The organism is Arthrobacter rhizosphaerae, assembly GCF_023062595.1.
Classification (GTDB): Bacteria; Actinomycetota; Actinomycetes; order Actinomycetales; family Micrococcaceae; genus Arthrobacter; species Arthrobacter rhizosphaerae.
This window is the reverse complement of record NZ_JALLAN010000001.1, coordinates 113,193-340,153: the sequence shown is the minus strand read 5'-3', so window position 1 is coordinate 340,153 and position 226,961 is coordinate 113,193. Positions and strand designations below refer to the sequence as shown.

At 61.5% G+C, this 226,961-nt stretch carries 230 protein-coding genes, 1 tRNA gene and 2 pseudogenes (2 of these 233 cut by a window edge); 75 read left to right on the top strand and 158 right to left on the bottom strand.

Annotated features, from left to right (window positions below; translation table 11 throughout):
* On the bottom strand, positions 1-46 hold the beginning of the coding sequence (locus MU551_RS01695; RefSeq protein WP_247040400.1) for an EAL domain-containing protein. The gene continues 941 nt to the left of window position 1, outside the view; the window shows 46 of its 987 coding nt (coding positions 1-46); the start codon lies at positions 44-46; its stop codon lies beyond the left edge, outside the window.
* A 440-nt stretch (positions 47-486) separates the two neighbouring features.
* Between MU551_RS01695 and MU551_RS01690 the strand changes: the two genes are divergently transcribed.
* Complete coding sequence (locus MU551_RS01690) at positions 487-903, top strand: response regulator transcription factor (RefSeq protein WP_247040399.1); 417 nt, start codon at positions 487-489, stop codon at positions 901-903.
* 302 nt (positions 904-1,205) lie between these two features.
* On the opposite strand, the gene MU551_RS01685 is transcribed toward MU551_RS01690, so the two are convergent.
* Both MU551_RS01685 and MU551_RS01680 read right to left on the bottom strand, forming a co-directional pair.
* Positions 1,206-1,682, bottom strand: a complete 477-nt coding sequence (locus MU551_RS01685; RefSeq protein ID WP_247040398.1) for a hypothetical protein — start codon at positions 1,680-1,682, stop codon at positions 1,206-1,208.
* A 26-nt stretch (positions 1,683-1,708) separates the two neighbouring features.
* Positions 1,709-1,975: a hypothetical protein gene (locus MU551_RS01680; RefSeq protein WP_247040397.1), complete on the bottom strand. Its 267-nt coding sequence runs from the start codon at positions 1,973-1,975 to the stop codon at positions 1,709-1,711.
* A gap of 443 nt (positions 1,976-2,418) precedes the next feature.
* Between MU551_RS01680 and MU551_RS01675 the strand changes: the two genes are divergently transcribed.
* From MU551_RS01675 to MU551_RS01665, 3 genes are all read left to right on the top strand, one after another.
* Positions 2,419-2,823, top strand: a complete 405-nt coding sequence (locus MU551_RS01675; RefSeq protein ID WP_247040396.1) for a DUF7793 family protein — start codon at positions 2,419-2,421, stop codon at positions 2,821-2,823.
* 266 nt (positions 2,824-3,089) lie between these two features.
* A complete protein-coding gene (locus MU551_RS01670; RefSeq protein ID WP_247040395.1) occupies positions 3,090-4,004 on the top strand; it encodes an NYN domain-containing protein in 915 nt (304 codons plus the stop codon).
* A gap of 189 nt (positions 4,005-4,193) precedes the next feature.
* On the top strand, positions 4,194-4,757 hold the full coding sequence (locus MU551_RS01665) for a sensor histidine kinase (RefSeq protein WP_247040394.1): 564 nt from the start codon (positions 4,194-4,196) through the stop codon (positions 4,755-4,757).
* 21 nt (positions 4,758-4,778) lie between these two features.
* On the opposite strand, the gene MU551_RS01660 is transcribed toward MU551_RS01665, so the two are convergent.
* The 4 genes from MU551_RS01660 to MU551_RS01645 all read right to left on the bottom strand — a co-directional run bounded on the left by MU551_RS01660 (position 4,779) and on the right by MU551_RS01645 (position 6,508).
* The gene (locus MU551_RS01660; protein WP_247040393.1) at positions 4,779-4,961 is read right to left on the bottom strand and encodes a hypothetical protein; all 183 of its coding nucleotides are present in this window, start codon (positions 4,959-4,961) and stop codon (positions 4,779-4,781) included.
* A 730-nt stretch (positions 4,962-5,691) separates the two neighbouring features.
* Positions 5,692-5,967 carry a tetratricopeptide repeat protein gene (locus tag MU551_RS01655; protein WP_247040580.1) on the bottom strand — a complete coding sequence of 92 codons (276 nt, stop codon included), beginning with the start codon at positions 5,965-5,967 and terminating at the stop codon, positions 5,692-5,694.
* Positions 5,955-6,167, bottom strand: coding sequence for a hypothetical protein (locus MU551_RS01650; RefSeq protein WP_247040392.1), 213 nt, complete (start codon positions 6,165-6,167; stop codon positions 5,955-5,957). Before MU551_RS01650 ends, MU551_RS01655 begins: the two co-directional genes overlap by 13 nt.
* 194 nt (positions 6,168-6,361) lie before the next feature.
* Positions 6,362-6,508 (bottom strand): hypothetical protein, encoded by a 147-nt coding sequence (locus MU551_RS01645; RefSeq protein ID WP_247040391.1) that lies wholly within the window; start codon positions 6,506-6,508, stop codon positions 6,362-6,364.
* Between the two features lie 1,070 nt (positions 6,509-7,578).
* Between MU551_RS01645 and MU551_RS01640 the strand changes: the two genes are divergently transcribed.
* Entirely contained in the window at positions 7,579-11,295 is a 3,717-nt protein-coding gene (locus MU551_RS01640) for a YobI family P-loop NTPase (RefSeq protein ID WP_247040390.1), read from the top strand.
* 97 nt (positions 11,296-11,392) lie between these two features.
* On the opposite strand, the gene MU551_RS01635 is transcribed toward MU551_RS01640, so the two are convergent.
* A complete protein-coding gene (locus MU551_RS01635) occupies positions 11,393-12,304 on the bottom strand; it encodes a hypothetical protein (protein ID WP_247040389.1) in 912 nt (303 codons plus the stop codon).
* Positions 12,305-12,487: 183 nt separating this feature from the next.
* Between MU551_RS01635 and MU551_RS01630 the strand changes: the two genes are divergently transcribed.
* Both MU551_RS01630 and MU551_RS01625 read left to right on the top strand, forming a co-directional pair.
* A complete protein-coding gene (locus tag MU551_RS01630; protein ID WP_247040388.1) occupies positions 12,488-13,435 on the top strand; it encodes a hypothetical protein in 948 nt (315 codons plus the stop codon).
* A gap of 180 nt (positions 13,436-13,615) precedes the next feature.
* Positions 13,616-14,617 (top strand): hypothetical protein, encoded by a 1,002-nt coding sequence (locus MU551_RS01625; protein WP_247040387.1) that lies wholly within the window; start codon positions 13,616-13,618, stop codon positions 14,615-14,617.
* 198 nt (positions 14,618-14,815) lie between these two features.
* Here the strand turns inward: MU551_RS01625 and MU551_RS01620 are convergent, their stop codons facing one another.
* Positions 14,816-16,552, bottom strand: a complete 1,737-nt coding sequence (locus tag MU551_RS01620; RefSeq protein ID WP_247040386.1) for a hypothetical protein — start codon at positions 16,550-16,552, stop codon at positions 14,816-14,818.
* Positions 16,553-16,938: 386 nt separating this feature from the next.
* Here MU551_RS01620 and MU551_RS01615 point away from each other — a divergent pair, with 386 nt between their 5' ends.
* The 4 genes from MU551_RS01615 (at position 16,939) to MU551_RS23575 (ending at position 23,559) form a co-directional block, all read left to right on the top strand.
* Positions 16,939-17,997 carry a hypothetical protein gene (locus MU551_RS01615; protein WP_247040385.1) on the top strand — a complete coding sequence of 353 codons (1,059 nt, stop codon included), beginning with the start codon at positions 16,939-16,941 and terminating at the stop codon, positions 17,995-17,997.
* Positions 17,998-18,118: 121 nt separating this feature from the next.
* Positions 18,119-22,111 (top strand): hypothetical protein, encoded by a 3,993-nt coding sequence (locus MU551_RS01610; protein ID WP_247040384.1) that lies wholly within the window; start codon positions 18,119-18,121, stop codon positions 22,109-22,111.
* Between the two features lie 237 nt (positions 22,112-22,348).
* Positions 22,349-22,573, top strand: a complete 225-nt coding sequence (locus tag MU551_RS01605; protein WP_247040383.1) for a hypothetical protein — start codon at positions 22,349-22,351, stop codon at positions 22,571-22,573.
* A gap of 575 nt (positions 22,574-23,148) precedes the next feature.
* Positions 23,149-23,559: a uracil-DNA glycosylase family protein gene (locus tag MU551_RS23575; RefSeq protein ID WP_372489766.1), complete on the top strand. Its 411-nt coding sequence runs from the start codon at positions 23,149-23,151 to the stop codon at positions 23,557-23,559.
* 27 nt (positions 23,560-23,586) lie between these two features.
* On the opposite strand, the gene MU551_RS01595 is transcribed toward MU551_RS23575, so the two are convergent.
* Positions 23,587-24,264 (bottom strand): 8-oxoguanine DNA glycosylase OGG fold protein, encoded by a 678-nt coding sequence (locus MU551_RS01595; RefSeq protein WP_247040381.1) that lies wholly within the window; start codon positions 24,262-24,264, stop codon positions 23,587-23,589.
* A gap of 273 nt (positions 24,265-24,537) precedes the next feature.
* On the opposite strand from MU551_RS01595, the gene MU551_RS01590 reads away from it, so the two are divergent.
* Positions 24,538-25,581 (top strand): DUF3800 domain-containing protein, encoded by a 1,044-nt coding sequence (locus MU551_RS01590; protein ID WP_247040380.1) that lies wholly within the window; start codon positions 24,538-24,540, stop codon positions 25,579-25,581.
* Positions 25,582-25,730: 149 nt separating this feature from the next.
* Here the strand turns inward: MU551_RS01590 and MU551_RS23740 are convergent, their stop codons facing one another.
* The 4 genes from MU551_RS23740 to MU551_RS01575 all read right to left on the bottom strand — a co-directional run bounded on the left by MU551_RS23740 (position 25,731) and on the right by MU551_RS01575 (position 27,157).
* Complete coding sequence (locus tag MU551_RS23740) at positions 25,731-25,889, bottom strand: DUF8548 family protein (protein ID WP_504871019.1); 159 nt, start codon at positions 25,887-25,889, stop codon at positions 25,731-25,733.
* Positions 25,890-26,053: 164 nt separating this feature from the next.
* Entirely contained in the window at positions 26,054-26,566 is a 513-nt protein-coding gene (locus MU551_RS01585) for a hypothetical protein (RefSeq protein WP_247040379.1), read from the bottom strand.
* A 32-nt stretch (positions 26,567-26,598) separates the two neighbouring features.
* Positions 26,599-26,958 carry a PadR family transcriptional regulator gene (locus MU551_RS01580; protein ID WP_247040378.1) on the bottom strand — a complete coding sequence of 120 codons (360 nt, stop codon included), beginning with the start codon at positions 26,956-26,958 and terminating at the stop codon, positions 26,599-26,601.
* A 43-nt stretch (positions 26,959-27,001) separates the two neighbouring features.
* The gene (locus MU551_RS01575) at positions 27,002-27,157 is read right to left on the bottom strand and encodes a hypothetical protein (RefSeq protein WP_247040377.1); all 156 of its coding nucleotides are present in this window, start codon (positions 27,155-27,157) and stop codon (positions 27,002-27,004) included.
* Positions 27,158-27,327: 170 nt separating this feature from the next.
* Here MU551_RS01575 and MU551_RS01570 point away from each other — a divergent pair, with 170 nt between their 5' ends.
* Complete coding sequence (locus tag MU551_RS01570; RefSeq protein WP_247040376.1) at positions 27,328-28,530, top strand: tyrosine-type recombinase/integrase; 1,203 nt, start codon at positions 27,328-27,330, stop codon at positions 28,528-28,530.
* Positions 28,527-30,929 carry a tyrosine-type recombinase/integrase gene (locus MU551_RS23455; protein ID WP_247040375.1) on the top strand — a complete coding sequence of 801 codons (2,403 nt, stop codon included), beginning with the start codon at positions 28,527-28,529 and terminating at the stop codon, positions 30,927-30,929. The genes MU551_RS01570 and MU551_RS23455 overlap by 4 nt, the downstream gene beginning before the upstream one ends.
* A 602-nt stretch (positions 30,930-31,531) precedes the next feature.
* On the opposite strand, the gene MU551_RS01560 is transcribed toward MU551_RS23455, so the two are convergent.
* On the bottom strand, positions 31,532-31,831 hold the full coding sequence (locus tag MU551_RS01560; protein WP_247040374.1) for a DUF4193 domain-containing protein: 300 nt from the start codon (positions 31,829-31,831) through the stop codon (positions 31,532-31,534).
* A gap of 250 nt (positions 31,832-32,081) precedes the next feature.
* Here MU551_RS01560 and MU551_RS01555 point away from each other — a divergent pair, with 250 nt between their 5' ends.
* The gene (locus tag MU551_RS01555) at positions 32,082-33,608 is read left to right on the top strand and encodes a recombinase family protein (protein WP_247040373.1); all 1,527 of its coding nucleotides are present in this window, start codon (positions 32,082-32,084) and stop codon (positions 33,606-33,608) included.
* A 63-nt stretch (positions 33,609-33,671) separates the two neighbouring features.
* Entirely contained in the window at positions 33,672-33,902 is a 231-nt protein-coding gene (locus MU551_RS01550) for a hypothetical protein (RefSeq protein ID WP_247040372.1), read from the top strand.
* A gap of 34 nt (positions 33,903-33,936) precedes the next feature.
* Here the strand turns inward: MU551_RS01550 and MU551_RS01545 are convergent, their stop codons facing one another.
* The 7 genes from MU551_RS01545 to MU551_RS01520 all read right to left on the bottom strand — a co-directional run bounded on the left by MU551_RS01545 (position 33,937) and on the right by MU551_RS01520 (position 39,559).
* Positions 33,937-34,107: a hypothetical protein gene (locus MU551_RS01545; RefSeq protein ID WP_247040371.1), complete on the bottom strand. Its 171-nt coding sequence runs from the start codon at positions 34,105-34,107 to the stop codon at positions 33,937-33,939.
* 17 nt (positions 34,108-34,124) lie between these two features.
* Positions 34,125-34,427 (bottom strand): hypothetical protein, encoded by a 303-nt coding sequence (locus MU551_RS01540; protein ID WP_247040370.1) that lies wholly within the window; start codon positions 34,425-34,427, stop codon positions 34,125-34,127.
* Positions 34,420-37,083, bottom strand: coding sequence for a UvrD-helicase domain-containing protein (locus tag MU551_RS01535; RefSeq protein ID WP_247040369.1), 2,664 nt, complete (start codon positions 37,081-37,083; stop codon positions 34,420-34,422). Before MU551_RS01535 ends, MU551_RS01540 begins: the two co-directional genes overlap by 8 nt.
* 118 nt (positions 37,084-37,201) lie before the next feature.
* Complete coding sequence (locus tag MU551_RS23570) at positions 37,202-37,423, bottom strand: LuxR C-terminal-related transcriptional regulator (protein ID WP_372489765.1); 222 nt, start codon at positions 37,421-37,423, stop codon at positions 37,202-37,204.
* A 37-nt stretch (positions 37,424-37,460) separates the two neighbouring features.
* Positions 37,461-37,718: a helix-turn-helix domain-containing protein gene (locus MU551_RS01530; RefSeq protein ID WP_247040368.1), complete on the bottom strand. Its 258-nt coding sequence runs from the start codon at positions 37,716-37,718 to the stop codon at positions 37,461-37,463.
* Positions 37,719-37,792: 74 nt separating this feature from the next.
* The gene (locus MU551_RS01525; RefSeq protein WP_157242243.1) at positions 37,793-38,077 is read right to left on the bottom strand and encodes a hypothetical protein; all 285 of its coding nucleotides are present in this window, start codon (positions 38,075-38,077) and stop codon (positions 37,793-37,795) included.
* Positions 38,078-38,131: 54 nt separating this feature from the next.
* Positions 38,132-39,559 carry a hypothetical protein gene (locus MU551_RS01520; protein WP_247040367.1) on the bottom strand — a complete coding sequence of 476 codons (1,428 nt, stop codon included), beginning with the start codon at positions 39,557-39,559 and terminating at the stop codon, positions 38,132-38,134.
* 314 nt (positions 39,560-39,873) lie between these two features.
* Here MU551_RS01520 and MU551_RS23450 point away from each other — a divergent pair, with 314 nt between their 5' ends.
* Positions 39,874-41,766: a DUF262 domain-containing protein gene (locus tag MU551_RS23450; RefSeq protein WP_247040366.1), complete on the top strand. Its 1,893-nt coding sequence runs from the start codon at positions 39,874-39,876 to the stop codon at positions 41,764-41,766.
* A 125-nt stretch (positions 41,767-41,891) separates the two neighbouring features.
* Here MU551_RS23450 and MU551_RS01510 read toward each other — a convergent pair whose 3' ends face one another.
* The 3 genes from MU551_RS01510 to MU551_RS01500 all read right to left on the bottom strand — a co-directional run bounded on the left by MU551_RS01510 (position 41,892) and on the right by MU551_RS01500 (position 43,401).
* Positions 41,892-42,092, bottom strand: a complete 201-nt coding sequence (locus MU551_RS01510) for a hypothetical protein (RefSeq protein WP_247040365.1) — start codon at positions 42,090-42,092, stop codon at positions 41,892-41,894.
* An 84-nt stretch (positions 42,093-42,176) separates the two neighbouring features.
* Positions 42,177-42,470 (bottom strand): hypothetical protein, encoded by a 294-nt coding sequence (locus MU551_RS01505; protein ID WP_247040364.1) that lies wholly within the window; start codon positions 42,468-42,470, stop codon positions 42,177-42,179.
* Positions 42,471-42,477: 7 nt separating this feature from the next.
* On the bottom strand, positions 42,478-43,401 hold the full coding sequence (locus tag MU551_RS01500) for a GIY-YIG nuclease family protein (protein ID WP_247040363.1): 924 nt from the start codon (positions 43,399-43,401) through the stop codon (positions 42,478-42,480).
* Positions 43,402-43,550: 149 nt separating this feature from the next.
* On the opposite strand from MU551_RS01500, the gene MU551_RS01495 reads away from it, so the two are divergent.
* Complete coding sequence (locus MU551_RS01495) at positions 43,551-44,330, top strand: DUF5677 domain-containing protein (protein ID WP_247040362.1); 780 nt, start codon at positions 43,551-43,553, stop codon at positions 44,328-44,330.
* 31 nt (positions 44,331-44,361) lie between these two features.
* On the opposite strand, the gene brxL is transcribed toward MU551_RS01495, so the two are convergent.
* The 7 genes from brxL to MU551_RS01460 are packed head-to-tail and all read right to left on the bottom strand — an operon-like array spanning position 44,362 to position 57,483.
* Positions 44,362-46,500, bottom strand: a complete 2,139-nt coding sequence (gene brxL / locus MU551_RS01490; RefSeq protein WP_372489764.1) for a BREX system Lon protease-like protein BrxL — start codon at positions 46,498-46,500, stop codon at positions 44,362-44,364.
* 13 nt (positions 46,501-46,513) lie between these two features.
* The gene (pglZ, locus tag MU551_RS01485) at positions 46,514-49,009 is read right to left on the bottom strand and encodes a BREX-1 system phosphatase PglZ type A (protein ID WP_247040361.1); all 2,496 of its coding nucleotides are present in this window, start codon (positions 49,007-49,009) and stop codon (positions 46,514-46,516) included.
* Entirely contained in the window at positions 49,002-52,490 is a 3,489-nt protein-coding gene (pglX, locus tag MU551_RS01480) for a BREX-1 system adenine-specific DNA-methyltransferase PglX (protein ID WP_247040360.1), read from the bottom strand. Before pglX ends, pglZ begins: the two co-directional genes overlap by 8 nt.
* Positions 52,490-55,996 (bottom strand): BREX system P-loop protein BrxC, encoded by a 3,507-nt coding sequence (gene brxC / locus MU551_RS01475; protein WP_247040359.1) that lies wholly within the window; start codon positions 55,994-55,996, stop codon positions 52,490-52,492. The genes pglX and brxC overlap by 1 nt, the downstream gene beginning before the upstream one ends.
* Positions 55,997-56,000: 4 nt before the next feature.
* Complete coding sequence (locus MU551_RS01470) at positions 56,001-56,600, bottom strand: DUF1788 domain-containing protein (RefSeq protein ID WP_247040358.1); 600 nt, start codon at positions 56,598-56,600, stop codon at positions 56,001-56,003.
* Positions 56,597-57,226, bottom strand: coding sequence for a DUF1819 family protein (locus MU551_RS01465; RefSeq protein ID WP_247040357.1), 630 nt, complete (start codon positions 57,224-57,226; stop codon positions 56,597-56,599). The genes MU551_RS01470 and MU551_RS01465 overlap by 4 nt, the downstream gene beginning before the upstream one ends.
* Positions 57,227-57,279: 53 nt before the next feature.
* Positions 57,280-57,483 (bottom strand): helix-turn-helix domain-containing protein, encoded by a 204-nt coding sequence (locus MU551_RS01460; RefSeq protein ID WP_247040356.1) that lies wholly within the window; start codon positions 57,481-57,483, stop codon positions 57,280-57,282.
* A gap of 159 nt (positions 57,484-57,642) precedes the next feature.
* Here MU551_RS01460 and MU551_RS01455 point away from each other — a divergent pair, with 159 nt between their 5' ends.
* Together MU551_RS01455 and MU551_RS01450 are read left to right on the top strand one after the other, a co-directional pair.
* Positions 57,643-58,959 carry a hypothetical protein gene (locus tag MU551_RS01455; protein WP_247040355.1) on the top strand — a complete coding sequence of 439 codons (1,317 nt, stop codon included), beginning with the start codon at positions 57,643-57,645 and terminating at the stop codon, positions 58,957-58,959.
* Between the two features lie 278 nt (positions 58,960-59,237).
* Entirely contained in the window at positions 59,238-59,990 is a 753-nt protein-coding gene (locus tag MU551_RS01450; RefSeq protein ID WP_247040354.1) for a DUF5131 family protein, read from the top strand.
* Here the strand turns inward: MU551_RS01450 and tcmP are convergent.
* The gene (gene tcmP, locus MU551_RS01445) at positions 59,987-61,138 is read right to left on the bottom strand and encodes a three-Cys-motif partner protein TcmP (RefSeq protein ID WP_247040353.1); all 1,152 of its coding nucleotides are present in this window, start codon (positions 61,136-61,138) and stop codon (positions 59,987-59,989) included. The two genes, MU551_RS01450 and tcmP, sit on opposite strands and share 4 nt — an antisense overlap.
* A 228-nt stretch (positions 61,139-61,366) precedes the next feature.
* Positions 61,367-62,203, bottom strand: coding sequence for a hypothetical protein (locus MU551_RS01440; protein ID WP_247040352.1), 837 nt, complete (start codon positions 62,201-62,203; stop codon positions 61,367-61,369).
* A 217-nt stretch (positions 62,204-62,420) separates the two neighbouring features.
* Here MU551_RS01440 and MU551_RS01435 point away from each other — a divergent pair, with 217 nt between their 5' ends.
* On the top strand, positions 62,421-63,611 hold the full coding sequence (locus MU551_RS01435) for a site-specific integrase (protein ID WP_247040351.1): 1,191 nt from the start codon (positions 62,421-62,423) through the stop codon (positions 63,609-63,611).
* Here MU551_RS01435 and MU551_RS01430 read toward each other — a convergent pair.
* Positions 63,592-64,059 (bottom strand): helix-turn-helix domain-containing protein, encoded by a 468-nt coding sequence (locus MU551_RS01430; RefSeq protein ID WP_247040350.1) that lies wholly within the window; start codon positions 64,057-64,059, stop codon positions 63,592-63,594. The genes MU551_RS01435 and MU551_RS01430 overlap by 20 nt on opposite strands.
* A gap of 457 nt (positions 64,060-64,516) precedes the next feature.
* Here MU551_RS01430 and MU551_RS01425 point away from each other — a divergent pair, with 457 nt between their 5' ends.
* The 20 genes from MU551_RS01425 (at position 64,517) to MU551_RS01330 (ending at position 94,847) form a co-directional block, all read left to right on the top strand.
* Positions 64,517-64,903 (top strand): hypothetical protein, encoded by a 387-nt coding sequence (locus MU551_RS01425; RefSeq protein ID WP_247040349.1) that lies wholly within the window; start codon positions 64,517-64,519, stop codon positions 64,901-64,903.
* A 157-nt stretch (positions 64,904-65,060) separates the two neighbouring features.
* The gene (locus MU551_RS01420; protein ID WP_247040348.1) at positions 65,061-66,368 is read left to right on the top strand and encodes a hypothetical protein; all 1,308 of its coding nucleotides are present in this window, start codon (positions 65,061-65,063) and stop codon (positions 66,366-66,368) included.
* Positions 66,369-66,426: 58 nt separating this feature from the next.
* A complete protein-coding gene (locus MU551_RS01415) occupies positions 66,427-68,943 on the top strand; it encodes a phage tail tip lysozyme (protein WP_247040347.1) in 2,517 nt (838 codons plus the stop codon).
* Between the two features lie 180 nt (positions 68,944-69,123).
* On the top strand, positions 69,124-70,107 hold the full coding sequence (locus MU551_RS01410; protein ID WP_247040346.1) for a hypothetical protein: 984 nt from the start codon (positions 69,124-69,126) through the stop codon (positions 70,105-70,107).
* A gap of 17 nt (positions 70,108-70,124) precedes the next feature.
* Entirely contained in the window at positions 70,125-70,832 is a 708-nt protein-coding gene (locus MU551_RS01405; protein WP_247040345.1) for a hypothetical protein, read from the top strand.
* 75 nt (positions 70,833-70,907) lie between these two features.
* Positions 70,908-71,714 carry a hypothetical protein gene (locus MU551_RS01400; protein WP_247040344.1) on the top strand — a complete coding sequence of 269 codons (807 nt, stop codon included), beginning with the start codon at positions 70,908-70,910 and terminating at the stop codon, positions 71,712-71,714.
* Entirely contained in the window at positions 71,711-72,448 is a 738-nt protein-coding gene (locus tag MU551_RS01395; RefSeq protein WP_247040343.1) for a hypothetical protein, read from the top strand. Before MU551_RS01400 ends, MU551_RS01395 begins: the two co-directional genes overlap by 4 nt.
* A 54-nt stretch (positions 72,449-72,502) precedes the next feature.
* Positions 72,503-73,018 carry a hypothetical protein gene (locus MU551_RS01390; protein WP_247040342.1) on the top strand — a complete coding sequence of 172 codons (516 nt, stop codon included), beginning with the start codon at positions 72,503-72,505 and terminating at the stop codon, positions 73,016-73,018.
* Positions 73,018-74,043 (top strand): hypothetical protein, encoded by a 1,026-nt coding sequence (locus MU551_RS01385; protein WP_247040341.1) that lies wholly within the window; start codon positions 73,018-73,020, stop codon positions 74,041-74,043. The genes MU551_RS01390 and MU551_RS01385 overlap by 1 nt, the downstream gene beginning before the upstream one ends.
* Before the next feature lie 96 nt (positions 74,044-74,139).
* Positions 74,140-76,413, top strand: a complete 2,274-nt coding sequence (mobL, locus tag MU551_RS01380) for a relaxase MobL (protein WP_247040340.1) — start codon at positions 74,140-74,142, stop codon at positions 76,411-76,413.
* Between the two features lie 145 nt (positions 76,414-76,558).
* The gene (locus MU551_RS01375; RefSeq protein WP_157242214.1) at positions 76,559-77,095 is read left to right on the top strand and encodes a hypothetical protein; all 537 of its coding nucleotides are present in this window, start codon (positions 76,559-76,561) and stop codon (positions 77,093-77,095) included.
* A gap of 102 nt (positions 77,096-77,197) precedes the next feature.
* A complete protein-coding gene (locus MU551_RS01370) occupies positions 77,198-77,887 on the top strand; it encodes a hypothetical protein (RefSeq protein ID WP_247040339.1) in 690 nt (229 codons plus the stop codon).
* Positions 77,888-77,904: 17 nt separating this feature from the next.
* Positions 77,905-78,171: a hypothetical protein gene (locus tag MU551_RS01365; RefSeq protein ID WP_247040338.1), complete on the top strand. Its 267-nt coding sequence runs from the start codon at positions 77,905-77,907 to the stop codon at positions 78,169-78,171.
* A 156-nt stretch (positions 78,172-78,327) separates the two neighbouring features.
* A complete protein-coding gene (locus MU551_RS01360; RefSeq protein WP_247040337.1) occupies positions 78,328-80,094 on the top strand; it encodes an AAA family ATPase in 1,767 nt (588 codons plus the stop codon).
* A 126-nt stretch (positions 80,095-80,220) separates the two neighbouring features.
* Positions 80,221-82,269, top strand: coding sequence for a hypothetical protein (locus MU551_RS01355; protein ID WP_247040336.1), 2,049 nt, complete (start codon positions 80,221-80,223; stop codon positions 82,267-82,269).
* Between the two features lie 133 nt (positions 82,270-82,402).
* Complete coding sequence (locus MU551_RS01350) at positions 82,403-86,437, top strand: type IV secretory system conjugative DNA transfer family protein (protein WP_247040335.1); 4,035 nt, start codon at positions 82,403-82,405, stop codon at positions 86,435-86,437.
* A gap of 150 nt (positions 86,438-86,587) precedes the next feature.
* On the top strand, positions 86,588-92,140 hold the full coding sequence (locus MU551_RS01345) for a hypothetical protein (RefSeq protein ID WP_247040334.1): 5,553 nt from the start codon (positions 86,588-86,590) through the stop codon (positions 92,138-92,140).
* Position 92,141: 1 nt separating this feature from the next.
* A complete protein-coding gene (locus tag MU551_RS01340) occupies positions 92,142-93,962 on the top strand; it encodes a hypothetical protein (protein ID WP_247040333.1) in 1,821 nt (606 codons plus the stop codon).
* Positions 93,963-93,992: 30 nt separating this feature from the next.
* The gene (locus MU551_RS01335) at positions 93,993-94,358 is read left to right on the top strand and encodes a hypothetical protein (RefSeq protein WP_157242206.1); all 366 of its coding nucleotides are present in this window, start codon (positions 93,993-93,995) and stop codon (positions 94,356-94,358) included.
* 111 nt (positions 94,359-94,469) lie between these two features.
* On the top strand, positions 94,470-94,847 hold the full coding sequence (locus MU551_RS01330) for an HU family DNA-binding protein (RefSeq protein ID WP_247040578.1): 378 nt from the start codon (positions 94,470-94,472) through the stop codon (positions 94,845-94,847).
* Between the two features lie 111 nt (positions 94,848-94,958).
* Here MU551_RS01330 and MU551_RS01325 read toward each other — a convergent pair whose 3' ends face one another.
* On the bottom strand, positions 94,959-95,333 hold the full coding sequence (locus tag MU551_RS01325; protein ID WP_247040332.1) for a hypothetical protein: 375 nt from the start codon (positions 95,331-95,333) through the stop codon (positions 94,959-94,961).
* A 169-nt stretch (positions 95,334-95,502) separates the two neighbouring features.
* On the opposite strand from MU551_RS01325, the gene MU551_RS01320 reads away from it, so the two are divergent.
* Both MU551_RS01320 and MU551_RS01315 read left to right on the top strand, forming a co-directional pair.
* On the top strand, positions 95,503-96,516 hold the full coding sequence (locus MU551_RS01320) for an ATP-dependent DNA ligase (RefSeq protein ID WP_247040577.1): 1,014 nt from the start codon (positions 95,503-95,505) through the stop codon (positions 96,514-96,516).
* A gap of 113 nt (positions 96,517-96,629) precedes the next feature.
* Positions 96,630-97,274 carry a hypothetical protein gene (locus MU551_RS01315; RefSeq protein WP_247040331.1) on the top strand — a complete coding sequence of 215 codons (645 nt, stop codon included), beginning with the start codon at positions 96,630-96,632 and terminating at the stop codon, positions 97,272-97,274.
* 25 nt (positions 97,275-97,299) lie between these two features.
* Here MU551_RS01315 and MU551_RS01310 read toward each other — a convergent pair whose 3' ends face one another.
* From MU551_RS01310 to MU551_RS01230, 17 genes are all read right to left on the bottom strand, one after another.
* Positions 97,300-97,542: a hypothetical protein gene (locus MU551_RS01310; RefSeq protein ID WP_247040330.1), complete on the bottom strand. Its 243-nt coding sequence runs from the start codon at positions 97,540-97,542 to the stop codon at positions 97,300-97,302.
* Between the two features lie 140 nt (positions 97,543-97,682).
* The gene (locus tag MU551_RS01305; RefSeq protein ID WP_247040329.1) at positions 97,683-98,189 is read right to left on the bottom strand and encodes a hypothetical protein; all 507 of its coding nucleotides are present in this window, start codon (positions 98,187-98,189) and stop codon (positions 97,683-97,685) included.
* Complete coding sequence (locus MU551_RS01300) at positions 98,182-98,565, bottom strand: hypothetical protein (RefSeq protein WP_247040328.1); 384 nt, start codon at positions 98,563-98,565, stop codon at positions 98,182-98,184. The genes MU551_RS01305 and MU551_RS01300 overlap by 8 nt, the downstream gene beginning before the upstream one ends.
* A 166-nt stretch (positions 98,566-98,731) precedes the next feature.
* A complete protein-coding gene (locus tag MU551_RS01295) occupies positions 98,732-99,205 on the bottom strand; it encodes a phosphatase domain-containing protein (RefSeq protein WP_247040327.1) in 474 nt (157 codons plus the stop codon).
* 35 nt (positions 99,206-99,240) lie between these two features.
* Positions 99,241-99,567, bottom strand: a complete 327-nt coding sequence (locus MU551_RS01290) for a DUF4031 domain-containing protein (RefSeq protein ID WP_247040326.1) — start codon at positions 99,565-99,567, stop codon at positions 99,241-99,243.
* Positions 99,568-99,645: 78 nt separating this feature from the next.
* Positions 99,646-99,930, bottom strand: a complete 285-nt coding sequence (locus tag MU551_RS01285) for a hypothetical protein (RefSeq protein ID WP_247040325.1) — start codon at positions 99,928-99,930, stop codon at positions 99,646-99,648.
* A gap of 2 nt (positions 99,931-99,932) precedes the next feature.
* The gene (locus MU551_RS01280) at positions 99,933-100,634 is read right to left on the bottom strand and encodes a hypothetical protein (protein ID WP_247040324.1); all 702 of its coding nucleotides are present in this window, start codon (positions 100,632-100,634) and stop codon (positions 99,933-99,935) included.
* Positions 100,635-100,744: 110 nt separating this feature from the next.
* Positions 100,745-101,335, bottom strand: coding sequence for a hypothetical protein (locus MU551_RS01275; protein ID WP_247040323.1), 591 nt, complete (start codon positions 101,333-101,335; stop codon positions 100,745-100,747).
* 56 nt (positions 101,336-101,391) lie between these two features.
* Positions 101,392-102,003: a hypothetical protein gene (locus tag MU551_RS01270; protein ID WP_247040322.1), complete on the bottom strand. Its 612-nt coding sequence runs from the start codon at positions 102,001-102,003 to the stop codon at positions 101,392-101,394.
* Positions 102,000-102,812: a hypothetical protein gene (locus MU551_RS01265; RefSeq protein WP_247040321.1), complete on the bottom strand. Its 813-nt coding sequence runs from the start codon at positions 102,810-102,812 to the stop codon at positions 102,000-102,002. Before MU551_RS01265 ends, MU551_RS01270 begins: the two co-directional genes overlap by 4 nt.
* Positions 102,813-102,930: 118 nt before the next feature.
* Positions 102,931-105,723 carry a UvrD-helicase domain-containing protein gene (locus tag MU551_RS01260; RefSeq protein WP_247040320.1) on the bottom strand — a complete coding sequence of 931 codons (2,793 nt, stop codon included), beginning with the start codon at positions 105,721-105,723 and terminating at the stop codon, positions 102,931-102,933.
* Positions 105,724-106,017: 294 nt separating this feature from the next.
* Positions 106,018-106,254, bottom strand: a complete 237-nt coding sequence (locus MU551_RS01255; protein ID WP_247040319.1) for a hypothetical protein — start codon at positions 106,252-106,254, stop codon at positions 106,018-106,020.
* 96 nt (positions 106,255-106,350) lie between these two features.
* On the bottom strand, positions 106,351-108,303 hold the full coding sequence (locus MU551_RS01250; protein WP_247040318.1) for an AAA family ATPase: 1,953 nt from the start codon (positions 108,301-108,303) through the stop codon (positions 106,351-106,353).
* Positions 108,304-108,479: 176 nt separating this feature from the next.
* Positions 108,480-110,177 carry a vWA domain-containing protein gene (locus MU551_RS01245; RefSeq protein WP_247040317.1) on the bottom strand — a complete coding sequence of 566 codons (1,698 nt, stop codon included), beginning with the start codon at positions 110,175-110,177 and terminating at the stop codon, positions 108,480-108,482.
* Between the two features lie 113 nt (positions 110,178-110,290).
* Positions 110,291-111,532: an AAA family ATPase gene (locus MU551_RS01240; protein ID WP_247040316.1), complete on the bottom strand. Its 1,242-nt coding sequence runs from the start codon at positions 111,530-111,532 to the stop codon at positions 110,291-110,293.
* Positions 111,533-111,749: 217 nt separating this feature from the next.
* On the bottom strand, positions 111,750-112,781 hold the full coding sequence (locus tag MU551_RS01235) for a hypothetical protein (protein ID WP_247040315.1): 1,032 nt from the start codon (positions 112,779-112,781) through the stop codon (positions 111,750-111,752).
* 115 nt (positions 112,782-112,896) lie between these two features.
* Positions 112,897-113,862, bottom strand: a complete 966-nt coding sequence (locus MU551_RS01230; RefSeq protein ID WP_247040314.1) for a hypothetical protein — start codon at positions 113,860-113,862, stop codon at positions 112,897-112,899.
* 142 nt (positions 113,863-114,004) lie between these two features.
* Here MU551_RS01230 and MU551_RS01225 point away from each other — a divergent pair, with 142 nt between their 5' ends.
* The gene (locus MU551_RS01225) at positions 114,005-114,535 is read left to right on the top strand and encodes a LysM peptidoglycan-binding domain-containing protein (protein WP_247040313.1); all 531 of its coding nucleotides are present in this window, start codon (positions 114,005-114,007) and stop codon (positions 114,533-114,535) included.
* 98 nt (positions 114,536-114,633) lie between these two features.
* On the opposite strand, the gene MU551_RS01220 is transcribed toward MU551_RS01225, so the two are convergent.
* The 7 genes from MU551_RS01220 to MU551_RS01190 all read right to left on the bottom strand — a co-directional run bounded on the left by MU551_RS01220 (position 114,634) and on the right by MU551_RS01190 (position 119,097).
* Positions 114,634-114,969 (bottom strand): hypothetical protein, encoded by a 336-nt coding sequence (locus MU551_RS01220; RefSeq protein ID WP_247040312.1) that lies wholly within the window; start codon positions 114,967-114,969, stop codon positions 114,634-114,636.
* Positions 114,962-115,255 carry a hypothetical protein gene (locus MU551_RS01215; protein WP_247040311.1) on the bottom strand — a complete coding sequence of 98 codons (294 nt, stop codon included), beginning with the start codon at positions 115,253-115,255 and terminating at the stop codon, positions 114,962-114,964. Before MU551_RS01215 ends, MU551_RS01220 begins: the two co-directional genes overlap by 8 nt.
* A gap of 265 nt (positions 115,256-115,520) precedes the next feature.
* Positions 115,521-116,060 (bottom strand): hypothetical protein, encoded by a 540-nt coding sequence (locus MU551_RS01210; protein WP_247040310.1) that lies wholly within the window; start codon positions 116,058-116,060, stop codon positions 115,521-115,523.
* Positions 116,061-116,248: 188 nt separating this feature from the next.
* Positions 116,249-116,656: a helix-turn-helix domain-containing protein gene (locus MU551_RS01205; protein ID WP_157242179.1), complete on the bottom strand. Its 408-nt coding sequence runs from the start codon at positions 116,654-116,656 to the stop codon at positions 116,249-116,251.
* Between the two features lie 127 nt (positions 116,657-116,783).
* Positions 116,784-117,422 carry a hypothetical protein gene (locus MU551_RS01200; RefSeq protein ID WP_247040309.1) on the bottom strand — a complete coding sequence of 213 codons (639 nt, stop codon included), beginning with the start codon at positions 117,420-117,422 and terminating at the stop codon, positions 116,784-116,786.
* A complete protein-coding gene (locus MU551_RS01195; protein ID WP_247040308.1) occupies positions 117,419-118,540 on the bottom strand; it encodes a hypothetical protein in 1,122 nt (373 codons plus the stop codon). The genes MU551_RS01200 and MU551_RS01195 overlap by 4 nt, the downstream gene beginning before the upstream one ends.
* The gene (locus MU551_RS01190; protein WP_157242176.1) at positions 118,540-119,097 is read right to left on the bottom strand and encodes a hypothetical protein; all 558 of its coding nucleotides are present in this window, start codon (positions 119,095-119,097) and stop codon (positions 118,540-118,542) included. The genes MU551_RS01195 and MU551_RS01190 overlap by 1 nt, the downstream gene beginning before the upstream one ends.
* A 14-nt stretch (positions 119,098-119,111) precedes the next feature.
* On the opposite strand from MU551_RS01190, the pseudogene MU551_RS23565 reads away from it, so the two are divergent.
* The 3 genes and pseudogenes from MU551_RS23565 to MU551_RS01185 all read left to right on the top strand — a co-directional run.
* A pseudogene (locus MU551_RS23565) lies at positions 119,112-119,573 on the top strand (SDR family NAD(P)-dependent oxidoreductase); the annotation flags it as partial.
* Between the two features lie 20 nt (positions 119,574-119,593).
* Positions 119,594-119,722 carry a hypothetical protein gene (locus MU551_RS23230; protein ID WP_281506799.1) on the top strand — a complete coding sequence of 43 codons (129 nt, stop codon included), beginning with the start codon at positions 119,594-119,596 and terminating at the stop codon, positions 119,720-119,722.
* Positions 119,723-119,724: 2 nt separating this feature from the next.
* A complete protein-coding gene (locus MU551_RS01185; RefSeq protein ID WP_247040307.1) occupies positions 119,725-120,810 on the top strand; it encodes a hypothetical protein in 1,086 nt (361 codons plus the stop codon).
* A gap of 81 nt (positions 120,811-120,891) precedes the next feature.
* Here the strand turns inward: MU551_RS01185 and MU551_RS01180 are convergent, their stop codons facing one another.
* The 38 genes from MU551_RS01180 to MU551_RS00995 form a co-directional block, all read right to left on the bottom strand.
* Positions 120,892-121,452, bottom strand: a complete 561-nt coding sequence (locus MU551_RS01180) for a class I SAM-dependent methyltransferase (protein WP_247040306.1) — start codon at positions 121,450-121,452, stop codon at positions 120,892-120,894.
* 55 nt (positions 121,453-121,507) lie between these two features.
* Positions 121,508-122,083 (bottom strand): hypothetical protein, encoded by a 576-nt coding sequence (locus tag MU551_RS01175; protein ID WP_247040305.1) that lies wholly within the window; start codon positions 122,081-122,083, stop codon positions 121,508-121,510.
* 28 nt (positions 122,084-122,111) lie between these two features.
* Positions 122,112-122,444, bottom strand: coding sequence for a hypothetical protein (locus tag MU551_RS01170; protein WP_247040304.1), 333 nt, complete (start codon positions 122,442-122,444; stop codon positions 122,112-122,114).
* 3 nt (positions 122,445-122,447) lie between these two features.
* Positions 122,448-123,734: a replication-associated recombination protein A gene (locus tag MU551_RS01165; protein WP_247040303.1), complete on the bottom strand. Its 1,287-nt coding sequence runs from the start codon at positions 123,732-123,734 to the stop codon at positions 122,448-122,450.
* 3 nt (positions 123,735-123,737) lie between these two features.
* Entirely contained in the window at positions 123,738-124,190 is a 453-nt protein-coding gene (locus MU551_RS01160) for a hypothetical protein (RefSeq protein ID WP_247040302.1), read from the bottom strand.
* An 11-nt stretch (positions 124,191-124,201) separates the two neighbouring features.
* On the bottom strand, positions 124,202-124,555 hold the full coding sequence (locus tag MU551_RS01155; protein ID WP_247040301.1) for a hypothetical protein: 354 nt from the start codon (positions 124,553-124,555) through the stop codon (positions 124,202-124,204).
* Positions 124,556-124,692: 137 nt separating this feature from the next.
* The gene (locus MU551_RS01150; protein ID WP_247040300.1) at positions 124,693-124,995 is read right to left on the bottom strand and encodes a hypothetical protein; all 303 of its coding nucleotides are present in this window, start codon (positions 124,993-124,995) and stop codon (positions 124,693-124,695) included.
* Positions 124,996-125,015: 20 nt separating this feature from the next.
* Positions 125,016-125,360 (bottom strand): glutaredoxin family protein, encoded by a 345-nt coding sequence (locus tag MU551_RS01145; RefSeq protein ID WP_247040299.1) that lies wholly within the window; start codon positions 125,358-125,360, stop codon positions 125,016-125,018.
* 106 nt (positions 125,361-125,466) lie between these two features.
* Entirely contained in the window at positions 125,467-125,907 is a 441-nt protein-coding gene (locus MU551_RS23700) for a WhiB family transcriptional regulator (protein ID WP_281506798.1), read from the bottom strand.
* A gap of 242 nt (positions 125,908-126,149) precedes the next feature.
* Positions 126,150-126,941, bottom strand: coding sequence for a hypothetical protein (locus MU551_RS01135; protein WP_247040298.1), 792 nt, complete (start codon positions 126,939-126,941; stop codon positions 126,150-126,152).
* Between the two features lie 75 nt (positions 126,942-127,016).
* A complete protein-coding gene (locus MU551_RS01130; RefSeq protein WP_247040297.1) occupies positions 127,017-127,586 on the bottom strand; it encodes a hypothetical protein in 570 nt (189 codons plus the stop codon).
* A gap of 2 nt (positions 127,587-127,588) precedes the next feature.
* Positions 127,589-127,990: a hypothetical protein gene (locus tag MU551_RS01125; protein ID WP_247040296.1), complete on the bottom strand. Its 402-nt coding sequence runs from the start codon at positions 127,988-127,990 to the stop codon at positions 127,589-127,591.
* Positions 127,987-128,268 (bottom strand): hypothetical protein, encoded by a 282-nt coding sequence (locus MU551_RS01120; RefSeq protein WP_247040295.1) that lies wholly within the window; start codon positions 128,266-128,268, stop codon positions 127,987-127,989. Before MU551_RS01120 ends, MU551_RS01125 begins: the two co-directional genes overlap by 4 nt.
* Positions 128,265-128,855, bottom strand: coding sequence for a hypothetical protein (locus MU551_RS01115; RefSeq protein WP_247040294.1), 591 nt, complete (start codon positions 128,853-128,855; stop codon positions 128,265-128,267). Before MU551_RS01115 ends, MU551_RS01120 begins: the two co-directional genes overlap by 4 nt.
* A gap of 248 nt (positions 128,856-129,103) precedes the next feature.
* On the bottom strand, positions 129,104-129,379 hold the full coding sequence (locus tag MU551_RS01110; RefSeq protein WP_247040293.1) for a hypothetical protein: 276 nt from the start codon (positions 129,377-129,379) through the stop codon (positions 129,104-129,106).
* Between the two features lie 60 nt (positions 129,380-129,439).
* Complete coding sequence (locus tag MU551_RS01105) at positions 129,440-130,237, bottom strand: hypothetical protein (protein WP_247040292.1); 798 nt, start codon at positions 130,235-130,237, stop codon at positions 129,440-129,442.
* Between the two features lie 2 nt (positions 130,238-130,239).
* Positions 130,240-130,443: a hypothetical protein gene (locus MU551_RS01100; RefSeq protein ID WP_247040291.1), complete on the bottom strand. Its 204-nt coding sequence runs from the start codon at positions 130,441-130,443 to the stop codon at positions 130,240-130,242.
* Positions 130,409-130,846 (bottom strand): hypothetical protein, encoded by a 438-nt coding sequence (locus MU551_RS01095; RefSeq protein ID WP_247040290.1) that lies wholly within the window; start codon positions 130,844-130,846, stop codon positions 130,409-130,411. The genes MU551_RS01100 and MU551_RS01095 overlap by 35 nt, the downstream gene beginning before the upstream one ends.
* Positions 130,847-130,941: 95 nt before the next feature.
* Positions 130,942-131,457: a hypothetical protein gene (locus MU551_RS01090; protein ID WP_247040289.1), complete on the bottom strand. Its 516-nt coding sequence runs from the start codon at positions 131,455-131,457 to the stop codon at positions 130,942-130,944.
* Positions 131,458-131,584: 127 nt separating this feature from the next.
* Positions 131,585-131,977, bottom strand: a complete 393-nt coding sequence (locus MU551_RS01085) for a hypothetical protein (protein WP_247040288.1) — start codon at positions 131,975-131,977, stop codon at positions 131,585-131,587.
* A gap of 179 nt (positions 131,978-132,156) precedes the next feature.
* On the bottom strand, positions 132,157-132,699 hold the full coding sequence (locus tag MU551_RS01080) for a hypothetical protein (RefSeq protein WP_247040287.1): 543 nt from the start codon (positions 132,697-132,699) through the stop codon (positions 132,157-132,159).
* Positions 132,692-133,108 carry a hypothetical protein gene (locus MU551_RS01075; protein ID WP_247040286.1) on the bottom strand — a complete coding sequence of 139 codons (417 nt, stop codon included), beginning with the start codon at positions 133,106-133,108 and terminating at the stop codon, positions 132,692-132,694. The genes MU551_RS01080 and MU551_RS01075 overlap by 8 nt, the downstream gene beginning before the upstream one ends.
* A gap of 289 nt (positions 133,109-133,397) precedes the next feature.
* Entirely contained in the window at positions 133,398-133,577 is a 180-nt protein-coding gene (locus MU551_RS01070) for a hypothetical protein (protein ID WP_247040285.1), read from the bottom strand.
* A complete protein-coding gene (locus MU551_RS01065; RefSeq protein WP_247040284.1) occupies positions 133,574-133,900 on the bottom strand; it encodes a hypothetical protein in 327 nt (108 codons plus the stop codon). The genes MU551_RS01070 and MU551_RS01065 overlap by 4 nt, the downstream gene beginning before the upstream one ends.
* 4 nt (positions 133,901-133,904) lie before the next feature.
* Complete coding sequence (locus MU551_RS01060) at positions 133,905-134,588, bottom strand: pyrophosphohydrolase domain-containing protein (protein WP_247040283.1); 684 nt, start codon at positions 134,586-134,588, stop codon at positions 133,905-133,907.
* A 1-nt stretch (position 134,589) separates the two neighbouring features.
* Positions 134,590-135,273 carry an N-6 DNA methylase gene (locus MU551_RS01055; protein ID WP_247040282.1) on the bottom strand — a complete coding sequence of 228 codons (684 nt, stop codon included), beginning with the start codon at positions 135,271-135,273 and terminating at the stop codon, positions 134,590-134,592.
* A gap of 110 nt (positions 135,274-135,383) precedes the next feature.
* A complete protein-coding gene (locus MU551_RS01050; RefSeq protein ID WP_247040281.1) occupies positions 135,384-137,249 on the bottom strand; it encodes an SNF2-related protein in 1,866 nt (621 codons plus the stop codon).
* Positions 137,250-137,447: 198 nt separating this feature from the next.
* Positions 137,448-137,849, bottom strand: a complete 402-nt coding sequence (locus MU551_RS01045) for a dATP/dGTP diphosphohydrolase domain-containing protein (protein WP_247040280.1) — start codon at positions 137,847-137,849, stop codon at positions 137,448-137,450.
* Between the two features lie 2 nt (positions 137,850-137,851).
* Positions 137,852-138,187, bottom strand: coding sequence for a PDDEXK family nuclease (locus MU551_RS01040; protein ID WP_247040279.1), 336 nt, complete (start codon positions 138,185-138,187; stop codon positions 137,852-137,854).
* A complete protein-coding gene (locus tag MU551_RS01035; protein WP_197432513.1) occupies positions 138,184-138,327 on the bottom strand; it encodes a hypothetical protein in 144 nt (47 codons plus the stop codon). The genes MU551_RS01040 and MU551_RS01035 overlap by 4 nt, the downstream gene beginning before the upstream one ends.
* 4 nt (positions 138,328-138,331) lie before the next feature.
* Complete coding sequence (locus MU551_RS01030) at positions 138,332-138,763, bottom strand: hypothetical protein (protein ID WP_247040278.1); 432 nt, start codon at positions 138,761-138,763, stop codon at positions 138,332-138,334.
* A gap of 175 nt (positions 138,764-138,938) precedes the next feature.
* The gene (locus MU551_RS01025) at positions 138,939-142,265 is read right to left on the bottom strand and encodes a hypothetical protein (protein WP_247040277.1); all 3,327 of its coding nucleotides are present in this window, start codon (positions 142,263-142,265) and stop codon (positions 138,939-138,941) included.
* Between the two features lie 94 nt (positions 142,266-142,359).
* Positions 142,360-142,509 (bottom strand): hypothetical protein, encoded by a 150-nt coding sequence (locus MU551_RS01020; protein ID WP_157242150.1) that lies wholly within the window; start codon positions 142,507-142,509, stop codon positions 142,360-142,362.
* A 60-nt stretch (positions 142,510-142,569) separates the two neighbouring features.
* Positions 142,570-142,803: a hypothetical protein gene (locus MU551_RS01015; protein ID WP_157242149.1), complete on the bottom strand. Its 234-nt coding sequence runs from the start codon at positions 142,801-142,803 to the stop codon at positions 142,570-142,572.
* A gap of 6 nt (positions 142,804-142,809) precedes the next feature.
* Positions 142,810-144,654 carry a DNA primase family protein gene (locus MU551_RS01010; protein ID WP_247040276.1) on the bottom strand — a complete coding sequence of 615 codons (1,845 nt, stop codon included), beginning with the start codon at positions 144,652-144,654 and terminating at the stop codon, positions 142,810-142,812.
* A 1,261-nt stretch (positions 144,655-145,915) separates the two neighbouring features.
* Positions 145,916-146,326, bottom strand: a complete 411-nt coding sequence (locus tag MU551_RS01005; RefSeq protein ID WP_247040275.1) for a hypothetical protein — start codon at positions 146,324-146,326, stop codon at positions 145,916-145,918.
* 176 nt (positions 146,327-146,502) lie between these two features.
* Positions 146,503-147,327, bottom strand: a complete 825-nt coding sequence (locus MU551_RS01000; protein ID WP_247040274.1) for a CPBP family intramembrane glutamic endopeptidase — start codon at positions 147,325-147,327, stop codon at positions 146,503-146,505.
* 19 nt (positions 147,328-147,346) lie between these two features.
* Positions 147,347-149,272 carry a DHH family phosphoesterase gene (locus MU551_RS00995; protein ID WP_247040273.1) on the bottom strand — a complete coding sequence of 642 codons (1,926 nt, stop codon included), beginning with the start codon at positions 149,270-149,272 and terminating at the stop codon, positions 147,347-147,349.
* 206 nt (positions 149,273-149,478) lie between these two features.
* Here MU551_RS00995 and MU551_RS00990 point away from each other — a divergent pair, with 206 nt between their 5' ends.
* Positions 149,479-149,814 (top strand): histone-like nucleoid-structuring protein Lsr2, encoded by a 336-nt coding sequence (locus MU551_RS00990; protein ID WP_247040272.1) that lies wholly within the window; start codon positions 149,479-149,481, stop codon positions 149,812-149,814.
* A gap of 114 nt (positions 149,815-149,928) precedes the next feature.
* Here MU551_RS00990 and MU551_RS00985 read toward each other — a convergent pair whose 3' ends face one another.
* Complete coding sequence (locus MU551_RS00985; RefSeq protein WP_247040271.1) at positions 149,929-150,423, bottom strand: SLOG family protein; 495 nt, start codon at positions 150,421-150,423, stop codon at positions 149,929-149,931.
* Here MU551_RS00985 and MU551_RS00980 point away from each other — a divergent pair.
* Positions 150,414-150,710 carry a hypothetical protein gene (locus MU551_RS00980; protein WP_247040270.1) on the top strand — a complete coding sequence of 99 codons (297 nt, stop codon included), beginning with the start codon at positions 150,414-150,416 and terminating at the stop codon, positions 150,708-150,710. The genes MU551_RS00985 and MU551_RS00980 overlap by 10 nt on opposite strands.
* Before the next feature lie 238 nt (positions 150,711-150,948).
* Entirely contained in the window at positions 150,949-151,140 is a 192-nt protein-coding gene (locus MU551_RS00975; RefSeq protein ID WP_247040269.1) for a hypothetical protein, read from the top strand.
* A gap of 552 nt (positions 151,141-151,692) precedes the next feature.
* Here MU551_RS00975 and MU551_RS00970 read toward each other — a convergent pair.
* Both MU551_RS00970 and MU551_RS00965 read right to left on the bottom strand, forming a co-directional pair.
* Complete coding sequence (locus MU551_RS00970) at positions 151,693-151,980, bottom strand: hypothetical protein (RefSeq protein WP_247040268.1); 288 nt, start codon at positions 151,978-151,980, stop codon at positions 151,693-151,695.
* 224 nt (positions 151,981-152,204) lie between these two features.
* The gene (locus MU551_RS00965) at positions 152,205-152,384 is read right to left on the bottom strand and encodes a hypothetical protein (protein ID WP_247040267.1); all 180 of its coding nucleotides are present in this window, start codon (positions 152,382-152,384) and stop codon (positions 152,205-152,207) included.
* 949 nt (positions 152,385-153,333) lie between these two features.
* Between MU551_RS00965 and MU551_RS00960 the strand changes: the two genes are divergently transcribed.
* From MU551_RS00960 to MU551_RS00940, 5 genes are all read left to right on the top strand, one after another.
* A complete protein-coding gene (locus MU551_RS00960; protein ID WP_247040266.1) occupies positions 153,334-153,768 on the top strand; it encodes a hypothetical protein in 435 nt (144 codons plus the stop codon).
* 48 nt (positions 153,769-153,816) lie between these two features.
* The gene (locus MU551_RS00955) at positions 153,817-155,133 is read left to right on the top strand and encodes an acetate and sugar kinases/Hsc70/actin family protein (protein ID WP_247040265.1); all 1,317 of its coding nucleotides are present in this window, start codon (positions 153,817-153,819) and stop codon (positions 155,131-155,133) included.
* A 32-nt stretch (positions 155,134-155,165) separates the two neighbouring features.
* A complete protein-coding gene (locus MU551_RS00950; RefSeq protein ID WP_247040264.1) occupies positions 155,166-155,642 on the top strand; it encodes a hypothetical protein in 477 nt (158 codons plus the stop codon).
* Between the two features lie 69 nt (positions 155,643-155,711).
* Entirely contained in the window at positions 155,712-155,903 is a 192-nt protein-coding gene (locus MU551_RS00945; RefSeq protein WP_247040263.1) for a hypothetical protein, read from the top strand.
* 70 nt (positions 155,904-155,973) lie between these two features.
* Positions 155,974-156,195, top strand: a complete 222-nt coding sequence (locus MU551_RS00940) for a hypothetical protein (protein WP_157242137.1) — start codon at positions 155,974-155,976, stop codon at positions 156,193-156,195.
* A gap of 73 nt (positions 156,196-156,268) precedes the next feature.
* Here MU551_RS00940 and MU551_RS00935 read toward each other — a convergent pair whose 3' ends face one another.
* From MU551_RS00935 to MU551_RS00910, 6 genes are all read right to left on the bottom strand, one after another.
* The gene (locus MU551_RS00935; RefSeq protein ID WP_157242136.1) at positions 156,269-156,520 is read right to left on the bottom strand and encodes a hypothetical protein; all 252 of its coding nucleotides are present in this window, start codon (positions 156,518-156,520) and stop codon (positions 156,269-156,271) included.
* 41 nt (positions 156,521-156,561) lie between these two features.
* Positions 156,562-157,284, bottom strand: coding sequence for an HD domain-containing protein (locus tag MU551_RS00930; protein WP_247040262.1), 723 nt, complete (start codon positions 157,282-157,284; stop codon positions 156,562-156,564).
* Positions 157,285-157,433: 149 nt separating this feature from the next.
* Complete coding sequence (locus MU551_RS00925) at positions 157,434-157,808, bottom strand: hypothetical protein (RefSeq protein WP_247040261.1); 375 nt, start codon at positions 157,806-157,808, stop codon at positions 157,434-157,436.
* 363 nt (positions 157,809-158,171) lie between these two features.
* Positions 158,172-161,084, bottom strand: coding sequence for an NACHT domain-containing protein (locus tag MU551_RS00920; protein WP_247040260.1), 2,913 nt, complete (start codon positions 161,082-161,084; stop codon positions 158,172-158,174).
* Positions 161,085-161,321: 237 nt separating this feature from the next.
* Entirely contained in the window at positions 161,322-161,576 is a 255-nt protein-coding gene (locus tag MU551_RS00915) for a hypothetical protein (RefSeq protein ID WP_247040259.1), read from the bottom strand.
* 222 nt (positions 161,577-161,798) lie between these two features.
* Complete coding sequence (locus MU551_RS00910; RefSeq protein WP_247040258.1) at positions 161,799-162,011, bottom strand: hypothetical protein; 213 nt, start codon at positions 162,009-162,011, stop codon at positions 161,799-161,801.
* Positions 162,012-162,168: 157 nt separating this feature from the next.
* Here MU551_RS00910 and MU551_RS00905 point away from each other — a divergent pair, with 157 nt between their 5' ends.
* The gene (locus MU551_RS00905) at positions 162,169-162,411 is read left to right on the top strand and encodes a hypothetical protein (RefSeq protein WP_247040257.1); all 243 of its coding nucleotides are present in this window, start codon (positions 162,169-162,171) and stop codon (positions 162,409-162,411) included.
* A gap of 139 nt (positions 162,412-162,550) precedes the next feature.
* Here MU551_RS00905 and MU551_RS00900 read toward each other — a convergent pair whose 3' ends face one another.
* The 17 genes from MU551_RS00900 to MU551_RS00820 form a co-directional block, all read right to left on the bottom strand.
* On the bottom strand, positions 162,551-162,895 hold the full coding sequence (locus tag MU551_RS00900; RefSeq protein ID WP_247040256.1) for a hypothetical protein: 345 nt from the start codon (positions 162,893-162,895) through the stop codon (positions 162,551-162,553).
* A 36-nt stretch (positions 162,896-162,931) separates the two neighbouring features.
* On the bottom strand, positions 162,932-163,198 hold the full coding sequence (locus tag MU551_RS00895) for a hypothetical protein (protein WP_247040255.1): 267 nt from the start codon (positions 163,196-163,198) through the stop codon (positions 162,932-162,934).
* A 5-nt stretch (positions 163,199-163,203) separates the two neighbouring features.
* Positions 163,204-163,347: a hypothetical protein gene (locus MU551_RS00890; RefSeq protein WP_247040254.1), complete on the bottom strand. Its 144-nt coding sequence runs from the start codon at positions 163,345-163,347 to the stop codon at positions 163,204-163,206.
* Positions 163,348-163,393: 46 nt separating this feature from the next.
* A complete protein-coding gene (locus MU551_RS00885) occupies positions 163,394-164,062 on the bottom strand; it encodes a thermonuclease family protein (protein WP_247040253.1) in 669 nt (222 codons plus the stop codon).
* 45 nt (positions 164,063-164,107) lie between these two features.
* Positions 164,108-164,416, bottom strand: coding sequence for a hypothetical protein (locus tag MU551_RS00880; protein WP_247040252.1), 309 nt, complete (start codon positions 164,414-164,416; stop codon positions 164,108-164,110).
* Between the two features lie 41 nt (positions 164,417-164,457).
* A tRNA-OTHER gene (locus MU551_RS00875) sits at positions 164,458-164,606 on the bottom strand.
* Between the two features lie 78 nt (positions 164,607-164,684).
* Positions 164,685-164,921: a hypothetical protein gene (locus MU551_RS00870; RefSeq protein WP_247040251.1), complete on the bottom strand. Its 237-nt coding sequence runs from the start codon at positions 164,919-164,921 to the stop codon at positions 164,685-164,687.
* Between the two features lie 32 nt (positions 164,922-164,953).
* Complete coding sequence (locus MU551_RS00865; RefSeq protein WP_247040250.1) at positions 164,954-165,220, bottom strand: hypothetical protein; 267 nt, start codon at positions 165,218-165,220, stop codon at positions 164,954-164,956.
* Positions 165,221-165,422: 202 nt separating this feature from the next.
* The gene (locus MU551_RS00860) at positions 165,423-165,923 is read right to left on the bottom strand and encodes a single-stranded DNA-binding protein (protein ID WP_247040249.1); all 501 of its coding nucleotides are present in this window, start codon (positions 165,921-165,923) and stop codon (positions 165,423-165,425) included.
* 272 nt (positions 165,924-166,195) lie between these two features.
* Positions 166,196-166,429 carry a hypothetical protein gene (locus MU551_RS00855; RefSeq protein ID WP_247040248.1) on the bottom strand — a complete coding sequence of 78 codons (234 nt, stop codon included), beginning with the start codon at positions 166,427-166,429 and terminating at the stop codon, positions 166,196-166,198.
* 32 nt (positions 166,430-166,461) lie between these two features.
* Positions 166,462-166,701 carry a hypothetical protein gene (locus MU551_RS00850; protein ID WP_247040247.1) on the bottom strand — a complete coding sequence of 80 codons (240 nt, stop codon included), beginning with the start codon at positions 166,699-166,701 and terminating at the stop codon, positions 166,462-166,464.
* Positions 166,701-167,024 carry a hypothetical protein gene (locus MU551_RS00845; protein ID WP_247040246.1) on the bottom strand — a complete coding sequence of 108 codons (324 nt, stop codon included), beginning with the start codon at positions 167,022-167,024 and terminating at the stop codon, positions 166,701-166,703. The genes MU551_RS00850 and MU551_RS00845 overlap by 1 nt, the downstream gene beginning before the upstream one ends.
* Before the next feature lie 216 nt (positions 167,025-167,240).
* Entirely contained in the window at positions 167,241-167,498 is a 258-nt protein-coding gene (locus MU551_RS00840) for a hypothetical protein (protein WP_247040245.1), read from the bottom strand.
* A gap of 159 nt (positions 167,499-167,657) precedes the next feature.
* On the bottom strand, positions 167,658-167,993 hold the full coding sequence (locus MU551_RS00835; protein ID WP_247040244.1) for a hypothetical protein: 336 nt from the start codon (positions 167,991-167,993) through the stop codon (positions 167,658-167,660).
* Positions 167,990-168,181 carry a hypothetical protein gene (locus MU551_RS00830; RefSeq protein WP_247040243.1) on the bottom strand — a complete coding sequence of 64 codons (192 nt, stop codon included), beginning with the start codon at positions 168,179-168,181 and terminating at the stop codon, positions 167,990-167,992. Before MU551_RS00830 ends, MU551_RS00835 begins: the two co-directional genes overlap by 4 nt.
* A gap of 57 nt (positions 168,182-168,238) precedes the next feature.
* Positions 168,239-168,688, bottom strand: a complete 450-nt coding sequence (locus tag MU551_RS00825; RefSeq protein WP_247040242.1) for a homing endonuclease associated repeat-containing protein — start codon at positions 168,686-168,688, stop codon at positions 168,239-168,241.
* Complete coding sequence (locus tag MU551_RS00820; protein ID WP_247040241.1) at positions 168,685-169,044, bottom strand: hypothetical protein; 360 nt, start codon at positions 169,042-169,044, stop codon at positions 168,685-168,687. Before MU551_RS00820 ends, MU551_RS00825 begins: the two co-directional genes overlap by 4 nt.
* Positions 169,045-169,411: 367 nt before the next feature.
* Between MU551_RS00820 and MU551_RS00815 the strand changes: the two genes are divergently transcribed.
* Positions 169,412-170,215, top strand: a complete 804-nt coding sequence (locus MU551_RS00815) for a hypothetical protein (RefSeq protein ID WP_247040240.1) — start codon at positions 169,412-169,414, stop codon at positions 170,213-170,215.
* 113 nt (positions 170,216-170,328) lie between these two features.
* Here the strand turns inward: MU551_RS00815 and MU551_RS00810 are convergent, their stop codons facing one another.
* The 4 genes from MU551_RS00810 to MU551_RS00795 all read right to left on the bottom strand — a co-directional run bounded on the left by MU551_RS00810 (position 170,329) and on the right by MU551_RS00795 (position 173,017).
* Positions 170,329-170,919, bottom strand: a complete 591-nt coding sequence (locus tag MU551_RS00810) for a hypothetical protein (protein WP_247040239.1) — start codon at positions 170,917-170,919, stop codon at positions 170,329-170,331.
* A 132-nt stretch (positions 170,920-171,051) separates the two neighbouring features.
* On the bottom strand, positions 171,052-171,207 hold the full coding sequence (locus MU551_RS00805; RefSeq protein WP_247040238.1) for a hypothetical protein: 156 nt from the start codon (positions 171,205-171,207) through the stop codon (positions 171,052-171,054).
* 31 nt (positions 171,208-171,238) lie between these two features.
* Positions 171,239-172,546 (bottom strand): Y-family DNA polymerase, encoded by a 1,308-nt coding sequence (locus MU551_RS00800; RefSeq protein WP_247040576.1) that lies wholly within the window; start codon positions 172,544-172,546, stop codon positions 171,239-171,241.
* Positions 172,547-172,561: 15 nt separating this feature from the next.
* Positions 172,562-173,017, bottom strand: a complete 456-nt coding sequence (locus tag MU551_RS00795; RefSeq protein WP_247040237.1) for a LexA family protein — start codon at positions 173,015-173,017, stop codon at positions 172,562-172,564.
* A 443-nt stretch (positions 173,018-173,460) separates the two neighbouring features.
* Here MU551_RS00795 and MU551_RS00790 point away from each other — a divergent pair, with 443 nt between their 5' ends.
* The 4 genes from MU551_RS00790 (at position 173,461) to MU551_RS00775 (ending at position 176,092) form a co-directional block, all read left to right on the top strand.
* Positions 173,461-173,847, top strand: a complete 387-nt coding sequence (locus MU551_RS00790; protein ID WP_247040236.1) for a hypothetical protein — start codon at positions 173,461-173,463, stop codon at positions 173,845-173,847.
* Entirely contained in the window at positions 173,844-174,929 is a 1,086-nt protein-coding gene (locus tag MU551_RS00785) for a hypothetical protein (RefSeq protein WP_247040235.1), read from the top strand. Before MU551_RS00790 ends, MU551_RS00785 begins: the two co-directional genes overlap by 4 nt.
* 20 nt (positions 174,930-174,949) lie before the next feature.
* Complete coding sequence (locus tag MU551_RS00780; protein WP_247040234.1) at positions 174,950-175,558, top strand: hypothetical protein; 609 nt, start codon at positions 174,950-174,952, stop codon at positions 175,556-175,558.
* Positions 175,559-175,666: 108 nt separating this feature from the next.
* The gene (locus MU551_RS00775; protein WP_247040233.1) at positions 175,667-176,092 is read left to right on the top strand and encodes a hypothetical protein; all 426 of its coding nucleotides are present in this window, start codon (positions 175,667-175,669) and stop codon (positions 176,090-176,092) included.
* A gap of 82 nt (positions 176,093-176,174) precedes the next feature.
* On the opposite strand, the gene MU551_RS00770 is transcribed toward MU551_RS00775, so the two are convergent.
* A complete protein-coding gene (locus tag MU551_RS00770) occupies positions 176,175-176,666 on the bottom strand; it encodes a hypothetical protein (RefSeq protein ID WP_247040232.1) in 492 nt (163 codons plus the stop codon).
* Positions 176,667-176,882: 216 nt separating this feature from the next.
* Between MU551_RS00770 and MU551_RS00765 the strand changes: the two genes are divergently transcribed.
* From MU551_RS00765 to MU551_RS00745, 5 genes are all read left to right on the top strand, one after another.
* Positions 176,883-179,300, top strand: a complete 2,418-nt coding sequence (locus tag MU551_RS00765; RefSeq protein WP_247040231.1) for a DNA topoisomerase — start codon at positions 176,883-176,885, stop codon at positions 179,298-179,300.
* Positions 179,301-179,562: 262 nt separating this feature from the next.
* Positions 179,563-180,462, top strand: coding sequence for a hypothetical protein (locus MU551_RS00760; protein ID WP_247040230.1), 900 nt, complete (start codon positions 179,563-179,565; stop codon positions 180,460-180,462).
* Positions 180,463-180,505: 43 nt separating this feature from the next.
* The gene (locus MU551_RS00755) at positions 180,506-182,740 is read left to right on the top strand and encodes a hypothetical protein (protein WP_247040229.1); all 2,235 of its coding nucleotides are present in this window, start codon (positions 180,506-180,508) and stop codon (positions 182,738-182,740) included.
* Positions 182,737-186,570 (top strand): hypothetical protein, encoded by a 3,834-nt coding sequence (locus MU551_RS00750; protein WP_247040228.1) that lies wholly within the window; start codon positions 182,737-182,739, stop codon positions 186,568-186,570. Before MU551_RS00755 ends, MU551_RS00750 begins: the two co-directional genes overlap by 4 nt.
* 89 nt (positions 186,571-186,659) lie before the next feature.
* Positions 186,660-187,163, top strand: coding sequence for a hypothetical protein (locus MU551_RS00745; protein ID WP_247040227.1), 504 nt, complete (start codon positions 186,660-186,662; stop codon positions 187,161-187,163).
* Positions 187,164-187,232: 69 nt separating this feature from the next.
* Here MU551_RS00745 and MU551_RS00740 read toward each other — a convergent pair whose 3' ends face one another.
* The 6 genes from MU551_RS00740 to MU551_RS00715 all read right to left on the bottom strand — a co-directional run bounded on the left by MU551_RS00740 (position 187,233) and on the right by MU551_RS00715 (position 191,750).
* A complete protein-coding gene (locus MU551_RS00740; protein WP_247040226.1) occupies positions 187,233-187,697 on the bottom strand; it encodes a hypothetical protein in 465 nt (154 codons plus the stop codon).
* Between the two features lie 118 nt (positions 187,698-187,815).
* Positions 187,816-188,361: a hypothetical protein gene (locus tag MU551_RS00735; protein ID WP_247040225.1), complete on the bottom strand. Its 546-nt coding sequence runs from the start codon at positions 188,359-188,361 to the stop codon at positions 187,816-187,818.
* A gap of 63 nt (positions 188,362-188,424) precedes the next feature.
* On the bottom strand, positions 188,425-189,183 hold the full coding sequence (locus MU551_RS00730; RefSeq protein WP_247040224.1) for a hypothetical protein: 759 nt from the start codon (positions 189,181-189,183) through the stop codon (positions 188,425-188,427).
* A gap of 264 nt (positions 189,184-189,447) precedes the next feature.
* On the bottom strand, positions 189,448-189,645 hold the full coding sequence (locus MU551_RS00725) for a hypothetical protein (protein ID WP_247040223.1): 198 nt from the start codon (positions 189,643-189,645) through the stop codon (positions 189,448-189,450).
* Positions 189,646-189,827: 182 nt separating this feature from the next.
* Positions 189,828-190,898, bottom strand: coding sequence for a hypothetical protein (locus MU551_RS00720; protein WP_247040222.1), 1,071 nt, complete (start codon positions 190,896-190,898; stop codon positions 189,828-189,830).
* 12 nt (positions 190,899-190,910) lie between these two features.
* Complete coding sequence (locus MU551_RS00715; RefSeq protein ID WP_247040221.1) at positions 190,911-191,750, bottom strand: helix-hairpin-helix domain-containing protein; 840 nt, start codon at positions 191,748-191,750, stop codon at positions 190,911-190,913.
* Positions 191,751-191,990: 240 nt separating this feature from the next.
* Between MU551_RS00715 and MU551_RS00710 the strand changes: the two genes are divergently transcribed.
* The 3 genes from MU551_RS00710 to MU551_RS00700 are packed head-to-tail and all read left to right on the top strand — an operon-like array spanning position 191,991 to position 193,562.
* Positions 191,991-192,905, top strand: coding sequence for a DUF6994 family protein (locus tag MU551_RS00710; protein WP_247040220.1), 915 nt, complete (start codon positions 191,991-191,993; stop codon positions 192,903-192,905).
* Entirely contained in the window at positions 192,902-193,219 is a 318-nt protein-coding gene (locus tag MU551_RS00705) for a hypothetical protein (protein ID WP_247040219.1), read from the top strand. Before MU551_RS00710 ends, MU551_RS00705 begins: the two co-directional genes overlap by 4 nt.
* Before the next feature lie 46 nt (positions 193,220-193,265).
* Positions 193,266-193,562: a hypothetical protein gene (locus MU551_RS00700; RefSeq protein WP_247040218.1), complete on the top strand. Its 297-nt coding sequence runs from the start codon at positions 193,266-193,268 to the stop codon at positions 193,560-193,562.
* 88 nt (positions 193,563-193,650) lie between these two features.
* On the opposite strand, the gene MU551_RS00695 is transcribed toward MU551_RS00700, so the two are convergent.
* The 3 genes from MU551_RS00695 to pip form a co-directional block, all read right to left on the bottom strand.
* Positions 193,651-194,406, bottom strand: a complete 756-nt coding sequence (locus tag MU551_RS00695; protein ID WP_247040217.1) for a hypothetical protein — start codon at positions 194,404-194,406, stop codon at positions 193,651-193,653.
* 191 nt (positions 194,407-194,597) lie between these two features.
* Complete coding sequence (locus tag MU551_RS00690) at positions 194,598-195,245, bottom strand: class I SAM-dependent methyltransferase (RefSeq protein ID WP_247040216.1); 648 nt, start codon at positions 195,243-195,245, stop codon at positions 194,598-194,600.
* A 55-nt stretch (positions 195,246-195,300) separates the two neighbouring features.
* Positions 195,301-196,257 (bottom strand): prolyl aminopeptidase, encoded by a 957-nt coding sequence (gene pip, locus MU551_RS00685; protein WP_247040215.1) that lies wholly within the window; start codon positions 196,255-196,257, stop codon positions 195,301-195,303.
* Between the two features lie 252 nt (positions 196,258-196,509).
* On the opposite strand from pip, the gene MU551_RS00680 reads away from it, so the two are divergent.
* Complete coding sequence (locus tag MU551_RS00680) at positions 196,510-197,082, top strand: ATP-binding protein (RefSeq protein WP_247040214.1); 573 nt, start codon at positions 196,510-196,512, stop codon at positions 197,080-197,082.
* A gap of 149 nt (positions 197,083-197,231) precedes the next feature.
* On the opposite strand, the gene MU551_RS00675 is transcribed toward MU551_RS00680, so the two are convergent.
* The 4 genes from MU551_RS00675 to MU551_RS00660 form a co-directional block, all read right to left on the bottom strand.
* Positions 197,232-197,612 (bottom strand): DUF7793 family protein, encoded by a 381-nt coding sequence (locus MU551_RS00675; RefSeq protein WP_247040213.1) that lies wholly within the window; start codon positions 197,610-197,612, stop codon positions 197,232-197,234.
* Positions 197,613-197,696: 84 nt separating this feature from the next.
* The gene (locus MU551_RS00670; protein WP_247040212.1) at positions 197,697-198,488 is read right to left on the bottom strand and encodes a hypothetical protein; all 792 of its coding nucleotides are present in this window, start codon (positions 198,486-198,488) and stop codon (positions 197,697-197,699) included.
* A gap of 628 nt (positions 198,489-199,116) precedes the next feature.
* Positions 199,117-199,596 (bottom strand): GNAT family N-acetyltransferase, encoded by a 480-nt coding sequence (locus MU551_RS00665; RefSeq protein WP_247040211.1) that lies wholly within the window; start codon positions 199,594-199,596, stop codon positions 199,117-199,119.
* A 45-nt stretch (positions 199,597-199,641) separates the two neighbouring features.
* Positions 199,642-200,334, bottom strand: a complete 693-nt coding sequence (locus MU551_RS00660; protein WP_247040210.1) for an alpha/beta hydrolase — start codon at positions 200,332-200,334, stop codon at positions 199,642-199,644.
* A 121-nt stretch (positions 200,335-200,455) separates the two neighbouring features.
* On the opposite strand from MU551_RS00660, the gene MU551_RS00655 reads away from it, so the two are divergent.
* Positions 200,456-201,241 (top strand): alpha/beta fold hydrolase, encoded by a 786-nt coding sequence (locus tag MU551_RS00655; RefSeq protein ID WP_247040209.1) that lies wholly within the window; start codon positions 200,456-200,458, stop codon positions 201,239-201,241.
* Between the two features lie 52 nt (positions 201,242-201,293).
* Here the strand turns inward: MU551_RS00655 and MU551_RS00650 are convergent, their stop codons facing one another.
* The 5 genes from MU551_RS00650 to MU551_RS00630 all read right to left on the bottom strand — a co-directional run bounded on the left by MU551_RS00650 (position 201,294) and on the right by MU551_RS00630 (position 209,558).
* Positions 201,294-202,274 carry a DegV family protein gene (locus tag MU551_RS00650; protein ID WP_247040208.1) on the bottom strand — a complete coding sequence of 327 codons (981 nt, stop codon included), beginning with the start codon at positions 202,272-202,274 and terminating at the stop codon, positions 201,294-201,296.
* Between the two features lie 56 nt (positions 202,275-202,330).
* Entirely contained in the window at positions 202,331-204,856 is a 2,526-nt protein-coding gene (gene leuS, locus MU551_RS00645) for a leucine--tRNA ligase (RefSeq protein WP_247040207.1), read from the bottom strand.
* Positions 204,857-205,279: 423 nt separating this feature from the next.
* Complete coding sequence (gene glpK / locus MU551_RS00640) at positions 205,280-206,794, bottom strand: glycerol kinase GlpK (protein WP_247040206.1); 1,515 nt, start codon at positions 206,792-206,794, stop codon at positions 205,280-205,282.
* A 93-nt stretch (positions 206,795-206,887) separates the two neighbouring features.
* A complete protein-coding gene (locus MU551_RS00635; protein ID WP_247040205.1) occupies positions 206,888-207,640 on the bottom strand; it encodes an MIP/aquaporin family protein in 753 nt (250 codons plus the stop codon).
* Positions 207,641-207,797: 157 nt separating this feature from the next.
* On the bottom strand, positions 207,798-209,558 hold the full coding sequence (locus MU551_RS00630; RefSeq protein WP_372489775.1) for a glycerol-3-phosphate dehydrogenase/oxidase: 1,761 nt from the start codon (positions 209,556-209,558) through the stop codon (positions 207,798-207,800).
* Positions 209,559-209,736: 178 nt separating this feature from the next.
* Between MU551_RS00630 and MU551_RS00625 the strand changes: the two genes are divergently transcribed.
* From MU551_RS00625 to MU551_RS00610, 4 genes are read left to right on the top strand one after another with little or no spacing between them, the layout of a single operon-like run.
* The gene (locus MU551_RS00625) at positions 209,737-210,699 is read left to right on the top strand and encodes a sugar-binding transcriptional regulator (protein ID WP_247040203.1); all 963 of its coding nucleotides are present in this window, start codon (positions 209,737-209,739) and stop codon (positions 210,697-210,699) included.
* Positions 210,700-210,749: 50 nt separating this feature from the next.
* Positions 210,750-211,619, top strand: coding sequence for an aldo/keto reductase (locus MU551_RS00620; protein ID WP_247040202.1), 870 nt, complete (start codon positions 210,750-210,752; stop codon positions 211,617-211,619).
* 11 nt (positions 211,620-211,630) lie between these two features.
* Positions 211,631-212,560 carry an alpha/beta fold hydrolase gene (locus MU551_RS00615; protein ID WP_247040201.1) on the top strand — a complete coding sequence of 310 codons (930 nt, stop codon included), beginning with the start codon at positions 211,631-211,633 and terminating at the stop codon, positions 212,558-212,560.
* Entirely contained in the window at positions 212,557-213,651 is a 1,095-nt protein-coding gene (locus MU551_RS00610; RefSeq protein WP_247040200.1) for a glycosyltransferase family 4 protein, read from the top strand. The genes MU551_RS00615 and MU551_RS00610 overlap by 4 nt, the downstream gene beginning before the upstream one ends.
* A 37-nt stretch (positions 213,652-213,688) precedes the next feature.
* Here MU551_RS00610 and MU551_RS00605 read toward each other — a convergent pair whose 3' ends face one another.
* From MU551_RS00605 to MU551_RS00560, 11 genes and pseudogenes are all read right to left on the bottom strand, one after another.
* Positions 213,689-215,836 (bottom strand): primosomal protein N', encoded by a 2,148-nt coding sequence (locus MU551_RS00605; protein WP_247040575.1) that lies wholly within the window; start codon positions 215,834-215,836, stop codon positions 213,689-213,691.
* 88 nt (positions 215,837-215,924) lie between these two features.
* Entirely contained in the window at positions 215,925-217,157 is a 1,233-nt protein-coding gene (gene metK / locus MU551_RS00600) for a methionine adenosyltransferase (RefSeq protein ID WP_247040199.1), read from the bottom strand.
* 121 nt (positions 217,158-217,278) lie between these two features.
* Positions 217,279-218,556, bottom strand: a complete 1,278-nt coding sequence (gene coaBC, locus MU551_RS00595; RefSeq protein ID WP_247040198.1) for a bifunctional phosphopantothenoylcysteine decarboxylase/phosphopantothenate--cysteine ligase CoaBC — start codon at positions 218,554-218,556, stop codon at positions 217,279-217,281.
* 31 nt (positions 218,557-218,587) lie between these two features.
* Entirely contained in the window at positions 218,588-218,848 is a 261-nt protein-coding gene (gene rpoZ, locus MU551_RS00590; protein WP_247040197.1) for a DNA-directed RNA polymerase subunit omega, read from the bottom strand.
* Positions 218,849-218,887: 39 nt separating this feature from the next.
* On the bottom strand, positions 218,888-219,460 hold the full coding sequence (gene gmk, locus MU551_RS23440; RefSeq protein WP_308198282.1) for a guanylate kinase: 573 nt from the start codon (positions 219,458-219,460) through the stop codon (positions 218,888-218,890).
* A 54-nt stretch (positions 219,461-219,514) separates the two neighbouring features.
* Positions 219,515-219,808 (bottom strand): annotated as a pseudogene (gene mihF / locus MU551_RS23435) (integration host factor, actinobacterial type); the annotation flags it as partial.
* Positions 219,808-220,674 (bottom strand): orotidine-5'-phosphate decarboxylase, encoded by an 867-nt coding sequence (gene pyrF / locus MU551_RS00580; protein WP_247040195.1) that lies wholly within the window; start codon positions 220,672-220,674, stop codon positions 219,808-219,810. The pseudogene mihF and the gene pyrF, both read right to left, overlap by 1 nt.
* Positions 220,667-223,996 (bottom strand): carbamoyl-phosphate synthase large subunit, encoded by a 3,330-nt coding sequence (gene carB, locus MU551_RS00575; RefSeq protein ID WP_247040194.1) that lies wholly within the window; start codon positions 223,994-223,996, stop codon positions 220,667-220,669. Before carB ends, pyrF begins: the two co-directional genes overlap by 8 nt.
* Positions 223,996-225,309 (bottom strand): glutamine-hydrolyzing carbamoyl-phosphate synthase small subunit, encoded by a 1,314-nt coding sequence (carA, locus tag MU551_RS00570; RefSeq protein WP_247040193.1) that lies wholly within the window; start codon positions 225,307-225,309, stop codon positions 223,996-223,998. Before carA ends, carB begins: the two co-directional genes overlap by 1 nt.
* Positions 225,290-225,808, bottom strand: a complete 519-nt coding sequence (locus tag MU551_RS00565) for a PH-like domain-containing protein (RefSeq protein WP_247040192.1) — start codon at positions 225,806-225,808, stop codon at positions 225,290-225,292. Before MU551_RS00565 ends, carA begins: the two co-directional genes overlap by 20 nt.
* Positions 225,808-226,961, bottom strand: partial view of a dihydroorotase gene (locus tag MU551_RS00560; protein WP_247040191.1) — the 3' portion only. 208 nt of this gene lie beyond the right edge of the window; only the last 1,154 of its 1,362 coding nucleotides appear in the window; its start codon lies beyond the right edge, outside the window — the gene reads right to left on this strand; the stop codon is at positions 225,808-225,810. Before MU551_RS00560 ends, MU551_RS00565 begins: the two co-directional genes overlap by 1 nt.

The window sequence follows — 226,961 nt, the reverse complement described above, 5'->3', positions numbered from 1 at the left end:
CCGTCCGAAGGGTCAGTGTAGATCCATGGTCTTCGCGACGCTTCAAGGCGGCTCCCCCTCTTGGCCTAGGTGCCCCGCCCGGATGGGGGGCTGATGCTGGTGTGCTGATGAGGACTTCGATGATCTGGTTGGCACAGCGCCCCCATCGGGCCAGCTTGCTGATCCAACGCTAACCGCAGAAGATCCGTAGGGTGGCCGTAATTGCGCTTATATGCTGATTCCTGTGGGAGTCCTGTCCCTTTGGTGCGGTACAGCATGGTTTGGGGTGGATTTCCGGAGAATGCTGACAGGCTCATTCAGGGGCCGCCGGGGATCCCTGCCGTCCCCGCGCTTCTCTTCCCTCTGCCTCTAACGTAGGCGGGCATCGTCCTTAATTTGGCCCAGGTTGCACAGGGAAAAACTTTCCGGCCCAAACCCCCCAAAAGGAGGTTTCTTATTGGTAAACTTACGTAGGCAGCAGCGTGTTGCCACGGGGGGCAATAGGCTATGTGGTATACACGTACGGCCGTAGTAATAGAAGACGACGCGGATATCGGCAATCTCGTATGCGGTGTCTTGAAGATCTCAGGACTGTCTCTCGTCCGCCTGACCGAAACAGGTGCGAAGGGCGTCGCCGCGGTACAGAAACTGGCCCCGGGCATTGTGATCCTGGATTACGGGCTCCCCGATATCAATGGTTTTGAGGTGATCCGCCAGATCAGGACTTTCAGCTGCGAGCCCATCCTCATGCTGACAGGACGCGTGGAACTCGCGGACAAGCTGCTGGCCGCCGGAGCCAACGGTGTCATCCCCAAGCCCTTCCGCATGGCGGCGCTGCGGGTCCGCGTCGAAGAACTGCTCCGCCCACAACAGGGGGAACCAAAGCGGGCACCAAGCCCGCGCGTCCCCGTTCCCACCCTTTGAACCTCTCAACCCCCACTCTCACATTTCCCCGGATTGCCAGAAACGTCCATACGGAATATGACCAAAAGGCAAACCGGCGGTGGTGAGAGTCTAGTCGGCGTTGTCCTGTACAGCCCCCGGCCTGGGCGGGTAGGCTCACCGGTGGCGGGCACCGGCCTTGTGCCGAGTGATGCCTGCCGTGGTCTCACCCTTGGTGTGAGCGCCGGGCCCGGTCTCCTCCCCGATAGGGGCCCGGGTTCGGTCGGCAATCATCGCCGGTGCTCCCAGAGCATCAACGCGGGCACATCTGGACTGGTCGCGTCTCATGAGTTTTCTGCGAGTTTGCGGGCACGGTTCAGGGCCTGCCCAGAGACCCCAGCCAGGCGTTTACGCCCTGCCGTCCGGTACAGGTCGCGTGCCCACTCAAATTCGGCCGCCGCGTCCTTGTAGCGGGCCTCATCAAAGAGGCGTCTGCCGATCTGGTAGCGGACGAGTGCTTCTCTGGTCAGGGACCGGGCCAGGCACAGGGCCTCTTCCTGAAGCCTCGCCGCCTCATGCCATTGGTACTGTCGCTGGTAGGCCTGAGCAAGGACGAGCAACGGTCTGAAGCGCTCCGTGGATTGTGCCAGCAGTACCCGGCCTTCTGCGATCGCTTCCCGGGTCCGACCCAGCAGGGACAGTATCCACACCCGCTCCAAGGCCGGGCAATCGCCGAGCCGGGCCTGCATGGCTTCCTCGTCCAGGACCACGTCGCGCAGCGTCACCGGGTCTGTGGTCCAAACATCAGACTCTGTACTCACAGAGCTGTCACTCCCCCCATATATCTTCACTGCCCGGACGGGTCAGGGCCGCCGCGTTGCCACCGGTCCCGTTCCATCGTCGTCCCGTAAGGGACCTCGTCGTCGAGTTCGACAGTGAACAAGGACCGGGAACGGCGCGTGATCAGAATACCGTTCCGGACCTGCTGTCCGGCCCGCCCTCTCACCAGGTCCACGGCGGCGGCCAGCTCATCCTGCAGCGTCCGGGGATCTTCCGTGACGACCGTATAGGAGATCCGGCCCTGAAGGGAGGGTACTGTTTCGTCTGCGTTCATACGGCTCTTTCCTGGATCGGCCAAGCAGCTCAGAAGTGAATGTGTCCAAGGCATCTGACACCGGCGGCAGGAAGCATCTGTGCCGCGAAGAGACCAGCGCGGCATGCTGTTTTTGAAGATGACTTACCCGGAAGCCTCCAACAGCATAAACCGCCGACCGTCCGCCCAGGGAGGTGGATGTCGGCCTGGTCCGCGGGGAGGCGGGAAAAGCCGTGGACAAGGGAAGTCGGGACGGTGTGAGGACAGCCCCGATGTGATTTTCCCGTGAGGTCTGGGGCCACCGTCACAAACGTGCTTCCCGAAGTCATCGGAACCACAAGGCGAACTGCACTGCCGACAGGCATTTTTCTCCGCTTCGGGGGCCAATAGGGGGATGCAGTGAGGCCGTCGCCGTAGGATGTGGCCAGCAGCTACGAAAAATTGCTTCCAATAAAAGGGATCGAATGGCCAAGATCGACATCGCCGAGGGCAAAGGCACTCTTGAACTGAGGGGCGGTATCCTCCGGCTGCGCTGGAAAGCAGGCGAGACCATCCGAGACGATGATGCCCTCGCGGCCCTGTCCCATCTTCAGGAGCGATACCAGGGAAAGAGCTATCCCATGCTCATTCTTGTCGACAGCGTCACTTTCTCCCGATCCGCGCGAAGACTTCTTACCTCTCCGGCATGCGCATCCCGGATTGCACTTCTGGGATCATCTCCCGTGGACCACGTCATTTCGCTCTTCTTTCTCCACAGTCAAGCCACGCCGTGTCCGATCATGTATTTCATTTCCCTCCGGAAAGCCATGTCCTGGCTCCGCGACGGCGACCCGCAGCGGAAGGTGCCGCAATACAAAGACCTGTCCTGACGGAAAGGATAAAGAAATGAGGGATTGGGGATACGTAGGGGCTGCCCTCGTTCTTTTCCGCCATGGAGCCTGCCTCGGACTTCCCCGTGGAATATCCACTCGATGGCTATATTGGTTACGTGTAGCGTCTGTTTTCGGAAAGCCCGCCGATCCCCCATCGGCGGGCTTTTTTCATCCCGCGGAGGCTGTTTGTCTGGCAGGGAAGGGCGGAGGCCCGAGTGGAGGTACTCGGCTGCTGCGGAAGGCTTTCGTTAACGTTTCTGACAATGGAACAGACGCCACGCCATACAACCCGGTTCGTGCGTGCGCACGTGAAATCCCGTTCGGCTGAGGACACTCTTTTTAAGCTGACCCTCAGGTTCATGGCGGTCAAGAAGTTTCCGTTGTCAAGGTGCAACTCACGATGCCATTCAGAGCAAGTTGACCGGGCTCATGTCTCCCTGCATGATCAACAGGTGAATCCTGACGAGAAGCGCATTGCCTTGCTCATTGATGCCGACAACGCACCAGCGTCGAAGATCGATCTCGTCCTTGCTGAAGTTGCACGTCACGGCGTGGCCAACGTGCGGCGAGCTTATGGGGACTGGAAGAGCCCCTACCTTCAGCAATGGCAAGCTGCTCTCCATCCGTACGCGATACGGCCCATGCAGCAATTCGCGTACAGCACTGGCAAAAATGCGGCTGACATGGCGATGGTGATTGATGCTATGGACCTGCTTACGGCAGGCTCGGTGGATGGGCTCGCCCTTTTTTCGAGCGACGCCGACTTCACCCCGTTGGTGATGCGCATCTTGGCGGATGGTCTAAAGGTGTATGGATTTGGAGAGAGAAAAACGCCGGAGCCGTTCGTTAACGCTTGCTCCCTGTTCACTTATGTCGAGGGGCTGGGGCAACCCCACACCATCCCTGATAAGTCTTTAGACGGGCCTGGTGGAACGAAGGAGATGCGCGGCGACGCCAGACTCGTGCTTCTGGTACGCAACGCTGTCGAAGCTGCTAGTGGAGATGATGGCTGGGCGCACCTCTCCGCAGTTGGAAATCAAATAGGTAACCAAGCATCGCTGGATCCACGCAACTATGGCTATCAGAAGCTGAGTGACCTCATTGAAGGGATAGGTCTGTTCGAACTTAAGCGGGGGAATCAGCAAGTTCTCGTTCGGGATAAGCGAACCTTGAGATAGAGCACTCTCGGGCGGGGACCCATCCAACATCGGCTCGCTGCGATGGCTTGCGAACTGAATGCACAATCCTGTCCTGCTCGCACCATGGGTGCTTGGCAGCGGCATTGGTGCCTCAGCTTCTCGCGCGCCGCCAGGGCAGTTCCTAGCGCAATTCTGCCTGGAAACTGTGGATAACCCAAGGAGTCCTTGATGCTGATCCGGCAGTCTAAAGCCAGCATCACAGTCGCAGGGCCAAAGCCGGGTTGGGAAGTCAACTCAGCGAGCCCGCTGGAAGAAGCAGGGAAAGCCATGGGTCAAGCACCAGCTCTGATCGAGTACTGGGCAGGAAGGACGGTCGCAGCCGGGCCATCCGTCGAGTTCCATCGTTTGGGACTTGCCGGCTGTATCGACGTGCTGACCGCTCCCCTTCGTCGAGGAGGAACCTCCATCCGATGGGAGACTCCGCACCACGGCGTGGAGATTCCGGCAACGTCCGCGGCACTCCTCTACCGTGCAGCACAGGTAACGCTCGAGAACGTATCCGAACATGCCAAGGCCAGCGAGGTGACGATCCGCCTGGCGGCCGTGTACCACGGTATCCGGCTGGCCGTTGCAGATAACGGGGTGGGCTTCGAAGGTAATGCCGTTGACAGCAGTCAACACGGGCCCAGCATGGGCCCCATGCTTCTGGCCTTGCAGAAGCATGACGGCGTCATCACGATTGATTCCAGCCCGGACGGTACGAAGTTCACGGTAACCCTTCCTCTGGATTAGCCTTGGTTTTTCCCGCGCTGTTTATTTCGGTGCCGGATCCTGATTTCTGCCGGCCGATCGGGATGTCTCGGTGAGGCGGTGGGTCGGGTTGGGACTGCACGAACCGTCCACGAGGGAACCGGCGCGGAGCTGATCCTGAGACGGCTTGGATTCGGCAGCGGTGTCGACGGCGGGTGCCGGGCACATGTCCGTGATATCTCCCATTCCGGCGTATCTGTGATGTCGAAAAACATCGCGAGACTGCCACCATCGTCCCATCGCGAGTTGTCATTCTGAACCTGAAGCCCGAGTCTTCATCTTTGAAAGTTCGAACATACCCGCCATAGGTCTCTTCCTGACGGTGATCCTCCGCCCTGGCTTCGATGTTTTGTCTTCAGGCAGAAACACGGCGCTGCGTTGCCGTCCCTCTGGTAAGGCAGGACTGTCAGCTAAGGAAAGTGTGTAGCAGGCCACCGTTCGCCATAATCGGCCAGTAGAAAGTTTTACCGTCTTGAATTGGCTCGACCAAGGAAAGTAAGCGTGTACCGTGCCCAGCACCCACCTTTGTCCGTGAATCCTGAAGCGGTCGTGCGACGGATGGTTCCCTCGGCTGTGACTGGTGGTCGCACGGGACCGTTTGTGCGGGAATTCCAAGGCGGTGGCCCGCTCGTTTCCCCCGAAGCAGAGCGGGCCACCTACCGAAGCCGTAGATCATCGAGGGTCGTTACGACGACGGTAGAAGGGATAATACGCACTCTCAGCCGTCCCACATATCGTGCATATGTTGTAGGCATAGGGCTCGTCGCCACTCATCCCGGCGGAAACCAGATGGGCTGGTTCCTGCGGGTTCTGATCCACCTTGTACTCGGGATAAGGGGCTTCAGCTGGCCCTCGGGCTCAAGCAAGACCAACAACTCTTCTCTGCCTAGCCGAGCAGGTGCCGGGGTCCGGTCTTTCAACTCTGGCCAATAATTTCGCTGGCACGGGTCATCGCTTGGCGTGATGCTTCAGCGAGCCGATCCCGGCCGGCTGTCCGGTAAAGGTCAGACGCCCATTCAAACTCTGCTGCGGCATCATGATACCTGCCCTCGTCAAAGAGCCGCCTGCCGATTTGATGCCGCACGTGGGCTTCACGAGTTGGCGTGCCGGCCAGCCGCAGCGCTTCCTCGTGAAGTTTGGCTGCCTTATGCCATCGGTACTGGCGCTGGTAGGCCTGGGCTAGGACGAGCAGCGGCCGGAACCTGTCACCCGCGCCACCAACAGGAGCCTTCCTGCAGCAACGGCTTCCTCTTCACGTCCGAGCAGCAAAAGGACCCACACTTTTTCAAGCTCGGGGCAGTCATCAAGCCTGCTCTCCACCTGGGCTCGGTCAAGGAGGACATCACGCAGTGTGACTGGATCGGTATGCCAGATCTCCCCGTCCTTGCTCATCTTATCCACCCTATTTTTCCGTACGATGCGTGAGAGTAAAGCTCCTCGGCCTCCTGCCCGCCGGCTTGCGGCCTAACGTGCCGTGAGCGCCAGGGTTACGATCACCGCACATGCGACCGCCAGAACTCCAAGGAGAGTGTAGGCGAGCCACTTCGGTCGCTGCTTGTGCGGGTTTATATCAATGTATGGCATGCCTAGTCAGCAGCCTCGGGCGCGGAGAGCTTCCTGCCCCGGTGCTCCCGGTGAAGGGCCCACCTGAACAGGAGGTGTGCGCATAGCAGAGATAAGACCATGACGCCCAGCAGGACAGCAAGGCCGAGGGTGTACCGGGTGAGATCCAATGCGACTTCCCTTTTCAGTAGCAAACCCGCCGATCCTAGCTCAACCAACCGGTTCTACACAGTCAAGCTGAAGGATGGAATAGACCGCTCCCAACGACGTGCACATGGGGTCATGCGGACCAGTCCCGCCAATCATCGCTTGCACGGCCAAGCAGATGGCTGACGATCTCTAGCTGCTCGCCGACGCGACGTGAGCCTCGCAGATCCACACTCATGCCTGGCCTGCGTTTTAGTCCATGCCCTGCATGACTACTGGCCCCTGAATGTCACATACCGGAGACATCCGCCATAGAAGCGTTGGTGTAGGGCGGGTGAGACGGCGAGTACCTGTGCTCGGCGGCGGACTGGGCCATGCGCCCAAAACAAGCCGAACGTAAGGGGCAGGAGCGCAAGGACGCAGTTTCCGGGCTTTAACCAACGTTGTCAGATGAGTATGCAAATGTGCCTCTGACATGCACGGATACCTTGCGGGGACTACCTGACAACCCATGTGGGCCACAGCACATTACTGGCCAGTAAATGTTTAAAGTGGGGGTGGGTCGCCTCGCATAGGTGTTTCCGCAGGTCAGGTGCGCTTTCTAGGTCTTCGCGGATGAGCTGAATGGACGATTTGCTCGTTCTCCCGGCATCAACAAGGGACGATGAGGCTCCCTGCTTGGGATCATCTGATAGGAGATCAGCTTACAAACGTTGAAGTAGGAGATGAGTCGCCTCATGCCCAAGACACGCGTGCCTGGTGCTCTGGTTTCATGAAGTCGAACCCTAGCCTCTGACCCTGGTGGCAGAACCCCGGCGCGGTCCGGTTTCTGGCGACGGGGGCCACTCCCCGATCTGATCAGGCGCTGCTCCCCTGCCGTTCACGCCACTGCGTCAAGCAAGAAACATGTCGCCTGAATGGGTCGCAGCGCTCCGGGGATTCGGCATGCGAAGTCGCCAGGCCCCGAAGGCCGCTAGACAGCGTCGGCCGAGTCATATCTGGTTGGCGGTCCAGTCACGGAAATTTTCAGCAGCACACCGAATCCGTGGCCGTCAGTAGAGAAAGTGTCGGGGCATCCGGACATACTGTCAGTGTGACGGAAACTACCGAATCTGAAGACAGCTCGATCGAGGCCGAAAATGCACCAGAAGCGAGTGCCAGAGCCCAGGTCACCTTGCGTTCTCTCGCGCCCTCATATTTGGATTCGCAACACAGCGGTTACGTGCGACATCTCGAAAACGCGATAGAGGATACAAGGAACAGGAACATAGCCCTTACCGGTCGTTACGGTGCCGGAAAGTCCAGCGTGCTCGACCAGTTCGAATCCAAGCACAAGGACCAGACTCTACGCATCAGCATCAACACTCTGGGCCCGGATGAGGACGACGAAGACCTGACAAACAGGATCCAGAAGGAGCTTGTCAAGCAGCTGGTGTACCGGGCCAAACCTGGGAAGCTCCGTCGTTCCAGGTTCGCCCGTACCATTCCCCTGACCCCGAGGAGGGCTTTCCTCCAGGCTCTTGGCTTGACCTCCATCGGGCTGGCGCTTTTCTGGCTCATCGGTTTCCGGCCGGGAGACTCGTGGTTCGGCGGGACCGCGGATCCAAGTGTGAAGACCGCCTTGGGTGTCCTATTCGTCGTTCTGGTCGTGCTTGTCGTCTCGGGCGGGCGATGGATTATCGGCGATCGGATCGTCTCGCAGGTCACGACTGCCGGAACCACCATCACTCTCGGCGAGAAGCCAAGCACCTACTTCGACGGCTTCTTGGACGAGATCGTGGCCTTCTTCGACGCAGTCGAACCCGAATACGTTATTTTCGAGGACCTGGATCGCTTCGACGATCCACAGATCTTCGATTCCCTTAGAGAGCTCAACACGCTCATCAACTCGTCTGCACACTGGGAAGGCAAGAGCCAGCCCCTCCGGTTCATCTACGCCATCAAAGACAGCCTCTTCGAACAGCTAGGTACGGACCCCGAGACACGAGAGAAGAGAACGGAGACCTCTGAGAGCGGAGAGGCCGGCTCTGCTGAAGCAGTCGTACCTTCCGTCGATATGGCCGCTGCTGCAGTAGAGCGAGCGAACCGGACCAAGTTCTTCGAACTCGTGATCCCTATGGTGCCGTTCATCTCGCACCGCAACGCACGTGATCACCTGGTCGACGCGTTGAATGACCTGAAGCTGGGTCCGGATACCGTGACGCGTCCACTGTTGGATTTGGTAGCGCGCCATACGACCGACATGCGCTTACTGAAGAACATCTGCAACGAGTTCGTCGTGTTCGCGGAGCACCTGCTCTGGGTGAAGAATCCTGCGCCTGGTATGACTGCCGACGATCTGTTTGCGCTGGTGGTCTACAAGAACTTCCACCTCGCGGACTTCGAGGCCATCTCACAGCGGGCAAGCTCATTGGACAAGCTCGAGCAACGCCATCGGGATCTTGTCCGAGCATCAATCGAGCTCTTGCAGCAAAAAGGCCGTGAGGTAGTACACACAGAGGAACTACAGCGGACGCAAGAGGAAACGGCAAGGATCTTGGGGCGTCAACTCATCGCAATCAGAGATACGCTGCCAAACAATACGGGGTACCCCTACAACCAATTCTCAGTCGGCGGTGCAAATTTTGGACCCGACCATGTGCCAACTGTTCCTTTCTGGAAGCATGTCGCTGCGACAGGATCCGTGAGCTTCGTTGCCACACAAAACAACTACGGCCCTCCCATGGTGCATCTCGACCGAACGCGTGTCGAGATCCTTTTTCCAGAGAGCCTGAAAGCCGACCGCTGGCGCGATCCGAGCACCAGCGAGTTGGCCAGACAGCGGCAACACTATGATCGCGACATCGCCTTCTTGCGTGGCGCTGACTTCAGCGATCTGGCCAAGTACGAGCGGTTCCCGGAAGGTGAACCAAAATTCGGCGACGAGATCACAAGAGTGCTGAAGTCGGAGCTGGCGCGGGATCTCGTCCGTCGAGGCTTCATCAACCGCAATTACGCAGAGTACTCTGCGACCTTCTATGGCAGCTTCATCGGGGTCGACGTCGCGTTCTTCTACAATCACAGTGTTCAACCGAACCAGATGTACGTCGACCACCAGTTCACGACCAGGAACGCCTTAAGCAACCTACTCGAGCAGGTTCCATCTGACTTCACGAGTTCAGTCAGTTCCCTCAACATCCAGGTCAACAGCCACCTCTTGACCAATAGCTTGTCCGAAGCGAAGAAGGTCGTCGCGTTTATCGTGGCTGACCACAGCCGTGACGTGGAGACGTTTCTCGATGCGTTCCTTAATGCGGCCGATGCCCCGCGAGAACAGCTCGTCGCACTGCTCGCACTCCATCCGTGGCCCGGACTGATCGACTACATCGCAAGCCACAGCGGGATCCCCGACGAGGCGACCAGGATCAGTCTGCTAGACGCCGCGCTTCTCAACGGGCTGGACGCTGAAGCTTACGACCACGGGGAAAAATCCGTGGCACTGCTCACCTCCGCACTACCTCGCCTTACGGCGGTCAACCAGAGGCAGTCCCCCGAACGCACCGAGCGCGTCCTGTCGTTCGTCAAGGCGGCCGAGATCCTCGTCCCCGACTTGAACAATCTGGCTGAACCACTGCGCGAGAAGATTGTCGCCGAACAGATGTACCAGCTCACCACGTCGAATCTGAGAATCGCGCTCGGTATCGAAGGCGATCCTACTCTCGACGAGGTGAGGAAGAAGGTGAACGTCTGGCTGTACTGCAATGAGAACGTGGACGAGTACCTGGCCGCGGCTCGGGGCGACGATCCGGTCGAGTATGTGGTGGGAACAGAGTCTGTCCTCCGGGACGTCATCACAGAGCAACACGAAGCCTGGACGGAAGAACAACTCCGCGATGTCATCATGGGCAGCTCCCCCGCCGCGGCGCTTCACGTCATCACGACGGTGCCTTCAGTGACATGGCCGACAGTTATCAATGCGGCACGTGCGGTGCCGACAGCCGAGAACGTCTGGGCATACGTTCAGGCGAATCAAGTCGATCAGCACCTCGCCCGTTTCCTGGCACCCGACGGAAACACGCCGATCGAACTACAGTCTGTCGATGAAACCGATACCGACACCAGAAACAGTCTCGCGATTCAGATCCTGAACGCCTCCTCGTATCTCCGAGCAGCGACTCGGGTCGACCTCGCCGTTAGCCTGAATCTACCGGCCGAAGTCGATGCAACAGCCTTGGTTGCGGCTGGGGACAATCTTCTTGCGCTGGCTCTGGAAGCCAGTTTGATCCCAGATACAGCGGACACGTTCGCGCACTTTGCGCGTGCTGGATGGAGGTCGGTCTCGGAGGCCTTCGCGGTATCCAAGAACATGGAATCGATCCTGACTCCTGCCCTGGTATCCGGATTCGTCGCCGACCTGCTGGCGAGCCCGCAGGTACCCCACAGTGTTCGCGAGAAGGTCGTAAATGAACTCGCCATGTACGTGGTCGACGACAACGCTGGGGCGCTCCGAGCCGCGGGTGAGTACGCACGCGAGATGAAAATCTGGCTTCCCCTCGCGGAGGTTCAGCGTATCGCCCGAGCCACCCAGAATCCGGAGCTGATCCTGTCTCATTTGGTGCGTGCCCGAGACATGACTCCTGAGTCCTTGATCGAGTCGCTGGCGCTGCTCGGCTCCCCTTACAACACGCTCACCAGTGGACCGGGGGTAGAGTTTGACCTCCCGTCAGGTTCCTCCAACAACACGCTCTTCGAGCGCCTGGCGACCTCAGGCAAGGTCGAGATCGTCAAGAACGGATGGGGTTCTGGGAAGAAGGTCCGCAACCTTGCCTAAGAATCACGCACTCAGTCGGCCGATTCACGACGCTGTCCATCGAAGCAATAGAACCGCGCGCGGGCTCTCGGCGAAACTTTTGCTGCTACCTAAGGATTCAAGCGTCCTTTCGGTCATCGAGTTGTTTGCGCAGCTTGCGGACCTCGGCCTCCGCCCCGGCGAGTCGGGCTTCGACCTTCTTCCGGTCAAGGTTCGCTGATGACGCCGGTGCCGGGTTCGTCTTCGGAACGAGCCAACCGATCCGCTGGTAGCCGGTGATTCTCCGCGCACGCGTGCATGTGAAGCAGTCCCTCTCGGGCTCGGGGCGAGGCCAGCGCAGCTCGATCATCTTACGGATGTGGTCACGCTCGGGGCTCTCGTGTGGCCAGCCGGTGCGCCCTTCCGCGGTCCAGATCTCCTCGAATTCACGGCGGATCTCCGCGATACGCTCCTCCGACACCAGCTTGGGCCCGTCCTCAGGCTTCCAATCCACGTCGCTACAGACCTGGTCGTGGTGCCCGCAGGAGAGCTTGACCTTCCAGAACGCCGACGTGTGCGGGTCAAGTTTTCGGATCTTCGCCCAGTCCTCGGCGTCCATCCAGTCGTAGTCCGGTTCCTCAGGATCAGCCGGGAAGTCCACGACTTTCCTGTCAACCCACTCGAGAATGTCACGGTATGGCTTGGTGGTAGGTCCGTGGTCGGTGGGGCACCAGTACTCGCCGGCTGGGAGCCGGCTTTCGGTGACGGGGTCGACGTAGCTGCGATCGTCCGGATACTTGTCCTCCCCATGCGTGTAGACCTCGAACGTGCAGCCGCACTCCAGCTGGACGCGCCAACGAAACATGTCCTTGGGTTCTGGGACGAAGAAAGGCCAGAACACCGGCTGGTACCGCTGCCGTAGCTCGGCCACAGCCTTCTCGAACTCCCGGAGCGCCTCCTTCTGAGGCCGCGCCCGCCCAGGTACTCGCTTCAGCAGTCTTACGGATTCACGTGTCTGGTCATCGACCGGGGCAGTCTCGGCGGCGCTCATTATTCAATGCTCGTCCACAGCGTCACCCAAGTCTAGGAACAAGCCGGACACCATCCCGAAAACGTAGCTTTGAACAAAAATCAGGTCCTGCGCAGTTCCAGCTGATGGTTTCTCGTTCGGCTAACTTGTTGGCACCAATCTGCTAGGAGACAGCAGCCGGGGGTGGACGGATAATGAGCGGCTATGGAACCAAAAGCTGATGTTTCACGTAGTCCCAGCCCAGGGGAAGAGTGGGCCTACAGGCTGCGTGACGATGCGCCGTCCGAGCGGGTGCACATCGTGGCGGTGCACCAGCAGGGTCGAAGATTCCGGGTCGACATCCGTCACCTGCACGGCTATCCACCGGGCAGGGAAGAGAACGTCCCTCGTTCGCGGCTCAAGGTGCCGTGGGAAGACGTAGTCCCGTACAACGCCTCCATGGATGGCTGGAGGCGGCTCAAGGCCGAGTCCATCGACGACCATGAGGCGTCGGCCCTGTGGGCGGCCCTTGAGCTGCTTGTACCTTCGGAGGTCGCCGAGCTGTCTGTCGCCTCAAGCGACGATTCGTTGACGGTCCACGATCACATCGCCTTCGAAACGCTAACCGGGCAGACCGTGGCCGCCTTCCAAGCCCGATTTTCCTGGCTGGTTCACGACGGCGAGGTGTTCCTGTCGCCGCGTGCGGCGCTGGCTGTCGTGGAGCTGGCCTGTCGCAGGAACCCGGCCCCGGTCCTGGACCTCGTCATGGCCGAGGAAGCAGTGGCTCGAGAAAAATCCAAGCGGGGCGGAACAATTGAAAACTGGGAAACCCGGGAACAGGTAGCCACTTCAGCCGAGTTTGAATACGACTATTACCTGCGCCGCCAAAGACCCATTCATGAGATCCTCCGCCAATGGTGCGGTTATGGCTCGGTGACCGCCCATGAACGGCTCTTGGCTGCAGAAGCGGAAGTCAATCGCCTCGACGTCCTCCTGACCTGGGCTGTGGACCACATCCGTAGGACTGACAAGAGCGCCGCAGAAATGATCGAGAGGGAGCACGAGGAGGACCGCATCACCCCTTACACCATCCGCCCGGTTCCCCAACGTCCGCTGAAACCGCACGAAATCCCGCGGATAGAAGTACCCACCCGCCGCGGCTGGTACCGCTGACATATACCCACCGGCTCAAGACCTCAGGACCAACTACTCCGCGACACAAGCCACCCTCGCTCACAAGAACAGACAGCCCCCACCGGGCGGGGATCTGTCTTGGTCTTTCTTCGCGAGAAGCGTCGGCAAGCGCCGTGGCTGGATTTGATCGATTGCCTCCAGTTGGCAGATCATTCTCCCATGCGTATCATCGACGAGCTTTCCAACGGTTTGGCGCGGAGCCTTGAACAGGCTCTTCGACTCAAAGTGACTGGCTACGACCAGGACGAAGTTGGAGAGATCGCGCGAGACGCCGCCGCTCTGTGGGAGAGATCTCTAAAAGCCTCACACCCGGACTGGGCAGACTCATCACTGTTTGCCATCACGCAACAGCTTCGCTCGGCAGGGTGGCAAGAGGGCGCTGATGCCATGGATTTCGTGAGGACGAGCGCCAACCATGACAAACATGATGCTCAGCCCGACCACGACATCGAACGAATTATCGAATCACTGCGGGTCTTGCAAGCTCAGCTCAGCCCGTTGCAGACCTATGCTCCCGGAGCAGCCAGCGAGCTTCCACCCAGACTCCGCATCCGCCACATGGTGTGCGCAGCATATGAAATGTTCCACACGGGCGAAACCTTATACAGCTTTCTGGAGGCCACATCAACTGACACCTGGCAGACGGCAGGAAGCATCGATGATTTCCAGATTGAGAACAAGCACAGTCAAGCCGTTGAAGCACAACTTGCAGCACTGCCGGCATGGACGGTCAATCCTCCTGAGCTGAGCGACCTGTCAAGTTCTCTCAAGGAGTCTGACGACGAGTTGTGGTTCATCGCAAGCTTCGATGCAACCTACCAGCAGGTTTACGACATCATGGCGAGCTATCAACATGGCCTCCCAATATTGCGAGGCCTCCATCGCGAAGACTCCTATGGCAACTTCGTAGCATCTGTGGCTCAAGCAGTTCTCACAGGTGGAGCGCCGGTGCTTGCCGGGCGTAACACCGCAGATTTGGAGGATGTACAGAAAAAGCTGGACTACCTGATCCGTCGAACTCCCGACCGCCTGAAGCCGCTGAGGTTGGATCGCTGCAATGCTGCGACATACCAAAATGCAGTGAGGGCGGCCGTTGCTGTGGATCGTGACATACGGGCTTTAGTAACCAGCCGCGGCGTGCTGCTGGTGCAAGCCGACTAAATTGGGGTGTTTCGCCGGCCACAACTCAGGGCAAGAGAGCCTTCGGTGTTTCGATCACCACTGCTAGCACGAGTCTCGTGAGTCCCACGGCACCGACAGGTGTTCTTGAGAGTAGCACCGCTCCCCCGCGTCAGGACGATGAGCTGCGACCGGAACACGAGCTCAAATAAGCACGCGTGCAGGCCGATGACGGCCCTGTCAGTTCTTTTGTAGGCCCGAAGGACCCATTCTGTTCGCAAATCTGCGGACGACTGCGGAAACACGGTTCCTTTCCCACACGGGAGAGTTGAGGGGAATCGCCTGGAGGTGAATGTGCTGGTCCAGCGGGAGTGAGGGATTGTCCAGTCTCCAGGACCGCAGGATCTCAATGGTGTCATGACCCAGGGCGGCGGCGTTTTCCAACATGATGAGTTCTTTGAGCGTGATCAGTGCCACTGCAGAGCAAAATTCCTCGGGGTGTCCTAACGACGCCAGACGTTCCCGTGTCCGGTGTTGGACCGGCAAAGTCCAGGGCAGCCCGGTTTCGCCTGTAAGTACTAACGGGATATAGGTGAACCGCCCGTCGCTTTGGCTGCGGCGAAGCCGTGTTTCTTCCTCCAGCAGTCTGATCGTGGAAATGAGTTGCTCCGCCTTGCGAGCTGTCAAAACCTTGTCTAGTTCATCGTCCAACGCGGTTGCCGAGGCGCTAGCGAAGACGACGGGCCGCGGCATTGCTCGATCCGTGACTTCGACGAGCAGCCAGGTGCGTCCCGAACGAATCGCAAAGTCACACATGCGGGGCATCCTTTTTCTGCCGGCCGCGAGCCTTTTCTGCAGTTGTCCTTCATCCAGGACCTGCAGTTTTTTCTTGAAGAAGATTCTCCGTAAGGCAGCGCCCGCCTCGTACTCGAGGATGTCTTTGGTGCATTGGTGGAAAGCTACTTCACGCTTGGCATCGACCTTGCGGAGGTACTGACGAACGTCCCAGAACGTGGTCTCGCTCAAGGCACGTTGCATGACGAAGTTCGGGCTAAGCATAAGTAGCTCTCCCGATTCCAAGCGGACGAGGGGGAAACGCCGGAATGCATCGAACCCAAACCTGGACGACTTCGGGGCTGGGGAATCGTCACGGATGAGCCTGCGCATTTCCGACACTGAACACGATGTCGCGTCAAGGAAATGTTTGACCGCTTCCGCCGGCAACCCCAGTGTTGCGAAGAACTCATCCGGGTAACGCACATATCCATGGCCAGCTGCCTGTGCATAGAGATTGAAGGCTGCTGCGGCGAAATCTACAAGCTCGATCCCGGTCGCTTCTTTGAACAGCTCGTGAGGTTCACCCCCGACCGTCGTGGCTGCTTTCGTTCGCTTCGGCCAACTGCGGAACCATGTCCGTTCGAACCAAACCAGCTGACGACCGACCCACAGGGTACGGTTGAAGTGAAGGTTTGCGATCAGTTCGCTAGCCAGCGACACATCCATGCCACCCCAGGTCGCACCACCGGTATCCTTTGGCCCTTCATCGTTGTCGTCAGCGATTCCGAGCAAGCAGATGACCAGAAGATCAACGCCTCCCGCGTCGTCCGTTGGCGGCCCTTCTGGGGAGTGCAGCATGGCCTCTTTGGCCGCCAACAAAAGCATCTGTGGAGCAAACAGCGTGACACCGAAGGTCGAGGCAATTTCAAGATGGGTGCGCAGATTTCGGTTTTCCACCTGCTTGGCCCAGCGCATGTCCACGTCAGATGCCGGCGCATCTGACGTGCCGGAGTGAACTTCGATGTCTGTGATGATTTGAGCGATAAGGGATAACGCCTGTCCAAGTGATAGCTGCTTCCAGAACTCAGTTCTGATGTTTTCGGGTACACGCTTCCCCAATAATTCCGAGGCCAAAGCATACGTCCGTATTCCCGGGATTCGCATCGGAAAGGGGGAAGTCCAAGTGTCCGGATCTGGCATACGCCCAGCTTAGGTGCCCGGGACCCTTACCTAACGCGGCAAACAGCCTTCCGGCTGCCCTCGATAATCAGGCTTCACAACTGTTAGGTACGTGCAGGCGAGTGTTTGGGCGAACTGCGAGGCGTTGAGCACGCCGGGTCGGAGCCAAAAGAAATCATTTTCCGTAAGCAAGAAGCTGCTTGTGTGTCGTGGTGGCGGTCTGTCGCTGAGCGAGGTTATTGTGTGTAACAACGGATTGGCGTTGCGGTGGTGCCGCGAAGCTACCGGGTCTCTCATCAGCCTTAGCGCGACTCGCGCTGCTTTTCCTCGCGCCCAGCAACCATTCGCGCGCTGCGGAGGAGGAATAGCAGCGGTCCGCCAACCGACGCCCATTTTGGAGAACCATCATGACGCTTTACAGCTGCCTGCCGACCCAGGGCAAAATCACCGTCATCGCAACCTGGCCCGGCGAGTACGCCGACTCTCACAGCGCCAAGGTCACCACCTTCACCAACGCCATTCAAGCCTCTCGGATAGCCGAAGACCTAACCCGAGTGTCGGAGTCCATGTGGGATGCCGCCGCGTGGCTGGACGTCTACGACGAGGCTGAAGCCCGTCTAAGGACTATCATCGATGCCACCCGCGGAACCTCCGATGTACCCACCTTCAGCGCTTCGGCGTTCGACAGCTACCGACACGCGGAAACCTGGACCGGCACGGACCTGGTCAACACCCTCGGTGCGAGCCTGCCTCAGACGCTGAACTCGCTCACCCGCGCCCAGCGCCTGTCGGTCGCCGACGAACTGGTCGCCGATGCGACAGCCCGCACCGAGTCGTTGAATCTGTTGCCGACCGGTTTCGACCCCGCCGAGCCGGCCTCCCGCGTGTGGCAGGCTGCGGATATCACACGGGCCACCAAGATGGGCCTGACCGGAGCTCTGCCTGACGGGGCCTCCGGATGGATGGTTCGCGTGTTCGACACCGATCACGGCCCCGCCGAGCGGTGGGGTGCCCGGAACCTGTTGCACCGGCTAGAACAATTGGCAGCTGCCGCGAAAACCGTCAACGCGCGCGGCGGTGCTGAACTGGACTCAGTTTCCGGGTTGATGGATCATCTCGTTCTGCCGGCAACTCTATTCGGCGTTCATATCGACCATTCCGACCTTTCGGGCACGACCGTCAGCGACGACGTTCACACCGCCGTGGCGCAGAGCTCCCTCGCGGATGCCTATCGCGACTCTGCCGTCAACGCAGAGTTCGTTCACGGCGACGCCGTCCTCTACATCGGCCCAGACATCGACATGCGCAAAACGGCCCCTTGGGATCGCGACGTTTTCGCCAAAATCCAGATCGAACTTAGTACCGGTCGCGGTAAGGTCGCCCTGGCAACACTCGACGCGACGGACACCGCCGGATTCGTCGCCGCTCTCGGGAACTGGGTAACAAACACTGTATTCCGCGGCTGACCGCTCGTGGGCTCTAGGGTGTTTGTCCGCTTCACCCGGGAGCCGACGACGCCCACCGGAATCACTGGGGTTCGCTGGGGCGGGTCAGCATCTTATGCCTTGAGCATTGCAGAATAGGGTCATGAGTCACGATGCACAACTGTCCGAAGAGTCTGGGATCTCTGGAGGACGTCGGGCTGATCTGGTCCCTACGGATGGCTTGCTTCCGGATCGGTTTGAGGATTTCACGGAGGATCTTCTTGTGGCCACCATGTCCGTAGTTGAGCCTGCTCGACGTGTGAAGCGTGTCCAGAGATGGGGTCGTCGCGGCGATCCGCAGCACGGCATCGATTTCGAGGGAACGTGGGCCGACGGCGCGACAGTTGCGTGGCAGTGCAAACGCCTCGACGATCTGACAGCCGCCAATGTTCGCAAGTTCGTGAAGGACTGCACTTACGTCGCTGATGAGTACTACATCGTCTACTCCGGCGAGGCGTCATCAGCAGCACGGCAAGAAGTGAAGAAGCACGAAGGCTGGGACATCATCGACCAACGCGGCCTGACCCAGATGGTGAAAAGTCTCCCATTACACCGGCAGCGCAGGCTCCTTGACGCGTTCTGGGGTGAGACGTTCCGCCGCCTTTTCGTCCAGATTCCTGGGGTAGATTCCTTCCTCGGTATCGCGGAAATCGCAGAGCGGAGGCGTACGAGTGAAGACCTCCTGAACGACCTCGGACCCGCCGTCGGACGAGTTTCGGAAGCGGCAAAGCTATCCGCAGCGCTGGATCGGTCCGGCGACTGGCCTCGCATCGTCATCGTCAACGGGATCGGCGGCGTCGGCAAGACACGTCTCATGATCGACTGCCTCGAGGCCTTCCAAACAGCCAATCCCCCGGTCCAGGTGCTCTGGCTCTCCCCCGGACATGACCTCGACAAAGATGCGATCAATCTGCTGCCTCTGACACCGGCGGTCATCGTGGTCGATGACGCTCATCGCAGCCCAACGGATCTCGCGATTCTTCTCAACTACGCCGCGGAGAACGCTGGAACTCAGCTCATACTCGGCGTCAGGGGTCTGGAAGCACAGGCCATTCGCAAAGAGGTGATCAGGATCGGCTTCCGCCAGGACCAGCTCCGTGAGATCACCGTCGGAAGACTCAGCTTGCCTGAAAGTCGCGAGCTGGTGGCTTCTCTTGCCGACGGGCTCGACCTCAATCGTTCCCTCTTGGAAGCACTTGCTCGACAGGCACGCGATACACCGTTCATGGCTGTCCTGACGCTGAACATGATCAGACGTGGCCAGCTGACAGGACATCTGGCCCTCAACAACGATCTGCGGGAGCAGGTCATGGCCCGCTATGGGGATATTTTGACGGAAGGCGTTGATGCTGTCGGGCCCGAACCCCTCAAACGAGTGCTCGCGACATTGTCAGCGCTTGGCACGATCAACCCCGACGACCAAGAGGTGCGGTTCAGGATCCTGAGCCTCACGGGCACAGCACTGACCGATTACCTTCGCCTCCGCGAACAGCTTCGCAACCGCGGCATCGTCATTGAACAGAACGGCAGGGTGCGGGTCATGCCTGAGCTGTTCGCTGATCAGGTTCTGGAGCAGGTTTCATCGATTTCCGGGACCGACACGGGATTCGTTGAGGAGCTCTGGAACGCCCTCGGTGACCTGGCCGGTGAGGACCTCTTCACGTCGATCGGAAGCCTCCAATGGCGGCTTATCCATCGCGACGGCCCACAGGTAATGCATCCCGTGTGGGCAAGCATCGAAGCCACTATTGATCATGGCGGCTACGGAGACCTCTATACACTGGCCGGCCACCTCGGATCACTCCCGCTCACCCAACCGGCGAAGACGCTAGATATACTCGGCAGGATTCGGCACCGGCTGGATGAACTCGACGGTCTTGAATCAGGTCAACGACCGGCGAATCTGCCTGGCGACGCTGGGATGGCAGCCTTGTTCGGAACAGGCGAAATCGATCGGTCCGCGGTGGAACGAAGGCTGGCCGTCCCGTACGGTGCCTGTGCCGCCAACAGTGCTGAAGGGCTCGAAACAGCGCTGGATGCTCTCTGGGAGCTCGGCCGCCAAGACTCGCGCCCCGTCGACTCGGCACTGGACCACCCCCTGGGAATCATCATCGATCAGCTATGCCAGCTCAATCGGCTTCCCGATCCGTTTTACCCGGAGCGCATCATCGCCAAAGCCGGGCAATGGCTCGCGACAATGGAACCACAAGATGCTGTCACGCCACTGACGGTACTCGGGCCGTTCCTTGCCAAAGAGGGAACCACCACCGAGATGCAGGATCCTCGTGCCGTTTCACTGGGCCAGTTCCAGGTCAATCCGGCGTGGGCTCGACCGCATCGGGACGCTGTTCGGGCCTTGTGCGTGAAATATGCCAACGACGAGAACCTGTCGCTCACAGCTGAAATCGTCAGGCTCCTCGAAAATGCCGTCCGGCCACCCCATGGCTACTTCGGAGCAAATGTTCCCGATGAACAGCGCAATGCCTGGGCGGATGACGATCTCCAGACCATCGCAGCCCTGCGAGCCATCGCCGAAACCACTACGAAGTCCGCCATACGGAGAACAGTGTGCCGCGCCGTTGAAATCCCAGCCGGCTACTCCACTTCGCCGGAAGTGATGCACGCAGCCCTTTCACTCCTCCATCAACTCGACCAACGCGAGGATGACGATCTCAGCGATCACCTGCTCGGCGGCGGACGATTGATCGACGTTGACCCTCAGCGAGGGAAAGATGCGCCAACGCTCAGCGATTGCGTTGAGAAAGTTGCTGCAAGATCGAAACACTCCGCAGAAGGTGAGGCCGAATTCAGCGACCGGATGGAAGCACACGAGCACCGTTCCCACCACAGACTCCTCCGACTTGCCGGGTCACTCTGGGGGCCCCAGGCCGATACGAAGGCAAGCGTAGACCGACTCGACGGGGAACTGCGGGAAGCCCTCCTGACGTCAAAGAGCACACCCAATCACCAGATCATCATCCTTCTACAACTCACCGCCAGACAGCATGCTGAACGAGTAGCAGACATCGTCGCGGCAATCTTCGATCTCTCCGACGGCCCACTCGATGCCGGCCTGCCAATCCTCCTGGACGGCCTCCAGTCCTCGAACAAGACCCTGGTCGACCAGATCGTTGCCGAGACAGCGGCCCATCGTGAAGGTGTCCGGTGGGCTATCGGACGGTCTGCCGGATTCTTCGCCTGGGCGAACCTCGGGGCCCCCTACACCGAGGCGATCACGGATGGAGTAGAGGACCCTTCGGAGCGAGTTCGGCAGGCATTCCTCACAGCATTACCCTTCGTCGAGGATCCAATCACCGTTTCCAAAACCCTGATGGCCGGGAAGGCAACGGACAACACCATCTATGACATCCTCCGCATGCCCCTAGGCGGCGCTGGCAAGGACTGGTACCGGAACCTCAACCATGACCAGGCGGCTGCGGTACTCGACCTTCTAGCCACCATCCAGGTCGGGACTTTTGAGGCCGAGAAGCCGATCACAGACATCGCAACGGCGCATCCGCGGCTGGTCCTCGACCGAATGACCGGGATCCATTCCCTCCGCCATCTTCTGCGGAACGCTGGGGATCACAACCTCCGCGCAGCCTATTCCGGGAAGCCTCACGAGGTCGCGGCCTGGATCCTTGACGGGTGCGAAAGTGACGATCCCGGACAGGTAGCGTCAGCACTGACCCAAGTGGCAGGAGACCGGCTTGCTCGGGGCGTCACAGACGAACTGCGCGCTGCCGTGGGCAGCCTTGGCGAGCAGCAACTCAAAAACCTCCTCGGAATTTTGGCCTCCCTGAACGCGTGGGCTGCACATCACATCGAGCTGGCGCGTCGGCTCACCGAGCACGCCCGCACCTTCGGAGAAGATCTCCGCAAGGACACCTTGAACCGGGTCTCGCAGCATCTCACTCCACACTTCTGGAGCGGAAACGACTCGGGGTCGCCCGAGCTCCAATTGGCACTAGCTGCACTCGACCTTGCCTTGGAGTCCGAAACGAACGACGAACTTCGCCGCGCCGAAGCAGAAGCCCAACGGGTTCTTCTGGAACGAATCAACGAGCCCGTACCCGACTTCTCGGACGAGTTTTAACCCAGCGGACGCCCGAAGGGGTACGAGCCCTGCGTCCTTGCAGCTGTTCAAGAGTGATGGACATTAAGCTGTCGTGCCGATCAGAATGGAAGCTCGACTATTGGGGGATCAATGACTGCGCCGCTGTCTGCCGGAAGCCTTCATGAAGCTTGGCCATGCGCTCCCCGTCGTCAGAAGGGAGAAGGAATGGGCCTCAGAAACCTCTTTCCGCGAAAAGTTGCAACCACGGCTCCTAAAGTGAGCGCTCCCGAAGCCCCGGCGGCCCCGGATGAGCCCTTGCCGCCGGAACTCTTGGAGGATCTGCGGTGCGCGTGGGATGAACTCACTGCGGCTGCCAAAGCCTCGAAAGTAACCAGCTTCCAGGCCTGCACCAGGGCCGGCCGGCCTTGGACGGAAGACCCGGCCGCCGTCAGGGCCGTCGCAGCCACACTCCGTGAATTCCCGGTCTCGGACAGCCAATAGGCCGCATACCGCCGGATCCTGGTTGCCGGCGCAACGGGAGCCAGGCCTTGAATGCGTTGTGTCCACTGGTGGTCAGGTGGAGCCCTCCGCGCAGCTCAAAGCTGGGCGTTTTCCAATCATCGTCGCGACAGGTCGGCGGCATTACTCGGATGGCATTTACGACAGCATCTCCAAGGGAAGGACCCCTGAAGATGAGGGCACGGCACGATGAAGAGACTCCTTGAACGGTTCGTACCGATTCCGCGCGCCTAATGTAGAGGTATTCAGTGTCGAGAGAACGGCAGGCAGAGTGACGAACAGGTCCACAGTCATATGGAACAAGCATGCGTACAACGCAGGAACCTTGCTTAGCCAGCATCACCTTCCCCACGTCCTCCAACAGCGGCAAGAGACCAGATACGAAGGCGTGGTTGGTCCCCTGAATAAGTGGGTTGACGAGGTCAGGGTTGCCACAAGGGAAAGCGTCCCTTACTTCGACCCGCGGTCGGCGACGCAGGGGGCCGACGTGCTGGTTCTGCTCCAGGACCCCTCCGGAGAAGCGCAACTCGGTTCAGGATTCATCAGCCGGGACAACAATGACCCAACGGCCCACAACTCCACACTCGCTGCCGAAGCCGGTGGTCTGCCCTACTCCAGGTCCCTCCACTGGAACGTCGTACCCTGGTGGGTCGCAAACCCAGCCTTTCCACAACGGACTTTGGCTGCCGAGGCACGCCGGGCCGCTCCCCTGCTGGCAGAGTTTGATGGAGTTACTGGAGTCCCGTCCCAAGGTGGTTCTCCTTCTGGGCAAACAAGCACAGGCAGCCTGGTCCCAGCTGTTACTCAGGGCCTCCCCTGAGCTCAAGAGCCTCCTTGTTATCACCGCTCCCCATCCGAGTCCGCTCGCTTACAACAAAACAGATGCGGTCACGGGCCAGCCCAACAAGGAACTACTGAACGAAGCCTTCTCGCGGGCAGCAGCACTGTCCCTGGCCAACGCTGTATGAGGACAGGAGCACAAGCCCCCTCCGCGCTCAGTCCCGCCTAAAGATCAGCTGTTCGACCTGCTCGGGTTCAATGTCCAACTCTTCCGCCCATTCAGCCATGCATTCGGTGTACCGGCGGTAACTGCCGGCGCTGTTCCAGTTGAGCCTGAGCGGGCCAACTTCCTTGCAGTGCTTCCTGAACCATCCCGCGACGATGCTGTCCATGATGGGGGTGGTGGCTACCTGGTCGGACGCCTTGGTAGCGAAGCTGATGAACTTCGTGGCGAAGGCTGGACCCCACCAGGCAGAGAACTTCCTGTTGCTTTGCCGCTGCTCCACGACGTGCTCGAATGCGGCGTTCCCGCCATTGGTCATCGCGATCCCGGCAAGCCTGTGCAGCTCACCGGAGAAGTCTTTGCCGTTCTCAACGTCCGTGTTGAGCTTGATGACCCTAGCGGCACGGTACGGGCCAAAACCGGTCCCTGCATAGCCCCAGAGGTAGCTGGCGATGTAAGCGTCCAGAGCCGAGTCCGAGTCATGGATGAGCTTGAAGGACTCCAGGACGCCTCCGCGGTCTATAGGGTTCGGAAGTGTTTCGAGAATGCTGCGGCTGCCCAAGTACTTTTGCCAGTTGCCCTTCTTCCACTCAAACGGCATCTGGGGCGGCCGACCGTTCGCGTCCCATTTCTGGAATCTTCTTCGCAGGTCATCGGGCACAGCTGGCATGGTCTCTCCCCCAGGTAGATGGTCCACTTACTTTCGCATATGCCGCGTGGGATGTGACTGGTCAATCGACAACCGACCCGCCAACCCGGGTCGATACTGCATCGCCAAGGCCACGGCCGGACGGGACAGCAGCCAGGCAAGCGAGACCTACTGCATCCCCAGCCCCCACTCGCGGGCCAGGCACATGGCTTTCTCAAGCTAGTTGTGAAAGCAGTGACTGGCTCTGGAATGCTTACCCTTGGGATCACGCCGAGGCAAAGGATGAAGAACGACATGACCGCCACCACCGATATCGCTGAGATCTTCTGTGACGAGTCTGGTCACGACGGCGAGAACCTGATGGCAGGCACCACTCCCGTCCTGGCGCACAGCAGTCTTCACGTGGATCTTGCCGAGGCGACTGATCTGGTCGCGTATCTCCGCAGGAAGACTAAAGCTCAAAGCCCGGAGTTGAAGGCTTCAGATGTGCTGCGCAAGGGCCAGGCAATCGATGAGCTGTTCGGGGCGAATGGAAAGCTCGTCGGCCATGTCCAGGTGTACCTAGTCGAAAAGGCCAACTTTGCGGTCGGTAAAATCATCGACCTCCTGATCGAGGAGGAGGCCTACCGGCGTGGGATCAACCTCTATGCCGGCGGCACGGCCAAGCAGATGGCCGACGATCTGTACGAGTATGGTCCCCGCGCACTCGCTGAGGGATGGAACGATCTGGTCTCAGGCTTTACTTCGCTAATGCGGACTAAACAGCGCAAGGGCGGAGAAAAGGAGACAGTCGATAGCTTTTTCGAGAAGGTGGACACCTACCGCTTGAAGTCACGGCGCGACAAGGTGAGCAGGGTGCTGGAGCTGGTGTGGAGAACGCGGCACCACGCTGACGCCTTCCAAGTGGCCATCGCCGAAGGTTTGGCCCTGAAGACTCTCGATCCGCTGCAGACGACTCTCTATCAACTCGCACTTACATGGCATCGCAAGCTGAAGCAGCCTCTAATCATCATGCACGATGAACAAACTGCCCTAACCGAGCCATTGCTTAAGATGCTTCTCAAAGTAGCGAATGAGGGTACTCCGCGCGGCTTCAACCTGCCCAACTACAAGTTCCCGCTAGTAGATGTGAAACACATCGACTCGAAAACAGACCCGCGGATACAGTTGGCCGATATCACGGCGGGATTCACTCGTCAGGTCGCAGAGAGCGCCCTGGCGGGAACAGCAGAGGATAAGCGCCTAGAGCAGGCCAGCCGCCTCGTTCACTTCAATTCGATCTGGGGCGACGGTAAGTCCTGGGAACAGATCCGCCCCCGCGAAATGTTCGTGCCCTAGTGACGGATGACTTCTGCTTTCAGTGGGGCGTTCAGCTTGGTGTGAGGGGTTTTCGGTTGTTGAACGGCTCAGCCCATCCGGGGCTACCTACGGACTAGCCAAAGGTGTCCAGCAACTCTTTGGTGCCATCACGATCGGCGTCCCCAACCCTAGCCAGGCCGATATGCCCGGTACTCGGTCACAACGTTGATCACGCTCAAATAGTGAGAGCTGGTTGAGTAGATCGAATCGCTAATGGAGAGAGCCAAAAAGCCAACAGCCTCCTCGTCTCTCCGTCGACCGCCCCCGTTCGTCCAGTCGATGTTCACTGCACGCTGCTGTAGCGTGGCGTGCTGAAGGCCTGCCGGTCCCCCATCGGTGGGCCTTCTTTTTCCCTCGCTGCGAGGCACGATAGGCAAATTCCTGGCCGAAGTCGCCCCCTGAAGTCGCTACTAGGCTGACGAAATAACCGCTGGATATCCATGGAAGCCTTTTAGGCTTGGCGGGCGTTGTGGTGGATCAGCCTTTTGACTGTGATGACTGTGGCGGGGATTAGAAGTATTGCGCTGCAGACTAGCTGGACGACGGTGGTGTTGATGTTCCCGGCCCCTGGCCAGGGGACGTAGCCGAAGCGGTTACCCCCATATTCAACAAACTCGGTGATTGAGGTAGCGACGCCGATCAGCGCCAGAAGTGTTAAGGCTACCCAGACAAGGCTGCTGAGACGGATAGTCACGGGCGCGTTGGAGGGTTGGGGTGTAGCCGGTGATGCGTTCATCTTCTTGCCCTTTCGTTGGTGCTTCCTGCTCCAGATGAGGTCGGCGGGCAAGCCGCGGAGTGCACGACTAGCTATTGCGCGGTCAATTGATCCTGGTGAGAGTTCCCGTAGCTGTCCGTCCGCCAGTTGCTCGTAGATGTCAGAAAGGAGTTCTTGACGTCTTTCGTGCGCCACGTTCGCCGGCACGAAGCTTGTGTAGAAGTCGACCCATCGGAGGACTGCCGACATGGTTCTTGAAGTCGGGATGTCGTATAGAGCGGTCATGGCTGAACCGGGCGGAGGGTAGCTAGCGGGCGCGGTGTCGTGGCCGGAGCGGGGTGGGACGCGTGGAGCGCGGCGACTCCCTTGGATGAGATGCGGTAGAGGCGTCGGCGCGGGCGACGTTCAGTCTCTGCGATCTCAGGATCTTCCCACTCGGTTTCCAGTAGGCCGGCTTCGGCCATGCGCGCCAGTGCCTTGTATAGGGTGCCATGGCCCGTTAGCGACTTTCCGCCATCTCCAGACAGAGCACTCGCAAGCGCAAATCCGTACATGGGTTTGCGGTCTAGCTCGGCTTTCTTAGCGATTTCCAGGACGCGAAGTTCCAAAGGAAGTAGCGTCCCTGCTTTTCGTCGCGGCATGCTGAAAGAATAGGAAGATACCTTCCTTAAGTCAATGGCCGGCCTAGCTGTTTTCCACCGGCCGGTACCTGTCACCGAAGTCAGCCAAGGAATTCTGGAGCAACGCCATGCTGTCCACCAGGTCGACGGGCCTGGAACCGGATCCTGCAGGCAGCGGGATGACCATCCAGGCGGAGAACACGTTGTGTGGAATCTTCAAGGCCATCGCCTGGTCAAAGAGACGCAGCACCGGTTCGTGAAAAGCCCGTCTTTGAGTTGGAAGCCCGGGCAGTGCGTTCCCTCCCCGATGATCTGTTTACCGGACTAAGTGGGTGGTTAACGGCGCGTGTCGCCGCGTGGGAAGAACCTTGTCAGCGTCATGCTTTGGTCATGGATTTCTGGGATCGCAGTTCGGATCGGCAGCGAGCCGAGGGACTGACTGTCGCGAACGTCGGGCGGGTGATTCCTCGCTCCGGTGTTCCTGGGTTCGTGGTCCTCGATGCGAAGGGCGAGGAGTTCGCTCCTGCCACGGAGTATCTGCTTGAGCTGACAGCGACGGACCGTTCGCCTCAAACCGTACGAACCTATGCCTTGTCGTTGCTTCGGTTCCTTCGATTTTTGTGGGCTGTCGGGGTCAGCTGGGAGCAGGCAACGTCCCTTGAAGCGCGCGACTTCGTGTTGTGGGCGCGCCAGGCCGAGAAGTTCGTCGGGAATCGTAACGTCCCGCAACGGCGGGGGAGCCGGAACCTTGTCACGGGAAAGAGGCACCTTGGAATGCGTTACTCACCCTCGACGATTAACCACACCACGACAGTGTGTAAGGAGTTCTACGCTTTCCAGCTTCGGGTGGGTGAGGGGCCCATCGTGAATCCTTTCGAACTGCGCCGTGGCCGATCCCATGCGCATCACGATCCTCAGCGGGAGTTTGCCTTCGTGCGGCGACAACCCTTGCGCCAGCGCGAGGCGCACCGGATGCCCAGATCAATCCCGGATGGAAAGTTCAACGATCTGTTCCGGCGTTTGCGGTCCAACAGGGACCGGGCCTTGGTGGCGTTTTATGTCAGCAGCGGTGCGCGTGCGAGCGAGCTGCTCGGGCTCACGGGCGACCGGGTCAACGTGGGTGACCAGCTGATCGGCGTTTACCGCAAAGGCGGCCAGCTGCAATGGTTGCCCGCTGCGCCTGATGCATTCGTATGGCTTCGGCTCTATCAGCTCGAAGGAGGCGTTGCCGGTCCGGATGAGCCGGTTTGGCTCACGCTGCGAGGCGAGCCCCGTCCTCTGACCTACGAAGCCATGCGCGCCGTCCTCAGAGGCTGCAACGACCTGCTCGGTTCGAACTGGACACTGCACGATCTGCGGCACACGTTCGCGATCCGAGCGCTCGAGGGCGGGATGGGCCTTCATGAAGTCCAGGAGTTACTGGGTCACCAGTCGCTAACTACGACCACGATCTATGCGGTTCCACATATGGAGGAAGTCATAGAGCATTACCGGACCCACCTGAGCAGCAGGACTTCCCCCGCCGATGACAGTTCACCGGCCGGTCAGCCCTATAACCCCGATGAGTTGCGCGTGCTTTGGGGGAACCAGTGAAAACTCCCCCCATCAATAAGATCCAGACCGCACGACGAAGCTGGAATGACCACACGCCGCCACCACAGGCACAACAACCGCCTGCACTGGCACCCACTCCTTCTGGACCGCTGACCAGCGCCAGCATTGAGGACATCATCAACCGTCTTGAGCACTGCCGCCCGTACTGGCCCCAGGTGCATGAGCACAGGGCGGGCATTCGGCGCTTACTCGGTCATTTGAGGCAGTTGCCGGGTGAAACCTGGCAGGACCGCTGGGCGCTGTTCGAGGGCCAGGTCGGGCATGACGCGCTGACGTGGCGGCTTAGAATAGCCGGCGGTTCAAGCAAGAACACGAAGAACCGGAACGAAGTCGAAGGACTCAATGCGGCGATGGGACCGCTGCTGGCTCTGGACGTCATGCGCCCGTCCCACCGGTGGCTCGCGGGTCAGCGCTTTGCCTTCTGGAAAGCACTCAGCCGGTTCCGGGATCCCGCTCACACAGCTGAACTCGAAAACGCCCTCCTCCATGCGAAGGCTTCACCGGCCCAGGCCACTAGCGGGATCCTCACCCTAGGTCGCATTCAGGCCCATACAGGCAAATCGATCCGCCAGCTCACAGCCGAAGACATCCTTGACCTGACGACCCAGCTTCCCGGGAAGCTGATCGACGTCAGCCGCAGCGGGCTGACCGCAGTATGGCCCGTGCTGCACGGGCTGGGATGGATCAGACACGATTCCGGGACCATGCCCACGCGGCTCCGCGTCGGACCGAAAACGGTGGATGAGATGGTCGACTACTACGACATCACCGGCCCCTGCCGGGAACCACTCATCCGCTATCTTCAGGTCCGGTCGGCTGGCCTCGACTACTCCTCACTCTGTGCTTTGGGCAGGTATCTGGCGGGGCTCTTCTTCGCAGACATCCTCAAGCACTACCCTGACCAACGCAGCTTCGCACTGACTCCGAAGCAGGCGGCTGACTGGAAAGCCAGGGTCAAACTCAAAGCCGACGGCTCGCCGCGCCGGGAAGTTTACAGCGTCTTCTTCTCCGTCCGGGCGTTCTATCTCGACATCAGCCAATGGGCACTCGAAGATGCCTTCTGGGCGCAGTGGGCAGCACCAAGCCCCGTAACCTTCGCCGAAACCCGCGGTTACGTGAAGCACCGGCGCGCGACCATCGCAACGATGCAACAGCGCACCCGTGAACTGGCTCCCGTGTTGCCCCGTCTGGTGGAGGCTGCCGAACAGGCCCTCCGCGCAGCAGAAGCAACCCTGGCGGATGCCAAGATGGCCGGCGCCGGCCAAAACATCGACATGGACGGCGAGGCTTGGGAAGTCTTCCAGAGCAGTGAGTATGCACATGTCCGGATTCGGCGCAATGGAAAGGACCGGGACCTGTCCTTTGAAGAGGACAACGCCTTCTGGACTTGGGCGCTTGTTGAGACACTTCGACACACCGGTGCACGGATCGAAGAAGTCCTCGAGTTGGTGCACATGAGCATCCAGCCCTATAAGGTTCCAGGGACCGGGGAGACCATACCGCTGCTGCACTTCGCTCCGAGCAAGACCGACACAGAGCGTCTGATGGTGGCAGGCCCCGAGCTCGTGCACGTGCTCTACCGAGTGCTTTCTCGTATCACCAAGGACACGGGTGGTGCACCGCTGACACAGCGATGGGACTCAGCTGAGAAAGTGCTGAGCTCACCTCTTCCGCACCTGTTCGTCCGCCGCCGTGGCGCCGGACCGCCGAACGTGATGACGACGGCCACCGTCTCCACGCTGCTCAATGACCTGGCGCGACGCGCGCAGATCAAGGTCAGCGGTGCCGAGGTGAGGTTCACCCCGCACGATTTCCGTCGGATCTTCGCGACTGAGGCACTTGCCAGCGGCCTGCCTCCACATATTGTGCAGGTGCTGATGGGGCATGCCAGTCTGGCGACGACTCAGGGATACGCAGCGATTTATCCCAGGGACGTCATTCGGCACCACCGCACCTTCATCGAAAAGCGACGGGTCATTCGGCCCACCGAGGAATACCGCGAACCGACCGCCTCCGAGTGGGACGAGTTCGAGGCCCACTTTGTGCAGCGCAAGCTCAGCCTGGGCAGCTGCGGGCGCGCATATGGCACAGGCTGCCAACACGAACACGCCTGCCTGCGCTGCGCGCTCCTCCGTCCCGACCCAGCCCAGATCGGAAGACTCCAGGACATCATCGACAACCTCCAGGAGCGCATCGTCGAAGCCAAACAACACGGCTGGGTAGGGGACGTCGAAGGACTGCGCGTGACTCTCAACAGCGCCGAGCTGAAGCTCGCGCAAATGTATAAGCTGCACAATCACCACGACCGAGAAGTCGTCGAACTCGGAACACCCCGAATCAGGAACGTAAAGGAGGCCAACGATTCACAGGATGACTGACTGAAATATCCAAGCCGATGAACCGGTGCCAACGCCCCTATAGCTTCGGGCCCATCCCTCCCTGTTCTGACTCAGGCTCGGCAATTTCTCGTCCCTCTCGCCGAGCAGCAAAGCCAAGAGGCACGAAAACAGCAGCGGCGATCGTCATGACAATCAGAAGAACTGGCCAGAATCCCAGGTAGTTGGATAACAGAATGCCTCCAACGATGACAGGGGTTGGCAGGATGACAGATGCCTTCACGAACCGCTTCGTTTTCGGCCCCATGCCTGCGTAACGGTCACTCACGGTCATCCCCTTCTTATTTCAATGCAATGGTCCTCCAACCGGAGCGTGGCTTACAAGAGTTGGCTGGACAATGTGAAGGACCGCTCTGCTCGCTTGGAGGGCGCGACCAATGAAGCTGGCCACGGAATTCTTCGAGGCATGGAGCTGGGGGTGTCCCACCCTCAGTAGTCCGGATAAGAAGACCCGGACCGCCCGGCGCATCGCCTCCGGATCGCCGAGCGACTGAAAATGCGTGTCCATGTCTATCGCGGTCGGCAGGGTGAATTCTTCTCGGATGCTTTCCCAGATGTGCTCCGGGACAGCCGGCCAGACCCGCTCAGCCCTCACATTCGACGCAGTAGGCATGGCCGTCCTTCTCGCGCGCCTTCTGAGAACGGTGGCGGACCAGGAAGCACGAGTAGCAGGTGAACTCATCGTCGGCCTGCGGAATGACCTGGACCACAAGCTCTTCGGCGATGAACTCGCCGCCAGGGGTCAGGCCGTCAAAAGTGTCAGCCTCGTCGAGTTCCTGAACCACGGACTTGGCATCCGGGGCTTTGGCGGATTTCAGGGCCTCCAGTGAGTTTTCCTGGGACTCCTTGACCTCGGTGCGCAGTTCATCGTAATCGGTTGCCACGGAGGTGCATCTCTTCTCTGTTGAGGGGTTACCGGTCCTGCAACGAACAGGACATCGGAAGAATTCCCCTAAAGAGCCCGGCGGTTGCCAGCCTCTCTGCTGCCGCCCTGTCCTGCTGAAGCGTTGTGAGCGGGTGGATCGGATCCCTAAATCTAGGTCGATAAGTCCAGTATGGCCGGGAATCGAGAGTCGGATGCTGGAGTCACCTCACATGGTCTTGTGGGACAAAGATGAATGAGAAGATGGGTGCATGATCGACCTCGCGAACGTCACCGTCAGGGAGTACCTGCGTGTTTCCCAGGACCGCTCGGGCATCGGCAAGAGCCCAGACCAACAGCATGACGAGATGGAGCGCGAGTGCCGAGCGCGGAGCTGGCGGCTACACCCGGTTCCATATCGGGATGACAACCGCAGCGCGAGTCGTTACGCCCGCAAGACCCGTGAGGGCTTCCTTGATCTCATGGCCGACCTCAAAACGGGGACCTTCGGTGCCGATCTGCTGGGCATCTGGGAGTCTTCCCGAGGATCCAGACGCACGAGCGAGTGGTTGGAACTCATCGATCTGTGCATGGAGCGGGACGTCAAGATCTGGGTTCTCACCCACGGCCGTGTCTACGACCCGAACAACGCTCGCGACCGCCGAAGCTTGCGCGAGGACGCCTCCGACGCTGAGTACGAGAGCGACAAGTCGTCCGAACGACTGCTCCGCGACGTCAGAGCCAATGCCGAGAAGGGTCGCCCACACGGCAAGCAGATCTACGGATACCAGCGGATCTATGACCAGGAAACGCGGCAGCTGATCGAGGTCATCCCTCATCCCGAGCAAGCACCGATCGTCAAGGAGTCCGCGCGGCGGGTGCTGGCCGGTGAGACGTTCTACATGATCGCTAAGGATTTCAACCGCCGCTCCATCCCGCCGCGTCGGAAGGCATACCGACAGCAGCGCCAGAACCTGGGATGGACGGCTGTCGCGATCAAGCAGATGTTGGGGATGCCTGCCTATGCCGGGCTGCGGCAGCATCAGGGTGAGATCCTTGGCAATGCAATTTGGCCGCCGCTCATCGACGAGACTGCGTGGCGGAAGCTGCAGGTGCTCATGAACCCTGAGTGGAGAAAGCAGACGAACGTCTGGCCAGCGAAGCACTTACTTTCGGGAATAGCAGTCTGCGGCGTGTGTGGAGCGGGCACTCGAATCGGCAAGCAGAATAAGGGCCGGAAGCAGTCGGACGAAGACGGCAATCTCCTCCCTCGCCAGCACTACAACACCTACCTTTGCGTCGGTGTGCCCGGCAGGACCGGTTTTCATGTTGCGATGAAGGAGACGCACCTCGATGCCGTCGTGATTGAGCTCGTGCTTGCGTGGATCGAAAGGCCCGACTTCATGGCCCGCATCGGGCAGCAGGATCGGGACGTCGATTCTGAGCGCAAGGCGCTCCTAGACGAGATCGCGGATCACAAACGGTGGCTCGAGCAGGTGCACGCCGAGGCCGAGCGCCGCAGGGACCTCAGCTACCTCACGCGCCAAGAGGACATCGTGCAGCCGAAGATCGACGCGGCCGAGGCCAAACTGCTGCTGCTGGCCGACGTCGATCCGGTGGTGCTGGAGCTGGCCCGTTCGGGTCGTGTCCGTGAGATCTGGTCGGAGCGCGAGGAGGCCGGCGACCTGGACTGGTGCCGCCATGTCATCCGCGCGGTGGCCACCCCCAAGATCATGAGGGCCGCAAAGAAGGGCACCCGAGGCGTGGACCCTGACAGGGTCGTGATGGACTGGCGTTGACCATTCCCGACTGGTTCACGAGTCGCTTGCCTTTCGACTCGTCTATCAAATATCATTCAAGTCATGAGTACAAAGGCGAGCGAGAGAGCCGCATTGCTGCGAGGCGTCCGCGTCGCGAGCACAGGCGAGTCGTTCGCCGAGTGGTGTAAACGGACGGTGGCAGAGGCCCCCGCACCCACTGACGTCCAGGTTATGAAGCTGATAGGGCTGTTCACTCAGGCACTGGACAAACCAGTTGTTGTGGTGGAGGGCGATTATGTGCAACTCGACGATGATGACCGTGCGGCAGCCTGAGACGAGCCAGCAGTCACTCGACTCGTCAGTCGAGTCAGTTCTCCTCGAATGGCAGGCTTACCTTTTCATCGCCGGGATCAATGGGCGACCCCGGTGGAGCCGCTGTTGGGTGGTCCTGGTAGAGAGCGTCAGACGCATGTTCATCGTAGGTGCTGGATAGACCCGTGCCAGTGGTCCCGAGGACTTGCTCCCAGTTGAATGCCATGTGCACGACTTTATCGTTCAGCTGTACGCATGAAGGATCTTGGCGACACGAGCGTTGAGCTCGTCCGCCCGGCTGAGGATCCCGGCTTCCTCTTCCAGACTGATGTGCCTGGCGGGAGTGGCCTGAACAGGTTCGGTCTGCGGGAACTCGACGACAGGGGCCACGGCGAACGGCACGAGCTGCTCCCCCACAGCGCCATGGCTGCCGTTGCAGTTGACCCGGCCTGGGAGATGCGCCGGGAGGTTCTGCAGAACCCTGAGCACACCCGCGGAGCTCATCGCGGACACGGCAGTCTCCGTCTTGAGCAACGCACTAAGCATCCGCGAGCTTCATAGTTCCGGCGCAAATTGGATAGCCCGTACAGCCGAAGAACTGGCCGTAGCGCCCTTTGCGTTCCTTCATGGTGCGCTTCTTGCATTTCGGGCAGACCACCGGGGTGATGTCATCGCCTTTGGCGGACCGGATCTTGAGGGCTCGGTCTCGAACCAGTTCGAGGAGGAATGCTGATTCTGCGCCGCTGCGGGTGACCAGGAGCGCGGAATGCCGCGCGCGGGTCAGCGCGACGTAGAACAGGCGTCGTTCCTCGGCAAACGGGTAGGGATCCGGTGCCGCCATGGCCAGCTGCAGGAGTCGATCGTCCTCGATGGTGCTCGGGAAACCGCTTCTCTCAAGGCCGAGGACGACCACGTAGTCGGCTTCTTTTCCCTTCGAGGCGTGGACGGTGTTGAACTGGACGGTCAGATTGGCATACTCCGCGTCCAAGGCTGAGGTCACATCGTCCTTGGACCGGGTGTATCGGCCGAGCAGCAGGGCCGTTGCCGGCCCAGTGAGCTCTGCATCAAGGTTCATGAGGTGTTGTCGAACGGCCGATCCGTAGTGGCTGCGGTCCCGCACGCTGACTGCGAGTATGGTCTCGTCAGTATCCGGCGCTGAAGATTGAACGCTCTTGGATATCTGAACGGGGTTCTTCATCACGAACCCGCCGGCAGCGTCGCACAGGGACTGCGGGGACCGGAAAGTGCGGTCCAGCCAAATCGTTGATCCCGCGCCAAACCAGTCATCGAAGCGGGTCATCACGCTGAGGTCTGAGCCCGCGAATCTGTTGATGGACTGCCAGTCGTCGCCGACTGCGTACAGGTAGGTGTCGGGTGCCTTCAGCAGCGCCCGCACCAAAGCCGCTCGCGCAGCGCTGGTGTCCTGCATCTCATCTACCATGACAACGCGATACGGGCTGGTCCACCGGCCGGATTCGACGTGATCGGTGGCGAGGTTCAGCATGTCCTCGAAGTCAATCTGGCCCGCGGCTCGGAGCCGGCGGTCCCATTCGGCAAGGATGACGCCGTACAGGCGGGTGAAGAGCCTGGCCCGCAAGGTCCGGTCGGCCCGTTGTGCGAGTGTGTCAGGGTCGAGGCGGTTGCCCTTCGCGTGGGCCATGAAGGACCGCATCAGCGCCACCATCGCCTGGTCGGTGATCGGAGGCTCCCCGACCGCTTCCCGGTACGGGTCTTCCTTGAGCTGGATTCCGTGCCTGCGAAGCTCCTGTTCGAGATGGTCGAACCCGGACCCGTCCCGGATGGTCGCCGATGTCGTCTCGATCAACTGGGTACTGAAACGCGTGTGGGTCTGACGCCGCCACGCCATGCTCTCGGCATACCCGTCGAAGTGGGGCGGCGGGGTGCCATCGGGGCCGAGCGCCCAGTGCTCATGCCACACATCGATGTCCGGGTAGTAGAAGTCGGGCTGGTACTGACGGTGGTGCGCGTCCGCGACATCGTGCGCGTACGGCCGCTCGTACTCATACCGGACCCCGTTCAGGAAGAGCCAGTTGGCAATCATTACCTCTTCCTGGCTCTTCACGACCTCCCCGGCGAGAGTTCCGAAGCCGTTATTGCCGGTGTTCCGGTCCGACCTCTCAGGATCAGCTTCATCCCCGAGGTCCGGCAGCTGCCGGCCGAAGACGAGCCGGAAGAGGTCCCAGTCCCGCCGAAAGGCCGGGTCCTGGTCGCGGAGGACGTCCACGATCCTCGCGAGCCGCCCGATGCCATTGTCAGTGGCAAGGTCGTCGGGGAGGGACGGCTTGCGGCCAGTGGCCTCGCCAACGACGCGCAACCCGAAGGCATGAAACGTGCTCGACGCTACCCCGGCACCATCGTCGCCGAGGCGGGAGACGAGCCGGTCCGAAAGTTCACCGGCTGCCTTCTTATTGAAGGCGAGAGCGAGGATCTCAGCTGGTTGTGCGATGCCGCGCCGTATCGCGTACCCGGCGCGTGCAACCATCGTCGAAGTCTTCCCGGAGCCCGCGGCAGCGATCACGCGCACCCGGTTTTCGAAGCAGACGGTCGCCCTTGTCTGCTCGTCTGTCAGTGGGGATTTCTCAACCGTGCGGAAGAAGTCCGCCAATTCGTTCTTCTCCCACTCCAGGAATGCTTCGTTCCGCTGAGCTGCCCACGCAGGTAAGTCAGTGGTACAGCAAGCCTGGACCGCGGCACGCTGGTCCTCGCGTTTGTCCCTGGGAAGCCCGGAGAGCCTCGGATCGCTGTCGGCAGCCAACCACACAGCGACGTCTGGACGGGAGCCTTCGACCGTGGCGATCGTGTCCTGGTCCGCCCATCTGGCTCGGTTCATCACATCTTGTACCTGGGACCACCACAGGCGGGCTGCCTCGCCCTGCTCCCCAGCCCTTGAGAGCAAAGCTATGAGATGTCGCCGTTCTTCTAGCTCAGAGCGGTACGCAGCAGCGACTTCCCGCACCGCGCGGCGAGGGAGCCCGGTAAGTACGGTTTCTGTTCGGTGGGCGAGACTGATGACGATCCGTCTCGAGCCCTCATCGACGGCGAGCTCGTGGATGTCCAGTACATCGACCGCGAGCTCTTGTGGAATTCCGCGGACATGGAGACTGCCCTCGCCGATCGACAGCACCCATGACCCTGCGCCGATGAACATTCGAGCCCACCAGCCTGGCTTCCATTCCGTCATGCTCCCCCTGCCCCGAAAATACTTGATAACCAGCCATTGGCCGCCTTCACACGGTATCAGCGGGGAATTGCCGGCCTCGTCGCGGTCGATTTAGAACCCGCTATTCCCGCTCGTCTTCTCAGGTTCCACATGCGGTTGTTCTATTGACCGGGGATTTCTTGGCAACGCAGGCTTTGAACGACGAAGGCGCGCAGTTCCTCATGGCTTTCGATAGGTGGTTCTCGATCGTTCGCGTGCTGATTCCAAGACGGGCAGCGATCTCCTGGTTGCCGCCACCGGAGCCAACCTGAGGCCTGGCTCGATAGCGTGACACTGCTTTGCTTAGCACCGGCAACACCATTCCGTCGGCTTTGGCCGACAGCGCAAGTGATCCGCTGTTAGGCCTGCTCGGTGTCGGGCTCTCCGTCGTCTTCGATCTCCCCGGCGGCGATGCGTTCCGCGGTGCGCCGATAAGCCTCACTGACATAGTCTTCGATGTCCTGGCGGCCGATACGCCACATGCCCCTCCCGCCGACCTGAATGGCGCGAAGCTCACCTGTCTTCAGCAGTGCCCGGATCTGGCTGTGGGACACGTTGAGTTCCTCGGCTGCCTGCTCGATGGTCAGGAATCGGTGCTTCTTGGGTTCTTCGGTCACCGGTTCATCCTGTGTGCGGGCAGCGGCCTAAAGTCCGTTGAATCCCGCGCCCACTCGCCGGACGTTCACGCCCGCTACAGCCCGCCGCCGCCCTTCCACTCTTCAGGCTTCACCCGCTTGATGCTCGACGAATGCGCCCAACCCACGTGGTATTTGCCGGATGAGTCGAGCCATTCAATCAGGCCATAGTTCCGGGTCCAGCCCACAGCTTTGCCGTAGATGCCGCTCACGTAGACCAGGGGCCGGCCATACTTCGGGAACTCTCTGATGGGAGCCGGGTCATCAATCGGTCGGCTCTCTTCCGCTTGGATCCGGGCGAACATACGCTCAGAGTCCTCAGGAGTACCTCGCTTGATCACGGCTTGATTATAGAACATATGTTCGAACATCTTCGACTGTGAGCCTCGAGCCAGCTACAGGGCTCCATCACCTTTCATCATTTGCTGCGCCAAACGAATCGGATCATTGGGGTCCTGAGCCGACACAATTTCATTGAGCTTCGATGTTAGGTAGGCGCGAAGCTCGCGGTCCCACTCAAGTGGCGACCCGTCAAAAGAAGTCGGTCGTTCTCTGCCCGCATTTTGAATGGCACAAACGACTAGACCGTACATCTCCTGTGTGGAGTCGAGGATGAAGTCCCTTAGGGCCGCGTGTTCGGATGCGCCTAGATCGCCGTGCTGGAGGTGATGATTGCTATGTTGAAGCAAGCAAAGGCTTTGTCCCGCGTATGAAATGTACTTCTCAATGAGCCATTGACCATCCACTTCGTCATTGGTCATGTAGGTCCTCAAGGAGTACCGGTAGAGCATGGGTTGAAGGTACTGCTCCATAAGCGGCCACAGCATCCGGGGGTTGTTGCCGTTTTCAAAGTACCTAAACGACAGCTCTTCCATGGCTGCGTCAAAGGCTGGCAGAGAACGCGCATCCGCAAGGTCAGGTACTCGGATGGCTGGCCTTGACTCCTGGATATTCGTGGGATCTGAGCGCGGCGGTATGCGGCCTGATGATGTTGATTGCAGGCTAAGAGTCAGGGCTTTGTCAAGGATCCGAAGTAGCTCGGATATGCCGTCCATCGCTTCCTCACGAAGGTTTGGGGGAAGATCCTCCAGCCATACGGCCAAGCGCATTCGTTTGCCGTCATCGAACCGGAGCGAGGCAATGAAATTTTTCGACGGCCCTTGACGGTCGATATGGGTGAGAGCTGGAGCTGAGTAGGAAGGCATCAGAACGGAGCACTGCCGGAGGTCGCCCAGTTGTGCAAGTACAGGGCTGCCCTGGGCAGTATCTGCCGGAAGGAGATCGCTTTCCTCGAAGAAACCGATGACGCCATCCTTGGTCAGGATCCACCCATCCCATCGCCGCTCATCTTCTCCTTCGCCGAGAACATAAGTGGCCGGGACCATCACCTCGTCCCCCGCGAAGGACGGGTCGAACGTCTCGAAGTAGCGCAGCGCTCCTTTAACCAGCGACTCTGATTCATACCCCACCGTTCCCGGTGGATAGCCAGAGTTATACAAGGTCTCGCCGGACGCGCCGAAAATCTGAGCGCATAAGCCCTGGACCAGGCCGGCTTTGGCAAAGGGGTCCTGGTCGATCTTGAGTTGCTCCTCGTACTTGCTGATCAACCAGGCCGCTTCTGCTCGTCCAACTATGGGTTGGGGAACGCCGGGGATCCTGCTGTTACGAGGCAGGTAGGCTACCTGCCCCATTGCGATAGCAATAGAAGACGGCACCTCCAGCGCCTCAAGGCGACGTCGGACATCATCGGCTGCGCCGTCCAGGATCCTCCCCATGGTCATATGATCCAACCCGAACGATTCAACAACAACCCTGACGTGCAATGCTCTTTACCCCACAGTGGACGAAATCAATGCCTGGTGCAGGCGGACTCAACACGACCAGATACGGCGCGGAGGATTCTGCCCCGGTCCTGCTCGGTGCAAAACCGGATTTTAGGCCAGCGCCCCGTACGACGTCGTAGCCGGGCGACTTCGCCAGCTTGTACCGCCCAGTCTTGTCGCGCAGGCGGATCCCGCACGACGCGGCGATTGAGTTTGACGGCGACTCGAAAGGCAACACTGCTGGATTTGTGGCTGTCGTCCCGGGTTGACCGATAGCGTGTGACGGAGGACGTCGTAGTCGAAAGGTGCATGCAGTGGATACTCATCCTCGAAGCCCGCGAGATCTTTTCGAGGGTCGTCGCCATTTTGAGATTCCCGCATTTCAACGCCCCTATGTCTGGGATGAGGAGAGCCAATGGGCCCCTCTGTGGGACGACGTGGTCCGCGTCACCGAGAGCTATCTTCTTGACGGGGGCAAGCCCCCAATTCCCAATCACTTCCTGGGTGCGGTCGTTTATGAGTCGAAGCCACCATCTGCCGGCGATGTGACACGGCATGAGGTCATCGACGGCCAACAGCGCATGACGACACTTCAGCTCTTGCTTGATGCTGCACATGAAATCGTCGCCGGGCGGGGACACCAGACGGAAGCGGATCAGCTCGAAGAGCTCATTCTGAACAAGGCGTTGACCTTCAAAGGCCGCATCGAACGCTTCAAACTCTGGCCATCCCAGGCGGATCGAAGCGCCTTTGCCCATGCCATGGATCCGGAGGAACCGCGGGTCGAGGAGCATCGAGTCATCGAGGCCCACGACTTTTTCCGGCGCGAAATAGAACAGTGGCTGACAGGAACACCGGACGAGGAAGGGATCGTCCCACCCGGCACTGAAGAACTCCGTGCCAAGGAACTATGTTCAACGCTTGAACATCGACTCGTCGTCGTCGCCATCGACTTGTCAGGACATGAAGACTCACAGCTGATCTTCGAAACGCTGAACGACCGGGGCACACCCCTGCTGAAAGCGGACCTCATCAAGAACTGGGTCTTCCGCAAGGGCGAACAGATTGGTGCTGATGTGGACAAGTGGTCCAGGACGCACTGGGCCGACTTCGATACCGTATGGTGGCGGGCTGAAATCTCCCAGGGCCGTCAAATTCGGTCCCGTGTGGACATCTTCCTGCAGTACTGGCTCACGATGCGTTTACAGGAAGAAGTCAAAGCGGAGTTGGTGTTTAGAATTTTCGCGGACTACGCAGGGTCACGACTGACTACGCCCCTTGGCGCGGAAGCCTTGCTGACGGAACTGCGGAAGGATGCCGACACCTACCGGGGCCTCAGCGAACTGGACGTAGGAACGCCCGAAGGACGGTTCCGCTCCCGGGTTATAGAAACGATGGAGCTGGCGGCCACCACTCCCGTCTTTCTCTGGCTCCTCTCCGAGAACCATTCGGTTCCCCGTGACCAGTTGCGGATAGCACTGGATGCAATCGAGAGCTGGGTTATTCGCCGTACACTCCTGCGGAAGACCTCCAAGGATGTAAATCGCTTCATGGTGGCCACCTTGAAGTCGCTCGGAAGCGTTGATGCTCGCGAAGCCGGAAGCGCCATCCGGGACTTTCTTTCGGAGCAGACCGCGGAGACCCGTTACTGGCCTTCCGATCAGGAGATGCTGACGACCCTTCCTGATGTGAAGCTCTACGGGAACATCCGCCAGTGGCGACTCCAGGTAGTCCTCCGTGCTGTGGAACAACAACTTCGCAGCCAGAGCACGAAGTACGAAGCAGTCGAGCTTCCATGGGGATTGGAAATCGAGCACGTTATGCCGCAGGGTTGGCGAACTCACTGGGATCCGCAGCCAAGACTCACGCCTGAAGAGGCCGCTGTGCGTGACCGGGTCGTAAATACGATCGGTAATCTCACGCTCGTGACCAAGTCACTGAATGGTTCGCTATCCAACCGTCCGTGGACAGATAGCGACGCCGCTGGACTCATCGACGGCGGTGAGTCAGGCAAGGGCAAGCGAACGCTGCTCGACGCCTTCAGCCTTCTGGTGCTCAACAAGGAAATCATCCAGGGACACATCGATCTCTGGACTGAAGCCGACATCAAGGAGCGCTCTGTGGCCCTGACCAAGGCAATCACTGAGATTTGGTCCGGTCCCTCAATGGAGATCCAGGAAGCGGCCTACGAAGCGGCAAGAGCTTAGTGTTCCGGCAGCTTGATCTCGGTGTTGGTGGCGAGGTCGATGAGTGTGCCGTCCGTATCGGTGATCGTGGCTATGCCCTGTTTGAGAGCAGCCTTTAAACACTTCTTGCAACCACTGAGGAGAAATCAGGCGCGGGCCACGAACCGGGAATTCTGACCGCATAGCGTCGTGGTGGGTGCAGACTTCAAAGCCAGGTGAGTGGAAGTACCACCTACTGTTATGACCACCATGACATCCTGCGTGCGTTTCCAATCCGGGCCGTACGCCTCATTTGCGAGGATGTTCGGCAGACTGTTCCGGATCGTGATGGGCTCGGATTCAGACATGGGATCATCCTATGCGGGAGGACCGTCTCTTACGGAGAGGACCGCCGGAGGCCTGACTCAGTCGTAGCCGCTAAATATGCAAAGTCAGGCCTGCAGGGGTTCGTCGCAGGCTTTGCAGGCCTTCCGGCCACCGACGCCGGCTTCTTCGACGACCAGCAGCCGTTTGGGGTTGTCGTCCCAGACGTTGCCCACTGAGTTGCACCAGGCCGGGTGATAGACCTTGCCGGAGCTCACCACGTAAACCTGGCCCGGTCCTACTTTGGGTGAGCCATCGCTGCGGCGGGACGCTGGTTCGATCGCGTGCAGCTCGCCCAGTTCTTTGGACTCCTGCTTGGCTTTTGCTGCCGCCTGCCAGGCACGGCGTGGACGTGGTGTCATTGATCGATCAGTTTCTGTTGAGGCCGAATTGTCGTGTCATCAGCGCGTCCTTGTAGTGGGACTCAGCTGAATCCACCTCTGTGGAGGGTGTGCTGGGTCCGAACACGCGAAGAAGGCTGAAGACAAAGTGCCGGGCGTGGTCTGTCTTGGTCGTTTCTCCGGCTGCGCTGTCGTAGGCAAGTTCGCGGAGTGCGACGTTCCCGCCGTGGCCGTCGCGCGCGTAGCTCGTCCACCGTCCGAGAATGCGCTCAGCACCATCCGCCTTTCCAACGTATTGCTTGCCGTTGGTGGAGTCAGTGATGAGGTAGATGCCCTGCACTTCCTTCAAGGCAGTGCGCCAATCGGCGTAGCGGGGGCTCTCTACCATTTCGCAAAGTCGGTGGTAGGTGAGCAACACCCCGTCGAATCCTGGGAACGGTTCCTTGTCTCGGTCTGCGATCTCCAGCACGGGCAGGTTCGCGGCGCTGGCGGCGCGCCGGTGCCAATTCCGCGGGCTGTCCCATTCGATCACCAGCCGGTCATTCAAAGGCGCAAGGAAACGTGACAGGCGCAGGTCGAAGGACCGGTTCACGTCAGTGCGCTCTGCGACCACCTCGCCGTGGTTCTCAAAGGTGCCCCAGAGCCGGGAGCGACGTTTGCCGTCGGCGATGAGGATCACCCAAAAACGGGGAGGGTCCGTGGGGAATTGCCGGGGTGAGAGACCCTGCTCCCTGGTGTAAGCGAGGACCAGTTCCTCCGTCAGGTCTTCGGGACCACGCAGGGCGGTCGGGTCGCCGGGCCTGAAGGCATGGCGGATCAGCAATACATCCTCCAGCCGGACGGCCGGGTCGCGGTCTGCGCCCATGCCAGTCAGTACATGACCGAGAGTGAGGGACGCGCGCGAAGCCGGCACCAGTGAATCCGCAGCTACATCGAGAACAAGATCAGACACTGAAACACCTTATGTCACCAACCGGGCGCGGTGGCTTAGTGGCCCGTCCCTTGGTTGTGTCCGGAGGGGATGTGCGGCGGTTGCCTGCTCGAGCCGAGCCGTCGCTGTCCTGAATTGCAGCTGGCCAAATCGGGCGTCAGTCTTGGAGCATGACGACCACGAAGAGCCCAGGTGACGAAGAAGACAAGATCCTGGCTGATTTCAGAACAATGATCGAAAAGTTACCGCCGCTGCCTCCGACTCCGATTGATGACTGGAACCGAGATGACGAGGCCGCGGTCCGTGCCGTCGGCATCGCGTGGGGGTGGCTTATGCGAACCCTACGCACTGCCGAGGCCATCAGGCTCTTAGAACAGCGCGGATTCGGCGTCGAGTGCGCTCCGCTCCGACGCTCCGTCGTTGAACACGTCATCAGGCTCCACTGGGCCACCACCGTCGACACCCGCAGATTCGTCGAAGCAGCATTGAACAAGCGCAAACATAGCTTGGGCAACATCACACTTGCGGCAGAGGCCGGCACCCCTCTACCCGATGGCGCGCTGGATATCATCGAATTACTAAAGTCCGAAGCGGATCCCGGATCGGACAGCGTCTCCTTCAAAGACCTCAAGTCCTTGATGAACGACATCCCCGATTACCAGATTCTTTTCCAAATCTGGCTTACGGACACCCAAGAATCCCACGCAACGCTGACCAGTTCAGAATCCTATGCCGAGTACGACCCTGATGAGCCCGGAATGCATCTTCACATGGAACCAACCCCTCACAATCGCTTCCGTGCGATGCTGCCAAGCTTGATGCTGCTAGGCACCGAGGCCTTCGTGCATCTGGCCGGCATGGCAGACCAGTTGACGGAACCGCTTGCTGACATCCGGGATCGCGTAACGCAATTGGGAACCGCGCAAAACTCAGCCACCGAGCCTGGGTAAGTCTGCCGGACACGTTAGTAACGCGCTGCGCTCACGCGTCGTCTCGGATGTAAGTTATGCCAAAGGCCTTGACTTGCCGATATTCCTGAAGCTTAGTGGCAAGTTCGAACGCATCGCCCGTGATGTACTGAAAGATGTCCAACCCGCGGCCGAGCAGGATCCTCCATCCGGTGTCGGTGAGGATGGACCGATCATGGATAGCGCCGTCGAAGACGATGTCGACGTTGATGCCGGCGACAGAGGCTCCCTGCTTGACCTTCAGCAGTAGTTCGTACTGCTTGCGGAGCTTGTCTTGTCCCTCGGTGTTCTCAGAAGTAACGAGCCGGACACTCACTTCGTCGGCCGCGTCCTTGGTGGCCGCGATGCACTCGATGAGTTCCATGAGATTACGGGCCTGGTGGAACTGCCGGATGTAAGGGTCAGTTATGGTGATCTGCGTGGCTCCGCGCAGGTACGGGACCAAGAGAGTCTCGAAGGAGATTCCACGCTGGTTCTCCTGGAACTCCTGGTGACCCTCAAACAGCGGTTTTATGGTGGCTGGCGAGGGCGCAATTGGTTGACCGTCTTCCGCAGAAGCCGCGGCGTGCCCAGTTGGATCGCCCGTTGCCTCCTCCGCGTCAGTGCTTACGCGGCGCTCACGGTAGTAGTACGCCGGGTACTCATCCTCTTCAAGCGTAGAGACTGAATGCCATGTACCGGCCTTGTCGAGGTAGCCGAACTTTACGTTTGCCATCGTTGAGTCGATGCGGAGGATCTGGTCTTTGACGCGCTTGCGGCCCTCGATGGCGAACTGCAGGATCTCTTCGATCTCGTCGGCCGAGGCTTCTCCGTGCGGGTAAAGGATTTTCATTAGCCCGGAGAAGGTCTTGTGGATGCCGTCGCGATCTCGCGTCGAAATGTCCGATGAGAGTGTGAAGTGCGACTGGTAGCGGTCGGAGTAGTCTGCCGAACGCATCGACTTGAGCACCTCGGCGATGTAGTCGACAACGAACCCATACCCGTTGGAGAACATCTCGCCGCGGATGGTGTCGACCTCCCAGCCTGGGATGTAGTGGTGCAGGCGGTCAAGGTACGCCGAGTCGTGGTAGCTTTCGGGAAGCTCGTCGAACAGATCAGAGTGTTTGAGCATGTAGGGCACGGTGTGCGAAGTGTTGCCGACGAACACCATTGACGCCTCCGCGCCGAGCGTCTCGACGCCGCGGGAGAACGACTTGTTCGCCATGTAATTCTTCATGATGTCGACGAGCGCCTTGTCGGTGCGCTTCTTCTTACCCGCGAATTCGTCGAACGCTACGACATCCCAGTAGCCGACCAGCCCGATGCGGCCGTTGGAGTTGTTGACGAACAGCTTTGGGACGGTGACCTCGCCACCGGAGATGAGCATGCCGTGGGGTGAGAACTCAGAGAAGATGTGCGACTTGCCGGTGCCCTTGGGGCCGAGTTCTACGAGGTTGTAGTTTCGCTCGACGAACGGAATGAGCCGCACGAGTTGGATGAGCTTGGCGCGGCGTCCGAAAAGTTCGGGGTTGAACCCGATCGACTGCACGAGCAGGTCAGTCCACTCGCCGGTTGTGAACTCGCTCCGCGCCGCGAGATAACCCTCGAAGTCGAACTTTGACAACTGGATGGGCTTAATCGACCCCAGTGTCCACGGCACCATACGGGCGTCGTCACTGTGGAAATACTCGATGTCGCAGATGCACCACACACCGCCAACGAGCAGCTTCGGGTGGGTCTTTATCGTCGCCGATTCGACGAGTACGCCCTTGATTCCGAGGTTGGCGAACTCGGCCTGGTAGACGTCATCTTTCTCGTTGAGCGCGACCGTCACCTTATCGATGATGCGATGCCGCCCGCGCTCTCGAATCGTGGACTTCACGAGCTCGGACTCGTTCCGGTTCACGTAGTGTTCGGCGAGGATCTTGCGCACCGTGTCGATGCCTGCCTGGATGGTGGCTTCGTCGTCGGATGCCGCGTACTGGCCGAGCAGGTACTCCAGCACGTAGGAGGGCACGATGGCGTTGCCCTTGACCGCCTTCACCAGGTCCTTGCGTACTACAACGCCGGGGAAGAGTTGGTTGATCTTTCGGTCCAGGTCGCTCTGTACAGGGGTGGCAACTGCCAACGCATTGGCCCCAGCGGATGTCTCTTGGCTGACTTCTTCGCTCACGGTAGCACTCTCCTTAGAAGTCGAAATCCGAGCCGAACGAGCGCTTCAGCGTGTAGATCGCCTTGGCGTAGCCGCGCCACTGGTTGGTACCCGGGATGAGTTCTTCGAGCCGGAACTCCACCGCGCGGTTGTTGTAATCGTTCGCGTCCTGGCTGAGCAACATGTGAGCGTTCTGGTAACGGTCTCGCTGGTCCGTCGAGTCCTGATCGAACGTGAGCGAGAGATGGTTCGAGATGAGGGTCTCGCCAACGTACAGGCCAGCGCGCAGCACCAGGGGGTGGACCTTCTCGCTCACCGGCTCTGCCTGGAACAACTTGACGACCAGCTGGCCGGTGGTGATCTTGTCCGACTCGGGCATGATCTTGACGTCCACCGCGCGCACGTCACTCTTGCGCTTCTTGTTGATCGCCAGCACCGGAACTACGACCTCCTGCAAGGCCGCACCGCCGTGGACGAACCGCGAGCCCGCGCCGGGAAGTCGCAGCCGATGAATGGACTTCGGAATCTGCACGTCGAGGTCGCTGCCGAGGCCTAGTTGAGCCGGCGTGAAGGTTCTAAACGCAGGGTCCTCCCTTAATCCGCGGCCCAGGACGTATCGTCGGTTGCTGACCTTGATCTCGTTTCCTTGCGGCAGGGTCGACAGGTAGAAGGACTCCGCGAGTGCCGTGTCTTGGAAAAGGAATCCGTGGTCTGCCGTGATGAGGATGTTGGTCGCGTTTGCGTTCGTCAGACGCTTGACTAGATCGACGAGTTCACGAAGTGTGTCGTCGACTGCTTCGAAGACCTGGCGTTCGGTACCGGCCTTGTCCCCGGTGGCGTCGATACGGTTGTGGTAGACGTACAGCACCTGATGTTGCTGGTACAGCTCTCTTAACTCGTCTCGGGTCAGCGAGAACACGTCCTCGGCCTGGATCGCCTTCCCGTCCACGGTGTCGAGAATCTTGCTTCGGTTTGCGGTGCCGTCTGTGCGTTGACCGTCGGCCAAGACGGGATCGCCGTCCTTGGAGTGTCCGATCGTGGTGTGGGGCAGGAGCGCGGCCATGCCTAGCTGCGTGTAGCTCGGCAGTACCCCGAGCATGGCTTCGAGGGTCGCGTCGTAGCGGTCTTCCTGGCGGATACGTGAGCCGAGTTCGTCGGCCACTTCATACCGCAGGGCGTCCGAGATGATGACGACGGCTTTGCGTCGGCCATCCCTCGTGATGGGCGTTACGTGGTCCGCGAAGAACGCGGTCTGTGGCCTGAGCGCCGCGGAACGCCACAGATCGACGCCATCGACCTGCTTCTGCCAGGCATTGCCCAGTTCGTAAAGGAACTTGTTCGCGTAGAACTTCTCCACCTGGGCGCGCAGCGTCTCCAAGGGGCCGTTGAATTCGGCGGTGCGGGCTGCGTGCGTGAACTGGCGGTAGAGCTGATCGATGCGGAACCAGTCACTCCGGTACCGCTCCAGACCCTCATCAAAGGACTGCATCGACAGGTCTAGCGAGCTGAGCTCAGCCAGCAGTTCGGAGGCGCTGCCGATCGCGGCATACAGAATACGGTATCCCTCGATCCAAATGCTGCTCTGGCGGCTACGGATGACCTCGGTGACCTCACGCGCTGTCAGCGTTCGCTCGGCCACCCCGCGCGCCAGGGCGCTGACGATCTTCCGGTCGACTTCCTCGAACAGATCGCTGCCCAACAGGTCGCGGAAGTTCGAGTCTTCGATGGTGCTGGCGTAGTCCAGATCGCTCGCCGCGCGCTTCGCTAGCGTCGTTAATGCCCTCTGGCTCCGTACGTCGTAGCGCAGGCTCCCGAAGTCGAGCTGGATGTTGCGCAGCTCGCCAGGCCGTTCGGACTTGAATCCGGCGTTGGCCTGCCGAAACATCCAAAGCACAAAGTCTGTAATGCTGGGGCTCGGCGACGTGTAGCCGTAAATGGATCCTGCGCCCTGCCAATAAAACCGGTCGAGGCCGTACTCGACGAGCGATGTGTACTTTGCATTCGCTCCACTGGCGTTCTCGATCAGCAGGGTGCGCGTGATCTCCAGCAAGCTGTGCTCGCTTTGACTGAGGAGGACGGCTGACATCTTGGCTTGCAGCAGTCGGGCGTCATCGTCAGCGTTGAGCATGTTTTTCAACCCCTGCACGCGCTTGGCTGCCCGGAAGAACTTCTCACACGCCTGCACGACCTCACCGATGCCGTCAGCAGTGAGTCCCAGCTCCTGCTGCACGAGCGAGGTCCGGTCCGCGGTGAACACCCCGTGGGCGAGCTCCAGGTCAAGCAGCCAGTTGGCTATCCCTTTCGGCACGGCACCTGAGCGGTAGACGAGGAACTTTGCCTTGGGCTCCTGATGCAGTAGCCGGTTCTTGATCGCGAACTCGTTGTTGGTGACGCGCACTGTCTGCACGCCCTCCAAACCGAGCGTTTCGAAGTCTGCAGCGTACTCGCCCTCGGGGTCGTGCCAGAACACCACCCGCTGAGTCTCGAAGCGTCGCTCTAGGTGGGGCCGGACGGAGGCTGTTTCATTCATCGCTTGCCTCTAGTCCCGGGATCTTCTTTAGGGCGGCACCCAGCTTCGGGTAGTTCGCCTTCACACCGTCATCGAGGTGGATCTGGACCTGCTGGGTGGCGAGCGGGTACAGGACGTCGTGCTCATACTCGTCGAGTTCCAGCAGCACTTTGCGCAGCCGGTCGACTTCCTTCTGCGCGGCAGCCTTCTCGCGTGGTGTGCCGCTGCCCGCGGTGAGGCGCTCGTGGTGATGGCGGCTGGCTTCCAGCTTTGCTTTGAACTCGCGCAGGTACTCGTTGAGCACGGTCGAGACGGTCGACGGCGTGTAGCGGTGCATGTATACCAGCGCGTTGAAAGACCCTTTCGGACTGGAGAACAGCCAGTAGATCGGGCGCTTCTTGTACCGCTGCACATGATCCTTGTAGAAAGACTTCACGAAATAGTCGCGCAAGTCCTTCACGCCAAGTGACTCCGTGACGAAACGCAGGTTCTCCTCGAAGTGCTGCTCTCCGAACGTCACCCGTAGGAACTGCCGGAACCGCGACACGATGTCGTCCTCGAACCAGTCGCCGTCCACGATCGGGATGACGTTGTCTGCATCGGGCATGAAACTTGGTGTCTGCACCCTCGCGAGGTAGTCCTGCAACGTCGCGCCCTGGTCGGCGAGGATCAGGCCGGGTTCGTCGACGCTGTAGCGACCAAACATGCAGCCAACGGCGAAAGAGAGAAAGTGTTCGACCAGGAGTCGAGTAGCGGCCGGCCGATCGCGGAGACGATCGTCGAGGAGGCCAGTGGGGCGCTGAACTTCCAGCGCGAAGGCATCCTCACCAACTCCGCCAGAGGCTCGGAAGTGCGCCTCGATCTCTCGCTCGATCCCCAAGATGGCGTCTTCCATCGCAAGCCGCTCTGCACAGTCAGCCGCAAGAACGTCTTGAGTCTTGAGCAAGGCTGCCCGCGGCCCAAGGTGGAAACTACTGAATGCTGGAGAAGTCTCCAGGCGGCCCCAGATTGCAGTTGCGTGGGCCAGTGCTTGCTCGACGCAGGCGGTCACGAAGCCCGGATCGTTCGGGAAAATAACGGGGATACGACCGACCGGACCCTCGTGATAGTCCAGGGTCGGAGACATAGAGTCAATCAGCTCCCGAGCGATCGGCGTGTTCAGATAGCCAAGCAACCAGCGGAGATCGCTCTCTCGCGAGGGGAACAGCATTGAGCCCTTGGTCTCGAAGATGTATCCACTGGGAGAGAACCGCATCGCGAAGTCGCCCGCCAGGCTCGACCAGGTTGCTCCCTCACGAAAGTAGTAGGCGGTGTTCTGGGCTCGCGACTTGGGCCGGCCGCCTGACTCGGTTCCAAATGTCCTGATGGACTTGCCGTCGTCATACCAGTCGACGAGGTACTCATCGTTACCAGCCCATCGACGTGGAGTCCCTCCCTTCTGCAGAGGGAACCACTTCGCCTGCGACCTTGCAGCCTCCGCGCCGTCGGTTGCGTTCCGATTGGTCCGTGAAACCGACACCTCCCACCAATAGCGAAGGAAGCGATTATTTTCACCGGTCGCAAGGCCCTGGCGCGTCGCTCCAAGCGTCGAGAGTGGAGGGTGGTCGCGGTAGATCGCCAGCTCATCTGGCCGCAACCAGTAGGCGAACGGACTGCCGTCAATGCCAAGGAACGAATGCTGGTTAACGACAAATCTCTGATATGTGGGGTCAAGGAAGAATTGCTCAAGCGCGTCCCTCTGTCTCACTTCGAGTGCGCGCTCGTAGAGCTTCCGATAGGTGGCGGAACAGTTCACGTCAGGCTTGGACCGCAGGGCGACGAATGCCGCCGAAGCCCAGTCAGATCCGAAGACGCCACGGCCAAAATGGACAAGGCTCATGACGGTGTTCTCGGATAGAAATAGACGTCGCCAGTCCGAGAATGACGACTGGAACATCCACCCATGCGGAGAGATGACCCCCCAAGCTCCACCCCTGACACACAAGGACATCGCCCGTTCCATGAACATGTTGTAGAAGTCGAATCTCGTCATCGGGAAATTGCTTTTGGCGAACCGAGCCAGCGCGTCGCCCATGCTGTTGCTACCCATGTAGGGCGGGTTTGCGACAACCACGGAGTAGCTAGGCGATAGGTACTCGGCCTGGAGCACGACTCGCTGCGCCCAGCCGACCACATCGGCATTCAGCAGGTCTCCGTCGTGGTCGAGTTGCGCGACGTGCTGCTTCAGGTGAACGATCATCGCGGGGTCAGGCTGAATCAGAGAGCCGAAGACGTCTGCACGCTCGAACTGGTTCCAGAACGACGACTCCGCGTGTCGATCGCCTCCGGAGGTCAGCAGGAACTCGATCTCGTCGGGCGTGAAGCTGATCGGATCGAGGACGCAGACGTTCTGCTCGACCTGCTGGTTGAAGAACGTGCGCTGCTTCGCACGAGCCTTCATCGTCAGGGCGAACGCTGCAAGCGCCCCGGCGCGTGGGTCGATCTCAATCCCATAGAGGTTGTTGGTGAGGATGAGTGCCGGGATGTCCGACGGTGCGTATCCCTCTTCCTCGTAGATCGCATAGAGCAGGTCGAAGGCGTACGTCAGCATGTGTCCGGACCCGCAGGCAGGGTCGACGACCTTGAGTTCTTCGGGCCTGACGATCTTCAGGAATCCGGTCTCCTCATCGACCGGGGCGATGTAGTAGTCCATCTGGTCGACAAGCCTGGACGACGGGCGGTTGAGCATCCACAGGCGACCAACGGAGTTCTCGACCAGGTACCGAACGATCCAGTGCGGGGTGAAGAGCTGGGTCGCGGCGGGGATTTCGTCGGGGCCGGCCTTCTTGTTTTTCTTGAACCCGGCGAAGACTTCATCTTTCCGCTCCGAGATGTAGAACTGGTAGAGCCAGCCGATGACCTCGACGTCCAGGCAGACCTTTTCGGTTAGCACGATCGCGGCGCGGGCAAGCACGGAGTCGTCGGCGAGCAGGTTTGCGGGGATGAGCAGCTCGGTGTAGTCGCCCTCGGACTCGAACATAAACGGCATCGAGCGGTTCCAGTGTCGGCAGTACTCCGCGAGCAGCAGCGCATAGGCCTCACCCAGTGGGTCAGGACTTCGGCGCGTGCCGTTGAGCAGGCTCGTCACGGTCGTCGCGATTGCAGCGCGCACGATATCGGGGTCGATGTTCCCGCGGTTAGCGTCAGCCAGGATCTCGGGTTGCCCGCCCTCGCGGCCATGTTCGGGCGAGACTACGCCGATGCCCGTGTAGCCGTTGGCGTCCATGAAGCGCAACGCGATAATGCGGTTGAACCATATGTAGGCGACCCTGTCGGCTATGGCGTCGCGGCCCTTGTCACCGCCTCCAGCGCCGTTGACGGCCTTCTCCAGGGCGGCGACGGCTTTGGGCTGCTCATGGCGCAGTTCCTGCGATGCGAGCACGACGGAGATGCGGGCTGACACCTCACGGATGAGTGCAGTGCGAGCCCAGGTGGCGAAGGACTTCAGGGGAGCGGTTTCCATCAGAGTGCGATTCGCTTTCCGTCGTTTAGTGCGTTCAGCAGCGCAATCCGGAGCGCGTCGAGGTAGCGGTCGACGTCCTCGGGGTTCTCGAGTACACCGTGGGCACCGGATACCGTGATCCTCTTGACCGAGACGGTCTGCCTGGCCGGCGTTGGCTCAGGGCTGTCCGTGCCGCCTTTCGGCCGGGCAGAGGACGCGAGCTGGTCGAGCAGCTCCGGATAGGTCTTTTCCTCGAAGCTGTTGCCCTGCTCACGGATAAGTGCGATCTGCCGCTCACTGCCTACGGTGGCGACGATCTGGTCGATTGTGCGAGTGACCCGTTGCTGTGCCTCTTCGATGGCGTTGCTGTAGTAGGCGCTATCGAGCACCTCCGCCTTGCGCCTCTCGATGACTTCCAGGACCATCCTGCGGTTGGCAGCGAGCGAGTTCTCGACCTGCGCGCCGAGGGCGTCTGCGGCGTGCTTGAGCTGGGTCATGCGATTACCGCGGAACGCGTTTGGATCGTCCAGAAGCCGCTGGACGTCGGTGTCGCTTCCTGCTGGCAGATACCTGAGGTTGTTCGCGTTTGCAATCAGCAGATCGGCGGCCTGGTCGTAAATGACTCTTTGGCCGCCGCCCAGGAACGACTGGATTGGGTCTATCACGTTCTCTTTGGCGTCGAGCAGCTCGTCTCCAAGAACGAACTCGGTCAGATACCATTCGTCGGGTTTGCCCACGGCCCGTTCGAGCGATGTGATGGGGGAAGCCAACTGTTCCACGAACGGGTACTTGGACCCGATCACCCGCGCCTTCAGCTCATCGAGCTTTGCCCCTAGCTTCTCGCTGCCGTGCCGGGCCAGTTCCAGCGGGTCTTTCGGTGCGGTCGCCTCGTCGAAGAAGTCAGTGCAGAACTTTCGGAAGGTTGCGACCTTGCGCTCGTCAAAAATCTTCTGCGGAGCAACTACCGCATGCGAGTGCTTTTGCGTATTACGCAGCACCGGCGCAACCTCCGTGCGCTTCAGCAAGTTTCCATCGACCGTGACTGTGATCTTTGAGATGCCAACGAGCCAGGCGACGACGACCTCGATCGAGGCGAGATCCCAGCCGTAGGGCTTGGCCTGGAAAGCATCCACGATGGCCTTGACTGTCACCTGCTCACCGAGGCGGTCGCGTTGCAGGACGAATGAGAGCACCGCGTCGCCTGGGGTAGCGAGCCTCGACAGCGACGGGTCGTTGATGATGTTCGCTTGGTCGGGGTTGGCGAACACAGCGACCTGCTGTTCGCTGTACGTGGACCCGCCGAGCAGGCTGAGCTGGGTGTAGGTGCGGCTGATGAGGTCCTGAAAGCCGTCTGTGACACGCGTGATGGCGTCCTGCGAGGAGGAGGTCACATCGGCGGCATTGATCACGAGGTCCGCCTTGCCAACGGCCCGACGGATGCGCTCTATTAGCTCCTTTTCGCGCTCGACGTTCTGGGCAGCCTTCGAGCGCAGAATCAGTTCCTCGATCGCCGACAGTGAGGTCGTCTGCTTGCGCTTGGTGTATTTCTCCGTTTTGATGAGCAGGCGCAGGTCCGACAGGGCTCGCTCGTCGGGTTCCAGGATGACGCGCAGCTCGTCCTTGCCGGCACTGTGCATCCGGGTATTTTCGGGACCGAATGGGTATTCCGGGGTTATGAAGTGGACGGTCAGCTCGCGTTGCTGCCCGTAGACCTGGTCGTCTAGCTTGTACCCGAAAGCGAAGTCCTGTCCGTTTTTGGCATATCGCAGCTTGCTTGTGCGAACGACGTCGCCGGAGAGGATCTTGAACAGGCGACCGCTGACCTCCGAGGCATCGATGTCGACGTTCTTTATCTCCTCTTCGATGACCTGCTCTTCGTTGGTCAGATACTCGTAGACGTTGCCGTTGCGCTGTACGTAAGTTTGCGTCTCCAGAAGGGTTAGGGCCTCCTGCACCTGTTTCGATAGTGCGGGCAGGTCAAGTCCGAACCGGTCGTAGACGAGTACGGTCAGGTTGCGGGGCGTGGCGTGGAATCCTTCGACGTATTTGACCAGGAACAGAGCCTTGAGCAGGCGCACGGCCAGCTTCGTTAGGTCGGAGTCGGGATCGGGGAGATCTCGCTCGGCACGGTCGATGGCACGTTGAGCGGCGGACTTCAACGAAGCGCGAATGCCCGCAAACATTTGGTCGAACGTTGCGAGCCTTCCGACCTCAACATCCCCGATATCCTTGGCGACCTGCTGGACGACGCCGAGCATGGAGCGTTCACCGACTGAGCTGTTGCGCCCCTCGAACACGTTATGGTCAGAGATGCCCTCGATCGCTGCCTGGAATAACGGGAACTGGTAGCTGACAAATGGGTAGGTGCCGACGAAGTGCGTTTCGTCGGTGTAGTTGCGATACGTTTTAGCGCCGTCTACGAAGTCGAACAGTGTCTTGAAGTTTGCGTGCTGGTCGGCGTAGATCGCGTTCAGCGCTGCCTCGCCGGCCACGTTTTTCTCCAACAGGCGCTTGCGGATGACTTCTTCCACGTCGGCGCTGGTGAGCTTCACTCGTGTGGCGAAGCGGGCCTGAATCTTGGAGAAGTCGTTGCCTTGCTGCCGGGTGCGGTCACCGACCACTTTGTCCATGTCCTCCTGCGAGGTCACAAACACCCATGCTCGTCCCTGGCATTTGGTGTTCAGCGACTCGGCGATGGTCTGGAGGTTGAGCATTAGGTGTGTGTTGGACCCAATGAACTGGCCGACCTCATCGACGTAGAAGTTCAGCCGGAAGCCGGCTTCCTGCTTGTGGAGCCAGGCCTTCACCTCTTCGGCAAAATCCTCGATCGACACTGCGTATGAGTCACGGTATTTGGTCAGAATGTTCGTAGGACTCGCAGAGTTGTCTCCGATAACGGCGGCATAGGCGGCGGCGACATTGGACTCTTCGAGAACATCAAGCTCGCGCCCCTCAGCCCAGTTGATCCCGGCGATCCTTGCGTATGCGGCCTTGAACGCATCGTACTGGCCGCGGTTATCCAGATCTCGCTCGAACCGGGCAACATGGCCCTGGTTGCCGTAGTAGCCGCGGCTCTCGTCGAAGACCTTGACGAATACCTTCAGCAGCGCATCAGTCTGGTCCTTCGTGATTAGCGTGGCCTTCTGGTCGATGTTGAACAGCAGGCTCTTCGCCGGGATCCGCTCAGCCTTGGTCAGCAGCGCCGGGAGGAACGCATCCAGAGCCTTGGATCGGAAGCTCTCCGATACGCGCTCACGCGGGAAGTCCTGACCATCCACGTCACCGAGCAAGTGCGCGAGCATCTTCAGCAGGTGCGACTTACCGGAACCGAAAAAACCTGAGATCCAGACGCCGTTGGCGTTCGTATAGTTCGAATAGGCCTCCAGCAGCAACTCCAGGCCTTTGGCGACCTCGTTGGTCAGAACGTACTCGTCGACCTCAGTACCAAGGTGAGCGGTGTCGTCAGCCTTGATTACGCCCTCGATCGTGCGCTGGACGTCTTTGACGAAAATCTCATTGAGGTTCATTGGGTCAGGCCTCCTGCTGCCGTATGTCTTTTGCACGGTAGTACTGATCGTCGGTGAGCAAATTGAAAAGGACGAGCGACGAGCCCATCGAATCTGATTGCTTGTAATCCCCGGGAAAGAACATGAGCATCGGCTTGCTTGTCACGACGCTCTGCAAGTTATTCAGCACGTTGTGCGACCGGATGTACGGAAATACTTCGCCGATGCCGGTAAGGAAGAAGATGTCAAAGTCGCCGTCGGCGAGCTTCGCGCGGATTGCGGGAGCGATCTTCGTCTCCGGATCGAGAAGGTTTTGTAGGGGCTTCATGAAGTCGGCCTTGTCCTGCTCGGGTTCGAGAGCGATCAGCCGATCCCATACCCCGCGCGCTTTGAGGATCTCCACCGACAGGTCGTAGAGATTAACCTCGCGGACCACGACGCCCTTGTTCGCCAGCCGGTTCTTGATGCGCTTCTTCGACTCCGCGACCGCGAGTGCATCCTCGGGGTCGTAGGGGTAGATGAAAAACGGCACCTCGTTGCTCAGGCCCTCCATCTGGAGAAATCGTCTGCCACTAAGAACGGCAAACAGGTGCTCTTCCTGATTAGCTATCTCAGTCCGCGTCACGACCGGGCCCTGACTGCAGCGTCATCAGAAGTCGGGAAGAACCGCATGTCATTGGGGGCATGCGTCGCTAAGGCAGTGGCGACGCGTTGAGACATCACGGCCTGTTGTATGCGTCCGCCCCCTGAAACAAAGCCCGCCTCAATGAGCATCCGGATCAAGTTTGACCGCAGTTTGCGCCGCGTGGAGTCCTTGAGTTCAGCCAACTCGTTGTGCCACAAAGACTTGCTACGCACGAAGCTGTCGAAGTCGTCATGTGTGAGGGTCGGCGTAAGCAAAAGGAACCGCTCTCGTAGGACCTCCTCAGCGAACTCTCCTATGAGGTCATATCGACGGCAGGCCGCCGCCCACAGCAAATGTCCGCGCTCGGTTGACGTTGCCTCAGTGAGCAGTTCGATCTCGTCGACGGTTAGCACAGCGAGCCGCTGCACAACCTCGCGCGCGAGCCTGGACCCAGAGGAGACCGTGCGGGCTTGCAGTAGGTTCTCCTCAGCGATCACCGTTCGAACTTTTGCCCAGTCGCGTTCGCGCAAGTAGACGGGCGCAACGATCGCGGCCTCACGCATGAGGAGGGCTCCACTGGTAAATGAGAGCGCATAGCGCTGCGTCGTCGCATGCTGCTCAACCAAAGGGAGGCCTCATCTCAGATCTCACGGTAAGTAGGCACTTGGGCACTCGGACGTCAGTTGATCCCGTCACCGGGGTCCTTTGACACGTCGCTGCCGCCGCTGCGGACCCACTCATCGACCTCGCTTGCCTGGAACTTCCAGAGCCTGCCGACCTTGTGGGCTGGCATGCGTTTATCGGTGATCCACGTATAAACCGTGTCTTTTGTGATCCCCAGATGCGCGGCAATGCCATCGGCGGACAGCCATGGTTCGGCCACGGTGGAGCCTCCAGTCGGGATTGGCAACGTCGGATAAAAGCCATCCTAGCTTCAACTGCATGTCTTCTTAGGGTTTGGCTGGGTTTGACCGGGTTAAGCCTGCATGAGTTACGAGGCTTGACCCGCAGATCGTCCGGAACGTCACGTTAGGCTGTCGCAATGACAGAACTCTGGATTGCGTTGGTAGTCGCAGTTGTTGTGGCCGCCGGCGGCCTCCTCACTCTAACTCTTCGCAGGCACAGAAGTGCTAGCCGAGACGACGCCGCAAGAACCACAGTGACGACTGAGACTTCGCCGAGCGAGACCTTGGCACCCGTCCGGGTTCTCCCCGCTTCGGGGCTCCTGGTTCCAGAGGCCGTCTTGTCTGCAACCGGCGCATCCGTCTCGGTCGAGGAGGCGCTTGAGGTCGCTTCAATTCCGATGGCGTTCGAGTACCACCCGATCACCGACATTGAGCTAACAAAGTACAAGTCGGTTCCAGTGAATGCTGCCATTCAGCAGGCACTCACCAACGTCGTCCGTGCAGTGGATCCGAAGAGTGCCACACTTTTCAAGGTAGTGGTGCCGAAGGGTGCCGAGCTTGTTCGCGCGGTTGGCACCAGCGGGTTCCGCGGATTCGCGCGCGGACCCGCCAGTATCTCGGCTCAGGCTGTCCTGTATCCGGTGGGGGTCGGAGGTGCCGCGGTTGCTGGTTGGCCGATCTTGGCAGTGGGTGCCTCGGTGATGGCTCTGGACATGCTCGCTCAGCGGGAACAGAGGGTTCATCAGCGGCGGGTCGAGACAATCCTGGGACGTCAGGAGAAGCGATACGTAGACATGCGTATTGCGGCCCAACGAACGACGGACAAACGACTGTCCAAAGCAATCAGTTCCATGCTCGACGGCGGGCTTCCTGATCTGGACGTTGTTCAGCAAAGTGCCGGCGAGGAGTTCCACAACGCGGACATATTCTTGGAGCAAACCTGGTCTGCCATCCAGTCACTCCTGGAGTCTGGTGTGGGCAGCGGTGCTGTTGACTATCGCAAACTGGAAAAAGCCCTCGGCGGCAAGACGAAAGATCTCGACCATTTCTTTCGCGAACTTCACTTCGCTCGTGCCGCTGTCGCCCTCGGACGAAAAGCGCTTCTCGCCGACGCCGCGAAAGCAGCGCTTGCCGATCCTGGCAACCCATACCTTGCCTTTCGAAAGTCTCTTGAGCGAGACGCAGCGGATGTGAGAAGGGCTGAGAGCCGCGAGGCTCAGGTCACCGAGGCACTCACCACGCTGGAGCTCACTGGTCGTTGGCATAAGACCAAGAAGTCGATGGCTGGCCGGCAGACAGCTTTTCGTGAACGGGTGACGCCTCCACGGATCGATCCGCCTGACACCGTGCAGTACATCGCGCTTCCTTCGGGTGAGATCCATCAGCTCGTGCCAATTGAAGTCCAGTCCGGCGAGGAGTTAGAGGCTCAACATCCGAATGGCGTATCAGCATGATCAATGCGCCGCGATGGGGCAAGGGTTGATCTTGTTCTTGCCTGATCGCGCGGTCGGGCAACAGTTCGTGGGGGATACCGCGCCTTGCATTCGAGAGTCCAATCGGTACATCTCACCCCTCGTAGCGGCGTGGTGGAAAGCCATACGTCGTTCGTGCCGTGAGATGATCGGGCCAAGATCTAGATCCATGCGCCGGTCGGATAACCGCGGTTCGCGCGACGATCAGCAACTGCATGGAACGCATTGCTAGTCGCAGTGGTTATGAGAAGGGTGAGACTGTGTCGACGAACAGTGGGATTGAGTGGACTGAGGTGACATGGAACCCTGTCACAGGTTGCGATCGGGTCGCTGCAGGGTGCGACAACTGTTACGCTCTGGCGCTCGCGAAGCGTCTGAAGGCCATGGGTGCGGAGAAGTACCAGACCGACGGTGACCCCCGGACCTCCGGTCCTGGATTCGGGGTCACGACGCACCCGGCAGCATTGAAGCAGCCCCTTAGCTGGCGTAAACCCAAAATTGTCTTCGTGAATTCGATGAGCGACTTGTTCCATGCCAAGGTTCCGCTCGACTTCATTCGCGACATCTTTGACGTCATGCGCCAGACACCACAGCACACCTACCAGGTGTTGACCAAGCGGGCTCATCGGATGGCGAGGGTGGCAGACAAGCTTGATTGGCCAGACAACCTGTGGATGGGAGTCTCGGTGGAGTCGTTTGATGTCGTCGATCGCATTGACTACCTTCGAGCTGTACCAGCCGCAACACGATTCCTGTCCTGCGAACCGCTCATCACAGCATTGCCGACACTGAACCTTGAAAGCATCGACTGGGTGATCGTCGGTGGCGAGTCCGGTCCGCGCGCACGACCCATGGATCCGACCTGGGCCGAAGACATCCGTGACCAGTGCCTTGAAGCCGATGTGGCGTTCTTCTTCAAGCAGTGGGGCGGGCGGACGCCAAAGGCCAACGGACGCGAACTCGGAGGACGCACCTGGGATGACATGCCGCAACTCGCTGCAGCGTCAGCCTAGCCGGTGGCCTTGCGAATGACGTGTTGGTGGGGCTTGGCTCCTTTGGTAGCGAACTCGATCTCGCCTGACTTCACGAGCGCACGAAGTGCGGCCGAGAAGGCCGTCTCCTTGGCCTCTCCGTAGAGATCGCCATAGACCTCCCGGACGTGTTCGACTACCGCCTTCGGCCGACCGTCCGACACCAAAGAACGCAGGTTGTCGGTGATGTGTCTGATCGCCGAGTCGTGTTCACGTTCGAACTGAACTGCGACAGTGTCCCAGAGCATGCCCTCGCGTTCGTCGGGGTCCGGTCCGAGGCAGTCGATCCATTTTTCCCGTGCCTTTGCCGAAGCAACCCCGAACACCCAGAAGCCATACGGAGCCTGGGTGAGGAAAATCAAGTAGTACACGGGCTGGTGATGAACCTGCCGTCGCACCGGCGCGACGACGCTGCCATAGTTGGTGCCGGCCGCGAGTCGTCGGGCGTACTCGTGTGCGACAGCATCCGCGGCCGCCTCCCAGGAGGTCCCGCCAGAAGCCGCGTGCGCTTGCAATGCCACGTCACGCCACCACTCGCCCCCGCACACTGAGTCCGCTTTGGCGACGCCTCCAAGGTCGAGTTGCCCCTTCTTCAACTGTCCGCCAGCACGGCGAATGAGGTCAGCGTTGAAATTCAGCAGAACCTCCGTCCGAGGCCATGAACCTCGCTTGTGGAGGACGTTCTTGATCGAATCCATGGGCAGCCCCGCGCCGCAGGGGTCAAGGAAAACGAACAGGCTCGCGCCTACGGCGAGCTGCCTGACCTCGTCGAGGTGCTGCCCGCAATCCCCGTTCCGGCTGTCAACATGGATGCCACGGTTACGGTACTCATCGGCCACCTTATCGAGAGACACAAAGTCCTCGCGGTTCCTCTCGACCAGGAAGAGGTCGATCCTTGTGGAGTTCTTAGCCTTCTGGGCTGCGAGCATCATGCGCTCGGCGGATCCTGCCTCGCCGGTGTCAAAGCGTCCCCTGCCAGCAAAGCCGTCGAACAGCACCGCCCTCTTCGGCGTCAGCTTGCTCGCCGTCATCGTTGCAAACCTAATGACGTACTGCTCAAGAATCCCGTGCTTGTAGACCGACTGCGGCTTCGGACTCTCCAGCAGTCCAGCCTCGGTTCCAGTTGCCATCCCCCAACTCCGATCTTCCTTAGCAACGTCGAGCTTTGACTCCATGGTTATCCAGTAAATGGAGTAACGTCACCATGATAGAGATAGTATGTCAGCGCACAGGAAGGCCCCTCGACCGCCATGCGGCGACTCTAGCTGAGTGGAGGCCTTTCGGAGCCTGATTCGCTTCCTGAGTCGGTCCACGAGTTCTACGCAGCTCGGCGGGCTCGGGCAGGCGTTGCTCCCGCGTCAGCCGTACTCGCGGAGGATCTTGGCGACACGGTCGGTGAGCTCGTCGGCCCTGGCGAGGATCCGCTCTTCTTCCTCCGGCGAGATCGTGCGCGCGGCGGGACGAGGTTCGGGATCCAACACTGGGGTTGGGACAGGCACGGGGCCCTCGAGCAGTGCGTCCATGGCGCGGATGACCGCCGAGAGTGACGAGGGGTGCATTGAGGAATAAGGGTCGATGTAGCCCCACCGATCGATCGCCGGCAGCATACCGACGCAGAGGAGCCAGTCGGGACTCGCGTCGGGAAGCACATGACGGTGCTCGTCGTCCTTCTGGTCGCGGCGGCGGCCCAGTGCCTTGACGGATTCGTGTGACCATCCGTTGTTGGTGCCGATGACGTCGAGCCACGACCACGCGGCGCATGCGGGGCAGGACTGCGGATCGGGGGTGACGCCGATGCGCGGGCGCAGCCGCTGCATCTCTTCGGAACGAAGACCTAGAGCGGCCGACCGATTCAGGCCCAGTCCTCCGTGTTCGGGTAGCGCGATCAGCACCGCGGCGAAGAGCATCCGCCGCAGCCGCAGGCGGAAGACCCAGTGGGTCGCCGGGTCCTGTATCAGGATGGTGGCGCGCTTCATGAGCCGGTGAAGTGACCCGGGGTCGTCTTTGTGGGCGTGCGGCCAGGCAGGGGCGACGGTCGGCTCCGGATCGATCATTCGGCGCAGCGAGGCCAGCACGGCGCGCGAGGGTCTTGCTTGCCTGGAGAACAGAGCGAGGACTGTATCGTCGACACGTTCGGCGGGCCTTCCCGCCACGGAGCACCAGTCGGTCCAAAGGTCGGGCAGGGCAATCGTCATTCTCCTGATTGTCCCACCGGGCGCTGGGCGCGAGCTCTATCTTCCGCTCCTGTGTCCACCTGAATCCGAGCGCATGATGATGTGCTCAATGTGACCGATTCGACAGTCATCGCGTCACGCGAGGGTGGTCCTCTTCCATGCCCCGATAAGAGCAATTATCAGGAACCTGCGATCGAATGTCGCACTTGTGTCTGGGCCGGTGGGCAACACTGGAGACATGAGCGCGATAGCGGGAAACGGGCGGCGATCCCAACTGGCGGCGGTTGCCGAGCCTCCACTGATCCTGGATCCGGAGATCGATGAAGAGCTGGAAGAGCTCGAAGCAATCTCGCGCGGTCTCGAGGAGCACACGCTTTCGGCGAATACACGGCGGGCATACGAAAAGGCATGGAGGTCGTTCACATGGTTCTGCGACTTGCATTCACTTGAGGCGCTTCCAGCCCACCCTGAGGCTGTCCGCTGGTATGTCGCCTGGATGTCCACGCAGACCGACGAATGGGGTTTGCCCCGGTTTGCGACGGCAACCATCAGACAGCATTTGGCGGGAGTCGCGAATCGTCACGTGAAAGACGGCTACCTCGACCCGACTGGTCACAAGGCCGTCAGTGATCTGGTCCGCGGACTGGCAAAGCTCAGGGCAACGCGGCCGGTGAGGAAAAGGCCCCTGCTGCTGGACGACGTGACCAGGATTATCGGAACCATGGACCACGACGTATATCCGAACGGCGTGTCTGCAGCACGCGACGCAGTCGCTTTATGGCTGGGCTTCGCTGGTGCCCTGAGGCGCAGCGAGGCAGCTGGCCTGCAGATGAAGGACCTGGAACTGCATCCCAAGGACGGGATCCATGTGCATGTTGGTGCATCAAAAGCAGACCAGGAGAACGCCGAGGCGGATGTGGTGGTGCTCCCCTTCGGGTCGACGGCAATGACCTGTGCTCCGTGTGCGGTACATCGCTGGGTCGCGCTGGTCGGAATAGCCCAGGAGGCCGACGCCTCACAGCGCCGGCGCAGGACCATGCGTCAGTTGTTCGCCTACCAGCTGGACGATCATGTGTGCGGCTCCGAAGGAGGATACGGACTCATCAGCAGCGCGGACCTGGCGTCTGTGACACCTCTGATGCGGGCGACCTACCGCAACAGGTACGACGCGCGGATCCATAAGGTGAGCGTCAGCGGTGATGCTCTGCATTCGATGCTGCTTGTTCGAATGGCCGAGGCAGGTATGGATCCGTCGGCGTACGGCTTCCACTCATTGAGGGCAGGGCACGTCACCCAAGCCCGGCGAAACGGTGCGACCACTGAGGAGATCATGCGCGCCGGCCGCTGGAGGCGGGCCGAGACGGTAAACATCTACGATCGGGAGTACAACCCCGCGGCTCGCAACAGTGTTACGCGCTTGGGCTTGTAGGGCCTGGTTCTTCGGTCTCGTCTTCAAGCGGGACGCGGGCGTCGATGCTGTCCATGAGTCTGGGGTCGATCCGGGCCTGGAGCTCAGCGCTTCCACCCAGCGCCTGGATTGCCCGGGTGATACGCAGGACTTCCAGCCGGCTCTTCTCCCATTCACGCTGGGCCAGAGCAAGGTCCGCCAGGTACTGCTGCAGCTGAGCCTCGGACTCGGCCTCATGGTCGTCGGCGACCAGGAGTGCCAGTGGGACATCGAGGGCCTTGGCGGCCGCGACGGCTTCATCTAGCCGAACAGCGCGGATTTGCTGCTCGATACGCGTCACTGCCGACGGGTCCACATTCGTGCCAAGAATTTCTGCAATCCTTCGGGCCAATTCGGCCTGGCTGATGCCCAGGCGCTCTCTCTCTTGGCGCAGACGGCGTGCAAAGAGGTCTCCGGGCAATGAATTCATGGGGCTGGGGCTCCTGGTCGGGGTGGTTTGGCGGTCGGACGGGACAGTGGCACTTCTGAATAACAAGGCTACGCGGTCATGCCGGCGCAGCATGTTGAAAGCGCCGTCATGCGAAATCTACACGTCTTTGAGCTGAACTTCATCACGCCGCTCCATGGGTACGTTTCGCCTGATCTACGAGGATATTCGACTGCCTATGGATCGATTAGTCGAGTGATGATGCGATAGGTCAGTCGAATGATGTAGATTAGACCTTGAGGATGTGCACGTATACGAGTCTCTAAGCGAGGTTGGCCGCATGATTGCAAACACTCCGGCCCTCTTGGTCGGGAGTCGAGTCGCATCACGAGACATCAATGACAGGGCACCGTATGCTCTATCTATGCGAGAGTGGTGCTAGGTGCCTTGTGACTCACTGTCATGTCACGAATCATACGAAAGGCGAGAGGAAAGAACCATGACGAAGATCTACGAGGCAGCAGTCCTGACGCAGGCGAGCCTGCCCACCGCGGCCTGGGACCTGACCAGCTTCCTGGAAAACACCAAGACGCAGATCCAGCTCTGGGGCGGTCTGGTGCTCATGCTGCTGGGTGCTGTCGGTCTGGTCTGGGGCGGCGTGCTCCTGATCAAGAAACTGATGGCCAACCCGCAGACCGCAGGCCAGCAGCAGGGCTGGGGCACGATCGCCCTGCTCATCCTGGTCGGCGGCGCATTCGGCACCGGCGGCTGGTCGCTGGTCTCGACGATCGGCTCCGGCGGACAGCAAACCATTGAAGACCTCGGCGGCGGCACTGCAATCGTCCAGTCCTTCAACGGAGTCTTTGACATTACTTCCGGCTGGTAGGCGTCGCCGACAGAGGCCACGCACACGACCGGAATTACAAGGCGTCGTCGAACCGGGCCGGTAGAGGTGTGATGCCTCCGCCGGCCCGGTTCGTCGTTTCCGGGACTGGACCACGGCACAGGCGGCAATAAGAGCGAGGACAGGCAGGCAAGGGATTATGGGGATCAAAGACAAGGCGAAGGCCTTTGGCAAGAAGTTCAAGCTCGATTCGCATCACGCGATCGAGCGTTTCGGGGTGTTCTTCGGCATTTTCGCGCTCATGGGCACGATCGTGATCGCCGGGTCGGGAGCAGCGGCCATCAAGGCAGGCAGTGACACACTGTCCCACACGGCGCTTTACAACACCGAGTTCACGAGTTCGAAGACGCAGCTCAAGGGCGACGTCGACGGCATTTACACCAACAAGGCCGGCGACAGGGCGCTGGTCATGATGCACTTCGGGACCAAGGCGTCGATCTCATACAACGCGGCAGACTATCAGGCCTTCCTGCTGGGTTCCGACACCGATCTCAGTACCAAGACCGTGAAGACCGGCGGAATCCGGGGCACCTTCCACGTCTTCGGTTCGACCGGCTACGTCGGAGTGCTGCTCGAGGCGGACGAACCCTTCGACAGGCAGGTGCTCAACCTGACGATCCGGGCGAACGCCGAGCTTTCCTACGACGAGCGTCAGCAAGCCACCGGAAACACTGACGAGGCCGCGCGTGACTCGAGCTTCTCCAAGTATGACCAGTGGCGTGTCTTCTTCAATCCCGGCGCGGACGGAGCGGAGAAGATCCCGGCCCTCGAAGCTATGAACTTCGACCCCGCCCGGGCTTACTACGACGTGGTTCTCAAGGCCGAGGAGGCCAAGACCCGAGAGAAGCTGGATCAGAAGTTACTGGCGATGCGCACGAATTTGGCGCAGATCCAGTCCTACACCTCGGACCTGCAGACGACCAAGGTTGACGGTTTGTTCCTGCGTCCGCCGTCGGTACCGACAACCGTCACCGGTGACGAGATCAGCGGAGCCTCGGCCGCCGAGGCGGAGAACGGCGTTTCAACGCTGGCTTTGGAGACCGATCACACGGTCCCTGGCGGTTTTGATCTCAACTGGCGCGCGGGCAACGTCTACGACGGTTACCTCGATGTGTTGGTGCCCTCGGGCGAGGGATACGTCGAATTCCTGGCAGCCAAGCGCCAGGAAGGCTCGGACGCCACGAGCCAGCAGATCTCCAGTATGAAGTGGATCCTCTCGGATGGTTCCGACCTCAAAAACGACTACCAGTCTTCAGATGTCACGATGCGGCCTCTGACGAATGTGATGAACAACCTGTCGCAGGCGTACCAGGACTACGGCAAGAGCAAGTCCGAGTACCAGTCGACGCTCCTGCTCGACCTTTTGCGGCTGGACGTGCAGCTGCGCGACGTGCAGTCCAACAGCACTGTCAACGAGTCCAAGGACTTTCTGAAGACGCTCTACTGAGCGCCTTCCGGATCCCACACAAAACGACCTCCAGGCATCGAGCCGGAAAGGACAACTAATGGCCACTGACAAGCCTGAGAAGCCGGATGCCTCGACTCGGCCCGGAGGGTCGCCCGACCAGAGTCAGGGAGCCGGACACAAGGTCGGGAAAACTGCGGGGAATGATGCTCAGCGCGCACGGCGTGGGGGTCAGAGCCAGGGCCGCAGCAACGCAGGCGGCTCTGCCGGGGCTGCAGCCTCAGGAGCCGTTCCCGGCACTCGCACAGGAGCCCCTGGTGCAGCTGCAGCCGGGCCGAAGAAGGTTGGGGCCGGGGCGACCAGAGATGCGAAAAACGGCGCGTACGGTCCTGAAGGCGGTAACCAGGGCACGCCCGGGGCGCGCGGGACCAAGTCCCTTCCCGGAGCAGCGGGCGCAGCTGGGGGAACTGGTCCTGCTGGTCCGGGATCCGGACCGGCGAGCAGCAACCGGACAGGTTCGACAACACACCAGGACGGCTCGACGAGCGGCACCGGTTCCTCCTCAAAGACTTCGACGGCCGCGCAGGCCGCGGGGAGCACAGCGGATACTGCTGGCAAGGCGAGCGAGGCAGCGGACAAGGCCGGGCAGGCCAAGGGTGCGATGGACACCGCCAAGAAGGCGGGCAAGAGCTTGGATGGTGTCGCTGCGAACGCTGCAGGAGGAGCAGCCCAAAAGGCGATCGAGGGAAAGGGCGACAGTAAGGCCCGAAGTAATGCAGGCCGTTACGCAGGGGCTGCTGCCTCGGGTGCGGTGGCCGGTGCACAGGCCGGAGCCGCGGCAGGAGGTATCGGAGCTCTGCCCGGGGCTGCCATCGGCGCAGCCAAGAACGTTGGTATGGAGGGTGGCAAGGACGTCGTCGATGGTGCGTCCAAAATCACCGGTGGAGGGCCTGACGCAGAGCCTGCCGACAAGCGACTCGGCGCTGGCGGAACGGGCTACGAACGGGCCGCCAAGAAGGACGGGGAGCTGGTCTCCAAGACCGCCAAGGGTGTCGCTATCGGTGGCGCTGCAGCAGCCGCTCCCCCGGCCATGGGCCTGGTCATGCTCATGGCCCTGTTGAAGTGGCTGAAGACCATGTTCTTCGCGATGATGGCGATGGCCGCGAACGCGGCCAATCTCGTATGGGGCTTCATCGTCGGCGTCGCCAAGGTCATGGGCAAGGCGATCGCAGCACCGTTCGTGGCAATCGGAGGGCTCGCGGCCAAAGGTGCGGGTGCTGTGTTTGGGGTGGCGGTCACGGCAACGGTCGCGCCCGTGGCTACCGCTACCTCCGGCATCATCGCGTCTATCACTGCGGTGGCCGTGCTGAGCACGGTGGTCACTGGCATTCTCGACCAAGCCGGCCTCGACGGCAGCAGCGACCGCGGTTCGGCAAGCTGTGTCGTGAGAGTCGGCAACAACGGTCCTGGCGCGGAAGTCCCGGCCAGCACTGAGGCGAATGCCAAGGCCGTGTACTCGGTATTGAAGAGCTGGGGCATGTCCGACGAGAACATCGCAGGCATCCTGGGCAACTGGTCGCAGGAGTCGGGCATCGACCCGACCAGCGTCGAGGGTATCTACAACGAGCCCTACCGGATCGGCCAGCGCAAGCAGGAAGCCTGGGACAACGAGTTCACCCACATTCCCGGCCAGTCGCACGGCGGCATCGGCCTGGGCCAGTGGTCGAACGGCCGTACCCCGATGCTCCTGAACTACGCGCAGTCCAAGGGTCTGGACTGGTACACGATCGAGGCACAGCTGGCGTTCATGGTCGAGGGCGACAATCCCGGTGACGTGGATGTATTCAAGGGCATGATCGAGACTTCGCTGGGCTCACCCGGGGCTGCGGCCCGGCACTTCCATGACAAGTGGGAACGTTCTGCGGACAACGCTTCGATGATGGCCGAGCGTGTCGTGGATGCCGAAATGTGGTACGGCAAGATGAGCGGTTGGGAGGTCGATGGTTCGATCGTCGGCGGCGTCGAGGACATTGTGGGCGGCATCATCGCCACCATCGGTGGAGGCGTCAATACGATCCTCGGCAACTGCGAGAACAACGAGACCGTAGCCGGCGGCGACCTGGTCGACGGCGGTATGAACGAGGAGCAGGCGCAGCAGCTGATCGAGCTGTACAACCAGGAAGGCGACAAGTTCCTTGACGAGAGGTACGGCAACGGCGGTGGCCCGGGATCGTGTGGTGATAACCATGCGATGAACTGCGTGTCGTTCTCGGTCTACTTCGTGAACAAGTACACCTCGTTCCAGCAGTACCCCGCAGGCGACGGGATCCAGACTGCGCACTCGATCGCGTCAATGACAGGCAAGCAGGTTTCGGACACGCCGACGGCTTACTCCGTCGGCTCGGGACCTGGCACCGGCTCCGCCGGTCACACACTGGTGGTGCTGGGCGTCAACGGTGACCAGGTCATCATTGGCGAAGCCGGTTACTGCGCGCATATGGGTCGTGTGCGCGTGGACAGCGCGGCACGAATGAAGGCCGAGGGCTGGGTATTCGTCGATGTCGCTGATCTGATCAGCGAGACTGGCCCCCTGCCGGCGTCGGAGGTCGCCGCGTAGGGCCGGAAGGATCAGAAGAGAGAAAAGACGAAGCCGGTGCCCGGTGATCCGGGCTCCGGCTTCGTCTTGCCCGGGCCACTCACTCAACCTTTTGAATGATGACAGAGTCATGACTCGACTCCCGTTAGAGATAGACTTGGAGTCGTATGTGAGGACAAATCGAGTGAAGGGACGGGCAAGGTGACGAGTGCCGACGAGACGCACGACAGGGCTCAGGAGGACGCTGCTGAGGACGCACCGACGAAGCCCAAGGCTCCTGCTACGCGCAGGACGTTCAGCGGAGTCGAGCTGGAGGCCCGCTTCGAGCACTGGCGCGACGAGCGGCGCGGGAAGCAGGACGCACGTACCCCTGAGGACGATGCACGACGGATGCGCCGCGGATTGAGCGTGGCAATGGGGGTGGGGATCCTGGCGTTGGCCGTAGTCAGCGCACTGACGGGACAGGGCTTCGAGGCCTCGCAGGCCCGGAATGACGGTCGGATCGCTCAGCTGGAGTCTGAGATGCAGAAAGCACAGGTCGTCCCGGTGGACCCGGACCTGTCGGGGAAGATGACCCGCCTGGCGGAGACCGCCGCAAGAGACGCCGGAAAGGTGGCGGATGCGCAGCAGGTCTTCTCAGAGCTTCATAACAGAGCAAGCACCGAGCCAAGTGCAGGCAACGGCACTCCTAATACGGCGATGCTGCAGATCGTAGAGCACCGCAGGGTTGTTGCCCCGTTGTTCGACGACCGCACCTACCTGGCCAATGAAAAGGAGGCCTATTCTCCGTCATCGATAACCCCGTTCGACCCGAGTACGCAGATCGATCCGCGCTTTGCCTGGTACGTGCGTTATGACGGCACGAAAGCCTCACCCCCCGACGCCTATACGTGGACCGTCGAGACCGTGATGCCTGACTTGGACGCGCGGGACGCCGCGGGTGTGGCGCGTACAGCGCAGGTGGTCTGGCTGTGCCGTGAGGTTGGAACCGACCGGGTCCTGGCCTGGGCGAACGCGAGCTACACCCCGAACGGCGGGCATGGCACCTTCAAGGACCTGGACGTCGTGGTGACCGCTGCCGGGCACGAGCACCAGCAGGGCGCGGGTCAGGAACCGAACGCGCCGAAGGTGCCGGAGATCAGCGGGCCGGCAACCGGAACGACGGACGAGAACGGAGAAGGCTGATGGTGCAGGAACAGATTATGAGCGCCGAGTGCGACGAGACCACATCGGCACGGCCCGGGTTCGCAAGGCGCAACGCCCTGGTGTTGGCGGTCGCGGCAATCCTGGCAACTGCCTCAGTTGTGACTGGGATGACCTGGGGATCCCAGCAGGCGGTACTGGATGCTCAGGGACAGCGGATCGGCGGGTTGGAGGGTCAGCTGAAGAGCGCGGAACTGGCGAAGTCGGAGCAGGTGGAGCAGAACGTACTTGAGGCGCTGGGCGTAAGTCAGGGGCGGATCGACAAGGACAGGCCAGTCATCGATCGTTTGGTGCGTACGGCCTTCACCTGGGACTCGGGTCAGTCCTATGAGTCGGCCCGGGCAGACCTGAAGGAACGTCACAACCTCTCCGAGGACCAGCCGTTCCTGCAGCAGTTCATGCCTCCGTCGAGGTTCAATGAGGACGACTCGGGCAAGCGCTACTACTACATCGACACGCAGGGGATGAACTCCTCCGTCGCTCTCGATCCTGACATAGAGGTCGTGAAGGTCAATGCCGATCAATACACCTATGCAGTGATGGTCGACGTCTCAATCACTTCTGACGCGGTGATCCGAAACAACGCTAATCCGGGCTCGGTTTCGACACAGCGGAGGATGTTGCTCTTTCTCGCCGTCGACGCTGAGGGCACGGTGTCGAACCTCTCCGGCGTTCCGGCCATCGGATCGACTCGCCATTCGGGGTGATTCCGACTCCCTATCGACTCGTATTCTTGATAGAGTTTTACTGGTATCCGAGTGGAACAGTGAGTTGAGGGGTCAATGGCAAAGACAGAGATCGGCAAGTCAGGCGAGCAGGTTGAGAGCCCTGCGCGCAGGACACGCTTCGTGACCTCCCCCACGGCTGAGCCGACGTCGAACGGCGCAGGTGTGGCAGAGCACGTGGAGGCCGATGGCGCGCTGATGAGTCGGCGTGCGGCCATCGGCGGCGTGTGCATGGGTGCAGCAGCCGTACTGTGCTTCGTACTCGGTGCAGGGCTCTCCGGTGGCGGTTCCGCAGTGAGCGGCTCCACCGCCCGGGAAGTCATGGAACTGCGCGACCAGATCAGAGTCGCTGAAACGAAGGCCGATGCCCTTCCCAAGGCTGAAGACGCCGACCGGGCTCTGGTGACGGCGCAGTCCTCAGCCGTGCAGATTGCCCAACTGCAGAACGACTACCGACATCTGACGCCCTTGGTGGCAGCCAAAGGCGGGACGCTTGAAGCATCGGCGTCAGAGTCGACGCGACGGAACCTGACCCCGTATTTCTCCCCCGAAGTCGGGCAGCCGGCCCTGGAGCCGTGGTACCTGCTGGCAAGCGACAAGGAGGTACCTGCGGGTAACGGGCTCCCCATGAGCTTTGACTCCGGATTCAAGTGGGTTGCGCAGCGTCCCTACTCGCTGAATGAGGACAGCACCATCCGGGTCACATGGCTGGCCGTCGAAACCCGGCCTGCCGCGGGTCGCACTCCGACGGTGCTGGCATGGGCACACGCCGACTATGACATGACCCGCAAGACGTTCTCGAACGTGGAGACCGGCACGACGACCACGGGTGAGGCCCTGCGGCAGGAGGTGAAGACACAGTGATCGAAGAGGCGAAGGACTGGGTGCGTCAGCGGGCCGGGAAGGTACTCGTCTGCAGCACCGGGACCCTGTTGGCACTGTCACTTATCCCGCTGGGATCAGCGTTGCTGGGCAACGGATCCGCTGACGCCGAGACCAAGGCAGACCAGCTCATCGTCGGACTCCAAGGTGATTTGGAGACGGCTGAAAAAGCACTGGACGCCACGCACGCCCAGTTGCTTGCGGATCTGCCGGGGTTGGACGCCGAACGGGCAGACCGGGATCGTGCCTTTGCGCGCTCGGTGCTCTTGGGCCTCATCAGCCCTTCATCATCGACCAGAGATCTGGCAGGGACACAGGCTTTCCTCGACGCCCGATACGAGTTTTTGGGCCCGACCTCGCGCGTTCTTACCGAGTTCATCCCCGAGTGGATGGCGGCCACCGGATCGGGCCACGGCTCAGGAACGACCTACCGGCTGGTCACGCTCGACATCGATGTGACAGAAGTGCGGGGCCTGGACTATTCCTACGCGGGAGTGGCCCGGTTCGATCCCGTCCGGGCAGACGGTGAGAGCACAGCCAAGCGAGAGTATGTGTTTTTTACCTTTAGCACCCGTCAGGACGGCTCAGTGTCCGCTTTCGAGGCGTATCGCGCCTCCAGCCGGACACGCGATCTGCTTGTTGCGCAAGAGCCCGTTGCCAAGGCGACGGCAGTCCCGACCAAGATTCCGAGCGCCGAGCCTACTGAAAACGGCTGACAGGCGCGACCCATGAACACGATACGCACGACGACAATGACGAAGGACGAGAACATGACGACCCAGACCCTGGACAAGAAGAATGGTACGACCGAGGCGGAGGACGTCCGCGAGGTGGCCACACCCGCATCAAAGAAGGCGGCGAAGGAGCGCAAGCCCTCGAAGCTGGCCGGCGTGCTGCGCGGCCTGACCCCGGAGAAGAGTTCAGCCGGATTTCCGGTCTTGATCTGGACGGTGTTCTTCCGCCTGGTCGTCCTCATCGCCGACTACCTGTTGGTGCTCAGCACTGCGATTGCTCTCATTCCGATGCTCGGTGCGTGGCTGCACCAGCAGTCCGGTGACGTGTACGGCGATCTGACCATGTCCGGGACCATCGCGATGTGGATCGCTCCGCTGCTGTTCCTGGTTCTGGTCCTGGCAGCCGCTGAGATCGCGGTAATGCGCGCCATGTGGCGTTGGGCCAGCCGCCGGATCCAGAGCATTCGCGACGCACGGGCCGGTGACGCCCTGGTAACGACTCCCCGCACCAATTCCCAGAACAAGAACGCCAACCGAAAGAGGAGCAACTGATGCGCACCGCTGGATTGATGATGAACGATGTGTGGGCCGACCGGGCCTTGCGGGAGCGAGGCGTCGAAGCCCACCGCTACGACGGGCTGGAAGCGGAGATTGGCGTCCTGGTCGACTCCGTTGAGCTCAAGCACAAAGGCAAGGATGAGAACCACCGCCCGTATCTGCACGTCATCGGCGAACTGCGTTCGATCACCCCCGCAGTGTCCCTGCCGTATGGGATCACCCAGGTGACGTACTCCCACGGCCAAGGTGAGAAGGTTGATGCCTTCTACGAGTTCGACGACACACAGTTGGTCGCGCTGGCCGCCAAGGGCTACTTCAGCTCTTCCTTCGTAGTGCCGGAGCAGCTCACGGGAATCGAGTGGGAGCTGCCCGCCACGGTGGACGCTCTTGTACTTACTCCGTCTGAGCACCAGGCCGATGCCCCCGTGGTCTTCATGAACGTGCACCGCATCGCCGATCTTGAGATCGACTTGGAGTCTTCCGGCTACGACCTCAGCGACTACTTCGCTGACCACTCGAAGGACGGCAAGGGTAAGGCTGAGGCCGTAGTTGACGAGCGGGGCCTGCGGGCCCGCTCGGACGCGATCAATTCGCTGTTCACAGAGGACGAGCTGGATCTGGTCGAGCAGGCAGAACGTCAGGCCGGACCCGAGAGTCCGGAGAAGACTGCGGCCGATGGCGTGAACACAAGGCTGCAGGAGCTCGAGGCCGAGATTGCTGCTGAGCGCGAGCAGTTCCAGGACGAGCTCAAGCTCACCGAAGGTACCCCGGAGAACTTGTACCACGAGCGTGTGGCCCAGGTACTGCGTGCGGACGAGGTTGATGCGCCGGATGCCACCGACGGCGATCAGGACCGGACGGGCATTGAGACAGAGCGCGGCAGTGATCTCGATTTCGGTCTTGAAACCGAGGAACAGGTCAAGACCGGGACCACGCTTGATGAACGCAAGCGCGAGGCCAAGCAGCGCGCGGCCGATCTCGACTTCGGCCAGGACCGCGGGCACGACCTCGGGTCCTGAGGGATCTGGCGGGCAGAGAAGAGCATGCGAAGGCCCCGGCCGCTGGATAACAGCAGCCGGGGCCTTCGGTTCCCGAGATGAAGGATGCGAGGTGCTATGGGACTGAAACAGGACATCGTTCTGGTCAACGAGTATTCGGTACCGCTGCCGGGCGGTAAGGGCTCCCGGGGTGGGACACCCGGCGACTATGTCACCCGGTACATGGCCCGCGAGCAGGCCACTGAGTCGCTCGCACCGATCCAGCGGCTGCGCACCGATGACTTCATCCTGCGCTATATGGCGCGCGAGAGCGCCGTCGAGCGTGCGGGGACCAGTCGGCTCGACACTAAGACGGCGATGCGCCAGGCACAGGGTGACGGGGGTGTCGCGTTCGGCTATGGCTCCGTTTCACTCTCGGATGAACAACTGCGTGCGGCGTCCAAGGACATTCAGCGGCATTTCGAGAGCGGCAAGACCGTCCTCAAGACGGTGCTTTCCTTTGACGAGGATTATTTGAAGAGACGAGGGATCGTCAGCGAGGACTTTCACTGCGAGGGCCGCGGGGACTACCGGGGCCATATCGATCAGATGAAGTTGCGCATGGCGATCATGCACGGTTTGGAGCGGATGAGCTCGGGCACCAGCGGATTTGATGACCTGCGCTATGTGGGCGTGATCCAGGTCGACACCGAGCACGTGCACTGTCATCTCGCCATGGTCGATGCCGGGCACGGAAACCTGGCCAAGGACGGCACGCAGCGCGGCAAGCTGTTGGACCGGCATAAGTCGAGGCTGCGCCGCGGTATGGACGGCTGGCTTGACGAGAAGCAAGCGGTGGCCCACCTCTCCAGCGCTGTGGGCTACGAACGCAGGAACGTCACCACGTATATCAAGCGGTGGGCGCACGACCGCATGCGGGCTGAGTCGCTCCCCCAGTTTCTGCTGGCCTGTCTGCCGGCTGATCGTTCGTTGTGGCGGGCCGGCTCCAATGATCTGCGCATGCGCAAGGCAAACCAACTCGTCTCCGAGCTGGTTGCCGAGCAGCTGGAACGTCCAGGGTCGCCGCTGCCGGAGGCGATGGAGAAAGTCGTGGACTACGCCAACCAGCGCCGCGGGTCCGAAGGTCTGTCCAAGGATCAGTGGCAGCGCTTGATCGACGCGGGCAGGGATCGGATCACCGAGCGGGCTGTCAACGGCGTTTATCAGATGCTGCGCGCCCTGCCACCGGAGGAATTGCGCGTGCGCACTCCGATGCTCGAGGTCATGGGTATGGATTACGCACAGATGGCAGTGCTCGCCGCGGAACGCCAGGAACAGGCCGGGGACGAGCATGGAGGCGAGGACGATCTGGTGACCTTCGGCTTCCGGCTGCGCAGCTACGCCTCCCGCCTGCAGCACCACAAGACCAAAGCCGGTGTCTATCGCGACCTGGTCCGCCAGTGGGAGCGGGCCGAGAAGGCCGATGTGGCTGATGAAGACTCACGGCCGCTCTATGACTTCTACCGATTCGAGGAGGACTACCACCGACGGGTGATGAGCAAGTACCAGCATTTCCTGCCGTTTATCGGCGACGTCGGCCAGTGGTACGAGCGGCAGCAGCACGTTGCCGACTATGGCCAGCGCCTGCTCTCCCTCATGGCCCTCCGCCAGGATGCCTCGCTGCAGCGCATGAAGGATTCGGAGGAGGCCGAGCGCCTGGGCAGGGAAATTTATGACCAACCTGGTGGCCGGCATTTGACTGAGGGCAAGGCCGGCCGGGTTGTGCTTGATGGCCGGATCGCAGCGATGAAGGAGATCTACAACGAGCGGGTCAATGAGCTTCGGTCGGATCTCGCCGACTCGGGTCTGGTGCTCGTTGCAGGTGCGGCAGGTCAGGCAGAGGCCAAGGAGTCCGGCGTCACCGCGGAGCTCTCCATAGAGCCGGGGACTCCGCACCCTTTCGACGAGGTCAAAGCTCTGGACCTGCACCATCTCGGCTATGACTTCGTCACCGATGTCGAAATTGGTCAACGTGCACGCCAGGACTTTTCCGCCGCAGCCATGCAGCGCCGCAGGCTGCTGCTGGCAGCGATGGAGTACCTGGACCAGTCGGGTCAGTCCGAGGCAATTGTTGACCTTCCGGTCGATGACATCGCATCCATGACCCGCCTTTCCCGGAGCCTGACACCCGAGCACGGCAGCGGGAATCCGGTGTTGCGCTCGAGGCTCGCCGAGCTGCGCGAAGAACGGGAGCAGGTAGCGCGGCTGCGCAGGTCGAGGACAGCTTCTCTGGACGCAGGGCTTGTGGTGCGCGTCCAGGAGCGGATCGACGCGGCAGTGACCAGTCCTGATGCGGCTCGTATCACTGACTCGGAAGAGATTGACCTGTCCGAGGACATGCAACACGAGTAAGTCACCATTCGAATGGTTGCAGAATGCTCTATACCGTATTAGTGTATAGATCAGTTCGGCAGGTACCCACAGGTCTTGCCAGGACGATGCGAATGATCATGGCCGGTTCGCCAATTGGTGGCCGGAACGACGAAAGGACAAGATCATGGCACTTCTCAAGGGCAAGGGCGCGATGACCGGGGTCAACCTCATCGCGAAGGTCTACGACAACGGCAAGACCAAGGACGGCAAGTCGCATTACGCGGACGTCCAGGTTGATGCCCGCGACGCACGCGGCCCCGAGCAGAGCAACCTGCACTTGAAGTCGGAGCGCATCCAGCGTCCCGACGGCAAGCCGGGATTCAACAACAGCGCACCGTACTCAGTCGGCCAGCTGGAGGAAATCGTCAAGGCCGCCGGTCCGAACAAGGAGCCGATCAAGGATAAGGACGGCAATGCCGTCGGTACCCTCTACGGCTTCAAGGGCAACGTGATGCCAGCATCACGCGGCACCGGTCTGGTGGTCAACACCAAGTCCGTCGAAGCCTCTGACTTCAAGGTCGACGCCAACACTCTGGACACCCAGTTCGCCTCGATGAAGGCGGCGAAGGATGCCCAGTCGGCAACCAAGGAAGCGCAGACCGCGGCCCCTGAACAGTCGGTCGAACAGGCCGTTGAAGTCGAGGAGCCCGCCGTCGGCTGAGCCGGCGAGGGCCGTCCGCGGGACTGACAAGAGGGCTGCGTTCCAGTAATGGAACGCAGCCCTCTTTTGCATCCCGGGACCAATTGAAAGGAGTGAAAGAACATGGCAAATGACACACCGCAGCGCACCGGAGGTATCACACCCTCCCGACCAGGCGTGAGCTCACAGGCGGGTCTGGCCGCGGCAAGAGGACCTGTGCGATCGGCCCCCTCCTCCCCCGCTCCCGGCCAGCCAGGCTCGCGGTTCAACCCCGTAGTGCGCGATCGCAAGGTCAGCCCCAAGGTCCCCGGGATCCCGGATATGGTGACCTCGGCCGACGTTCCAGGGCCCGGGAGTTCAGTGCAGCCCAAGAGGCTGCCGGCGGGCCGGAGGCTCAAGGAGAAGGTCGGTCAGGTTGTGCAGTCCGAGGACTTCAAGAGCGGAGTCAAACGCGTTGGCGTCGGGGTAATGCGGGACGCGGGCGCGGAGGCAGTCCGCGCCAAGCAGGGCGGATCCAACACCAAGGGCGTTGTGGCCAGCGCAGCCAAGGGTGCAGCCGTGGGCATGGCCCGGGGTTTGCGCACAGAAATAGCCAGCCGCAACGATCAACTCACGCAGCAGGGACATGACCAGGAGACAAAGGGCACCCCGGTGGGAACGGATCTCGTCGGGCGCTTGGGGGCGGTGGTTGGCAGGGCACCCGAGGTCCCGAAGAGTCCCCCGGAGCGGACCAGGCAGCCGTTGAGCGAGAGGTACGACTACCAGTTTGAGGGGCAGGACCAGAGCCGCGGCGTCGAGCAGCAGCATGACTGAGCAAAGAGGAGGGTGACATGGCGGCGAATGACAGCAACCCGATGAACGGTACCAGCCTTCTGGACCTGGGACTGGATGAGATCACGGCCCCTGACGAGGGGCAGGACCGGTGGGCTGCCGCCGGGCGGGCGCTGATTGACCGGATGGATGAGTCGCTGCGGGAGGAGCGACGGCGGGTGGCACAGCAGGCCAGAGAGTCCAATCGGCCGCTCAGTGAACGCTACGACTACCGGTTCGAGCAGTCCGGGGAGCGGCAGGACGACGGGCCCGAACAGGGTCAGTGACGGAATCGGCCAGGGCACTGGGCATTGAGGAGGCCTCCGGATACAAGTCCGGGGGCCTCTCCATGTTCTATCCATCATCTATCGAATGCCATTCATGATAGACTTTCGACTGATCTATCAGGTGAATCAGAGTCTTGTCGAGAGGTCTTCCACAGCATGTTCAACGATGCCAGTCTGAATGACAGCTACCCCCTCCTGTCCAAGCTGTCGGATCCCCTGAAGAAGGCCGAGCGAGAGATTGTCGGCCGGGAGCATGAGGTGATGCAGCTGATGGCGTCCATGAGCCGTCCGGAGCTGAACAATGCACTCCTGCTGGCGGAGGCCGGTACGGGTAAGACGGCACTGGTCCAGGCGACCATGCTGGCCGACGCAGAGCGCCTATATCTTGAAGCCGATCCGGCCCGAATGGTTTCCGAGGCGGGCGACGGTGATCTCATGGCCTCGATGCTCAAGGGATTCTTCGACGAGGCCGAGCGCTTCGTCAAGGACGAGAAGCAGGAGCTGGTGCTCTTCATCGACGAATTCCACCAGATCATCCAACTCTCCACCGCAGCCGTGGAGGCGATCAAGCCGGTGCTGGCCGCTTCGGGTACACGCGGCATCCGGATCATCGCGGCGACGACGTACGTCGAATTTCACAAGCACATCGCGCCGAACCAGCCCCTGGTCGAGCGCCTGCAGCGCATCAACCTGACGCCTCCGGACCAGGTGACGACGATCAAGATCCTTCAGGGCATGGCGGAGCGCTACGAGGTGGCTGACCAGTTCTACGACGATCACATCTACCGTCAGATCTACGAATACACACAGCGCTACATGCCGGCGAGCTCACAGCCCCGCAAATCGATCCTCGTACTGGACAGCATGGTCGGCTGGCACCGTCTGACTGGGCGGGCGATGGACCGCGCCCTGCTCTCGGACGTGCTCCAGGAGTCCCTGGGCGTCAACGTAGCCTTCAAGGTCGACGGCGCAAAGATCAAGACGCAGTTGGACGCCCGGGTGTACAGCCAGGATCTGGCGACGCGGGCGGTCGCCCGACGGCTGCAGTTGTCGGTGGCCGATCTGAACGACAAGGGCCGCCCGGAAGCCTCCATGCTCCTGACTGGGTCTACGGGCGTGGGTAAGACCGAGTTGACCAAGCAGCTGGCACGGCTGCTCTTCGGAGACGACCAGCGGCACCTGATCCGCTTCGATATGTCCGAGTTTGCGCAGGATTCCTCTATGGATCTGTTCCGTTCTGAGCTGACGAAGCGGGTCTGGGATCTTTCCCACGCCGTGCTGCTCTTCGACGAGATCGAGAAGGCCTCGGCGATGGTCACGCGCCTGTTGCTCCAGGTGCTCGACGACGGCCGGCTCTCTGATGACAACAACCGCGAGGTCAGCTTCCTGAATACATACATTGTGCTCACCACGAACGCCGGATCGGAGATCTACGAGACCATCGCGAGGTACGCCGCTGATGACACCGGCTCGGGCGAGCAGCTGTTGAAATACGACAAGCTCATCCGGCGCTCGATCTCGGAGACCTCGGCCGACAATCGGTTTCCTCCGGAACTGCTGGGCCGCATCGACGCCATTGTTCCCTTCCAGCCGCTGTCGGAGGACACGCTACGAAAGATTGTGCGCAACAAGCTGCGCTCCATGGTGCAGGAGGTACTGGTCAAACACAACGTGCGTGTGGACATCGACGAAAGGGTGCTTCAGTACCTGATCGAGGACAAGGCCGATACCGACTCCAATGCCGGCGGTGCGCGTACGGCGGTGGCGAAAATGACCGATGAAGTCACCACAGGCGTGGCGGCATTTATCAATGAGCACCCCTCGGAGCGGAGGATCCGGATCGACGTGGTCGGCGAATTGGTCAGCGACAACAAGGACATGCTTACCTCGGACGCCCACATTGAGGTCAGTGTATTGCGCTGACCGGGTGGTTTTCTTACACGAGTCTTGATTCTATCGACTCATCATTCTTGCTCCTATCGACTGGAAAGCGATAGGATACTCATATACCAGGCGAACTGCGTTTCATCATCGAAGGGATCGACACCAATGGGCATTCTGGGCACGGCTGGAAGCCGGAACAAGGATCGGAAGAAGAAGCCTGACGAGCTGCTGTCCTCCGTGGTCAGGGAGACGGCGATCCCGGCGGCGGTAGAGCTGCTGCGGTCGAACGCGAAGTTCGTCTTCCCCAGCGGTACGGCATGGGTCATGCTCGTACTTGCCGCGGAGAACATCGGAGGGCTGAGCAAGCGGCATGGCCGTGACGAGGCCAAAGGGTCGATCATCGAGCTCATCGATTCAGACCAGATCAAGACCGTGGCTACCGCCGAGATGCTCGGTGAAGAAGTTTTTGGCATCATCCCGAACGCGGAGACGCTTTCCCGGATGGAGGAGTACTCACTCTTCACCGGTGCCGACTACTCCTGGGCAGTCGTGTGGCAGAAGCCCAGCGGCGAACTGTTGGTGGACCTCGTGAACGAGGCGACATTCAAACAGGCACAGGAGGTCGCCGCTGGTGCGATGAGCCTTGAGCAGGCCGTTGGAGAGCAGGCCTGGAAGGACCACAGCGGAGTTGCGTTCGACGAGGTCGCGGCCGGAAGTGCATCCACCGATACGGAGGCAGTCGCGGTGGTGGAGGACGGGGGCGACGACATTTTTGACGAACTCCCTGGCGGCAACTCTGATACTGGCGATGAGCCGATCTTCGACTCTGCGGGTGCTGACGAACCTCTGTTCGACGATGAGCCGATCAATTTCGGCACTGAGGTCGATCCCAAGTCGTTTGCCGTCGAAGCCGAGCCGGAGTTTGACGGGTCCGGTGGCCTCGATGAATTGGACGAGGAATCGGGAGCCCTTGATCAGAGCGCCGAGGATGTGGTGCTGCTGGAGGACCAGGAACAGGTTCGCGAAGTCATTGCCCGCCGCTTCCTTTCTGAGGATCTGGATCTCCAGGTTGATCTTTCCGAGTTCAACGCGACCTTTGCCATCGGCGCACCGGTCGTGCAAATCGACGTGCCTCAAGGCGCGACCGAATGGCTCGGCGACCAGGTTGCTCAGCTCAACCGGCAGGCCAACGCCGACCTTTCACAGCTTCGCTGGGCGCATGAGGACGAGCTGCGTACCTTGTACGTGAATCTGATGTCGGCACACGTCGAACAGGTTATCCGTGAGGTGGCCACTGACCGCCCGGGATCGCGCTACAAGTCGCTCAAGGACGGCACCGAGGAGGCCCACCGGGAGCGCGAGTCCGAGAAGGAGCAGCGGATCCGTGCCCGCAAGGCTGAGATCCTCAAGGATCACGAGACCCAGGCCAAGAAGCTCGCCGAGCAGGCGGCGATCCAGGCTGAGATCCAGTACAAGGAGCGCAACCGTTCCCGTATGGAACGCGAGCAGGGCGACGCTGTAGCCGAGATCGAGCGGGTCATCGAGAACGCTTACTCGCACGACCAGCAGGAGATCCTGCGCGTGCGCCGCTCCGACGCAGCCTTGAAGATGCAGATCGGCACTACGCGGATCTTCGAGGTGCTCGCTGAGAAGCAGAGGGCGTACCTCGAGGCCGAGGAGGCGCGCCTGGGCCAGTGGAAGGACGAGATCCAACGGATCGTCGATGACAACCGCAAGGCGGACATCGTCCAGGCCGAGGCTCTGGCCGAGCACCAGCGGACCACCGACGAGATCGGCGTGGTCCGACGCGAGCAGGAAGCGCTTCTGGAGTCGATCCGCAGCGAGCATGCTGATCGCATCCGCCGGATGGAGGACGAGCTCGACCGCAGCCGCAAGGACGCGATCACCCAGATGCAGGGGCGCGATTCGGAGTGGCAGCACAGCCTGGAGCTGGAGAAGGAGAAAACTGACTCGGCTACCAAGCGCAACACGGATCTGCTCCAGCAGATGGCGTCCGTGGAGGACTCGGTCAAGCGTCGTTATGAGGCGCGGATGGAAGAGCTGCTGGCCGATAAGGAATCGTACGCCAGCGAGCTCACGCGGGCCTCGGAGATCCAGGGTCGCTACAACAAGATGATCGTCGCTCTCATCGTGGCGCTGCCCTTGCTTGGCGGCCTCGCAGGCTTCATCGGCGGCGCGGGGATGGGCGGCTGACGCGACGCCCCGTAAGGGCCGAGCGCATCGGATGGACGGCGCATGGAGGCACTCCATGCGCCGTTGTCGTCTCCGGAGGCGGGACGAAGGACAGTGCACAGTAAGCAAGACACGCAGGAACAGGCGGGTAATCATGGCAGGCAGCAGGTGGAAGGCGTCACGTCCGAAGGCGCGCGGATGGGAGAAGCTCTCGGCCCGCAGGCCCGGTGAGACGTTGACGAACAGGGACGTCTACGAGGATCAGCAGCTTGATCGGGGCGAGCGGTTGAGCAAGCGCTCGAACACTCCCGGCATGGTGCTTGCGGGGATTGTCGGGAGCCTGGTCGCAGTCGTGGCATGGGTGCTTTTCTCAGTCATCGCCACGGCGGTGATGTCGGTAGGTCCGACTCTGGGGGATGGCCTGGGCGGAAACGGCCAGGGCCGTGCGCCGACCTCGTATTACGTCGAGGACACGACGACCGGGCAGGGTGGGGTGCCCGTTAGCTGCTACCGCGCTCTCGATAAGAAGGGCAACCCGGAACTCGGGGGCAAGTGCCACAGGGATCTCGCGGAGGTGCCCGTACCAGAGTGGTGGACGGAGGCCCAGGATGCCCCGGCAGATGCAGAACCCAAGGAGACCGCATCCGGCGCGACGAGCCTCGGTGAGCAGCTGGCCGCTGTCTCGGTATTCAAGCTCTTCCTCACCCTGGGTTCGGGATTGCTCGTCGCTCTTGTGATCGGAACGTGGACCGGCCGCCAGGTCGCGAAGCACAACGCGCATGTCGACCACACCGACATCAACGACCACCGCAATGACCAGCACATTGCGCTGCCCGAGGAGATCCAGCAGGCCTACGATTGGTTCCCGGACGCCGGCGCGCACTCCGCAGTCCAGGTCAGTTCAATGATCAGCCACATGATGCTCAGGAAAAAGGGCCTGGGTTCCGTCGAGGTCTCCCAGCGGGCCGAGGCCGACGTGATCGACGAGGATGGCAAACTCGTCTACTACAAGGGCGAGATCATGGACGACGCCGAAGGCAATCCGTTGGTCAAGACCCTGCCGGTTATCGACGAGGAGTTCGGCGAGGCTCTTTTCGACGCTTCGGGCCTGCCGCAGGACAAGGCACTGCGGAAGAAGTATGACACGACGTTGATCCCCTACAACCCTGACGGTTCGAACCGCGACAAGCTCGGCAAGTACAAGACCGTGGCGGACCTGATCAAGGACGACTGGGATTTCCCGGCTTATGAGGTCCAGCGTCCAGCCGGTGCGTACATCGTGGACACAGCACCGGTGAACACCATGGTTCTGGCGATCACCCGAGCCGGTAAGGGTCAGGGGTACATCGAGCCGATGATCGACATGTGGAGCCGGGAGAAGAACCCCTCCAACATGGTCATCAACGACCCCAAGGGCGAGCTTCTTGTCAAGAACTACATTCCGCTGGTCACCCGCGGATTCGAGCCGGTGCAGTTCAATCTGATCAACTCGATGAAGACCGACATCTACAATCCGCTGGGGATGGCGGCCGACGCAGCCCGTGAGGGCGACTCGACCAAGTGCGCGCTCTACATCGAGAACATCGGCGAAGTGTTCTTCCCGCTCGATGGAGGCGAGGATCCGGTTTGGCCGAACGCGGCAAACAACGCCTTCAAGCGAGCAGCCTACGGCCTTATCGACTTCTACCTCGAGGAGGAGCGGGAGTTGCGTGAGTATGCCGCTGTGACTGGCATGGATCCCGAGACGCTTGAGCATCGCCTGGACGACATGTGGGGCAAGGTCACGCTCTACAACTGCTACCAATTGTTCGTGCAGCTGACCTCGAAGAAGTGGAAGAATCCGGCAGCCGAGCTGGAGAAGCGCATCAAGGCCGGCGAGTTCGAGGAAGACGAGGAGGCTTTGGTCGAAGAGCAGGCGAAGGTCGCCGAGAAGGATTTCCTGTGGGAAGGCAAGGCTGAACAGGACCTGCTCACCCTGTACTTCAACGCGACACAGGCACTCCCCCGCAACTCGATGCGTACGTTGGTCGGAAACGCGCACAATGCCCTGGTCGCCATGGCTGGCGCAGAGAAGATGATGTCCTCGGTGTACGGCATCGCGATCACCGGTATGAGCTTCTTCACCGACCCGACGATCTCGACGCTGACCTCGGGCAAGCCTTCGCAGAACACCGATCTTGCTGGCCTGTCGTTTCCGCGGCGGCTTGGCGTGCGCTTCTCACCGAACTTTCTCAAGCGCGACCACCTGCTGGGACAGCAGGCCAGCTGGACGGCGTACGCGGACCCGATGTTCAGTGAATCGCTGGGTAAGGATTTCGAGCACGCTGAGGTCGTCGGCCGAGTGGGTTGGGCCCGCTACAACTTCAAGGGAATCTTCCCCAAGGACGAGGCCTGGTTGAAGCTGGAGCTGAAGAATCCCCAGAGCGGGATGCTTGTGCGGACCTTCTACTTCCACTTCAAGAAGAACTACCAGCTGTCGCTCAACGGACGCCACTTCGTGGTCGAGCCGGTGACCGGCAAGAAGATCGTAAAGAACGGCGTGGTGCGTGAGCTCAAGCCGGTGCGTGAGGGTGGGAAGCGGGACGGGAAGATTCTCTCGTTCCAGCCTGGGGATACGACGTTCCCAAGCCGGAAGCTGGATTTCTCCGGCGGAGGGAACCCGGAGGAGGTCGAATATCAGGCGCGGGCGATCACTCAGACGATGGCACGGTACTCGGAGTCGCCGAAGGCGGTCTTCCTGGTGACTCCCCCTCACCTGATGAAGTACGCGAAGCTGATTCTCATTCTGGTCAAGCAGCTCGTGGACGTATCGTTCGATCAGTCATACATGACGAAGTCGAACCAGAAGCCGCTGTACCGCACGCGGTTCATGCTCGACGAGCTGGGCAACCTGCAGTCCGACGGCAACGGCATTTCCGGCTTCGAGACGATGTTGAGCATTGGCCTCGGACAGGAGCAGCAGTTCACGCTCATCCTGCAGACCCTGCAGCAGCTGCGCGACGTCTACGGCGAGTCCGTCGACAAAATCGTCCAAGGCAACACCTCAAACATCGTCTTCCTCAAATCCACCGACGACTCGATGATCGAGACCTTGGAGAAGATGAGCGGCAAGACGCACCGCACGCACGCCAGCTCCAAGCAGATCACGCAGAACCTGGACAAAGTGGTTGGCGGGCAAACGGACGGGGCGATCTCGCGCACCTACTCGACGGAGGAGGAGCCGCTGATCAAGTACAACGACTTCGCGTTCCTTGCTCCGCGTAACTCCATCGTGCTGCGCGCCGGCGACGCGCCCGTATGGAACCGCAACGAGACGATCCTGCCGATGTCGTACAAGCTGCTGGGTAACACGATCAGGCACCCCGGGCACGAGTACTCGCTGCAGACAATTCCGACGCTGAGCTCGGCGATGGAGTTCGACGTGCGGATGAACCAGCCCGACTTTGTGAAGATGCTCGACAAGCGCATGGCGCAGGCAGTCAAGGCTCCGGATGCCAAGACGCTGTACCAGGAGACCTATGACTACAAGGATGTTGACATCGAACGTTTGGATCCGGACGTCTACTCAGATGAGGTCATGGAGGTCATCACCAGGATGACGATGGCCCATGACGGCGACGATCCTAATGCCCCGGTAATCGTGGATCCGGATGACTACGAAGCGATGATGGTGGGCAGCGACGAGGAGTTCCTCGAGAATGTCGAAGTCGCTGTTGCGGTGGCTGCGAACGCAACGACACTGAATGACCACCGGCGTATGGTCTACGCCGAGGGCACGATCAGTAAAGATATGCTGATCAATCTCGACGGCTCGGCCAAGGTCAAAGCACTGGACGTCGAGATCGGCGAGGCGTACAAGGCAGCGCTGGTCGAGATGCAGCAGGACCACAAGCATTTCTCGGTCGGCGGTGACGGCGAACTGCGCAGCGCGGACGGGACGAAGACCTTTATCAGCCAGGTCCGTTCCGATGCCTTCACCGAGGCGGCCCGCCGGCTCAACGGTCAGATCGGCGACGAAAATTCCCGGGTGTACGCCGAACAGGACGTAACCGAGGACGATCTGCGGTCGCTGGCGACGGTCAAGGTCCACGCCGCGTTCTATCTGTTCCTCGCTTCGCTGCCCAGCTGGGAGGTCCTGGCCGACGGCAGCTTTGACCGGGCAATGGCGGTCGAGATGAAGTCGAAGTAGTAACGCCTTTCACGAGCCGTAGCAGTCCTTCAATGAGTCGGACTGCCACGGCTCTCATCTATCGACTCATTACTCGCTTTCTATCGAATGGTCTGGGTATGATCTATACATAGTTATGTCACCCGAGCATCCACAGGAGGCTGAGAAGAGATGAAAAAGGCACATGGCCTGCGCAGGTACTTCTACGAGTACGTGTTCTATAAGGCAGTCGAACAGGGAAGGGATCAGAGCGGAGAGATCATTCCGATCTCCCAGGCCAAAGCTATCCGCGCACGAGTCGACCAGATTCTCGGGCAGCGCGGAACCGCGTTGGCTGACCCCCGGTTGGGTGTCACCGACTGCCTGAGCGCGATCGACGCGGCTTTCTCGGAGAAGGTCCCGGATTATGAGCTGCAGTTCGGCGACCACTCCCCCAAGAACGAGCGCTATCAGTCGCTGCAGCGGGACTTTACCCGCGCCACGGGCGTCGGCGCGCAGGCGGATCCTCGTTCGGCGCGGCTGCCGATCAGCCCCTACGACCCGGCGTGGTCCGAGCGGGCGACCGTGAAGCGGGCCGGGACCGAGCTGTTGTACATCCCTGATGAAACGATCACGAAGAACGCCGACGGCGAGGTCGAGACTCTGGCTGATCCCCGGCGCGGGAACATGACGCTCTGGCGCGTTGACGCCGAAGGAAAGCCTTACGAAGCCGGGCGGGCCATGACCAATGATGACGCAGCAGGGCTTACGGCGCTCATGGACAAGATGAGCCGCCAGGAATACGACCAGGTCCGGGAGTGGGTCATTGACGGCGGCCGCGACCCCCAGACCGGCCGCATTGACCGCAACCGTTTCATGTCCCAGCGTGCCGTGACCCGCTCGGCTGCTCTGCTCGAAGAGCTGAAGTCGCAGGGCGTGTCCTACGAGGTGTTGCGCGACCGTGAGCCGGGCCAGATCAAGGCCAAGATCGCCGGGACCGGCATGGAGATCCGTCTTACCGACACACGGCAGGAGGAGTACGCCGGCGCACGCATCTACGACAACGGCACTGTCCTGCGTTACAGCACCAACCACCGGGTTCCGGGCGGCATGGCGGTTCCTTCGCCCACTCCGGAGGAGGCAGTGCGGTTGCTGCGCTTCGCCCAGGGGCAGCGCGTTGAACGTGAGGATCTCCCTGGAGTGGCTGTCGGCGAGGTCGGCACCAGTCATCCCGAACGCGGCCGCGGCCGCACACTTGTGGATGTGCCCGACAGCTACCATGTCGACCGCGAGAGCATGTTCGTAGTGGCCGACTACGTGGTCCCCGGTGAGAATGCCCCACGTCCCGGGTCCAAGATCATGCTTCGCCGCGACGCCAAGAACCGCTCCCTGCCGACCTTCTTTGTCGACGCCGAGCCCGCAGAAATCTATGGACGTGAGGCCGTCGAAACCGCGCGGGAGAATCTGCGTGCTGCTTTGGGTGTTGAAGAATTGATTCTTCGTGCCGGGTCCGAGCTGCAGCGCACCGAGGGTGTGGTCGATGAGATCGAGCCGCCCGAGTACGCATCGGACCCTGAGGTTGCGGCGATCCAGCGCTCTTACTGGGACGTGCTTATCGGGGCCCGCAGCGAACTGCTGCGCCCGGGCGCGACCGAGGAGATGTACCAGGAGCGCCTGGACGAGATCGGCGAGCTGCAGGCCGGGGACGTGCCCGATCTGGGTAACCTCGTCTACGGCGGCTCGCCTGCGGAAAAGGTCCGCGGGCACGCTGACGACGTTCCCTTCGAGCTGGTTGGGACATGGGACGCCGAACCCCATTACATCGACGGCGAATGGATGGAGCAACGCTTCGATCCGTCCCGGGTGGCCAAGTACATGACCAGCCCCACAGGTCAGTGGTCGAATCTCGACAACCTTGCCTCGGCTCTGCGTCGTTGCGGGGTCTCCCCTGACGAGTTGATGGGTACCAGTTTTCAGGCGACCCGGTTCAAAGACCGGATCGTCGGTTTCAATGCGGCCACCGCCATTCCGATCACCGAGCACTCCTCGGAGTTCATGCGCCGCATTGGCGATACCGTGCGCCAGAGCCTGGTGCGCAATGCCGCGACGCCGGCTGAGATCCTGGTCGACGAGCAGGGTGTGATCAGCTGGACTGGCGAGAAGCTGCGACGCGACGGCAAGACGACCCCGGTCTCCGGTGAGATCGGTCAGGTCTTCGACGTCGGCGAATATGGCGAGATCGTCACGAAGTTCGCCAGCGGCGAGAACGCGCTGATCATCCCCGGCTACGAAGCGCGCATCAAGGCACAGATCCCTGGCGAAGCTCCTAAGTCAGTTGAAGAGCGCACTGTCTTGCGCGGCTACGAGCAGCTTATGCACGAGCGCATCCAGTACCAGATCGCGGGCGACCTCGTCTCCGGACGCAGCCGGACCGGAGAGCCGGCCTCGCTCAACGCCGTGTACTCGCAGCTTTACGGCACCAAGCACCCGGTCGACTTTGTCGAGCAGGCCACGACGTACGAGCTCGATGAGTCCACCGGCGAGATCACGGCACGTCTGGATGAGTGGACGGCTTCGATCCTGGAGACCGAGGCGAAGCGCGTGCGCTATTCCAACGAGATCAAGCAGGGCTCGACGATCTACGCCGAGTACCGCGCCGAGCGGGACCGTACCGACCCGGCCGACGACAACGTCTTCGACGCCTGGAAGCTCACCGGCGGGCGGAACATGACGGTCCTGACGGGAACCGATCGCAACCACGTTGCAGCCCCGGGCGGGTACTTCGACCCGGTGATGACCGGTGGCGCAACCAACCAGGGCATCGTGCGCTATCTCACCGAGGATGCAGCGGTGCGCCCGGACGGCACCATCGAGCCTGGCAACCCGGAGACTGTGACCGGGTCCCGTGCTCCGCTGATGAGCCGGCCGGAGCTGGAGACGCTGCGCTACGACCCCTTCGACCGCCAGCAGATGACGGCCTCGACAATCATGCAGTCCTCTGAGGTCACCAAGCCCACGGGTACCGCTCTGATGACCTTCGGCGGCTGGACGGCCGACGACCCGATCGTGGTGAGCCGTGAGTTCGCCGAGCGCCATCGTATCCGCGGGGCCGGTGGCCAGCCGCGTGACCTCGTCGTGGGCGACAAGATCTCGGACCTGCACGGCAACAAGGGTGTAATTTCGCTGGTTGTGGATCGGGACATGCCGCTGGACGAAGCCAGGTCCCACGGCATCGAGGAAGAACTGAACTGGTTCCGCGCCAACCCCGAGATGGACGTTGTGATGAGTCCGTTTTCGTTGATCTCGCGTCGCAACGCAGGGTCGGCCCGTGAATTGATGGCGGGTGAGACCCAGGATCTGGTGGCACCGTTTGTTCCCGAGAACAACGTGGCAGACGGTATCGGCCAGATGCGCTTTGTCGTCACCCACATGGCCGTCGACGAGAAGACCAAAATTTACGATGACGAGCAGGTGCGGGCCGGTAAGGGCCGCAAGGCTTCTTCGCAGCTGGCGTGGGCGCTGCAGTCCCAGGACTGCCCTGCGATCATGCGTGAGTTCTACGGTCACAACTCCGGGGCCGAGTCGAACCTGCGCGAGTACCTGTTTGTCGCGGGCCTGGACATGGAAGCCGACGGCTCCTTGCGCGTCGTCGGTCAGTCCGACAGCATCGACGAGCGTCCCGAGCGCCGTCTCATCCCGATGCCGGAGTTGATGCGCACTCAGCCACGCAGTGAGGGCGCGCTCCCGGGGCTGAACACAACAGCGATGCGTAAGTCCTTTGGCGACCTGATCGGTGACCGCGGCGGCGACATGGAGATCCCGTTTCCGCTGGCGTATCCGACCGGCGAGCAGACCGAGACCGTCAGTGCGTCCTCCTGGAAGCTGCCTGTGCTTTCCTCGCACCTGCGCAGCGGGCAGGAATTCGACGACGGCACGTCGGTCACACACGATTACACCCGCAACTACCAGGACGTTTTTGTCGAGGCCTGCCGCTACCGGTTTATGGCCGAGCAGCTGGACGGTCAGGGCTTGTCCTCGGAGAAGCGCGCGGAAGTGCGGCGGGGTATGAGTGAGTCCGTGTCCCGGGCCCAGCGTTCCTTCGAAGCGATCACTACTGATGTGCAGACCCGGGTACTCACCGGAAAGAACAACATCTTCAAGACAGGTTTGATGTCCTCGCGCCTGTCCGACTCGGCGACAATGGTCTGGACCGCGGACCCGCGGCTCGACATCGACCAGATCGCCCTGAGCTCGGTCAAGGCCGGGCAGCTGGGTCTGACCGAGGGCGACCACGCTCTGGTTTGGCGCGATCCGGTCCTGCGCGACGCCGGCGTGCGCTACATGCGGGTAGCCATCGACGACCGGCTCACGGGCGCGGCGATCAACCCGGTCATGGATCAGTGCTTCGACGGCGACTTCGACGGCGATGCGGTCGCAGTGGTGAAGCTGCACAGCGAGGCAGCGAAGGCTGAGGCTCTTGAGAAGCTTTCGGTGCCCTCGAACCTGCTGGACACCGGAGTGGTGAAGCCTGACGGCTCACACCCCTTGGCGATGCAGGTTTCTCTGGACACGCAGGTCGCACTGTCGAAGAACCCGAACCTGGTGGAGGATCTGGACAGCTCCTTGGCGGAGGCGAACCGGCTGCGTTTCGTCGACGACTCCTACGAGGTTGGCACCGGTCGGGAGACACTCACCGACGAGCTCAGCGGTATCTATCGCTCTGCCCAGCGCGGTGAATTCGGTGCGGCGTTGACGTTCTCCGACCGTGAGGCGCACCTGCAGAGCGTGCGCCAGGTCTGCGTTGAGACCGGCGCGAAGGGCAGCGAGAAGAAGCTGGCTGATTATGCCCGCAACCTCGGCGACGACCAGGGCAGGCCCGGCATCACCCAGGAGGACCAGGAGGCGAGTATGTTTGCCACGGCAATCAAGGCCCACGGAACGGGACTCGGTGGCTCTTTCTCGCAGAGGGCCGTGCGTGCCCTGCGAGGCGCGGACCTCAAAGCGGTGCTGGAGGTTACCTACCCGGTGACCCAGTCGATCCTGCAGGCCAAACACGATGCAGCAGAAGCCCGGCACAAGTACGAGATGCTTCAGGGCCCGGGGCGTGATCTCTGGAGGGGCCGCAAGCTCGAGCATGTCGGTCCCGGCCAGTGGCGGCCCGAGTTCTCCGACGGTGAGGCTGTCCAGGCAACGGCCGAGGAGTGGGAGGCCCAGTTCACGGAGTTCTATGAAGCCAAGGACGGGTTCAACGTCACGGTCAATCCTGACCACGTGGCGCGCGTCGCACGTGCCTTGGAAGACCCGAAGACGGGGCTTGTGCGCAATCTGGAGGAGGACCCGTCTCTGGCCGGCACCGTGATGGACCGCATGGCTTACGGTGGCGACTTTGCGGCGCTGTTGCAGGCAGCGAAGGATCGCGAAGGCATTTTCGACGGAGCGAAGAACGAACAGTTCGCCTCAGCAGGGACCCGACGAGTGCGCTCGGCGGCGGCCCAGCAGCTGGACGCGTTCGAGATCCTCGGGCTGGACGGCCTGAACGGTATGGAGAGTGCTGAGATCGCAGTGGACGCCGCGGTGGTCAAGCGCGACGTAATCGCCCCGGATGTAGACGGCGCTGCCAGGGCACGTGGCGCGGGACGGCGCTCGGTGCACGCCGTCGGCGTCGGAGCACGTCGGCCGGTCTGGACGCCGAACTTTGAGGCCGAACCCGAGAAGAGTGACGACGACTACGGAATGGGGAACTGAGATGGCACAGGACAAGGAACTTGAAAACGGCCCAAGCGGTAACAGGCGGGCCAGGAAGGCTCTGCCGGTGGATAGTTCCGGCAACGTCTATTCAGGCACCGCGGACCGTGTGGAGGACCGTCGTGGCGGCCCTCTGCCCGCAGAGCCGGTGCGGCCGTCGCAGGAGGCCGCACCGGCAGATTGGCCGGACGAGGACATCGTCGATGCCGAGATTGTTGACGGGACGGAGTCGCGGAGTTCCGCCAACGCCCGGCGCGAGCGTTTGCGGGACCGGGCCCGCGAGTTCTTCGGAGCGAGGACCCGGGCAAACCCCGATGGCCGGGAGCAGCAGCGCAGAGTTGACGAGGAGCGCGCTGCCTCCGATGGCGACGGCCTCGACGAGCGTGAACGACTGCTGAAGCTTCGCGCGGAAACCAAGCTGGCTGGTGAGAAGTACATGGAGACCCTCCGGGATTCCAAGCTGCTCGTGCCCGGGTTCAATGACCAAGAGCGCGAACACGAGTTCAACGCCATGCACGCGGTCTACATGCAGATGATGATGCAGAGCTGCCTCAAGCCGCTCACGCGCGGCGTGAATCCGAACTCGATCATCCAAGCCGCAGGCATGATGATGGCAATGCGGATGCTTTCCCCGGACTTCAAGAACGAGATGGAGTCGTACCTGCAGCCGTTCAAGGACAAGATCCACGAGCGCATGGACGCCCGAACCAGGACCGTCAGGGCTGGAGCTGAGAACTCGGCCGAGCAGTACAACCGGGTCATCGACCTGGGCACCGAGTCGAAGTTGAACAGGAATCCGGATCTGGCCGGTGACCAGGACTTCCTGGCACGCCGGGAGGGCAAGAAGCACGACCGCACGGACTACCTGTCGAAGAAGTGGCAGCGCCGCATGGAGAAGATGGAGCATCGTGACCGGGGCAGCCGCGAGACGTTCACACCTGACTCTGCGGCAATGACAGAGGTTGCATTGATGGAGAACGCGTTTTGGAAGATGCGTGATCCCGAACAGGACAGCAAGCAGATTCATGCCAGCTACAAGGCGATGCGTAAGCGGCTGCGCGGCCAGATGGACGAGGACGGATTGGACCGTGCTGAGGTCGTCAAGCGTGCACGGATGATCATCGGCGAGCGTATGGAATCAGAACCGGAGCTGCGTCTGATGTTCAACGGCGTGTCCCACGGCAGGATCGTCAAGGCTCCCCCGCACGAAGAGCGCATGGCGGGGACGGATCGCGTGCGCGAGGTGTGGACCGGCGAGTTTGACGATCACCTCGGCCGCAGGATCCCGGCAGACGGCATGTTTACCCTGCGCCAGCCGATGACGGCGGATGAGCATCAGGTCCAGCTGGCAGAGACCATGAAGGCCGCAATGCTTGACGGTGTCAACAAGGGCGGCCGCCAGGCGCTGGCGGGAAGCATGATGGGTTACATGGTCGGCTTCGCCGCAAAGAAACAGGGCCTTGATACCAGCGGACTGGACCCTCTCCTGCAGCAGCGTTTCGATCAGTCCGAAATCATGCTCGCGAGCATGGACATCGATGGAATCCCGGACGAGGAGCAGCAGCGGGTCTATTCAAATGCGTATGTCGACGCAGTCGAGCAGATCAACAAGGAGGACCCAGAGTTCGAACACGAATTGAGGCTGGCTCTCGGCGAGGACTGGCAGGGCCGGATGCGCGACGCGGTTGACCATCCGGCGGCGTTCTTCGCCGAACAGCGGATGCGGCCGAAGCCCTTCCGCCAGGGTCCCGGTCCTTCGGCCCAGCATGAAGGTGACGGGCCAGGGGCGCAGCGCGGGGCAGACGAGTACCAGCCGGCGTAAGCGGCAGACCGATAATAGGAAGGAATCACCATGAGCGACGATCAGCAGGTGGGGCAACAGGAGCGGTACGGCTCGCGACTCGCGCAGATGTTTGGATACATCACGCCAGAGGACCGGAGCCGCTGGGAGCAGCAGCGTGTTCAGAACAAGTCGACCGTCAACGCGACCAAGCAGGGCGCTAAGTCCTCGGTCGGCTCAATGATGGAGTTCGGCGATAAGAACATCAACGCAAAGCTCAACGCGGCACACAGGATCGCGGACCAGCAGCGGTTCGACGAATCGCACGACAAGATCGTGAATACGCGCCACGACCCGAAGACGAGGTCCATTATCGAATCGGTCGACTACGAGTACAAGGACGCCAGGGAATCTATCGATCCAGACTTTGAGCTCTAACCAACTGGTCGTGATAGACCTATCGATAGCTTTCCGATAGGCATATGTGTCGGATAGACTGATATCCAAGATAGAAGCGGATCACGAGGGACGTAAGGACAGGGTGTGGGCATGGAGACGACGGGGCATCCGCGCATCAGCAAGCGTGAATTCATTTCGAAGGTGGCCAGCCGCAGCGGACAGCCAATCCGGATCGTGAGTGAGGTGTACGAATCCCTGATCGGAGAGCTGACTGACTCGGTTCGTCGTGGAGATATTGTGATGCTCACCGGTTTTGGTCGCTTCTGCCGACAAACGCACAAGGGTCACAAGGTCCGCTTTGGCAAGAAGGACGTCGATGACTATTCGGTGCTGAAGTTTTCTGCGTCGCGCAGTATCAACCGCCGATTGGATTCAGATGACAACACCACCCTGACCGATCCGGAGATCTACGGCGTGATGGACGAGTTCGACGAGGCGGAAGAGCGCCTGCTCGAGGCTGCGTCTTAGACGACGTGAAACAGGCGGATAAAAAAGAAGAACCCCGGTGATGCGCAAGGCATCACCGGGGTTCTTCTGTGTCTGGCACGACCATTCTTGGCCGTGGTTTATCGACGCGATTCAGACAAGCTTGATGGCTGCCTTTTGACGGCGTTTGGTCGCTGCGTTGCGGATTTCCCGGGCAATACTCCAAGCGGCCGTCTCAGGGGTGCCATTGGCGGGATGGACATGATGCCCGATAGTACCAGTGATGCTTTCGCCTGCACGGGTAGTGGCATGCACGCGGTAGCTGCGCTGGTTGTGAACCGTGTAGGTCACTTCCAGCTCCAGCTGCACATCCCGGATGTGCTCCTGGGTCCTTAGAATTTTCCGAGTTGCCGCCAGGAACATCAGAGCTGCTGCATCTTCGATCTGTTGTGATGTGGGTTCGGCGTACCGTTTGCCACCGGCAGTGCCGGCGGTATTGATGGGGATCAGAGCAGGTTCAGTGGACATGACAGCTCTCATTTCGGACGTGGTTGGTTTCCCTGGTCGGAGCAAGACCCGGTCACAGCTTCGCTGTGACGTTCTGTAGCTTGCTATCCCGGATTACAGTCACGGGCCATTGTTTTGCTGCGGTACGCCGCTTCCGGCCTTGGCGGGATGGGTTTACGCTGTGCCCAGAATGTTTGAAGGTGTGCCTGCTGCGCTGCACCCTCCTGTAGACCTCGCTCTGGCGAAGGCCGTGGAGTCGATTCCGCATGGGGATGTGCTGACCGGCGGTTCCGTTTTCGAGATGAAATTTGATGGCTTCCGCGCAGCATGTTTTGTCGGCTTGAGTGACGTGTGGTTGTACTCGAGGCAAGGCAAGGATCTAAGCCGATACTTTCCGGACGTTTTGGCTGCTGCGGGTAAGCAGATTCCACCGGGCTGTGTCATTGATGGTGAGCTGGTGGTGTGGTCCGGGGACCGGTTGGATTTCGATGCACTACAGCTTCGCCTGGTGACGGCCAAAGCGGCACTTCCGGCGTTTGTGCATCAGAGTCCGGCCTCGCTGATAGCTTTTGATGCTCTGGCAGTGGCCGGGAATGATATCCGCGGATTGCCGTTCCGGGACCGACGCACTTTGCTGGAAGAGCTGGCGCGTGAATGGGTACCGCCATTGAATCTGTCGCCGGTGACCAAGGACCGGGCGGTGGCGGAGACCTGGCTCCAAGAAATGCCGGCCACTGGTGTTGAAGGAATCCTGGTCAAGGGTGAGGCCCAAACTTATGAACCACGGCGCATCTGGCTAAAGGTCAAAAGCAGAAAAGTTGTAGATGTTGTTGTTGCTGCGGTCATAGGTCCGGCAACCCAGCCGCGAGGCGTGGTCGTGGGTTTGCCGTTGCATGGGCGATTGCGGATTGTCGGCCGATCCGGTCCCCTGTCGGCTCGTGCCGGACGGGATTTGGCCCCCTACCTTCGGCCGCCACAGGGGAAGCATCCATGGCCGGAAGAAATCAGCGAGAGGTCGCTCGATAGATTCACCAAGGAAAGCGGCAAGATACACCTGACTTTGGTGGAACCTCTGGTTGCGGAGGTCTCAGCCGACGTCGCCTGGTCGGGTCAGGCCTTTCGGCACTCGGTTCGCCTCGTGCGGGTCCGGCCGGATTTGCAGCCGGATGAGGTCAGCTTCCCGGCAGACTTCGAGCGGGAGTAATAGCCGCAGACAGGAAATGCCTTGCTTGCTACAGTTCAATCACGCTTGTCCTCTGACACGCCCGCATTCACTTCAAGCCATGCCGGATCCCGTCTGGGTCCTACACTGCACTCGTGAGTAATAAGGAATCAAAGAGTGGCTTTTGGTCAAATATGGGTGTCGAAACCTTTGGACCCGTGGGTGTACTGATCATCGGCTTCTTTTGGAATAAGTGGGCAGAGGGAAAGACCTGGGAAGAAAGTCTCAGCCTCGGTTTGTGGATTGCGGGCGCTGTCTTGGTCCTGGTCCTCTTTGTAAAGAGTTTCGCGGTTCAGGGCTGGCGGGAAGCCGTATGGGTGCGCCTCCCCAAGCGAATCTGGGGGCTAAGACTTACTACCCCGGAGGACCGGCAGAAGTTGATGAAGAATGGGTATGACGATCATGCCCAGGAAATTGAGTTACAGAGGAGCCGTGTTGGTTGGCCCAGTTGGTTTGTAAAGGCGACGCAGTGGCCCGGCTCGTTCTGGCTCTACAACAACGGAGCGCCCGTCCGTAATGTTCGGATTGAAGCCGATCCGGAGTACTTCAACATCGGTAAGCTCTCCGCCTGGCCTAACGAGACCTTTGATGCGATTGGCAGACAGTTCGAGGGTGCGGTTACGGAGAAGGGTCTTGAAGAGGGCGTCACCTTCACAGTCACCTGGATTGATAGCACTGGAGCTCCGCAACTGGGAAAGACCACTGCTCCCCCGGACCGGCTCATCCATCCTTCCTCCTAGTCGAACATGCAGGAATGGTTGATGATCAGCTGTCAACCACGATGAAGATCGCGACAAGGATAGCGACAGGGATGAGCAGCACGCCAGCCCCGGCAATGACGTGATCCCAGCCGAAGGGCGAACTGAGCCAGGTGGTGAATCCCGTCCATAGGCCGCCGACAAAGGCCGCAACCTGGCTGAAGAATCCGGTGCTCCAGCCGATGACGGTTGCCAGTGATACCCCGCCGACCAGACAGAGGCCTACGATTGCCCGTGTGCTTTTGAACATGGTGGGTCTCCTTACTTCCGGTCTTCGAACAGCAGGTAGTACATGCCGATGTGGGGTATGACGAGTACGGCGAGGGCCGCCCAGGCCCGTCGCGGGTCTTCGAGAAGCACTCAGCAATGAACAGAAACGACGTTGAATGGTCAGTCGAACGCAAGATCCGACTCTGTGGACAAGGGCTGGTCGACGCCCCGGCCGGCGCGCGGTGTCCGGTCCTGCCCGGCGGTCGGCTGACGCTGCGCTGCCAGCTGGTCCAAGGTAAAGCCGAAGGGGCGTCCGAGTCGCTGGCCGGCGATCCTGTAGACCTCGCTGTCCCGACGCGCCCCGATGGCGACGATTTCGCGCCGGGTGATTCCATGGGGTTGCTCTGGGCGGATGTCCCGGGAAACGATCCGCAGCGGTGGCTTCTCGTAGGCGTCGGCTCCGACGTAGGTTGTATCGCAGTCTGATAGATCTGCGAAATGGGGATTGTAATCCAGCGGCTTGGTCGGGTGGCGGCGTCCGTTGAGCCGGTGCAGCATCACGATGGTGGCCTCCAGCAAGGCCTCGTCCTTACCATGCGGATGCTTGAGCGCCCGCTGGTTCAGCTGCTCAATGTCGCCGCGCGCCCCTGGTGTGAGATGGACCTTGATGCGCAGGCCGTTAGTCATCGTCACGCGCCTTGCGGAGCATGGATCGGGCTGGCTCCCCCAGCTCATCGCCGAGCTCGTCCAGCGTTATGCCCGGGTCTCGGGACGCGTCAGCATCTTGGATACGGTGCAAAAGCTCGGACTGGAAGGCGTGCTCCTCGCGGACAGCGTCTGCATGGTCGCGCTTCAGCAGGCGGACGAAGGCTGCGAACGGGATGATCGCGGCTTCGGGGACGTTGTCGTCACCGAAGACCAATGGCTCGGTCTCACCGTCGCGGTAGCGCTCGATCAGCGAACTGAGGTGCGCTGCGGTAATTCCTTCGGTCGGAGCGACGTTTACGGAGAACTTCGGGAGTGTCGTGTCGGGCTGGTCAGTGGCGGCGTTGTCGTCAGTCATGGTTCCAGTCTATTCGGGGTGGAATGGTTTGTCAGTGTCTCGTATATGACCATTCCCGGTGATTCGGCAATGGAATTCGAGAGGTGTGGAATGTTCAGAGGAACAAGCAAAGCCCGTGCACAGACCCCCATCGGGGTCGGTGCACGGGCTGAAGCCAGAGTGCGGGTCAGAACTCGTCTGACTCCGGGGCTACGTCGAATACGGGCAAGCCGAGAGCCTGCCAGGCACGGATCACCCTGGGGCGGTCCTCAAGTGCCAGCCGGACGTCGTAGTGGCCGCGGATGAATGTCTCGTAGATCTCGGTCTTGACGATGTCGTCGGGCCTTGAATCGCCTTGTCCGCGCATGAACAACGGAGCTCGGGCGGTCCAGTCCCCCACGTGCTCGACGAGCCAGGCATAGGTGGCATTTCCTATGTTGACACCGTGGTCCTCAATGATGGGCCGCCCGGAGCAGAACAAGATCTCGAATCCGGCATCACGCAGTGCGCGGACCGTGTCGATCACCGGCTGGTTGGGAAGGTCCCAGGAGACGAGCCGGTACTCGTGGTGAGGCCGGATGAGGCTACCGTCGGGCAGGGTGTGCGTAGCAACTGTCCCGTCGATGTCGACGATGACGGCAGCAGGTCTGCTCGGGGTCATAATCTCTATTCTTTCTGGTGAGGACATCTCCGTTATTAAGGAGTTTGAGGTTCGACTGATTTCTTGTCCTTCGTCCCGGAATCAGTTGTTCGCCGCTGGGCCATCGCCATTACGTGATCCCGGTAGGAGACTTCAACGGCACCTTTTGTCACTGCCAATCGACGCTTTGATTCGGTGACGTCGAAGTGCTCTTTCCACGTTCCCCGGTGCTGGATGTACTTCGGTTGCAGTCCCAGTGCAACGGCGAAGGTGATCAGTTCCTCGGTGCTGTCCGCGGTCATATGGCACCAACGGGATTCATGAACGAGGGAACCTGAGCGGACCTTGGCCGGGATGTAGGCATTGTCAACGTAGACGGTCATTCCGCACCGCTCTTCAGCAGCTGGTGGATGCCGGAGCCGAAGAGCGGATTGGTGACGGGGCTTCCCACCTTTGCTGTTTTAGTCATGGGTTGCTCCCTCCAGTGGGGACGTGCGGGCCGGTTGTTCGGTCTGGAGTTCGGCGAGCCAAAAGTTCTCACCGGGCTGGATGAGTCCCTTTTCATGGCCATGGCAGGTCAGCTCCAGGCTGCCGTTCCAGGTGTGTGGACCCTGAGAGATGGCAGTGCCGGGCGGTACGTCCAACGGGGCGTGCTTGTGACCGTGGAAGTCCCGGCAGCCGGACTCGTCGTCGTTCGCCAGCACGAGCGTGCAGCATTCGCAGAGAATGAAGGTCGTGTTGGCCATGGTTATCCCTCGTCGCCTTCGTCGTCGTACTTGCTGACATATCCGGTGAGGAAGTTGGCCTGGATCGGATCGAAATCGTGTTGGTCGATGAATTCCTCGTGGTACTCACGCGGGTCCCGGTCTCCGGGGCGCGGCCGAACAAAACCGATGGCGTTGGCGATCCACTCCAGCTCGTCCGCTCCTGACCACTCAGGCTTCGTGCCGAGCCCGAGTGCGATGGCGTCGACGATGTCAGTGTCTGTAGTCTCTCCCGGGTTCCCGTTGGTCCGGGACAGCGGCTTGCTGTAGTCCCGAATGAAGCCCATGGCCTGCAGGACCGTTTCGGGCAGGTAGTACGCGTTCCAGATTGCATCGGCCGCTTCGGTCGGGGCGTCGCCGCCGGAGAGTCCGCCCGAGATGTGGAGTAAGTAGCCGGCGATCGTGATGGTGTTAGTTTCGCTGGAGTCGAGCGCTTCTTCGAGGGCGTCAATGATCTGCAGGCCGGTCTTCCGGGTGATTCCCAAGGTAGGTAAGCCGTCTGCGTCCAGGTGCACCGCAGGGTCGAAGTCTTCAACGAGTTCTTCGAGCTGTGATTCCGGGTCATCGAACGCGAAGAGTTCGACGTCGATAATCTCGTTGATCATCTGGCGGCCGACTTCGAACGCCGGCGGCTGTTCGCGGTTGGCGGGAACGGCGATGGTGGCGGTGAGCATGCTGGATCCCATGGGGTCTCCTTGTGGATTAGAGGGTTGGCTGCGTGGCGGGAGCCCGGCTTAGGCGAATGTGTTGTGTGACGATCACTCCGATGGAGTGAGCATCCCGGCCCTCGGCGAGGTCATCGCAGCGAGTCCAGGAGCTCCTCAGCAAAGTCGTTGTCGTAATTCTCGGAGGCGGCGTCCTCGAGCGAAGCCTCTGGGTGCTCCAGGAAGTGGAGCCCGGCGTTGACGACGAGGTTGATTGCGTCGCGCAGCAGCTCGTCGCCGTCGTCCCGGGCGATTTCGAGAACCTCATCGGCGGCTCGGTTGAACGCGGTATTGATGCGTTCGTGTGTCGCGGCGTGCGGTTCATTGGTCCGGTCGAGGATCTGCTGGATCTCGTCGGAGAGAGCAGATCGGCCTTCATGGTAAGCGTCCCAGGTCTCGTGCTTGCCGGGGACTCTGTATTCGACGCTCTCGCAAAGCCGCCGGGCTTCATCGAGCACCGCCTGAGCCCTGGCCGAGATCTGCTCTTCCTCAAAGTGGTGAAGCTCGCGGGACTGAAGTTCCTGGCGGGCTCCTTCGATGGAGCTGACAAGACGCTCCCACTCGTCGAGAGACATGTGGATCTTCCCGTCGTAGAACGAGGTCATACCAGAAGACCCGGTGGCGGCAATGAGCCGTTTCTTCAATTGGTCCAAGCGCTGGGTATCGACGGTCTCGTGGGGCATGACAGCTGTTCCTTTGTTCCGGGGTGAAGGAAGAGATTCGGCTCGACTGGCCAGTGCTATGCAGCATCCACTTCCTGGTTGGCGAGGTGTTCGCGCCAGAGCGTGGTTGTCAGAGCAATTGCGTAGCAGGTGAACAGGAAGTGGATGTCGTATTCCCGCAGGTTCCATTCACAGGTGTCGGAGCCGACGTGTTCCTCGTTCTCCTGCAGCCACTTGTGTGCCTCGGATTCACTGTCGGCGTGCCAGCGTGCGTCGTCGAGGATTTCCTGGCGGCGCGTGGCCGGCGACTGCTCAGCGATCTCGGTGTCTCCGATTTCATACCAGTCGAACTCTTCGATGAGCCTGTCGTGCTGCTCGTCGGAGATGCCCTCGGTGCTCCAGAGGTGGTTTCTGGCCTCGTTCCGGGCCTTCGTAAGGTCTTCACGGCTTGAGCGAGCGAGGGTATATGTGTCGAATGCGCCGCTATGGCTGACCTTCTCCTGTGCAGCCCAGTACGCCTTGAGGCTGGTCTGCATCACCTCGTTGTCGAGGCCTCGCAGCTCGTGGACCTTTTTCACGAGCGCGAGCTGCTTTTCGTGAATGGTCTGAGCTTCGTCGCCGAGGGCTTCACTCTCTTCGAGGTGTTCGCGCACCAGCTGCAAGAAGATGTCGGGGTCGTACTTTTTCACCTCGTGGGACCGTCCGCCGCAGAGCTTCTCGGCCCAGTAGCGCACGTCGATGCTTGGTGCGCCATCGGAGTAATATCCTTCGCTCCGGCCCGCGATCGTGAAGAACTCGAGCATGTCGGGCTCTCGGGTGAAGACATGGCCGTCGGCGATGTCACCGCTGGTGGCGAGGTGACCGGGCCACGTAGTGACGTCCCAGCTCCACATGCGGGTGCCGGGGGCCTGGACGCGCAGGTGGCGGTACAGACCATCGTCGTGGTGAGGATGACGGTGGCCGGCATGAGGAAGGTCGCAACGAGGGCGGCGAGGCGCTGGTCGTCGGACAGGACGCGTTCGGGGATGTGGCCAGGAGCGTCAAAGAACGACTCGGCACGCTCGATCAGGCTGGCACGGCGGGCCTGACGGGTCGGGAAGTGCTCTGCAACGGTTTGTCCGGGGCCGTATTGGGTGACGACCGAGAAGAGGACAGCGGGGGCAGCAGTCTTCTTCTTCGTTATGCTCATGTAGATCTGCACACCCCAGCGGCGGCAGAGCTTGGAGATCGCATTGACGACGGCATCGGAGGCGGTTTCCCACTGCGATACGTGGGACTGGTACAGCTCGTGAATCTCGTTCGCACGGGAAGCATCGACCACGCCGGCCACGACGTCGGAGGCTGTGAGCAGCTGTTCACACATACGCAGCCGAAAGGCAGGTGATGGGTAGTGGTCGTGAAAGATGATTCTGTCGTTGTGACAGATAATCAGGTCGTAGGTGGTGTCGGGGCCCGGTACGAGCTCGTCGGAGTCGACCTGGGTTCCAATGGTGGTCATGGCATGCTCCTTCGAAGCTGCGGTGGATCAAGAGGGGTGTGCGAAGAAGAAGGCGCGGACGTTCCGTCCTCCCCGGTCAGGGAGGAAGTGGAGCGTCCGCGCCTTCTGCGGTCATCGGTCAGACGGCCTCGGGGACCGGCAGCTGATCACCGACGGAGCCAGCGGCATCGTCGTCGACCATGAGGTCCGGGTCGATACCCTGGGCACGCAAGGCGTTCTTCTCGTCGCGCTCGGTCAGAGCGTTGACGATCTGCTCGTAGCTGCTCTGAATCGGCGGGTTCTTTACCGTGCCGTAGGAGAGCACGTACTGGCTCTTCATGGCGCGGGTAAAGGCGACGTAGAACATCCGCTTGGTGTCCTGGCTCATCTGCGTGTCCTCCTTGTAGAGGACGACGACGTTGTCGAACTCGAGACCCTTGGCACCGTGGATCGTTGAGACGACGAGGTCGGCTTTGGACTCGAGGTTCTTCCGCTTGCGCTCCTGGTTTTTCTGCTTGTTCACGTTCAGCTTTTGCTGGTTGCGAGCGATCTCGAATCCCAGGAGGTTGTCTCGCAGGCGGTCGAAGAACGCCTTGTGCGGCAGCGTGCCCTGGTTGCACAGGGCGACCCAGCCGTTGATCGTGGCGCTGTTCTCTACCCACCACTGCGAGATGGTGAGCAGAATGGCCTTCTCCACGGCAGGGCTGCCAGCGTTCTTCGTCAGCTTGCCCATGTTGTCCTTGATCCCCTGGGAGACCACGAACGAGGCGTTGGCAGGCTGGACCTGCAGGACGTCGTTCCAGTAGAACTTGATGTACTTCGAGAAGATGTCCGTGGCGTAGACCCGGTCGCTGACGAGCGATGCGACGTGCTTGTTCGGGTATGCCTTCTCGAGCACTTCCTGGATCAGCGCGACCTCCCGTCGTGAGTAAGCGAGGAAAGCCACCTGCTCACCGCGGTCGAGGCAACCCTGAACGTAGTCCGGGATCACCGTGTTGCGCACGATTGGCTGCAGATCCTGAGTAACGAAGGTGCCGATCCGAGGCAACTCGCGGTAGTCGAGCTTGACCTTCGCTTGGAAGGAATCGGCTGTCGGGACCGCGAGCGAGTTCGCCTGCAGCTGGATGTTGGCGAACTGGTTGGTCTCCAGTCCACCGAGCACGACGTTGGCGAAGTCAAGGATCTCCTGGTTGCTCCGGTAGTTGGTCGTGAGCCGGAAGGTCGCGAAGACTCCCGAGCCCTCCAGCGTGTTGAGCGCCCTCGGGTTGGCCGAGCGGAACTCATACAGCGTCTGGCTGGCATCGCCGACGATGAAGAGCGACTGTGCGTGCTTGGTGATGTACTTCAGCACGTAGATGAACTCGAACACCGAGTTGTCCTGGACTTCGTCGATGATCAGGTACTTGCTCTGCACGTGGGCAGGCTCGACCATGTCGTCGATCTTCTGGTAGCAGATGATGATCTGCAGTTCCAGGGACGTCTGCTGGATCTGGTCCAGCAGCGCGATCACCTCGTCAAAGTGGTTCTCGACGTAGGTGTTCAGTGCCGTGAACGCGCCGGTCTTGTTCTGGTCGACCTCCAGCAGGCGATGACGGAACGTCGCTGCGAACTGGTTGTTCGGGTAGAAGATGTCGATCGAGTTGATGATCGTGTCGATCGCCGAGACCTTGTGGGTCGGGTGGTTCATCGAGTAGATGTCGATGATCTTCTTGGCGATCGTCATCGAGCCGACGTTCGGGTTCTTCTCAGTGATGTTGTCGGCCGCGGCGTTCGTGAAGCTCAGCACCGTGATGTCCGAGGCGGGGACGCCGCAGGCTTCGAGGTACTTGATGCGCTCGAGGATCACCGTGGACTTGCCGGTGCCCGCGCCGGCCTGGGTCATCACCAGGGGCTCATGCGTGGTGAGTGCGTCAAGCTGCTGCTTGGACAGGTGCGCCGGCAGGACCGGAGGCGTTACCGGCTGTGTCGGGGTCACCAGCTGGCTCTTCATCCGGTCAAGGTGGTCGAGCGTGTGGTTCATCAGCAGGCTCAGGTTCTGCTTGGACAGCTTCGCCGCGATTTGCTCGGAGAAGGTGGCGTCCAGCTGCTGGTGGATCCGGCGGTAGGCTTCCAGCGGAACGTTGTAGTTCTCCAGGTAGCGAAGCTGCACGGCGAGCATGTTCAGCTGTTCTTCACTGGGGCTGGCCGGCATGTCCAGCACGTACTGGCAGACCTCGTCGGCAATCGCTTCGGAGTCCCAGACCTGGGCGAGGCGGGTGATGCGCTCGTGGATCGGGTACTCGTCCATCCACTCGGCGAGTTCGTCGAGGTTTGAGGCGGTCAGCCCTGCCGATGCGAGGACGTCTTCGATGAACCCACGGGCGTTCTCGGAAGGGCTGGTGTCCCACTGCAGGAGCACGGCAGCATCGTGGTTGCCGTATCCGTTCGAGTGGGCAACCGAGGTCGCGCGCTCGGGCTCCACCAGGCCCTGCTTGAAGAAGTAAAGCTCCATGCGGTACTGGATGACGAGGTCGCGGGCCATCTTGTCACCGGACTTGTCTTCGTACAGGGTCAGGCCCTGCGGGATCATGTCGAAGACGACGTCCCAGTCCTGGATCTTGCTGGCAGAAACATCGACGGAGAAGCAGTCGTCAACGTGTGGCACCGGCAGGGTAAAGGAGCCGCCCGAAAGGAGCGCGCGGCGCGTGATCGGGGCCAGCGGCACCGTGGAAGTCGTGATCTCGTGCTGGGTCGAGCTCTGCTTGACCTCAATGTCCCGCGCGATGGCGTAGGCGGTGTTGGTTGCAGTGTTGATCGGACGCAGGGCCTCATTGAGCAGCCCGGTCTTCTTGCCGGATCCGGTCAGCTTCGAGGAGAAGAACTTCGGGTCGGCAGCCTTTTGGGCAGCGACGGCAGCTGCGGAGAGGTCGATGTCATCGAGCAGGATAGGCATGGTGTCGTCTTTCGTCGGACGGATCAATAGGTGAGTCGAGAGATATTTGATTGGGGAGTCGTATCACCATTGTGACAGAGTCGTGTGATGAGTCGAATGCTCGTAGATGAGCAGTTGGGTCGTTTGGGTGCAGGTTTGAACACGGGAGGGCTCGCGTCTGACGACGAGCCCTCCCGTGTTCCTCTCAACCCACCCGTCAGGGGCCGTAAGGCCCCTGAGTCCGGGGGCACCGGCGTCAGCCGTGCAGCCCCGGACACCGCGCGCTACCCAGGCGCACGGTCGTCCATTACCGGCTCACTCTTTGGGCGAGCCCGGAGGGGAGTCGACCTTGTCGATCTCCCAGGGATTGGCCTTCACGAGGGATCCGGAAGGATCGACCTCGATCAGGCCGAGCATGAGGGCGAGTTCACGGCAGTCGGCCGGACTCGCGGAATGGGCGGCGACCCGAAGCCGGGCCTTGTCAGAGAGCTGGGTGGTCTTATGGAGCAATTGCTCCCGGGCCGAGCCGGAGGCGGGGACAGTGACGGTCATGAGGCCTTCTCTTCCTGTGCAATATGAGATGCAGACGCACGAACGCCCCTGCCTGGAATGTCCAGAGCAGGGGCGTTCGAGGAATCGGAGCCCGGATCAGTCGATGGCCGACGTTTCCGGTTCCTCGGAGGGAGCGATCACCGGGGCGGCAACCAATGCGGCAGCCGAGGAAGCAGTCCGGGTCTGGGCGGCGAGAAGTCGATCCTCGATCCAGACCCGGACTGCTTTTCCTGCCGGTCGTGCACCCTGGGAGTCGACGAAAGTTCGCTCGGCGACCGCGTGTACCTCGTCGTCAGGCATCGACGTGGGCAGAGCCTGCGCCAGCCGGGGCTTGACGTCCAGGATCCGTTCACGCTGGCGGACGTAGTCAGCAGCCATGATGTTGCGGTAGGTCTCCTCATCAATGGGATTGAATCCCACTACCAGGGAGAACCGTCCCAGCAGTTCCGCGTCGAAGTGCTCACTCAAGGCCTTCGTAAGGCTCTTGTGAGAGACCGCAGTCGGGGCAGACCCGAATCCGATGTGACTGCCGCTGAGAGCCTCCCGTGCGGCATTGGTCGTGCAGATGACCAGGGCCTTGGAAAAGTCCAGCAGCTTACCGCGGGCGTTGCGGATGTACCCCTCGTCAAATGCGGAGAGGAACAGCCGCTGCACGGCCTTGTCAGCCTTCTCGAACTCGTCAAGCAGGATCACCCGGTGCGGGTTGGATTCGAGAGTGTCGAAAGGCAGCTCCTGGTTGGAGTCGGATCCGACATACCCCGGAGGGGACCCGATGATCTTGGAGGTCGACCACTCGGAGTGGAACTCGGTCATGTTGAGGATGATCGGCTCGGTGCCGGTCATCTGCTCTGCGATGATCTTTGCCGTCTCGGTCTTTCCCACCCCCGATGCTCCGGCGAGCATCCACGTCGTAGGGGTCTTGGTCGGGAACAGGTCCAGTTCTTCGCGGGCCAGACGGTCCACGAGTTTGTCGAGTACGTCAGCCTGTCCCTGCAGGCGGTTCATCAGGGTGCCGCGCAGTGTCGCAACGTCGAAGTCCGGGCGCTGCGCGTTGCCGGTCATCAGCCGCTTGGCCACGTCCAGGACACGCTTGGCCGTGAGCGGCACCCGCGGGATCGACCGGAGAGTTGCCACGAGGGCGGTGTCGCCGGCGGCCTCGGCCTGGACGATGAGCTTCTTCTGTTCCAGGACCCGGTCTGCCATCGCGCGGTCAAGCAGCGTGATGGCGTTGTCGGGGCGGTGCTGTCCGGCACGGGAGTTCTCTTCGGCGATCCTGACCGTTTCGGTCAGGACGTCATCGGCGACCATGATCTTGTGGTTGTAGTGGGCCACCAGGCCTGGGCGAACCGTCCCCAGGACAGCGAGCGTCTGTTCGACGGTCAGCTCATCGACGATGAGCTGGGTGAAGCGTCGTGCGAAAGCGGGGTCATCATCGAAGGCCCGGGACTCGTTCGAGGTGGTTGCGCCGATGACATGCATGTCGCCGCGGGCCAGCGCAGGCTTGAGGATCTGCGAGATCAGCCGCGCCTCATGGCTGCTGCCCGTGCTGGATCCGCCGGTGATCTGGTGGATCTCGTCGATGAACAGGATGACCTTGTTCTTGGGGTCTGAGACGAAGGCGACGATGGCCTGGACCTTCTCCTCGAGCTGGCCGCGGATGCCGGATCCGGCGATCAGGTTCGTGATCGGCAGCTCGTAGACAGTGTGGCCCTTGAGCTGGTCGGGGATGAGGGTATCGCCCAGCTCGATCCGGCGGGCGATGTCCTCGACGATCCTGGTTTTGCCGACGCCGGCGGAGCCTTTGAGCAGTGCATTCGGCTTGTTCTTGCTGATCAGCACTGAGAGGACCTGCTCGATGAGCACATCGCGGAACAATGTCGGGTCGGCGTTCTTGAACTTTTCGTTGTAGTCGACGAGGAGCTCCTTGGCTACGTCGTCGTCCTGATTGTTGCTGGAAGCGTGAGCACCCATTGGCGGGAAGCCCGGAGGTGTGCCGCCGCTGTTGTTCTTGTCATCGTCGGAGCCCGACGTGAAGTTGCTGAGGCCCATCTCGGGTCCCTCCTTTGGTATGCGCCCGGGTCGAAGAAGCGCTGGGTGGGCGCATCACAGGATCCCGGGCAAGGGGTACGGGTAGGTATGAGGTGAGAGTCGTTGGGAATCAGGCCGAAGAGACGCCGACCGGATGAAGCCGATCGACGTCTCTTCGGGGACAGCTGTTGGCCGGGTCAGATGACCATGCCAAGCAGCTTCTGGCGAATGCTCGCGTCGATGTGCTGCATCGCGTTGGCGTAGTCCTCAGCGGATCGAACCATGTACTTCCAGTCCATGGCAGAGCACGGCGCGTAGTAGAGATTCGCGGGGTGCTCTTCGCGCCTGGAAGGCGGCGACCACTCGAAGTCGGTGATCATCAACGAGAGCTGTCGCTTGCGCTTCGGCGAAGCGTTGATGTAGTCCCAGACCTGCTTGAACTGCGTCCCGCCGGTGACCTTGGGTACCTTGCGGAATTCCTGCCAGATCTGCCGGGTCGATTTGTTCTCCACCTTGAGCAGCGTCTCCTGCGAGAGGATGTGGCTGAACGAGTTGAAGTACAGGTTGACGTTGAGTTTCTTGGCGATCCTGATCAGCATCAGCACCGCCTCCTGGTAGTTCTCCTCGGAGATCGAACCGGAGGTGTCGATGTAGATGTGCAGGTCGGGCATGTACTGCACCGAGGTGATCCGGCCGGGCTTGTTGAAGTCGTCCGGGTTGCGACGGTTGGCCTTGAGGAAGGTCGTCTTCGTCGTTCGGTAAATGTTCTGGGACTTGTTGACCTTACCCATGCGGCGCAGCACCCGGGTGATGTCCTTGAACAGATCCAGCTTGCTGGGCGGCTGCTTCCGGAACTTTACCTGGGCCGATCGTGAGCCCGGCTGGCCTGGCTGCTGCTTCGCGCCCATGGCTGCAGCCTTGGCTGCAGCGCGCGGAAGCGAGGTGAGCTTGGACAGCGATGCGTTGGAGACGACCTTGACCGGCGATGCCAGGGACTGGTTGATCAGGTTCCACTCAGTGGTGACCTTCGAGGACGTGGCCCGGGCATGGGCTTCGACGTTGACGAGGACCAGTGACCGCGGGCAGAACAGCTCTCCGAGGGTGAAGGGCATGATTCCGGTGTCGACCACCGCAGGCAGTTGGCCCGTGGATGCCTGCTTGCGCTGCTGTTCGACGTAGTTCATGAGCATCCGGATGACCAGGCGGGCGAATGAAAACTCTTCATTGCCATCGGAGTCGTCCTTGCGCAGCAGCAGCGACTCGGTCAGACCCTTGAGCGAAAGGTTCGCAAAGTCATTCAGCAGTCGGAGAGTGTCCGGCGGCATGATGCTGGCACCGGCCATGCTCTGAACCTGCTGGCTCAGCCAGATCTTGAAGCCGTCGAATGCCGCCGAGGACTGGAACCAGAATCCGAGCGTGTTCGGGTGGTACGCGTAGGCCACAGATGCGAAGAACGCGCTCTCGTCCGCTGAGCCTGCGAGCAGTCCCTTGGCTGCGGGGATGACGTCGTTTTGGGCGGTGTAGAGGACCCGGGCTGAGGGTGCGGGCCACTTGTTCCGCTGTCCGGCCTGGACAGCAAACAACTCCCCCACAGGCAGAGGTGTGCCCTGGTCATAATTGACCATGGTCTGCCCCAGCAGCTCTTTGGCTGTTTTCTCGGCGTTGGGGTCCATCGAATCCCCGAGGCAGCGCAGGATGAGGTCCTGGACGTCTGCGGTGATGTCCTTGCCGGAGCCGTCGGTGATGCTTGCCGGAGCACCGGGATTCAGCGGTTCGAGCAGCGGATCGATGAGGACTTTCTGGACGGCCGGCATGGGGTCGTAGTCGCCGGTGCACGAGATCGTGTGCAGGGCGTCGAGCACCGCCGGCTTCTGGTTCGTGACGGTGATCGTCATGTTGAGATCTCCTTCTGCTGTTTGAGGCGACTGCGGTCAGTCATCGGTGATGGCGTGGGATGCCCCGGGAGATAGCACCGGGGCATCCCACGCTGGCCTTGGCCGGGTTCGGCTCAGAGGAAAGCCGACAATGACGGCTTGACCGCGGTGACGATCGGCGTGTCGATCTCGAGGAAGGACTCCAGGTTCTGACGGTCGATCAGTCCGGTGGTCACCAGCTCGAAGAGCGTGCGTGTGTGCTCCGGTTCGATCTGCGTCGCCGCCTGGGCCAGCTGCTCGATGAGCCGGGCGTTGTCATCGGTCTCCTTCAATGCGTACAGCAGCGATCCGGAGACCTCGTTCTGGGTCAGGGTCGCGATCTGTGCGGCGAGGTCGGTGACTGTACCTGCGGTTTTGAGGCCCGCGTAGCAGTTCGGCCTCGGCACGTTCACGCGGTTCCGCGTCGGGCCGCCCGAGTTCGATGCAAGGTCCTCGGCGATCGTCGCCACCAGCTGGGTGGTGAACATGGTGTCCCCGGTGAAGGCCTCGATTGCCTCGTTGAGCAGAGTGGTGTCGCGGCTGTCGATCTGGACCGGGGTCGCGAGGTGGCTCGCCAGTTCCTGACGGTCGACACGGTTCAGCCACCGCGAGAGGTAGTCGATGGTGCGTGGCGTGGTGAGCTGGTTCATCTCTTCGCCGCCGTCGAACAGCTCGGCCATGGTGACATTGCCGTTGTCATCATCGTCGTCGCGGCCGTCGGCCACGATGGCGTTCGGCGTCGACTTCTGGAAGATGAGGCCCGGGTGCTGGGTGAGCACCTTTTTCACCCAGGGGTTCATGTCGCCAAGGACGGACATGAGCGTCGCGGCGTCGGGCTCCACGTGGAAGATCGCGAAGCGTGAGAGGCTCGCCTCGTCCAGGGTGGTGACGTTGCCCTTGTCGTTGCCGGCTACGACAATGCGGACGTTGCTCGGCAGATCGATGTGACCCATGCGGCGCAGTGTCACCAGGGTCAGCGCGCCCGAGGTCACGTCCGAGGTGGTTCGGTTGATCTCGTCGAGGAACAGGATCGGCCATTCGCGCGGATTGGCCAGTGCGTAATCGATGGCTTCCTGGATGACCTGGTGGGGGTAGAACACCTGCTTGAAGCTTTCGGTTCCGTCGTTCTTGGTGTACGGAACCAGGCGCGCGCCGGTGAGGTCGGCCTTGTCAGCAAGCTGGTTGCAGGGCAGGACGAAGGCCTTGGTGCCCATCGAGTAGGCCAGGGCCTCGACAAAGGAGGACTTGCCGATGCCGGGCTCGCCCATGAGTGCAGGTGTCGCGCCGACCTCAAGGGACTGCTGGATGAGGGTCGTCAGGGTGTCGTTGAACTTCATGATGATGTCTTTCTGGTCGTGGGCGAGCTGAGATCAAGCAGGAGAAAAAGACGAGAGGACGGTATGTGGTGCCGTATGCACGGATCGGAAGCAGGGCCCCGAGGCCCGGTGGAGGTGGCGGTGGAGCCCCGCTGCACACCGCCACTTCATCCCCGATCGGGCTCCGCCCGATCCAGTACTTCCCACAACACCTGCCGACAGGCGTTTCCCCAGAGACTCACCCCGCTGCTGCGGATGCCTCACGTGCCGCCACCAGGGCAGCGGCACGGTCAAGGAGGAATGGCCTGCCGTTGCGCATCTGAGAGTGTTTGGGCCGGGGTTTGATCACCTTGAGCGAGGTCTGGTACAACAGCCAGGCTTGATCTCCGATGGAGAACTCGGCCCCGAAGGAACGATAAGTGCGCAGTGGAAGCTGCATCCCGGTGTAAAGCACTCCGAGGACGGAAAACTCCCAACGGGAGAAGTCGTTGTCGAAGTCCTCGGGGGTCTTCAGGCGGTCAAGGGATCCAGCCAGTGTCTGCTTGATGATGGCTTGGGCGTATGGGATGTCGGGCATTTCTCCGTCGGTGCCAACCTCGGTCGCCGAGACGCTGAGGCTGGGCCGGGCCTTGGCTGCCAGATCCGCATAGAGATCCTCAACAGTGGAGAACCGGGACGGAGCGGGCAGAGCCGCGACGTGCTTGACGATGCGGTCAGGGACCGGGGACCGCGTGAAGGTGCACCAGTGGTCAAGGAGGATCTCGTACCAGCCGTGCTCTTCACGAAGTACGCGCTTTTCGGCGGCCACGGGAAAGTCGTGGAGGTTTTCGGGCAGGGACGCGATCAGGTGGAATCCCTTGCCGGACATGGACAGCTCGGAGTAGAGGATACCGGGCAGCCGCAGGATGTCCGCGGCCACGTCCGGCGGGCATCCCGGTTCGACGTCGATCACGATCAGGCCGTCGGCTTGGGCCTGCAGGTAGAAGGCGGCGTTGGCCGCATTCGGCAGCGCGCCCGTGAGGTCCTTGAGTGTGAGCAGGCAGGTGGAGTCAAGGGCGAACGCACCGCGCAGCGGGCCGACGTGGCGGCAGCCGGCGTTACATCCGTCGAGGAGGTGGCGCACGTCGATCGGGGCCTTGCGGCCCGAGTCCTCGTCGTCGAGCTCGCCGAGCTGACCGGAGATGGTCCATCGACAGGCGGTCGCCAGAGCGCGGATCGCGGGGTTGTCGTAGAACTGCGGGAACCATGCCCGTGGGTCGGGTGAGGTCATCGTGGGGCGCACGCTTTCGTTCGGCGGGAGAAGGGGTCTGAAAAAGACAAGACCCCCGTACTGCACGGATGCCAGCACGGGGGTCTTGTCGATGGTTGGGGTTGCCGGTTTTGGATCAACCCTGGTAGGTGATCCCCGCCTGCTGGCCGCCGGCGTCGCCGGAGCCGTTCCACGGGCCCTGGGCCGAAGGCGCACCGACGGCTGAGCCTGCGTTCTTCAGCGCAGCATTCTCGGCCTCGAGTCGGGCGAGCTTCTGCTCAGGGGTCTCGACCTGAGCCTGCGGCTGGACAGCCGGAGCGGCAACTTGGGGAACGGTGGCAGTCTGTACCGGGGCCGCCTGGACCTGCGCGGGAGCCTGCACCTGTACAGGTGCAACAGCAGCCACCGGGGCCGGGAAGGACAAGCCATCCTCGACATCGGTGCCTACAGGCTCCTCGCCGTTGCCGATGGCAGAGTCGGAGCCTGCCTGCGCCTGCACCGCACGCGGCGGGGCATTGAACACGATCCCGCGGGCGGCGAGCTCGCCAGTGGCGACGCCGCCGGCGTTGTAGTAGCGCGGGGCCTCGTTCACGATTACCTGGTCGAGCGACAGGCCACGGTTGGCGAAGTTCTTCGGCTTGTAGACGCGCAGCACGAGCGTCACGTCCAGGCCCTGGGCGAGCTCCTGGCCGGAGGTGTCCTGATCGAAGGTGCCGTCACCCTTGTCGGAAGGGATGGCGATGATCGGCAGGTTGGTGCCCTTGGAATCGATCGAGTAGTTCGCACCCGTGTCCGGGTTCTTCTTGGAGACGTAGCGGCGCTCGGCGACGAACTGCTCCTCGATCGTCGGGTTCGCCGGATCGGCAAACTGGACCTCGGCTTCGGTGACGGTCGCGGTGGTGTGCGGCTTGCCCACGGGGCTCATGCCGTTCTGCACCTTGCGCTGGTCGCTGGCTGCCAGGGCCGCGCCTTCGATGAGGCTGGTGAGGCGTGCGAAGGCGAGCTTGCCCCGGATGAACACGCTGGTGCCCTCGGTGAGCTGGCTGGCGGAGATGGAGTAGTTGGCCATGGTGATGAGGTTCCTTCTGTTGAGGTGGTGCAATGGTCTGTGGAAGCCCGTTTGACTCGTCTATCGACTAGCTATTACCGCTCCTATTCTATCAAGATCGACTGGGCTATGAGTAGAATAGGAATGATGGATTCGACTGATCGCAGGTGATGAGGACAGAGGAGAGGCGACAGGAATGACGGATACGATTTACAAGCCCGAAGGCACGGAGACCGGGGCTGCTCCCCCGGCGCGGCCGGCTGCTGACCGCAGTGGTCGCGTTGGGCCCCTGGGATACGGGAATGGCCCGGTGCTCGCGGCCGGGATCATGGTTGGCGGGGCGGTACTTTTTGCAGGATGGGGCCTGACACAGATCCTCACGGCCGACGAGAGCGCAGCGAATGGTCCCGAAGCGGCAGCCGTCGCAGCAGAGGCCCAGGGCAGCAAAGAAGGCACCGTAACGGTGACCCTGCCGGACAAGGACGGAAATGGCATTGCGGACGAGCTTGAGCCGCCGAAGCCGGAACCACTGCCTGCAGTGCCTCCTGCGCGTGAACCGGACCCGAAGCTCACGACGGTGGTGTACACCATTCAGCCGAACGACACCCTCACCAAAATCTCCGGCGAGACAGGCGTGCCTATCGGGCACCTTGTCGAGGCGAACAAGATACAGAACCCGAACCTTATTTACGCCGGGGCGTCGCTTTTGATTCCGCCGGTGGGGTGATCGAAAGAGTTTGTTGCCTCGGGGATGGCGAAAGAGGCCCGGACGATGCTGATTTTTCAGCGAAGTCCGGGCCTCTTTCTATTGTGCGGGCGCTCAGCCTATGAATTTTCGAGCTGTTCCCGGAGTGTTCGAAGGCGAGCGATTTCGGCCTTCATGCGGTCGACGTCCGCGGTTTCGTAATCCTGCGGGTAGTCGAGCTTGTACTCGGAGAGCAGCTCGATCTTGGCGTCGATCAGCCCTTTCAGGTCGAAGCTGTCGAGGACCGCCTGGGCGAACTGGAGTAAGCCCTTTTCATGGGGGACACCGCTGCCCAAGGCCCAGCAGAGAGCCTCGAAACAGCTCTCGTCGTCCTCCACTGAGATGCCATGGGCGCTGATGACGTCATTGGCAGCCTCTTCGGCGGCATCCTCAACGGCTTTGCTTGGTTCAGCCATGATTAGGGGCCTCCTCTTCCTGTTGAGTCTCCGGAGCGGACGTTGGCGTCTGGATGGTGAGCCAGATCTGCATGGCTTCGACGGCGGTCGATATTTTGTCGCGCTGGCTCAGGTTCATCCATCCGACCGGCGTGAGTGTTTCGACTGTGAACTCGCCGGAATTGATTTCCAGTGCCCGGTAAAGGCCTGCACCGGAGACCTCGTAGATGGTCATCCCGGACCGATGAGTCTCGCGCGGACGCTCGTACTTAATGGGCAGGTTTGATGCGCGGAGAGAGAGGGTCATGGGTTGCTGCTCCTGCGGGTCGAAGATGTCGACAACGACCTGTGTCGCCTGGTTGCTGTTACTGGACGCACCTTTACTGATCTCGTTGCCTATGGGGATGGTGTCCGCGGCGCGCGCAGCGCAGCAGCGCACACCACGAAACAACACCCGGGACCGGCGTGAGCCGGTCCACGGCTGTTACCCATCAGCTCCTGGACAGAGAAGACCCCGCCTCGGCTGATGCCGGGCGGGGTCTGGATGTATTCAAAAAGGAAGGATCTGCTTCTCACGCTGCATCTGTATCAGCCGCGTCGCCAGGATCCTCGGCGGCGTCGTGCTTCCCGAGCAGGAAGCCGCGGGCTTCTCCGTTGGCCATCATGTCGCCGAGGTGGGCCAGGAGCACCGCTCTCTGGGTGGTCCGTCTGTCCTCGAGGGGGTCATACTCCCGCAGGGCGTGCATGTCGATGACCCAGCCGTTCTCGCGTGCCACGGCCTCCTTCAGTTCGGACCCCTCAGGGACTGCCATGCCGGTGTAGTCGTGGTCGAACTCCGCGGTGACGTCGAGTCGCTGGTTGGCGTAGTCGACATAGAGAGTGTCGCCGCGCAGCAGCCGGCCCTCGCGATCGAACGCTGAGAGGAAGACACGGTCAGCCCGCGTGGTGTTCTCCACGTGGACCGCAACGACGGACTCGTCGGTGAGGAAGTCGGTCTGATTCAGGCGCGCATGCGTCCTGGACCGGTCCTCGTAGCACCACATGAGCGTGCGGGCCTCTTCGAATCCTCGGAACTCGTCGGAATCGGATGCTCCGGGCCGCAGGGGGTTCATGGTGTGCTCCTTCACAAGGCGTGATCATGAGGTGTGGCAACCCGGCGATAGGTATGCATCGCCGGTCGGTGATTTCGATCATGCCACATGAATGGAAAACTTTCCACTCATGTGGCATCAGCGCCGGCACGAGCCTCAGAACAAGCTGTTTGTACCCCGGAAGGACGGTTCAGCCAGTTGGTCCGGTTTTATTTGTCGTGCGGGGCCTGTGGCGGATCATCAAGCTGTTCGCTCTTGCGGGCGAGCTCGACAATTGCCCGGATGCTGGATAAAGCATCGTTGCTCAGGCCGTGGACGCGCAGGGCGATCGTGCGCTCTTCGGGAGTCAGTTCGTCCTCGGCGGTCGATGCGGAGTCATCTTTGTCGTCATCCAGGAAGTAGGACAGAGGTACATCGAATGCGTCGGCCAGCGCCCGGAGGTGCTGGAGTCGGGGGTTCTCGGCCTGTCCGGTGCGCAGTTGTTGCAGATAGCTCAGCGACATCGTCGAGATGCCCCGCTTCTCCATCCTGTGGATGATCTCCTGCAGCGTGACGGGTCGGCCGTGGGGGCCGGCGGTCTGTGCGAACAGGCGTTCTAGTCGCTGAGCAATGCTCACGGAACTGGTCCTCCTCATGGACGCTGACATGGATCGGTCGCCGCGATCGCATCAGTGCAGCACCGCTCATTATCTTAGTGGAAGATCTTCCACTGCGGTGCATTTCCGCTTGTCGGCCGTCGAAACCCTAGCCGAGGTCAGGCAGGAACTGCTGCGCGACTATTATCACGAGGAAGGCGAGCCCGGTGCCGAGGATGACTTCGACGAGTGTGTGGTGGCCGAGCTTCAGGCGGGCGAATGCCACTGCAGGCAGGAGGGGTAGGAGCGCGAGCAGCAACCAGGGTGAGATGAGCAGCGCTGCGATGATGACCAGGCATGTCATGCAGAAGGCATGCATGGAGACTTTTGGGCCGAGAAGGGTGACCGTCCCGGTGACGACGAGGCCCGCCACCATGGTCAGCATGATCCAGACCAAGACGCTGGGCGCACTCAGCAGGAGTGTTGTGGTCATGCCGCAAAGCACGGATCCCACACAGACGAGGAAGACCCACCATCGTTGTTCGCGCCGGGTGACGTGCCGATCTGTGAGGTGTTCACGGCGCACCGCGATATGGATGGCGGTCATCGGAATCACTGCGCAGAAAGTTCCGAGCAGGACGCCCCATCCGAGGCCCGCCCAGGGGTGAGGGTGCCCGGCGACGCCGCACAGGACGCAGATGAGGAACACGGAAACAGCAGGGGCGAAAACGTCGCTGAGGATCCGGGCTGACCGGATTGCAGGATCAGCGGCCGCGGGGCCCTGGATTTTCGTCGGGCTCTCCGTCATCGGCTGTCCTGTTCATTCATGGCGCTCACCGCGACTCTGATCTCGTAAAGACTCTGTACAGAGGTGGCCAGGTTTTCGTCGTCCTTCAGCCTAAGGGTGCGCAGTCGGCTCAGCGCCACGGTGAACCATCCGAGCCGGGGCACGGAATTCTCGCCGCTGAGGTGGCGCACCAACCCTGCCGACAGATCCGGATCCTCGGGGTGTTGCTTGTGCAGCGGCTCCAGGGCGGGGTCATCGTCCTCGCGAATGAGCCTGAGAGCGTCGTGGGTCTCGATCGTGAGTCTCGACAGTGTCATCAATTGGTCAAACTCCTGCTGGTCTTCCGGCGGGAGCCTGACGTCGGGGTGGAGCGTCGTCGTCGTCCGCCACAGGGGAACGACGACCTCGTGCGCGAGGCGGAGCGCCAGCTTCTTCCGTACCTCGATGCTGATGCGGCGGATGACACCCGTGGCGAGACCGATGAAGAAGAAGCTGACAACGGCGACGAGCAGTTGCGTCCTTACTTCTGATCCGCCGAGGACCGCATGGCCAAACAAGTCCAGGAGCGATGAGCCGATGAACAGGGCAGAGCCGATGGCTCCGGCAAAGACGAATGCGACAGGGAGGCGGGCAGAGAACGGTTGGTTTCTCTGGGTCATGGTGCTCCAACAGCCGACTGCGACGACGATGGTCGCTGCGGCAAATGCACTCAGGTACAGGAAGTTGTAGGAGACGAGGGCCCAGGCCCGTCCTTGGGCAAGGGCATCGTCGATGTCGGTCCGGTGGTACAGAGTGCCGTCGGCGTCGACGGGAATGAACCAGACCAGCACGGTCTCCCCCAGGGCGACGAGCCCGGTGAAGAAGTAGACGAATCGGGTTGTGCGCTCCGAGAGCGGAGTCGCGCGGAATGTAAGGATGAGCAGAGCAACCGAGGCCTGGGCGGTCAGGATGGCGATGCGTTTGATGAGGTCAACAGCGGGTCCATCGATGGGAGGCTCCATGCCACGGCAGAACGTGGCGACGAAGAGAGCCACGCAGGTGATCCGCAGCAGGTTGACCCGGCGTCGACGTCCCTTGTGCAGGGCGGAGACGATCACGATCAGGCCCATCGTGATGCCGACGATGACGATCTCGGCCATCAGAGGCCGTTCTCGTCTGATCCAGACAGGAAAGCGAGGGCTTCAGACCCATTCCGCTTTTCGGATGCCCGCTGCCGGCGGTGCAAAGCATCCATCAGTCGCATGCCGGTGGTTTCGGCCCGCTTCTCTACGGGGTCGTCGAAAATGCTGCGCATATGCGTGCAGTCGGAGTCGGCCCGGACGTCGCCGTGCAGGATGTGGGCGTACTCGTGGAAGATCGTCAGCTCCTTGTTGAGAGGTGAGAGTTCGGGGTCGTAGAACACGTGTGCCACACGTCCGATCACGGTGGTGAGGCCGCTGATCTCCTGGTGGCGCATCTCTTCAGGGATAGGTCTGATCAAGATTTCGAGGTCACGTGCTGCAGCGATGGCCTGGCCGAGGGACTCCAGGGTGGGCTCAGCGGGCCAGTCGAATGTGTCGAGTTGGCGGTCTGAGGCACAGCTGGTGGCACCAACGATGGCAGCGGTCCCGTGCCGGAGCTTGGCGAAGGGTGAGCGGTTGAACCGCAAGGGCCGCAGCTTGACGATATTGCGGGCAAGTGGATTGAAGGCAGGCATCAGCGTTTCCTCTGGTGGAGAGAAGAGCGGACACCGCCTGGCGTTTGCCAACGCAGGGGTACAGTCCCGTATTTTACTTCGTCACATACGGTACAGGTTTTGTCTTACCTGTGACAAATGACGGAAAATCAAGAAACGACACAAGCAGGCACCGGAGCACCTGCCCCGGTGATCGGTGCGATCGCGGGATCGGAGCAGCAAGCGTCCGGGAACCGCTCACCCACGATACCGGACGGCCGGGGCCTGCCGGGGCGAAGGTGTGCAAATCAGTCCTGAGTCAGATACTGAGGAAGCGCAACGTTTCAACAGTTCTCGTGACATCGATGTCCGTGAAGTACAGCGTTGTCGGTCAGTGCAATTACACTGCTTCAAAGGGGCTCTGGAAGCGTTGCCCGATCAATGGCCAGGGAAAATGCAGCCAGAACATCCGGGTGAACGTGATTGCCCCCGGGGCCACGAATACGGACATGATGACTGATGTTGCGGAGGGGCGCGGATGGCAAAGATCGAGGGTAACCCGCTGGGGCGGTTCGGAACGGCGGAGGCGATGGCTTCGACAATGAGCCACACGGCGGAAAACATGTACATGCCGGAGGCCATTGTTCAGGTCTCGGGCGGGATCTGATCATGCAGGTCCAGCTGGACGTAGGATCCTGGGGCCTTTTTTGCGGATACGACGGCAGGCAGCTCGTTCTGGTGGACGACAAACCCTGCGGGCCGGTCTCTGCCCGAAAGCCCACGCGCGCAATCCCCAGACGTCTCCTTCTTGATGAGAACCGCATCGCTCAGGCGATGCGCAACGGCAGCGCACTATCGGAGACTGTCTCTCACGCTGGTGACAAATGGGCTGTTGAGCTGCGGCCCGTCCTGTCGCCCCGAACCTCCACGGTGCTCGGTGTTCTTGCAGGTGTGGCTAAAGCGAGTGATCCGCTGCCCGAGCCGCCCCTGGTCGGAGTGTGGGAATGGGAGATTGAGCGTGATTCCGAAGGGCAGCCCACGCTTCGCCGACGCACATACTGGGACCGTAACCTCTTCCACATCTATGACGTTGATCCGTCAGTAGCCCAGCAGCGCACGGGTTACTGGGAGGCCGGGGAATGGGCAAGCGAGCTCATTGACCAGTCTGATCAGATGAGGGTGAGCAGCCTGATTCGCGACGGGATCCAGGACGGACTTATGGGCGTCACAGGTAAGGTGCGGTGCTTGACGTATAACATCGTCACCGGCTACGGATCGACTTCACAGGGACGCCGACACCTGCGTCTGGTCGGCGTAATCCCTCCGATTGAACCGAATGACGACAAGATCTTCCTGCAGGGCTTCAGCTACGATGCCCCGGAGACCTTCCATGACATGGCATTCGAGCAAGACGCCAATGCAGGTCGTGTCGACGACGTGCTGCGTGGGGTGATGGCTCTGGCCAAGGAACCGATGGCTGTGATCGATGCTGCAACCCTTGATGTATTGATGACTTCGCCATCGTGGCGTCGGGAAGACTTTGGGCACGTCGGTGGTCTTGGAGAGTTCGCTATCGATGATGCAGGTGAGCTGCATGCGTTCATTGCGGCGGCAGCGACCGATACTGTCCGCGCTCAATCAATGAAATTTGCCCTTCGCCGGGTCGACGGTTCCGTGCAGAATGTGAGCATTACTGCTACCGGCGTCAGATCCGGTGTTGAGGGGCGGGATGCAGTGGTCAGGCTTGATTTTTAGCCGTGTCTGCCCTCATCCGCCGGTGTCTCAGCTTGGGCGATTGGCGGCGGAACCTCAGGAGATTTGAGGCAAAGTGCCCTGCTATCCAGCTTCGACGTTTCGCAACGGCTCCCGCGCACTGAACACTGCCACGGTGCCAACGATGTCGACATTCACCTGACCGAAGCTACGTCGGAGTGAGGTCTCAAGGCCTGCAGCGTCGTCTTTCCGGTTGTGGAAGATGCCCATGCGGTTGTACAGGGCCATGAAGCCACGGCCTACGAGGTTGTGGTTCACGCCATCGCCGAGGATGGTGCTGCCGAACAGCACACCGTCATCCGTGAGCCGCTCCCCCAGGTGTTCGAACGCCACGCCTTTGTCTTCCCAGGAGCCGGGGACGCAGTGAAAGACGTAGTTCGCCGCGATGGAATTGAATTGGCCGAGTGCCTCGGGGATTGGTTCGAGGACATTCGCAGTCACACTGCTGAGACTTGCCTCCGTGTGTGTGAGCCTGGATGCGGCGTGTTCCACGCTGTTTTTGTTGAGGTCCATGAGTGTGATTTCAGCAGAATCGGGAAGGTCGGCCTTGGCGAGGTACCATCCGGTGCCAGGTCCGACGTCGAGATGTCGGGATCGGATGCAACGGTTGTATTGATCCAACATGAGCCGACTGGGGCATCGCCAGGCCAACGAGTTGGAGAATTTCACGACTAGCAGGTCATAAAATCCAAGAACAGGTTTGCTGTAGATACCAGCGCCGCGGCGCACTTCCTGGTCGTTCATGTAATCGGAACCTATCGATCGAGGTGGGTGCGAAGAAGGGGAGCAGGCTGGGCTTCGAGGAAGAGCAAGGACTGCTGTGAGCGGACTCATGCCCAACAGGGCAGCTCCGATATTTCACCCTAGTGGAAGTAGTTCCACTAGGGAAGTCAAGGCGTGCGGGCCGCCAGCCGAAGACCAGCTCGCCGTAGCCTGCTGTCTGCAGGATGATGTCGAGGTCCTGGGCGCAACCGAATCCCAGTTGCTCGGACTCGATGTCTGCGGCGCAGCAGAGGTTGTATCCCTTCTGCTTGGCCTCGCGGAAGGCCGCCCTGATTTGAGCAGCCGAAAGTTCGTAGTCCTTGGTCCGGGACTCGTCGTCACTTTCCGGGTCGTCCAGGGTGACCAGCACACGCGAGCCGTCCTCGGTCAGCTTGCTGCCGTGGTACCACGGCAGCGTGCCGCCGAAGTAGAACTCCTCGACGTCCTGCAGGATTGATGCTGCTGATTGGGTGAAGATGCCGGTGCTGGTCATGATTCAATTCCTTCGCGGTGAGGTGCGATCAGGGCAGGATGACCTCGCGGGAGGCGAGGTCGGAGAGAGTCAGCTGGTCTGGTACCCGGGCGTCGATACAATCTTCTTCGCGGAGGTTCTCGATCAGCGGGTGGCCGTCCAGGGACCGGCGGGCTTCCTCGGGTGTGGCAAAGACGATGGCGGCGTTGGGGTGGTGCTCACAATCAAGGAGCACATAGCCCATCAGATGTTGTTCGCCGCGCTTGATCCGCTGATGGTCCAGTGCGAAGCCCAGTTTTAGTTCGACGAGCCCGATGTCGATCTCGATGCCGAGATCTTCAGCAAGGGCTTGGTCGAATGATCGTGCGGGCTTCTCTGACATGGGTCATTCCTTTCTGGTCATGGCCGCGATGGAGGCAAGCCTGTTGGTGACTGTCTGCTCGAAGCCGTTGACCGTGGGTCGGTAGTACTGCGTGCCGGCGACGGCATCGGGCAGGTATTGCTGCACGGCGACTCCGTGCTCGAAGTCGTGCGGGTAGAGATAGCCTTTTCCGTGGCCGAGGGCTTTGGCTCCGGGGTAGTGCGAGTCGCGCAAATGCCTGGGCACTTCGCCGGTGCGTCCGGATCGGACATCGGCCAGTGCCGCATCGATGCCGCGGTATGCCGCATTCGACTTCGGGGCCGTGGCGATGGCAATGGTGGCCTGGGCAAGATTGATTCTTGCTTCGGGCAGGCCGATCAGCTGGACAGCCTGAGCGGCTGCCACGGCAATTCCCAATACCGAAGGATCAGCCATGCCTACGTCTTCAGAGGCGTGCACGACAAGCCGACGGGCGATGAACCGCGGGTCTTCCCCCGACTCGATCATCCGGGCCAGCCAGTGCAGCGCCGCGTCCGGGTCACTGCCGCGCAGCGACTTGATGAACGCCGAAATGATGTCGTAGTGCTGGTCGCCGTCACGGTCGTAGCGCTGAAGCGCGGACCCGGTGACCTGCTCAAGGACCTCGCGGTCGATGATGTGCTTCCCTGCCGCTTGTGCAGTGGCCATGGCTGTTTCGAGACGGTTCAGGGCCTGGCGCACATCTCCGCTGGAGAGATCGGCGATGATGTCGAGAGCCGAATCTTCGAAGCCGATGCCGGTCGTTGAGAGCACCGGATCTTCCTTCAGCGCCCGTGAGAGCAGGATGACAACGTCGCTGTTCTCGACGGGACGCAGGACCAGCAGGATCGAACGGGAGACGAGTGCGGAGTTGACGGAGAAGCTGGGGTTCTCCGTGGTCGCTCCGATCAGGGAGATCAGGCCGGATTCGACGGCGGGCAGCAGGACGTCCTGCTGGGCTTTGGAGAAGCGGTGGATCTCGTCGATGAACACCAGGGTCTGCTCACCCTTCTCGAGCGCCTTGTGGGCCGCGGCTAGTGTCTTGCGAACATCAGCAACACCGGCGGATGTAGCCGAGACCTCGACGAAGCGCCGGCTGGTCCGGTGAGCGACGACGGAGGCAATGGTGGTTTTTCCGACGCCGGGAGGACCCCAGAGCAACACCGAGGTCGCACCTTTACCGTCGGCGAGCAGCTCGAGCGGTGAGCCAGGGAAGATCAGGTGGTCCTGGCCTACGATCTGGTCGAGAGAGATAGGTCGCATGCGGGCGGCCAGGGGTTGATTACCACTCATGGGCTATTCCTCTTTCGTAAGCCGGTCGATTCTGGTCTGGATTTTGGCTTCGGCGTCCTGCGCATCAGCCGTGCGCTTTTTCGCCTCGGCGAGCAGGACACGGGCCTCCTGGAGCATCTGTTCATTCGATTGCGTCTCGACGGCTCGGATTTCCTGGAGCACCGAGGCGTTGGCGTGATAGGGCACACGGACGCCGATCTGCAGGTAGAAATCATCGCGCTCGGAGCTGTATCGCGAATTCGGCTCGTTGCCGAACGCGGTGACGCAGTTCTCGACGCCTTTGCGGTCGTAGATCCGGCCGGCGAAGGTCTGGACAGCAGTGACGCTGCAGTCGGCGACGGCCGCCTGGATCGCTCGGAGGACGGGCTCGACCAGATGCGCCTCGGTGCGCGTGGCGACCTCGACCGTTGGTAGGAGTCCGACGTCGAGGTGGTCGTCTTCGATACGGGGGTGCATGGGGTGCTCCTTCATTCGGCAGGGTCCCGGGTCTGGGGGTACAAGTCGCCGAAGAGTACGTCGACAGGTACGAATGGGCCGCTCTTGTCGACGAACAACGCGAGTATCGGCGCATACCGCGCATCGCGGCGGACACCTTGGTGATCGGTCCAGCCGCCCTCGGCGTCGAGGATCCAGCGGTCGCCTTTACCGTCGAGATACTCCCCCGGTTCGGTCGGGACGGTGTGCTGCAGCTCGTGGAGCCGGCGATCGACTTTCGCACGCTTTTCGGCTGGCATTGGAGCCCCTGTGGCGGGATCGCGCGGGTAGGCATCGTCGGGCAGAAGGTTTGTGGGAGGCTTCGACTCTCGTTGGACGATGTTCAAGATCTAGTCCTTCCGGTCGGTGTTGTTATCAGTGATGGGGCCGAGGCCTCCGGGACCAGCTCCGGAGGTCTCTCACCTTTTGACTCGGGTCGGCTCCGCCGACCGTTGCTCTGACTTCGGCGTGGCGCAGATTCTTGTTATTCGTCGGAGAGGCCTGATTTCTCCGGGTCATGCTCAGGCTCGCCAGAGGTCTCGGTCATCGGCTCCAGGGCTTCGATCAGGGTGATGACGCCCTGAAGCTGTGTTTTCCGTTCGACGAGGGCCTCGCGCTGGCGTGCGCGGTCTTTGAAACGAGCAAGATGTGCGTCGCAGCAGGTGTCCAGTGGGCCTGGATTTTCGTCGTTGCGGTAACCGATCACGTAATGATCGGTCTCGGCTGTTTTGTCGTAGAGCGCGTCGAGGAGAAAGTTGGCCTGCCGGGCTGTGATCTCGACGCTCATGCGCTTTTCAGTCCCGGCCATCAGGAGGCGGTCGCTTCCTCTTCATACTGCTCGGCCTTCAGGCCTGTGGTGGACAGCCGCACCAGCGCCGTGAGCATGTCCTGACGGTGGCCGCCCCAGTGCACGGTACGTCCATTCTCAAGCTCGACGATGACCACCGGCGCAGTCTCGTAGCCGAGAGTCTTCTTGATGTAGACATGGTTTGCATCGCCCTCGCTCACACTGATTTTCGTGGCGGTGATGCCCTTGCGGTCAAACAGTTTCATAGCCTTGTCGCAATTGGGGCACTCGGGCGGGCCGTAGACGGTGATCTTTGGTGCGACACGTGTGGTTCTGGGCAGGTCGCCCATCGTGGTGGGTGTCATGGGATCGGAGTTCCTTTTCTCCCCTGCTCGGGGACGTGTGTGTATAGCGGGTGTGTTGGCAGGGCAGGCCTGAGCGAATGGCTCCGCTGGTTCAAAAGCCGGCCCTTTATGCAGACTGTTTCTGGAGTTCCCTGGCCTTCTTGACGATGCGATGCACGGATCGTTCGGTAATTTCGAAGCGCTGGGCGATTTCGGTGACCGGAACGCTGGCCTTGTGCAGCTGGACGATCGTGTCTTCGCGCATGGCTTTCTTCGCGGTGCGGAGCCTCCTGGTCTTGTTGCCGGCCCGGGCAAGCATGCTCCGTTCGTGGCTGGTCAGACCGCCCCAGACACCGTGGCGCTGGTTGGTCGCCAAAGCCCATTGGAGGCACTGCTCGCGGACTTCACAGCTGGCGCAGATTTTCCTGGCGTCGCGTGGGGACTGGCCTTTTTCCGGGAAGAAGAGCTCAGGGTCGATCTGTGTGCACAGCGCGTTCGCTTGCCAGGAGAGGTCCTTGGCTCCGTCGGCACTCAGCGCAATTTGGAGGGGTGTTTCGGTGTCAGGCATCAGAGCCTCCTCCTGTCAGGGGCCGGTCATTGCGGTGCTTCCACCGTGAAGCGGGTATTGCAGTCAGGGCAGACGTACTTGTCGCAGCAGCCATCTGAGCAAGTCCCGGCATCGGTGGCGTTTGGATGGATGTATTGCTTTCCCTGCTCGATCCTTGGGACTGTGCGGCAATCGATGCGCGACATGGTGGTTCCTTCGGTGGTGGAGCCCGGACTTCGCCATGGCGAAGTCCGGATCAAGGGTCAGCGGAACAGGTGCGCGAACCGGGCGTCGCTCAAATCGATGTCGACGCTCCGGCCCGTGGTCTGGTCCAGGACAGTGAAGACGCAGGCTTCGTCGGGGCTTGGCTGGTGTGCGCCGCGGCGGAAGTTCTGTTGCCAGGCATGTAACGCGACCTGTGCCGGCGAGAAGTCTTCATCTCCGTCAATTGACCAACTCACCTGGTATGGGCCACCGGTCGTGAGCGGGCTGAGCGCATTACTGCTCTCTGTATCCAGCGGTGTGTCGTCTTCGAAGTTTTCGCGGAAGTATGTCAGAGCTGCTTCGGCGTCTTCGGCGTAAATGCCGGAGATGCCTGCCTTACCGTCGGGGATGACGATCCACACATCGCCGAATGCCCACATGCTGAACTCTTCGACGTGGTTCTCCGGCTTACCGTAACCGTCTGAGACGGCGACGAAGACTTCACGCCAGTCTCCTTGGGAGTAGCCCCGGATGGTGCTGATCGTCACGGCGATCTTCTTTTCGGGGTGGAAGAGAGCCAGATAACGGCGGGTCAGGTTGAGAGCTTTGTCCTCGTCGTTGGTCTTCTGCCAGTAACGGTCGAAGGCCTGCGCGGCGACGTTGTCGGGAACAGCATCAGCGTCACCGCGGGGACCGCGGTAGGTGAAAAGAGCAGCGTGCTCATCGCCGATGCGCTGTCGCGGATCCTCGGCTCCGGCGTCCTGGCAGACGGAGTAGCCGAGGCCGATTTTCACGTCGATATACCGGTCGGGATGGTGGGAGGTGTGTGCGGGTATGTGGGTAAGAGTCATGGTTCAGGTCCTTCAGCGGAGTGAAAACGACGAAGTGCCCCCGCGGTCAGGCGAGGGCACTTCTTGAATGAGGTCTTAGTCTGCGTCGAGCTGGAAGAGTGCAGGATGAGCGGTGTCTGCCTGGGCTCGCAGTGCTTCGGCAGGGCCTTCGCCGAGCTGCTGGATGAGCTTGTCCAGATCACCGTAAGCGTCGGACTCCCCCAGTCCGCCGACAGCTTCGATCTGGAAGTAGAGGTGGGCAAGATCCTGATCATCCAGCCGGTGGCCGAGGATTTCAGGCCGAGCAAGGTCTGTGTATGTGGCCTGGTATCCGAGCTCCCAGTCGGATTCGGAGCCGGTGACCGCCTCGAAGGTGACGAGGACTCGCCGCTCGGGCACGAGGACAGCCTCGAGCAGTTCTGCCAGCCGCTCATCATTGGCGGGGCCGCTGTGGGAGGTGAACACATCAATCCCCGGCTGGGGCTGGATGCGCCTGCCGTCGAAGAGCCATCCCACAGCGTCGCGCATAACGCTGTGTCCACTGGGTGACAGATAGCCGACAGAGCCGATGGGAACATCCTCCAGATTCCGAAAGGTGATCGCCCGGTAGGACTTGTCGGCGATGGCAGCAAGCAGGCGCGAGCGGAGGTCAACGGGTTGGACCATGGTCAGCTCCTGTTTTTGTCGCCGCACAGGTCGCAGGACCCGTCGGACACCTGGTGAATGCCGGAGGGAGTTCCCGGACACGGGAAATCGATCCCTGCGGTGTAGTCGTTCCATGCGTCAATGAACACCGATAGGTCGTCGCCGTCAAAGGCTTCGTAGGAGTCGATCAGCGCGTCGACAGTGGCTGGTTGGAACGGTCGGAACCCAGGCACCGCATGCGGCTGTGCGAGGGCTTCACGGACCTGGGCGCGATCTACCTCTATGGCATTCTCGATGAGCTTGGCCAACTGGGGGAACGTCTCAATGATTGGCTGCCCGTCAGGGTGCCCGACTTCTTCGGCACTGTCTTCGTAGGCATCGACGCCGTGGGCGTGGTCAAAAGCAATTTCCTGGGGAGTTTTCATGGCGAAGGTACCTCTTTGGGATTCGGGTACGGCGGGTGGTGAATTGGATCGGCAGGGTCCTGGGCCCGTTCGGCCCTGCGGAATGCACTGTTCAGCGTGAAGCCGAAGAACCGACGGCTGCGGTCGTCGCTGAGGACCACGCCCGGCAGGCGCAGCACAGGCAAGTCAGGCAGCGAAGGAATGAGGCTCGGCAGATAGAAGATCACCGACCGGCGCTCGACGTCGTACTCGGTGGGCACACGCTTGCTGCACACTGTGCCGGGCAGGTCCTGGTTCATCGTTGGCCCTCTTCATCGTCGCCGTTCTCATTGAGGAGGGCGTCGAGCAGCTGCACGAGCGGGTGGTTGCTGTCAGTACTCTCCGTTGGCTTGTTATCTGCGTAGTGCTCTTCGCAGAGGAATTCCTGGGCACCGGTGCTCTCGTTCGTATGCCAGTCGTATGTGGTGCCGACGCCGCAGATTCTGCAGAACTGGCCAAGTTGCTCGCCGGTAAAGATCTTGGAGCGGAAAGTGTTGCATTTGGTGCAGAAGCCAGCGCCGTTGCGGTAATCGCGGGGTTCCCAGTCATGGGTTCCGCTTTGATCCGAACATTGCAATGCCAGCTGGTACTTGGCCCATGCGGCGTCTTCACATGCCTGTGGAGTTTCTCCTTCACCACGGATGAAAGATGCACCCGGAGGATAGACCTCCATGAACAGCGTTCCGTAGGAACGGGCTTCTCCGGGCTTCGCGTTGCGTATGAAGACGACCCCGGTTCCTGCACTGACAGTGGTCTCAGCAGGCCAGGGGTGCTGCGCTTCGTAGCTGCCCTGACTACGGAAATCGACAGTGGTGCCGATGTCGCGGCCGGTTATGATTTCACGCATTTTTAGGGTCTCCTTTGGGCTGATCTACATCGAGCGGGTAAAAGCACGTAGCCTGGGGGTCCAGTTCAGAGACGTGGTCCTCATGAATACCCAGCCGGTGATGGGTGGGGAGCATGCGCCCGCGGAGACTCTTGCATTTTGGGCAGTCGTGCTTGCCTGGGTAATACCTGTTCCGACGATTGACCCGTGCTCCGCAATCCGGGCACTCCCAAACACCGCACGAAGGGCATGCTGTTGTGCTCCTGGGTTCAGCCACGTCTGGCTTCGTTTTCGTCTTCGTCGTCGAGCTCGCACCAGACGGCTTCGGTTTCTTCCTCCCAGGCTTCTTCGGTGAGGATGTAGCCTAAGCGGTTCACGAAATGCCAGCCGGAGACGGCATACAAAGACCCGTCTGCGTCGACGATGGTCCAGAGGTACCTGGAGTCTGGGTCGATACCGTCGGCGCTGGGTCTTACCGTGTCACCCTGGGCATCAGGGATCACGGTGAATTGTTCGTCGAATTCGTCTTCACTGAGTTGTTTCATGGCTGTCCTTCACGGCAGATGTCGGTGACCATAGCGGCCGGCTGGCAGTAGTTCGGCATATCACTCCACAGCTGATGCGATCCGGGTGACAATCTCTTGCGCTCGTTGCAGGTCCTTTATCGGAACCATGACCGCAGTCACTTCAAGCTCACCCTCATACCCTTCTCGGGAGGTCTCGATAGGCCCGGCAACCAGCTTTTGCAGTTGCCGGATGTTCTCAGGGCTGAACGTTGATTGCTTCTTTGGCGTTTCGGGCACTTCGTGGACTGCAACGCCGAGCTCCTTGAGATGGAACTCCATGCGTCCGGCGTTCTCTGCATCGCCACGGTCCAGGTATTTAGCCCTTTCCTGGCGAAGGTAAGCCGCGATGATTCGCTTCGGGCGACCGCCTTCGGCCATCACCCAAGGGCATCGCGTGCACCAGTAGTTGCCGTTGTACACAATGGTGCCGACGTGGCGGCAACGTGGGCACGCTTCGTCATGCACGGGGTCGCCCGACATGCTTGCAGTGTCCGGGCGTGATGGCATGGCGATCTCCTGTTTCTTTGGTGGGCCGGCCTCGATGCAATCTCTGCTCTGGCTTCGACAAGGGCAGTTTCCTTGCTCGGCCCCGGATGCAAGGGGTACCCATGTTTCGTGGTCGTGGGTCAGTCCCATGTCGCGGTCATGCTGTGTGATGGCACCGGGGCCGATTAGAACGCGATGGGTCTGCCAGGAACAGCCGATGCAGGCGGTGCCGTCGGCACTGGACTGGCCGAAGACGTAGGTGTCGTGTTTGCCAGGGTGCTTTTTTGCGCGAACCGAAGGGATGGAGTCCCAGAGCTTCTGGTCGTAGCCATTTGGTGCAGTGGTGTTCACGGTCAGCGCTCCTGGATTCTTTGCTGGTCGCGGATTGCCTGGCGCTCCCGTTCCCGCCGGGTGCCCTTGCGGGGCGTGGGTGTGTGCCGCTGTGCGGCGGAAGAGCTCCGCAGCAGGTGCATCCAGCGTGCGAGCTCGGGATTTTGGGTGCCGCGGAAGCCTTCGACGGACTCACGTGACTTCCTCTGGTGTTTGCGCTTGCCCATGTAGAGCCTCCTCTCTCTTGCTGTGCGCCGGGGCGGCAGGGCGATCGCCACGGTGGCGGTGCCAGGATCGATCTCGGTTTATGGATTTCCTCTCCCGAGCGATTGAGGCGAGGTGTTCGGCACAAGCTCCAGCCCAGGCCCGGGCGTCGGAGGTCCGGGCTGTCCTGACGGCCTTCGCGGCGCGGTCGGCGTCGATGGGAAGCCGGTGCCTGATCAGTAGCGCGAGGGTGACGTCGAGCATCACCGTGATCTCGTGTGGGTCTGAGATGTCGGGGGCTGTGTTGGTCCGGGCTTTCAGGCGCAGGTGGTGCTCCCGCTGGTTCCGGTGGTTGAGCAGGGTGTGCTCAATCTCCTCGACGAGGTCCTCGGCTGCGATGGGGGCTGGGTTCTTGGTGGTGGACATGCAGGACTTTCCACCGAGCCACTAGGGCATCGGATAACGTACTGCCCTTCGCGGTGAGGGGCAGTGCTGGGATGGGTGGTATTGAAGGGCCGGACTCAGCGGGCGGATCCGCGGAGGTTGAGGTATTCGCGCAGGGTTGGACCGTCTTTGCCCGGCAGAGTGATCTCGTCAAGAGCGTCGTAGAGCTCGTGATCGTCGATTCGTTCGCCCTCGTGGCCGAGGACGCCGTCGGCAAGACGCACGAGCAAGGCCTTCATCGCGTCGCTTCGGCTCTGGTCCGCAGCGTGCAGCAGTTTGAGGTCAATGAGGCGCTTCTCGCAGAGGCTTTTGAGGTACAGCGCACCTTTCCGCCATTCAAGGTGCTCGATGAGCGAGTCGCGGTTCTCCACCGGAGTGAACCGTAGAATTTCCGCTTCGGCCTGACGGAAGGAGAGCTGCTGGTCGATGTTCGATGTCGTGGTCTTCAACCAGTGCTCGGCCTGGTTCAGTCCGGCGTGAGTGCTGATGATCTCGTTCCAGACGCCCTCGTCACGCAGGCAGCTGCGCATGACGGCGTCAAGAGGATCCTGAATGCGAGGAGGCGCGGGGCGGGCGGCAATGGTCAGGGTCATATCGGTCATCCTCGGGGAGGTAGCTGGGGCATTGGTGATGGGGGGCGTCAGCCGTTGGCAAACCGCTTTGCCTCTTTTCGCGGCGGCATGCCTGCCGCGCTGGTTGCGGTCGTCTCGGCTCATGACTTCAGCCGTGGTGCTGATCGATCATCAGGTCGATCCACAGGGGCTCGACCCGGACGCCGATGAGCGAGGTGCCCTCGAGTGCCCTTACCAACGCGCGTTTCCAGTGCCGACGCAGCGTAGCTGCCTTGCGCTGCGCCGCCTGCTTGTCGGCGAACGGCCCGGTCGTGCGGGCGAACACGGTGGTCTTCCTGGTCTTCGGGTGAACGCGCTGCAGGATGCTCACGACGACGTGACCGTTGGCCTCGGCGTTCATTAGCGCTTCCCAGGATTCGTAGGTCTTCCCGGTCTGGTTGCTGTAGGCCTGCACCACTGGGCTCCCGTCTTCAATCTGGACGTCATCTGGCGCGACACAGATACTGTTCTCACCCTTGTCGCTGATGTGGTGGTGACTCATGACTCGGTCTCCTATGTCAGTGGCTGTTTCCAGCCGCTTGTGCTTCGCTGTCGATCGGACCAGGAAGATGAGAGGGGTCGGGCACGTGCCCGACCCCCGACATCACTGTCCCGACACCCGGGTCGGCCCCGCCGACCCTGACTTCGAGGCCAGTGCCCGCAGGGCCCGCAGCCGAGTGGTCACGAACCAGCAGCGATGCGCTCCTCGCACTGGGTGAACGTGCGGCCGTTGATCGTCACGCTGTCGACGGCAGATGTTGCCAGCCGCAGGGCGTCCTCGAAAGAGAACCGGAAGCGGCGCTTGAATTCCTCGTCCCGCGAGGAGGGCAATGGTTCGTACTCCCACACACCGTCCACCGAGAGGCAGTGACCCATGTGCATGACTGCCCAGCGGTCCAGCTGCGTTTCGGGATCAGTGCCCCGCCATTCGACGGTCACCTCGAAATAGTGTTTGTCGACGAGCCCGGAGCCGGCGTAGCCGGTGGGCAGTACGCGGTGAACAGAGGGGACGACCACAGGTCCGTTCTTCTCCTCCCCCTCGTGCTCGACGCGGCGGCGTTCGTCGGCCAGTGCATCGGCGACGGCACCGGCTTCGAAGCTATCGAGTTCAGACACACTCATCTCGTACATCGGTGCTTCGTTCTCGTCGACGAGGTAAAGTCGCATCGCTTCTGCGGCGGCCCCGGCTCCACGCTCGAACTCAGACAACTCGGTCTTAGTCATGGGATTGTTCTCTTTCGTTGTCGGTTTCGGACTGCAGGCGTTCAGCTGCCCAGGGCAGACGGGTTTCCTGGTCCGCAGAGCACCGGAACGCACCAAGGGATGCACTCAGGTGGTCGTGCGGCTGGTGGTCTGCCTTGTTGCCGCATAGCCCCGAGGGCAACGGCGCGGGTCTTGCGAGACGCACCTCGATCACCAGGTCCTTGTCGTCGCCGAAGGCGGCCACGGCAGAGTTGATGTGATCGTTCAGGCTCTGCATGTGCTCATATCCGGTGGGCAGATCCGCGCGGGTAACTTCTCCTCCCCGGGAGAAGGGGTGGCGGGTGCGGCCCTCAGGGACGAGCACGTTCGGGTCGTACTCGCTGTAAAGCCACTTCGTGTGCACTTCGATTTGTACAGGGTCGGTACGCATACCCTCGCTCCATCGCTCCGCGACCGGCGGTCGGTATTTACTGAGGTCAGTCACGGTTGTTTTCTTCTTCCTGGTGACGGTTCAGGTCAGCAGACACATGCGCCGCTGACTGACATTTCCGTGAAGCATTTGGGGCAGATTGGTCTGGTTGCCGGTCCCGGAAGGCCCGTGTCCAGCCCGCATTCGTCGTGAACGAGATCCTGGTCGACGTAAACAACCTCGTCCCCGGATCGGATGGGACGGTCACAGCTGGGGGCGGCACAGCGCCCACCGAATTGTGCGACGAAGCTCATGGTTTCTTTTCCGCCAGTTCAGCGAAACGACGCAGGTATTCCTCGCGGGCGCTGGCCGGCGGCCAGGCCTCGATCCGGACACCGAACGGCTCACCGTCGACCTGCCAGTCCCCTGCGGGGTCGCCCATGAGCGCCGCACGCTCGTCGAGCAGTATCCGGGAGTCGGCCGCTTTCACCTCAGCCCGGCGGTGCTCCCAATCGCTGCGTAGCCGGCGGTGGTGAGCATGATGGTGGAACCGTGCTCCCGGGCATAGGGTTCAGGCAAATTCATCTCCGGCCCGTATTCGATGAGTTCAGTGGCTTCAAGCCGGGCGAGTGTTTTCCCGTTCTTGACGAAGGGCGACCTTTCGTAGCTGCGCATCATGGTCCAGACGATGAGATGCCAGCGGTTGCGGGGCTTCCGGTGGACCCAGCAGGGCTCATCCGCGGGGCCTGCCTGGCGGAAAGCCAGGTGTTGGAGGAACTCACGATCGGTGCGCGAGAGCACGGGAATTGCCATGGGTTCACACCCTCTGCAGCGGCTTGGCTGCGATGAAGGCGCGGTAAACCTTCTCCAGGTCAGGTGCGGTGTAGTTGGGTCCCTTCAGAACTTTGCCTTCTGGGTAGCCATCTAGCGCCAGGCCGCGGGAGTGCACCGGCTTGCCATCGCTTCCGAGCTTGGACATGTTGGCGCGCTGGACCTCGGCAAAGAACGGCATGGGATCGAACCCGGCCCAGAGCAGCGCCGTACGGGCGTCGTTGAAGATCGCTGAGAAGAGCCGCACCGACTCTTCGCGATCCCCGACGTGCAGCGTGCTCTCAAGCGCCTCGAGATTTTTCTCGATGGCGTACGTCGCCGCGACAGCGGCCCTGCAGATCACGAGTCCAGGGCGCGGCGGCAACGTGAGCATCGCTTCGGGCTGGTCCATCACGTTGCATCCCATCTCTACGAGCCCGCCGAGGGACACGTACATCGTGTCGATCAACGCGTCGATGGCGGGTACCGGGGAGTCGTTGGCTCCGGCGACAAGCACGTCGACTGCCTCGCGGAGCTCGACGATGCCTTCTTCGTGAATGAGGGAGACGCGCAGTTCGATGCGTTCCTTCGGCAGCGCCCCGGGGTTCCCGATCAGATCGGGCAACCCGAAGGCGCGGTGGAACAGTGCGACATCACGCTGCATAGGGTGGAGGTACTCCGGATGTGACATGTCAGCTTCCTTCGGTCGTGGTGGCGGTTTGCAGCAGTTTTGAATCCCAGCAGCCGAGCACATGGGCCGGTGTAGGCCAGGCGTCGAACGTTTCCTGGGTGAGGGTGTTGCGGCGGTAGACAATCGCCGGGACGTGCAGAAGAGTCAGGTGGATATAGGCCATGTGCACGGCTTGGGCGGAGATGTCTTCAGCTGTGACGTGCAGCTGGCGCTGGTAGTCGAGTCCGGCGCGGCGCATAGCCTGGGTTATGGCGACAAGGAACGCACCCGCGCCGCACGTCGGCTCGTAGACCCGGGCGAAGCCTTGTTCGGCGATCTGGCCAGACACGGTATCGACCGTCATGCCTGCCAGGAGAGAGGCGACGTCATAGGGCGTGTAGAACTGACCGAGCCGTTCGTTACCCAGATCCAGCTCCATATAGAGCCGTCCGAGCACGTCGCCGGGTTCTTCCTCCATTGCCATCACCACGAGGGAAAGGGCTTCGGTAAAGCGCTCAAGCTGCTTAGGCGTGTAGCTACCGGCCGTGAAGAGGTACTGCTTTTCACGTTCGGCGTGATCGTGAGGGTCGACGGAATTTCGGAACGAGAGTGCACTCATTTGGACGAAGTCGTCGAAGATGTTCGCTAGCCGCCGGGCTCCTGTGTTGGCCTCCAGGAGCTTCACGATGTTGTGGTATCTGGCCATGGGTGCGCTCCTTTCGGGAAGTTGTTCTTGGCTGTGGGAGCGGACTCTCTATCGACGGCGCAGCCACCCAATGGCGACTGCGCCGTCGATATAGCGCCGAGAGTTGGAGCTCAGACGCGTTCGGAGACCCAGAGGTCGTTCAAGTCGTCCTGAATCTCCTCCTCCAGGGCAGCAAGGATGCGGTCCTCGCCGGAGACGGCCTCGATGAGGTCGTCCTGGATCTGCTGCTTGTCAGCAAGCACGCCGGGCATGCGCTCGTCCTGCGTACCTTTGGCGATCAACCGATGGATGGTCACCGGCTTCGTCTGGCCAGTGCGGTAGAGCCGGCCGTTGGTCTGAAGATAGTGCTCAAGTGAGAACGGCAGCGTGTACCAGATCATCGTCGAGCCGCCGTCCTGAAGGTTCAGGCCGTGACCGGCCGCCGCGGGGTGCAGCAGCATCACCGGGATCCGCTTGTCGTTCCACCGGCGGACCATTTCGCGCGAGCCGTCGAAGGCCTGCGCATCGATGCCCGACTTCTTGAAGCGCAGGAGCAGCTGCTCCAGGTCCGATCGGAAGTGGTAGGCGATCAAGACCGGGTCGCCGCCGCTGTTGCGCACCAGGTACTCGGCCATCTCGATCTTCTTGTCGTGAATGACCTCGTACTGGCCCTTGGTGCTCGGGTCGTCAGGGTCGGCCGTGTAGAGCGTGCCCGAGGCGAACTGCATGAGCTTGCTGGTGAGCACTGCCTGGTTCTCGGCCACGATTGACGCGATGCTCTGCGTGAGCTTCCCGTTCTCGTCAATATAGGACTTGACCACGTCGAGGACGAGATCGCGCTTGAACTCCTTGTAGGCCTGCATGAGGTCCGGGGGCAGTGTGACATTCTCGTTCTGGATTGTGAGCCCGGGCAGGTTCAGGTTGGTGTTCTGCGCGCTCATCACCAGATGCTTGATGGACCCGTGGATCTCTGCCTCGGCGTTTGGGTTGGGGATCCACTTCGATGGTGTGGTGGTGCCGGGCACCATCTTCGGGATGAACCACCGGCTGCGGAACTCGGTGATGTTCTTCCCGAGCGCTTCTCCCTGGTCAAGCAGGTAGATCTGGCTCCACAGATCGTGCAGTCCGTTCGGGCTTGGAGTGCCGGTCAGTTCGATGAGCCGCGTAATCGCCGGGCGGACGATCTTGAGGGCCTTGAATCGCTCGGACGAATGCGATTTGAAGCCTTGGGACTCGTCGATGATCACTGTCTGGAACGGCCAAATGAGGGTGTCCTGGCCGTTGATGTTCTGAATGGGCATCTGGTCGACAAGTCCGAAGCGGCACTCTTTGCAGCCCTCGCCCTGACATGACCGGCAATCATGCTGCTCTCGTGTGACGAGACCAGCCTTGGTCAGTTCCTGAATCCAGGAGCCGATCCTTGATTTGGCGGGGGCGGCTTGACCCGACGAAATCACCGCGGCACGGTAACCCTCGACAAGCTCTTCCTGGGAGACGGGTCCGGAGGCCATGAGGGAGCCGAACACGTCACGGGCCGGCGGAGAAACCAGCCCCAGGGCAGGTGAAGCCGCAGCCCCGGGCACCGGCTCAATCAGCTTGATGCCCTGGGAGGGTTGGGTGAGTAGCTCCTGGTTGACGAAATACATCGTCGGCGGGTCGGAGAAGACCTCCCGGTAGCGCTCGAGGCGCTTGGCCTTCGGCAGCTTCTTGTCGTTCTCGTTGACGATGAGTGATTTCGTTCGGATGGGAAATCCCCACTTGTCGATCTCGTCGAGCCACGTCGACCGTGCGATGGCTACAGGAGCGACGACGAGGATGTGGCCTATCGGCCGGACCGTCTGCAGGACACTGAGCGTGCTGAGCGTCTTTCCTGCACCAACACCGAGCCAGGCCCCGGCGTAGGGCTTGCGGACGAGAAAATCGTGGATCTGCTGCTGATAAGGCTTGAGCACGACGGGCCCGGGTGATTGCTGTCGGGGTGCGATGGTTGTGGTCATGACACCTGCCTTCCTTTCCTGGGTTGTCGATCGTGCAGTATGCGGTCAGGCATGGAAGGCCTCCTGGATAAGCCCGAGCCGGGTCGGTGTCTTGTCGGCACGCTTCGTCTTTTGGTCAGGGGAACGTGATGAGATCGGCCCGAATGAGGTTGCGGAACATCGTCGAACTCTGGCTGTTGGTTTTGACGGCTCTGTTCCTCATCCGGTCTGCCCGTCTGAGTCAGCGGTGCGGTGGGCGATCATGTAGGCGGTGCTTTCAGCGGCTAGAACGTTGAATACGATTGCCGCGGCATGGTCCTCGTCGTTTTCGCCGCACATCCACTGCATGAAGTGGCGGAAGGCGCTGGCGCGGAACTCCTCGGCTTCGGCGGGGGTGCTTGCCTGCTCCCAGTCGCGGGAGTCGTACTTTTGAGCTCCTCGCTCCACAAGGGCCGCCGCCCGTGTGAGCAGTTGCTCGTGGTAGGGCACCTTGAGCGGTATCAGGAGGTCGAAGCGGGGCTGGCCGTTTTTAGGTTCGCGCTGCATGCCGGACTCGGTGTGAATGCGTGATCCCGAGTCCTTGGTCTCGTATCCTCGCGGGATCGTTTCGGTGGCTGTCATTGTTATGATGCTTCTCTCTGCTGGTCCTGGTTTTCCCGGCCCCGGCGGAGCATGTCGGAGATGAACTTGTCCACAGCGGACCTGTCGTCGATCACGTGGACCTCTGCCCCGAAGCGGCGCATTTTGGCGTGGGTGATCAGTTGCCGCTTATTCACACTTTCGCCCGGTCTTTTGAGCTCGACGAAGACAGTCGCGGCCGGCGCGATGACGATCCGGTCAGGGACGGCACCCCGGGACGGAGAGGTGAATTTCAGACAGAGGAATCCGTGTTGGCGGCACTGGCTAAGGAAGTATTGCTCGATCACGTTCTCGCGGGGTTTTCGTCCGAGGGTTGTCAAGATTGCTCCTCTCTCCGCTCCCATTCGGCGTAAGCTGCGTGGAACTCCGGGGAATCGTCGCGGCCGGACTGGACAAGCTCGTCGAGCAGCTCGTCCAGTTCGGCCTGCGACAACGTCTTGGGATCCGGCTTGGTCGACATGAGATCAGTCCTCTTTGAGCACCGACGCTGCGTCGTCCTCCAGGTCGGCGGCCGTGAAGGGGACGATGTCCTCTTCCTCGAAATAAGCGGCCATCGCATCGGGATCAAAGACAAAGCTCGGATCGTCGGGGTTGACAGCGATCCATTTCTTGGCCGCATTGCCGAAGTTGGAGACGCCCTCTTCGTCGTCAACGGCCACGAGCCCCTCATGGGCGAGTTCCTTGAGGCGGGTGCGGATTCCGGACTCCGAGGAGCGTGGGGTCTCAGGTTCCATGACGACCTTATTGTGGTAGGCCCTGATGATCTCGTCGTGGGTGAGTGGCCCGTGGTCGCGGACGATGTCGAGGACGACAGGACGGACGCGGGAGGCTCCGAGGGCGGCTGCGTAGGAGGTGTCCGGATCACTGGAGCGGACGGGGAGTGTTGACTGGGTCATGATTGCCTCTTAATGGTTTGACATGAGCGAGTAAACTCGCATTCGGACTCAATTATGACTCGAATCGATTGATCTATAAGGCATCACTCGATTGAGGTTTGGAAAGCCAGCGGGGTGCCGCACGACATTGTGTTGTCGCTCGGCACCCCGCCGGCGGATGAGGAGTTGGCATTGCTCAGACGGCGGCGTTCATCCAGTTCTTGGTGAACGTCTCGGCCAGCATCCAGGTGTAGATGTCGAGGTCGAGCGCTGCGATGAGCTGCTGGATCCGCTCCGCGGGCAACTCGTGCAGGTCGTCGTTGACGACGGCCATTGACCAGGTCGGGTCGATACTATTGATTCGTCGGATGACAACATCCTGGTCATCGGGCAATACCGCGAGCCCGTCTGAGCTACTGGCCTCGGCGCGTGACTTCGCCCAGCCGTGATGGCGCAGGATCTCGAGCGCAATCGGATCGCGACGAACGCCAGCGGCCCCGCTTTCACGGCGTTTGGCCTGGCTGGCAGGGTTGATCTTCCAGGCACCGGCGTTATGCAGCGAGACGGCGTCAGGGGTGCCTTCGCGGACGATGAAGACCCGGTTGACCATCTGCAGCGGGCGGGGATCGAGGAGCTGTGCATCAGTCTCGGCATCCTCGCTCTCGCCCTCGGCACTGACCGGGGCGGCGGCGAAGGGATAGGTGATCGAACCCCGCGAGGCAGCGATGACGTTCTGGAACAGCATCAGCGACCGGATCGGGTCGTCTTCCAGGACTGCTTCTTCGATCACCTTCCGGCCCAGCTGGGGGTCGAAGGGCTCGGAGAGTGCAGCCTCTCCCCTGCTGGCAGTGATCTGCAGGTACCTGGCCAGAGCGAAGTCTATGACGGCCGAGTGGGCCAACGACTTCGTCGGGGTCGGCCCCGCGTGGCATGCGAGGGTTCCGCCGCCGGCGGCGATGATCGGGCTGTCAGCGACCGAGCGCCCCTGCTCGGGGGCTTCGATCTCCAGGCGGTTGTTCGAGTCCTTGCTGATGAGAAACATCAGTTCGGGCTCGATGTCGACGCCGATGGCTTCCTGCTGCTCTGCGAGAACACGGTTGTTGGTCGCTTCGTCGAAGCCGTTTCCACCGCCGACGACCGAGTAGAGGCCGTCCGTGTTGGTCGAGATAATCCGGGCACCTGCCAGTGTCTGGGCCTGCCCGATCCGCCAGCTGAAGAGCTGGCCAAGAATACGCATCGAGATGATGCGGTTGTTCATTCGGATCGGGGTTTTATGGCCTGCATCCCCCGCACCCGATGCAGAGTTGAGGATCAGCTTGGTGCCGTTCCTGAGCGTGTTCAGCCGGGTTTTCTCTTCCGGCGTGATGCCGGGGCGCTTCATCTCCTGTCCGTAGCGCTCCTTGTCGAAGAAGATCTTCGCGTAGCGGTCCTCACCGAGTTCGGGGTTGTAGAACGCGCGCATGTTGCGCAGCAGGTTTGGATAGTACGAAGTGAAATCCTCGTGGATTACCAGGCCCGCTGAAGTGCGCGCGAATTTCGGGTGCAGTTTGTCGGATCCGTCCTCCTTCAGGGTGAACAGGGTCGGTGCCTTCTTGGGCGGTTCATCGCGGTAGCTGGCCTTGGTTGCCGTGGTACTTGCCAGCACGACTTTGCCTTCCAGGACGGTGCCGTCGGGCAGGGCGACGTTCAGCGCCTGGGCATCCGGGCGCTGGGTTACGAGCAGATCCGCCGGATCGGGCACCTGGGTTTGAGCGCGGGCGAGCTGCGCGGCCTGCTCCGGGTCATCCTTCTTCGGCTTCCTGTACTTCACCTTCAAAGGGTCCGAGCCCAGCAGTACCAGCCGTTTGTCAACGAATGTGCCGTCGGGCAGCCGGAGCGCCGAATGCTGGCGCTTGGCCTCGGAAACGAAGTCCTTTGCATCGGGGAAGACCAGCTTCGCGCGGGTGAGCATCATGTCCTGTTCGACATGCTCGATCCGCTCTGAGGTGAAGACTGACAAATCAGCCTCGGCTCCGTGGATGCCGCCGGTGCTGAATGTGGCGAAGCAGGACGACGGTGAGGCGTCGGCACCGAAGTACGGAACATTGTTCGGCGTCTTGGGTATGTCACGCAGCGACTTCGCCGGAAGGTTGAATTTCTCGCGATACTCCTCGGATTCATTGAAGTTCTGCCCCTCGATGGAGCGGTAGTACTCCACGATCTGCATGAACTGACGATGCGCCTCCCGCTGCGCCGGCGTCGCGGATGCATCTTTGGCGGGGTCGGGCGCGACGCTTTCCTCGAAGAACCGCACGCACTCGTCGAGCACGTTGACCGGCTCGATTCCTCTCTCCTTGGCGACTTCGGGGTCCGGGTACATGAACGACACAGCCTCGATGTCATCCAAAGCCGTATACGGCGCGAGGATCCGACCCACGAACTTCGCCGAGGACGAGTCAATGGCCAGGCGGTCCCGGCGCACCGCACCGTTCTTATCGAAGACTGTCTCGGAGTACTGCGCGAGCAAGCCGGCCTTCAGGTCGAAGTTGTTTGAGTACACCGGGTGCTTGGACAGCTGGCCCAGGCCCAGGCAGTCGGAAACGTTGTAGGCCAGCAGCTCGTAGAGGTCTTCGACTGCCGTGATCGTGGTGTCGTGGCTGAGCTTCTCGGATTCTTTGATCTGGCGACCGAGCATTCCGAGCAGGCGTTTGAGGCTGACCTTGGCCTGCAGTTCATTGAGACGGGACATATCAATGTGCCGGCCGGAATGCAGCATGGCACGGCGGATCTTTGCGGCGGGTTTGTCCCAGCCGAGGTATCCGGGCATGTAGTTGATGTGCTCGTCAGAGAACAGCTGGTCGTTCTGTTCGCGCAGCTTCGCCGCGCTGCTTTTGCGGAAACCGCGGCCCGCCATTTGTTCAGCATCGAGCCTGGCTTGCCAGTCGGCGAGCTCGCGCGCGACGTTTTCGCTCCGGGTTCGGGCATGCAGGGCGGTGAGCTTGCTGATCATGGCGCGCGCCTGTCCGAGACGCTCCTCGAAATCGATGTAGGAACCGAACGTTTCGTAGAGGTAGAGCGCGAGCATCGTTGTGTCGTAGTTCATCGAGTTGTAGCCGACAAGGAACGGGTGCACTGTGGGGTCGTAATCGGGGTCTGTGTCGCAAACCGGGCGCAGGGCGGCCGGGTAGGCCGAGGGGGCATTGCGGTGGCAGACATGCTCGGCGTCGGAGAGGCCTATGATCTGCGCGAGCCAGGTGTTGCTTTCAAGCAGACGCAGGTCCCAAAACCGCAGCTGGGTTTGCGGGAATGCAGGCAGACCCGGGTTGCTCTGGAAGATGGCGTCTCCCAGTGCCTTGAAATCGACGGCGTCAGAGAGATTGGTGCCATCAGCGGCATCGTCGACGAGGTAGAAGACTTCGAGAGCACCGATGCCGTTGGGCCGCGGCGTGTAGGCAACAAGGCTGAAGACATTGGCCAGTGACTCGATGTCGTAGTAGGTGAAGAGCGCTGTGTCGGCCGTGACGGGTATGCGCTGGTTTGTCATGAGGGTCTCCTCTGGTCGGCCAGCCGTCACGGGCCGGATTGCAGTTATCCAGGTTTGGTTCCCAACTCCTGTGACAGAGATAGGGAGATCGTGATCAGGGCGTGGTCGACCATTGGCCATTGACGAGGGCATAGCCGAAGTGCCCGCGCTGGAAGAGGCAGTCACGGCATTCTTTACCGGGCTTGACTCCGTCTCCTGCACACCCTTCTTGCCAGTTGGGTTCGCCGTTCTGATGTTTGGTCATGGTCGTGATCCGTCCTTGGGCGTCTTGGCCCAGGTGTTGAACTGATGTGGCGTCGTGTGGTCAGAGCTGGTCATGAGGCGATCGCCGGCGGGGCTGATCCATGCGTCGGGTGGCCTCGGCCATCAGCCGCTGCTTCTCCTCGCCGTCGGTGGAAATCTGCGAACGGACGATCAGGTTGGTGATCCTCTGCTCACGTGCGACATCGGTCAGCGCAGTGCTCGTGCGGCTTTGCTGCTGGACGAGGTCGATGACGGCTTGAGTGAGTTGGGCGATGGCCGAGGCTATTTTCGACATATCAGGTCAGTCCTGTTCTTCGTGGTGGTCGGTGCCTGCGGGATCAGCACCCGCGACGGGGCCGGTGTGACGGAGGATGCCCCGGTAGTTGGCCTGGATGAGCGGCTTCGAACGCTTGTCGCGGTCACTGCCCTTGTAACTGGGGTTCAGCCACTTGGTGAGCTCGTATTCGGCGATGGTGGTCTCGGAGAGGGTCATCATCTGACCGGGACGAATCTTCTTGTTCTTGTCCGGGCAGTGCCACAACGGGTCAGGCCGCACGATCGCCACGAGGTCGGTGATGAACTGCTTGTTCGACACCGGCGACCCCGAGGGCGAGACATCGGCAAACCAGGCCTTGTAGAGGTCGTACAGGAACGTGAAGGGCAGGAGGTCCCACACCAGCCGCTCACGGAACTCCTGCCAGAAGGCCCGGACCGGATCGTTGGATTCTTTGTATTCGGCCAGGACCTCTTTGGTCGCCACCGGCTCCGAGAGCTGGTAGTAGTTACCCGGGTCAGAAGCTCCGGCGCGGTTGAGCACATACCAGAGGGCATATTCCAGGACTTCACGGCGCTGGAGGTAGTCCTGTTTGATGTACTTGCGCTCCACACCTTCGAAACTCTTCAGGAACGGCACGAACAGCTGCCTGCGATAGAAGCTGTCTGACTTGTCCTTCACCCGTGGGAACTCGTTGAGGCACTGGACCATGAAGCCGAAGAACTGGTAGGCGATCGGCATTCTGTATTTGCGGTTGATCTGGATGACGTCATTGGTAACGATCGCCTTCAGGTTGGCCGCCTTGTCGATGAAGGTACCCACGTCGTTTTCGTCGACGATGATCGCGTTGGCGCGCACCAGTGGCTCGAGTGCGAAGTCTTTGCCGAAGTCGCTCAGCGGGATCGAGGTGTGCGAACGGGGCCCGCACAAGTTACGCATGAGCGCGCACAGCGTTCCCTTGCCGTTGTTGCCCTGCTCGGAGTAGAACCAGGCGGTCTTACCCCAGCTCACGTGGGGGCGGATGATCGCGCCGATGATTTCCCAGAGCAGCTCGGGAATTCCCTCATCATCCGAGAGCTCGCTGACCCAGGACTCAATATCCCAGGTTGTACCATCCGTCGGATGCGCGATTACCGGGTTGTCCGGGTTCTCAACGTAGTCAATGTGGCACTTGGCCAGGAAGACCAGGGCCGGGTCGAACGGTACGAGGGTCTTCGGTTCGAGATGGAAATCCTTGCCGCCGACAGAGATGTCGCGGGCTGTCTGTCCGTAGTGGAACACACCATTGTTCACTGCAATGAGATCCCTATGGGTGCATTGGTGTCGGCGCGGACCGTCCTCCCGGAGGACAGCGAGGACCTCGGCGAACTCCTTCAGCGTCAGCTGCGTGTTGTATTTGCGAGCCGCGGTCCGGATGTCATCCTCACTGGTTGTGTAGGTACCGCGGCTTGGGCCGGTCGCCTGGTACATCGCCAGCAGGTCGTACTCCCGGTCGGTGTCCTTGGCGCTTGGGGCGATGCGGATCACGTGGTGCAGGTTCAACAGAATCTGCGCCACCTGCCAGTACGTCAGCGTCCGCATCAGCAGCAGCTTCTCGGTGGCGAGCTTGGTCTTGGCGTTCTCGGCCTTACAGACTCCGTTGACGATCGCGAGCAGCTGCTTCTCGATCAGACGTGGCGACGGCGGGTCGGACGGGTCGATCAGATCGAGGTACACCGCAGTGGCGCGGGTGACAATCTCGTTCTGCGGGGCGATGTCGGATTCGCCGGAGAAGTGGTCCATGACGCTGGTAAAGGCGTCGGCCACAGGGTTGGTTGATGGGACGTCGAAGTCGTCCTCGAAGACGGGCGTGGGGTCGTCAGGAGTCGTCATGTTGCTGTCTTTCTCGATGGCACGAGCACCTGCCGGCAGTTGAGTGGGAAGCCGATTGGTCTCGTAATCGAATAGGAACGTGAACTCGACTCTATTCCATTCGGGTGGTCTTTCGCAACGAGTCTCCAACGTATCGACTGATTCATCGATAGAGTTCCCGACTGATGCATGGACAGGTCTCGGAGGGGTCGCGCGCGAGACCCGGAGGTCCAGCGGCGCACACGTCGAGAGCATGGGTCTGAAATGAGAAACAGTGGCTCCGGGGGCGAATGCCCCACGGAGCCACTGTCTTCTCGTGCTCGATCACCCACCCGCGGGCGGCGTAAGCCGCCCGGCCTTCTGGTCGGGGCCCGGGGAGTTCTTCCGGCCGGCCGGCCTGGAATCCCCAAGAGAGGCAGGGGTTGATGCTTCAGCATTCGTACGGAATACCCACACGGGTTACCGGGAGGTGTACCACTTGACGTGGTACAACTGTTTCCCCAGGTCAGGCAAGGATTCTGGGAAGTGTAATGACTGGGTGTACCACGTGGAGATTTGCACGTGGTACAGGCTTTTACCTTGAGTTGGCGGGCTTTACATACCCCCTGTACCACTTGTACCACTTAAAAAAGACTAGATATATGGGTTTTTGGGGTGGAGAGCCACCCGCCGGAACCCCTCAACCTAGCCCCTTGCGGCGACCAAGCCATTTTGGTATCACGCGTATGCGCATATGTGCGCATGAAAAGTCCTGTGCTGAGGTGGTACACGTGGTACATCTGTCAAAAGCGTTGGTTTATCAGTCAAAACGGCGTACCACGTCCCTGCTGCCACGTGGTACGCACCCCGCCGGATGAACTCGGTGGATCGATGTCTTCCCTTGTCAGAGCTGGGATCCGGAGGTGTACCACTACAAGTGGTACGCCTTGATTGGTCATTAGCCTGCCACGCCACCTTGCAACCAGGACCCTACTTCCGGACGTTCCCGGCGATGGAGGCTCTGACGAGCCTCTCTGGAGTGACTCGACAGAATGTCATCCTCCCATGTGACTGACCCGGGACTCACGTAGAGAGCCGCTTGATAGACGATTGCGATCCATTGCGCATTATGACTCGGCACTGATACTGTAGGGGAGAAGGTGTAGGCGATGACCGTCACCAGGTGTAGTTGTCACAGGAACGTGAAAAACAGAAAGGCCGGAGAGACCTCCCCGTGGGAAGGGAGCTCTCCGGCCTTTCTGCGCGTTGCGCTGGTGCGAGACGCGGATGGAGCACTACTCGCCTAGTGGGCGACGGAGCTCCGGCCTCGCCGGTATCCCGCATAGGGGGACTCGGGAATGTGGATACGGCCCCTGCCGCCGTCCTCGACGGCGTAAAGGATCTCGTAGGTGATCGAGACGTTGCGGTTGCAGTGGATGATCCCCTGCGTCTTGCTCATCTCGATTTTGCGGTAGCCGTCGACGGATTCGGCGCGCTCAAAGAAGCGAGCGAGCATTTCCTTGGCACGCTGACGCGCGTGCCCGGCCGTCAGACCGCTGGTGGTCATGGTGTAGAAGTGCACAGACCCTCGATCAAAGGTCGGCCTCTCACCGGTGTCGAAGTCGAGCGCAAACCGTGCGCGGCGAACATCGCTGTCAGACGGGCGAACGAGTCGGCCCTGGGCGTCGTAGACGCAAGTGCTGACGACAGTCATGGTGGATCCCCCTCTCTCAAGAGCTTGGCTGAAGAAATTCTTTCAGCCAATCCCCCGGTGACCGGATCACCCCGGTCACCCGAGAACAGCCCTCCGGTGCGCACCCTCGACCGAGAGGTCGAGAGGTAGCGCCCGGAGGGCACCAACGTCGTTCCTTGGATGATGAGCCCGGCCGCTTAGACGGTCCTGGGATCGCCTTCCTTACCGTCTCCCATGTCCATGGCAGGTTCGTCGGCGAGGAGCACAGTCGGAGTCGCAATCTTCCGGTAGAGCATGAGTGCACATCCGAGGAAAGCTGTGATCAGCAGGAGCGCGGAGACCGGGTTTGCCAATGGCGTGACCAGTACAGGCGGGACGAACGTGGCCACGAGGTTGAAACCCAGGTGCATGAGCACGCATGGCCAGAGTACGCGTGTGCGTTCGTAGACCAGCGCCAGCAGGACAGCCAACGGCAGAGTCGAGGCGAACTGAACGACGTTTCCGTGCACCAGGCCGAACACTGTGGTTGTGACGAGAACCGAGCCGATGATGCCGATCCGTCGTCTCAGCAGCGGGTAGAGCAGACCGCGGAAGAGCATTTCTTCGGCCAATGGCGCAGCGACCAGGGCAAGCAGCAGGGCGGCGATAACTCCGGCGTCCTGACGGGCCTGGACTGACTGGTCGAAACCCGTCGACCCTCCCAGGGAGTAGAGCCACAGTGCCAGTGACTGACCGGCGAGGAATGCCAGGGCGAGACCCCCGAGTACCATCCTGGTCAAGCGCGGCGTCTCGGGCAGCGGCCGGGCGGCCGGCTCGTAAGCGAGCCACCCGGGACGCAGCAACCTGGCTGCGCCGACGAGCAGGAACACGACACCTCCGAGCACTATGGTCCCGAGGATCGGCTCGCCCACTGCGGCGACCACCGCGAAGCCCACGCCCAGATATCCGCCGATCACACCAAGAGGCATGAGGAAGCACCACACGACAGCGAGGAGCCGGGACTTGGTTGATGGAGCGGCCATACCCGCCTCCTTTCTTGGTTCAGGCAGACTCGGTGATCTGCTGGTCGATGATGGCCTGGACCCGTGTCTCGCCACGGAAGGTGTTCAGTTGCAGCTTCGCGATGAAGCGCAGCGTCCCGATCTCCGTGCGGCTGGCGGATTTCGTCAGCTGTACGAGCTCCGGCTCCTTCTCCTCGGCGACGTTCCACCACAGGCAGGACAGTCCCGAGCGGGTGACCAACCGCAAGTGCTTCTTGCACAGTCGGCACACACGGTATCCGCGGGCGTTCATCATCATGTTGGCGTCAACACGATCGTGTTCGCAGTCGGCGTCTGAGCCGATGCGATCCACGCGCAGACCCAGAGGCTCGATCGCGATCTCAACAACCGGCTCGACGAATCCCTGGCCGAAGGGCCGCAGAGTCTCAATCCGGCGGACAAAGCCCACCAACGGTTCAAGGTCGTCGAGGCCTGCGTCGCAGTCGGCGTCGGGGCCGAGCACAAGGTCGGCGCGTCGCTCGTTCGGGTCGACTGCCAGCAGAGCTACCTGCGTGGCTGCCTGAAGCGTGTCGACGAGCTCATCGAGCAATTCGGCCCGGTCGACCTTGACGCCGCACGCCTGCTGGTGGCCAATGGCGCGCATGCCGTTCTGCGGTTCCAGGGTGTCAATGATGTTGAACCAGAACGGGGCCCGGCCGGAGCCGCTGACGAAGTCGTCCGGTCCGGAAGGACGGTTGAGCACGACGACCGGATGGCCCTGGCGTTCCATCATTTGATTTGCCAGCAGGCCATACATGCCCGGATAGGCTTCCGAGAAGTACACCCAGGGAGCCAGCGGCTGGTCATCGCCCGCGAGCTCCTGCAGGTGGACTTCGACAAGCTGCTTGCGCTTCTCGTTGGTTGCGATGACCTTGTGCGCAGCCTCCAGCATGGAGTTCTGGTCGGGCGCGGTGAAAACTTCGAAGCAGGGTTCGAGAGGATCACCTGTCCGACGGGGGCAGTTCATCGCCGGCGCGACGTAGAACCCGTAGAAGCCCTCGTCGAGGCTGTCGACGTCGCGGACCTTGCCAGCCCGTCCGAAAGCTTTCAGGAGGACCGCGAAACCCTGGAAGGCCCGGATGAAGACCGGGTGGTGCTGGTCGATGCGAAGCAGCTGCATCAGCGTGGCCTGCTCGACGTCGATTGCTTCAGGGTCCGGGTCGAAGCCCCAGGGAGTGGGGATCGTCCGCGGCGCGGGCGCGTACAACAGGCGTGCGATTGAGAGTGAGTCGCGCACCAGTTGTCGGTTCTCATATAGGACAGGCATGACGTCGGAGACGGTACCCAAGCCGGCGAAGAGGCGCAGCAAGCGGACTTCCCAAAGCTTTTCTGGCTGATGGACGCGTGCGTAGGCCTCGATCACCTGGTAGAGCACGTGTGCTCCGCAGATACCGGTGTGGGCGTAGGTCTCATCGATCCGACACGGGTCAACGGTGATGTCGGCGGTCGACCCGGGCGCGAGCTCCTCATGATGGTCGGTCACCAGGGTCGTCCAACCCAGGTCCCGGGCCGCCGCGATCCCGCGATGGGAGTTCACTCCGCCGTCGCAGGTGAGCAGGACACTGGTATCCGGCCATTTCGCGGCGATCTCGGCGATGTCCTCCGGGGCGAGGTCGTGGCCGCGGCGGTAGTCCGGCACGTGCAGCTCGACATCGAAACCGAGTTCGGAGAGACCGGCATAGCCGAGTACTCCGGAGGAGATGCCGTCCATGTCGAAGTCGGGGGCGATCGTGATCTTCCTGCCTGCGGCGCGCGCGTCCTCCAGCGCCTCGACCATTTCGGCCAGGCCCAGGAGTTCGTCGTGTTCGGCGGATTCGATCTCGCGGAGGTATTCATCGGACCAACCGCGGCGCTGGCACATCAGGGCGAAAAGATCAACGTCTTCCTGAGACAGGGGGTAGTCATCGACGGTCTGGAGTGTGGTCATTGCGGGGCCTCTCGATTGGTTCGATGGTGATGGTTCAGCGGTGGTGAAAGTGGCTCCCGCTGGCAGTGTGATTTTAGCAGTGCGGCATGTTGTTCATGCTCGTATAGCAGCGTTTTATGGCCATAACGAGGCCATTCGACAGGCGTATCGGGTACTCAGGCCGAAAGGCTTCTCTATAGGGGTGTGGATGGTTTATCCTGCGAAGTATGGCGATGCGAAAAGTAATTGAGTCAGATATCAGTGGTAAGGCAGGCGCAGCCACGGTGACCTTCGGACTGAAGGACACCTGGTTTGAGATAGACCTGACCGATGAAGAGAGGGAGGAACTCGAGAAGACACTTGAGCGCTATGCCACCAAGGGCAGAAAGGCCACAGGTAAGGGTGAGAAGAAACGACTCGTGCCCGAGACCACGCCCGAGGAACGGGAGCAGATCCGCGAATGGGGCCGCCAAAACAACTTCGAAGTACCGCCTTACGGGCGCATTCCGAAGATGGTCCAGAAGGCCTATGACGAGGCACACAACATCGAACGGTCCAAGTAGTCAGTTCGAATTCCCAACATCTTCGGCCATCTTCCCGAAAGGCGTTTGGGCACCAATCATTCATCGACGAAGAGCCCTGCAGTATCTGCTGCAGGGCTCTTCGCGCATCCGGAGTCAGCTTGCGGGCCGCTGCGCCGCTGGCAGGACGTCGATCGTGCGAATCCCGGCAGATCGGGCCTCTGATCTACAGTGCGTGGTGCCGTGCGAGAAATGGCCGGCAACCATCGGTGCAAGCTGCTGACGTCGGAGCTGCGGGCAGTTCTGCTTGGTGCACACGTCGAGGAACGCCGCGCACAGCACCTCGCTCCCCTGCTCTCGCAGCGATCGCGCGATCCTCACCATCCCGCTGTTGCGCTTGAATCCTGCCCCTCCACCGTGGGCGTCCCAGTCGGCAGGGACCTCAAGTACATCGAAACCTGCGGTGCGCCACAGCCGCTCGGCCATGGCATCGGCCCCTTTTGGGCAGTGCCCAGAGATCAGCAGTGGCCGGGCGACCTTAGAGATTCCCCAGATGCACCAGGCCTCGTTGAAAGCGGCTCGCATAGCAAGCTCGTCGCTCCAGGTGCGCGCGCCGGTGATCAGCAGGGTATGGGAGAACGTTGAACTCATGGGCGGTCGCCTCTGCTGGTCGTTGCATCGACATTGGTTCCCTGTGCGTTTGCTCGATCGACGTCAACGACTACATCGAGCTCGGTATCGTCACACAAGGGTTGGATGTGGACGATGTGACGGCCGTCCTTTCGGCGCTCTACATGCACGACGCAGACAGTGCTGCCTTCATCGTTGTCGAAGTCAACCTTGCCGAAACTATCGGCCGGGATCGCTTCGGAGACCTTTGTCCCGGAGGGGACCCAGGGTCTGGCCTTGCAACGATCGCCGGTGTCATAAGGAGTTAGTGAGGTCATGTTGGGGCTCCTCGCGTTATGGCGTCAGGTGACATTAGAGAAATGATTCGCGGAATGATTCGAGTGGTCAGGCATCAGGCCTGGTCGACTTGGAAAGCTTCGAAAGCATTGGGTCGCACTCGCTGTTGATCGGCACGTTTGTGCCCTGTGCGAGTGGCGCGTTTCGCCAAGTGCGCGGTTGATCCCCTTTTATCGACGTTCTCTTCCAGGGCTGCAAATGCTCCTGTCGATGCCATCCAACTCTGAGAGAGTGGTGCCCAACTGCACTCCGGGCAGGACTGTGATCTCCGACGTCTTGTCCGAGGCGCACGGTACATTCAAGGCTCCACATCCTCGCGACGGCACTGGGATCAATCGCGCGGCCGAGCCTGTCGGTGAGCTGTTGGCTGACATCGGCTTGGCTGATCGGCTCCCCTTCTGACCCTGTCGCAGATGTTTGGCTTCGTGATGATCCCGCTTACGGCGATGCCTCTTCTGTCATTGGGATGCAGGTGTCGGGCATCGACGCGGGGCCCTGTGGGACCCGCGGGGACTCGATGTTCGGCACAGCTCCCGTGCCAGCTCTGCTGGCCTGACGGCCCATTGATCCCTCTTCCAGGGATCTGATCCGATTGGGTCGCGCAGCGACCCGGCCGATGGGCCGTCCTTCTCGGATGAGCCTGGCGCGCAGCGCCAGGCGATCCACCGCCGTCGCCTCCTTTTGCTGCGGGGTCCACCTGTGGACAACTGCAGCGGGCGGCGGTGGGCATCCACCACTCAAGCGCAGCGCTGGGCATAGCCGGAGGGAGCGCAGCGACTGACGGGCCAACGAGCGAAGCGAGCGGTGGAACCCGTCGGCTATGCCGACCAACAGCGTCTCGAAGCGCAGCAAGAGACCGGAGCGAAGCGGAGGGTCCGCAGGACCGCTGTTGCCAGGTTCCCTTATGCCCTTTTTCCTTCTTGCCGTTCGTCTCGCTGTTCCACGGCTGGAGCTTTAGCGGAAGCCTGGAACATCAGGGGAAACGACCCGTACACCCTTGACCCGTACACCCCCTCTCATCCGCGCAGCGGGTGTACGGGTCATGTCGTTTCCCTTGGATATAGCTGCTTTTGGCTGTACAGCCCTTTTGCCGACCGTGGCAACGCCGTACGGGTGCTTCTTCAGCTCCATGGCGAGGTACGAGCCGCTACCCGTACGGGTCCTCACACGGAGCGCCAGCGACGACGGGCGCAGCCCGGTCACTGCACTGTCACACTGTGCTGCCGCAGGCGCATCAGACATGGCGCGCAGCGGTCTTCCCACACCGCGACCCCGTCGCGTCAGGCTGTGGATAACCCTGTGGTCACAGCACTGCATCGACAGGTTGATGCACTTGTCGCACTGCTCTGTATCGTGGTTGCACCGTGCTGGTCCGGCTGTGTTTCAGCGTCGTGCCAGCACATGTCGCACCGCGTCCGAGGCGGGCTCCCCACGCTCCCTCGTCGGTGCACGTTCCGGCCCGGCTCTCACTCCCCTGCCGCGCCCGCGCCCACTGACGAGCGCTTGCGCGAGTCCTCGACGAGCGCCGCCAGGCCGCTGCCTCGTGGACGCATCAGAAAGAGAGATCCTTCCTGGATACGAGCAACTGCCCTAGTTCCTTTCAGCATTGCTTCCTCCAGCGTCGCCGAGTCGTCTGGGGCTTCCACGAGGAGTACGTTCCTGGAGCGGCGTCCCTCCATCGGTTCCAGGCGTGAGCCGGATGACGTCGCTCCAGGAACGGGAGTCCTCACCCTCTCGTTGCCTGCGGGGGCCTACACCCCTTCACGCCTTTCCCTCTGCTCTCCCTGCGGGCCCCACGACGAGTCGGTGACGCCATCTGTAACGCTTGCGCAGCAGCCCTGCACCGATATCTGACCAGGCTCTCTCCGCCGGCGTTCCAAGCAGTGCCTCGAGGGGTCGCCGGCGGGCTCCTGCACACAGCTCATCGCCCCGATTGCGACGAAACAGCAAGACTGAGCGTGGCCTCGGCGCGGACAGATCATGTCTTGTCGTGGCTGCACCGTGACGCGACAAAGACGCAGTCAGGACCCGCATAAGTCCAGACAGACCATTCACAACCTATTGAGTGGCCCTAGGCGCTCCTCGGGGCTCGCGTCGGTGCACTGGTGGTCCTGTGCTGGTCTCTTGAAGGTCTTCAGCGGACTGCATTTCAAGAGTGGACTGATCGGGGTCTTTTCATGGGCGCGGCGGCACCGCATCAAGACGCCTGCCGGACCTGTGTCAGACCGTGGACTGATCGGGGTCTTGGGGCGGCCTGTATGGGACCGAGTGCCGGTCCCGGGTGAGACCTCGGCCGGGCCAGCGCGCCCGAAGGCGCTGGCCCGGCACTGGACTTATTCGGGTCCTGCCGGTGGCGCTGTCGGAACCAAGGCCAGCCCAGTGCTCCGATGCCTCGATTTCTGCCGCATTCAGCCATGGACTCACGATGGTCTTTCACTGGTCCTTGTAGAGACCATTGAAAGACCATAGACTAATAACTGATAGATGAGTCGAAAGGGCCGCGAATGGTGATATTCATCGCGGACCACGCACGAGAGGGGTCCGTGATGACTGCAAGCAAGGCCACCAGCACGACTGCGCCAGGGGGTGTGAATCATGACGAAGCCTGCTGAGCCGCGCCGCCTGCGCTGGAGCGTCCCGCGCGTGGACGTGTCGACGAACCAGTGGCTGGATACGCAGAACGACATCTCGCAATCCCTGCAGCTGCTGATCCGCGAGTCCATTCAGCGGGACGGCTACATCGACGTCGTGAACAGGCCCATCGAGCAGCTGCCCCGCCGGGGCCGCCCGCCGCAGAGCGAGTCCGAGTTCCAGGGCACTGGCGCTGAACCCGAAGCAGGCACAGCCAACACCGGGGTTCCAGTTCCTGCTCAAGCCGAGGTGCAGGCTGTGACCGAGGAGGCAGCGCAGGTCGGCACCGAGCCGGCCGAGGTTGATGAAGAACCATTCATCGAGACACCCGCGCAGCGCCCCGAGCCGCCAGTCGTGAAGGCCGCCCCATCCGGGTTGGATGCCTTCCTCACCCACTGATCCGTACTTCCTGAGACAACGAACACCTGAACGAGAAGGACACAGACCATGAGCAGCAACAGCACCACCGAGAAAACCATTGAGCTCACCGGCGGCATCGATGTCGGTAACGGCTACGTCAAGGGCGTCATCCGCGGCGAAGTGAACGGCAAGGAGGTCTTCGACGCAATCGATCTGCCCTCTGCGGTGGTGAGCACCTCACGCGCCACGCCGAAGGTACCCGAGGCTGATGCTGATGCCCTCAGGATCGTCGTCGAGGATGACTTCTACAATCACCTCGCAGCCTCATTCACCACTCCCCTGGTCGGGCACTCGGACCTGCGCACGTTCGGCCGCGCGGCGCTGAGTACTCCGGGCTCGAAGTTCACACAGTTCGAGGTCCTCGGTGCCCGCTCGAAGGCCGATCAAGAGCTGAGCTTCGTGCTTGTCCTCGGTGTATTCGCCGCCAAGGTCCTGCGCGACCACGTGCGCGCCCACGGTACTCTGCCGGATCACGAGCTGCGTGCCACGGTGCGCACGGGCCTGGCACTGCCGATCGCCGAGTACGTGCAGCGCCGCAGTTCTTACGCCGCCCAGTTCATCGGCCGCCTCGGCAGCGCGGATCCGACGGTTCACCTGGTGACGATCAAGAATTTCAGCACTCCGGTCACCGTGCGCCTCACGTTCGAGGACGTGCAGGTGCTGCCTGAGGGTGCATCCGCGCAGTTTGCGATCACCGACAAGGGCGAGCCGCTGGCACAGGCTCTGCTTGATGACCTGCGGGCCTCGGATCCGGAGGAGGCCGCGCGCCTGCAGGGCGTCACCGCAGGCTTGCTGGTCGGCGTACGCAACACCGTTGGTGTCGACGTCGGCGAGGGCACCGTGAACTTCCCGGTCTTCACCGACGGCGCGTTCAACTCTGAAGCTGCCGGGACCCTCGAGCAGGGCTATGGCACCGCGCTGACGAACGCCCTGGACCGCATGAGCACCAGCGGTGATAAGGATTTGCGGTTCAAGAACCGCAAGGCCCTGGCCGATTTCCTGCAGCAGGAGCCGAGCGTGTTCCTGCAGGGTCGCTTCGACAGGGCGGCCGGCTTCGTCTCGGAAGAGGCTGAGTACCTTTGCGACGAGATCGCCTCGCGGTTCGAGGACGTCCTCACCGAGGTCGGCGGTACCACCGAGGTGGTCTATGTTTACGGCGGCGGCTCGGGTCCGGTCAAGGAGATCCTGCGCCCGGTCCTGCAGAAGGCAGCCGGCTCGATCCCGGTGCTGTATCTCGATGCTGCATACTCGCGGCACCTGAACCGCGAGGGTCTCTACCTGGCGGCCAACGCCGTCGCGAAGAGCGCCAAGCCCGTGGCCAAGCGGAGCAAGGCTGCGGCGTGATGAGCCGTAGCGCGGAGGCGGGAGGCTGAGCCATGGCGGTGCCTGTCAACTACACGACGAAGATCTCGGCGGTGCAGACCGTCGCCGAGATGCAGGCTCTGCTTGCTGGGCATGGAGCACGCCGGATCAGCGTCGACTACGACGCCTCCGGCGTGCCCAGCGCGCTCGACTTCGTCTTGGAGACGCCGCACGGCCAGCGCGGCTTCTCGCTCCCTGCCAGCGTCGACCGTATGGAGGCGCTGCTCCGCAGCGAAGAGAAGGCCGGCCGCCTGAAGTCAGGCAGCAAGGCCGAGAGGACCAGCCGGGCCCAGGCAGAACCCGTCGCCTGGCGGGTCATGAAGACCTGGCTCGAAGCGCAGCTTGCGCTCGTGGCCGCCAGGATGATCGACGTCGACCAGGCGCTGCTGGCGTTTCTGCAGGTCGATTCGACGGGCCGGACGCTCTACGAGGTCTATAAGGAGCGCGAGGGCGCAGCGTTGCAGCTCCCTGGAAATGAACCCCGGTCCTGACTCGTCCCGACGGAGACTACAGACCGACCAGCAGCAGTCCATACACCGCCCCAAGGAGGCATCAGCACAATGACCGATCACGACAAGACCAACGACGGACCCAAGAAGGACCAGCACAAGCCCGGAGATAAGCCATCCGGTATGGTTGCCCGGCTCAGGCAGTTGTACGAGGAACGGCCGGCGGTCTTCGCTGTGCTCCTGATGGGGTTCTCTGCCCTGGTGTTCCTGCTCGGCGTTGTTCTCTCCGATGGCGTTGCCTGATGGACGCCCTGTTGATGGTGGACCCCTAAGGTAGGCTTGGGCGTCATTTGTATTTCAAAAGGGGGGACTCGTGCGTGGAAGCGCGGTCTATGGCAAGGGTTACCACGACGGCAGTCATGACACCCGTGTGGAGGACCTGATCATTGCAGGCGTCGTGGCCGGCACCGTCGTCATCGTTTCCGGTGGCGTAAAGCTTTACCGGAAAGCCAAGCAGGTCCACGCAGCCAGGCTGGAACAGCGAATGAAGGACGTCGACGACAGCGACAATCCCGACGATCCCGAGCAGCCGTAACTCACTGACGAAAAAAGAGACCCCACCGTCGGAGCCTGAGCTCCTGGCGGTGGGGTCTTTGCAGTGCTGTTGGTCATTCGGTTGAGGCGCGGTCGGCTCTGCGAATCACTTTGACAGGTAGTACTGCTTCCATGGCGATGAACTTCAGGAAGGCCTGCACACAGTCCGGGCAGAGAAAGAACCAGGGCTGGATGTAGTGGAATTTCAGGGTCCGCCATACGTGGGCATTCGGATCGTAGTTGTCCGAATTCTCGTGGGTAACATCAATATCAGTCTCAGCTCCGCAACGATCACAGGAGGTGAGGGTTACTTGTCTGGTACCCATCAAAGTTCCTTCCTAAACTTTTTGACTGGTCTGCTTGGTTTTCAGTCAATGCCGTGTTCGGCCGACAAGGCTGCCAGATCATGGCTGAGGTCCTCCATCTCGGCGACGGCGACCATGGTGCATTGCTGGCCGGTGTGGCAGCAGAGCGAGCTGCGCAGACCTTTCCCCACGATCTCCACCGCCGGCATGTACTTGAACAACATCCGGTACATCCGTGAGTCCTGGCCGTGGCCAAGTTGATGACGGATGGATCCTGCGTTGTCTTTCAGGTCGCTGGCCTTGATGAGCAGCGCCCGGGAGCCGGAGTTGGCAAGCAGGGTGACGTGCTCTTCGTAACTGGTGCTGTTCTCCGGGTTCGTCACCGCGCCTACCAGCTGCGCGACCCGCCGGCCGTAGATCCGGGACAGGCAATCCAGCGGTTTCTCGCTGGGGTGGCCGAAGGCTTCGAGCAGTTCTTTGCTGCAGTCCTCGACAACATCATGCAGGAGCGCTGCTGCAATCAGTTCAGCATCGACAACGCCCCAGCGCAGGAGGCGCAAGGCAACGCGCAGCGGATGCTCGATGTACGGCACACGCGGCAGGTCTCCCCTGACGAAGCGCGTCTGCTTCCGATGGAGGAACGAAGCCATCGTAGCTGCGGAGGTGACAAGCTCTGAATTCTCGGTTCCGGGCATCAGGCGTTGGATCTCACGGTCGAGCTCGAACACAAGCATGGCTGGGTCCATCTGCTTGAGCGGGACACGCGTTATGGGCAGGGTGGTCATGGCTTTTCCTTCGTTCGAGACGGCTGTCTTCCTGTCGCAAGACACCAGGCGCTGCCCTGCAGCGCATTTCCCGAGGACAAAAGAAGAACCAGACAAAGAAAAACCCCGACCCGATGCCGAAGCATGAGGTCGGGGTAGTCGGACTGGCCTCAGACCGAGAGCTTTCTGCCGCGGGCCAGCTCGGCGCTGCTGATCACGATGCGGTAGCCACCCACGGGATAGCTCGGGTGGTCGCTTGAGACGACAGCACACGTCCAGGAACCAGAGTTCCGCTTGCGGGGCTTCGGCTCCTCCTCAACCCCCTCGGGCAGGAGGTCCTTGCGGTAATCGATGGGGACCACGACGAGGCGGTGGTCGTTCATCGTCGAGCCCGGCAGCTCGATTAGCAGGTCCTGCGGCCATTCCCGGATCGTTATGGGAAGCGTGGACAGGTGGTGGTTGCTGGATCCCTCCGGCGACTGGGCCAGACGCTCGCGCTCCTGCCCCTCGGTCTCGATGAATCCGATGCGTTCGAGGAAAGACATGGCAAGGCTCCTTTACAGACGTCGTCCGCTGGCCCGCGGGTGCAGGGCCAACCATTGAGAGTTCTCATTCAGAACGAGATCCGGATCAGCTGTGCTGATCCTTTGCAGGAAGAAGAGCGAACAGTCGGTTCGCGACGCGATCGAAAAAAAGAGAACCCCACCAGCTATGAGCTGCTGGGGTTCTCTGAGTCGAAGGCCCGCCGAGTGCGAGGGGCAAGTTAGGCGAGGGGGTTTATTCAGCCAGCCAGCAACTCGAAGAGCTCAGCTGATTGGTCACCAAGTACTGCAGTTCTTTCCCTGGTTAGTTGCTGTATGGAATGAGCGCGTTCACATAGGGCCGGTTTGACCAGTCGTTACATCGCATCAGTCTTCGATACTTTCCCTGATATCTTGGGCCCAGCCAGGACCCCACTGCGCCGAGTTGGTGGATATCGCAGCGCGAAGTTGTGTTCGGAGGAAGTCACCAACCGGCGCATTTTCGATGGGTAGTACCTGAATGACGATGGAAACCAGCCGACGGGCTTCCTCCGACACACGGAGAAGGTCCAGTAGGCCATACCTGGCCACATCGGGGATGTCTTCGACGGCGTAGAAGACGATTTCGTCTGCCGCGATCCGGGTAGCGCTGATGGAGCGGAGCTCTTTGAGCAGTGGCTTCTGCCCCGGGGAACCTGAAAAGTCATCCTGCGCCGACAGGTATGGCGCGATGAGGTCCCCCAGATTCTGCATTCCCGATAGTTCGATGGACAGAGATCGAAGTGTTCCCAGTTTCATCAGTTCTGGTCGTTCGCGCAGGAACCACACAAGCGCAGCTGACTCTGCCGTGTCCAGACCTTTCAGCGCAGTATTGAGCTGGGCGCGTGCATGTGCGGCGATGTTGTCTGATCTAGTTGAAAGACTTGCCAGCAGCCATACCGCGGAGAGCTTCGCCCCGGAGCCAGCCTTCAGACTCGTTTGAATACGTTCTTTCACCTGGGTCCAGGCTTGCGTGTCGCGTTCCGAGGATTCTCTCAGCACTCTATTCAGCTGCTCTGTGTGACTTCCAGGATGTTCGCCGAGAGCCTCCAGCGCGTATCTGGTGAGGCGACGAAGGTACTTGGGTGCGTCCGCGGCAATATCGTCGTCGAGCAGGTCGACTGCGAGCATCGGTCCGAGCAGACTGGTGCCGGTGGCTTCATCTCGGTGGCCGACGTCGCCGACCAAAGAAACGAGACCGTCGCGGAGAATCTCGCGCTCTTCGAAAAGCTGACCTGCCCCGAGCAGCCATGTGTGCCGCCAGTGAGCAGATGTGGCAGTCCGCTCGAACGGGTCCAACGTCTCCTTGTCGCCGAGGCTGAAGAAGTACGAGGCTGCCATGAATTCCTGAAGGCTACGGAGTTCAAAACCGACATGCTCGGCCTTCCGCGGAACAAGGAGGACGAGCCGGTCAAGAGCCGCTTTCGAGAGGTCTGAGGTAATCCGTTGCACATCACCGTCGGGGAAGTCTTCAGCCCTGAGCCGTTCGGCGATGACACTTTCGAACTGTTTGTTTGTGAGGAGCGCGTCAGCGTGCCCGACGTCTTCAGCTCGTTGCTGCAGGGCGATCCCTACACGTTCGTGGATCCGCTGAACGTTTCGCCGATGTTCTCGAAGGAGCTTAGCCAAGTACGAAGGCTCCTTGTTCATCTCACGCTCGTAGATGGTCGAAAAGTACTGGCTGAACAGCTCGTGACGGCTTTCCGGGAGCTTGGCGCGCTTGGCCAGCAACAAGCTCATGATCGTGACTTGCAACGGTGTAACCATCAGCCGGCTTGTCGCTTCACGCTGAACAGCTATCTTGGCGTGACGGACGACATGCTCTTGCAACTCGTCGTCCCCTGAATACTGAACGGCGGCGAGCTGTCTCACATAGTTCACGGCTTCCTCGGCCGAGAGTGGCGCAAGAGTCAGCTGCTCGTAGGACTCAGGTGAGAGTTCCTGAGCGTAGCCCTGCGGCCGGGTGGTCGCAACGATGAACACATCGGCTTCGACGCTTCTGGCATCGGTGAGGAAGTCGTCGATCGCTTCAAAGACCTTCTCGCGGGAGGACGAAGCGGGTACCTCATCCAGACCATCGAGCACAATCATCCATGGCCATATGCGAAGCCATGACTTCAACTTCGCCGGGGTGACCGGCGCATCTCCATCGATCAGATCGTTCATCCTGTCAGCAATAAAACGCAGTAGGCCTCCGGACTTGCCGCTAGTGAGCGCATCGCCTAACTCGCTCAGCCTGACAAGAACCGGCCAGCGACGATTCAGAGGGAGCGGCACACCCATTTCGCGAACCAGATGCTCACGCATTGTCTTCAAAACATCGGCATCCGCGGAAGCAAGCTTGGATTCCGGGTATGTCTGCAAAAGGGCAAGCCGGTACGCCTGGCAAAGGAGCAACCCCAGCGTCGACTTGCCTTCACCCGGACCACCGACGACGACCACATGTGGCTGATCAGGCATTTCATCCCCAGGGCGTAGCATCCGATCACCGAGCATAATGATTTTACGCAGCACGCCCGGATCGCCTCCGTCAGCACGGAACCCCTCCATGTGAGGCAGATCGATAGCGACTTGCGAAAGCGGAAGGCGCTTGGACCGGTCTGCTCCGGACTCATCGAGACGGACCCACTGCTCCCGTCGGAGACTCTTCAGGCTGTGTGTCTCATAAATTGCTTCAAGTCCTTGTCCATCAAGCTGAAGCTGGCTCTGTATCTGCGAAAGCAAATCGCCGGCCATGAGAAAGGCGTTGTAACGGTTCCGGATGCCAGGGTAGTTGTCCAGCAGCGCGTGGATCTTATCTCCATGCCAGAGTGCCCATCCCCGAATTCCCAGAGACGGTAGTTCCTTCGCCAGGAGTGAGTTCAGTTCGTCAATGCCCCCGACGCCTGGCACCGAAGAGAGCTGAACATTCGTGGTGAAGAGCAAATACTCCGGCAGCCGACCATTGGTGCGCCTGCGCTTCTTTTCATCTTTCCACTCGTTGATCTCGCGCTGGACGGCATTACGAAGCCACTTCGCGTTGTCCGCCACACCCTTGGGTTCCTCGCAAAACTTTGCCTGAATGACAAGGTAGCCATTCCAGTTGTCCTTAGCCCCCCGATCGTCAGGGTAGGACATCGAGCCCTCGAACGTTGCCTCTCGACCACCGTCAGATCCCACACCGAACACCTCGACAGAGGCTCCGAAGACAGCAATCGCCAATGCTCGGGTCAGATGCTCAAACTCAACATCGCCCAAACGATCCAAATCGTACTTCGCCAAGACAGACTCCCCCAAGAATTCATCGCTCCTGCGCACCACTGAACCGCCCAGGCAAGAAACGTAGCTCCCAGTTAACCACCCTTTGATGCCAACGAGTTGGCGTCGTCGGTTCGTGGATGCTGCGCCGGACAACGCCTCAGATCACCAGCTCTTCCTCACGGATCCGCAAGGGGCGGAAGGGCAGGTTCTCCACGGGCAGGGTGACGCCCATTCGAATGACGGGGAGACGCAATTCGATCATCTCCCCGTCGACCACGTCTGCGACGACCGAGCCGTAGCGAGGCGTTCGGCAGCCGCTACGAAGTCGTCTTTGCTGATTTCGGTGGTCGCATCTTCGCGCTTGAAGGAACCGGCCCACTGCTTCAGGTAATCGAGGCACAGCTTTCGATCAGCCTGGCGGGCGTCATCGTCGTAGACGGGTGCGAGTGACCAGGCATTCAATCCGAAGTCGAGGGGCAGTATGTCCTGCTCGGGTGCAGTGATGGTGCTCATGTCGTCCTCCTGGAGCCTGCGTGGTGGTCTTGTCACTTCCTGCTCCGGATCAGCTGCGCTGATCACGCTCTTGAAGAAGAGAAGAAAGAGCGAGCCCCGACGAAGAGCGCATCGCGCATCCCCGTCGGGGCTCTATGTGGTCGGCGCACTGCACGGTCGGGGCAGGGCACGGCGTCAGCTGGCCTGACGCGGGTCTATGGGTGGTCGAGGACCATCACAAGCTCAGGCCACAGTCTGCGCGGCGAAGTGCTCGCGCACGGCGTCGTGGGCTGTGGGGTACTCGTCGTAGGGATCGGGGTACGCAGTCTGGAACTGCGCAGCGGTCCTGATGCCCTGGAAACGCAGCAGCTCCAGGAGATCGGGCAGGTCCTGCGCGCGGCCCGAGAACTCGGCGGTGTCGGCAGCGATGATTTTGGCGCGTGTCAGCGTGGGCACGCTGGCAACCTGCAGGCCTATGCATTCGTAAAACTACAGAGTCATCGGGCATCCACCGTGCCTGGTACATCGACGCCACAAGCTCAGCATCCTCGCCGTCCATGACGTTGTCGTTGTTGATCCAGTCGCGCTCGAGCCCGAGCTCGGCCGCCACCTCGTGGATCGCCGCGGAGACCTCGGAGGCGAAGTCAGGAGTCACAGTGTCGATGTCGACGGTGAATGCACGGTCGGCAGCGCGGATGCCGTATTTCATGAGCGCGAAGCCGCCGATGGCGCGCAGCTGCACGGGAGCGTCGAGATCCAGCGCCTGGAGTTTGCGGTCGAGCATTTCCAGGCCGTGCTCGAGCTGGGCCAGACTGCACTTGTGGTTGTCGTTGCTCATCGCGCTTCGCTCCTCTGAGATCACGAAGGAGCGTCAATGTCCTTCGATCCCAGATCCGGATCGGCTGTGCCGATCAGCGAAGTACCGACGAGGAAAGAAAAGAGCCCGGCACAGGGGTGATCCCCGTGCCGGGCTGGTGCTGATGGATGAGACTGTCTTAGATTTCGTCTGCTGTGCGCGCGATGAGAGTGGACCCGGACCCGTCCTGCAGGCCGGTGGCGCAGTCGTACCAGAAGCCGCTGGGCAGGCGGACCAATGTCTTGGCCTCCCGTCCGCCCCAGCCTGCGACGGCCGGGATCTCACGGCGGTCCAGCACTGTGCTCGTGCCCAGCACCTCCACGACCTCCGGGTCGCGGATCAGTTTCGTGGTGGAACCGTTCCTGGGATCACAGGGGACCTGTTTCATCCAGGCGGGGTGGTCGAGGTTGCGCCTGACAGCGACCTTGTCGCCGACAGCGAGATCAGAAAGATCAGCAGTTCGGGGTTCAGCTGTTGTGGTCATGCGGTGCTCCTGAAGTTGGTTGATGACGGGTGGTGCTCAGCCTGCGTCGCCCCGGATCAAATCAGCCAGAGCCTGGGCGTAGGCATCCTTTGCAAGCTCGACCGCGGCCTGTTCGTTGAGGTTGTGGTGGCCCGGCACGTCTTCGGCGGCATACATCGAATGGATGGCTGCAGCAAACCGGAGCCGGGCCTGGGCCTCGGCCCGCCGCAGTTCAGGGCGGTGCCTGCCCCTCATGGTGAGAGTGAAAGTCGCATTGACCGGCCGGGCGTCGTCGCTGGTGTTCTCAGGTTGGGTCGTGGTCATGGTGATCACCACCCGAGGCGGAACTCCGCGAAGGTGCCGCTGTGACTGCAGTAGTTGTTCATGCAGACGATCGGATCGTCATCACCCCGGCCGTCCTGTTCATTGATGACGGGTCCGGGGAATGCATCGTCCGCCGGCGGGCTGGCCATGAAGTCGAGGCCATCGTCTTCGAGAACGACGTTGAGTGGTCAGCCATTACTGGCGGCCGAGTGTCGGGCAGTTCGCAGGCGCGCCGTAAGCACCCTTGTGCTGCCACTTCGCTTGCTCGGCGGCGGACAGGTATTCGTGCCAGCGCTCAGGCTGGGGTTCACCCTTAGGAATCCAGGCCTCGGCATACCCGCCGGCGGTTTGCACAAGGTTGACGTCCTCATCGCTTGATGAGACAACGACGTAGGCAAGCGACCGGCCGTAGCGGTCGGTGCGGTCGGCGTAGGAGTCATACGAAATGGTGACCTGGGTACCTTCGGGCAGCAGCTTGTCGAGATGGTCAGTAGCCTCCTGGGCACCACATTCGGGGCCGGCGTCCTTGCCATAGTTCATCTCGGCGGCATCGATGCCCAGCAAACGTACGGTGTGCTGGGTGCCTGCATCATTGGTTGGCTGCAGTACGCCGGCAACTGCCCGGACAACAATGGTGTCGCCGTCGATCACCCGGATGATCTCGGTTTCGACCGAGACGGGCTTTTCGCCATCCTGAGACTGAGGTGGCGCGGACCGATCCGCAGCCTGACTGCTCGACGGTGCTTGGTCACCTGGGACACCTGGAACTGTCGGCTGGCCGCCGTCGCAGCCTGTCAGTGTACTGATGCCCAGCAGTGCGGCCACGAGGCAGCCGAGGACGAGACGGGATGCGTTGCGCTTCATGTGGTGCTCCTAGTTGAAGAGGTCAATGGTATGCGGATCGGGGCTTCAGGCCTCAGCGCCGTCGCGGATGACGAGCACCAGGCGCGAACCGCGGACGAGGTAGGCGTTTCCACCGATGGTCAGGACGTGAACTGTCGTGCCCACCGATGGGCGCACCTGGTCGATGACGGCGGTGCCCTCTTCGAGATCCGGGTTCAGGTCACGCAGGGCGACCCGGTCGCCGCGGCGCAGGAGCCTGGCGCTTTTGCCGCCGAGAATACGGTGGCGTTCAGCGGAGTCGAAGACAATTCCGCCTGCCGCCGGGTCCGTGTTCCTGGCCATCGCGAGGAAGGCGGGAGTGATCATGTCAGTCATGAGGTTGCGCTCCTGGGCTGATGGGACTGGAGATAGGGATCTGGTGGCGCTCACGGGAATCGAACCCGTGACCTCTCGTGCGTCGTCCTGTACCGGACCTGTCGCCTGGGTCTGCCCGACCGGGGATTGATGCGGAGTCGAACCGCGGGCAGTCAGAACGCCGAGTGCTCTGCCGCTGAGCTAGAGCGCCGGGGCTGTCCAGTGCGGACAGCTTTGATGGAAGGGATGGTTGGAGCCGGATCAGGGCTTAGGCTGCCAGCCGTTTGGTTTATGACCGGCCCACGAGGACCTGGTACTGGAAATAGGCGATGCCGGGTGATTCGCCACCGAGGAAGTAATGGACTTCCTCAGCAGTCAGCCCGGTGGCATCAAAGTTGACGATTTGCGGGTACAACTCGGCAAGGATCCGGGCTGGGGCCGGGATGTCGGAGACAGCCGGCGGCCGGGCGTCGACAGGCTCGACTGTTTTCGCGATGGTGGGCCGGGGTTCAAGCAACAAGCTCATGTCGGGTTCCTCTCAGTAGTGCCTGCGCTCCGTCATGAGTCGGTTACGTCCATCCGTCCAGTGACGGTGCGGAACTTCTCCGCCGGCCGGTCGTCGTGTTTGGCAACGAACAGCTTGCTGGCGTGCAAGCGCAGCTTCTCGACCAGTGCCGTTACGACGTCGTCGACCATGGCCTCAACGTCGGGGCCGGGGTGGTTCTCGATCACTCCACCGACGATGCCGGTGAGCTCGGCGCGCAGTGTCTCCTCGCGGCCGGTGACGTCGGTGGCGTCGGTTGTTTCAACTGCGACGGTCTGCATGGCAGGTCTCCTTCTTACGGACGAGGGTGTTCTTTCAACAGCGGAACCGCATCAGCTGTGCTGATGTGCTTTGGGGTGGAAAAGCAGATCCCCGCCCGAGCAGCGCGAGGCTCCTCGGAACGGGGATCTGCGGTGGCATGGCCACCTGTATTCGGTTGTGGGTATTCAGTTATGGTCTGCTGTGCCGCGTGCGCGCCTTGGCTTAGAAGGGCGGCTCTCCAAAGGGCAGCTCTTCGCTCTGGACAGCGCTGGTGGCGACAGCCGGTGCAGCAACGGCGGCAGGGGCCGGGTCCTGGACCTGGGTCTGCAGAGCCTGGTTCTGGGCCTCTGCGGCGGCGACGCGTTCGCTCACACGGGCCTGGGTGACCGAGCGCGGCTCGAGGAAGGTGATGCTCTGGACGACTGCCTTGAGCTCGAAGACCTCGACGCCGTTCTTCTGGTAGCGGTCCTGCTTCAGCTTCACGGCCACGGCGACGAGGTCGCCCCTGTGGATGCTTGAGAAAGGACCGGTGCCGTTGGTGGTCGCGCGCACGAAGGCTTCCACGGGCACAGCATCTGCGCCGCGGTTGCCCTGGGCGTCGGTGTAGTCGTGGTCGGACATGAGGGTGAAGGCGACCTTCTTGGAGCCGTCCTGGTTGTTGAAGACGACGGGGTCCTTGGTCAGGCGGCCGATGACGGTTCCGGAGTTGCGGGGGTTCGACATGATTGTTTCTCCTCGTTGTGCACGAAGCGCGCGGGCAATGTCATTGCTTCCGCGCGCGAATTGGGTGAGTTGAAGTATTCGGTTGTTGTCTCTCAGACCTCCATCCGGATCAGCTGTGCTGATCAGATGATGATCTTCGAACGGAGCCCCGAATCAGCTGCGCTGATCGAGTGCTCTGCTGTTCTTTCCAGAGCTCTTCCTTCGATCGCCTTCGGTGATCCAGAGCCCTTCATCACGAGTCCCGCATCAGCTCTGCTGATCTGACTCGCTTTTCACATGCCCTGCGTCTTACCTGCGGGTCTCCCCCAGCCGGAACCAGGGGTGTCGCGTAACTGAGCCTCGATCTGATCCGCACCTGCCACATCCCCGATCTCCCTGGCGTACCAGTACCGGGATTCGAGCCCGACGACGTTGAGCGCGCGCTCCCCCGTCATCCAACGAAGGATTCTGGTCGTGGACCAGACGATTCCTCCGAGGACCAGGAGGGCGATGATGACGGTTCCCATGGCGCGACCCTCCTTTTTGAGTTGGTACGGGCTCACAACCGGAGCCGTTGGCGAACGATGTCCATGAGGCTCGGGTCGGGATCGCGACCTGCCACCTGCTGCAGCTGCATCCAGCCGAGAAGGTTCTGCGTGTCCTGCGCTTCAAGCTGGCGTCGCTCGACCTCAAGGCGCTCTTCGCCGAGGGCGATCAGCTTGCGGTTGCTCTCTTCGAGCTTTCCGAGGTGCTCGCGGATGGAACCAAGGCGCGCAATTATCTGGGGTTCGAGAGCCATCAGAGTGTCACCTCGACTTCGTAGGCCGTGGAGGAGAACGGCCCGACTACGACAGACCCGACGATTCGGGCCAGCCTTGCTTGTTGGAGGCTCTCGGCAAGTCCCGCGTGCTCGGACCAGTCCTTGACATAGACGTGGCCGGGAGCAGGGACGAGTCCGTACGCCTCAAGGTTCACCGAGACGCGCTCCGGGCCTTCTTCGGTCATCAGCATCAGAGCGCGGCGTTCGTCGTCGTGGTGCAGCGATCCATTGAGTGTGATCGCGCTGAACTCGATGGTGATGCCGTGCTTGACGACGGGTGCTGGTGAGCTGGTCTTGTTCATGGTCTTCTCGCTTTCGGGATTGCCTGGTGGGTCCGACGTGGTGACCCCCGAGCCGCCGTGGCTTTTACCGGGCTGCTGTCGTTGCACGTGACTGGGTTGGGTGCAAAGAGCGTCTGGCGCATCATGCGGCGGACCGGGGGTTGTTCGTGGTGCGGCTCTGGGCCGCTGGAGGTCTTGCTCCAGACCCGATGGGGGCCAGGGCTGGATGAGGTCTGTTCAGATCCCCTGCACAGCCCAGTCGTAGACCTCGCGGGGACCTTGTAGAGCCTCCGTGGAGCCCTCGGCGAGATGGAGAGCCGGACGCCGCGTGGGCTGTTCGACGGTATTTTCGAGGGCGAGTGTGACCTCAGCAGAAGCTGTCCGGCGCTTCAGGCTCGTTCGGTGGTGCTCGGCCATGAGCCACACGAGGCACAGAATGGCGAGTATGACCAGGGCGAGGAACGCCCAGCTCTGGGCAGGTGTCATGGGGAGCACGGGAAGGTCCCTTCGTAGATTGGATGTCGACCAGGACCCGACGCAGCCCCGCTGCGTGAGAGATCCAGCGCTATCTCCGTCGGTCCGCCGACGGGTCGCCCTTGACCCCTACGTCACGAAACCTGCAGAAAAGCAGCGCCACAGGTGATTCCCACCTGTTCAAGAAGCCAGGTGGGCCAGGGTGTGCCCGCAGACCAGATACGCGACGTCATACAGCGGCCCGGGCCCCCAGTCGGGATCCCAGTCAGGGGGCAGCGGCAGCGGCTCGATGGATCGGTCGGCGACGTCCTGTGGCATGCCGGGCTCGGCGGCTGCGTCGATGTCGCGGGAGCAGTCCTCGCACCACTCTTGTTCAGGCGAGAGCATGGAGAGGTTCCGGTCCCTGATCTGCTGTGCGATCGCGCGGGCATCTTCGTCCAGCGCGGAGCCGGAGAGCATGTCGTGAACAGTGCGGGTGAGGGTCACGATGGAGGATTCTGCGGGGTCCGGTGTCATGAGCGGCGCACCTCCTGGCGGCAGAGCTGGAACTGATCGTGTTTCCTGCCATGGCGGCATTTCGAGATGCCGTCGGCGTATTGGACGTTGTTCAGTGGATGCGGGATGAGGTTCTTCTCCGTCAGCTCGCGGATCTCCGGATCACGTGTGCGCTGGTCGGCGTTATAGAGGTCAGAGAGGGTGGGCATGGGGATCGACGATCCTTCCGGGTCCTTCGTGATGGGATTGCGGTATGGGCAGAGGGCCTAGTCAAAGGCCAGCTGTGTTGCCCGGGACCAGCTGCGCATCCGGAAGCGGATGGTTGTCGCCGGCGGGGCATCGGACTGCGGGCAGTCGGCGTCCGTCCGCCAGGCCTCGTAGGCAGCGACCGTGGTGGAACCTGTGCATCGCTGGCAGTTTCTCAGCGCCTCGAGTATCGCCGGCTCGGTCCACTTCGTCGTCGCGCCCTGTAAGTGCCGGGGCTGCTCGATGGACGTCAAGCCGGCGGTTTCGAGCGCGCGGGACCAGGAGCCAAATCTGCGTTCGTAGAGCTGCGACGTGGGGTCCGAACTGTGGCGGCGCTGATCGAAGGTTCGGCGGCCAATGGTCGGCTCGTTCAGTGCCAGCCGACGCAGCGCGTTGAGCAGCTGACGGTCGGTATAGACGACCGGGCCGGGTTTGGTCGGGGCCGGGACGTGGTGCTGGAGGCTGGTCATCGCACTTCGCCCTCCTCCGGCTGGACCTTTTTGATTTTGCGGACGTACTTGACGCGGCCGCGGTACTGTCGGCCGTCGAGGGCTGTGATCACGCCGGTGGTCCACTTTGAATAAAGCGGCGTCGGCGGGCAGAGCACCTGGTCCCCGACCGCCACGGGGAAGTTGCAGCCGTAAACCAGCTCACGGGTGCGCTGGTGTCCGTACTTCTCCAGGTGCGGCAGGTCAAGCAGTACGGTGATCCTGTTCTCGGGTACAGCGCGTTTGTCGATGACGGTCAAGGTCAGGTTGCCGACGATGGCATCGAAGGTCTGGTCGGCCTCAAGGTGAGCCAGGGGATGTTCGATGGTGATGTCCATGACGCCGACCTCTTTCTTTCGCGGGCGGGGTCTGTGTTGGTTCGGGAGTTGGGCCATTGACCCGCCAAAACCCCACGGCCCCGGGAGACGCGAACAAGACGCGTCGATAATTCCTCCGGATCAACTTCGTTGATCCCAACTACCCCAGTGCCACGTGAAGTCCATGGGTTCCCGGCGCACAGGAGCGCAGCTCCCCGCGCCCCTCATTCCGAATGGATTCCACCCATCATTGGTACTGATCACTCATAGGTCATTGATACATCAGTCCGATAGAATGATGTCGTAGATGAGTCGGATACGAGCAGAAAGACGTCCCACAGGGGACGCGCACCTAACAGGAGAGAGCAAAGCGATGAAGACCCGGATAATGACGAAGACGGCGATCCCGGCCGCCGCGCTGGCAGCATTGGGCGTCCTGCTGGCCGGCTGCTCGGGCGGAGATGATAACGCACAGCCCTCGCCCAGCCCGAGCGTCAGCGCGGTCGAGGTGAGCGACCAGGACCTGGGCAAGGCGCTGGACCGGCTCGTCTTCCAGGGCACGGGGACAAAGAGCGCCGACGGCGGCACGTGTCTTGTTGCTGCCGTGAAGGGTAAGGGCATCTCGAACCCGGGTCTGGCCTACATCGTCGAGCAAAACAGCGACGACATCGGTGCTGTAGCCGAGGGCCTGCGAAAGGTCAGTTCGATGGATGCGGCCGTCCTGCTCTCCCCCGAGCTGGGCGACGGCTTCGACGCGTGTGTTGACGCGGTCATCCCTCCCGGGGGCGGCGATCAGACGTATGAGTCGCCCAAGCCTGCTGAGGAGGTGAAGGAGGCCGCGCCGAACCTCACGCCGAAGTTTGAGATCAAGGAGGGTCGAACCATCAATTCGGCATCGGAGCTGACAGACGGGTTGGTCTCGATGTTCTCCTCTTACGCCCGGGACGAGGAACAGACGAAGACCTATGCGGCGACAGGTGAATGCCTGGCCGGTGTCGCATTCAACGCCGGGTTCTCACAGGCTACGCTGCGCTTCCTGGCCGGCGGAGCGCCCATCGGCAGCGGGGCGATTGCGGACTACCTGCCGAAAATCGAGGACAAGCAGATCTGGGAATCGAAGGATTTCACCACGGTCCTCGTGGACTGCACGACCAACGTAACGGGCGATAAGCGTAAGGACGGCAAAGCCTGAAATTGACATGCACCCATCTGCAGACGCCGCGATGGTTATGGTCTGAAATATGAAAACGACCCCGGGAAGCTGCGGCTTCCCGGGGTCATCTCTTTTTTCTCTGGTCCAGCGGATCAGAGCGGTGCAGGGAACTCCCTGCGGGCTGCTGTTTTTAGTGCATCGGCGAAACGGATGTTGACGGGGTCCGTCGTGTCGAACCAGGTCACAGCCTCGAGCTCTTCGACGTTCTTCACGAAGAAGTGCTGCCAGTCATTTCCCAGCACCTCGGCATCCGCCGGATTCGCGTATCCGATGGCGTCACCCTTGATGGGAACCGGTTCACTACCAAAAAAGTCCAGCGTCGACCACAGACGATGCCGGCCGTTCTGCAGAGGTTCGAACCATGGATCCATGCGCACGGGTTCGGCCGCGCTGAACCACTTTTGGACGATCTTCTTCTCGGTCTTGGTCAGGTCGCCTGCGTCAATCCGGACCCACCCGTGACCAATGTCACCGTCGTCAGATTCCCATTCAGCGGCCGCCAGGGCCTGTGAAACCTGGATGACAGCCTGCGCAATGAGATTCCAGCGCTGCTTGTCACGGTCATCCCATCGCTGCCGTCCGTCGTCGACGTCCGGGTCGACGGGTACGAACTTTCGGACCTGCCCGGCGTCTGCGCGCCACCAGAAGTTGGGCTCGGAAATGGAAATGGCAATGTCAGTCATGATCCCCCTCGTGCTGTATTTGCCGGACGGAAGTTGTCCGCCGGTGTTCTTCCAGCTTTGCATGCAGCTCTGACGGAAATATCTATGCCACGGCGGCAAACGGCGTATCCGGGGGCAGGAAGATGCTGTTGACTACATGTCCCGGTCCGGTACGCGGATGTTGATCGCCCGGGATCCCTCGGGGATCTTGGCCTGCGCGGCGGCCAGCGCGGTGTAGTAGTCCGCATCTGTGGCACTGATGCGGGATAATTCACCCTCGGTATTTTCAACGGTCAATACAACTTCCATGGATTTGAGCATAAGGCTCGTGCGGCTGTCGTCAGGCCACAGCGACCGGCAGTTCGTCCCAGTGCGTCGTGCAGCGCTTGGAGAGCATGGCCCGCTTCATCTCCCAACCGGGAGGAGTCTTCAGGCCACCGCGACCAACGCCGACTGATTGCGGGCCGAGCTTCCTGGTGATCTCGTCGAGTACGTCGCCTATTCCCCGGTCGTCGAATTCGGACTGGAACACAGGCAGGAACTGAATCCCGTCAGCTGCACTCAGTCCGGTGAGCACGACCCCTGCACGGGCGTAGCGGATACCTGGAGTGGGAAACAGATCCGGCAGGATTACACAGGCAGCTTTCGTGAGCGCGATGGGGTCATCGGTCGGGACAAGCAATGGAACAGACCGGTGTGCTGAATGCGGTACGGTCCCTTCGTCGGCCCAACCGGTTGAAGCCCACACTGAGAGGACGCCGGCGACGGAACCCTGGGCCCGCAGCCGTGCCGAAACCCGCTGGGCGTAGATCGAGAGCACCTGGTGCATCTCGTCGGGGTCCGTGAGCTTGCGCGAGAAGCTCCTGGAGTAGATCAGCTGGTCTTTGGCCGTCGGCGGCTGGGTCTCCAGTTCAATACATTTTTGTCCGCGCAGTTCCAGGATGGTGCGCTCCATGACCACGGAGAACCGCTTGCGGAGCCACTTCGCATCAGCGTCGCGCAGTTCTTTGGCTGTATGGATGCCGAGTGCAGCAAGGCGCTTACTGTTGCGTCCGGCCACGCCCCAAAGGTCTGTGACATGGAGGGAGTCGAGGATTCGGCTCAGTTGCTCTTCAGGGAAGCGCCGGAGGTCAAGCACGCCATTGAATGCGGGGTTTTTCTTGATGCCGAGAGCCGCGACCTTGGCGAGGGTCTTCGTGGGGCCGATCGCGACCCGGACAGGGATGCCGGTCAGCTGGAGGACAGCCTGTCGGATCTCCTGGCCCAGCGGCTCGAGTTCTTCAGGAGTGCCCCGCAGCTTCAGCCAGCTTTCGTCAATCGAATACACTTCCTGCCACGCACTGAAGCGGCCCAGGATCGTGGCAACCCGGGAGCTCAGCGAACCGTAGAGCTCATAGTTCGATGACCTGGCCTGAACGTCATTGGCTTGGCACCAGGCACGGATCTTGAACCATGGTTTCCCCATAATTTCCGGGTCCAGTGCCTTTACCAGCGGGCATGCAGCGACCACACATCCGTCGTTGTTCGACAAGACAAGGGTCGGCCGGTCATGCAGCGTTGGATCGAAGACCCTCTCGGCGTTGGCGTAAAAGGAGACGCAGTCCACGAGAGCAATTTGGTCCGGTGCTGGTGTGAGAGTAGTAGTCATTGCCACGGCCGGAGACTATCGGAGAGGTCTGACACCGCGTCTGATCGTCGGACGGGACAGAATCCATGTGACCACACCCCAGACAGACATCTCCGTATGTTCGTGAAGAACGATGTCTGCATAGTCGCGGTTCTCGGCCACGAGAACGGTACGACCCTGGATGACATCGAGTCGCTTGACGGTGTAGTCGCCGTCGACGATAGCGACGACGATCCTTCCCGGGGCAGGATTGATCCCCCGGTCAACGAGCAACAAGTCCCCGTCGTTGATTCCGGCTCCTGTCATCGAATGGCCGGCTGCTTTCCAAACGAATGTGGAGGCCGGGTCCCGGATCAGGTGTTTGATGAGATCAAGGTCTCCGGACCAATATCCCTCTGCAGGGCTGGGAAAGCCGCAAGCGACCGCTTCCGGCGCGAGCGGGAGTATCAGCGGCCCGTCGAGCGCCAAAGGTTCTGGCTGCGAAGCCTGCATATCCACTTCCTATTCGAACGTATGTTCGATAGTAGATCGTACGCCCGGACGGAGACGGCACACAACGCCAGCGGGAATCCAGGCCACCGAGGTGGCGCTTGGGCGGCAACCCGAAGGGCTTCGAATCCGGACAGTAGGCAGAAAAAGGCCCCGGTGCGCTTTACGCGCGCCGGGGCCTCCTTTTTTCGCATGGATGGATATGCGAATCATGTTTGGCGGCCCTGGCTCTGGGGTCGAGAAGCCAAGGCCGCCTGGGTGCACACGATCAGACGCTGATCGGGTGGTGTGGATGACTCTACCCTCATGAATGGTCCATTCGCAAAGATCACTCATGCCGACATTGTCGCCTCTCGTGACAGCGAGTCGAATGGCATAGAATGGACTCATACATCAGTCGAATACGACAGAAGAGGTGAGACATGGCCGTCGTCCAGGAGTCAAAGTTGGCTGCTCGATCCGGTATTGCCCGACCATCCGGGGGCGGGCCGGGCGTCGATCATAACGGCAACGACCGCCGGGAGCGGGTCTTCACTCGTTTGTCGAGGGACGAGAAGCAGCGGGCCGAGTACTGGGCTGACCGGCGCGAGTACGACTCGGTCAACGAGTATATTGCTGAGGCAGTGGCCGAGAAGATCGAACGTGAGAATCTCGACTTCGACATCCCGGACATTCTCACCGCCCGCATCAACCAGGTCATTGACGAGCTCAAGGCCGTCTCGACGAACACCGCGAATTTGGAGCGGGTTGTCACCATGGGCTTCGACTCCCTCATCGGCTTGACCCGCGGCGACAACTACCTGCTCGATGAAGAGAATGGGGAACTGACGTGAGCCAGGACCTGAACGAAATCATGCCCTCGACCGATGAACGCATGGACATCGATACGTCATTCCTTGACGCCTATCGCACCGGCGGCAGCGATGGTCTGAAGAAGGCCCAGGCCAGGGCGCTCGATCAGGAGGAGTCCGGTAAGGACCTTCACCCGGATCCTGACGCTGCTTCCGGTGATCTCGAGCGCGAAGGATCGTCCACACAACACGGGGGCTCCGGTTCATCCGGCGCAACCGGGACAGCTGCGTCCCAGCCGGGTGAGGCAGCAGCATCAGGGGCAGCAGCCCCTCAGGCGCACGATGATGCGGAGGATCTCTCCGACGCGACCGACGTGCTCGCTCCCCCGATGCCTCCGCATGCGGAGGCGAACCTCACACCCCCGGTCCCTCCGCATGCGGAGGCGAACCTCACACCCCCGGTCCCGCTCCAGCACACCGACCATCAGGAGGCCGTTCAGAGCGCGGCGGCGAGAGGTGGTTCGGACGGAGGGGACGAAGGCGACAGCGTGACGCTCCCCCAGACTGGATTCCGTCTCTCCGGTGTCAAAAGCCAGCCGGCAGTCCGGGCTTTGCCCGAGGTCCTGGTCGGCACACTGCGCGAGCAACTGCGCTCGGCGGCTGTTCGGGAGTTTGGCGCAAGCGATGCGGCCGCCAGGGAGTTCACCGAGCGTCTGAGCCAGGCAAGTCTGGTCACGGCCTTCCTGCTGGCTCAACTGGACCTCGGCTTGGACGTCGACGCGGCTACGCGCCGGGCGGCGCAGCTGTTCCGGTCAAGAGATCCGTTGCTGGGCAGCATCGCGGCCCGCATGGAGAACCTCGAACGGCGTGAGCGCGAGCGGAACGAGGGTCTGGCGGGTCTGCGCGAGCAGGTGGGCGAAGTGAAGGACGCCAGTGCCGCTATCGAGCAGGCGCTTGCTTATTCGATTGCGGACCGCACGAGCAATTTTCTGCGCGGCTCACACAACATCCATGACGCCCCGATCATCCACAAGGATGCGCTCTTCGTACGCGACAAGGTGCGGGAGGAAACGAAGAAACAGGCGAGGATCGAACGGGAGCGTGAAGGGCGGCCGATCAGGTGAGTAGTGGTATTCAGGCTCGTATGAGCGCAGATGCCGAGCGGTTCTGGGCGAAAGTCGACAAGGAAGCCGGGGCCCAGGACGGCACCGGCTGCTGGCTCTGGTCCGCGTCAGGCCGCTTCGGTCTGGCGCACGGGCGGTCCTCGGTCACGCCTCGCCGCTTCTCGTGGGCGGCGCTTCAGGAGGATCTGGGTCTTGAGCCGCTGACACAGGATCAGATCCTGCGCATGAGCTGTAGCCGGAGCGACTGCGTGAATCCGGAGCATATGGAGATGGCCTCGAAGCCATTGCGCCGGCCGGGCAGCACGAGCTGCGCCCGTGGGCACGCGATGAATGAGGAGAACGGCTATTGGGCCAAGGACGGCACCTGGGTCTGTCGACCATGCAAGCGCGACCATTTTCGCCGGTACCGCCAGGATCCCGGATTCCTGGCGAAGCAGTCTGCGGCCAGCGCCCGGTACATCGCCGCCGATCCGCAACGGGCCGAGCACAAGAGGCAGCGCCAGCTGCAGCGGTACCGGGATGACCCGGAATACCGCACAAGGATCAAGGCCGCAGCCCGCGCGAGGCGTGAGCGTTTGAAGGCAGAAGCTGACAGGACGAAGAACAAGAAGGAGAGCAAGGGTGGCTGAGACTCTGTTCCGAAGAGGCAGCGGTGCAAGGGGTGCGGCAAGGGACTGGGGCTTCGTCCCCAGGATCAGGTGCTGCTCGGCTTGTTCTGTGCACCGAAGTGCGCCGGGATGGCGAATCCTGCCGCCCGGCCTCAGGACGCTCCGCGCGAGTGCATGACGGTCCGCGACGGCAGGGAGGTTTTCAAGCGGCGCTATCGCAGCGAGTCAGAGATCCCGGACAGGCTGCGCGGAGACCCTTCGACGAGCTGGTACTCCTGCGGACACTGCGGGCACCTTCATATCGGCCATACAAGGATGGGGACCACCGAGAAGTTCCGGATGTTCGAGGACCTTGGGGAGGATCTTCCGGACCTGCTGGTCAAGCTCCGCGGGAAAGCGACACACAAGCAAGTCGCCGAGGTCGCAGGAATCCGGCCGATCCGGCTCAAAGAGCTGGAGACGGGTATTGACCATCACGAGGGCCTGAGGACACTGGGCAAGGTGCTCAAGGTCTATCGCGTCCGACTCGGCGTGGCACTGCCGGCCGGGCGCTGAATCTTCGCGGCATGGGCATCCCCGAGGACTGGGCCGATGATCCCTTCTGGAGCCGACACCTGAACTAAGCGTTCAGCAGCGCTCAAGACTGACTGACGAGTCGACCTTCCTTCATGTCGTCGCGCAGCTGAGAGAGCATGTACCAGTGCGGGCCTTTGGGCTTGAGGGAGATGTGGTACTGGTGTTCCTCGCCGTCCTCGTCCCAGTCAAGGACCATCTCCGGGCGCTTCAGCAACCCTTGGTATTCGTCTACGTCGGCACGGATCTCGACGCGCACGCGTTCGTCTCCCGGCGGCACCAGCAGGACCGCGACATCGCCTTCGTAGCTCAGTGCGACCTCCTGGGCAAGGAGTCGGCGCACATCTGCAGTAGTGATCTCCCCGCGGGTGACGTCAAAGACATTCTTGCCGTGCGTGGTGGTCTCCCAGGCGTCGATGCACTCGATCAGCAGAGCGCTGGCCTGCGCAATACGGATGACGTCTGCCTCGTCCGGGGGCCAGCTTCCTTCCTGCATGTCCACGAGCATGCTGCGGAAGTCCTGGGGCGAGCGTAGGAAAGTCTGGTCGAGGGCCATGGTTCGTACTCCTGGGGTCGGGCGAGGGCGTAAGGCCCTTTAAACGTTACCCCTGTTCAGGGACGTACAGCAGGAGCAAATCCCGGTTCGCAACACGTGCCGGCATCGCTGACTTCCGTTTTGACAGACGCTCATCCGACTCGTCTTTGACTCGCCATTCGATAAGTCACTCGATAGACTTATGACTGATTTACGAGTAATCAACGAGAAGGAGTCATGATGGTTGTCGGAATCCTTACGGAGAAGCCGAGCGCGGCGCGGCACTTCGCTGCGGCCCTTGGCGGAACGAGCGGCACGTACAACGGGGAGCAGTTCGTGATCGCCCATGCACGGGGGCATCTGTACGAATTCGTTGATCCACACAAGATGGTCGGCGACCCGGGTCTGGCGGATAAGTACCGGCCTTGGGATCTGGGTAATCTGCCGTGGAATCCGGACGACCTCGACTGGAAGCTCGAGGTGATCAAGGATGCAGGCTCGGTCGCACAGGACGTCAAGCGCACATTGGCCAAATGCGACGAGATCGTGATCGCCACCGACGTCGATCCCACGGGCGAGGGCGGCATGATTGCGGTGAACGCCTTCCTCGAGCTGGGCCTCAGAGCGAAGACCTGGTCGCGCATGTACTTCACGGACGAGGCCGCCGCTTCACTGCAGAAGGCGTTTGCAGCCCGCAAGACGATCCCGTCGCTGTTGGACTTCGATGAGTACAAGAAGGCGCGCTACCGCTCCCAGTTTGATTTGCTCTCCATGCAGTTCACGCGCATTGCCACGAACATGGCCCGTCAATCGGGACAGAACACCGTGTTGCGGCAGGGGCGACTCAAGAGCGCGATGGTCAAGCTGGTCGGAGACCAGCTGAAGGAGTACAACGACTACGTCAAGAAGCCGTTCTTCCAGAACCGTTTTCGCGATGAGAACGACGTGATGTACACGAACCAGGAGGAGCCGCGGTTCGACAAGAAGGACCAGGTGCCGAATCAGTACGGCCCCTCCCCCGTGGTGCTCGACGGCAAGGCGAAAAAGCAGACTGCTCCGCCGAAGCTGCTGGACCTGGCGGCGCTGTCCTCATTGCTGGTCGGCAAGGGCATCAAGGCCCAGCTGGTGCTTTCGACGTACCAGAAGATGTATGAGGCGCAGGTCGTGAGCTACCCGCGCACTGAGGATAAGACGATCACCCCCGAGCAATTCAATGAGCTCGCGCCTCTCGTGGACAGGATCGCCGGGGTGGTGGGCGTGGACATGAAGCTGCTTACGCACCGCGGGCCGCGGAAGACGCACGTGAAGCCGCAAGGCGCGCACGGTGCGAACCGGCCGGGCCCGAAGGTGCCTTCCTCGCTGGACGACGTCGAGCAGCGCTTCGGCAAAGCCGGCCGTCTGATCTACGAAACCCTGGGCAAGAACTACCTGGCGATGGTGGCCGAGGACTATATCTACGAGCAGCAGAAGGGTCACGTCGAGGAGTATCCGGACTTCGCGGGCATCGCAAACGTCCCGCTCTCTGCGGGTTGGAAGGCAGTCTTCGATCCGGACGCAGGTGACGACTCGGCCGAGGGTGATGAGAATGAGTCGGCGAAAGGCCTGGGAACCAACGCGGAGCCGTTCGTCTTCGAGGGGGCAAACAAGCGTGCCGAGCACCCGAGCATGAAGTGGCTGATGAAGCAGCTGGAGAAGCGTGACGTGGGCACCGGTGCAACGCGCACCAGCACCTACTCCGAGGTCACCAACACCAAGACGAAGTACCCGCTGTTGGTCGAGAAGGGACGCAAGCTCACTCTCGCCGAGGCCGGGGACATGAGCTGGCGACTCCTCCCGGGCACTCGGATCGGCGACCTTGCACTGACCGAAAAGGTCTACGCGGACATGAAGGACATCGCCGCCGGGACGGCGACGGCTGAGGAACGCCTCGCAGTCGTCGCCGGATGGGTACGCGAGGACATCGCCACGATGCAGAAGAACGTCGCCGTGATGCGCTCCGAGCTCGGATTGAAGGAGGAGGCTGTCGTCCAGAAGGAGCGCGCACAGGGTACCTGGTCGAAAACCGGCAAATCAGTGGTCTTTGCTCGCGAATGGGGCGGCCACCGTTTCTCCGATGATGAAGTCGTCAAGCTGCTGTCCGGAGAGACGATCGAGTTCTCAGCCACCAGCAGCACAGGGAGCAGCTACGAGGTCTTCGGCGTACTCGGCGAGGGCACGTTCAAGGGGCGGAAGTTCGTCGGGTTCCAGAAGCAGGGGTTCGGCCGCCGCGACGCGAACGGCAACGCCCTGCCGCCTGCGTCCTGGTGCCAGTACACCTTCACGCAGGACGAGATCGACCGGCTGATGGCCGGCGAGGGCGTTGAGTCCAGCGACTTCGTTTCGCAAAAGGGCAACCGGTTCCAGTGCAAGGTCTTCTTCAAGGAGGAGAAGAAGGGCGGCGGTAAGAAGATCGTCCCTGATTTCGAGGCCTCCCTGGACACACCGCCGAAGAGCTGGTGTGGTGTGGCGTTCACTGATGACCAGCTCGCAGCACTGGCCGCGGGTAAGACGATCAAGGGTAAGGGCTTCACTTCGAGTAAGGGTAAGAAGTTTGACGCAACCTTGGCATGGAAGGACGAGGGCGGGAAGAGGAAGCTCGTCCCATCGTTCAGCTGATTCTCTGCGAAGGATCCAATCGACTGGTCATTGAGTAATCATTCAATAGATGCTCGGATAGTCTGATACTGCGCAATCTAGCGGAAAAGTGGCACCGCCCAATAACCCCGGACCGCGAGTCCCCGGTTATTGGGCGGTGCCATTCGTGTGTCAGTAGTAATCGATTCGACTGGTCACTCTAAGGTAGAGTAGTCATGTATCCCTCGTCTATGAGGGCATTCGGACAGGGGCGGACAAATCCGCGGGTAGCAGGGAGAGATTCATGGCCAAGACGTCGTACAAGGTGCCGACGAGCCTCAACCGGTCGTTCCTTGACCACGAGATCACGCTGAGCAAGGGCGGCTGGGCGGCGAAACCCTCCCCCATCAAGCAGCTGCTCTTCTTCGGCGGCGGTGTGTTGGCGGTGCTGTGGATCACCACGCAGACGTTTGTGGCGAGCTCGGGGCCGATGTTCATCACCTTCTTCGTCATTTGGGCCCTGTTGGCGATCGGCTATTTCGGAGGCATGACGAAGACCAAGGAGCTGCGGGCGATGACTATTCCCGCTCTGCTTGCCTACCTGCCCTCCAGGGCACGGACGGTTTACACCCGTCGCAGCTCTGATCCGAGCGACTTCTACTCGATCGTGGGCATCGACGGAATCGAGGAGGACGGCCGGATCCACTACTCCGACGGGGGTGAGGGCCAGGTCTACCTGGTCGTCGGTTCGGCGTCCTACCTGCTCTTCGACGAGGACCGGATTGGAATCCTGGACAGGGTCGATGCCTTCTGGCGCAAGATCGAGTCGACCTGCGAATGGTCCTTCATCACCACGAAGGAGCCGCAGCGGATCTACCACCAGGTTGCCTCACTTGAGGAGCGGAACCATGTGCTCCAGGTCCGGGACCCGGATCTGATCGAGTTGCAGAACGAGCAGTACGACATTCTCACTCAACATGTCGGCGGGAAGTTCACCTCGATACACCAGTACCTGCTGCTCAGGGGAAAGAGCGCGGACGCTCTGCGCAGGGCCCACACGGTGCTGCAGGCCGAGGTCGAGGGGTCGGCGCTGATGATCAAGGAGGCGACGGTCCTCGACCGCGAGGAGACCGAACCCATGCTCCGGGTCTTCTACCAGGGAATTGATGACGAACTGCCCTCTCTCAAAGCATCGCTGAGCTGAGACCGGCCGACTGAGACGAACGACGACAAGGACGAAGGACGACATGGCGCTGATGACAAAGGCCCGGGCGCAGTTGGGTATCCCGGGAAAGAAGAACAAGAACGAGGACACGGCTCCCGCACCGTCCGTCGAAGAACTGGAGGCGGTCCTCGAGGGTGTTCCAGCTGTCGACGAGGAGCAGGCCCAGCCGAAGAAGAACTGGTGGCAGCGCCGCCAGGAAATGAAGAAGCTGAAGGGGCGGTTCGACTCGTATCCGCACCTGCTGGCACTCAAGCCGCGGGAGAAATACCTCTTCCGCTCCGATTACTTTGAGGTCGATGGATCGGTCGGCTGCGTACTCGCGTACTTCCATGATGACGCGGCGCACGACAATTTCGCCGCGTTCTGGGGCATTGACAGGATCCCGGACGGTCTCGACGACCGCGTCACCGCGGTGGTCCTGGAGCAGGTGCGCCGGATGGACGAGAAGTGGGTCGACCAATTCACGAAGCAGTCAGAGAAGCTGGACCGGCTGGACTCGAACGAGCAGGCGGAGACGGGCACGACTTCCTCGAAGCGAAAGGCCGCGAAGGTTTCCTCGGACCTCGAGGTGACCATCGGCGAGATCCAGGACGGCGCGAGCTACCTCTCGGTACACAACCGGCTTTTCCTCAAGGCTCCTGATCTGCAGATCCTGGAGGATTCGATCAACAGGGTCACCCGGCTCTACATCGACCGCTTCGGCACGCTCAAGGCTGAACCGTATGCCGGCGAACAGCGCCAGGAGCTCTCCAGCCTGTTCAAGACCAACGAAAAGAAGCGCGGCAAGGGCTTTCATTACACCTCCACCGAGCTGGCAGGTTCTTACTCACTGGTGACCAACGGGCTCAACGACAAGGGCGGCGAGTACGTCGGTTACATGGTCGGTGACGTCAACAATTCGGCTGTGCTCATGGACGTGAACCGGTATGAGCATCACGTGGTCGTAGCCGATGCGACGCTCAGTGGATATCTGGACCGGCAGCGCGTTTCGAATATGTGGTGCTCGAAGCTCTCGCAGGCCTGCATGCTCGGCAACGGCGCGGTGGTTCACCTGGTCCTCGATGGGGCGAATCTGGACAAGCTGGGGCCGAAGTTCGAGCGGCTGACCTCCCGCGTGGACCTGAACCGTGGCGATGTGAACCCTTTCGAGATGTTCGGCGAAGAGGACGACGAACTTACCGTTTTTGCCGCACAGATGGAGAAGCTCAAGCTGATGTTCGAGCAGCTCTACGAATCGACCGATGGCTCTGTGGCCTCGATCATCCGCACCGCGCTGGAAGACACCGCAACGGATTTCTATGTCGAGCAGGGCATGTGGCGGCACAACGCCAAGGAGCAGCGACGCCGCCTGCGCGTGGTGAACATCCCGCACCAGCAGGTACCGCGGCTGCAGATGTTCGTGTCGTACCTCGACACCGCGCACAAGGCACTGCTGAACTCGGGCAAGACCGACCCTGACCAGCTGCGTGCATACAACGTGCTCAAGGGCATCGCATCGAACATGCTCTCGACGAACGGTGATCTGTTCAACAACCACACTGCTTCGGCGGTCGACGGGATCCGGGATGCCAAGCGCGTGGTCTATGACTTCTCCCGGCTGATGCGTCGCGGCAAGGGTGTGGCCATGGCCCAGCTGGTCAACATCGTCGGTTTCGCGGTCGGCAGATTGGGTCTCGGGGACACCTTGGTAATCCATGGCACTGAGCAGATCGATGACCGGGTGAAGAAGTACCTGCGCGATCAGTTTGATCACATGCACGAGCGTGGCGGCCGTGTGGTCTACAGCTACAACGACGTCGACAAGATGCTTGAGGATTCGGGTTTCAACAAGTTTGACGCTGCGGATTACACGCTCTTCGGCCCGATGCGCGACCGCACGGTGGCGGAGTACCAAAAACAGCTGCACCAGCAGATCCCGCCGGATCTCGCCCAACTCATCACGACCAAGGGCGAGAACCTCACATACCTGCGCCGCGACGTCTCGAATGTCGTTTTCCACCTCGATCTGGCGCTGGGGATCAATCCATACCGCGAGGCCCAGCGCAGGCAGGTGCGGCTCGAGGCGGCCAAAGCCGAGGAGTCGGCCCGGATGGACCAGCTGATGAAGGAGAAGCCGGCCCCGGGAGCGAAGCTCACCAGCGCCCGCCAGAACGTCGAGCCCGAGGAGGGCGGATCCAAGAGTTCAATTCGGGAAGCAGCGAAAAAGAAGAGCCTGAAGAAGACCGGCGAGGCTCCGCAGAAGTTGCGCAAGCCATGAGCGCCATCACGGACAGAGAGGAAAAGATGAACGGGATCACCACGCTTGTGGCGCGGATCCGGGGTGGAGCAGATGCCCGGGGGCCGCTGGCGCGCGTCCTTGCCCTGGCGCTGCTTGTGGCGCTGGTTCTGCCACTGTTGATGACGGTATTCGCGCCAACGGCACACGCAGAAGAGGAGCGCGACAACTACTCGCTGTATAACCTCTCATCCAACGCCGCAAACTACTTTAACAAGGAGAACTCTCCGGACAACGACAATGCGCCCGATGAGCGGATGACCGAGACATGGAGGGAGATCACGGGCAACCCGGCCACCGGTGGCGACATGCTTGGCTACGCCGACCCCGAGTTCAACCTCTTCAACGTCGTCGGATGGCTCTACGCAGAGGCGACGGGTTCCACGCAGACGATCAAGTATGACTCGTTGAGGGTGTCCGGCGGCAACGGCGCGAATGTCTACTCCGGCATGCTCGACTACGCCCACTTCGGCGCGGCGAACGCCGACCTCGGACTGGACACCATGTCCACGGGCGTCGGCGGTCAGATCCTGTCGCTGATCGGTGGCGGAATCATGCTGATCCTCTACTCCCTGGCACTGCTTGTGAGTACGTGCTTCTGGCTCGTCATCCAGCTGCTGAAGGTTGTGAACCCGTTCATGTGGTTCTACCAGGCGGTCAAGGTCACGGCGGATTCGGGCGGGAGCACCTCCAGTTCGCACCAGCAGGAACTGGCGGAAGGGATGACCGGGGGCGACTCCGGAGGAGGCGCACTGGCGGGTCTGCAGCATTGGATCGCAGGTTGGTACAGCTTGCTTCAGTCCATCGCCTGGGAAGCGCTGGTCCCGCTGTTCATCGCCTTCCTGCTCATCGGCCTGGTTCTGTTCAAGAAGATGGATCGCGGTTCCGCGATCAAGAAGCTGGTCATCCGCGTTGTCTTTATTGGCGTAGGTCTGCCGCTGCTGGGCTCCATGTACACCGGCGTCCTCGACAAGTTCGACGACTCGGTATGGGGCTCGCAGGCCGGGCCGACCAGGGTGGTTCTCTCGACCTACGTCGATTTCGACGCTTGGATGATGAATGATCGCCTGGCTGTACCTGAAGGCGCTGTGGTTGCCTGGAACGGCGACCAGGCGAGCAACGACGCGATGATGGGAGTGCGCACGAGCGCCCTGGCCATCAACCGTCAGGCGCATGGCTCCCTGTTCTCCAGCATCAATGTCGGGACGAAGCCCGGAGACGCCGGCTCGGCATGGCGTGATGGCAGCGCGTCCTACGGCCGCCCCGACGGCTGCACGATCGGTTCGGACGGTAAGGAATCGGCTCAGTGCAACGTCGACCAGGATGCGGCAGCAATCGGTGCAACGTACGGGATGCTCGGCCGCTACATTGTCGGCGAAAAGGCCTCGGCCTCGGATTTCGAGTCGTCGATCAAGAGCTCGATCATGGCCCTGGGTGTGGACTCGGATGTCAAGAAGGAATGGTTCATCGACAAGGCGAGTTATGGCGACAGCGAGCGGTTCGGTGACGAGGGTGACTACATCCCGACCAATCACCCGATGCTGGCCGTGAACGGCCCCGGCTTGACCTCGTCAAACCCCGGCGGGGACTCGAAGGTCTTTACCTCGCTGGGCACGAAGCACGGTTGCGGGCTCAGGGTCTGGGAGAATGACGCCCCGGTTTCGTGCAACATGTCGGCGATGTCCGCCTACAACTACCTGAACACAGGCTTCGACGCTTCGTCCATGACCCTGTTCAGTTCCAACAACGTCACCAGCGGACTGACCCGCGAGGACCACATGGCCGTCAGCCAGGTGGGCACCGGACCGGCGAAGTTCATGTACTGGAGCAACGCGGCAACCGTTCTCGGCTCACTCGTCCTGCTTGGCTTCTGGTACGCCATCGGCATGCTGGCCGGTGCGATCAAGCGCACCTTCAGCCTTGTGGCGGCGATTCCGTTCGCCACGATCGGTGCGCTGGCGGCCATCAGCAAGGTGATCGTCTATTCGATCGCGCTGGTTCTCGAGGTACTCGTAACGCTGTTCATCTACCAGTTCGTCTCGGAGCTGCTGATCTCGATCCCTGACATCATCGCCGGACCCGTGTCGGCGCTGATGGCAAAGGATGGCATCTGGGGCAGTGGCATGCTCGGCGGAATCATCGTGGTGGTCCTCACTCTGATCTCCTCACTTCTGGTCATGGGTGTCACGATTGCCCTCCTGCGGGTGCGCAAGGTCGTGCTGCAAGCGATGGACGAAGTGTTCACCAAGCTCGTGGACAAGTTCCTGGAGACGAGCACCGCGCCGAAGCCGGACAAGAGCGGCCTGCTCCCGTTGCTGGCGGCCGGGGCCGGAGCTGGTGCGGGCATGGCCATGGGCAACAAGCTTGCCTCGGGAGTCGGTAGTAAGCTTGGCGGCTCGAAGTCCCCGATGTCCGGCGGCAACCCGGGCGGCGGCAAGACTGCGTCGACGAACGCCGGCGGCCTGAACAGCGACCAGCAGGCACTGCCTGCTGGCAAGGGCGGACTCGCGCTTGCCGGCGGTAGTGATCCGGAAAGCCCGTCGAGCGGCGGCGGGGATGATGGTCCGCGGCCTCTGCCCTCAGGTGGTGGCGGCGACGTCCGCGCATTGCCTTCCGGTAGCGGTTCCGAAGGCCCTGCGGGCTCGAAGGGCCCTGACGGTGGCGACAAGGGCGGTCCTCTGCAGCTGACGAGCGGTAAGCCCGGCAGTTCACGCTCCGATAAGGAGACCGCGCAGAGCCTCAGTGGCAAGGGTGGGCTGTCGAACCTCGGTTACAGCACCGGCAGCCAGCAGGGCTCGCGTGGAACCGCCGAAGGTCAGTCCGGTCGTCCCGGCGCGGGTCAGGGCCAGGGCGGCAACGGCCAGGCCGGTACCGGTGGACAGGGCGCTCAGCGCGCCTCTTCCCGCGGCGGCGAGGTCACTGGTGGTCAGACCAGCTTTGGACTTGGCGGCGGCGTTGTTCAGGGTGCTCCGGGCACGAAGCAGTCGGGTCAGAGCACCGGCGAGGGCAACGGCCGGAACGGTGGAATCCAGGCTGGATCCGAGAGCGCTGTGCGTACCAGTGGCGGCCGCAGCACCAACGGGGCCGACCAGACGGGACCGACCCAGTTCGGCTCCGGTCCGCAGGGCGGGGCTTCGGCTTCCTCGAACCCGGCTCAGCCCGGTTCCAAGGGTGCGCGCTTCTCCGCTGGCACCAGCGGTCCGGCCCAACTGAACCCGGGCCGTGCGGGCACGCCGGCGAATCAGGCCGCTCCGGGCACTCCGGGTGCGGCAGGCACTGCGTCGACCAAGGCTCCGCAGGCAGCCCCCGGTACTCGCTCTGTCTCCCCTGTGCAGGGTTCGACGGTCCAGGGGCAGGCGAACCAGGTGGCACAGCCGATCCAATCAATGGGCGGGCGTCGTGCGGCCGGCCGTTCGGACGTGCAGCAGCCGGACGCAAAGCGTCCGCAGCCGCAGGCTCCGGCTCCGGCTCCGGCTCCGGCTCCACGCCAGGACGGAGGACGGAAGGTCGCCTCGACGACGGCTCCTCGTCCACAGCAGGGCCAGCGTCGGGAACAGGCTGATCGGTCGGTGGCTTCGGGCGCAGCCCCGCAGCCGTCCGCCCCGGTTTCGGCCCCAGCTGGCAATCCGAGGAAGATCCCGACCGTGAACAGCCGTCAGGCTCGCAACGTCAGGGCCCCTCGGACGCCCACCCAGGTGGAGGCTCAGCCGCAGCAGCAGAGTCCGGCGAAGCCGCGTCGTGCGGCGAACCGGGCTCCGAAGCGCACGGACGGTCCGGTCGCGCAGCGTAAGTCCGATGAGTCGAAGGACTGATCGGTAGTTGCCGAAGCCGTGAGAGAGGCGCATCCGGTTATCGCCGGGTGCGCCTCTCTCACCGTCCAGGACAGGCGAAGGAAGAGAGCATGACGAGTCTGAGATCGAAGGTGCGCGACGAGTTCCCGCGGGGTTGGTGGCGGTCAGGAGTTTGGTGGCTGGCTGGCTTGCGGGAACTGGGGTTGAACTGTCTGGCTGCCGTTGCGGGCTGGCTTTTTATTCGTGAAGCGCTCCACCTCGTACGTGGGCGGGATACGCCCCGCCAGATCGCGGACGGCCTTGTCCCGGTTGAAGGCTGGACCGCAGGGCTGCTGGTGAGCCTGGCGGGTCTCGGGAGCATGGTTGCCCTGGCGACGCAGGACAGCGCGTTGGCGCAGGGGCACCTCCTGGCTCTGTTCATGGTGGGGATCCTGTGGTTCCTGGTCGACGTTGTGGTGTCGGTCACGGCGCTGGCAGTTATCGCCAGGTCGCGCATCCGGCACCGGGAGGCCTGGGAGGAGCTGGACTTCATCGAGGCGAACCTGCCGAAGAACGGCCGCCCGCCCGAGACGGTCGAGGAGTACCGTGCGCAGCACTTGAAGGCGCGGCGGTAGAGCCGGAGGAAACAGAAGACCCCGTGGACGCGATGTCCACGGGGTCTTTCTGACTGTTCTGCGCAGGATTCAATCTTTTTTGGGCCGCTCGAACAGACGGGCCATCTGGTCAAGACTCTCGTCGCTGAACACTCCAGACACGAGCCCGGCAGGGCGCTCAGGCAGGAGTTCCGACTTGAGTGTGAGCTTCACGTAGCCTTTGGTCGGACGCGACTCGATGACGTAAACGATCTCGTGGACCGCGGTCACCGCGCCGGGATGCGAGCCCGTCGTCGTCTCATGGGTCAGCACCCTGAAACCGGACCTGTGCCCGATGTAGTCGAAGAACCGCTCCAGCGTTTCCTTCTCGATCCGGCGGGCTTCCCGGTCGTCGCGTCCCGAGATCTCGATCCGCTGGATGTGCGTGCAATCGATGTCCTCCGTCGGTCGGCGGACGTCATCGAAGTCCCACGTGGCACGCGCGGCCCTCAGCTGTTCAGAGCTGGGGTAGGCGACTCGACCCTGGTAGTACCTGGTCTTTGCTATGAGGGTCATGCTGGTTCTCCTGTGGCAGCGGTTCCGGGCGAAGCGGGTGAAAAAAAGAGAACCCCGTGGACGATATGTCCACGGGGTTCCTGGTCGGCTGAACTGATCGTGGCTCTGAGGTTTGGCCTCAGCTGCAGGCCTTGGCTGCTACAGCCTTGCCCTCGTCGCCGTCGACAGGTACGAACTGCGGGTCGTCGACGCCGGAACTGAAGATGTAGTCCAGTGCTATCGACTCGGTTCGGATGGAGATCGATCCGGGTCCGACGTCCTCACCGGTCCGATTGGAGCCGTTGTTGTCATCCCATGTCACCGACGTCCGGCCGTTGTCGATCGTGCCGGTCGAGACGACTCGGTATGCGTCATTGTCGCTGCGGTGATTGAGGTCGATCGAGCCGGCCCGGGCAGCCTCGAGCAGCGCGGTGGTGCTGTTGCATGTGCTGCCCTTGTCGGTCGTCGGGGTTGCGTAAACGATCGAGCTGCCATCCACAAAGAGGACGTCACCGCCGCCATTCGGGCCCTTGGTGGCGATCCATGCACCGCTGGCGTCGCTGGTGTTGTTGCTGCCATCGGCTGCGCCGCCGCAACCAGTGAGCACGAGCGTTAGAGCGGCCAGGGCCGCAGCGGTCGCGGCCAGCTTCGTCCGCGTTGCCGGTGCGGTCCTGGTGATGTGCATGATCTTGTCCTTTTCGTGGTGTGTCGTTCGGTGGATGAGGGTGTGGAGGCGGTTTTTCAGCCGCTACTCGTTCTGGGCGGTATTCGGTGCGCGGCGCAGTGACATGAGTACCAGGACGCCGCAGGCGGCGACCACGACCGACAGAAGAGCCAGGATGACCAGGCCGATGCCGATCGATGCCCCGGACAAGCTGCTGATGGAGGCCATGTTGCCGAAGCCATTGATCATCCCGACCAGTCCGGCGGCGACTCCGGATGCGCCGGTGGTGATGCGGGCCCACTTTGCCTTCATGACAAGGGTTGCGATGGACGAGCCGATGACGACGAGCATGAGGAACAGGATGATGCCTCCGTCGCTTTGCTCAAGCTGCCTGCTGAAGAAGTTCACGGAAACACGGCGTATCGATGCGATCGGCAGGAACAGCGAGATGATGGACAGGAACGCGGCGGCCGGCAGGATCAGGGGTACCCGGGTGATCCAAAGCTGCAGGCTGCTCTTCGGGTCCTGGCGCTGCTCGTCGAACGCCGCCTTGGCGGAGTGCGCGGCACTCTGCGCCGCGGGTGCGACCTTTGCTTCGTAGAGATTCCTGGCACCTGCGGCGACCTGACGGGCACCGTCGGCCATCTGCTGTATTGACGGATCACGGGGTCGGCGCTCGGACGCGACGTGTCCGAGGCGAAGCGCTTCCTGGTACTCAGCCATGGTCGGTTCACGATGGTGTTCCTGCTGGAACGCGGCGGCCCACTGCTCGGCGCTCATTGTCTGGCCTGCGTGTTGCTCTCGCGACTGCGGCTCAGGCGCTTGTGACTGGTTCTCGCTCATAGCCGCTCCCCCCTTGCGTCTCGTTCTACCCAGTGTGCCCAGGTGGTGTTTTACTCGAAGGGTCCAGCGTCTCGGCTCCACAGTTCAGCACAGCATCCCCGAGTTCCGGATCCCAAGCCACGCCCGGGAGCCGAAGCTGGTCCCCACGCGCCCACCTGGACGGATTCTCTGCTCAGCTGGGCTGAGCCGGCTTTTCCACTCGTATACCTGTTTTCTCTACCAGTATGGCAGAACGTACCAGATGTACCACCTATGAAACGCCGCTCAGAGCTTTGTCTCGGCCTTTTCGAGGCAGAGCGAACAACAAGCAGAACCCCTGGCGGAGAAAGCCAGCAGAGCGTCAGCCTGATGGCCTGTATGCCATTCCGGGCCGTCGGGGCCGGGCACTGCGCCACAGACGGGAAGGAGGTCGTCAGGTCTGGAGTAGAGATGGTGGACGGTGGTCAAGGTCGCGTCGGGCATGGATCCAATTCTCGCAGGTCGCCGCGATGGGGCCCGGGACGTAAGATCTGAGCATCCGGACATGATCTCTGATCCAGGCGTCCCAGCTTCTCTGGACGAGCAAGGAGAGGCGGAGTTGTGAACGAGATTATCGGCATATTGCCACCTCTACCCACCTCGCAACATTAGAGATTTGACCCATATCAATTGTCATAGTTTGCCCCGCTGACAGCTGTCAGGTGGGTCATTCCTACTGTTTTCATGGCAGCATTCAGTTCCTCATCGAGGTTGCCCGTGTCACCCGTCACCATGCCAGGCAGCAGGCCGCGGGAGTCTCCCGGCAAGGACGAGCTGCTTTCCCGGAACAAGTCACGGAGTCCGGCCGGGCCATTATTCCAGGGACCGGCCGGAGCCAGGACAATGGGGGCCGAGGTGCTTGACAATATCGCCGCTTCCGCTTGGCCGCCTTCGGGGGATCGCAGTTTGCCTGTGGTGCGGAGTCGCTGGCCTGCCCGCACATCTTGCCATTCGTCGCCGCCCATGACCAGCAACTGTGTGCGGGCATGTATGACATTGCCCCTGACGGTCAAGGAGTGCGCCGTGACTTTGGTGGCCCATCTGTCACCGGCTCCGGAGTTGCCCGGACCCGCTAATTTCCTGGGGGAAGCCTCCACAGTGAGTTCGGCTATGACGGCTGCTTTCGTCGAGACAGCATCTGCCATCGCTCCGTCATGTCTCTGGGTTGCGGCTCCTGCTGAGTGACCTGCTACAGCAGCCGCCAACAAAAAGGAGACGGCGAAGGTTATACGAAGGCTGCGTCCGGAAGTCTGCCTTCCGCGGCGAAGCCTCTCCCGGGCACCACCACCCCGCTTCCTTGCCTGGAAATCCGTAGGCCGCATCCAAGCCAACAGAGCACCGCCTGCAGCGATCAGTGCTGCACTGAGGACCACCAGTCCGGCGGGCCCAAGCCAGAGGCCGGCAACGGCTGTTAGCCAGGCAATGACCGCGGCAGGCACGAGGCGAAGGTCAGCGCGTCTGCGGGGTTGTGCGCTTTCTTGCGCGCCGGAGTGGGAAGCACCGGCCGCCCTCAGCTTCTCCTGGATGATCTTCTGCCACGCTGTCCGTACGGAGGGGGTCGCCGCTCGTGAGCGTGGCACGGTGAGACTCCGTGGCGTATTGCCGGCCTCGGCAACGTCCTGGGCAGGGGGATCCGATTGATGTCCAGGATGAACGGCGGCATCCACGTACCGTTTCCAGGGGCTAACCCGCGTCATGCGTGATTCCCGTCAGACCGTGACGTGAGGCAGGAGGGCTTCCAGCATTTTCGGTCCCACCCCATCCACTGCATCGAGTTCCTCCACGGTCTTGAAGTCGCCGTGCTCCTTTCGCCAGTCAACGATGCGCTGGGCGAGCACGGGGCCCACCCGGGGCAGGGTGCCCAGTTCGTCCACGGATGCCGTGTTGAGATTGATCCTGTCCGTTGGTGCCGCCCCTGAACCAGCGGCGTCTCGATCCGCGTCCTTCGCTGGTTCAACCGAAAGTTGTTCCCCCACCAAAGGAACGTGAACCTTCTGCCCGTCCGTCAGGACCGCCGCGAGGTTAAGCCTGTTCAAGTCGGCGCCGGGCAAGCTTCCGCCCGCGCCCGCTACCGCTTCGTGAATCCGGCTGCCGGCCGGCAATTCGACAACGCCGGGCTTCTGGACGGCTCCCGCAACGTGGATGACGATCTTTCCTCCGACCTCAGGTCCCTCCGCCGTACTGGTATCGGTCGCCAAGGTTCCCGAATCTGTAGCCGCAGGAGGGCTTTGGCTTCCTCCGGCGGCACTTGAAACTGCGCTGAGTGGAACTGCCTGGGGGCTGTTTGCGGCAGCCGACCACCAGAACCACCCGGCCAGGATCATTGCGGTGGACGCAATCAGCACGCCGGCACGCTTACCGGTTCGCCAGCGTGTGCGCGCGGGATGCCGGGAGCCTGCCCCATCGACAAAACCGTTCGTCTCCATAAAGTCAGGCCCGTCCTTAAAGGCAGCCCCGTCCAGGAGCCCGCTGGCTTCCGTGTGGTTCCCTGCGAGCACGCGCCGGGCTCGGTCCGCGCTGGGGGCGGCTCCCGGATTCCGACGTGACATGGAAACCACGCTACGAGAGTGCCGTGGACCAGGACAGCGGGAGTCACCCTTATGTGGAAAGCTCTGGGCATGTGTCTTTCCACGTAAATGAAACGATTGCCGCGTCCACCGGTAAGCGTCATGAATACCGATTCGGGAGAACACGTCAGCGCAAGTCTAAAAAGCCTTGCAAACCAGTGCGGTGAAATCCTGTCTCCCGTACGATGAACGCGTCTCATCACTCTGGCCTTTGGGGGAATCTTGAGGGATCCGAAATACCCGCAGAAGCATCTGCCACGCGTCTTCGACACCTCGTTCGACTACAAGACGGACACACCAAGGACCAGACCCGACCCGGATGGTGGCAGTCCGTTGCTCCGGTGGGACCACGAGCTGCTGTGGAGCAAAGAGCTGCCGTCCGGAGATGTTTTCGCCCCGAAGGTGACAACCAGACAGCGCGAGTACCTCATTTTCACGGACGCCAATACAGATAGGTATTGCTACGGCAGCGACGCCATCACCAGCTCCTATACCGGAAGGTCACGTCCAGCGCCTCTGGCCAACGCCATGGCCGACCTGAGCCAGTGTCAGAAATCCCGCTACCTGAACCCTCCGTACACCATCGGCAGTGCAATGATTTGGCCCGTCAGGAAGGGCCAAACCACGATTAACCAGGCCAGGGGATTCGATCCCTCGGGTCGGCTGATCGGCGATCGCATGGACCTCACCCTTGAGTGCATCCGGCGTCACTACAGCACAGAGCCGGAGGATCCCCCCGCTGGCGCCCTCAAAGACGCCTACAGGGACTTCTTTGCGGTCATCAACTCCTACAAGGACTTCTTCGCGCTCTTCGATGGATTCAAGGAGTTCGTAAACTTCTTCCACTTTCAAGACCTCGTGACTCCCGACAACAAAGCCGTTCGGTTCTACCTGGACTTCAACAACTTCGAGCGTCCCGGGACACCGGCCACAAAAGATGAGTACGTGACGTACCGGGAGGCCACACTCCAGTTCATCGCGGGACGGGGGCGTCGGATGGCCGAGTGGGTCGCGGAGCACCACCCCGAAATTGAAGTTCATAACCCTTGGTGGCAACCCCGACAAGTCATGGAATGTACGGGCCTGCGTCCCCGCGAAGTCAGCGGCGGCCATAGCTCTAGTGAAGGAGATGGATGAGCGAGGTTGAAAGAGAAGCCGTTCGGGCGATCCTCGACGCGGAGAACCTTGACCACTTCAACTGGTTCGAGGATCGTTACCAAAAGGCATACGAAGCTGGCATCCAGAAAGTGAACTCCGGATGGCGGGTATACGGGACGGATGAACGAGCTGCTGCCCTCTACGACAAAGTGCACGCAGAAGAGGGAACTGCGCTAGCCAAGTTTCTGGACCTGGCCAGACACAACATGCGCCGCCATTGGGACGACGACTACAAACGCTACGAAAAGCAGCTTCTTAGGGATTGGAAGGGCCGACGCAACCAGAGCACCTGAACAGGCTGTAACCAGGGCAGCTCTCACCATCAGAAGGGACAAAGGAATGGGTCTCAGAAGTCTCTTTCAGCGAAAAGCAGTCGCACCGGCACACGGGGATCCTCTTCCGCCGTCGGCCGGCCCGGACGAGCCGTTGGCACCGGAACTCCACAAAGAACTCCAGGCCGCGTGGGCCGAACTTACTGAAGCAGCCAAAGCCTCCAGGGTGACCACCTTCAATGCGTGCACCCGGACAGGCAGGCACTGGACAGAGGACCCGGCCGCAGTCAGAGACATAGCAGCCACACTCAGAGAATTCCCATCTCTGGACAACCAGCAGAAGTCAGCGCGCGACGGCGACTGACTGATCCCGACCCACTCCGGGAGAGCTGAATTTACGCCAGCGCCCGTGCGACGTCGTAGCCGGCTGATTTCGCCCCGTAAGCCGACCGTTACTGGGCGGTTGTGTTCTGTGGTTCCCTGCTGTGAGCGGACCCGGATGGAGTTACTTGAAAATCGACGACGTCGACGAATGCGTCGGCCGGCATTGCCGGGTAGTGCCGTCGAAGACCTTCGAGGTAGCCCTCCACCGTTCCACCGTTTGAAAGGCGGAGTCGTTCTGGAGTTAGGTCATTGATCTGATACCGCTGGATTTCAAGGATCTCCCCACGAAGTGGTGGACACTTTACATCATCTTCGAAGTAGAAAATGGCAGGGCCAAGTGCAATCCGCTCGTCCCAACGGACCGAGGAGGTTTTCTGGCCGGATGTTATTGCGTCATAGTGGCTTCGGTTGAAGCGGAACACTCGCCCGGCTTGCGCATCCGGAAAGAAGTACGTGTCCGAAAGAAGCTTGGCAATGGGGCGCATCCGGGGGCCATCCACGGTTGGGACCGCGACCAGAATATCGGGGTGCAGATCCAGCATCACCTGCCGGCAGCGGCCACAAGGCGAGAGGAGACCACGTCCGCCGTCGCCGGCGGCTGCCATCGCGACCAATGGGCCAGCTTCAGCGGTTGCGGCTACGCCCAAGGCGACGAGCTCGGCGCAGGGGCCGCCGGTGAAGTGATGAACGTTCACAGCTGTGTGTATCTGGCCGTTGGTGTCCATGGCAGCGGCTGCCACGGTGTGGTTTGGGTTGCTACCGAGCGATCGAGCCAACGCCTCTGCTGCCTCAATGACGCGTCGTTCCATATCCAGGGGTTTCATGGGTATCAGCATTCCACGAGTCGTGTGAGACGCAGTGCGTCGGATCTTCGGTCCTCAACCGGACGCTACGGGCGTATCCGCCGTTGTTAGAAAACTGGTCGAGGAGCCAGTAGAAGGTGACGCGGTTCTTGTCAGCTGCCCGGAAGAGTGAGTCTCGACGCCCACACCGGCCATATCCCTTTTGAGGAACTCTATGCGGGTTTCGTGTAAACCAAAGAGTAGCGCCAAAATAGCCGGCGACGAATCCTCCCGCCAGGCAGCTGCAATTTAACTGATCTGCGGATCTCGGCAAACATTTCTCGTGGCATTACTGTTGGCGCCATCATTTCAACGGGGGGATGGGCAGCGATGGGCCAGTGTTTCACGACACCGAAAAGTGGATTCGTAATGAGCGCAATCATGGACAGCAGTCGGTCAGTCAGAGTTGCTTCGCGATAGCACCCAATGACGACCAGACGGCCGCCTGGGCGTAGCAGTAGTTTCAGTTTTGAGAGCGACTCGTCCAGCGGGAGGTGATGGAGCACCGCCACCAAAGTGATTGCGTCAAACTGCTGCTTCCAGTCGAGCGTATCGAAGTCGCACTGCCGGATTGTGATCTCTTCTGCGGTTTCAAACCGTGATTGCGCCGTGCGAGCCATCAAGTGGTCCGGTTCAATGCCTGTGACGTGTTCAAAGCAGGCTCGAAGTCCCGCGACAAGATTTCCCGAGCCGCAACCGATATCGAGTGCGCTATACCGCGGTCCCTGCGCTGCCTGCCTCAGAATCCATGGTGAATAGAAATCGTTGTGGCTCCAAGGATGGCGCCTGTTGATCGCGTCAATCTGTTCGAGCATCCGCATGCGACCAACCGTAACGGTGTCAGTCGTATTTGCCGGCCTTTTTACGGGCTGAATTTCATCGATCCGGGCGGGCGAACAGGTCGAGCACCTCGACGAGCCTGGCTTGGGTGTTGTCGCCACCGCCATGAGCGTCAGCCTCGACGACCTCAAGCGTTGCAAGCGGCAGTCTGCTGGCGAGCTCGTATGCGCTTCGCAGAGGTGATGCTATGTCAAGGCGTCCCCTCAGGAAGTACGCCGGAATGTTGTTCAGCCGGTCGAGGCGACTGGTGATCGCGTCCTTATCGAGGAAAGCGTGGTTGCCGAAGTAGTGCGTGACGAGTCTGGCGAAGCCAAGACGCTGCCGAGCATCCTGGAAACGTGCACTCGGCTGAACCGGACCGCTGAGTGTGGCCAGGCGATCTTCCCACCTGCACCAGGCGAGTGCGGCGGCGCCACTCACTTCCGGATCGCTTGACCGAAGCAGCTCATTGAGGGCCGCCGTGATATTGCCGTCACGGTGAGCAACGGGGACGGCTGCCAGCAATTCGTCGTACTCCTGCGGATAGATCTGCCCCATGGTATGCGTCAGCCAGGCCACGTCGCTGGCCCTGGTCGTGACCACCGCCCAGAGGACTAGTTCCGACACGCGCTCGGGATGTTCCACCGCGTAGGCCAACCCAAGGGTCGAGCCCCATGAGGCGCCGAAAAGCAGCCATTGATCGATGGCAAGGTGCTCGCGCAGCTGCTCCATGTCTGTCAGCAGGTGGCCGGTCGTGTTGTTTTCAAGACCGGCGAGGTCATCGCATGCATTGGGCAGGCTACGGCCACAGCCTCTCTGATCAAACAAGACAATGCGGTAGCGCTCCGGGTCGAAGTACTGGCGCCACCACGGGGCAGCACCGGACCCGGGCCCGCCATGGAGGACAATAGCTGGCTTGCCTCGCGGGTTCCCGCAAACCTCCCAATAGATCTGATGGCCATCACCCGTATCGAGCATTCCGGCGTCGTAAGGCTCAGTGATCGGGTGAGGCATGTTCCGATCCTACTGGTCACACAGTCCGACGCATGCTGGGCGGCGTGCCCCTATCTATATGGCATGGAACCCTCGCAATTTAGATATGGCAAGAGGCGTGGGGGCACCATTTTGAGGCTCCCGCCAACCCCGCTAGGGTCTCCTTATGGAGTCACTCCGTCGATTTCTGGCTGACCTCTATACCTGAAGGCGGCGGCCGAGACCGAGCTGCCTGCAAGCTGCCTGCCCAAAGCCCGGTCGAAAAGGAAATCCGTGAAATTCGTCGTCATATTTGGACCCCCTGCCGTTGGCAAGATGACTGTGGGTCACGAGCTTTCGAAAATCACCGGCTTTCGGCTTTTTCATAACCACATGACGATCGAACTGGTACTGAACTTCTTCGAATTCGGTGAGCCCCAGTTCGAAGCCTTGGTGTCCGAGTTTCGCCAACGCGTGTTCGAAGAAGTTGCCGCAAGCGACTTGCCAGGGCTGATTTTCACCTTCGTTTGGGCCGTGGAGCACGAATCTGACCGGGAGTTCGTGGAGCGGAGTTGCGACATATTCCGGGACAAAGGTGCACACGTGTACTTCGTTGAGCTCCAGGCTGATTTGGAGGAGCGGCTGAGCCGGAACGAAACTGAATTCAGGTTGTCACACAAAGCCTCCAAGCGGGATATAAAGAGTTCCAGGAAGCGCTTGTTGGACTACGACGAGAAATACAAGCTGAATTCCGACGGCGACTCTTTCATCAAAGATAACTACCTCAAAATAGATAACACGAACTTATCCGCAGTCGAAACTGCGGGGATGATTGCGGACGAATTCGCATTCAGGCCGACTACCTGATGAAGGCCAGCCGGGAGCGCTTGATTCCCGGCCTTTGAAGAAGTTCATGTCGGCAACCCTAGCGGGGAAACCACGCTGACTTTGCGATGTCCCATTTCCTTGGATATGGGGCGTTCGGTCCCGAGCTAGACTCCACAGCCCCGGCGGGTTCAGTGAAGGGGTGCCTGGCAAAGCCAGTCCATAGCCTCATTGCGGGAGGTGAAAAACCGAGTGGGACACGGGAGTGTCCGCCGTGCCATAGCGAAATTGGCAATGACACGATTGAGTGGGCTTGAGCCAAGAAGGGCAATTCGCGAAGCGGCGCACTTGACGCTGAAAACGGACCTGGCCTGACGGGTCACCGCTTGGGTGTTCGCTATGTCGATCAACATCGGGTACTCGGCACCGTCAGCAAGCTCATTGACCTTTGCCATCGCCGCATGTACATCATCGGCCTCCAGAACGGTCCCCGGCTTCCACACAAGGTGGAGAACTCCCTCGGCATCGAGTTCCACGGTTCCCTTGCCGCCGTCAACAGTGATTGGTTTCATCTTTTGCTCCCCCAGCATCTTGTGGAGCTAAGACTAACTGCCTTCTTGAAGATGCGCAGCCAATTGCCGCCTCGGCTTCTACCTCTATGCCACATCAGGCCGGCCGAGCCCCGCCAGCACACCGTCGAGGGCTCGCCTGAGCTCCTCGGGCTCGAGTCCATCGGTCGAGAGCACCAGCAGGTCGCGGTCCTCGAACACGACTCTCCGCACGCCCGGAACGGCGGCGAAGCGCTCCTCCAGGCTCGCGTACGCGTCCGCGCCTAGCAGGTCCTCGACCTCCTCCGGCAGGCTTACCTGTACGTCCCACGGGCCACCCGTCAGCGGCGTCACCTCGACGGTGACGTGTGTGGCCACAGCCGTCGGCGCGTCGGCGCGTACTGCGTCGTTCTCATCCAGGGCCGGCGCACGCGCGAGCCGCAATGTGGGGTCGTACTGATCGATCATCTTTGGCACCAGAGCGGAGAGCGGTCGACTGGTCCGTCCCGACAGCACGTCGGCCACCGCCAGTGACGCGAGCCGATGCGGGGTGTTGACAATGCCTTGGAGCACCGGCTGGTGTCCCGTGACGAAACGCGGATCGGTGTCGAACACCCACCGGGCACCTGTGGCCGCGGTGATCACCTCGGCCACGGCCGCGGCAAGCCCCTCGACCCACTCTGCGCCGGCCTCGGTCCAGTCGGGCCGATGGCCGGGTGGCTCGAACCAGAACGGATCGGCCGTGACCGGGCTCGGATCGTGCACCCTGGCCGCGACGAACGCGGCCAGGGCATCGAGCGACTCGACCGTCCCGTCGGCCGGGGTCCCCCAGGCAGCGGCCACCCGGTCCCGGAACCACGGCAACCGCCAGACCAGCTGTTCGACGTAGTCACGCGCCATCGGGAGCGCGACCTCGCGGGGGCCGGGGAGCCGCTGTCGAAATAGGGGGTCATGGCAGATAGATATTCGCCTTGATGCCGCGCAGCTTCAACTCGTCCAGAAGGGCAGGTGTGGGCCCGACCCGATTGCTCCGGACGCTGGGAAGAAGTGCCATACCACCTCGTCGACGATGGGCAGCTTCCTACCGTATTCGATGGACCCGGACCGGAAAAATATGTGCACCAGCGGCTTCGCCAACTCCCCCAACGTCATAAGGTCAGCCTATCGTTTAGGCGGATTAGACGTCACCAACGGAAGCTCTCTCCCATACATTCAACGCTTCGACGGCAGGCGCCGGAACCGCGACCTTCGCTGATCCGGACGCCCGTGAACAGGACGATCCCGCACTCCTGAGCTGGCGTGAGAGATTCTGGACCGCAGCCCTGGCCGATCCAAAATACAGCCAGAACACCGTTGCGGTCGCTTCCCATAAAGGCACGCTGATCGGCAGTGCAATGGCAGGTCCGGTTCTTACCGGAGCGGGCGAGCTGTGGCAATTGCATCTCCTCTACGCCTATGCCGCATTCCATGGACGGCGTGCGAATGGTCCGAACGACTCAGGCAGTAAACGACCCCTAAAAGGATCTCCCTAACGCGACAGGATGTAGCGGCGTTCCGGCCGGCCGGAAGAGTTGCGAACTTTAACGTCCGACGTCGGGGTCCAGCCAGCATTCTCATAGGCAGCGATAGCTCTACTGTTGTCCGCGATAACCCAAAGTTCCATAGGAGTTTTTTCCGACCTCGAATGCTCCTGGAGGTGATCGAGGAGTCGGCGGGCGAGACCAGTGCCCCATGCTGTCGGGTCAACCGCTAAATAGAGCACTTCAAGAACATCACTGCGAGGTATGACGACCGAGAACGCCATCGCCTTTCCTTCAAGCCGGGCAATCAACAGCAACGCCCCATCCAGCCCCAGAGCTGATTCGATACCAGGCAGCTTGTCCTTGGGCAGTGGCACCACGGGAAGTTGATCACGCCGAGCCGTAGCACGAGCCCAAATCCCGGCCGCGTCTCGCGCGGCCGCGCGTCCTTGCTCCGCCTGTACAAGTGGAACTGCCGATGAGGTCATCTGTCGATCCTGTCACGACGATGCGAAGGAAACTTTCACGGTTGATCATCGTGAGGAGTTTGTAGATCTTTCGACCTCCATACAGATCCCCACAATCACCTCAGCGAGTTCTACCGGCCGGCTGATGAACGGTGAGTGGCTCGACTCTAAGCTGATCACTGCGGTGCACCGTCCGGCCATGCGTTCCTGAACCGTAGGACTGAGCGCTTTGTCGCGTCGACAGATGATGTAGGTGCTCTCGATGCTTTGCCAGGCGACACGTCCGGGCACCCCCCGGCCGTGACCGGGCTGCTGCGGCAGGAGCAGCGCCGTCGCCCACTCACTGTCGGCTTCAGTACAATCGGCGTACAGGACCTCTCGGGCTTCCCCCGGCTGGATGCTGGTTGTCCCGTCGTCGTTGAACCGGACGGCATCGTTGACCAGGGCGTCTGCTCCGCCCAGCAGCGCACCGCTTTCACCGGCTGTCGGAACGAATGCGGCAACATAGATCAGGTGGCTGACCCGCTCCAGACCAGTGATGACAGATCCGCCATAAGAGTGCCCCAGCACCACCGGCGACTTTCGGCATTCATCGACGACCTTCTGCACAACGGCCGTGTCGGCAGCAAGGGAACCACGGTGCAGACGCGGAACCTGAACAGTGAGCCCGTACCTCCGCAGGCTGTCCGCCAACCGGTCAAAGTGCGCGGGCTGATGCCACAGGCCATGAATGAGTACGACCTCAGCTTGCTGTCTCATCCACACAGCCTACGGAGACTACGGGGTAGAGATCGACAGGCCGGAGCGCGGCCTGCAAGCGATCCATCTCGAACGGGAATGCCCAGGGCGCAGGAAGGACGAACCTAGTAGGCTCTGGTTCGTGATTGCTCAAGTCTCAGGAGAAGGTCGTCCCCTCGTCGCCATCCACGGATTCGGGGTAGATCATCGAATTATGCTCCCGCTTGAGGAAATCATCGACGGTGCCGGGTGGCAGCGTATCTATGTTGACCTCCCTTGGGCTGAAGGGAACGCTGAGGATCAGGCGTCCAGTGCAGACCACGTCGCGCAAGGGGCTCTGGACGACATCCAGGAATACCTAGGGGACCAACCGTTCGCGGTGATCGGCAATTCCTACGGTGGCATGATCGCCCGGCACATCGCCCACGAGCTCCGGGATCAAGTCCTTGGCCTTGCTACTCTTGCGGGCGTATTCGAACCAGTCCATCGGGCGCGCACCCTTCCCCTTCGGCAGGTCGTCCGAAACGATCCGTCCGTCCTGGCCAGGGCCGGTCAGGTGAGGGACGACTACGAGGAGATGACCGTAGTTCAGAGCGAGGCCACACTCAATGCATTCATCCGGTATGCACTTCCCGGCCTTCGAGGGGCGAACCAAACCGTTCTCGAACGGGTGGCGGCGGACTACGCGCTCTCTGTCGAACCGGAGGTCGCCCACCCTGCTCCTTTCGAAGCGCCTTCTTTGCATCTTTTCGGGCGTCAGGACCATGTAACAGGCTATGAGGACGGGTGGAAACTCAGGGACCACTATGTCCGCGGAACCTTCGCGGTTCTCGACGCCGCTGGCCATAATGCTCATCTTGAACGCCCGGATCTCACGGCCGCTTTACTGATGGATTGGCTTCTACGGTCCAGCGCTTCTGCCCGATGAGAATCGCGCGGGGCGCAAAGGTCGCTATGAGGAACGAACTGCTCAACAGAGACTATGCGTCGTCGGCGTCACTTCCCTCGCCAACGATGACTGCCAGTACACCGAGTCCTGCGTGGGCGGCCAAGACCGCAGGGAGTGAACTGATCTGTACCGGGGCGACGCCGTCCAAGGATGCAGACAAACGCAGGGCCAACTGCTCGGCCTCCCCCGCATTTCCGAAGTGGTGCACGGCTAACCGCGCCTTGCCGGCCGCACGCTTGCCGACGTCGGCCGCGACAAGCTCCTCAAGCCGTGCCACTGCCTTCGCTGCGGACCGTACCTTCTCGAGCGGGATGATCCTGCCATCTTCGACTCCGAGCAAAGGTTTGATGGCAAACATGGTGCCGAGGAGCGAAGCTGCCGCCCCGATCCTGCCCCCGCGCCGCAGTTGTTCCAGGCTGGGGACGTAAAAATACACCTTGGTGTGGGCCAGACGGTCCTCGGCGGAGCTTCGAACTTCGGCGGCAGACAGCCCGATGGCGGCAGCTTCCACCGCACTTTGGACACCCATCCCCTGCGCCATTCCCACAGTGCGGGAATCAACAACTTCCACGGGGACACCCACCCGGCCCGCGGCGAGTCGCGCGGAGTCGGCTGTTCCTGACAGCTCACCGGAGATATGGATAGACACAACGGCCTCAAACCCCCGCTCAAGGGCGGCACGATATGCCTGCTCAAACTGTCCCGGGGAAGGCCGCGAGGTCTTGACGGCCTGCCCTGACGCCAAGGCCACCGCAATCCTTTCAGCGATGTCGTCTTCACCTTCGCCGTAGATCTCTTCGCCCACCATGACAGGCATGGGGATTACACTGAGGCGGCCGTCAGCCAACGCATCGACCCATTCGCGCGGCAAGGCAGCCGCAGAGTCCGTCACAACAGCCGTACGCACCACGGCGGCGGGGACTGCAGGCGGGCTTCCCGGCCGATTGACGCTTCGAAGGCGAACAAGGCGATCCCTCAGCCAAGGCCAGCCCGCGGGTTCGCGTTCCGCCACCAAGCACCTCCTGAGGTCAGTCCGGCCCCCGGACGTACCGGGGGCCTGATACCCGGCTAGGCCGGGACGATGTTGACCAGTTTAGGCGCACGCACGATCACCGTGCGGATTCCCTTGCCGTCAAGGGCGCGCTGAACGTTCTCGGAGGCCAGCGCAAGCTCACGCAACTCGTCTTCCGAGATACCCGGAGGTACTTCCAACCGGTCCCGGACTTTGCCCTGCACCTGGACCACGGCTGTCACGGTTTCCTGTACCAGCAGTGTTTCATCGTGGGCCGGCCAACCGGCGTTGGCTACCGAGGCGGGGTGGCCGAGGACATTCCACATATCCTCCGCGGTGTAAGGCGCGAACAGGCTCAGGACCACGGCAACAGCTTCAGCAGCTTCGCGCACAGCCGGATCCGCGCCACCGGCACCGGAATCAATGGTCTTCCGGGTCGCATTGACCAACTCCATGAGCTTGGCCACCACAACATTGAATTTGTTGTTGTCCAGGAGTGCTGCGGCGTCGGCAATGGCGCGGTGTGTCACCGAGCGGAGGGCGCGATCCCCCGAAGCCGGATCAGCGCCGGGTTCGCTGGCAACATCCTGGGCAAGCCGCCATGCGCGCGCCAGGAATTTAGCGGATCCCGACGGCGAAACATCCGCCCAGTCGACGTCGTCCTCCGGAGGTGAGGCGAAGATCATGGTCAGGCGAACGGCGTCCACACCGTACTTGTCCAGTTGTTCGCCGAGATCCACGCCGTTGCCCAGCGATTTGCTCATCGCTTTTCCGCCGTTGAGGACCTGGCCTTGGTTCAGCAGTGCGGTGAAGGGCTCGCTGGTTTCGATCATGCCAAGGTCATGGATGACCTTCGTGAAGAACCGTGCATACAGCAGGTGGAGGATGGCGTGCTCGACGCCTCCCACGTACTGTCCCACCGGCATCCAGTCGTTGATCTTTGCCGGGTCGAAAGGACCCTCGGTGTAGTGCGGGGATACAAAACGCAGGAAGTACCAGGAGGAGTCCACGAAGGTGTCCATGGTGTCCGTGTCCCGCTTGGCGGGGCCGTGGCACTGCGGGCACTCGACATTGACCCAGGCCTCGGCCGCGGCAAGCGGCGACGTCCCCTTCGGGTTCAGGTCTTCGCCGCGGAGGTCTGCCGGCAGGGTGACTGGGAGTTGTTCGTCGGGGACGGGCACCTCACCGCACTCCGCGCAATGGATGATGGGGATAGGCGTGCCCCAGAAACGCTGGCGGCTGAGCAGCCAGTCCCGGAGCCGGAAGTTGACGAACTTCTCCCCTGTTCCCTGTGCCTCGAGCATGCTGATGGCGGTCGGGATCGCTTCAGCCTTGGGCAGGCCGTCGAGGACACCGGAGTTGATCAGCGTACCCTCGCCCGTCGTAGCGGTTCCCGAGACGGCCGGGTCCTCCTCGCCGGTATCCAGCACGGCCCGCACAGGAAGGTCGAAAGTCTTGGCGAAGTCGAGGTCGCGCTGGTCGTGGGCAGGCACGGCCATGATGGCGCCAGTGCCATAGTCCGCCAGGACGTAGTCGGCCGCCCAGACCGGCAGCTTTTCGCCGTTCAACGGGTTGACGGCATACCGGCCGGTGAAGACTCCGGTCTTTTCGCGTTCTGTGGACTGGCGCTCGATTTCAGTGAGCGCCTTGACCTGTTCGCGGTACGCCTCCAGTGCGCCGGCGTGCTCTTCCGTGACGAGTTCGACGGCGAGTGGAGCGTCAGCGGCGACCACGAAGAAGGTTGCACCGTACAGCGTGTCAGGGCGTGTGGTGAAGACTGTCACGTCCTTGGCGGGTTTGCCGCCGTCGGCCTCGATGACGAAGTTGACGTGGGCTCCCTCGGAGCGGCCGATCCAGTTCTTCTGCATGGCCAGTACGCGCTCAGGCCAGTGGCCGCGCAGCTGCTCCATGTCGTCCAGGAGCCTGTCTGCATAGTCGGTGATCTTGAAGTACCACTGGTTCAGCGATTTCTTGGTGACGGCGGTGCCACAGCGCTCGCAGGCTCCGTTAACCACTTGCTCGTTGGCCAGCACCGTCTGGTCCTTGGGGCACCAGTTGACCGGAGAGTCCTTGCGGTACGCCAGCCCGCGTTCGTAGAAACGCGTGAACAGCCACTGGGTCCAGCGGTAGTACTCGGGGTCCGAGGTGTGCAGGCGCCGCGACCAGTCAGCCGAGATGGCATAGCGCTTGAAGGAGGCCGCCTGGGTGTCGATGTTCGCGTAAGTCCACTCGCTCGGGTGGGCGTTGCGCTTGATAGCGGCGTTCTCGGCAGGCAGGCCGAAGGAATCCCAGCCGATAGGGTGAAGGACGTCGAAACCCTGCTGACGCAGGTAGCGTGCGACGACGTCGCCCATGGCGAACGCTTCGGCGTGCCCCATGTGGAGGTCCCCGGAAGGGTACGGGAACATATCGAGCACGTAGCGGCGCTCGCGGGAGCCGTCGTCGACCGGTGTGAAGACTTTGAGGTCTTCCCACACCTGCGGCCATTTGGCTTCCATGGCCGCGAAACTGTAGCCGCCCTCGTCGGGCCCGGCCGTTGCGGCTGATGCTGTTCCGGTGTCTGTTTCCGGCTGAACGCTCACTGCTGCCCTCTTCTGTTCTGTACCGCTTTTCGTACGGCCGGCTTCTGTTCCGCCCGGCCATTGATCCCCTGCTGTCCGCATTGGTGCCGGTCCGCAAGCCCCAGACACACAAAAGCCCCTCGACAGGGAGGGGCGGCCGCTCGGTATTCCACTTTGATTCGGGATACCGGGCGGCTAGCTAAGCAGAAGGATCGCACGCATAGAACTACTTTAGCGCACCACCCCCAACCCCAACGTAAGTCGCCACGAGGACGAAGCAGCGCGAGAGACTGAAAGAGGGGCCGGTGACTCCCCGCCAGGGTGTGGTGGGAACACTCGCGGGGGGCCCACTGCTGCGAGGGCCCCAACGCGAGCTTGCGAGCGTTGGGAGCAGCAGGGGACGGGCGGGCGGGAGTCACCGGCCCCTCTGTTACATATAGGGCGCTACTTCACGTCCTCGTCGACCCAGTCCATGGACTTGGTGACGGCCTTCTTCCAAAGGCGCATCTGCCGGTCCTGTTCGGCCTGGTCCATCTTGGGCTCCCAGCGCTTGTCTTCGGACCAATTCGCCGAGAGCTCACCGAGGTCCTTCCAGAAGCCGACGGCGAGACCGGCCGCGTACGCGGCACCCAGGGACGTCGTTTCCACAACCTTGGGCCGGATGACGGGGACGCCAAGGATGTCCGCCTGGAACTGCATGAGGGCGTCGTTGGCGACCATGCCGCCGTCGACCTTCAGTTCGGTGAGCGGGACGCCCGAGTCGGCATTTACGGCGTCCAGCACTTCGCGGGTCTGGAAGGCCGTTGCCTCCAGGGCAGCGCGGGCAATGTGGTTCTTGTTCACATACCTCGTCAGGCCGACGATGGCGCCGCGGGCGTCGGAACGCCAGTACGGTGCAAAGAGGCCCGAGAATGCCGGCACGATGTAGACGCCGCCGTTATCCTCAACCGAGGCCGCGAGGGTCTCCACCTCGGGGGCGCTGCTGATCATTCCGAGGTTGTCCCGGAGCCATTGAATGAGCGAACCGGTGACGGCGATGGAGCCTTCCAGTGCGTAGTGCGGCGCGGCGTCCCCAAGCTTGTAGCCCACGGTTGTCAGCAGGCCGTTCTTGGAGTGGACGATCTCCTCACCGGTGTTGAAGATCAGGAAGCAGCCCGTGCCGTAGGTGTTCTTGGCCTCGCCGGTCTGGAAGGCGGCCTGGCCGAACGTGGCAGCCTGCTGGTCGCCCAGGATGCCGGCAACAGGAACCTCCCGCAGCAACTGAGACGTGTGCACTGTTCCGTATACCTCCGAGGAGGACTTGATGGCGGGCATCATGCTGGCCGGAACCCCGAATGCGTCCAGGATTTCCTGATCCCACTGCAGCGTCTGGAGATCCATAAACATGGTCCGGGAGGCGTTGGTGACGTCCGTGACGTGCACGCCGCCCTCGACGCCGCCAGTCAGGTTCCACAGTACCCACGCATCAGTGTTTCCGAAGACCAGGTCGCCGGCTTCGGCCCTGGCACGCGCTCCCTCGACGTTGTCGAGGATCCACTTGATCTTGGTGCCGGAGAAGTAAGTCGCCAGCGGCAGGCCGACCTTCTGCTTGAACCGTTCTGGACCGCCGTCCCTGGCCAGTTCGTCCACGATGCCCTGGGTGCGGGTGTCCTGCCAGACGATGGCGTTGTACACCGCTTCACCCGTGGTCTTGTCCCAAACGACGGCCGTTTCGCGCTGGTTGGTGATGCCGACGGCGGCGATGTCATGCCTGGTCAGGTTCGCCTTGGAGAGCGCAGAGCCGATGACTTCGCGCGTGTTGTTCCAGATCTCGGCGGGATCGTGCTCCACCCAGCCGGCCTGCGGGAAGATCTGCTCGTGTTCCATCTGGCCCGAGGAAACTATGTTGCCGCTGTGGTCAAAGACCAGCGCCCGGGTGCTGGTGGTGCCCTGGTCGATGGCGATTACGTACTGGTTCATAATGACGTCCTTGTCTGTTGTTCAGATGCTGAGCGATGGCGTTTGGAGGAAGTTGGGACGACGGGCTGGACTATGAGTCTCAAGGTGAGGATTTCACTTCGCCGCCGCTGTGGCCATGATTGGAACGACTGCTGCGACGATGCCCGCGAGGGTGCCACCCACCAGAGGACCCACCACGGGGATCCAGGAGTAGCTCCAGTCGCTGGAACCCTTGCCCTTGATGGGAAGGAGCGCGTGGGCGATGCGGGGGCCGAGGTCGCGGGCAGGGTTGATGGCGTACCCGGTGGGGCCGCCGAGGGAAACGCCGATGCCTACAACGAGGAGTGCAACGGCCAGCGGGCCGAGGCCTGAGGGAGTGCCGCCGAAAGTGAGGATGACGAACACCAGCACGAAGGTGCCGATGATCTCAGTAACGAGGTTCCAGGGAGTGGACCGGATAGCGGGACCTGTGGAGAAGACGGCCAGTTTGCTGGCGGGTTCGGGCTCGGCATCAAAGTGCTGCTTGTGCGCCAGCCAGGCGACGACTGCGCCCAGGAAGGCGCCCAGCAGTTCTGCGCCAAAGTAGGTCAACGTTGAGGCGGCATCAACCGGGACGCCTGGTGCATACTCGCCCTTGCCATTGACCAGGAGGCCCAAGGTGACGGCGGGATTCAGGTGGGCACCAGACATGGCTGCCACGTAGACACCGGCGAAGACTGCTATGCCCCAGCCCCAGGTGACCATGAGGAACCCGCCGCTGTTGCCCTTGGTGCCCTTGAGCGCCACGTTGGCAACAACGCCGCAACCCAGGAGGGTCAGCATTGCGGTTCCGAATACTTCGGAAAGGAAAACTATTCCAAGAGACATCTTCGACTCCATCTATTTTCTGTTGTCAGCCCCTCGCGGGTTTGAGGGGCTGTTTAGGCCGGCAGCTATGCCGAACTGCCGGCAAACGGCTGCACCGGAGGCCAGTTCAGCGTCCGTGCAGTCCTTGCGCCCGGGGTGATCCGGGCACGCAAGATAATCAGGCCACCAGACTATGGACCTGGACGCCGTGGAAACGGTTCAGGACCTCCTGGGCGTGGCGGATCTCGGTTGCACGCGCTGCAGCATCCCAACCGAGAGGTACGGCGAGGACTTCGGCGATTTCATTCAGCAGTTCGCCCGTTACGAGTCCCCGAAAGGCAAGCGATGTGCGGCGGATCAGGACGTCGACCAAGTGGCCGATCTGTTCATGCTGTGCGATGAATTCAAGCTCCCGGACGCTGAGCTCGCGGGTCGAGTGAAGGAGCCGGTCAGGACCGGCTTCGAGGTAGGAAATTACTTCTTCTGCCCTGGTGCCGTAACGCGTCAGCAGCACTGCGGCCCGGGCGGCGTCGCGGCTGGGAGACATGTGGGCCTTGATCCACTTCTGGACTCCGGCCTCGGTCTCTGGGAACCGGGCGCCGCCCCCGATCGCCAGTTTCGCCGTCGAGATCCTGCGTTGCATTCCCAGTTCGGCGAGCACATCGTCGCTGAGGTGCTCCGCCAGTGCCCGGAAGGTGGTCCATTTGCCACCTACCAGGCTCAAAACTGTGCCGCTGCCGCTGCCCGCCACTGCCGCTGAACCCTGTTGCGTTCGCTGGCGTTCAATCCGGTAATCGCGGCTGACGAACCCTGGCTGCGTTTCATCATGTTTGGGCAACGGGCGCACCCCGGAGAATGTGTACACGATCTGGCCGCGGTCCACACTGATGTCCGGGAAAACATGTCCGATCAGCTCAAAGAAATAGTCGATTTCCGCATCGGTGCATACCGCATCCTGGGACATATCGGCGTCGATATCAGTAGTGCCGACCAACACCCGGTCCCCCATCGGATAGATCAGGACGATCCTGCCGTCGGTGTGCTCGAAAAAGATCTCGCGGCCGTTGCAGGCAGCAAGCAAACCCGGGTGATCCAGGACAATGTGGGAACCCTTGGTGCCGCCCATGAAGGCTGACGCTGCACCCATTGCCTGGTTGGTCAGGTCAACCCACGCTCCAGTGGTGTTCACAATCACGTCAGCGGTGAAGTCGAACAATTCGCCGGTCAGCTCATCCCTGAGCTGCACGGTAGTGCCTGTGCCGGCGGCTGTTGCAGGCTTCTGATGCGATACAAGGGACACGTAGTTGCTGGCCCGGGCGTTAGCTTCGGCAGTACCTGACTTGGTTCCACCACCGGCTTTTTCGCCGTCCTGAAGCACATCGAGGGTAAGACGCTCAGGGTTATGGACTGACGCGTCGAAGTAGGTGGCGGTGTACTTAATGCCCGGATGAAGCTTGGGCAGCTCAGCCAAGGCGCGTTTCCGTCCGCGGAATTCGTGGCACGGAACATTGCCGCCGTCGCGGGAAAAGGAATCGTAGAGCGTAAGACCTGCTTTGATCAGGAAGGCCCCGCGTTCCTTGGGCTTTCCCTGCTGCTTGTGGGTCAGGAAGCGCAATGGCGCAGACAAAATCCCTGAGAAAGTGCTGAAGATGGGAATGGTGGTTTGCAACGGCTTCACGTAGTGCGGAGCAATCCGCAGGAGCCGGTTTCGCTCCACCACGGATTCCCGGACAAGACGGAACTCGCCGTTTTCAAGGTATCGGATACCGCCATGGATCATGTGCGATGAAGCTCCGCTGGCCCCCTGGCAATAGTCGCCTCGCTCCACCAGCGCCACGTCCACGCCCTGGAGTGCGAGGTCACGGAAAGTCCCGACGCCGTTGATGCCTCCGCCGATGATGAGAACCTGGGCCCGGGGCCGCTGACGCAGACTATCCACCGTGGGCCGGTGCCGGTGGGAGGCTTGATGGCCAGGTGTTTCCTTATGTCCCAAAACAACTCCTTTGGGTTTGGTCGTATGCGGCGCGCCCACAGGCACGGCGCCGTTCACCACTATTCTTTGGAGTAATGGAAAATGGAGTCAAGCACTATGCACGAACGTGCAGAACGGATCTTTGATGCCACACTCACGACACGCTGACGCACTGAGGGCTGCGCAGCTGTACTACATGCAGGACCTCACAATGGATGCCATCGCCCGGGAGTTGCGAACGTCCAGATCAACGGTCTCCCGGCTGCTTTCCACCGCTCGTGACACCGGACTGGTCCAGATCCAGATCCGCAGCCCCCTCGACACCGGCCCGGAGCTCGAAAGCATCATCAGGTCCGAATACAACGTCGATGTGCACGTTGTCCCGGTCCTGGAGTCCCTGAACGAAGCGGAAACGCTGGACCGCGTTGCCATGCAGGCGGCCAGGACCATCGGCCCGCTGGTGGATTCCAACGCCATCATCGGCGTCGCATGGGGCTCAACACTGAGCGCCGTGAGCAGGCATCTGACCCGGAAGATCACCCACGACAGCGTCATCGTCCAACTCAACGGGGCCGGAAACATGCACACCACCGGCATCACTTACGCAAGCGACATCATGCGGCGCTTCGGCAGTGCTTATGGTGCGCGGGTGGAACAGTTCCCGGTTCCCGCGTTTTTCGACCACGCCAGCACCAAGACTGCCATGTGGAATGAACGCAGCGTGCAGCGGATTCTTGACCTGCAGTCCCGCATGAGCATCGCCGTGTTTGGTGTGGGTTCCGTCGATGCTGACTATCCGAGCCATGTTTACGCAGGCGGCTACCTCGATGAAAATGACCTGAAGGTGCTGGCGAGTTCTGATGTTGTGGGCGATGTGGCCACTGTTTTCTTCCGCGGAGATGGTTCCTCAGACGGCATCACACTTAACGAACGCTCCACCGGCCCCTCGCTGGGACAGTTGCGTCAAGTAAGGCGCAGGATTTGTGTGGTGTCGGGCGCATCCAAAATCAACGGGTTGCGGGGGGCGCTGGCGGCGGGACTCGCCACTGATCTGATCCTGGATGAGGCCATGGCCCGGCGGCTCGTGGGTTCAGAGAACATGGCGTGAGCGGCGAGTGACGGAACCCGGGCTAAATTCGAGTCGGTAGAGTCGGTGCTATGAAACCTGTCCCCCGCCTTGGGCTCAACAACGGTGTGCTGATCGACCAGTTGGGCTTCGGGCTGTATAAAGTGCCGCCGTCGGATGCGGCCGGCCTGGTCACCATGGCCCTTGAAGCCGGCTACCGCCATTTCGATACGGCTGCCATGTACCGCAACGAGGCGGGTGTGGGAAGAGGCGTCGGTTCCTTGTCCGGATTCGAGGGCCAGGAACAGGGCAGCGGAGCCGGAACACCCTCGCTCTCACGCCAGGACCTGTTCATTACCACCAAGGTGTGGAACGACGATCACGGCTACGACTCCACGCTAGGGGCCTTCCAAAAGTCCATGGCAGGCCTTGGACTGGATTATGTGGACCTTTACCTGATCCACTGGCCGTGCCCCAAGCGAGGACTCTACACCGACACGTATCGTGCCTTGGAGACCCTCTACCGGGAGGGAAAAGTGCGCGCCATAGGGGTCTCGAACTTCCAGCCGGCGCATCTGGAGCATCTGCTGGAAACGGCAGAAGTCATCCCCGCCGTGAACCAGATTGAGCTTCATCCGTGGCTCCAGCAGGACGAACTCCGCGAACTGCATACACGGCTGGGGATCCGTACCGAAGCCTGGAGTCCATTGGGGCGCGGGAAGGTGCTGCAGGACCCGGTGATTCTTGACCTTGCCTCAAATCATGGAAGGACCCCGGCGCAGATCATCCTCCGCTGGCACCTGCAGATGGAGAACATTGCCATCCCCAAGGCCAGCTCCTATGAACGGCTCAGGGAGAATCTGGACATCTTCGATTTCAGCCTGGAATCCTCAGAAATGTCCAAAATTTCGGCCCTGGACCGAGGTCAGCGCACCGGGTCCCACCCGGACAACGTGAACTAGGATTCAAAGTCATGGAACAAGTGGATACGGAAACGGACCGGCCTCAGCCCCTCTTCAGCCCCCAGCTCGCTGCCCGGACGCGCGCCGCTGATATCGACGTCGACGGCGGCAAAGTGGCGTACTGGATTTACGAGCCGGTCCAGGTGACCCCAGAGACCCGGACCATCCTGGTGATCCACGGTTTCCGTGGCGATCACCACGGCCTCCTGCGCGTTGCGGATCAACTCCCGGAGATGCGGCTGGTCATGCCTGACTTGCCGGGCTTCGGCAGCTCCGAGCCGTTCCGGTCGGTGGAGCACACCGTGGAGAACTACGGACGCTTCATCACCGGATTTATGGCCGCCCTTGGATTGGGGCCGGAAACGGTCCTGCTGGGTCACTCCTTCGGATCCATTGTCGCCAGCCATTTTGTGGCAGCCCATCCCGGCACTGTCCGTGAGCTGGTTCTGGTCAACCCGATAGCCAGTCCGGCATTGGAGGGGCCGAAGGGGGTCATGACGAGACTGGCCATTTTCTATTACCAACTGTCTGCCAGGCTTCCCAGCAAGCTCGGACTCTTCATCCTGCGGAGCCAGCTCATTGTCAGGATCATGAGTGTGGCGATGGCTAAAACCAAGGACAGGGAATTGCGGCGATTCATTCACGCGCAACATTCCGCCTACTTTTCGGCCTTCGCCAACCGGCAAAGCTTGCTCGAATCCTTCCGCGCGTCAGTGGGCAGCAATGTTGGTGAAGTGGCCGCTGCCCTTGAGCTCCCGGTGCTGCTCGTGGCGGGCGAAAAGGACGAAATCGCCGTCCTCGCAGACCAGCACAAGTTGCTGGGACTGTTGCCCGATGCCCGGCTGGAAATCATCCCCGGCGTGGGCCACCTGATCCACTACGAAACCCCTGCCCCTGCGGCCGGGTTTATCCGCAGCTTCCTGAAAGACCATGCCTCGTGAAAATCGTGATTGACGCCCGCTTCACCCGTGTGGACCACCATGACGGAATCAGCCGTTACGGCTCAAGCCTCATCGCAGCGCTGGCAAAGATCTCCGACGTTTCGATGCTGATCAGCGACCCCCGGCAGCTCAAGCTTCTTCCCGACGTCCCGTACACGCTCATCAACAGCCCGCTCTCCCCCGCCGAGCTCTTTGTGGCGGCAAAGGTCAACCGGCTGGGAGCTGACGTGGTGGTTTGCCCCATGCAGACAATGGGCTCCTGGGGCCGGAACTATGGCTTGGTGCTCACCCTCCACGACCTGATCTACTATGAGCACCCCGCTCCTCCGGGCTTCCTTCCTGCACCGGTCCGGGTCCTGTGGCGCCTCTACCACAAAGCCTTCTGGCCGCAACGGCTGCTGCTGAACCGGGCTGACATTGTGGCAACCATCAGCCATACCACCGCTTCCCTTATCGCGAAATACCGCCTAACCACCAGGCCGGTGAGGATTGTGGGCAATGCCCCGCAGCACGGGCACTCCCCCCGCGACGTAACAGCAGGGTCCGATAAGAGCCTCCTGTACATGGGCTCGTTCATGCCTTACAAGAACGTGGAAACGATGATCAAGGGTATGGCTGAGCTGCCTGGCATGAAGCTTCACCTCCTGAGCCGCATCACCCCCGCCCGCCGGGCCGAGCTCGAATCGCTGGTACCCCGTGGGACGGACATTGTGTTCCACAACGGTGTGACCGAAGACGAGTACGAGGCCTTGCTCTCACGGGCGACGGCTCTGATCAGTCTTTCGAAGGCCGAGGGCTACGGGCTGCCGCTTGTGGAGGCCATGTCCCATGGAACCCCCGTTATTGCCAGCGACATCCCTATTTTCCGCGAAGTTGGCTCTGACGCCGCGATTTACGTCCATCCTGATTCTCCATCGGAGTTCGCGGCCGCAGTCCGCGACTTGGAGGATCCCTCGGTTTGGGACGTCCGGTCACGCCGTTCTGTGGAGCGGGCGGCAGAGTTCAGTTGGGACCACTCGGCGCTGCAGCTGATGCAGGTGGCGGAGGAAGTGGTCGCGCAGAGGCAGCGGCGGAACCGCACCAGCGTGTAGAGGCTCTCTGCCGGCGGTTTGTGGCCTGCCCGCGGATTTACAGGACATCCACCCCGTCCAGCCTCAGCTGTACGGGGTTATCGTTCCGTTTCGCGGCCGCGGCCGCCCGCGCTGCCCGCATCGCTTTCGTCGCTTCAGTGGCTTGAGCATAAGGAATGAACAAAAGGGTCCTGACGTCGGCTTCTGTTTCCCGTGCCCCCACCCCGGCGGCTGCCGCCCCAGCAGACGGCACCGCGGCCGACAATACCAGCGGCGCCGGTCCGGCGGTACGGAGCACTATCCCCAGCCTGGCGAGACGCTGCTCGACCGCTTCGACAAAGTTCCCCACGGCAGTCCTGCCTCCCGTGATGGACGCGAGGCGGACGGCCGGGGGCAGATGCAGTTCACGCCGCAATGACAGCTCCCGTTGTGCGTAGCCCCCCGAGTCCCACCGGAGAAGGGCTCCAACGGCGGCAGCGTCATCCGCTGTAATGACCACCAGGCCGCCGTCAGTTGATGGGCGTACCAAGGCAGCAGCGTTGAACCATCGGCGGACAGCATCCTCACCGGCGCGGAGGCTTTCCCTGCGCAGCAAGGAATCCCCGTCCAGCAGCAACGCGGCGGCATACCCCTGTTCGGCCACGGGTTCCGCTCCGACGGTGGCGACTACCAGCGCCTTGGTGTCCGGGACCGTGGCCTTAACCTGATCGCCCGACGAGGTGACCACCGGCGCTCCGGGAAAAGCCCGCCCCAGTTCCTCAGCAGTCCTTAACACCCCCGTCGCGCCACGGCGAAGCTGGTGCCCGCCACAATGAGTGCATTGCCATTCAGGTGCCGGCGTGGAGCACCAGCGGCACTGCGGGACGGCAGACGTCCCGCTGGAGCCCGCAATGGCCAAGGGTCCCTGGCAGGCTCCGCAACGTGCCTGTTCCCGGCACCGCTCACAGACCAGGGAGGGCGCGTATCCCGTGCGGGCCACCTGGACCAGCACCGGACCCCTCTGGAGTCCTTCCTTGGCCGCACGCCAGGCAGCACCGGGAAGACGGGCTATCCGGGCGAGGGGATCGTGCTCTTGCTCGTAGCTGTCCGCCGTGTTCAGCACACGCGGCACGGTTCGCCGGACCTCCGTACGTTCAGCTTCAACTGCTCTGGCCCAACCCGACTCCACCAGGCGCTGGAGTTCCGTACTCCGTGTGTGCGCAGCAAACAGGCAGGCCGCATTCTCCTGCCCGGACCGCAAGAGCAAAATCTCCCGGGTATGCGCGTAGGGTGAGCGTTGCTCGATGTGGAGGTCATCGCCGTCGTCCCAGCACACCACCAGCCCAAGGTTCTGCACGGGGGCATAGGCTGCGGAGCGGGTGCCCACAGCAACCCGTGCGGATCCTGTCAGGAGCCGCAGGTAATTGCGGTAGCGCGGCGTCGGGCCGTCGTCGGCATTCAGCCGTGCGACGTCTTCGGGGGGCAGTATCTCCAGGAGTGCTGCCTCCACCCGGTCCAGGTCGCGGTAATCGGGAACAACCACTACGGCGCCCCGGCCGGAAAATCTGACAGCTGCAACAGCTTCCGCCAGCAGATGTGGCCAGCCTGCAGTTCCAAACCCCTGCAGGGCGCTGAGAACGGCCTTGGGTGACTTACCCGCGGAAAGATGCTGAAGGAAGGCCGGCCCGTTACTGTATCTGGCCCAGTTCACGGATGGCTGATATGCAGGAAGGTCAGACTCAGGGCCCTCAGACCGGTCAGGAAGCCCAGTAAGCTCCTTTTCCAGCTTGGCCACGCGCGGCGGGATTGCAAGCCTCAGGACATCACTGACCGTGCCGGCGTATCTTGCAGCCACACTTCCGGCGAGCTCCGCCAGCGCAGGTGTCAGGACGGCGACGTCGGAGACAACCTTGTGCAGAGGTACCAGAGAATGCCCGGCATCCGACGCGGCGACCCTCTCCAGGAGATACCCGGAAAGGTCCTGCCCGTTGAATTTCACCTTCACCCGCACCCCTGGCTTCGCCGCATGATGCAGGGTTGCCGGAACACTGTAGTCGAATGGCCTGTCAAGATGTGGCAGCGGCGATTCGATGACGATCCGGGCAACGGGCAACTCGGGGGCAAGGTCCGGACCTGCCGGTGACTGGCGTTGCACCAGAGGGGGAAATCCCTGTAGCAGCGAAGGTTGGACGGGCTCGCGGGAACTGCTTGGTCCACTCGTGGCCATGATTCCGCCCGCGGCGACGTTTCTCCTGACTGACGTCATTCCTTGCCTCCCCTCGGCGTCGCCCATGTCCTAAGCCGGTCAGGGAGGGTCAGGCGTTGAAGAAGGCCTTCAGTTCCTCGACCCGATCCAGCCGCTCCCAGGTGAAGTCAGGGTCGTCCCGGCCGAAGTGGCCGTGAGCGGCCGTCTTGGCGTAAATGGGGCGTTTCAGGTCAAGGGCATCGATGATAGCCCGCGGCCTGAGGTCGAAGATCTCCGCGATAGCTTCACTGATCCGCGCCGGGTCCACCGTCTCGGTCCCAAAAGTTTCAACATAGGTACCCACAGGCCGTGCCTGCCCGATCGCGTAAGCGATCTGGATTTCGGCGCGTTTGGCCAGCCCTGCCGCAACTACATTCTTCGCAACCCAGCGCATGGCGTAGGCAGCGGAACGGTCAACTTTCGAGGGGTCTTTGCCGCTGAAGGCGCCACCGCCGTGGCGGGCCATTCCCCCGTAGGTGTCAACGATGATCTTTCGTCCGGTCAGGCCGGCGTCGCCTACGGGGCCGCCGATGACGAAGGCACCCGCCGGATTCAGGATGTTTCTCGTACGTGAGATATCAAGGTCGGCCGTCGCCAGGACAGGATCGATAACGTACTCAACCAGATCGGCCCGAAGCTGTTCCAGGCTTGCGCCCTCGGCGTGCTGGCTGGAGATCACAATGGTTTCCACAGATACCGGGCGGTCGCCGTCGTAACCTATGGTGGCCTGGGTTTTCCCGTCCGGACGCAGGTAGGCGAGCTGGCCGTTCTTGCGGACTTCCGTCAGGCGTTCCGAGAGCCGGTGGGCAATCCAGATGGGAACCGGCATGTACGACGGCGTTTCGTCGCTGGCATAGCCGAACATGAGGCCTTGGTCGCCGGCGCCCTGGAGGTCGTAGTCGTCCTCCTGGCGGCCTTCGCGGGCTTCCAGGGAATTGAAGACCCCGCCTGCGATGTCATTGGACTGTTGGCCGATTGATACCGACACGCCGCAGCGGGCGCCGTCGAAACCGTTGGCGGACGAGTCGTAGCCGATACCCAGGATGGTCTCGCGGACAAGCTGCGGGATTTCAACGTAGGCGTCAGTGGTGACTTCACCGGCGACGTGAACCAGGCCGGTAGTGGCCATGGTCTCTACCGCTACCCGCGACTCGGGGTCTGCAGCCAGCAGAGCGTCAAGGATCGCATCACTGATCTGGTCGCAGATCTTGTCGGGATGTCCTTCAGTCACCGACTCAGAGGTGAAGAGGCGCAAGGCCGAAGGCGCAGGATGGGATCCGGGAAGCTGCAGCGGTAAAGTCACTCAACTACCTTACTTGTTGGGATGCGGATGGCTGGTGACATGTTTCCCCAGACTAAGGAGAACATGGGGCTAAAGCGACCAAGGGACTTTGAGAACATCGCCTGGCCGGACACGGGCGAGCCTAGGCCCGCGGATAAACCCGGCTCAGCTCGGTACTGATCCGGTCAATCACGGCGGAAGCGACGTCTGCCTTCGAACCGGACGCCGATTGCGGCTCCGAGCCGGCACGGGAGAGGATGACCACTGAATTGTGCTCGCGGCCGAAGACCTTGCCCTCTCCCACGTGATTGACCACCAGCAGGTCACATCCCTTGCGTTGAAGCTTGGCGGTGGCATAGTCCAGGACATCGCCGTCGGCGTCACCGGTTTCCGCGGCAAACCCCACGATGAGCTGGCTCCGGGAAGAGGTGTTCCTGAACTCGACCACCTCTTTCAGGATGTCCGGGTTCCGCACCAGGGTGATCACTGGGTCATCGGTGTCGTCCCGCTTTTTGATTTTGGTCTCGGAGACGGCGGAAGGGCGGAAGTCCGCCACTGCCGCTGACATGATGACGACGTCGGAACCCGCCGCTGCCCGCAGGACAGCTTCGCCTAGCTGCAGTGCCGTCTCCACCTCTACCAGCTCAACGCCGGGAGGCGCCGGAACATCCATGTGCGCGGCGATCAGCCGGACGGTGGCGCCGGCGTTGAGCGCTGCAACTGCAAGTGCCACTCCCTGCTTTCCCGAGGAGCGGTTGCCGAGGAAGCGGACGGGGTCCAGCGGTTCCCGGGTGCCCCCTGCGCTGATGGTCACAATCCGCCCGGCTAAGGGCAACACCTCGGTTGTTGAAAGGCCAGCCAAGGATTCCGGCTGACCCTCCGACGCCTCGGCCAATGACTGGGTGAGGGCCATGGCTGCGTTGAAGATCGCCTCCGGCTCAGGCAGACGGCCGGGCCCTGAATCGCTCCCTGTCAGCCTTCCGCTTGCCGGTTCCAGCACGGTAACTCCACGGGAACGCAGAGTTTCAACATTTGCCTGCGTGGCCGCATGCTGCCACATCTCCGTATGCATGGCCGGAGCCATCAGGACGGGTCCGCTTGCCATCAGCAGGGTGTTGGTGAGCAGATCGTTGGCAATGCCATGGGCGGCCCGCGCGAGGAGGTCTGCGGTGGCCGGCGCGACCACAATCAGATCAGCCTCGTGTCCCAGACGAACGTGGTTGACGCTGGGAACGTCGTCGAAGACGCTGTTGCTGACAGGGTTCCCCGAGAGCGCTTCCCACGTTGCAACGCCGACGAACCGGCTGGCGGCTTCGGTGGGGATAACCGTGACATTGTGCCCGGCTTCAGTAAAAAGCCGGAGGAGCGATGCCACCTTGTAGGCGGCAATCCCTCCCCCGACTCCGAGGACTATGCGCACGTGACCTCCGTCAACAGGCAGTCTTTAGGTTCTACTCTGCAGGTACGATCGGCGAGGAAACCAGTTTGCCTTCGTTGATTTCACGCAGGGCGATTGAGAGTGACTTCTCGTTCAGCTTGGTGTCGACCAGCGGGCCGACGTACTCGAACAGGCCCTCGTGCAGCTGGGCGTAGTAAGCGTTGATCTGACGTGCACGCTTGGCACCGAAGATCACCAGGCCGTACTTGGAATCAGCAGCCTCCAGCAGCGAATCGATCGGCGGGTTGATGATGCCTTCAAGGTTCGTGGACACGAATTCTCCAAATTCTAACGGGCTGACTTTTCCCGGCGCCTAACGCGGGTTCGGGATCAGCCCCATGAGTGAAACAAGCTCGTCCGCTGCCCGTCGAACGTCATCATTGATGACGGTGTGGTCGAACTCCGGTTCAGCGGCAAGTTCTAGTTTAGCGGTTTCCAGCCTTTGCTGCTGTTCGTCCGCTGTTTCGGTGCCGCGTCCCACAAGTCTGCGTACCATTTCCTCCCAGCTGGGAGGAGCAAGGAAGACAAATTTGGCGTCGGGCACGGCCTGCTTTACCTGCCGGGCTCCCTGCAGATCGATCTCAAGGAGAACTGAGCGCCCGTCGGCAATGGCCGCTTCCACGGTGCTGCGCAGAGTCCCATAGCGGTTCTGTCCGTGCACCACTGCCCACTCCAGCAGTTCCCCGGCCTCGATCAGGGCGTCAAACTCTTCCGGGGACTTGAAGAAGTAGTGAACACCGTCCTGCTCTCCCGGCCGGGGCGGGCGGGTGGTTGCCGAGACTGACAGCCACACGTTGGGGTAGTTGTCCCGGATGTAGGTGGACACGGTGCCTTTGCCAACAGCTGTGGGGCCTGCGAGGACTGTCAGTCCGGGATTCTTGCTCACGTATTCCTTTGAGGCGGTATGCGGATGGATCTGTTTCTCGTTCATAAAATCTACCAGCGCCTCGCGCTGGCGGGTTCCCAGGCCCTTCACCCTTCTCGAGGCGGCAATCCCCAATTGCTGCAGAAGGTTGCGGGCCGTCACTGCGCCAACGCCAGGCAGTGATTCAAGGAGTTCGGTGACCCTCAGCCTTGCGATCGCGTCGTCCTGGGTTGCTGCGGTGAGGAGCTCATTGACGGAAAGAGTGCCGGCCTTCAGCTGCTCCTTGGCGGCGGCGCGTGCGGCCCGGGCGGCGGCGGCCTTGTTCAGGGCCGCCACCCGTTCCTGTTGCGTCAGTGCCGGGAGGCCCATCAGGCGGCCCGGAGGCCTTCAAGGGTGGCAAGCGCAGCGTCGCGCAGGGACGTGAGCCCCGGGCCCGCTTTGAGGATGTCCCGGCTGGATGTCCCCAGGACTTGCGCGTACGCCGTTCCGAACGTTCGGCGAAGGTCCGCTGCTGTGGCACCCTGGGCACCGAGGCCGGGAGCCAGAATGGGACCCCGGACCGAGGCGAGGTCCAGGTTGAGGCTGGACAGGGCGTTGCCCACTGTTGCGCCAACAACCAGGCCAACAGAGCCCAGTGCCCCGCCGTAACGATTGTTCTCCTCTGCCGCCGCTTCGACGATGCGGCGGGCGACTGAATCGCCACCACCCACGTGCTGGACCGAGGCACCTTCAGGATTGGAGGTCAGCGCCAGGACAAAGACGCCGCGCCCGTGTTCGGCCGCAAGATCCAGGGCTGGCCGCAGGGACTCGAAGCCAAGGTAGGGGCTCAGGGTCACCGAGTCGGCCGCAAGCGACGAGCCGTCCCGCAACCAGGCATCGGCATATGCGGCCATGGTGGATCCGATGTCACCGCGCTTGGCGTCGGCGATGGTAAGCACTCCCTCGTCCCGCGCCACGGCAAGAACTTCCTCAAGCACAGCAATGCCTGCCGAACCGTGGCGCTCGTAGAGTGCCACCTGAGGCTTGACCGCGGCAGCGAGCGAACCGACCGCCTCCAAAACCGTCAGCGAAAACCGCCGCAGGCCGGCGGCGTCGTCGTCCAATCCCCAGCTCTTCAGGAGGGCGGGGTGCGGATCAATACCGACGCAGAGCGGGCCGCGCTGGGCCATGGCCTGGCCCAGCCGGGAGCCAAAAGACTCCCGGCTGGCCGTGGTTGCTGCCTCTGCCTCAGGCATTCTTCGCTGCTGCTTCCTCGGAATCTCTGGTTTGCGACGCAAACAGTGCGGCTGCATGCTCCTGCAGGCTGGTCACCGACCACTCATATGTCCGCAACGCCTCGATGGCCTGGACTGCTGCATTGAACTCGGCGACGGTGGTGATGCAGGGGATGCCGATGGACGTTGCCGCGGCGCGCAGTTCGTAGCCGTCGCTGCGGGCTTCGCCGCCGGAAGGCGTGTTGAAGACCATGTCGATCTGGCCGGCAATGATGAGATCGGCGATGGTGCCTTCGCCCTCGGCGCTGCTGCCTTCAGCCACCTTGCGCACAGGTGTTGCCTGGATTCCGTTGCGGCGCAGGACATCGGCGGTACCACCCGTGGACACAATCTCGAAGCCGAGGTCGGACAGTCGCTTGACGCCCATGATCACCGAGCGCTTGTCCCGGTTGGCCACGGAGACAAAGATCTTGCCTTCGGTGGGCAGGGCGTTGTTGGCGGCTGCCTGGCTCTTGGCGAAGGCAGTGTCAAAGTGCTTGTCGATGCCCATGACTTCACCCGTGGAGCGCATTTCCGGGCCGAGCAGCGAATCCACAACCGTGCCCTCCGGCGTCCGGAAGCGGCTGAACGGCAGGACTGCTTCCTTGACGGAGACGGGAGCGTCCAGTGGCAGCGTGGAGCCGTCACCGCTTTCCGGCAGCATTTTGTAGGCGCTGCGCAGTTGGTTGATGGTGACGCCGGTACCGATCAGTGCGGCAGCCTTCGCCATCTGCACTCCGGTTGCCTTGGACACGAACGGCACGGTGCGGGAAGCGCGCGGGTTGGCTTCGAGCACGTACAGGACGTCAGAGGCCAGCGCGAACTGGATGTTGATGAGGCCGCGGACACCCACGCCCTCGGCGATGGCACGGGTGGCGACCCGGACCCGCTCGATCACGTTGTTGCCCAAGGTGATGGGAGGCAGCACGCAGGCAGAGTCGCCGGAGTGAATGCCGGCTTCTTCGATGTGCTCCATTATGCCGCCGAGATACATGTCCTTGCCGTCATAGAGGGCATCGACGTCGATCTCGACGGCGTCCTCGAGGAAGCGGTCAATCAGCACCGGATGATCGGGGGTGATTTCCGTGGCGTTCGCAATGTAGCGGGAGAGGTTGGGTTCGTCATAGACGATTTCCATCCCGCGGCCGCCCAGGACGTAGGACGGACGCACCAGCACCGGGTAGCCGATTTCGTCGGCGATCTTTTTGGCGTCTTCGAAGGAGACGGCGGTGCCGTTCTTCGGCGAGATCAGGCCCGCTTCGTCCAGCACCCGGCTGAAGGCACCACGGTGCTCGGCGAGGTCGATCGCTTCCGGAGACGTGCCGAGGATGGGGACACCGGCGTCGGCAAGCTGCTGCGCCAGTTTCAGCGGCGTCTGGCCACCGAGCTGGACGAAGACGCCCATGACTCCGCCAGTGCGTTCTTCTGCAGCGATGACTTCGAGGACGTCCTCGAGGGTCAGCGGCTCGAAGTACAGCCGTGTGGAGACGTCGTAGTCAGTGGAAACAGTCTCGGGGTTGCAGTTGACCATGACGGTCTCGTAGCCGGCCTTGCGCAATGCCATGGAGGCGTGGACGCAGGAGTAATCGAATTCGATTCCCTGGCCGATGCGGTTGGGGCCGGACCCGAGGATGAGGATGGACGGCTTGGAGTGCAGCGCCACCTCGTCCTCTTCGTCGTAGGAGGAGTAGTGGTACGGGGTGTAGGCGGCGAATTCAGCGGCACAGGTGTCCACGGTCTTGTAGACCGGGCGGATCCCGAGCGCCTGCCGGACGCCCCTGACTACGGCCTCTGAATTGTGGGTCAGGCTGCCGATCTGCTCATCGGAGAAACCGTGGCGCTTGGCCCGCTGGAGCATCTCCTGCGTCAGCGCGGTGGAAGTGCGGATCTCGCGGGAGATTTCGTTGAGCAATTGCAGCTGGTCCAGGAACCAGGGGTCGATCTTGGTGGCCTCGAAGAGTTCCTCGACACTCGCGCCGCCCAGCATGGCGCGCTGGACCTGGTGGAGGCGCTCCGTGGTGGGCCGCTTGGCCTTTTCGATGAGTTCCGGAACTTCCCATTCAGGGACCGAGCTGAAGTCCAGCTGCGAGCCCTTCTGCTCCAGGGACCTCAGGGCCTTCTGCAGCGCTTCAGTGAAGTTGCGGCCCATGGCCATGGCCTCGCCCACCGATTTCATGGTGGTGGTCAGCGTGGGGTCAGCGGCCGGGAACTTCTCGAAGGCGAACCGCGGGACCTTCACCACAACGTAGTCCAACGTCGGCTCGAAGGAAGCCGGAGTCTTCTGTGTGATGTCGTTGGGGATCTCGTCCAGGGTGTAACCGAGCGACAGCTTGGTGGCGATCTTTGCGATCGCGAAACCCGTCGCCTTGGAAGCCAGGGCGGAGGAACGGGAGACGCGGGGGTTCATTTCGATGACCACCACCCGGCCGGTGTCCGGCTCGATGGCGAACTGGATGTTGCAGCCACCGGTGTCCACGCCTACTTCCCGGATGACAGCGATGGAGATGTCGCGCAGCCGCTGGTATTCACGGTCGGTGAGGGTCAGCGCCGGGGCAACGGTGATGGAATCACCCGTGTGGACGCCGACCGGATCGAAGTTCTCGATGGAACAAACAACAACGACGTTGTCGTTCTTGTCCCGCATCATTTCGAGTTCGTATTCTTTCCACCCGAGGATGCTCTCTTCGAGCAGCACCTCACTGGTGGGGCTGTACTGCAGGCCCTGGCCGACGATCCGCAGCAGGTCGCCCTCGTTGTAGGCGAGCCCGGAACCGAGGCCTCCCATAGTGAAGGAGGGGCGGACCACCATCGGGTAGCCAAGGTCTTCCGCGGCCTTGAGTGCTTCGTCGATGGTGTGGATAATGTGGCTGCGTGCTGATTCGGCACCGCAGCGCTCCACAACGCCCTTGAATTTTTCGCGGTCTTCGCCGAGTTCGATGGCAGCGATGTTCGCACCAATGAGTTCGACGTTGTACTTCTCCAGTACACCGTTTTTGTCCAGGGCGATGGCGGTATTCAACGCCGTCTGGCCGCCAAGGGTTGGCAGGACCGCGTCAGGGCGTTCCTTCGCGATGATCTTCTCCACCACCTCGGGGGTGATGGGCTCGATATACGTGGCGTCGGCGAACTCGGGATCCGTCATGATGGTGGCGGGGTTGGAGTTGACCAGGATAACGCGCAGGCCCTCCTCCTTGAGGACACGCAGTGCCTGGGTGCCGGAGTAGTCGAATTCAGCGGCCTGGCCGATGACGATCGGGCCGGAACCGATGACCAGGACGCTCTTTAGGTCAGTTCTCTTGGGCATTACTTGTTGTCCTCAGTCTTGTTTTCGTTAACGTTCTGGGCGTTGGCAGCAGCGGCGTCTTCGGATCCCGCTGCCTCCGAACCTTCAGAGAGATTGGCCGTTTGGCCGTCCCGCTGGCCGGCCATCAGTTCAATGAAACGGTCGAACAGGTACGCGGCATCGTGCGGACCGGCGGCAGCCTCGGGGTGGTACTGAACCGAAAACGCCGGAATGTCCAGGCACGCAAGGCCCTCGACGACGTCGTCATTGAGGCTGACGTGGCTGACCTCAACACGCCCGTAACGCTCCTCGGGAGCCATGGTGGCTCCGTCCAGCGGTGCGTCGACGGCGAAGCCGTGGTTCTGCGACGTGATCTCGACCTTGCCGGTGCGGCGGTCCATCACCGGCTGGTTGATGCCGCGGTGGCCGTACCGGAGCTTGTAGGTGCCAAAGCCCAGGGCCCGGCCCAGGATCTGGTTGCCGAAGCAGATGCCGAAGTAGGGAAGCTTTTCGTCCAGGACCGAACGCAGCAGTTTGACCTGGTTGTCGGCTGTCGCGGGGTCGCCGGGGCCGTTAGACATAAAGAATCCGTCCGGGCTGACAGCGTTGACTTCCTCGATCGTGGCCGTGGCAGGCAAAACATGGACGCGTACGCCGCGTTCCGCGAACCGCTTGGGAGTCATGGCCTTGATGCCAAGGTCGATGGCGGCAATGCTGAAGAGCACGTCGCCTTCCCACCCGTGGTCCTTGGGCTCCACGACGTAGGCTTCCTCCACGCTGACTTCTTCAGCCAGCCGTGCTCCCTCCATGGGAGCACTTGCCAGCACCTGGTCCAGGAGCTCCTTGTCCGTGGCGGTGGCGGCGTCGCCGGAGAAGATGCCGGCGCGCATGGTCTTGTGTTCGCGCAGGTGGCGCGTGATGGCGCGGGTGTCCACGCCCTGGATGCCGACGATGCCCTGCTCGATCAGTTCCTCGTCAAGGCTCCGCTCAGAGCGCCAGTTCGAGGGACGGCGGGCGGCGTCGCGCACAATATAGCCAGCCACCCAGATCCGGCGGGACTCGGCGTCGTCGCTGTTCACACCCGTGTTGCCGATGTGCGGCGCGGTCTGCACCACCAGCTGGCGAGCGTACGACGGATCCGTGATTGTCTCCTGGTAGCCCGTCATGCCCGTGGCAAAGACCGCCTCGCCGAGCGCGGTACCCTGGGCGCCATAACTGCTGCCGCGGAAAATCCGTCCGTCCTCCAGTACCAGGGCGGCACCGGTGGCTTTCGAAATCGCTTCTGTTTCTGTCACTTCTGTTGCCGTCACGTCTTTACTTTCCACTATCGGCATCTGCCTGGGGGCCTGCCGGGATTAATTCTTGAAATGCCTTGAGAAGCGCTGTCTTATCTTCAGCGCGCCGGGTTCGGAACCCGGTGTCCAGTTCGTGGTCGCCCAACATCCAGCTGATGACGAGCAACCCGTCCTTTTCAACGAATTTGCCTGCCATCCCGTTGTCGAGCCGGATACCCGTGAGCTTGGCGGCGGGGATAAACAGCGGGCCTGCCCCGGCCCGCTCGAAGAGCGCGCCCTCAGGGTGCGCCTGCAGGACCGCGTTGGTTCGGATTCCCAGCCCGTGAACCGCGATACGGTCCAGCCAGTCGCCGGCCGTTGTGGTGGTTACGTACTGACCCTCGGCTTTGGTGATTGCGGCGTCCAGCCGGGCAGGGACGGCAGGCAAAGGTTCGACGTCGGCCTGGCGGCGACGGCGGTTCCGCCAGCCGATCCCGATCATCACGAAGATGACGGCCGCCACGGCGAGCATCCCGATTCCGGGCAGTATTTTGTCCATCAGAGGCCGCTCACTGGACCAGCGGCCTGAACCGGGTGCTGCACAGCGGCAGCGCGGTACGGGGTGTTCAGCTTGCCGTCGAGAACAGTGGGGTGGCCCTTGAAGAACGTTGCCACCACTTTGCCCGGCAGTTCCCTGCCGGCAAAAGGCGAATTGCGTCCCATAGTGGCCATAGCGGAGGGGTCAACCGTCCACCGCGCTGCGGGGTCCACCAGAATGATGTTCGCTGGTTCGCCTGTTTCGAGCGGGCGGCCCTGATCTGCCAGCCGTCCGATGACCGCCGGAGCCGTGGAGGTGACCCTGGCGAAATCGGACCACGACATCAGCCCCGTCTCGATCATGGTCTGTTGCACCACGGAGAGGGCAGTTTCCAGGCCGGTCATGCCCATGGCAGCCTGCGCCCATTCACATTCTTTGTGTTCGCTGGGGTGCGGAGCGTGGTCTGTACCCACGACGTCGATGGTGCCGTCGGCAAGTGCCGCGCGCAAGGCCTGGACGTCCGCGTCGGTGCGCAGCGGCGGGTTCACCTTGTACACCGGATCATAGCTACGGACCAGCTCGTCCGTCAGCAACAGGTGGTGCGGGGTGACTTCAGCCGTGACGTTGATCCCGCGGGCCTTCGCCCAGCGGATGATCTCAACAGACCCTGCCGTTGAAACGTGACAGACGTGGAGCCGGGATCCGACGTGCTGGGTCAGCAGCACATCGCGGGCAATAATGCTCTCCTCGGCAACGGCCGGCCAGCCTGCCAGTCCGAGGACTGCGGAGACGTCGCCTTCATTCATCTGGGCGCCCTCGGTAAGCCGGGGTTCCTGCGCGTGCTGGGCAACGACGCCGTCGAATGCTTTGACGTATTCCAGGGCCCGGCGCATCAGCACTGGATCATGGACGCAAAGGCCGTCGTCGGAGAACATCCGCACCTGCGCACGGGAATCAGCCATGGCGCCCAGCTCGGCGAGCTGCTCGCCGGCGAGTCCGACGGTAACGGCCCCTACGGGACGAACGTCCACCCAGCCCGCTGTCTGGCCAAGGCTATGCACCTGCTCTACCACTCCGGCCGTGTCTGCCACGGGCGTGCTGTTGGCCATGGCATGCACAGCGGTGAAGCCGCCCAAAGCCGCAGCCCGGGTTCCTGTTTCCACCGTTTCAGCAT

What these genes read in the sequence shown, in the direction of transcription:
- MU551_RS01060 (WP_247040283.1), bottom strand. Translation starts at nt 134,588, where the DNA reads ATGTCACATCCGGAGTACCTCCACCCTATGCAGCGTGATGTCGCACTG.
- MU551_RS01080 (WP_247040287.1), bottom strand. Translation starts at nt 132,699, where the DNA reads ATGACTAAGACCGAGTTGTCTGAGTTCGAGCGTGGAGCCGGGGCCGCC.
- MU551_RS00970 (WP_247040268.1), bottom strand. Translation starts at nt 151,980, where the DNA reads ATGTCTGATGCGCCTGCGGCAGCACAGTGTGACAGTGCAGTGACCGGG.
- MU551_RS01505 (WP_247040364.1), bottom strand. Translation starts at nt 42,470, where the DNA reads ATGACACCACGTCCACGCCGTGCCTGGCAGGCGGCAGCAAAAGCCAAG.
- MU551_RS01210 (WP_247040310.1), bottom strand. Translation starts at nt 116,060, where the DNA reads ATGAACCCCCTGCGGCCCGGAGCATCCGATTCCGACGAGTTCCGAGGA.
- MU551_RS01385 (WP_247040341.1), top strand. Translation starts at nt 73,018, where the DNA reads ATGCGCACCGCTGGATTGATGATGAACGATGTGTGGGCCGACCGGGCC.
- MU551_RS00690 (WP_247040216.1), bottom strand. Translation starts at nt 195,245, where the DNA reads ATGCGGATGCTCGAACAGATTGACGCGATCAACAGGCGCCATCCTTGG.
- MU551_RS00930 (WP_247040262.1), bottom strand. Translation starts at nt 157,284, where the DNA reads ATGACCACCCTGCCCATAACGCGTGTCCCGCTCAAGCAGATGGACCCA.
- MU551_RS00810 (WP_247040239.1), bottom strand. Translation starts at nt 170,919, where the DNA reads ATGACTGACATTGCCATTTCCATTTCCGAGCCCAACTTCTGGTGGCGC.
- MU551_RS01265 (WP_247040321.1), bottom strand. Translation starts at nt 102,812, where the DNA reads ATGACCACCATTGGAACCCAGGTCGACTCCGACGAGCTCGTACCGGGC.
- MU551_RS01045 (WP_247040280.1), bottom strand. Translation starts at nt 137,849, where the DNA reads ATGACAGCCACCGAAACGATCCCGCGAGGATACGAGACCAAGGACTCG.
- MU551_RS01650 (WP_247040392.1), bottom strand. Translation starts at nt 6,167, where the DNA reads ATGAGCAAGGACGGGGAGATCTGGCATACCGATCCAGTCACACTGCGT.
- MU551_RS01595 (WP_247040381.1), bottom strand. Translation starts at nt 24,264, where the DNA reads ATGCCAGCTGTGCCCGATGACCTGCGAAGAAGATTCCAGAAATGGGAC.
- MU551_RS01295 (WP_247040327.1), bottom strand. Translation starts at nt 99,205, where the DNA reads ATGACCCCGAGCAGACCTGCTGCCGTCATCGTCGACATCGACGGGACA.
- MU551_RS00565 (WP_247040192.1), bottom strand. Translation starts at nt 225,808, where the DNA reads ATGGACAAAATACTGCCCGGAATCGGGATGCTCGCCGTGGCGGCCGTC.
- MU551_RS00625 (WP_247040203.1), top strand. Translation starts at nt 209,737, where the DNA reads ATGCCACACTCACGACACGCTGACGCACTGAGGGCTGCGCAGCTGTAC.
- MU551_RS01020 (WP_157242150.1), bottom strand. Translation starts at nt 142,509, where the DNA reads ATGACCAAACATCAGAACGGCGAACCCAACTGGCAAGAAGGGTGTGCA.
- glpK (WP_247040206.1), bottom strand. Translation starts at nt 206,794, where the DNA reads ATGAACCAGTACGTAATCGCCATCGACCAGGGCACCACCAGCACCCGG.
- pglZ (WP_247040361.1), bottom strand. Translation starts at nt 49,009, where the DNA reads ATGAATGAAACAGCCTCCGTCCGGCCCCACCTAGAGCGACGCTTCGAG.
- pglX (WP_247040360.1), bottom strand. Translation starts at nt 52,490, where the DNA reads ATGGAAACCGCTCCCCTGAAGTCCTTCGCCACCTGGGCTCGCACTGCA.
- tcmP (WP_247040353.1), bottom strand. Translation starts at nt 61,138, where the DNA reads ATGGCAACTGGAACCGAGGCTGGACTGCTGGAGAGTCCGAAGCCGCAG.
- MU551_RS01015 (WP_157242149.1), bottom strand. Translation starts at nt 142,803, where the DNA reads ATGTCGAAAATAGCCTCGGCCATCGCCCAACTCACTCAAGCCGTCATC.
- MU551_RS01635 (WP_247040389.1), bottom strand. Translation starts at nt 12,304, where the DNA reads ATGAGCGCCGCCGAGACTGCCCCGGTCGATGACCAGACACGTGAATCC.
- MU551_RS01430 (WP_247040350.1), bottom strand. Translation starts at nt 64,059, where the DNA reads ATGAATTCATTGCCCGGAGACCTCTTTGCACGCCGTCTGCGCCAAGAG.
- pyrF (WP_247040195.1), bottom strand. Translation starts at nt 220,674, where the DNA reads ATGCCTGAGGCAGAGGCAGCAACCACGGCCAGCCGGGAGTCTTTTGGC.
- MU551_RS01545 (WP_247040371.1), bottom strand. Translation starts at nt 34,107, where the DNA reads ATGGCATTCAACTGGGAGCAAGTCCTCGGGACCACTGGCACGGGTCTA.
- MU551_RS01085 (WP_247040288.1), bottom strand. Translation starts at nt 131,977, where the DNA reads ATGAGTCACCACCACATCAGCGACAAGGGTGAGAACAGTATCTGTGTC.
- MU551_RS01235 (WP_247040315.1), bottom strand. Translation starts at nt 112,781, where the DNA reads ATGACCTCACCCGACCCACGGGCATGGTTCCCGCAGTTCTACGACAAC.
- MU551_RS00890 (WP_247040254.1), bottom strand. Translation starts at nt 163,347, where the DNA reads ATGGCCAGCCCGCCGGCGGACGATGCATTCCCCGGACCCGTCATCAAT.
- MU551_RS01135 (WP_247040298.1), bottom strand. Translation starts at nt 126,941, where the DNA reads ATGACTCTTACCCACATACCCGCACACACCTCCCACCATCCCGACCGG.
- mobL (WP_247040340.1), top strand. Translation starts at nt 74,140, where the DNA reads ATGGGACTGAAACAGGACATCGTTCTGGTCAACGAGTATTCGGTACCG.
- MU551_RS01250 (WP_247040318.1), bottom strand. Translation starts at nt 108,303, where the DNA reads ATGGGCCTCAGCAACTTCACGTCGGGCTCCGACGATGACAAGAACAAC.
- MU551_RS01175 (WP_247040305.1), bottom strand. Translation starts at nt 122,083, where the DNA reads ATGACCAGCACCGGCATCTTCACCCAATCAGCAGCATCAATCCTGCAG.
- MU551_RS01310 (WP_247040330.1), bottom strand. Translation starts at nt 97,542, where the DNA reads ATGTTCAAAAGCACACGGGCAATCGTAGGCCTCTGTCTGGTCGGCGGG.
- MU551_RS00900 (WP_247040256.1), bottom strand. Translation starts at nt 162,895, where the DNA reads ATGACCACAACAGCTGAACCCCGAACTGCTGATCTTTCTGATCTCGCT.
- MU551_RS01340 (WP_247040333.1), top strand. Translation starts at nt 92,142, where the DNA reads ATGGCACAGGACAAGGAACTTGAAAACGGCCCAAGCGGTAACAGGCGG.
- MU551_RS00800 (WP_247040576.1), bottom strand. Translation starts at nt 172,546, where the DNA reads ATGACTACTACTCTCACACCAGCACCGGACCAAATTGCTCTCGTGGAC.
- MU551_RS01425 (WP_247040349.1), top strand. Translation starts at nt 64,517, where the DNA reads ATGACGAAGATCTACGAGGCAGCAGTCCTGACGCAGGCGAGCCTGCCC.
- MU551_RS01375 (WP_157242214.1), top strand. Translation starts at nt 76,559, where the DNA reads ATGGCACTTCTCAAGGGCAAGGGCGCGATGACCGGGGTCAACCTCATC.
- MU551_RS01580 (WP_247040378.1), bottom strand. Translation starts at nt 26,958, where the DNA reads ATGCCGCGACGAAAAGCAGGGACGCTACTTCCTTTGGAACTTCGCGTC.
- MU551_RS01540 (WP_247040370.1), bottom strand. Translation starts at nt 34,427, where the DNA reads ATGCTTAGTGCGTTGCTCAAGACGGAGACTGCCGTGTCCGCGATGAGC.
- MU551_RS00985 (WP_247040271.1), bottom strand. Translation starts at nt 150,423, where the DNA reads ATGAGTTCAACGTTCTCCCATACCCTGCTGATCACCGGCGCGCGCACC.
- MU551_RS01025 (WP_247040277.1), bottom strand. Translation starts at nt 142,265, where the DNA reads ATGACAAACCAGCGCATACCCGTCACGGCCGACACAGCGCTCTTCACC.
- MU551_RS01280 (WP_247040324.1), bottom strand. Translation starts at nt 100,634, where the DNA reads ATGGGATCCAGCATGCTCACCGCCACCATCGCCGTTCCCGCCAACCGC.
- MU551_RS01555 (WP_247040373.1), top strand. Translation starts at nt 32,082, where the DNA reads ATGATCGACCTCGCGAACGTCACCGTCAGGGAGTACCTGCGTGTTTCC.
- MU551_RS00735 (WP_247040225.1), bottom strand. Translation starts at nt 188,361, where the DNA reads ATGCACATCACCAGGACCGCACCGGCAACGCGGACGAAGCTGGCCGCG.
- MU551_RS01665 (WP_247040394.1), top strand. Translation starts at nt 4,194, where the DNA reads ATGCTGATCCGGCAGTCTAAAGCCAGCATCACAGTCGCAGGGCCAAAG.
- MU551_RS01255 (WP_247040319.1), bottom strand. Translation starts at nt 106,254, where the DNA reads ATGACCGTCACTGTCCCCGCCTCCGGCTCGGCCCGGGAGCAATTGCTC.
- MU551_RS01630 (WP_247040388.1), top strand. Translation starts at nt 12,488, where the DNA reads ATGGAACCAAAAGCTGATGTTTCACGTAGTCCCAGCCCAGGGGAAGAG.
- MU551_RS00850 (WP_247040247.1), bottom strand. Translation starts at nt 166,701, where the DNA reads ATGGCTCTCGAACCCCAGATAATTGCGCGCCTTGGTTCCATCCGCGAG.
- MU551_RS00675 (WP_247040213.1), bottom strand. Translation starts at nt 197,612, where the DNA reads ATGAAACCAATCACTGTTGACGGCGGCAAGGGAACCGTGGAACTCGAT.
- MU551_RS01495 (WP_247040362.1), top strand. Translation starts at nt 43,551, where the DNA reads ATGACGACCACGAAGAGCCCAGGTGACGAAGAAGACAAGATCCTGGCT.
- MU551_RS01435 (WP_247040351.1), top strand. Translation starts at nt 62,421, where the DNA reads ATGAGCGCGATAGCGGGAAACGGGCGGCGATCCCAACTGGCGGCGGTT.
- MU551_RS01420 (WP_247040348.1), top strand. Translation starts at nt 65,061, where the DNA reads ATGGGGATCAAAGACAAGGCGAAGGCCTTTGGCAAGAAGTTCAAGCTC.
- MU551_RS00830 (WP_247040243.1), bottom strand. Translation starts at nt 168,181, where the DNA reads ATGCCCACCCTCTCTGACCTCTATAACGCCGACCAGCGCACACGTGAT.
- MU551_RS00620 (WP_247040202.1), top strand. Translation starts at nt 210,750, where the DNA reads ATGAAACCTGTCCCCCGCCTTGGGCTCAACAACGGTGTGCTGATCGAC.
- brxC (WP_247040359.1), bottom strand. Translation starts at nt 55,996, where the DNA reads ATGAACCTCAATGAGATTTTCGTCAAAGACGTCCAGCGCACGATCGAG.
- MU551_RS01625 (WP_247040387.1), top strand. Translation starts at nt 13,616, where the DNA reads ATGCGTATCATCGACGAGCTTTCCAACGGTTTGGCGCGGAGCCTTGAA.
- MU551_RS01615 (WP_247040385.1), top strand. Translation starts at nt 16,939, where the DNA reads ATGACGCTTTACAGCTGCCTGCCGACCCAGGGCAAAATCACCGTCATC.
- MU551_RS00975 (WP_247040269.1), top strand. Translation starts at nt 150,949, where the DNA reads ATGCCATCCAACTCTGAGAGAGTGGTGCCCAACTGCACTCCGGGCAGG.
- MU551_RS00740 (WP_247040226.1), bottom strand. Translation starts at nt 187,697, where the DNA reads ATGACCCTCATAGCAAAGACCAGGTACTACCAGGGTCGAGTCGCCTAC.
- MU551_RS00725 (WP_247040223.1), bottom strand. Translation starts at nt 189,645, where the DNA reads ATGCCCGACGCGACCTTGACCACCGTCCACCATCTCTACTCCAGACCT.
- MU551_RS01345 (WP_247040334.1), top strand. Translation starts at nt 86,588, where the DNA reads ATGAAAAAGGCACATGGCCTGCGCAGGTACTTCTACGAGTACGTGTTC.
- MU551_RS01415 (WP_247040347.1), top strand. Translation starts at nt 66,427, where the DNA reads ATGGCCACTGACAAGCCTGAGAAGCCGGATGCCTCGACTCGGCCCGGA.
- MU551_RS23575 (WP_372489766.1), top strand. Translation starts at nt 23,149, where the DNA reads ATGACCCAACGGCCCACAACTCCACACTCGCTGCCGAAGCCGGTGGTC.
- MU551_RS01330 (WP_247040578.1), top strand. Translation starts at nt 94,470, where the DNA reads ATGGAGACGACGGGGCATCCGCGCATCAGCAAGCGTGAATTCATTTCG.
- MU551_RS00605 (WP_247040575.1), bottom strand. Translation starts at nt 215,836, where the DNA reads ATGGCCACGAGTGGACCAAGCAGTTCCCGCGAGCCCGTCCAACCTTCG.
- MU551_RS01285 (WP_247040325.1), bottom strand. Translation starts at nt 99,930, where the DNA reads ATGGCCAACACGACCTTCATTCTCTGCGAATGCTGCACGCTCGTGCTG.
- MU551_RS00885 (WP_247040253.1), bottom strand. Translation starts at nt 164,062, where the DNA reads ATGAAGCGCAACGCATCCCGTCTCGTCCTCGGCTGCCTCGTGGCCGCA.
- MU551_RS01240 (WP_247040316.1), bottom strand. Translation starts at nt 111,532, where the DNA reads ATGAAGTTCAACGACACCCTGACGACCCTCATCCAGCAGTCCCTTGAG.
- MU551_RS01185 (WP_247040307.1), top strand. Translation starts at nt 119,725, where the DNA reads ATGCAGGTCCAGCTGGACGTAGGATCCTGGGGCCTTTTTTGCGGATAC.
- MU551_RS01000 (WP_247040274.1), bottom strand. Translation starts at nt 147,327, where the DNA reads ATGGCCGCTCCATCAACCAAGTCCCGGCTCCTCGCTGTCGTGTGGTGC.
- MU551_RS01010 (WP_247040276.1), bottom strand. Translation starts at nt 144,654, where the DNA reads ATGACGACTCCTGACGACCCCACGCCCGTCTTCGAGGACGACTTCGAC.
- MU551_RS01195 (WP_247040308.1), bottom strand. Translation starts at nt 118,540, where the DNA reads ATGGCCGAGATCGTCATCGTCGGCATCACGATGGGCCTGATCGTGATC.
- MU551_RS00745 (WP_247040227.1), top strand. Translation starts at nt 186,660, where the DNA reads ATGACGAGTCTGAGATCGAAGGTGCGCGACGAGTTCCCGCGGGGTTGG.
- MU551_RS00765 (WP_247040231.1), top strand. Translation starts at nt 176,883, where the DNA reads ATGATGGTTGTCGGAATCCTTACGGAGAAGCCGAGCGCGGCGCGGCAC.
- MU551_RS00950 (WP_247040264.1), top strand. Translation starts at nt 155,166, where the DNA reads ATGGCGGTGCCTGTCAACTACACGACGAAGATCTCGGCGGTGCAGACC.
- MU551_RS00695 (WP_247040217.1), bottom strand. Translation starts at nt 194,406, where the DNA reads ATGAAACCCCTGGATATGGAACGACGCGTCATTGAGGCAGCAGAGGCG.
- MU551_RS01690 (WP_247040399.1), top strand. Translation starts at nt 487, where the DNA reads ATGTGGTATACACGTACGGCCGTAGTAATAGAAGACGACGCGGATATC.
- MU551_RS01030 (WP_247040278.1), bottom strand. Translation starts at nt 138,763, where the DNA reads ATGACCCAGTCAACACTCCCCGTCCGCTCCAGTGATCCGGACACCTCC.
- MU551_RS01355 (WP_247040336.1), top strand. Translation starts at nt 80,221, where the DNA reads ATGGGCATTCTGGGCACGGCTGGAAGCCGGAACAAGGATCGGAAGAAG.
- MU551_RS01110 (WP_247040293.1), bottom strand. Translation starts at nt 129,379, where the DNA reads ATGAAACAACTCAGTGAAGACGAATTCGACGAACAATTCACCGTGATC.
- MU551_RS01585 (WP_247040379.1), bottom strand. Translation starts at nt 26,566, where the DNA reads ATGTCGGCAGTCCTCCGATGGGTCGACTTCTACACAAGCTTCGTGCCG.
- MU551_RS00855 (WP_247040248.1), bottom strand. Translation starts at nt 166,429, where the DNA reads ATGGGAACCGTCATCATCGCCCTCCTGGTCCTCGGAGGAATCGTCTGG.
- MU551_RS00795 (WP_247040237.1), bottom strand. Translation starts at nt 173,017, where the DNA reads ATGCAGGCTTCGCAGCCAGAACCTTTGGCGCTCGACGGGCCGCTGATA.
- MU551_RS00870 (WP_247040251.1), bottom strand. Translation starts at nt 164,921, where the DNA reads ATGAGCTTGTTGCTTGAACCCCGGCCCACCATCGCGAAAACAGTCGAG.
- MU551_RS00760 (WP_247040230.1), top strand. Translation starts at nt 179,563, where the DNA reads ATGGCCAAGACGTCGTACAAGGTGCCGACGAGCCTCAACCGGTCGTTC.
- MU551_RS00945 (WP_247040263.1), top strand. Translation starts at nt 155,712, where the DNA reads ATGACCGATCACGACAAGACCAACGACGGACCCAAGAAGGACCAGCAC.
- MU551_RS01620 (WP_247040386.1), bottom strand. Translation starts at nt 16,552, where the DNA reads ATGCCAGATCCGGACACTTGGACTTCCCCCTTTCCGATGCGAATCCCG.
- MU551_RS01115 (WP_247040294.1), bottom strand. Translation starts at nt 128,855, where the DNA reads ATGCGTGAAATCATAACCGGCCGCGACATCGGCACCACTGTCGATTTC.
- MU551_RS00825 (WP_247040242.1), bottom strand. Translation starts at nt 168,688, where the DNA reads ATGACCAGCCTCCAGCACCACGTCCCGGCCCCGACCAAACCCGGCCCG.
- MU551_RS01335 (WP_157242206.1), top strand. Translation starts at nt 93,993, where the DNA reads ATGAGCGACGATCAGCAGGTGGGGCAACAGGAGCGGTACGGCTCGCGA.
- MU551_RS01350 (WP_247040335.1), top strand. Translation starts at nt 82,403, where the DNA reads ATGGCAGGCAGCAGGTGGAAGGCGTCACGTCCGAAGGCGCGCGGATGG.
- MU551_RS00835 (WP_247040244.1), bottom strand. Translation starts at nt 167,993, where the DNA reads ATGACACCGGACCCCGCAGAATCCTCCATCGTGACCCTCACCCGCACT.
- MU551_RS00880 (WP_247040252.1), bottom strand. Translation starts at nt 164,416, where the DNA reads ATGACTGACATGATCACTCCCGCCTTCCTCGCGATGGCCAGGAACACG.
- MU551_RS01670 (WP_247040395.1), top strand. Translation starts at nt 3,090, where the DNA reads ATGGAACAGACGCCACGCCATACAACCCGGTTCGTGCGTGCGCACGTG.
- MU551_RS01365 (WP_247040338.1), top strand. Translation starts at nt 77,905, where the DNA reads ATGGCGGCGAATGACAGCAACCCGATGAACGGTACCAGCCTTCTGGAC.
- MU551_RS01125 (WP_247040296.1), bottom strand. Translation starts at nt 127,990, where the DNA reads ATGAAAACTCCCCAGGAAATTGCTTTTGACCACGCCCACGGCGTCGAT.
- MU551_RS01220 (WP_247040312.1), bottom strand. Translation starts at nt 114,969, where the DNA reads ATGGCTGAACCAAGCAAAGCCGTTGAGGATGCCGCCGAAGAGGCTGCC.
- MU551_RS01160 (WP_247040302.1), bottom strand. Translation starts at nt 124,190, where the DNA reads ATGCACCCCCGTATCGAAGACGACCACCTCGACGTCGGACTCCTACCA.
- MU551_RS00815 (WP_247040240.1), top strand. Translation starts at nt 169,412, where the DNA reads ATGACGAAGACGGCGATCCCGGCCGCCGCGCTGGCAGCATTGGGCGTC.
- MU551_RS01035 (WP_197432513.1), bottom strand. Translation starts at nt 138,327, where the DNA reads ATGTCGACCAAGCCGGATCCCAAGACGTTGTCGCAGGCCGAACTGGAC.
- MU551_RS01535 (WP_247040369.1), bottom strand. Translation starts at nt 37,083, where the DNA reads ATGACGGAATGGAAGCCAGGCTGGTGGGCTCGAATGTTCATCGGCGCA.
- MU551_RS00665 (WP_247040211.1), bottom strand. Translation starts at nt 199,596, where the DNA reads ATGACCTCATCGGCAGTTCCACTTGTACAGGCGGAGCAAGGACGCGCG.
- MU551_RS01440 (WP_247040352.1), bottom strand. Translation starts at nt 62,203, where the DNA reads ATGACGATTGCCCTGCCCGACCTTTGGACCGACTGGTGCTCCGTGGCG.
- MU551_RS01245 (WP_247040317.1), bottom strand. Translation starts at nt 110,177, where the DNA reads ATGACGATCACCGTCACGAACCAGAAGCCGGCGGTGCTCGACGCCCTG.
- MU551_RS00775 (WP_247040233.1), top strand. Translation starts at nt 175,667, where the DNA reads ATGGCGAATCCTGCCGCCCGGCCTCAGGACGCTCCGCGCGAGTGCATG.
- MU551_RS00635 (WP_247040205.1), bottom strand. Translation starts at nt 207,640, where the DNA reads ATGTCTCTTGGAATAGTTTTCCTTTCCGAAGTATTCGGAACCGCAATG.
- MU551_RS00755 (WP_247040229.1), top strand. Translation starts at nt 180,506, where the DNA reads ATGGCGCTGATGACAAAGGCCCGGGCGCAGTTGGGTATCCCGGGAAAG.
- MU551_RS01370 (WP_247040339.1), top strand. Translation starts at nt 77,198, where the DNA reads ATGGCAAATGACACACCGCAGCGCACCGGAGGTATCACACCCTCCCGA.
- MU551_RS01225 (WP_247040313.1), top strand. Translation starts at nt 114,005, where the DNA reads ATGACGGATACGATTTACAAGCCCGAAGGCACGGAGACCGGGGCTGCT.
- MU551_RS01050 (WP_247040281.1), bottom strand. Translation starts at nt 137,249, where the DNA reads ATGACCACAACCATCGCACCCCGACAGCAATCACCCGGGCCCGTCGTG.
- MU551_RS00700 (WP_247040218.1), top strand. Translation starts at nt 193,266, where the DNA reads ATGGGTCTCAGAAGTCTCTTTCAGCGAAAAGCAGTCGCACCGGCACAC.
- MU551_RS01260 (WP_247040320.1), bottom strand. Translation starts at nt 105,723, where the DNA reads ATGCCTATCCTGCTCGATGACATCGACCTCTCCGCAGCTGCCGTCGCT.
- MU551_RS00990 (WP_247040272.1), top strand. Translation starts at nt 149,479, where the DNA reads ATGGCGATGCGAAAAGTAATTGAGTCAGATATCAGTGGTAAGGCAGGC.
- MU551_RS01090 (WP_247040289.1), bottom strand. Translation starts at nt 131,457, where the DNA reads ATGACCCTGACCATTGCCGCCCGCCCCGCGCCTCCTCGCATTCAGGAT.
- MU551_RS01200 (WP_247040309.1), bottom strand. Translation starts at nt 117,422, where the DNA reads ATGACGGAGAGCCCGACGAAAATCCAGGGCCCCGCGGCCGCTGATCCT.
- MU551_RS01550 (WP_247040372.1), top strand. Translation starts at nt 33,672, where the DNA reads ATGAGTACAAAGGCGAGCGAGAGAGCCGCATTGCTGCGAGGCGTCCGC.
- pip (WP_247040215.1), bottom strand. Translation starts at nt 196,257, where the DNA reads ATGCCTCACCCGATCACTGAGCCTTACGACGCCGGAATGCTCGATACG.
- MU551_RS01660 (WP_247040393.1), bottom strand. Translation starts at nt 4,961, where the DNA reads ATGGGAGATATCACGGACATGTGCCCGGCACCCGCCGTCGACACCGCT.
- MU551_RS23230 (WP_281506799.1), top strand. Translation starts at nt 119,594, where the DNA reads ATGGCAAAGATCGAGGGTAACCCGCTGGGGCGGTTCGGAACGGCGGAG.
- MU551_RS00705 (WP_247040219.1), top strand. Translation starts at nt 192,902, where the DNA reads ATGAGCGAGGTTGAAAGAGAAGCCGTTCGGGCGATCCTCGACGCGGAG.
- carB (WP_247040194.1), bottom strand. Translation starts at nt 223,996, where the DNA reads ATGCCCAAGAGAACTGACCTAAAGAGCGTCCTGGTCATCGGTTCCGGC.
- MU551_RS01165 (WP_247040303.1), bottom strand. Translation starts at nt 123,734, where the DNA reads ATGAGTGGTAATCAACCCCTGGCCGCCCGCATGCGACCTATCTCTCTC.
- MU551_RS01100 (WP_247040291.1), bottom strand. Translation starts at nt 130,443, where the DNA reads ATGGGCAAGCGCAAACACCAGAGGAAGTCACGTGAGTCCGTCGAAGGC.
- MU551_RS00895 (WP_247040255.1), bottom strand. Translation starts at nt 163,198, where the DNA reads ATGACCACGACCCAACCTGAGAACACCAGCGACGACGCCCGGCCGGTC.
- MU551_RS00715 (WP_247040221.1), bottom strand. Translation starts at nt 191,750, where the DNA reads ATGTCACGTCGGAATCCGGGAGCCGCCCCCAGCGCGGACCGAGCCCGG.
- MU551_RS01680 (WP_247040397.1), bottom strand. Translation starts at nt 1,975, where the DNA reads ATGAACGCAGACGAAACAGTACCCTCCCTTCAGGGCCGGATCTCCTAT.
- MU551_RS01130 (WP_247040297.1), bottom strand. Translation starts at nt 127,586, where the DNA reads ATGGTCCAACCCGTTGACCTCCGCTCGCGCCTGCTTGCTGCCATCGCC.
- MU551_RS00720 (WP_247040222.1), bottom strand. Translation starts at nt 190,898, where the DNA reads ATGACGCGGGTTAGCCCCTGGAAACGGTACGTGGATGCCGCCGTTCAT.
- MU551_RS00670 (WP_247040212.1), bottom strand. Translation starts at nt 198,488, where the DNA reads ATGGCGCGTGACTACGTCGAACAGCTGGTCTGGCGGTTGCCGTGGTTC.
- MU551_RS01190 (WP_157242176.1), bottom strand. Translation starts at nt 119,097, where the DNA reads ATGCCTGCCTTCAATCCACTTGCCCGCAATATCGTCAAGCTGCGGCCC.
- MU551_RS01180 (WP_247040306.1), bottom strand. Translation starts at nt 121,452, where the DNA reads ATGTTGGATCAATACAACCGTTGCATCCGATCCCGACATCTCGACGTC.
- MU551_RS00660 (WP_247040210.1), bottom strand. Translation starts at nt 200,334, where the DNA reads ATGAGACAGCAAGCTGAGGTCGTACTCATTCATGGCCTGTGGCATCAG.
- MU551_RS01610 (WP_247040384.1), top strand. Translation starts at nt 18,119, where the DNA reads ATGAGTCACGATGCACAACTGTCCGAAGAGTCTGGGATCTCTGGAGGA.
- MU551_RS01360 (WP_247040337.1), top strand. Translation starts at nt 78,328, where the DNA reads ATGTTCAACGATGCCAGTCTGAATGACAGCTACCCCCTCCTGTCCAAG.
- MU551_RS01145 (WP_247040299.1), bottom strand. Translation starts at nt 125,360, where the DNA reads ATGACACCCACCACGATGGGCGACCTGCCCAGAACCACACGTGTCGCA.
- MU551_RS00915 (WP_247040259.1), bottom strand. Translation starts at nt 161,576, where the DNA reads ATGAGCACCATCACTGCACCCGAGCAGGACATACTGCCCCTCGACTTC.
- MU551_RS01590 (WP_247040380.1), top strand. Translation starts at nt 24,538, where the DNA reads ATGACCGCCACCACCGATATCGCTGAGATCTTCTGTGACGAGTCTGGT.
- MU551_RS00730 (WP_247040224.1), bottom strand. Translation starts at nt 189,183, where the DNA reads ATGAGCGAGAACCAGTCACAAGCGCCTGAGCCGCAGTCGCGAGAGCAA.
- MU551_RS01075 (WP_247040286.1), bottom strand. Translation starts at nt 133,108, where the DNA reads ATGCGTACCGACCCTGTACAAATCGAAGTGCACACGAAGTGGCTTTAC.
- MU551_RS00750 (WP_247040228.1), top strand. Translation starts at nt 182,737, where the DNA reads ATGAGCGCCATCACGGACAGAGAGGAAAAGATGAACGGGATCACCACG.
- MU551_RS00845 (WP_247040246.1), bottom strand. Translation starts at nt 167,024, where the DNA reads ATGAACAAGACCAGCTCACCAGCACCCGTCGTCAAGCACGGCATCACC.
- MU551_RS00860 (WP_247040249.1), bottom strand. Translation starts at nt 165,923, where the DNA reads ATGTCGAACCCCCGCAACTCCGGAACCGTCATCGGCCGCCTGACCAAG.
- MU551_RS01400 (WP_247040344.1), top strand. Translation starts at nt 70,908, where the DNA reads ATGGCAAAGACAGAGATCGGCAAGTCAGGCGAGCAGGTTGAGAGCCCT.
- MU551_RS01405 (WP_247040345.1), top strand. Translation starts at nt 70,125, where the DNA reads ATGAGCGCCGAGTGCGACGAGACCACATCGGCACGGCCCGGGTTCGCA.
- MU551_RS23700 (WP_281506798.1), bottom strand. Translation starts at nt 125,907, where the DNA reads ATGCCTGACACCGAAACACCCCTCCAAATTGCGCTGAGTGCCGACGGA.
- MU551_RS01290 (WP_247040326.1), bottom strand. Translation starts at nt 99,567, where the DNA reads ATGACCGTCTACGTTGACAATGCCTACATCCCGGCCAAGGTCCGCTCA.
- MU551_RS01005 (WP_247040275.1), bottom strand. Translation starts at nt 146,326, where the DNA reads ATGACTGTCGTCAGCACTTGCGTCTACGACGCCCAGGGCCGACTCGTT.
- MU551_RS01095 (WP_247040290.1), bottom strand. Translation starts at nt 130,846, where the DNA reads ATGTCCACCACCAAGAACCCAGCCCCCATCGCAGCCGAGGACCTCGTC.
- MU551_RS01510 (WP_247040365.1), bottom strand. Translation starts at nt 42,092, where the DNA reads ATGTCTGAATCCGAGCCCATCACGATCCGGAACAGTCTGCCGAACATC.
- MU551_RS01675 (WP_247040396.1), top strand. Translation starts at nt 2,419, where the DNA reads ATGGCCAAGATCGACATCGCCGAGGGCAAAGGCACTCTTGAACTGAGG.
- MU551_RS00770 (WP_247040232.1), bottom strand. Translation starts at nt 176,666, where the DNA reads ATGGCCCTCGACCAGACTTTCCTACGCTCGCCCCAGGACTTCCGCAGC.
- MU551_RS01305 (WP_247040329.1), bottom strand. Translation starts at nt 98,189, where the DNA reads ATGACTAACGGCCTGCGCATCAAGGTCCATCTCACACCAGGGGCGCGC.
- MU551_RS00960 (WP_247040266.1), top strand. Translation starts at nt 153,334, where the DNA reads ATGACGAAGCCTGCTGAGCCGCGCCGCCTGCGCTGGAGCGTCCCGCGC.
- MU551_RS01275 (WP_247040323.1), bottom strand. Translation starts at nt 101,335, where the DNA reads ATGCCCCACGAGACCGTCGATACCCAGCGCTTGGACCAATTGAAGAAA.
- MU551_RS01120 (WP_247040295.1), bottom strand. Translation starts at nt 128,268, where the DNA reads ATGAACCAGGACCTGCCCGGCACAGTGTGCAGCAAGCGTGTGCCCACC.
- MU551_RS00805 (WP_247040238.1), bottom strand. Translation starts at nt 171,207, where the DNA reads ATGGAAGTTGTATTGACCGTTGAAAATACCGAGGGTGAATTATCCCGC.
- MU551_RS00865 (WP_247040250.1), bottom strand. Translation starts at nt 165,220, where the DNA reads ATGCAGACCGTCGCAGTTGAAACAACCGACGCCACCGACGTCACCGGC.
- MU551_RS01325 (WP_247040332.1), bottom strand. Translation starts at nt 95,333, where the DNA reads ATGTCCACTGAACCTGCTCTGATCCCCATCAATACCGCCGGCACTGCC.
- MU551_RS01170 (WP_247040304.1), bottom strand. Translation starts at nt 122,444, where the DNA reads ATGTCAGAGAAGCCCGCACGATCATTCGACCAAGCCCTTGCTGAAGAT.
- MU551_RS00820 (WP_247040241.1), bottom strand. Translation starts at nt 169,044, where the DNA reads ATGGACATCACCATCGAACATCCCCTGGCTCACCTTGAGGCCGACCAG.
- MU551_RS01150 (WP_247040300.1), bottom strand. Translation starts at nt 124,995, where the DNA reads ATGAGCGTCGAGATCACAGCCCGGCAGGCCAACTTTCTCCTCGACGCG.
- MU551_RS01300 (WP_247040328.1), bottom strand. Translation starts at nt 98,565, where the DNA reads ATGACTGACGACAACGCCGCCACTGACCAGCCCGACACGACACTCCCG.
- MU551_RS01055 (WP_247040282.1), bottom strand. Translation starts at nt 135,273, where the DNA reads ATGGCCAGATACCACAACATCGTGAAGCTCCTGGAGGCCAACACAGGA.
- MU551_RS01570 (WP_247040376.1), top strand. Translation starts at nt 27,328, where the DNA reads ATGGATTTCTGGGATCGCAGTTCGGATCGGCAGCGAGCCGAGGGACTG.
- MU551_RS00780 (WP_247040234.1), top strand. Translation starts at nt 174,950, where the DNA reads ATGAGCGCAGATGCCGAGCGGTTCTGGGCGAAAGTCGACAAGGAAGCC.
- MU551_RS01390 (WP_247040342.1), top strand. Translation starts at nt 72,503, where the DNA reads ATGACGACCCAGACCCTGGACAAGAAGAATGGTACGACCGAGGCGGAG.
- MU551_RS01455 (WP_247040355.1), top strand. Translation starts at nt 57,643, where the DNA reads ATGACAGAACTCTGGATTGCGTTGGTAGTCGCAGTTGTTGTGGCCGCC.
- MU551_RS00995 (WP_247040273.1), bottom strand. Translation starts at nt 149,272, where the DNA reads ATGACCACACTCCAGACCGTCGATGACTACCCCCTGTCTCAGGAAGAC.
- MU551_RS00955 (WP_247040265.1), top strand. Translation starts at nt 153,817, where the DNA reads ATGAGCAGCAACAGCACCACCGAGAAAACCATTGAGCTCACCGGCGGC.
- MU551_RS00935 (WP_157242136.1), bottom strand. Translation starts at nt 156,520, where the DNA reads ATGGGTACCAGACAAGTAACCCTCACCTCCTGTGATCGTTGCGGAGCT.
- MU551_RS23570 (WP_372489765.1), bottom strand. Translation starts at nt 37,423, where the DNA reads ATGGTGTTGCCGGTGCTAAGCAAAGCAGTGTCACGCTATCGAGCCAGG.
- carA (WP_247040193.1), bottom strand. Translation starts at nt 225,309, where the DNA reads ATGCCGATAGTGGAAAGTAAAGACGTGACGGCAACAGAAGTGACAGAA.
- MU551_RS01215 (WP_247040311.1), bottom strand. Translation starts at nt 115,255, where the DNA reads ATGACCCTCTCTCTCCGCGCATCAAACCTGCCCATTAAGTACGAGCGT.
- MU551_RS01065 (WP_247040284.1), bottom strand. Translation starts at nt 133,900, where the DNA reads ATGGCAATTCCCGTGCTCTCGCGCACCGATCGTGAGTTCCTCCAACAC.
- MU551_RS00615 (WP_247040201.1), top strand. Translation starts at nt 211,631, where the DNA reads ATGGAACAAGTGGATACGGAAACGGACCGGCCTCAGCCCCTCTTCAGC.
- MU551_RS01320 (WP_247040577.1), top strand. Translation starts at nt 95,503, where the DNA reads ATGTTTGAAGGTGTGCCTGCTGCGCTGCACCCTCCTGTAGACCTCGCT.
- MU551_RS00925 (WP_247040261.1), bottom strand. Translation starts at nt 157,808, where the DNA reads ATGTCTTTCCTCGAACGCATCGGATTCATCGAGACCGAGGGGCAGGAG.